212 protein-coding genes and 3 tRNA genes (2 of these 215 only partly in view) are annotated in these 226191 nt (G+C 63.5%); 112 read left to right on the top strand and 103 right to left on the bottom strand.

All coding sequences use genetic code 11. From position 1 onward, the window contains the following. Positions 1 to 155: the 5' portion of an adenylate/guanylate cyclase domain-containing protein gene (locus EL335_RS01090; RefSeq protein ID WP_126443844.1), read on the bottom strand. Its footprint begins 1753 nt before the window's first position; the window shows 155 of its 1908 coding nt (coding positions 1-155); its start codon is at positions 153 to 155; the stop codon falls past the left edge of the window. After that, the gene (locus EL335_RS01095) at positions 142 to 477 is read right to left on the bottom strand and encodes a hypothetical protein (RefSeq protein ID WP_126443845.1); all 336 of its coding nucleotides are present in this window, start codon (positions 475 to 477) and stop codon (positions 142 to 144) included. Before EL335_RS01095 ends, EL335_RS01090 begins: the two co-directional genes overlap by 14 nt. A 150-nt stretch (positions 478 to 627) precedes the next feature. Here EL335_RS01095 and EL335_RS01100 point away from each other — a divergent pair, with 150 nt between their 5' ends. The 5 genes from EL335_RS01100 to yacG all read left to right on the top strand — a co-directional run bounded on the left by EL335_RS01100 (position 628) and on the right by yacG (position 4029). Further along, a complete protein-coding gene (locus tag EL335_RS01100; protein WP_126443846.1) occupies positions 628 to 1992 on the top strand; it encodes a TrpB-like pyridoxal phosphate-dependent enzyme in 1365 nt (454 codons plus the stop codon). 8 nt (positions 1993 to 2000) lie between these two features. After that, complete coding sequence (locus EL335_RS14260) at positions 2001 to 2153, top strand: hypothetical protein (RefSeq protein ID WP_172599986.1); 153 nt, start codon at positions 2001 to 2003, stop codon at positions 2151 to 2153. Beyond that, a complete protein-coding gene (coaE, locus tag EL335_RS01105; RefSeq protein ID WP_126443847.1) occupies positions 2150 to 2779 on the top strand; it encodes a dephospho-CoA kinase in 630 nt (209 codons plus the stop codon). Before EL335_RS14260 ends, coaE begins: the two co-directional genes overlap by 4 nt. 294 nt (positions 2780 to 3073) lie before the next feature. Further along, positions 3074 to 3829, top strand: a complete 756-nt coding sequence (gene zapD, locus EL335_RS01110; RefSeq protein WP_126443848.1) for a cell division protein ZapD — start codon at positions 3074 to 3076, stop codon at positions 3827 to 3829. After that, positions 3826 to 4029, top strand: coding sequence for a DNA gyrase inhibitor YacG (yacG, locus tag EL335_RS01115; protein ID WP_126443849.1), 204 nt, complete (start codon positions 3826 to 3828; stop codon positions 4027 to 4029). The genes zapD and yacG overlap by 4 nt, the downstream gene beginning before the upstream one ends. Here the strand turns inward: yacG and EL335_RS01120 are convergent. Together EL335_RS01120 and EL335_RS01125 are read right to left on the bottom strand one after the other, a co-directional pair. Beyond that, positions 3992 to 4939 carry a Nudix family hydrolase gene (locus EL335_RS01120; RefSeq protein WP_284155395.1) on the bottom strand — a complete coding sequence of 316 codons (948 nt, stop codon included), beginning with the start codon at positions 4937 to 4939 and terminating at the stop codon, positions 3992 to 3994. The genes yacG and EL335_RS01120 overlap by 38 nt on opposite strands. Next, complete coding sequence (locus EL335_RS01125) at positions 4936 to 5781, bottom strand: ATP-binding protein (protein WP_126443851.1); 846 nt, start codon at positions 5779 to 5781, stop codon at positions 4936 to 4938. The genes EL335_RS01120 and EL335_RS01125 overlap by 4 nt, the downstream gene beginning before the upstream one ends. A 17-nt stretch (positions 5782 to 5798) precedes the next feature. Between EL335_RS01125 and mltA the strand changes: the two genes are divergently transcribed. From mltA to EL335_RS01140, 3 genes are all read left to right on the top strand, one after another. Continuing rightward, the gene (mltA, locus tag EL335_RS01130; protein WP_172599987.1) at positions 5799 to 6980 is read left to right on the top strand and encodes a murein transglycosylase A; all 1182 of its coding nucleotides are present in this window, start codon (positions 5799 to 5801) and stop codon (positions 6978 to 6980) included. Between the two features lie 106 nt (positions 6981 to 7086). Then, complete coding sequence (locus tag EL335_RS01135) at positions 7087 to 8883, top strand: GGDEF domain-containing protein (RefSeq protein WP_126447580.1); 1797 nt, start codon at positions 7087 to 7089, stop codon at positions 8881 to 8883. Between the two features lie 143 nt (positions 8884 to 9026). Further along, on the top strand, positions 9027 to 10232 hold the full coding sequence (locus tag EL335_RS01140) for an ammonium transporter (RefSeq protein WP_126443852.1): 1206 nt from the start codon (positions 9027 to 9029) through the stop codon (positions 10230 to 10232). Positions 10233 to 10364: 132 nt separating this feature from the next. Here EL335_RS01140 and EL335_RS01145 read toward each other — a convergent pair whose 3' ends face one another. Both EL335_RS01145 and EL335_RS01150 read right to left on the bottom strand, forming a co-directional pair. Further along, the gene (locus EL335_RS01145; protein WP_126443853.1) at positions 10365 to 11093 is read right to left on the bottom strand and encodes a DsbC family protein; all 729 of its coding nucleotides are present in this window, start codon (positions 11091 to 11093) and stop codon (positions 10365 to 10367) included. Between the two features lie 26 nt (positions 11094 to 11119). After that, the gene (locus EL335_RS01150) at positions 11120 to 12274 is read right to left on the bottom strand and encodes a UbiH/UbiF family hydroxylase (protein WP_126443854.1); all 1155 of its coding nucleotides are present in this window, start codon (positions 12272 to 12274) and stop codon (positions 11120 to 11122) included. A 71-nt stretch (positions 12275 to 12345) separates the two neighbouring features. On the opposite strand from EL335_RS01150, the gene EL335_RS01155 reads away from it, so the two are divergent. Next, positions 12346 to 12422 (top strand) — tRNA-Met (locus EL335_RS01155). Positions 12423 to 12463: 41 nt separating this feature from the next. On the opposite strand, the gene ilvA is transcribed toward EL335_RS01155, so the two are convergent. Further along, entirely contained in the window at positions 12464 to 13969 is a 1506-nt protein-coding gene (gene ilvA / locus EL335_RS01160; protein WP_126447582.1) for a threonine ammonia-lyase, biosynthetic, read from the bottom strand. A gap of 46 nt (positions 13970 to 14015) precedes the next feature. Between ilvA and EL335_RS01165 the strand changes: the two genes are divergently transcribed. Both EL335_RS01165 and EL335_RS01170 read left to right on the top strand, forming a co-directional pair. Beyond that, complete coding sequence (locus EL335_RS01165; RefSeq protein WP_126443855.1) at positions 14016 to 14444, top strand: YqaA family protein; 429 nt, start codon at positions 14016 to 14018, stop codon at positions 14442 to 14444. Between the two features lie 31 nt (positions 14445 to 14475). Continuing rightward, positions 14476 to 18246 carry a DUF3683 domain-containing protein gene (locus EL335_RS01170; protein ID WP_126443856.1) on the top strand — a complete coding sequence of 1257 codons (3771 nt, stop codon included), beginning with the start codon at positions 14476 to 14478 and terminating at the stop codon, positions 18244 to 18246. On the opposite strand, the gene EL335_RS01175 is transcribed toward EL335_RS01170, so the two are convergent. Next, positions 18238 to 18570 (bottom strand): hypothetical protein, encoded by a 333-nt coding sequence (locus EL335_RS01175; RefSeq protein ID WP_284155396.1) that lies wholly within the window; start codon positions 18568 to 18570, stop codon positions 18238 to 18240. The two genes, EL335_RS01170 and EL335_RS01175, sit on opposite strands and share 9 nt — an antisense overlap. Further along, entirely contained in the window at positions 18570 to 19652 is a 1083-nt protein-coding gene (locus tag EL335_RS01180) for an NADH:flavin oxidoreductase/NADH oxidase (RefSeq protein ID WP_126443857.1), read from the bottom strand. Before EL335_RS01180 ends, EL335_RS01175 begins: the two co-directional genes overlap by 1 nt. A gap of 50 nt (positions 19653 to 19702) precedes the next feature. Here EL335_RS01180 and EL335_RS01185 point away from each other — a divergent pair, with 50 nt between their 5' ends. The 4 genes from EL335_RS01185 (at position 19703) to miaB (ending at position 24066) form a co-directional block, all read left to right on the top strand. Beyond that, positions 19703 to 20338 (top strand): LysE family translocator, encoded by a 636-nt coding sequence (locus tag EL335_RS01185; RefSeq protein ID WP_126443858.1) that lies wholly within the window; start codon positions 19703 to 19705, stop codon positions 20336 to 20338. 135 nt (positions 20339 to 20473) lie between these two features. Further along, on the top strand, positions 20474 to 20914 hold the full coding sequence (locus tag EL335_RS01190; protein ID WP_126443859.1) for a secondary thiamine-phosphate synthase enzyme YjbQ: 441 nt from the start codon (positions 20474 to 20476) through the stop codon (positions 20912 to 20914). Continuing rightward, positions 20895 to 22688 (top strand): N-acetylglutaminylglutamine amidotransferase, encoded by a 1794-nt coding sequence (locus EL335_RS01195; RefSeq protein ID WP_126443860.1) that lies wholly within the window; start codon positions 20895 to 20897, stop codon positions 22686 to 22688. Before EL335_RS01190 ends, EL335_RS01195 begins: the two co-directional genes overlap by 20 nt. A gap of 34 nt (positions 22689 to 22722) precedes the next feature. Then, a complete protein-coding gene (gene miaB / locus EL335_RS01200) occupies positions 22723 to 24066 on the top strand; it encodes a tRNA (N6-isopentenyl adenosine(37)-C2)-methylthiotransferase MiaB (RefSeq protein ID WP_126443861.1) in 1344 nt (447 codons plus the stop codon). 17 nt (positions 24067 to 24083) lie between these two features. Here miaB and EL335_RS01205 read toward each other — a convergent pair whose 3' ends face one another. Then, positions 24084 to 24521 (bottom strand): hypothetical protein, encoded by a 438-nt coding sequence (locus EL335_RS01205; RefSeq protein WP_126443862.1) that lies wholly within the window; start codon positions 24519 to 24521, stop codon positions 24084 to 24086. An 84-nt stretch (positions 24522 to 24605) separates the two neighbouring features. Next, positions 24606 to 25502: a DMT family transporter gene (locus tag EL335_RS01210; RefSeq protein ID WP_126443863.1), complete on the bottom strand. Its 897-nt coding sequence runs from the start codon at positions 25500 to 25502 to the stop codon at positions 24606 to 24608. 222 nt (positions 25503 to 25724) lie between these two features. Between EL335_RS01210 and EL335_RS01215 the strand changes: the two genes are divergently transcribed. Both EL335_RS01215 and EL335_RS01220 read left to right on the top strand, forming a co-directional pair. Then, a complete protein-coding gene (locus tag EL335_RS01215; protein ID WP_284155397.1) occupies positions 25725 to 26162 on the top strand; it encodes an HIT family protein in 438 nt (145 codons plus the stop codon). Beyond that, positions 26159 to 27823: a hypothetical protein gene (locus tag EL335_RS01220; RefSeq protein WP_126443864.1), complete on the top strand. Its 1665-nt coding sequence runs from the start codon at positions 26159 to 26161 to the stop codon at positions 27821 to 27823. Before EL335_RS01215 ends, EL335_RS01220 begins: the two co-directional genes overlap by 4 nt. A gap of 96 nt (positions 27824 to 27919) precedes the next feature. On the opposite strand, the gene EL335_RS01225 is transcribed toward EL335_RS01220, so the two are convergent. Further along, positions 27920 to 30658 carry a sensor domain-containing protein gene (locus EL335_RS01225; RefSeq protein ID WP_126443865.1) on the bottom strand — a complete coding sequence of 913 codons (2739 nt, stop codon included), beginning with the start codon at positions 30656 to 30658 and terminating at the stop codon, positions 27920 to 27922. 134 nt (positions 30659 to 30792) lie between these two features. Next, positions 30793 to 32166, bottom strand: coding sequence for a bifunctional aminoglycoside phosphotransferase/ATP-binding protein (locus tag EL335_RS01230; RefSeq protein ID WP_284155398.1), 1374 nt, complete (start codon positions 32164 to 32166; stop codon positions 30793 to 30795). Positions 32167 to 32176: 10 nt separating this feature from the next. Here EL335_RS01230 and EL335_RS01235 point away from each other — a divergent pair, with 10 nt between their 5' ends. From EL335_RS01235 to EL335_RS01255, 5 genes are all read left to right on the top strand, one after another. Further along, entirely contained in the window at positions 32177 to 33085 is a 909-nt protein-coding gene (locus tag EL335_RS01235) for a LysR substrate-binding domain-containing protein (protein ID WP_126443867.1), read from the top strand. Next, positions 33067 to 34371 (top strand): erythromycin esterase family protein, encoded by a 1305-nt coding sequence (locus tag EL335_RS01240; RefSeq protein ID WP_126443868.1) that lies wholly within the window; start codon positions 33067 to 33069, stop codon positions 34369 to 34371. The genes EL335_RS01235 and EL335_RS01240 overlap by 19 nt, the downstream gene beginning before the upstream one ends. Positions 34372 to 34463: 92 nt before the next feature. After that, a complete protein-coding gene (locus EL335_RS01245; protein ID WP_172599988.1) occupies positions 34464 to 36050 on the top strand; it encodes a caspase family protein in 1587 nt (528 codons plus the stop codon). Positions 36051 to 36170: 120 nt separating this feature from the next. Next, positions 36171 to 36635, top strand: coding sequence for a Dps family protein (locus tag EL335_RS01250; RefSeq protein WP_284155478.1), 465 nt, complete (start codon positions 36171 to 36173; stop codon positions 36633 to 36635). Then, on the top strand, positions 36632 to 36982 hold the full coding sequence (locus EL335_RS01255) for a GIY-YIG nuclease family protein (protein ID WP_126443871.1): 351 nt from the start codon (positions 36632 to 36634) through the stop codon (positions 36980 to 36982). Before EL335_RS01250 ends, EL335_RS01255 begins: the two co-directional genes overlap by 4 nt. Here the strand turns inward: EL335_RS01255 and EL335_RS01260 are convergent. The 5 genes from EL335_RS01260 to EL335_RS01280 form a co-directional block, all read right to left on the bottom strand. After that, positions 36966 to 37799 (bottom strand): alpha/beta hydrolase, encoded by an 834-nt coding sequence (locus tag EL335_RS01260; RefSeq protein WP_126443872.1) that lies wholly within the window; start codon positions 37797 to 37799, stop codon positions 36966 to 36968. The genes EL335_RS01255 and EL335_RS01260 overlap by 17 nt on opposite strands. Before the next feature lie 53 nt (positions 37800 to 37852). After that, positions 37853 to 38872 carry an HD-GYP domain-containing protein gene (locus tag EL335_RS01265; RefSeq protein ID WP_126443873.1) on the bottom strand — a complete coding sequence of 340 codons (1020 nt, stop codon included), beginning with the start codon at positions 38870 to 38872 and terminating at the stop codon, positions 37853 to 37855. 95 nt (positions 38873 to 38967) lie between these two features. Next, positions 38968 to 39432 carry a putative toxin-antitoxin system toxin component, PIN family gene (locus tag EL335_RS01270; protein WP_126443874.1) on the bottom strand — a complete coding sequence of 155 codons (465 nt, stop codon included), beginning with the start codon at positions 39430 to 39432 and terminating at the stop codon, positions 38968 to 38970. A gap of 112 nt (positions 39433 to 39544) precedes the next feature. Then, complete coding sequence (locus tag EL335_RS01275) at positions 39545 to 41389, bottom strand: PHA/PHB synthase family protein (protein ID WP_126443875.1); 1845 nt, start codon at positions 41387 to 41389, stop codon at positions 39545 to 39547. A 5-nt stretch (positions 41390 to 41394) separates the two neighbouring features. Further along, positions 41395 to 42417: an MBL fold metallo-hydrolase gene (locus EL335_RS01280; RefSeq protein ID WP_126443876.1), complete on the bottom strand. Its 1023-nt coding sequence runs from the start codon at positions 42415 to 42417 to the stop codon at positions 41395 to 41397. 83 nt (positions 42418 to 42500) lie between these two features. Between EL335_RS01280 and EL335_RS01285 the strand changes: the two genes are divergently transcribed. The 11 genes from EL335_RS01285 (at position 42501) to EL335_RS01335 (ending at position 53880) form a co-directional block, all read left to right on the top strand. Beyond that, positions 42501 to 42923, top strand: a complete 423-nt coding sequence (locus tag EL335_RS01285; RefSeq protein WP_284155399.1) for a MerR family transcriptional regulator — start codon at positions 42501 to 42503, stop codon at positions 42921 to 42923. 145 nt (positions 42924 to 43068) lie between these two features. Next, complete coding sequence (locus EL335_RS01290) at positions 43069 to 44235, top strand: isovaleryl-CoA dehydrogenase (RefSeq protein ID WP_126443877.1); 1167 nt, start codon at positions 43069 to 43071, stop codon at positions 44233 to 44235. An 11-nt stretch (positions 44236 to 44246) separates the two neighbouring features. Continuing rightward, positions 44247 to 45437: an acetyl-CoA C-acetyltransferase gene (locus EL335_RS01295; protein ID WP_126443878.1), complete on the top strand. Its 1191-nt coding sequence runs from the start codon at positions 44247 to 44249 to the stop codon at positions 45435 to 45437. After that, the gene (locus EL335_RS01300) at positions 45438 to 46352 is read left to right on the top strand and encodes a DMT family transporter (protein ID WP_126443879.1); all 915 of its coding nucleotides are present in this window, start codon (positions 45438 to 45440) and stop codon (positions 46350 to 46352) included. Further along, positions 46349 to 47488 (top strand): acyl-CoA dehydrogenase family protein, encoded by a 1140-nt coding sequence (locus EL335_RS01305; RefSeq protein ID WP_126443880.1) that lies wholly within the window; start codon positions 46349 to 46351, stop codon positions 47486 to 47488. The genes EL335_RS01300 and EL335_RS01305 overlap by 4 nt, the downstream gene beginning before the upstream one ends. After that, complete coding sequence (locus tag EL335_RS01310) at positions 47488 to 49104, top strand: carboxyl transferase domain-containing protein (protein WP_126443881.1); 1617 nt, start codon at positions 47488 to 47490, stop codon at positions 49102 to 49104. The genes EL335_RS01305 and EL335_RS01310 overlap by 1 nt, the downstream gene beginning before the upstream one ends. Positions 49105 to 49115: 11 nt before the next feature. Further along, positions 49116 to 49901 (top strand): enoyl-CoA hydratase/isomerase family protein, encoded by a 786-nt coding sequence (locus tag EL335_RS01315; protein ID WP_126443882.1) that lies wholly within the window; start codon positions 49116 to 49118, stop codon positions 49899 to 49901. Continuing rightward, positions 49901 to 51901: an acetyl-CoA carboxylase biotin carboxylase subunit gene (locus EL335_RS01320; protein ID WP_126443883.1), complete on the top strand. Its 2001-nt coding sequence runs from the start codon at positions 49901 to 49903 to the stop codon at positions 51899 to 51901. The genes EL335_RS01315 and EL335_RS01320 overlap by 1 nt, the downstream gene beginning before the upstream one ends. Before the next feature lie 8 nt (positions 51902 to 51909). Next, positions 51910 to 52818, top strand: coding sequence for a hydroxymethylglutaryl-CoA lyase (locus EL335_RS01325; RefSeq protein WP_126443884.1), 909 nt, complete (start codon positions 51910 to 51912; stop codon positions 52816 to 52818). Further along, positions 52815 to 52976, top strand: a complete 162-nt coding sequence (locus tag EL335_RS01330) for a DUF1289 domain-containing protein (protein ID WP_126443885.1) — start codon at positions 52815 to 52817, stop codon at positions 52974 to 52976. The genes EL335_RS01325 and EL335_RS01330 overlap by 4 nt, the downstream gene beginning before the upstream one ends. Then, positions 52951 to 53880: an MBL fold metallo-hydrolase gene (locus EL335_RS01335; protein ID WP_126443886.1), complete on the top strand. Its 930-nt coding sequence runs from the start codon at positions 52951 to 52953 to the stop codon at positions 53878 to 53880. The genes EL335_RS01330 and EL335_RS01335 overlap by 26 nt, the downstream gene beginning before the upstream one ends. A gap of 24 nt (positions 53881 to 53904) precedes the next feature. Here EL335_RS01335 and EL335_RS01340 read toward each other — a convergent pair whose 3' ends face one another. Continuing rightward, positions 53905 to 54495 carry a chorismate--pyruvate lyase family protein gene (locus EL335_RS01340; protein ID WP_126443887.1) on the bottom strand — a complete coding sequence of 197 codons (591 nt, stop codon included), beginning with the start codon at positions 54493 to 54495 and terminating at the stop codon, positions 53905 to 53907. A gap of 21 nt (positions 54496 to 54516) precedes the next feature. Between EL335_RS01340 and rapZ the strand changes: the two genes are divergently transcribed. From rapZ to EL335_RS01365, 5 genes are read left to right on the top strand one after another with little or no spacing between them, the layout of a single operon-like run. Further along, positions 54517 to 55362, top strand: a complete 846-nt coding sequence (gene rapZ / locus EL335_RS01345) for an RNase adapter RapZ (RefSeq protein WP_126443888.1) — start codon at positions 54517 to 54519, stop codon at positions 55360 to 55362. Further along, positions 55359 to 55736 (top strand): NusG domain II-containing protein, encoded by a 378-nt coding sequence (locus EL335_RS01350; RefSeq protein WP_284155400.1) that lies wholly within the window; start codon positions 55359 to 55361, stop codon positions 55734 to 55736. Before rapZ ends, EL335_RS01350 begins: the two co-directional genes overlap by 4 nt. Continuing rightward, positions 55717 to 56232, top strand: coding sequence for a Gx transporter family protein (locus EL335_RS01355; RefSeq protein ID WP_126443889.1), 516 nt, complete (start codon positions 55717 to 55719; stop codon positions 56230 to 56232). The genes EL335_RS01350 and EL335_RS01355 overlap by 20 nt, the downstream gene beginning before the upstream one ends. Further along, a complete protein-coding gene (locus tag EL335_RS01360) occupies positions 56229 to 56837 on the top strand; it encodes a flavin prenyltransferase UbiX (RefSeq protein ID WP_126443890.1) in 609 nt (202 codons plus the stop codon). The genes EL335_RS01355 and EL335_RS01360 overlap by 4 nt, the downstream gene beginning before the upstream one ends. A 1-nt stretch (position 56838) precedes the next feature. Next, positions 56839 to 57417, top strand: coding sequence for an LON peptidase substrate-binding domain-containing protein (locus tag EL335_RS01365; protein ID WP_126447593.1), 579 nt, complete (start codon positions 56839 to 56841; stop codon positions 57415 to 57417). Here EL335_RS01365 and EL335_RS01370 read toward each other — a convergent pair. Then, entirely contained in the window at positions 57414 to 57719 is a 306-nt protein-coding gene (locus EL335_RS01370) for a hypothetical protein (protein ID WP_126443891.1), read from the bottom strand. The genes EL335_RS01365 and EL335_RS01370 overlap by 4 nt on opposite strands. 137 nt (positions 57720 to 57856) lie before the next feature. On the opposite strand from EL335_RS01370, the gene EL335_RS01375 reads away from it, so the two are divergent. Genes EL335_RS01375 through EL335_RS01410 form a run of 8 tightly spaced genes read left to right on the top strand, consistent with a single transcriptional unit; the run spans position 57857 to position 69042 of the window. Beyond that, positions 57857 to 58882 (top strand): efflux RND transporter periplasmic adaptor subunit, encoded by a 1026-nt coding sequence (locus EL335_RS01375; RefSeq protein ID WP_126443892.1) that lies wholly within the window; start codon positions 57857 to 57859, stop codon positions 58880 to 58882. Beyond that, a complete protein-coding gene (locus tag EL335_RS01380; protein ID WP_126443893.1) occupies positions 58879 to 61968 on the top strand; it encodes an efflux RND transporter permease subunit in 3090 nt (1029 codons plus the stop codon). Before EL335_RS01375 ends, EL335_RS01380 begins: the two co-directional genes overlap by 4 nt. Next, positions 61965 to 62981, top strand: a complete 1017-nt coding sequence (locus EL335_RS01385; protein ID WP_126443894.1) for an efflux RND transporter periplasmic adaptor subunit — start codon at positions 61965 to 61967, stop codon at positions 62979 to 62981. Before EL335_RS01380 ends, EL335_RS01385 begins: the two co-directional genes overlap by 4 nt. Further along, positions 62978 to 66061: an efflux RND transporter permease subunit gene (locus EL335_RS01390; RefSeq protein ID WP_284155401.1), complete on the top strand. Its 3084-nt coding sequence runs from the start codon at positions 62978 to 62980 to the stop codon at positions 66059 to 66061. Before EL335_RS01385 ends, EL335_RS01390 begins: the two co-directional genes overlap by 4 nt. A 48-nt stretch (positions 66062 to 66109) precedes the next feature. Next, complete coding sequence (locus EL335_RS01395) at positions 66110 to 66769, top strand: protein-L-isoaspartate O-methyltransferase family protein (protein ID WP_126443895.1); 660 nt, start codon at positions 66110 to 66112, stop codon at positions 66767 to 66769. Between the two features lie 2 nt (positions 66770 to 66771). After that, complete coding sequence (locus tag EL335_RS01400) at positions 66772 to 67095, top strand: rhodanese-like domain-containing protein (protein ID WP_126443896.1); 324 nt, start codon at positions 66772 to 66774, stop codon at positions 67093 to 67095. Positions 67096 to 67124: 29 nt separating this feature from the next. Then, positions 67125 to 68450, top strand: coding sequence for a TolC family outer membrane protein (locus EL335_RS01405; protein WP_126443897.1), 1326 nt, complete (start codon positions 67125 to 67127; stop codon positions 68448 to 68450). A gap of 22 nt (positions 68451 to 68472) precedes the next feature. Beyond that, on the top strand, positions 68473 to 69042 hold the full coding sequence (locus EL335_RS01410) for a Uma2 family endonuclease (protein ID WP_126443898.1): 570 nt from the start codon (positions 68473 to 68475) through the stop codon (positions 69040 to 69042). On the opposite strand, the gene waaA is transcribed toward EL335_RS01410, so the two are convergent. The 14 genes from waaA to EL335_RS01480 form a co-directional block, all read right to left on the bottom strand. Further along, complete coding sequence (waaA, locus tag EL335_RS01415) at positions 69021 to 70274, bottom strand: lipid IV(A) 3-deoxy-D-manno-octulosonic acid transferase (RefSeq protein WP_126443899.1); 1254 nt, start codon at positions 70272 to 70274, stop codon at positions 69021 to 69023. The genes EL335_RS01410 and waaA overlap by 22 nt on opposite strands. Then, positions 70274 to 71242: a lipopolysaccharide heptosyltransferase I gene (gene waaC, locus EL335_RS01420; protein ID WP_126443900.1), complete on the bottom strand. Its 969-nt coding sequence runs from the start codon at positions 71240 to 71242 to the stop codon at positions 70274 to 70276. The genes waaA and waaC overlap by 1 nt, the downstream gene beginning before the upstream one ends. A gap of 16 nt (positions 71243 to 71258) precedes the next feature. Continuing rightward, complete coding sequence (locus EL335_RS01425) at positions 71259 to 72503, bottom strand: O-antigen ligase family protein (protein ID WP_126443901.1); 1245 nt, start codon at positions 72501 to 72503, stop codon at positions 71259 to 71261. Then, positions 72500 to 73636 (bottom strand): glycosyltransferase family 4 protein, encoded by a 1137-nt coding sequence (locus tag EL335_RS01430; protein ID WP_172599990.1) that lies wholly within the window; start codon positions 73634 to 73636, stop codon positions 72500 to 72502. The genes EL335_RS01425 and EL335_RS01430 overlap by 4 nt, the downstream gene beginning before the upstream one ends. 8 nt (positions 73637 to 73644) lie before the next feature. Further along, complete coding sequence (locus EL335_RS01435) at positions 73645 to 74274, bottom strand: methyltransferase domain-containing protein (protein ID WP_126443903.1); 630 nt, start codon at positions 74272 to 74274, stop codon at positions 73645 to 73647. Then, positions 74271 to 74843, bottom strand: coding sequence for an acyltransferase (locus EL335_RS14265; protein WP_172599991.1), 573 nt, complete (start codon positions 74841 to 74843; stop codon positions 74271 to 74273). The genes EL335_RS01435 and EL335_RS14265 overlap by 4 nt, the downstream gene beginning before the upstream one ends. Positions 74844 to 74873: 30 nt before the next feature. Continuing rightward, positions 74874 to 75845: a glycosyltransferase family 4 protein gene (locus EL335_RS01445; protein ID WP_172599992.1), complete on the bottom strand. Its 972-nt coding sequence runs from the start codon at positions 75843 to 75845 to the stop codon at positions 74874 to 74876. 78 nt (positions 75846 to 75923) lie between these two features. Further along, positions 75924 to 77039: a glycosyltransferase gene (locus EL335_RS01450; protein WP_126443905.1), complete on the bottom strand. Its 1116-nt coding sequence runs from the start codon at positions 77037 to 77039 to the stop codon at positions 75924 to 75926. Next, positions 77036 to 78040 (bottom strand): glycosyltransferase family 4 protein, encoded by a 1005-nt coding sequence (locus tag EL335_RS01455; protein ID WP_172599994.1) that lies wholly within the window; start codon positions 78038 to 78040, stop codon positions 77036 to 77038. Before EL335_RS01455 ends, EL335_RS01450 begins: the two co-directional genes overlap by 4 nt. 2 nt (positions 78041 to 78042) lie before the next feature. After that, entirely contained in the window at positions 78043 to 78765 is a 723-nt protein-coding gene (locus EL335_RS01460; protein ID WP_126443907.1) for a class I SAM-dependent methyltransferase, read from the bottom strand. Then, entirely contained in the window at positions 78743 to 79900 is a 1158-nt protein-coding gene (locus EL335_RS01465) for a glycosyltransferase family 4 protein (RefSeq protein ID WP_126443908.1), read from the bottom strand. Before EL335_RS01465 ends, EL335_RS01460 begins: the two co-directional genes overlap by 23 nt. After that, positions 79897 to 81678 carry a lipid A export permease/ATP-binding protein MsbA gene (msbA, locus tag EL335_RS01470; RefSeq protein ID WP_126443909.1) on the bottom strand — a complete coding sequence of 594 codons (1782 nt, stop codon included), beginning with the start codon at positions 81676 to 81678 and terminating at the stop codon, positions 79897 to 79899. The genes EL335_RS01465 and msbA overlap by 4 nt, the downstream gene beginning before the upstream one ends. Continuing rightward, positions 81675 to 82745 (bottom strand): putative lipopolysaccharide heptosyltransferase III, encoded by a 1071-nt coding sequence (gene rfaQ, locus EL335_RS01475; protein WP_284155402.1) that lies wholly within the window; start codon positions 82743 to 82745, stop codon positions 81675 to 81677. Before rfaQ ends, msbA begins: the two co-directional genes overlap by 4 nt. A 286-nt stretch (positions 82746 to 83031) precedes the next feature. Beyond that, a complete protein-coding gene (locus tag EL335_RS01480; protein ID WP_126443911.1) occupies positions 83032 to 84144 on the bottom strand; it encodes a glycosyltransferase family 4 protein in 1113 nt (370 codons plus the stop codon). A gap of 122 nt (positions 84145 to 84266) precedes the next feature. Between EL335_RS01480 and EL335_RS01485 the strand changes: the two genes are divergently transcribed. Continuing rightward, a complete protein-coding gene (locus EL335_RS01485; protein ID WP_126443912.1) occupies positions 84267 to 85010 on the top strand; it encodes a glycosyltransferase family 2 protein in 744 nt (247 codons plus the stop codon). On the opposite strand, the gene EL335_RS01490 is transcribed toward EL335_RS01485, so the two are convergent. Beyond that, the gene (locus EL335_RS01490) at positions 85011 to 86411 is read right to left on the bottom strand and encodes a chloride channel protein (protein ID WP_126443913.1); all 1401 of its coding nucleotides are present in this window, start codon (positions 86409 to 86411) and stop codon (positions 85011 to 85013) included. After that, complete coding sequence (gene thiC / locus EL335_RS01495) at positions 86389 to 88227, bottom strand: phosphomethylpyrimidine synthase ThiC (RefSeq protein ID WP_126443914.1); 1839 nt, start codon at positions 88225 to 88227, stop codon at positions 86389 to 86391. Before thiC ends, EL335_RS01490 begins: the two co-directional genes overlap by 23 nt. Before the next feature lie 133 nt (positions 88228 to 88360). Here thiC and EL335_RS01500 point away from each other — a divergent pair, with 133 nt between their 5' ends. Further along, positions 88361 to 89455, top strand: a complete 1095-nt coding sequence (locus EL335_RS01500) for a carbonic anhydrase (protein ID WP_126443915.1) — start codon at positions 88361 to 88363, stop codon at positions 89453 to 89455. On the opposite strand, the gene mutY is transcribed toward EL335_RS01500, so the two are convergent. Both mutY and EL335_RS01510 read right to left on the bottom strand, forming a co-directional pair. Next, positions 89439 to 90482, bottom strand: coding sequence for an A/G-specific adenine glycosylase (gene mutY, locus EL335_RS01505; protein WP_126443916.1), 1044 nt, complete (start codon positions 90480 to 90482; stop codon positions 89439 to 89441). The two genes, EL335_RS01500 and mutY, sit on opposite strands and share 17 nt — an antisense overlap. Positions 90483 to 90490: 8 nt before the next feature. After that, positions 90491 to 90564, bottom strand: a tRNA-Gly gene (locus EL335_RS01510). A 99-nt stretch (positions 90565 to 90663) separates the two neighbouring features. On the opposite strand from EL335_RS01510, the gene ispB reads away from it, so the two are divergent. The 6 genes from ispB (at position 90664) to EL335_RS01540 (ending at position 97318) form a co-directional block, all read left to right on the top strand. After that, on the top strand, positions 90664 to 91632 hold the full coding sequence (gene ispB / locus EL335_RS01515; protein WP_284155403.1) for an octaprenyl diphosphate synthase: 969 nt from the start codon (positions 90664 to 90666) through the stop codon (positions 91630 to 91632). A gap of 24 nt (positions 91633 to 91656) precedes the next feature. Beyond that, positions 91657 to 91733: transfer RNA gene (locus tag EL335_RS01520), tRNA-Pro, on the top strand. 183 nt (positions 91734 to 91916) lie between these two features. Beyond that, entirely contained in the window at positions 91917 to 93473 is a 1557-nt protein-coding gene (locus EL335_RS01525) for a sensor histidine kinase (protein WP_126443917.1), read from the top strand. After that, positions 93460 to 93915: a response regulator gene (locus EL335_RS01530; protein WP_126443918.1), complete on the top strand. Its 456-nt coding sequence runs from the start codon at positions 93460 to 93462 to the stop codon at positions 93913 to 93915. The genes EL335_RS01525 and EL335_RS01530 overlap by 14 nt, the downstream gene beginning before the upstream one ends. After that, positions 93912 to 95615: a putative bifunctional diguanylate cyclase/phosphodiesterase gene (locus EL335_RS01535; protein WP_126443919.1), complete on the top strand. Its 1704-nt coding sequence runs from the start codon at positions 93912 to 93914 to the stop codon at positions 95613 to 95615. Before EL335_RS01530 ends, EL335_RS01535 begins: the two co-directional genes overlap by 4 nt. Continuing rightward, the gene (locus EL335_RS01540; RefSeq protein ID WP_126443920.1) at positions 95615 to 97318 is read left to right on the top strand and encodes a putative bifunctional diguanylate cyclase/phosphodiesterase; all 1704 of its coding nucleotides are present in this window, start codon (positions 95615 to 95617) and stop codon (positions 97316 to 97318) included. The genes EL335_RS01535 and EL335_RS01540 overlap by 1 nt, the downstream gene beginning before the upstream one ends. A 278-nt stretch (positions 97319 to 97596) precedes the next feature. Here EL335_RS01540 and EL335_RS01545 read toward each other — a convergent pair whose 3' ends face one another. After that, the gene (locus EL335_RS01545; protein WP_126443921.1) at positions 97597 to 99657 is read right to left on the bottom strand and encodes a methyl-accepting chemotaxis protein; all 2061 of its coding nucleotides are present in this window, start codon (positions 99655 to 99657) and stop codon (positions 97597 to 97599) included. 244 nt (positions 99658 to 99901) lie between these two features. Between EL335_RS01545 and EL335_RS01550 the strand changes: the two genes are divergently transcribed. The 7 genes from EL335_RS01550 (at position 99902) to EL335_RS01580 (ending at position 107487) form a co-directional block, all read left to right on the top strand. Continuing rightward, a complete protein-coding gene (locus EL335_RS01550) occupies positions 99902 to 102460 on the top strand; it encodes a putative bifunctional diguanylate cyclase/phosphodiesterase (RefSeq protein ID WP_126443922.1) in 2559 nt (852 codons plus the stop codon). A 180-nt stretch (positions 102461 to 102640) separates the two neighbouring features. Continuing rightward, entirely contained in the window at positions 102641 to 102871 is a 231-nt protein-coding gene (locus tag EL335_RS01555; RefSeq protein ID WP_126443923.1) for a PP0621 family protein, read from the top strand. Continuing rightward, positions 102872 to 104476: a sensor histidine kinase gene (locus EL335_RS01560; protein WP_126443924.1), complete on the top strand. Its 1605-nt coding sequence runs from the start codon at positions 102872 to 102874 to the stop codon at positions 104474 to 104476. Next, entirely contained in the window at positions 104473 to 105813 is a 1341-nt protein-coding gene (locus tag EL335_RS01565) for a sigma-54-dependent transcriptional regulator (protein WP_126443925.1), read from the top strand. Before EL335_RS01560 ends, EL335_RS01565 begins: the two co-directional genes overlap by 4 nt. Further along, positions 105797 to 106351, top strand: coding sequence for a 1,6-anhydro-N-acetylmuramyl-L-alanine amidase AmpD (ampD, locus tag EL335_RS01570; protein WP_126443926.1), 555 nt, complete (start codon positions 105797 to 105799; stop codon positions 106349 to 106351). Before EL335_RS01565 ends, ampD begins: the two co-directional genes overlap by 17 nt. Before the next feature lie 207 nt (positions 106352 to 106558). Beyond that, positions 106559 to 106858, top strand: a complete 300-nt coding sequence (locus EL335_RS01575; protein ID WP_126443927.1) for a hypothetical protein — start codon at positions 106559 to 106561, stop codon at positions 106856 to 106858. A gap of 11 nt (positions 106859 to 106869) precedes the next feature. After that, on the top strand, positions 106870 to 107487 hold the full coding sequence (locus tag EL335_RS01580; RefSeq protein ID WP_126443928.1) for a histone H1-like repetitive region-containing protein: 618 nt from the start codon (positions 106870 to 106872) through the stop codon (positions 107485 to 107487). A 43-nt stretch (positions 107488 to 107530) separates the two neighbouring features. On the opposite strand, the gene EL335_RS01585 is transcribed toward EL335_RS01580, so the two are convergent. Both EL335_RS01585 and EL335_RS01590 read right to left on the bottom strand, forming a co-directional pair. Beyond that, positions 107531 to 108691 carry a pyridoxal phosphate-dependent aminotransferase gene (locus EL335_RS01585; protein ID WP_126443929.1) on the bottom strand — a complete coding sequence of 387 codons (1161 nt, stop codon included), beginning with the start codon at positions 108689 to 108691 and terminating at the stop codon, positions 107531 to 107533. After that, positions 108691 to 110502 (bottom strand): phosphoenolpyruvate carboxykinase (GTP), encoded by a 1812-nt coding sequence (locus EL335_RS01590; RefSeq protein WP_126443930.1) that lies wholly within the window; start codon positions 110500 to 110502, stop codon positions 108691 to 108693. The genes EL335_RS01585 and EL335_RS01590 overlap by 1 nt, the downstream gene beginning before the upstream one ends. Before the next feature lie 113 nt (positions 110503 to 110615). Between EL335_RS01590 and EL335_RS01595 the strand changes: the two genes are divergently transcribed. The 6 genes from EL335_RS01595 to EL335_RS01620 all read left to right on the top strand — a co-directional run bounded on the left by EL335_RS01595 (position 110616) and on the right by EL335_RS01620 (position 117726). After that, a complete protein-coding gene (locus EL335_RS01595; RefSeq protein ID WP_126443931.1) occupies positions 110616 to 112901 on the top strand; it encodes an NADP-dependent malic enzyme in 2286 nt (761 codons plus the stop codon). Between the two features lie 370 nt (positions 112902 to 113271). Next, positions 113272 to 114243 carry a D-alanyl-D-alanine endopeptidase gene (gene pbpG / locus EL335_RS01600; RefSeq protein ID WP_126443932.1) on the top strand — a complete coding sequence of 324 codons (972 nt, stop codon included), beginning with the start codon at positions 113272 to 113274 and terminating at the stop codon, positions 114241 to 114243. A gap of 27 nt (positions 114244 to 114270) precedes the next feature. Next, positions 114271 to 114993 (top strand): (Fe-S)-binding protein, encoded by a 723-nt coding sequence (locus tag EL335_RS01605; protein ID WP_126443933.1) that lies wholly within the window; start codon positions 114271 to 114273, stop codon positions 114991 to 114993. A 214-nt stretch (positions 114994 to 115207) separates the two neighbouring features. After that, entirely contained in the window at positions 115208 to 116617 is a 1410-nt protein-coding gene (locus EL335_RS01610) for a LutB/LldF family L-lactate oxidation iron-sulfur protein (protein WP_126443934.1), read from the top strand. Continuing rightward, entirely contained in the window at positions 116614 to 117276 is a 663-nt protein-coding gene (locus EL335_RS01615) for a LutC/YkgG family protein (protein ID WP_126443935.1), read from the top strand. Before EL335_RS01610 ends, EL335_RS01615 begins: the two co-directional genes overlap by 4 nt. 69 nt (positions 117277 to 117345) lie before the next feature. Beyond that, positions 117346 to 117726, top strand: coding sequence for a hypothetical protein (locus tag EL335_RS01620; RefSeq protein ID WP_126443936.1), 381 nt, complete (start codon positions 117346 to 117348; stop codon positions 117724 to 117726). Positions 117727 to 117809: 83 nt separating this feature from the next. Here EL335_RS01620 and EL335_RS01625 read toward each other — a convergent pair whose 3' ends face one another. From EL335_RS01625 to EL335_RS01635, 3 genes are all read right to left on the bottom strand, one after another. Then, on the bottom strand, positions 117810 to 120440 hold the full coding sequence (locus EL335_RS01625; protein WP_126443937.1) for a cation-translocating P-type ATPase: 2631 nt from the start codon (positions 120438 to 120440) through the stop codon (positions 117810 to 117812). Further along, complete coding sequence (locus tag EL335_RS01630; protein ID WP_126443938.1) at positions 120427 to 120669, bottom strand: hypothetical protein; 243 nt, start codon at positions 120667 to 120669, stop codon at positions 120427 to 120429. The genes EL335_RS01625 and EL335_RS01630 overlap by 14 nt, the downstream gene beginning before the upstream one ends. Positions 120670 to 120730: 61 nt before the next feature. Then, positions 120731 to 122458, bottom strand: a complete 1728-nt coding sequence (locus EL335_RS01635; RefSeq protein WP_172599995.1) for a cation:proton antiporter — start codon at positions 122456 to 122458, stop codon at positions 120731 to 120733. A 282-nt stretch (positions 122459 to 122740) separates the two neighbouring features. On the opposite strand from EL335_RS01635, the gene EL335_RS01640 reads away from it, so the two are divergent. From EL335_RS01640 to EL335_RS01650, 3 genes are read left to right on the top strand one after another with little or no spacing between them, the layout of a single operon-like run. Next, complete coding sequence (locus EL335_RS01640) at positions 122741 to 123346, top strand: LemA family protein (RefSeq protein WP_126443940.1); 606 nt, start codon at positions 122741 to 122743, stop codon at positions 123344 to 123346. Beyond that, complete coding sequence (locus EL335_RS01645) at positions 123347 to 124180, top strand: TPM domain-containing protein (RefSeq protein ID WP_126443941.1); 834 nt, start codon at positions 123347 to 123349, stop codon at positions 124178 to 124180. 2 nt (positions 124181 to 124182) lie between these two features. Continuing rightward, entirely contained in the window at positions 124183 to 124680 is a 498-nt protein-coding gene (locus EL335_RS01650; RefSeq protein ID WP_126443942.1) for a TPM domain-containing protein, read from the top strand. 29 nt (positions 124681 to 124709) lie between these two features. Here the strand turns inward: EL335_RS01650 and EL335_RS01655 are convergent, their stop codons facing one another. After that, complete coding sequence (locus EL335_RS01655; protein WP_126443943.1) at positions 124710 to 125132, bottom strand: universal stress protein; 423 nt, start codon at positions 125130 to 125132, stop codon at positions 124710 to 124712. A 94-nt stretch (positions 125133 to 125226) separates the two neighbouring features. Here EL335_RS01655 and EL335_RS01660 point away from each other — a divergent pair, with 94 nt between their 5' ends. The 13 genes from EL335_RS01660 to EL335_RS01715 all read left to right on the top strand — a co-directional run bounded on the left by EL335_RS01660 (position 125227) and on the right by EL335_RS01715 (position 137784). Further along, a complete protein-coding gene (locus tag EL335_RS01660; protein ID WP_284155404.1) occupies positions 125227 to 126507 on the top strand; it encodes a citrate transporter in 1281 nt (426 codons plus the stop codon). Between the two features lie 115 nt (positions 126508 to 126622). Then, a complete protein-coding gene (locus tag EL335_RS01665; protein WP_126443944.1) occupies positions 126623 to 127390 on the top strand; it encodes a 4-hydroxy-tetrahydrodipicolinate reductase in 768 nt (255 codons plus the stop codon). Continuing rightward, a complete protein-coding gene (locus EL335_RS01670; protein WP_284155405.1) occupies positions 127380 to 128750 on the top strand; it encodes a cation:proton antiporter in 1371 nt (456 codons plus the stop codon). The genes EL335_RS01665 and EL335_RS01670 overlap by 11 nt, the downstream gene beginning before the upstream one ends. A gap of 65 nt (positions 128751 to 128815) precedes the next feature. Then, a complete protein-coding gene (locus EL335_RS01675; RefSeq protein ID WP_126443945.1) occupies positions 128816 to 129265 on the top strand; it encodes a hypothetical protein in 450 nt (149 codons plus the stop codon). 34 nt (positions 129266 to 129299) lie between these two features. Beyond that, positions 129300 to 130658, top strand: coding sequence for an MFS transporter (locus EL335_RS01680; RefSeq protein ID WP_126443946.1), 1359 nt, complete (start codon positions 129300 to 129302; stop codon positions 130656 to 130658). Next, complete coding sequence (locus EL335_RS01685) at positions 130655 to 131017, top strand: sirohydrochlorin chelatase (protein ID WP_126443947.1); 363 nt, start codon at positions 130655 to 130657, stop codon at positions 131015 to 131017. Before EL335_RS01680 ends, EL335_RS01685 begins: the two co-directional genes overlap by 4 nt. 32 nt (positions 131018 to 131049) lie before the next feature. Further along, positions 131050 to 132039, top strand: coding sequence for an efflux RND transporter periplasmic adaptor subunit (locus tag EL335_RS01690; protein ID WP_126443948.1), 990 nt, complete (start codon positions 131050 to 131052; stop codon positions 132037 to 132039). A gap of 4 nt (positions 132040 to 132043) precedes the next feature. Continuing rightward, positions 132044 to 135259 (top strand): efflux RND transporter permease subunit, encoded by a 3216-nt coding sequence (locus EL335_RS01695; protein WP_126443949.1) that lies wholly within the window; start codon positions 132044 to 132046, stop codon positions 135257 to 135259. Continuing rightward, on the top strand, positions 135256 to 135492 hold the full coding sequence (locus tag EL335_RS01700) for a YgaP family membrane protein (protein WP_126443950.1): 237 nt from the start codon (positions 135256 to 135258) through the stop codon (positions 135490 to 135492). The genes EL335_RS01695 and EL335_RS01700 overlap by 4 nt, the downstream gene beginning before the upstream one ends. 17 nt (positions 135493 to 135509) lie before the next feature. Then, positions 135510 to 136115 carry a DUF4202 domain-containing protein gene (locus EL335_RS01705; protein WP_126443951.1) on the top strand — a complete coding sequence of 202 codons (606 nt, stop codon included), beginning with the start codon at positions 135510 to 135512 and terminating at the stop codon, positions 136113 to 136115. A gap of 27 nt (positions 136116 to 136142) precedes the next feature. Next, positions 136143 to 136292 (top strand): hypothetical protein, encoded by a 150-nt coding sequence (locus EL335_RS14270; RefSeq protein WP_172599996.1) that lies wholly within the window; start codon positions 136143 to 136145, stop codon positions 136290 to 136292. After that, positions 136289 to 136633: an FKBP-type peptidyl-prolyl cis-trans isomerase gene (locus tag EL335_RS01710; protein WP_126443952.1), complete on the top strand. Its 345-nt coding sequence runs from the start codon at positions 136289 to 136291 to the stop codon at positions 136631 to 136633. Before EL335_RS14270 ends, EL335_RS01710 begins: the two co-directional genes overlap by 4 nt. Next, positions 136633 to 137784 carry a pyridoxal phosphate-dependent aminotransferase gene (locus EL335_RS01715; RefSeq protein ID WP_126443953.1) on the top strand — a complete coding sequence of 384 codons (1152 nt, stop codon included), beginning with the start codon at positions 136633 to 136635 and terminating at the stop codon, positions 137782 to 137784. Before EL335_RS01710 ends, EL335_RS01715 begins: the two co-directional genes overlap by 1 nt. 78 nt (positions 137785 to 137862) lie before the next feature. Here the strand turns inward: EL335_RS01715 and ettA are convergent, their stop codons facing one another. The 7 genes from ettA to EL335_RS01750 form a co-directional block, all read right to left on the bottom strand. Then, positions 137863 to 139527 (bottom strand): energy-dependent translational throttle protein EttA, encoded by a 1665-nt coding sequence (gene ettA, locus EL335_RS01720; protein ID WP_126443954.1) that lies wholly within the window; start codon positions 139525 to 139527, stop codon positions 137863 to 137865. Positions 139528 to 139530: 3 nt separating this feature from the next. After that, complete coding sequence (locus EL335_RS01725; RefSeq protein WP_126443955.1) at positions 139531 to 139848, bottom strand: CcdB family protein; 318 nt, start codon at positions 139846 to 139848, stop codon at positions 139531 to 139533. Next, positions 139848 to 140087, bottom strand: a complete 240-nt coding sequence (locus EL335_RS01730) for a type II toxin-antitoxin system CcdA family antitoxin (protein ID WP_126443956.1) — start codon at positions 140085 to 140087, stop codon at positions 139848 to 139850. The genes EL335_RS01725 and EL335_RS01730 overlap by 1 nt, the downstream gene beginning before the upstream one ends. A 92-nt stretch (positions 140088 to 140179) precedes the next feature. Next, a complete protein-coding gene (locus EL335_RS01735; RefSeq protein ID WP_284155406.1) occupies positions 140180 to 141379 on the bottom strand; it encodes an HD domain-containing phosphohydrolase in 1200 nt (399 codons plus the stop codon). Continuing rightward, positions 141345 to 141548, bottom strand: coding sequence for a hypothetical protein (locus EL335_RS01740; RefSeq protein WP_126443957.1), 204 nt, complete (start codon positions 141546 to 141548; stop codon positions 141345 to 141347). Before EL335_RS01740 ends, EL335_RS01735 begins: the two co-directional genes overlap by 35 nt. Positions 141549 to 141560: 12 nt before the next feature. Beyond that, positions 141561 to 142409, bottom strand: coding sequence for an orotidine-5'-phosphate decarboxylase (pyrF, locus tag EL335_RS01745; RefSeq protein WP_126443958.1), 849 nt, complete (start codon positions 142407 to 142409; stop codon positions 141561 to 141563). Beyond that, a complete protein-coding gene (locus EL335_RS01750; protein ID WP_126443959.1) occupies positions 142406 to 144082 on the bottom strand; it encodes a glutamine--tRNA ligase/YqeY domain fusion protein in 1677 nt (558 codons plus the stop codon). The genes pyrF and EL335_RS01750 overlap by 4 nt, the downstream gene beginning before the upstream one ends. 59 nt (positions 144083 to 144141) lie before the next feature. On the opposite strand from EL335_RS01750, the gene hrpA reads away from it, so the two are divergent. Genes hrpA through EL335_RS01765 form a run of 3 tightly spaced genes read left to right on the top strand, consistent with a single transcriptional unit; the run spans position 144142 to position 149376 of the window. Beyond that, entirely contained in the window at positions 144142 to 147891 is a 3750-nt protein-coding gene (hrpA, locus tag EL335_RS01755) for an ATP-dependent RNA helicase HrpA (protein ID WP_126443960.1), read from the top strand. Positions 147892 to 147895: 4 nt separating this feature from the next. Continuing rightward, on the top strand, positions 147896 to 148618 hold the full coding sequence (locus EL335_RS01760; protein ID WP_126443961.1) for an EI24 domain-containing protein: 723 nt from the start codon (positions 147896 to 147898) through the stop codon (positions 148616 to 148618). Next, entirely contained in the window at positions 148615 to 149376 is a 762-nt protein-coding gene (locus EL335_RS01765) for a competence/damage-inducible protein A (RefSeq protein WP_126443962.1), read from the top strand. Before EL335_RS01760 ends, EL335_RS01765 begins: the two co-directional genes overlap by 4 nt. 18 nt (positions 149377 to 149394) lie before the next feature. On the opposite strand, the gene EL335_RS01770 is transcribed toward EL335_RS01765, so the two are convergent. From EL335_RS01770 to EL335_RS01805, 8 genes are all read right to left on the bottom strand, one after another. Beyond that, positions 149395 to 150633 carry an ABC transporter permease gene (locus tag EL335_RS01770; protein WP_126443963.1) on the bottom strand — a complete coding sequence of 413 codons (1239 nt, stop codon included), beginning with the start codon at positions 150631 to 150633 and terminating at the stop codon, positions 149395 to 149397. Positions 150634 to 150639: 6 nt separating this feature from the next. Next, entirely contained in the window at positions 150640 to 151368 is a 729-nt protein-coding gene (locus EL335_RS01775; protein ID WP_284155407.1) for an ABC transporter ATP-binding protein, read from the bottom strand. Between the two features lies 1 nt (position 151369). Continuing rightward, the gene (locus tag EL335_RS01780; protein ID WP_126443964.1) at positions 151370 to 152629 is read right to left on the bottom strand and encodes an efflux RND transporter periplasmic adaptor subunit; all 1260 of its coding nucleotides are present in this window, start codon (positions 152627 to 152629) and stop codon (positions 151370 to 151372) included. Positions 152630 to 152751: 122 nt separating this feature from the next. Beyond that, positions 152752 to 153219, bottom strand: a complete 468-nt coding sequence (locus EL335_RS01785; protein ID WP_126443965.1) for a type II secretion system protein — start codon at positions 153217 to 153219, stop codon at positions 152752 to 152754. A gap of 19 nt (positions 153220 to 153238) precedes the next feature. After that, positions 153239 to 153967 (bottom strand): prepilin-type N-terminal cleavage/methylation domain-containing protein, encoded by a 729-nt coding sequence (locus tag EL335_RS01790; RefSeq protein WP_284155408.1) that lies wholly within the window; start codon positions 153965 to 153967, stop codon positions 153239 to 153241. Further along, positions 153921 to 154370, bottom strand: a complete 450-nt coding sequence (locus tag EL335_RS01795; protein WP_126443966.1) for a hypothetical protein — start codon at positions 154368 to 154370, stop codon at positions 153921 to 153923. Before EL335_RS01795 ends, EL335_RS01790 begins: the two co-directional genes overlap by 47 nt. Beyond that, entirely contained in the window at positions 154367 to 155596 is a 1230-nt protein-coding gene (locus tag EL335_RS01800) for a type II secretion system F family protein (protein WP_126443967.1), read from the bottom strand. Before EL335_RS01800 ends, EL335_RS01795 begins: the two co-directional genes overlap by 4 nt. A gap of 11 nt (positions 155597 to 155607) precedes the next feature. Continuing rightward, the gene (locus EL335_RS01805; protein WP_126443968.1) at positions 155608 to 157314 is read right to left on the bottom strand and encodes a GspE/PulE family protein; all 1707 of its coding nucleotides are present in this window, start codon (positions 157312 to 157314) and stop codon (positions 155608 to 155610) included. 52 nt (positions 157315 to 157366) lie between these two features. Between EL335_RS01805 and EL335_RS01810 the strand changes: the two genes are divergently transcribed. Then, entirely contained in the window at positions 157367 to 157831 is a 465-nt protein-coding gene (locus EL335_RS01810; protein WP_126447609.1) for a tRNA (cytidine(34)-2'-O)-methyltransferase, read from the top strand. Between the two features lie 24 nt (positions 157832 to 157855). Here EL335_RS01810 and EL335_RS01815 read toward each other — a convergent pair whose 3' ends face one another. Genes EL335_RS01815 through EL335_RS01840 form a run of 6 tightly spaced genes read right to left on the bottom strand, consistent with a single transcriptional unit; the run spans position 157856 to position 160843 of the window. Continuing rightward, positions 157856 to 158836, bottom strand: a complete 981-nt coding sequence (locus tag EL335_RS01815; RefSeq protein WP_126443969.1) for an NAD(P)H-dependent glycerol-3-phosphate dehydrogenase — start codon at positions 158834 to 158836, stop codon at positions 157856 to 157858. A 13-nt stretch (positions 158837 to 158849) separates the two neighbouring features. Next, positions 158850 to 159287 (bottom strand): SH3 domain-containing protein, encoded by a 438-nt coding sequence (locus tag EL335_RS01820; RefSeq protein WP_126443970.1) that lies wholly within the window; start codon positions 159285 to 159287, stop codon positions 158850 to 158852. Beyond that, positions 159287 to 159766: a protein-export chaperone SecB gene (gene secB, locus EL335_RS01825; RefSeq protein ID WP_126443971.1), complete on the bottom strand. Its 480-nt coding sequence runs from the start codon at positions 159764 to 159766 to the stop codon at positions 159287 to 159289. Before secB ends, EL335_RS01820 begins: the two co-directional genes overlap by 1 nt. A 30-nt stretch (positions 159767 to 159796) precedes the next feature. Then, the gene (gene grxC, locus EL335_RS01830; protein ID WP_126443972.1) at positions 159797 to 160057 is read right to left on the bottom strand and encodes a glutaredoxin 3; all 261 of its coding nucleotides are present in this window, start codon (positions 160055 to 160057) and stop codon (positions 159797 to 159799) included. 10 nt (positions 160058 to 160067) lie between these two features. Continuing rightward, positions 160068 to 160475 (bottom strand): rhodanese-like domain-containing protein, encoded by a 408-nt coding sequence (locus EL335_RS01835; protein ID WP_126443973.1) that lies wholly within the window; start codon positions 160473 to 160475, stop codon positions 160068 to 160070. A 35-nt stretch (positions 160476 to 160510) separates the two neighbouring features. After that, a complete protein-coding gene (locus tag EL335_RS01840; RefSeq protein WP_126443974.1) occupies positions 160511 to 160843 on the bottom strand; it encodes an ArsR/SmtB family transcription factor in 333 nt (110 codons plus the stop codon). A 105-nt stretch (positions 160844 to 160948) separates the two neighbouring features. Between EL335_RS01840 and gpmA the strand changes: the two genes are divergently transcribed. The 5 genes from gpmA to EL335_RS01865 are packed head-to-tail and all read left to right on the top strand — an operon-like array spanning position 160949 to position 165575. After that, positions 160949 to 161698, top strand: coding sequence for a 2,3-diphosphoglycerate-dependent phosphoglycerate mutase (gene gpmA, locus EL335_RS01845; protein ID WP_126443975.1), 750 nt, complete (start codon positions 160949 to 160951; stop codon positions 161696 to 161698). Then, complete coding sequence (locus EL335_RS01850) at positions 161695 to 162900, top strand: murein hydrolase activator EnvC family protein (protein ID WP_126443976.1); 1206 nt, start codon at positions 161695 to 161697, stop codon at positions 162898 to 162900. The genes gpmA and EL335_RS01850 overlap by 4 nt, the downstream gene beginning before the upstream one ends. 40 nt (positions 162901 to 162940) lie before the next feature. Beyond that, positions 162941 to 164344 (top strand): S41 family peptidase, encoded by a 1404-nt coding sequence (locus tag EL335_RS01855; protein WP_126443977.1) that lies wholly within the window; start codon positions 162941 to 162943, stop codon positions 164342 to 164344. Then, complete coding sequence (locus EL335_RS01860) at positions 164341 to 164805, top strand: hypothetical protein (protein ID WP_126443978.1); 465 nt, start codon at positions 164341 to 164343, stop codon at positions 164803 to 164805. Before EL335_RS01855 ends, EL335_RS01860 begins: the two co-directional genes overlap by 4 nt. An 8-nt stretch (positions 164806 to 164813) precedes the next feature. Next, the gene (locus EL335_RS01865) at positions 164814 to 165575 is read left to right on the top strand and encodes a HesA/MoeB/ThiF family protein (protein WP_126447611.1); all 762 of its coding nucleotides are present in this window, start codon (positions 164814 to 164816) and stop codon (positions 165573 to 165575) included. On the opposite strand, the gene ribD is transcribed toward EL335_RS01865, so the two are convergent. Genes ribD through EL335_RS01885 form a run of 4 tightly spaced genes read right to left on the bottom strand, consistent with a single transcriptional unit; the run spans position 165553 to position 169027 of the window. Continuing rightward, positions 165553 to 166614: a bifunctional diaminohydroxyphosphoribosylaminopyrimidine deaminase/5-amino-6-(5-phosphoribosylamino)uracil reductase RibD gene (gene ribD, locus EL335_RS01870; RefSeq protein WP_284155481.1), complete on the bottom strand. Its 1062-nt coding sequence runs from the start codon at positions 166612 to 166614 to the stop codon at positions 165553 to 165555. The genes EL335_RS01865 and ribD overlap by 23 nt on opposite strands. Before the next feature lie 26 nt (positions 166615 to 166640). After that, positions 166641 to 167114 carry a transcriptional regulator NrdR gene (gene nrdR / locus EL335_RS01875; protein WP_126443980.1) on the bottom strand — a complete coding sequence of 158 codons (474 nt, stop codon included), beginning with the start codon at positions 167112 to 167114 and terminating at the stop codon, positions 166641 to 166643. 3 nt (positions 167115 to 167117) lie between these two features. Beyond that, positions 167118 to 168362, bottom strand: coding sequence for a serine hydroxymethyltransferase (gene glyA, locus EL335_RS01880; protein ID WP_126443981.1), 1245 nt, complete (start codon positions 168360 to 168362; stop codon positions 167118 to 167120). Positions 168363 to 168403: 41 nt separating this feature from the next. Next, on the bottom strand, positions 168404 to 169027 hold the full coding sequence (locus EL335_RS01885) for a histidine phosphatase family protein (protein ID WP_126443982.1): 624 nt from the start codon (positions 169025 to 169027) through the stop codon (positions 168404 to 168406). Between the two features lie 160 nt (positions 169028 to 169187). Between EL335_RS01885 and EL335_RS01890 the strand changes: the two genes are divergently transcribed. Both EL335_RS01890 and EL335_RS01895 read left to right on the top strand, forming a co-directional pair. Further along, on the top strand, positions 169188 to 169844 hold the full coding sequence (locus EL335_RS01890) for a TRAP transporter small permease subunit (RefSeq protein WP_126443983.1): 657 nt from the start codon (positions 169188 to 169190) through the stop codon (positions 169842 to 169844). Then, on the top strand, positions 169841 to 171619 hold the full coding sequence (locus tag EL335_RS01895) for a TRAP transporter large permease (RefSeq protein ID WP_126443984.1): 1779 nt from the start codon (positions 169841 to 169843) through the stop codon (positions 171617 to 171619). The genes EL335_RS01890 and EL335_RS01895 overlap by 4 nt, the downstream gene beginning before the upstream one ends. A 54-nt stretch (positions 171620 to 171673) precedes the next feature. On the opposite strand, the gene EL335_RS01900 is transcribed toward EL335_RS01895, so the two are convergent. Beyond that, entirely contained in the window at positions 171674 to 172753 is a 1080-nt protein-coding gene (locus EL335_RS01900) for a TRAP transporter substrate-binding protein (RefSeq protein ID WP_126443985.1), read from the bottom strand. A gap of 88 nt (positions 172754 to 172841) precedes the next feature. Then, complete coding sequence (gene pmbA, locus EL335_RS01905) at positions 172842 to 174185, bottom strand: metalloprotease PmbA (RefSeq protein ID WP_126443986.1); 1344 nt, start codon at positions 174183 to 174185, stop codon at positions 172842 to 172844. Between the two features lie 35 nt (positions 174186 to 174220). Between pmbA and yjgA the strand changes: the two genes are divergently transcribed. Both yjgA and mog read left to right on the top strand, forming a co-directional pair. Continuing rightward, positions 174221 to 174706, top strand: a complete 486-nt coding sequence (gene yjgA, locus EL335_RS01910; RefSeq protein WP_284155409.1) for a ribosome biogenesis factor YjgA — start codon at positions 174221 to 174223, stop codon at positions 174704 to 174706. After that, a complete protein-coding gene (gene mog, locus EL335_RS01915; RefSeq protein ID WP_126443987.1) occupies positions 174696 to 175250 on the top strand; it encodes a molybdopterin adenylyltransferase in 555 nt (184 codons plus the stop codon). Before yjgA ends, mog begins: the two co-directional genes overlap by 11 nt. Here the strand turns inward: mog and EL335_RS01920 are convergent. Then, positions 175204 to 176640, bottom strand: coding sequence for a M17 family metallopeptidase (locus tag EL335_RS01920; protein ID WP_126443988.1), 1437 nt, complete (start codon positions 176638 to 176640; stop codon positions 175204 to 175206). The two genes, mog and EL335_RS01920, sit on opposite strands and share 47 nt — an antisense overlap. A gap of 28 nt (positions 176641 to 176668) precedes the next feature. Between EL335_RS01920 and EL335_RS01925 the strand changes: the two genes are divergently transcribed. The 8 genes from EL335_RS01925 to EL335_RS01960 all read left to right on the top strand — a co-directional run bounded on the left by EL335_RS01925 (position 176669) and on the right by EL335_RS01960 (position 186830). Next, positions 176669 to 177463 carry a thymidylate synthase gene (locus tag EL335_RS01925; RefSeq protein ID WP_126443989.1) on the top strand — a complete coding sequence of 265 codons (795 nt, stop codon included), beginning with the start codon at positions 176669 to 176671 and terminating at the stop codon, positions 177461 to 177463. Positions 177464 to 177466: 3 nt separating this feature from the next. Then, on the top strand, positions 177467 to 178387 hold the full coding sequence (gene glk / locus EL335_RS01930) for a glucokinase (protein WP_126443990.1): 921 nt from the start codon (positions 177467 to 177469) through the stop codon (positions 178385 to 178387). A gap of 88 nt (positions 178388 to 178475) precedes the next feature. Continuing rightward, the gene (locus EL335_RS01935) at positions 178476 to 178856 is read left to right on the top strand and encodes a DUF2934 domain-containing protein (protein WP_126443991.1); all 381 of its coding nucleotides are present in this window, start codon (positions 178476 to 178478) and stop codon (positions 178854 to 178856) included. A 110-nt stretch (positions 178857 to 178966) separates the two neighbouring features. Beyond that, positions 178967 to 180271 (top strand): glucose-1-phosphate adenylyltransferase, encoded by a 1305-nt coding sequence (gene glgC, locus EL335_RS01940; protein WP_126443992.1) that lies wholly within the window; start codon positions 178967 to 178969, stop codon positions 180269 to 180271. 181 nt (positions 180272 to 180452) lie between these two features. After that, a complete protein-coding gene (gene glgP / locus EL335_RS01945; RefSeq protein ID WP_126443993.1) occupies positions 180453 to 183014 on the top strand; it encodes an alpha-glucan family phosphorylase in 2562 nt (853 codons plus the stop codon). A 7-nt stretch (positions 183015 to 183021) separates the two neighbouring features. Then, positions 183022 to 184653 carry a glucose-6-phosphate isomerase gene (gene pgi / locus EL335_RS01950; protein WP_126443994.1) on the top strand — a complete coding sequence of 544 codons (1632 nt, stop codon included), beginning with the start codon at positions 183022 to 183024 and terminating at the stop codon, positions 184651 to 184653. Next, positions 184650 to 186101 (top strand): glycogen synthase GlgA, encoded by a 1452-nt coding sequence (gene glgA, locus EL335_RS01955; protein WP_348541421.1) that lies wholly within the window; start codon positions 184650 to 184652, stop codon positions 186099 to 186101. The genes pgi and glgA overlap by 4 nt, the downstream gene beginning before the upstream one ends. Before the next feature lie 234 nt (positions 186102 to 186335). Next, positions 186336 to 186830, top strand: a complete 495-nt coding sequence (locus tag EL335_RS01960) for a dihydrofolate reductase (RefSeq protein ID WP_126443996.1) — start codon at positions 186336 to 186338, stop codon at positions 186828 to 186830. On the opposite strand, the gene EL335_RS01965 is transcribed toward EL335_RS01960, so the two are convergent. The 3 genes from EL335_RS01965 to apbC all read right to left on the bottom strand — a co-directional run bounded on the left by EL335_RS01965 (position 186806) and on the right by apbC (position 190853). Beyond that, positions 186806 to 189034 carry an arginine/lysine/ornithine decarboxylase gene (locus EL335_RS01965; protein WP_126443997.1) on the bottom strand — a complete coding sequence of 743 codons (2229 nt, stop codon included), beginning with the start codon at positions 189032 to 189034 and terminating at the stop codon, positions 186806 to 186808. The genes EL335_RS01960 and EL335_RS01965 overlap by 25 nt on opposite strands. A gap of 84 nt (positions 189035 to 189118) precedes the next feature. Further along, positions 189119 to 189688, bottom strand: a complete 570-nt coding sequence (gene dcd / locus EL335_RS01970) for a dCTP deaminase (RefSeq protein ID WP_126443998.1) — start codon at positions 189686 to 189688, stop codon at positions 189119 to 189121. 73 nt (positions 189689 to 189761) lie between these two features. Continuing rightward, positions 189762 to 190853, bottom strand: coding sequence for an iron-sulfur cluster carrier protein ApbC (gene apbC, locus EL335_RS01975; protein WP_126443999.1), 1092 nt, complete (start codon positions 190851 to 190853; stop codon positions 189762 to 189764). 105 nt (positions 190854 to 190958) lie between these two features. On the opposite strand from apbC, the gene metG reads away from it, so the two are divergent. Beyond that, entirely contained in the window at positions 190959 to 193046 is a 2088-nt protein-coding gene (gene metG / locus EL335_RS01980) for a methionine--tRNA ligase (protein ID WP_126444000.1), read from the top strand. Next, entirely contained in the window at positions 193043 to 193321 is a 279-nt protein-coding gene (locus EL335_RS01985) for an acylphosphatase (RefSeq protein ID WP_126444001.1), read from the top strand. The genes metG and EL335_RS01985 overlap by 4 nt, the downstream gene beginning before the upstream one ends. A gap of 23 nt (positions 193322 to 193344) precedes the next feature. Here EL335_RS01985 and dnaE read toward each other — a convergent pair whose 3' ends face one another. The 27 genes from dnaE to EL335_RS02120 all read right to left on the bottom strand — a co-directional run bounded on the left by dnaE (position 193345) and on the right by EL335_RS02120 (position 217451). Beyond that, on the bottom strand, positions 193345 to 196812 hold the full coding sequence (dnaE, locus tag EL335_RS01990) for a DNA polymerase III subunit alpha (RefSeq protein ID WP_126444002.1): 3468 nt from the start codon (positions 196810 to 196812) through the stop codon (positions 193345 to 193347). Positions 196813 to 196822: 10 nt separating this feature from the next. After that, complete coding sequence (locus EL335_RS01995; protein ID WP_126444003.1) at positions 196823 to 197770, bottom strand: MBL fold metallo-hydrolase; 948 nt, start codon at positions 197768 to 197770, stop codon at positions 196823 to 196825. Between the two features lie 76 nt (positions 197771 to 197846). Then, positions 197847 to 199562: a thiosulfohydrolase SoxB gene (gene soxB / locus EL335_RS02000; RefSeq protein WP_126444004.1), complete on the bottom strand. Its 1716-nt coding sequence runs from the start codon at positions 199560 to 199562 to the stop codon at positions 197847 to 197849. 47 nt (positions 199563 to 199609) lie between these two features. Further along, entirely contained in the window at positions 199610 to 200227 is a 618-nt protein-coding gene (soxX, locus tag EL335_RS02005; protein ID WP_126444005.1) for a sulfur oxidation c-type cytochrome SoxX, read from the bottom strand. 21 nt (positions 200228 to 200248) lie between these two features. Next, a complete protein-coding gene (gene soxA, locus EL335_RS02010; protein ID WP_126444006.1) occupies positions 200249 to 201082 on the bottom strand; it encodes a sulfur oxidation c-type cytochrome SoxA in 834 nt (277 codons plus the stop codon). Between the two features lie 37 nt (positions 201083 to 201119). Next, positions 201120 to 201431, bottom strand: a complete 312-nt coding sequence (soxZ, locus tag EL335_RS02015; protein WP_126444007.1) for a thiosulfate oxidation carrier complex protein SoxZ — start codon at positions 201429 to 201431, stop codon at positions 201120 to 201122. Positions 201432 to 201467: 36 nt separating this feature from the next. Then, the gene (soxY, locus tag EL335_RS02020) at positions 201468 to 201938 is read right to left on the bottom strand and encodes a thiosulfate oxidation carrier protein SoxY (RefSeq protein WP_126444008.1); all 471 of its coding nucleotides are present in this window, start codon (positions 201936 to 201938) and stop codon (positions 201468 to 201470) included. A gap of 30 nt (positions 201939 to 201968) precedes the next feature. Next, positions 201969 to 202667 (bottom strand): DsrE family protein, encoded by a 699-nt coding sequence (locus EL335_RS02025; protein WP_126444009.1) that lies wholly within the window; start codon positions 202665 to 202667, stop codon positions 201969 to 201971. A gap of 1 nt (position 202668) precedes the next feature. Further along, positions 202669 to 203229: an RNA polymerase sigma factor gene (locus EL335_RS02030; protein ID WP_126444010.1), complete on the bottom strand. Its 561-nt coding sequence runs from the start codon at positions 203227 to 203229 to the stop codon at positions 202669 to 202671. A 112-nt stretch (positions 203230 to 203341) separates the two neighbouring features. After that, positions 203342 to 203653: a thiosulfate oxidation carrier complex protein SoxZ gene (soxZ, locus tag EL335_RS02035; RefSeq protein WP_126444007.1), complete on the bottom strand. Its 312-nt coding sequence runs from the start codon at positions 203651 to 203653 to the stop codon at positions 203342 to 203344. Positions 203654 to 203689: 36 nt separating this feature from the next. Next, entirely contained in the window at positions 203690 to 204160 is a 471-nt protein-coding gene (gene soxY, locus EL335_RS02040) for a thiosulfate oxidation carrier protein SoxY (protein ID WP_126444008.1), read from the bottom strand. Positions 204161 to 204191: 31 nt separating this feature from the next. Next, positions 204192 to 205292 (bottom strand): YeeE/YedE family protein, encoded by a 1101-nt coding sequence (locus EL335_RS02045; RefSeq protein ID WP_284155410.1) that lies wholly within the window; start codon positions 205290 to 205292, stop codon positions 204192 to 204194. A gap of 437 nt (positions 205293 to 205729) precedes the next feature. Next, positions 205730 to 206407: a 7-cyano-7-deazaguanine synthase QueC gene (gene queC, locus EL335_RS02050; RefSeq protein WP_126444011.1), complete on the bottom strand. Its 678-nt coding sequence runs from the start codon at positions 206405 to 206407 to the stop codon at positions 205730 to 205732. Then, the gene (locus EL335_RS02055) at positions 206397 to 207128 is read right to left on the bottom strand and encodes a radical SAM protein (RefSeq protein ID WP_126444012.1); all 732 of its coding nucleotides are present in this window, start codon (positions 207126 to 207128) and stop codon (positions 206397 to 206399) included. The genes queC and EL335_RS02055 overlap by 11 nt, the downstream gene beginning before the upstream one ends. Beyond that, positions 207125 to 207904, bottom strand: coding sequence for a tol-pal system protein YbgF (ybgF, locus tag EL335_RS02060; protein ID WP_126444013.1), 780 nt, complete (start codon positions 207902 to 207904; stop codon positions 207125 to 207127). Before ybgF ends, EL335_RS02055 begins: the two co-directional genes overlap by 4 nt. A gap of 3 nt (positions 207905 to 207907) precedes the next feature. Continuing rightward, a complete protein-coding gene (gene pal / locus EL335_RS02065) occupies positions 207908 to 208444 on the bottom strand; it encodes a peptidoglycan-associated lipoprotein Pal (protein ID WP_126444014.1) in 537 nt (178 codons plus the stop codon). 26 nt (positions 208445 to 208470) lie between these two features. Next, positions 208471 to 209748, bottom strand: a complete 1278-nt coding sequence (tolB, locus tag EL335_RS02070; protein ID WP_126444015.1) for a Tol-Pal system beta propeller repeat protein TolB — start codon at positions 209746 to 209748, stop codon at positions 208471 to 208473. A gap of 31 nt (positions 209749 to 209779) precedes the next feature. Beyond that, complete coding sequence (locus EL335_RS02075) at positions 209780 to 210541, bottom strand: energy transducer TonB (protein ID WP_126444016.1); 762 nt, start codon at positions 210539 to 210541, stop codon at positions 209780 to 209782. After that, positions 210538 to 210948, bottom strand: coding sequence for an ExbD/TolR family protein (locus EL335_RS02080; protein WP_126444017.1), 411 nt, complete (start codon positions 210946 to 210948; stop codon positions 210538 to 210540). Before EL335_RS02080 ends, EL335_RS02075 begins: the two co-directional genes overlap by 4 nt. Then, a complete protein-coding gene (tolQ, locus tag EL335_RS02085) occupies positions 210945 to 211619 on the bottom strand; it encodes a protein TolQ (protein ID WP_126444018.1) in 675 nt (224 codons plus the stop codon). The genes EL335_RS02080 and tolQ overlap by 4 nt, the downstream gene beginning before the upstream one ends. Continuing rightward, the gene (gene ybgC / locus EL335_RS02090) at positions 211616 to 212026 is read right to left on the bottom strand and encodes a tol-pal system-associated acyl-CoA thioesterase (protein ID WP_126444019.1); all 411 of its coding nucleotides are present in this window, start codon (positions 212024 to 212026) and stop codon (positions 211616 to 211618) included. The genes tolQ and ybgC overlap by 4 nt, the downstream gene beginning before the upstream one ends. Next, positions 212023 to 213072: a Holliday junction branch migration DNA helicase RuvB gene (ruvB, locus tag EL335_RS02095; RefSeq protein WP_126444020.1), complete on the bottom strand. Its 1050-nt coding sequence runs from the start codon at positions 213070 to 213072 to the stop codon at positions 212023 to 212025. Before ruvB ends, ybgC begins: the two co-directional genes overlap by 4 nt. After that, positions 213069 to 214115, bottom strand: coding sequence for an AI-2E family transporter (locus EL335_RS02100; protein WP_126444021.1), 1047 nt, complete (start codon positions 214113 to 214115; stop codon positions 213069 to 213071). Before EL335_RS02100 ends, ruvB begins: the two co-directional genes overlap by 4 nt. 24 nt (positions 214116 to 214139) lie before the next feature. Next, positions 214140 to 214739: a Holliday junction branch migration protein RuvA gene (gene ruvA / locus EL335_RS02105; RefSeq protein ID WP_126444022.1), complete on the bottom strand. Its 600-nt coding sequence runs from the start codon at positions 214737 to 214739 to the stop codon at positions 214140 to 214142. After that, positions 214736 to 215266: a crossover junction endodeoxyribonuclease RuvC gene (gene ruvC, locus EL335_RS02110; RefSeq protein ID WP_172599997.1), complete on the bottom strand. Its 531-nt coding sequence runs from the start codon at positions 215264 to 215266 to the stop codon at positions 214736 to 214738. Before ruvC ends, ruvA begins: the two co-directional genes overlap by 4 nt. Positions 215267 to 215300: 34 nt before the next feature. Beyond that, complete coding sequence (locus tag EL335_RS02115) at positions 215301 to 216026, bottom strand: YebC/PmpR family DNA-binding transcriptional regulator (RefSeq protein WP_126444023.1); 726 nt, start codon at positions 216024 to 216026, stop codon at positions 215301 to 215303. An 87-nt stretch (positions 216027 to 216113) separates the two neighbouring features. Further along, positions 216114 to 217451: an adenylate/guanylate cyclase domain-containing protein gene (locus EL335_RS02120; RefSeq protein ID WP_126444024.1), complete on the bottom strand. Its 1338-nt coding sequence runs from the start codon at positions 217449 to 217451 to the stop codon at positions 216114 to 216116. Positions 217452 to 217669: 218 nt separating this feature from the next. Here EL335_RS02120 and EL335_RS02125 point away from each other — a divergent pair, with 218 nt between their 5' ends. The 6 genes from EL335_RS02125 to EL335_RS02150 form a co-directional block, all read left to right on the top strand. Further along, positions 217670 to 219199 (top strand): helicase HerA-like C-terminal domain-containing protein, encoded by a 1530-nt coding sequence (locus EL335_RS02125; protein WP_126444025.1) that lies wholly within the window; start codon positions 217670 to 217672, stop codon positions 219197 to 219199. A 279-nt stretch (positions 219200 to 219478) separates the two neighbouring features. After that, positions 219479 to 220681, top strand: a complete 1203-nt coding sequence (locus EL335_RS02130) for a hypothetical protein (RefSeq protein WP_126444026.1) — start codon at positions 219479 to 219481, stop codon at positions 220679 to 220681. A gap of 2 nt (positions 220682 to 220683) precedes the next feature. Continuing rightward, the gene (locus EL335_RS02135) at positions 220684 to 221109 is read left to right on the top strand and encodes a hypothetical protein (RefSeq protein WP_126444027.1); all 426 of its coding nucleotides are present in this window, start codon (positions 220684 to 220686) and stop codon (positions 221107 to 221109) included. A gap of 3 nt (positions 221110 to 221112) precedes the next feature. Beyond that, entirely contained in the window at positions 221113 to 223497 is a 2385-nt protein-coding gene (locus EL335_RS02140) for an EAL domain-containing protein (protein ID WP_126444028.1), read from the top strand. A gap of 1 nt (position 223498) precedes the next feature. Next, the gene (locus tag EL335_RS02145; protein WP_172599998.1) at positions 223499 to 225520 is read left to right on the top strand and encodes a TonB-dependent receptor plug domain-containing protein; all 2022 of its coding nucleotides are present in this window, start codon (positions 223499 to 223501) and stop codon (positions 225518 to 225520) included. A gap of 40 nt (positions 225521 to 225560) precedes the next feature. Beyond that, positions 225561 to 226191 carry the start of a TonB-dependent receptor plug domain-containing protein gene (locus EL335_RS02150; RefSeq protein WP_126444030.1) on the top strand. The gene runs 1331 nt beyond the window's last position, so only the first 631 of its 1962 coding nucleotides appear in the window; the start codon lies at positions 225561 to 225563; its stop codon lies beyond the right edge, outside the window.

A 226191-nucleotide genomic window follows, 5' to 3' on the forward strand; every position in this document is an offset into this window, starting at 1 on the left:
CAGGCATCGAGATAAAAATTTTCCAGTCGATCGGCCCAGCCTGCTTTGAGCGAGACGAAACAGATCCCCATGGCGACGAGGGCGATGGACAAAGCCAGCAACGGCGGGCGGGCAAGCAGCGTTTTCACACCGGAGGCCGCCTCAATACGGCGCATACGCGCAGATGCGTTTCAAGCAGAACAGGTAATCGTAGCCGCGGCGCTGGCAGTCCTTCATGCATTTTGGATCGGCGATGGTTGGTAGCGGCTGCCTGGGTGTGTTGGGCTGCAGCTCTTCGAAGGCTGGGTTCTTCGGCAAGCCCGGCTGATCGAGCATGCCGCCTTGATTGGGGGGAGAACTCGTGGCGCACACGCCGAGACAGTAATTGCGGTCATACCCTTGGCCGAGACAGCCTTGCATGCAGTTGAAATCCTGTCCCGCCCACGCGCTCCAGGACGAGAAAAACAACCCGGCCATCCACACCCACGGGTAGTTCATGACATTGCCTCCCATTGCGTTGCTTGCGAAGCCAAGTATGCAACTATTTCAGCCCCGCGTGGGACGAGGTCGGGGTAGCCTCTTGACTGCACGCGTCGATGAAGTATGGTTCCAGGATTTTCGACGACGCTTGAAGGGAGGGAAAACATCATGGCTCGAACGCGCATCATCCTCGACGAATCCGAAATTCCGACGCATTGGTACAACGTCGCCGCCGATCTGCCGAGTCCGCCGGCCCCGCCCTTGGGCCCCGACGGTCAGCCGGTCACGCCAGACAAGATGCTGGCGATCTTTCCGGGGCCCATCCTCGAACAGGAAATGAGCGCCGAGCGCTGGATTCCGATTCCCGATGAGGTGCGCAAGATCTACGCGCTGTGGCGCCCCAGCCCCTTGTATCGCGCTGAGCGGCTGGAAGCGATGCTCGGCACGCCGGCGAAGATCTTCTACAAGTATGAAGGCGTCTCGCCGGCGGGCTCGCACAAGCCCAATTCCGCGGTCGCGCAAGCCTATCTGAACAAGATCGCCGGCACGCAGCGGCTGGTGACCGAGACCGGCGCAGGCCAGTGGGGCTCGTCATTGGCGCTGGCCGGCCAGATGTTCGGCCTGCCGGTGCGCATCTTCATGGTCAAGGTAAGTTACGAACAGAAACCCTATCGGCGTCTGATGATGCAGACCTGGGGCGGCGAGGTGGTAGCCAGTCCGACCAATCTGACCCGCGCCGGCCGCGACATCCTGGAGAGAGATCCGGACAACCCCGGTAGCCTCGGCATCGCGATCTCGGAGGCGGTCGAGGAGGCGGTGACCGTGCCCGGCACCAAGTATGCGCTGGGCTCCGTGCTCAATCACGTGATCCTGCATCAGACCGTGATCGGATTGGAAGCGAAAAAGCAGTTCGAGAAGATCGGCCTCTACCCCGACATGATCTTCGCGCCCTGCGGCGGCGGCTCGAACTTCGGCGGCGCGGCCTTTCCCTTCCTCGCCGACAAGGTGGCGGGCGACAAGCGCGCCGAGAAGCTACGTTGTGTCGCGGTCGAGCCGGCCTCGTGTCCGACGCTGACCAAAGGTGTCTATGCCTACGACTTCGGCGATGCGACCGGCTACACGCCGCTGATGAAGATGTACACGCTCGGCCACGACTTCATGCCGCCGGGTATCCACGCCGGCGGTTTGCGCTACCACGGCGACAGCCCGCTGGTCTCGCAGCTCTATCACGAAAAGCTCATCGAGGCGATCGCCGTGCCGCAGGTGGCGACCTTCGAGGCCGGCGTGATGTTCGCGCGCGCCGAGGGCATCATCCCGGCGCCCGAATCCTGCCACGGCATCCGCGCGACCATCGACGAGGCGCTACGCTGCAAACAGACCGGCGAGCCGAAGGTGCTGTTCTTCAACCTCTCCGGTCACGGCCATTTCGACATGAGCGCCTACGAGAGCTACTTCGCCGGCAAGCTCGAGGACTTCGAGTATCCGGCCGAGGCGATCCAGGCTTCGCTCGCCCATTTGCCAAAAATCGACTAATCTTGGCCATGCGCCTTGCTTTCCTGATCCTGCTGTTCGCGAACATCGTGCTGTTCCTTTGGGGCCAGGGCTATGCCGGCAGCCAGGAGGCCGGACGCGAGCCGGCGCGGCTTATGCAGCAGCTGGCGCCCGAGAAGCTTTCCGTCGCCAAGCGGGAATGAGCTTCGTCGTCGGTCTCACCGGCGGCATCGGCAGCGGCAAGAGCGCGGCTGCCGAGCGTTTCGCCGCGCGCGGGGTTCCGATCGTCGATACCGACGCGATCGCCCGCGCGCTGACCGCGCCGGGCGGCGCCGCGATCGCGCCGATCCGTGCGGCATTCGGCGATGCAGTGTTGACGAGCGATGGCGCGCTCGACCGCGCCGCGATGCGCCGTTGGGTATTCGCCGACCCAAACGCGCGCAAACGGCTCGAAGCGATCCTGCATCCGATGATCCGCGCCGAAAGCGAGGCGCATGTGAGCCGTTGTGCCAATGCCGAATATCTCATCCTCGTGGTGCCGCTGCTCATCGAAGCGGGGGATTTCCGCTCGCGCGTCGATCGTATCTGCGTCGTCGATTGTCCGGAGGAAATCCAGATCGCGCGTGTGATGGCCAGAAGCGGTTTGTCGCGCGAGGAGGTGCAAGCGATCATCGCGGCGCAGGCAAGCCGCGTGGCACGTCTTACTGCCGCGGACGATGTCATCGACAACTCACGGGGACTTGCCGAGCTCGATGCCCAGGTCGCCTCATTGCACGAAAAATACCGGTTGATGGCGAGAGCGCGTCAGGAATCGTCGCGAACTCCATGATTGCGGGCACTTTCTGCCCGAGTTCAACCCAGATTGTCCATTGGAACGCGAGCGGGTATCAAAAGGCGAGGGCGAGCAGGTTTGCGTTACCGCGACGAGCCAATAGCGGTGCCTGGCGATACGCGGGGGCGCAAAGATGCCGCCCGCAGCCCGAAAACCGCCGCGTAGGGCGTTGAAATGATCGTATCGGATGCTCATGGTGAATCAGCCCGCTCTCAATGGACAATCTGGGTTCAAGTTGAGATTTGGGGATATTTCGGTCAGAATTCGAAGAATTCAGCCACGAGCCGCCGCGTGATCACCTACGATTACCCCTTGAACGAGCGCATCCGCACCTTGCTGCGACTCGAGGATCTGTTCGACCGCACCGTTCATTTCATGCGCTCGGACGATCCTGAGTCCCACCATGTGGCATTGGTCACGCTGTTCGACATCTTCGAGGTGGTCAGCCGCGCCGATCTGAAGATCGATCTGGTCCAGGAGCTCGAACGCCAGCGTCAGACGCTGCTTTCCTTCCGCAACAACCCGGACATTTCCGAAGAGGCGTTGAATGGCGCCCTCTATGAAATCGAGCAGGCCTCGACGGCGCTCTTGGCGATGCAGGGCAAGACCGGCCAGCACCTGCGCGAGAACGAATGGCTGATGAGCATCAAGAACCGCAGCGGCATTCCTGGCGGCGTCTGCGAATTCGATCTGCCCGCCTACCACTATTGGCTCAACCGCGACCCGGGGCAGCGCCGCAGTGATCTGGAAGGCTGGGTGGGGCCGCTGTTGCCGCTGCGCGATGGTCTGGGCATCGTGCTACGCCTGTTGCGCGCTTCGGGCCATCCGGAGCAGCAGTGCGCGGTGCGCGGTTCCTTTCAGCTGATGCTCTCTGGGCGTACCGCCCAGCTCATCCGCCTGCGCGTGCCGAAGAGTCAGGCCGCCGTGCCAGAGATCAGCGCCAACAAATATGCGCTCAACATCCGCTTCACGGTGCCCGATACCGAAATGCGCCCGCGTCAGACCGAGACCGACATCTTTTTCGAGCTGACCTTCTGCAATCTGTGACGCAAGCCCGCATCGTCAACTGCCCACAATGCGGCAAGCCAGTGCCCTGGGGGCCGCAAAGCCCCTTCCGGCCGTTCTGTTCGGAACGCTGCAAGAAGATCGACCTCGGCGCCTGGGCGAACGACGAATACCGCATTCCGGGCACGGCGCCGCCCGACGACTTCAGCGCGCCGGAGCCGGACGCCACGCCGCGCGGATAGCGGCGATGCCCTGAGCGCCGAGGGCCTGCGCCGCCGGCAGATCGGCGGGTGAGAGGCCGCCAATCGCATACACCGGCAGCGGAAGATCGCTGATCAGCGCCGCGAAATGCTCCCAGCCGATGCCGGCATCATCGGGATGGCTCGCCGTCGGCAACACTGGCCCGGCCACGGCGAAGTCGAGCCCGAGACGCGCGGCGTGTTCCAACTCGCGCCGGTCGTGACAGGATGCGGCGACGAGCGGGAAAGGCGGGCGATAGGACATTGCCATGAGCTGGCGTGCAGGCAAATGAAGACCATCGGCGCCGCTCGCGCGGGCGAGCTGGGCGTCGCCATTGACCAGCACGCGCGCGCCGTATTGCCGGCAACGCGCCACTGCCGCGGCGACGAAGGATTCGCGCTGCATTTCCGGCAGGGCGTTTTCTCTGAGCTGGACGAGCTTCAATCCTCGCTCGAGCGCGGCATCGAGGCGGGAAAGCTGTTCCGCCGTGCCGATCTGCCATGCATGGGTGATGCCATACATCTCCGGCAGCGCAAGCGCGGCGAGCACCGGCGCGTTGGCCGGCAGCATGGGCGCCACGGTCGTCGCGCCGGGATGCTGCCATTCGAGCGCGGCATGGACATGATCGCGCAACTCGCCGCGCCACTGTGTCACCCGGAAGAAATAGAGCCGCACGTGGGCATGTTCATAGACATGCTCGCGCACGATCCAGGGCGTGGCCGCGATGACCTCGATGCCGAGCTCCTCGGCGAGCTCGCGCATCAGTGCTTCGCGCGGCGTCTCACCCGCTTCGACCTTGCCGCCGGGAAACTCCCAGTAGCCCGGATAGAAGGTATTGGCGCTACGCCGGCCGAGCAGGAAGCTGCCGTCTTCGCGGAGGACGACCGCGGCGGCGACGCGCGTGATCTTCACTTGATCCTGCCGGCATAGTCGCGCGCGAACTGCCAGGCGACGCGGCCGGAACGGCTGCCGCGTTGCAAGGCCCATTGCAGCGCTTCCTGCCGTGCCGCCAGCGCCGACTTTTCATCGACGCCGAACTGGCGCAGCCAATGCACGCAGATGGCCAGGTAAGCATCCTGGTCGAACGGATAGAACGACAGCCACAGGCCGAAGCGCTCGGAAAGCGAGATTTTTTCCTCGGTGGTCTCGCCGGGATGGATTTCGCCCTCCGGGCCACGGGTCGCCTCGAGGTTTTCGCTCATCCGTTCGGGCATCAGATGGCGGCGGTTCGAGGTGGCGTAGATCAGCAGATTTTCGGGCGCGCCGGCGATCGAGCCGTCGAGCGCGCTCTTCAAAGCCTTGTAGCCGGGTTCCGACGCGTCGAACGACAAGTCGTCGCAGAAAACGACGAAGCGTTCGGGACGGCCGGCGATGAGCTCGATGATCTCCGGCAGATCGACGAGATCGTCGCGATCGACCTCGATCAGCCGCAGGCCGCGCCTGGCATATTTGGCGAGTACGCCTTTGACGAGCGAGGATTTCCCGGTGCCGCGCGCCCCAGTCAAGAGCACGTTGTTCGCCGGCCGGCCGGCGACGAACTGGCGCGTGTTGCGGTCGATCGCCGCCTTTTGTTCATCGACGCCCTTCAAGTCGGCCAGTCGAATCATGTGCGGATGAGGCACGGGCATGAGGCGGCCGCGCCAACGGTAGGCGATGGCCGACCAGTCGGGCGGGGCGGGGGGCGGTGGCAAAAGGTTTTCGGCGCGCTCGACGAGGCTTTCGAGACGGCGGATGAGGGCTTCGAGTCCTTGCATCGGGTAAGCTTCCGGTCGTGAAGCTTTGGAATTTAGCACTTCTCGTCTGGCTTGCCGGTTGTGCCATCGCCCCAGCGCCAACCACCTGCCCGCCCTGCCCGGGCGTCGTGACGCCTGCGCCGGCCGAAAAACCGCTGCAGCCGGCGAATTGGGCCGAGCTGCCGGGCTGGGAGGGCGAGGATCACGCTGCGGTGCTGGCGCTCTTCAAGGCCCAGTGTGTGACGCTCGCCAAACGGCCCTTGTGGCTATCGACCTGCGAGTCGGCTCAGAAAGTCGGCGCTGGAATGACGGCACCCGGCGCAGCGAAAGCCTGGTTCGAGGCGAACTTCCGCCCGTGGGCGCTCGTCAATCCGGACGGTTCGCGCGAAGGACTGATCACCGGTTATTACGAGCCGGTCGTGCGCGGCAGCCGCACGAAAAAGGCGCCGTATCTGACTCCGGTGTTCGGCCCGCCGGAGGATCTGATCATCGTCGATCTTTCCAGCCTCTACCCGGAGCTGAAGAACCTGCGGTTGCGCGGCCGGCTCGAGGGCCGGCGGCTGATTCCGTATTTCAGCCGCGCCGAATGGGCGGCGGAAGAGGACAAACGCGCCGACCGGGCGCTGATGTGGGTCGATGACCCGATCGACTTTTTCTTCCTGCAAATCCAAGGATCGGGGCAGGTCGTGCTCGACGATGGCAGCCGAGTCAGGATCGGCTATGCCGACCAGAACGGCCATCCCTATCGCTCGATTGGCCGCTGGCTGATCGAGCAGAATGAGCTCAAACCCCACGAAGCCTCGATGCAAGGGATCAAGGCTTGGGCCGAACGGCATCCCGAGCGGCTGCGCGAATTGCTCGAGGTCAATCCGAGCCTCATCTTCTTCCGCGAGCTGCCCATCGATGGCAGCGGCCCGCCGGGCGAAATCGGGAAAGGCCCTCCTGGGGCCCTGGGCGTGCCGCTCACACCCGAGCGCAGCATTGCCGTCGATCCGCGCTTCATCCCATTGGGCGCACCGGTCTGGTTGGCGACGACGCGCCCGAATGACCTGGAGACGCTCGCCCGGCTGATGCTGGCACAGGATACCGGCGGGGCGATCCGCGGCCCGGTGCGCGCCGATTTCTTCTGGGGCAGCGGGCCGGAGGCGGGCTCGCTGGCCGGCAGGATGCGCCAGAAAGGCAAGATGTGGGTAATGCTGCCTCGCTGGTACGAACCCTAACGAAAGGCATAGAATCCGGTCTGAGTCGAAGGGAGGAAGGATTCTGAACAAACTGAAGCACAAAGCCACGCTGTTCTTCGTCGTCATCCTAGCCTTGCTGGTCGTGATGCTGACGGCGCTGTCGGCTTTCAGTTACCGCCGCTTTTCGCTCTACATGGCCGAGCGGCATGCGCGCTCGGTGGCCGAAACCATCAAGGTCGGGCTCACCGAGAGCATGATCAACGGCACGATCGACAAGCGCCAGCAGTTCCTTTCCCGCGTGGCGAGCGTGCCCGGCGTCCTCGAGGTGCGCGTGGTCCGCGGCAAGGCGGTCATCGATCAGTTCGGGCAAGGGCTGGCGGCAGAAACCTCCCGCAGCGATGACATCGAACGGGCATTCGCCACGGGGAAGGAGATCGTCGAGGTCGTCGCTGCCGACGATGGGCCGATCTTCCATGCCGTCATTCCCTACATCGCCAATGACCAAGGCATCCCGAACTGCCTGCAATGTCATGCCGTGACCAACGGCACGGTCCTCGGCGCGGTGAGCATCGACATCGCCCTCAAAGAAGTCCGTCACGAAGGCCTCTTCGCCGTTGCCTTCGTCAGCCTGATCGTTTTCCTCGCTGCGCTGCTCTCCCTTTATCTGTTGCGACGCATGTTGAATCCACTCTCGGAAACCGCCGAGGCGGTGCGCAATGTCACCTCCCAGGCGGTCGGCGGCAACTTTTCCGGCCGCATCCGTCAGACGAGCACCGACGAGGTCGGCGAGATCGCCAGCAACATCGACAAGCTGATGGATTTCCTGGAGCGGGAAATCACGAGGATCCAGTCGCGCGTCAGCCAGCTCATCGGTCAGCGTTGCGATCAGGGGGGCAATCAGCTGGTGCTGACCACCGAGATGGTCGACAGCCTCGTCGAAGCATCGCAGTTCAAACAGGCGATCGAGGAAGACCAGACCAAGCATGAGATCTACCGGCGTTTGGGCGATGTCCTCGAGCGCAAGTTCGACATCAAACGCTACTCGATCTACGAGATCGCCAACAGCAAGAACCGCATGACGCCGATGCTCGTCGATGGCGAGATGGGGGCGAGCTGCCGCTGGTGTGATCCGCAGATCCTCGTCGATGCGAGCTTCTGCCGTGCCAAGCGCACCGGCCACGAGGTCGATGCCATCGCCCAGCCGGGCTTATGCACGATGTTCCGCCCGGGTGCGGAAGGGGATACGCACATCTGCCTGCCGATGATCCAGTCCGGCATGGCTGGCTGCGTGGTACAGATCGTCGTCACCAGAGAGGAGGCCGAATTGACGCGCCTGATGGTGCCGTTCATCGCTGTCTATCTGCGCGAAGCCGGCCCGGTGCTCGAAGCCAAGCGGCTGATGGAGCATCTGCGCGAAAATGCGCTGCGCGATGCGATGACTGGGCTTTACAACCGCCGCTTCCTCGAAGAATACGTCAGCGCCCTGGTGGCGGGCAGTCAGCGCCGGAAGAGCCCGTTCTCCGTCTTGATGCTCGATCTCGATTTCTTCAAGCAGGTCAACGATACGCACGGCCACGAGGCCGGCGACAAGGTGATCAAGACGCTTGCCGACATCCTGGTGCGCAACGTGCGCAGCTCCGACATGGCGGTGCGCTACGGCGGCGAGGAGTTTCTGGTCCTGCTGCTCGACACCGGCGCGGAAGACGCCCTGAAGGTCGCCGAGAAGATCCGCGCCGAGGTCGAGGCCACCAAGATCCCATTGCCCGGCGGCATGTTGCAGAAAACCATCTCGATCGGCGTAGCCGAATATCCAGGCGATTCGGATACCTTCTGGCAGGTGGTCAAATTCGCCGACGTCGCGCTTTACAAAGCCAAGACCACTGGGCGCAACAAGGTGGTGCGTTTCACGTCCGACATGTGGGATTCTGACGCCCACTACTGAGATCGCACCATTCAAGTGCAATCTGCGCACGCAAATGGTGCAATGTCTGAGCGATATCAATATAACTCATTGATGTATAGGTAATTAATCTATGGAACGCTTGTTGCTTCTGCTGTGCTCGTTTGTGACTTCGGGGCACTCAAATGGAGCAATTCAAGACTTCCGCAGACGTATTGTTCATCCTGCTCGGCGCGATCATGATCCTGGCGATGCACGCCGGCTTCGCCTTCCTCGAGCTCGGCACCGTGCGGCGCAAGAACCAGGTCAATGCGCTGGTCAAGATCCTGTGCGATTTCTCGGTGTCGACGCTAGCTTATTTCTTCATCGGCTACGGCATTGCCTACGGCGTGCATTTCTTTTCCGGTGCGGAAACGCTGATGGCCAGAAACGGCTACGATCTCGTCAAGTTCTTCTTCCTGCTCACCTTCGCGGCGGCGATCCCGGCGATCGTCTCGGGCGGCATTGCCGAACGCGCCAGATTCACCCCCCAACTGGCCGCCACCTTCCTGCTGGTGGGCTTCGTTTATCCTTTCTTCGAGGGCATCGCCTGGAATCAGGCCTTCGGCATCCAGTCTTGGCTTACGGCGACGTTCGGCGCGGAATTCCACGACTTCGCCGGCTCGGTGGTGGTGCATGCGGTCGGCGGCTGGATCGGACTCGCTGCAGTGCTGATGCTCGGCGCGCGGCGCGGCCGCTATCACAAGGATGGTGGCATCGCCGGCGTGCATCCACCCTCCAGCATTCCCTTCCTCGCCCTAGGCGCCTGGATCCTGATCGTCGGCTGGTTCGGCTTCAACGTGATGAGCGCGCAGACGCTGGAAAAAGTTTCCGGCCTCGTCGCGATGAATTCCCTGATGGCGATGGTGGGGGGGACGCTGGTCGCGCTGGTCGTCGGCAGGAACGACCCGGGCTTCGTGCATAACGGCCCGCTCGCCGGTCTGGTGGCCGTCTGTGCCGGTTCAGATCTGATGCACCCGCTCGGCGCCCTGATCACCGGCGGCATCGCCGGCGCCCTGTTCGTCGTGATGTTTACGATCACGCAGAATCGCTGGAAGGTCGATGACGTGCTGGGTGTGTGGCCCTTGCATGGCCTGTGCGGCGCCTGGGGTGGGCTTGCCGCGGGCATCTTCGGCGCACAGGCGCTCGGCGGCCTGGGCGGCGTAGCCTTGATGAGCCAGATCATCGGCACGCTGCTCGGCGTGGCGATCGCCTTTGGCGGCGGGCTTGCCGTCTATGGCGTTCTCAAGAAGACCGTCGGCATCCGTCTCGATGCCGAAGAAGAATTCGAGGGGGCGGACCTTTCGATCCACAAGGTCTCGGCGAGTGCCGAACGCGACACGCTCTGGTAAGACCTCCAGCTGGCAGAAACCGGATCGAGCGGCTAAAAATCGGTGCTGGCGGAAAACCAGGGCGTCCCGCCGGGCACCGACCTGCTTCGTAGAGTCGGCGCTGGCGGGGCGGCACCCCGCCAGCATCCAGCGTCACTTGATGTTCGCGCTGCCCTTGTCGAGGGCTTTTTCGAGCATCGCCGCCGGCATATAGCCTGGGATGCGCGTGCCGTCGGCGAAGATCAGCGCCGGGGTGCCGCGGATATTGAGCTTGCGGCCAAGCGCGACGACTTTTTCTGTTGGATGGTTGCAATTGGCGCTGGCCGGCTGCTTGCCTTCGAGCATCAGATCGATCCAAGCTTTGGCACGGTCGCTGGCACACCAGACGTTCTTCGCTTTCTCGGTCGAGTCCGGCGAGAGGATCGGATAGAGGAACGTGTAGATCGTCACGTCGGTCACCCCCTGCAGTTCCTTCGCCAGCTTGCGGCAGTAGGTGCAGTTTGGATCCTCGAAGGTGACCAGCAGCCGTTTGCCATTGCCTTTCACCTGCTTGACCGCCAGATCGAGCGGCAGATCGGAAAACTTCACCTGCGAGAGCTTCTGCTTGCGCTCCTCGGTGAGGTTTTTCTTCGCGTGCACGTCGAGGACGTCGCCGTTGATCAGGAAGTCGACTTTCTCGTCGGTGTAGAGCAGGTCGCCGCCGATCTGGATCTCATAGAGGTTGAACTTGTCGAGCTTGCGCACCGCGTCGGCCTTGGTGCCGGGACCGAACAGTTCGGCGAGCACCGAATCGACGGTCTTCTTGACATCCGCTTCGCCGGCCAACGCAGCCTGGGCGAGCACCAAGGCAGCCAGGCTGCCGATGATTGCTTTGATCTTCATGAGTTCTCCAAGGTTGAGGATGAAGCTCAGCCCATCGCATAGCGGGCAAGAACGTCCTTTATGACCGGCAAGCGGTCGAAAAGGTTCATGCCAAGATTGCGCAGCGCAGCGACGGGCAGTTGCGGCACGGCGAACAGGCGCTGCAAGCCGTGGGTGACGGATTGTAGCGCGACGACCTCCTCGCGGCGGGCGCGCTCGTAGCGGCGCAGCCAATGGAGATCGCCGCAATCGACGTGCTCGGGACAGGCGGCGAGGGTTTCCGCCAGGCTCTTGGCATCCTGGAAGCCGAGATTGATGCCGTGGCCCGACAACGGATGGATCGTATGCGCCGCATCGCCGATCAACGCCAGCCGCGGCGCAACGGTGCGTGGCGCGCGCATCAGCCGCAGCGGGAAGCCGGTCGGCGGCGTGACGAGCTCCAGCGCGCCGAGTCGGTAAAAGCCCGCCGCGGCGACCCGATCGCAGAATGCGGCCGGCTCGAGGGAGAGTAATCCTTTCGCATGCGCGGTCGGCGTCGACCAGACGATCGAAACCAGATCATTCGGTAGCGGTAGATAGGCCAGGATGCCGTCGGCGCGGAACCATTGCCAGGCGGTGCCAAAATGCGCTTGGCCAGCGCGGAAATTCGCCACCACGCCCATCTGCTCGTAAGGCCGGAATTCGACCTCGATGCCGGCCGCGGCGCGCGTCCAGGAATCCGCGCCATCGGCGGCGACGATCAGTTTGGCGCTGAGCGTCCGGTGATCAAGCAGTTCCAGCACCGCTTCGCTGTCGCCGATGTCGAGCAACGCAGGCGCAGCGGGACAGAGCAGATCGACATTGCCCTGACGCTTCGCGGTCTCCCACAGCTCGCCCTGCAACAGCGAGGATTCCATGATCCACGCCAGCGCTTCCACGCCGCTTTCATAGGCCGAGAACTCCAACGCGCCGCCGCGATCGCCATGCACCGACATCCGCACGACCTTCTGGCAGCGCCCTAAATCGAGATGCCGCCAGATGCCGATTTCATCGAGAAAGCGCACGTTGGCCGGGCTGATCGCATACACGCGCGCATCCCAGCCTTGCGGCCGCATGGGCGGATGAGACTCGATGAGGGCGATTCTCAGGCGACTCTTGCGCAGCGCCACGGCCAGAGACAGACCGGCGAGGCCGCCGCCGACGATGATCAGGTCGTAATCCATGCGCGCATTGTCGCGTCCCGCGTCGAACTTGACAAGGCCGGCGGCCGACCGGGATAATTCCGCCCCTTCGTGGTGATGTAGCTCAGCCGGTTAGAGCGACGGATTCATAATCCGTAGGTCGAGGGTTCAAGTCCCCCCATCACCACCAATTCTCGGAAGCCAGCCTTGCGCTGGCTTTTTTGCGCCGCTTCAGCCAAGGAACAGTCGGTAGGCTGGGTTCTTCGATTCTTCCCAGTAGCGGTAGCCAAGGTTCTTGAGAAAGGCGTGGAATTCGCGCATCTCCTTGGGCGGCACTTGCATGCCGACCAGCACCCGCCCGGTGTCGGCGCCGTGGTTGCGGTAATGGAACAGGCTGATGTTCCAGCCGGCGCTCATTTTGTTGAGGAAGTTCATCAGCGCGCCGGGGCGTTCGGGGAATTCGAAACGGTAGAGCAGCTCGTCCTTCGCCTGCGGGGCATGGCCGCCGACCATGTGACGGATGTGCGACTTGGCCATTTCGTCGTCGGTGAGATCGAGCGTGGCATAGCCGTGACGGCGCAGCATCTCGGCCAGTTTCGTCGCCTCGCTGCGGTGATGGACCTGGATGCCGACGAAGACGTGTGCAGCCTGTGGGTCGTGGTAGCGGTAGTTGAATTCGGTGATGTTGCGATTGCCGATCAATGAGACGAATTTCCGGTAGCTGCCGGGCTTTTCCGGCAGTGTGACGGCAAATATCGCTTCGCGCTGCTCGCCGACTTCGGCGCGTTCGGCGACGAAGCGCAGCCGGTCGAAATTCATGTTCGCACCCGAGGCGACGGCGATGAGCGTCCTGCCATGCGCCTTGTGGCGCGCCGCCCAAGCCTTGGCGCCGGCCACCGCCAATGCGCCGGCGGGTTCCAGGATCGAGCGTGTGTCCTCGAAGACGTCCTTGATCGCCGCGCAGATGGCATCGGTGTCGACCAGCACCATCTCGTCGACATATTCGCGACAGAGCCGGAAGGTCTCCTCGCCGACCATCTTCACCGCCGCGCCGTCGGCGAACAGGCCGACCTGGTCGAGCCGCACACGCTTGCCGGCTTTGAGCGAGCGGTCCATCGCATCGGCATCGGCGGCTTCGACGCCGATGATCTGCGTCTGCGGCCGCAGCCGCTTGATGTAGGCGGCCACACCAGAGATCAGCCCGCCGCCGCCGACACAGCAGAACACCGCGTCGATCGGGTCGGGATGTTGGCGCAGGATTTCCATGCCGATCGTGCCCTGGCCGGCGATCACGTCGGGATCGTCGAAGGGGTGCACGAAGGCGAGCTTCTCGCGCTTTTCCAGCTCGCGCGCATGCGCATAGGCGGCATCGTAACTGTCGCCAAACAGCACCACCTGGGCGCCGCGCTTTTCGACCGCGTCGATCTTGATCTGCGGAGTGGTGACCGGCATCACGATCACGGCGCGCAGCTGCAGTTTCTGCGCGGCGAGCGCGACCCCTTGGGCATGGTTGCCGGCCGAAGCGCAGATCACACCGCGTTTGCGCTGCTGCGGCGTCAAATGGGCGATCTTGTTGTAGGCGCCGCGCAGCTTGAAGCTGAACACCGGCTGCATGTCCTCGCGCTTCAAGAGCACGCGGTTGCCGCTCCTGGCGGAGAGGTTGGGCGCGAACTCGAGCGGCGACTCGATGGCGACGTCGTAGACGCGGGCGTTGAGGATTCTTTCCAGGTAATCCATGATGGGTGCGGGGTAATGAGGGTTTTGCGCAAGGGTAACATGGCGCATGGCTTTTCTCTTCACTCCCGAGGCGAGTCTTGCCGGTTTGTTCATTGCCAGCTTCCTCGCGGCGACCCTGCTGCCGGGGGGTTCCGAGGCAGTGTTCCTGGCCGTCGTCCTTGGCCATCCGGAGCAATCCGTCTGGGCGCTGGCCCTGGCGACGCTGGGCAATACGCTGGGCGGTATGACCACCTATGCGTTGGGGCGCTGGCTGCCGCAGAAAGTCGGCGCTGACAAAACGGCACGCGCGGTCGTCTGGCTGCGGCGGCAAGGCTCGCCGCTGCTCGTGTTCGCCTGGGCGCCGCTGATCGGCGATCTGCTCTGCGCCGCCGCCGGCTGGCTGCGCCTTCACTGGCTTTCCTCCATGCTGTGGATGGCCCTCGGCAAGGGCGCCCGCTATGCCGCGCTGCTGTGGGGCATCGACACGATCGGTTAGAATTTGCTGCTTCGCAGCGAAGCTCGATGCCATGACCACCCGCTTAAGGGAAATTCCCTACAACACCACCTCGTTCTCCGACCGTGAGATCGTCGTCCGCCTGCTCGGCGCGGAGATGTGGGCGGTTCTCGATGCACTGCGCAGCCAGCGCGTCACCGGCCGCTCGGCGCGCATGCTCTACGAGGTGCTCGGCGACATCTGGGTGGTGCGGCGCAATCCTTTTCTCGAGGACGATCTGCTCGCTTCCCGCATGCGGCGCGATGCGCTGATCGAAGCGATGCGCCACCGGCTTGCCGAGATCGAAAAGCGCCGCCAGGGCAATGAAGAGGTTGCTCGACTGCTCGCCGCGGCCGACAAGGCGGTGAAAGATTTCGCCCAATGGTTCGCGGAGACCGCCAGCTTGCGGCGGCGCGTCATGGAACGTCTTTCGCGCCACACGCGCCGTGACAACATCTGTTTCGATGGCCTCTCGCGCGTCGCCCACGTGACCGATGCGACCGACTGGCGCGTCGAATATCCGTTCGTCGTGCTGACTCCGGATGCCGAGAAGGAAATCGCGCCGCTGGTGCGCGAATGCATCGCCTTGGGGCTGACGATCATCCCCCGCGGCGGCGGCACGGGTTATACCGGCGGGGCGATTCCGCTCGATCCCCGCTCGGCGGTGATCAATACCGAGAAACTGATCGACATCGGGCCGATCGAAGAGCGCGTGCTGCCGGGCCTGACTCGCCCCTATGCGACGATCCGCACCGGCGCCGGCGTGGTCACGCGCCGCGTCATGGAGCGCGCCGAGGAAGCCGGGCTGGTATTCGCCTGTGATCCGACCTCGGCCGATGCGTCCTGTATCGGCGGCAACATCGCGATGAACGCCGGCGGCAAGAAAGCCGTGCTGTGGGGCACCGCGCTCGACAATCTCGCTTCCTGGCGCATGGTCGACACCGAGGGCCGCTGGCTCGAGGTCGAGCGCATCGATCACAATCTGGGCAAGATCCACGAGCAGGAGACGGCGACTTTCCGCATCCGCCGTTTCAATGACGATGGCGGTATCGGCAGCGAGGAAACGCTGACGATTCCTGGAGCCAACTTCCGCAAGGCCGGGCTGGGCAAGGATGTCACCGACAAATTCCTCGCTGGTCTGCCGGGCGTGCAGAAAGAGGGCACCGATGGTCTGATCACCTCGGCGCTGTGGATCCTGCACAAGATGCCGCCGGTTGCCCGCACCGTCTGCCTCGAATTTTTCGGCCAGGTACGCGAAGCAGTGCCTTCGATCGTCGAAATCACCGATTACTTCAAGCCCGGCGGCGCGGGGCTGGCGGCGGGGGTGCGGCTGGCGGGTCTGGAGCACCTGGACGAACGTTACGTGAAGGCGGTGGGTTACGCGACCAAGGCCAAGCGCCACGGCCGGCCGAAGATGGTGCTGATCGGCGACATCGTCGGCGACGACGAAGACGCGGTGATGCGCGTCACCTCGGAAGTGGTGAAGATGGCCAACCGGCGCGGCGGCGAAGGCTTCGTCGCCGTCACCCCCGAGGCGCGCAAGCAGTTCTGGCTCGACCGCGCCCGCACCGCGGCGATCTCGCGCCATACCAACGCCTTCAAGATCAACGAGGACGTCGTCATCCCGCTCGCGCGCATGGCGGATTATTGCGACGGCATCGACCGGCTGAACATCGAGCTGTCGATCGCCAACAAGCTCGCCCTGTGCGCTGCGCTCAGCGAATTCCTGTCCGGCGAGCTGCCGCTGCACGTTGGTGACGCCGGCCTGTCGGGGCGTGCGCTGATCAATGAGCGGCGCGAGCTGGCGCTCGCCGCGGTCAATGAGGTGCGCGCGCGCTGGCAAGGCTACCTCGATGATCTCGACACCCACTTCCCGGCGCTGCAGGATCATCGTTTGCGCGTGTCCTGGAAGACCGAGCTCAAGCCGGTGCTCGAAGAAATCTTCGCGGGTGATGCCTACGCCCCGACGCGCGCGCGAATCGAGGCGATCCACCAGGAAGTGCTGCGCTCGCGCCTGTTCATCGCACTGCACATGCATGCCGGCGACGGCAACGTGCATACCAACATCCCGGTCAATTCCGACAACTATGCGATGCTGCAGACGGCCTATCGCACCGTCGATCGCATCATGGAACTGGCGAAGAGTCTCGGCGGCGTGATCTCCGGCGAGCATGGCATCGGCATCACCAAACTCGACTACCTTTCCGAAGCGGAGCTGAAGCCTTTCCGTGACTACAAGCGCCGTATCGACCCGCAGGGCCGCTTCAACAAAGGCAAACTGCTGCCCGGCGCGAACCTCGCCAACGCCTACACGCCGTCGTTCGCGCTGCTCGGTATCGAATCGCTGATCATGGAGCAGTCCGAGATCGGCAAGATCTCCGACATGGTCAAGGACTGTCTGCGTTGCGGCAAATGCAAGCCGGTGTGTTCGACGCACGTGCCGCGCGCCAATCTGCTCTACAGCCCGCGCAACAAGATCCTCGGCGTCGGCCTGTTGATCGAGGCCTTCCTGTATGAGGAGCAGACGCGGCGCGGCATCTCGCTCAGGCACTTCGAGGAATTCGGCGACATTGGCGATCACTGCACGGTCTGCCATCGCTGCCTCAAGCCCTGTCCGGTCGACATCGACTTCGGCGACGTCTCGATCGCGATGCGCAATTTCCTGCGCCGCAGCGGCAAGAAGAAGACGTCGATCGGCACGAAACTGGCGATGGCCTTCCTCTCCGCTACCGACCCGGCGCGCATCCGGCTCTTGAAGACCGCCATCGTCGATCTCGGTTATACCGCGCAGCGGCTCGGTCATGCGCTCGCCAAGACCCTGGGACTTGCGCAGGAGACGGCGCGCCATCCGCCCGCCTCTCTCGGTCTGCCAGCCGTCAAGGCGCAGGTCATTCATTTCCTCAACAAGCCCCTGCCGGCCGGCATGCCGCGCCGCACGGCGCGCGCGCTGCTCGACATCGAGGATGGGACGGTGATTCCGGTGATCCGCGATCCACATCGCGCGGCGGAAGACAGCGAAGCGGTGTTCTATTTCCCGGGTTGCGGCTCGGAGCGGCTCTTCTCGCAGGTGGGGCTCGCAACCCAAGCGATGCTCTGGCATGTCGGCGCTACGATCGTGTTGCCGCCGGGTTATCTGTGCTGCGGCTATCCGCAGACCTCATCCGGCGATGAGGACAAGGGCACCGCGATTACGACGCAAAACCGCGTGCTGTTCCATCGCGTCGCCAACACGCTCAATTATCTCGACATCAAGACGGTGATCGTCTCCTGCGGCACCTGCCTCGACCAGCTGGAAAACTACCAGTTCGACAAGATCTTTCCCGGCTGCCGGCTCATCGACATCCACGAATATCTGATGGAAAAAGGCATCCGGCTCGACGGTGTGCCCGGCACGCGATTCATGTATCACGAGCCCTGCCATACGCCGATGAAGATCTACAACGGCACCGAAGTCGCCAACCGGCTCATCGGCAGCCGCGTCGATCTCAACGACCGCTGCTGTGGCGAATCCGGCACCCTGGCGGTGACACGGCCCGACGTGGCAACACAGGTGCGCTTCCGCAAGCAGGAGGAGATCGTCGCCGGAATCGCCAAACTCGGCGCTGGCGAGACGGCACCCGTTGCGACGAAGATCCTCACCAGCTGCCCGAGCTGCCTGCAAGGCTTGCTGCGCTACCGCGAGGATGCGCCGATCGAGGCCGACTACATCGTCGTCGAGCTGGCGCGCAACATTCTTGGGTCCGACTGGCTCGACCGCTACGTCGCTGCCGCCAACGCTGGGGGCATCGAGCGCGTGCTACTCTGACCTCACCCGCGCCCTTCCGCTGATCCGGTCGATCTCGATCTCCAGTTCGCAATATTCGGTCTGCGGCTCGACGGGCGTCGGATCGTCGGCGCAGGAGCAGCCGGCGAGGATGCCGGAAAAGAAGATGCCGACCTTCGCGGTGATGCATTCGGCATCGGCGCGGGCAGACAGCAACAGCACGGTCGGCGGCTCGTCGGTCACCGTGCTGGTGCCCCGCAGTGCTTGTTGCAGCGGTAGCTCGGCGGCATGCGCGGCCAGCTCGCCCTTGAGCACGGCAGCGAAGTCGGGTGTGCCCCAGGCACGCAGCGATGCGGGCAGAAACATCAGCGGCCGGTGCTGCCTACGGGTGCGGCGCGCAGGTATTGGCGCGGCCACGCGATCGTCTGGCCCAGCACCTGTGCGGCGTGCAGGGGCCAGTAGGGATCGCGCAGACTTTCGCGGCCGAGCAGCACCAGGTCGGCCTGACCCGTCCGGACGATGTGGTCGGCTTGCTGCGGCGCAGTGATCAGACCGACCGCTGCGGTCGGGATTCCCGCCTCGCGACGGATGCGCGCGGCGAATTCGGTCTGAAAGCCCGAGCCGACGGGAATCTGCGCCCAGGGCACGAGGCCGGCGGACGAAACGTCGACGAGATCGACGCCGAGCGTTTTGAGCACACGGCACAATTCCACGGTTTCATCGCAGTTCCAGCCTCCTTCGACCCAGTCGGTGGCCGACAGGCGCACCAGGAGCGGCAGCCGTTCCGGCCAGACGGCGCGCACCGCGGTGACGACCTCGCGCACCAGGCGCGTGCGGTTTTCGAAACTGCCGCCATACACGTCGTTGCGCTGATTGGCCAGCGGCGAGAGAAACTGATGCAATAGATAGCCGTGCGCCGCATGCACTTCGATGAGCTGAAAGCCTGCGGCCAACGCGCGCCGCGCGGCGGCGGCGAAGGCATCGATCACGCGGCGGATGCCGGTCTCATCGAGCGCAGTCGGCACCGCGTAGCCGTCGCCGAAGGAAATGGCCGAAGGCGCGACGGGTATCCAGCCGCCTTCTTCCGGGGGCAGCGTCGCCTGCTTCTGCCAGCCTAAGCCCACGCCGCCCTTGCGGCCGGCATGCGCGAGCTGGATCGCCGGCAAAGAACCGTGTTCCTTGACGAAGCGGACGATGTGCCCAAGCGGTTCGATCTGCGCATCGTCCCACAGCCCAAGATCGCCGAAGCTGATGCGGCCTTCCGGCACCACGCCGGTGGCTTCGAAGATCAACAGCGCCGCGCCGCCGACGGCGCGGCTGCCGTAATGGACGAAATGCCAGTCGTTGGCAAGGCCTTCGTGTGCGGAGTATTGGCACATCGGCGGAATGCCGATGCGATGGGGCAGGGTAATCTCACGCAGCGTGAGCGGCTCGAACAGGTGGGACATGATGCGACCTCGTGGCAGCGGAACGGGCATTTTGCCTGATAATCCCGGTCATGATCTTCGACCTGACCACTGCCCAGCTTTTCGGTTTCCTGTTCGCCGCCGTGCTCGTCACCTTGGCGCCGGGACCGGACAATCTCGCCGTGCTGAGCCTGGGGATTTCGCGCGGGCGCCGCGCGGGCATCGGTTTCGGTCTCGGCTGCGCGCTGGGTTGCTTTACGCACACGCTGTGGGCCAGTCTCGGCATCTCCGCCGTGCTCGCCGCATCGAACACCGCTTTCACGCTGTTCAAGCTCGCCGGCGCGGCCTATCTCGTTTGGCTTGGCTGGCAGGCGTTGAAAAGTCCCGGTGCGAAGTTCGCCGCGGGTGTGCGCAGCGCGGATGCCACCTCCTTTTCGACCTACCTGCGTCGTGGCTTCATCGCCAATGCGATCAACCCGAAGGTCGCGCTTTTCTTCCTCGCCTTCCTGCCGCAGTTCGTGCCTGCCGGCAGCGCCCATGCAGCGGCACAATCCGCCGTGCTCGGCGGTCTGTTCGCCGCGCAGACCGTCGTGGTGTTCGGCCTCATCGGCTGGTTCGCCGGCACGATCGGCGGTTTTCTGATGCAGAAGAGCCGCCGGCTCGACCAGGCCACCGGCGTGCTGTTCATCGGCTTGGGCGTGCGCTTGGCCCTGGAGACGAAGGGATGAACCTAAAAACCCCAGTTGACCGCTCCTCAAGGTGAAAAATGCCCTCACGAATCATAACTTGCCTCACCTTTACCGCTCACCGAGAGAGTGACCCCCGCTACGCACCCCCTGGCGCGTCCAACTGAGGTTTTTAGGTTGAAACAAACGACCAAGATGCTCGAAATTCGTACCAGCGGCCGTGGTTTGATCGAGATCACCGGGCAGATCGACGGCTTCGTGCGTGCCAGCGGTCTCGATGATGGTCTGCTGACGGTGTTCTGCCGCCACACTTCGGCGTCGCTGCTGATCCAGGAGAATGCCGATCCGGCGGTGCGTCACGATCTGGAAACGTTCTTCGCGAAACTCATCCCCGATGGCCAGCCTGGCTGGTTGCACGACAGCGAGGGGCCGGACGACATGTCGGGCCACATCCGCAGCGCGCTGACGCAGACGTCATTGTCAATCCCACTCGTCGCCGGCCGGCTTGCGCTCGGCACCTGGCAGGGCGTCTATCTGTGGGAGCACCGCACGCGTCCGCAACGGCGCGAGGTGGTGCTCCATCTGCTCGGAGAAAGCAGTGTGCGGCATCGCCGGTGAGCTGAGATTCGACGGCGCCGCGCCCGACCGGGCGATACTCGAGCGCATGAGCGCGCGCTTGGCGCGGCGCGGGCCCGATGGCGAAGGCTTTTGGACGTCCGGGCCGGTTGCCTTCGCGCATCGGCGCCTGGCGATCATCGATCTTACCGAGCGTTCGCGCCAGCCGATGGTCGATGCCGCGGCAGGGCTTTCGTTGGTCTTCAACGGCACGATCTACAACTATCCCGAGCTGCGCCACGAATTGATCCAGCGCGGTCATGAATTCTTTTCCGCTGGCGATACCGAAGTCATCCTGCGCGCCTATGCCGAATGGGGCGAATCCTGTGTCGAGCGCTTGACCGGCATGTTCGCTTTCGCGATCTGGGACATAAAGCGTCGTCGGCTCTTCCTCGCCCGCGACCGGATCGGCATCAAGCCGCTCTACTTCACACGCACGGCGAAGTGCCTGCGTTTCGCCTCGAACAGTCAGGCGCTGCTCGCCGCCGGCGGCGTCGATACCGGCATCGACCCCATCGCATTGCACCACCAGTTCATGCTGCATGCGGCCGTGCCGCCGCCGTTTACGATCCTCAAGGGCATCCGCAAGCTCGAGCAGGGCACGACGCTGACGATCGACACGGCTGGACGCACTTTCGAACGGCGCTACTGGCATTTGCGTGCCCAGCGGCCCGCGGTGGCGAAGAGCGAGGCGGAATGGACCGCGGCGATCCACGACGCCTTGCGGCGCGCCGTGAAGACCCATCTCGACATTGCCGACGTCAAGGTCGGCGTGCTGCTCTCCGGCGGGCTCGATTCCTCGCTGCTCGTCGCGCTGCTGGCCGAGCAGGGCGTGCCGGATCTGCTGACTTTCTCGGTCGGCTTCGAGGATTACGTCGGCGAGTACGGCGAGGAGCGCGGCAACGAATTCGAATACTCCGACGCGGTGGCCGAACATTTCGGCACGCGCCACCACAAATATGCGATCCCCAACCGCGAGGTGCTGCGCCGCCTGCCCGAGGCCATAGAGAGCATGGCCGAACCGATGGTGAGCCAGGATGCCGTCTCCTTCTACTTGCTCGCCGAGGTGGTGAGCCAGACGGTCAAAGTGGTGCAAAGCGGCCAGGGGGCGGATGAGGTGTTCGCGGGCTACTCATGGCATGCGAAGATGGCGGTCGAGCACGGACCATTCATCGAGCGGTTGCAGCGCCATTACCTCGATCGCGACCATGCCGAATTCGCGCAGATGATCCGCGCGCGCTACCAGGTCGGCGACGTGACCTCGGAGCTATTGGCGGCGAAACTCGCCGAAGCCCATGCCGACGAATTCATCGACCAGCTGCTGCGTCTCGAAGCGACGTTCTTGGTCACCGACGATCCGGTCAAGCGCGTCGATAACATGACGATGGCCTGGGGACTGGAAGCGCGCGTGCCCTTCCTCGACCACCACCTCGTCGAACTCGCTGCACAGATGCCGCCGGAACTGAAGCTCGCATCCGGCGGCAAGCACGTGCTGAAGACCATCGCGCGCGGGCTGTTGCCGGATCTGGTCATCGACCGGCCGAAGGGTTACTTCCCGATGCCGGCGCTGAAATACGTGCGCGGCGAATTCCTCGACTTCATGCGCGCGATCCTCGATTCCGCCGCCTGTCGCCGGCGCGGCCTCTACAAACGCGCCTACGTCGAAAAATTGCTCGCCGAACCGGAAAAGCACCTGACGCGCATCCAGGGGAGCAAGCTCTGGCATCTGGCGCTGCTCGAGTTCTGGCTGCAGCGGAACGTCGATGGCGCGCACTGATAAAATCCGCTCCCTTTCAGCGAAGCCCATGCCCATGCCCAGGAAAGTCTTCATCCGTACCTTCGGCTGCCAGATGAACGAGTACGACTCGGACAAGATGGCCGATCTGCTCGCCGGCAGCGAGGGCGCAGTGAAGACCAGCGACCCGGAGGAGGCGGACATCATCCTGTTCAACACCTGCTCGGTGAGGGAAAAGCCCCAGGAGAAGGTGTTCCACGAGCTAGGGCGGGTGAAGAAGCTCAAGGAGAAAAAACCGCAGCTCTTGATCGGCGTCGGCGGCTGTGTCGCCAGCCAGGAAGGCAGCGCGATTGTCGCACGCGCGCCCTATGTCGATCTGGTCTTCGGGCCGCAGACCCTGCACCGCCTGCCCGAACTGATCGCCGCACGCCGCGCCACGGGCACGCCGCAAGTCGATGTCTCGTTCCCCGAGATCGAGAAATTCGACCGGCTTCCCGCGGCGCGCGTCGAAGGTGAAGCGGAGGGGAGCGCCTTCGTCTCGATCATGGAGGGCTGCTCGAAGTTCTGCACCTTCTGCATCGTGCCCTATACGCGCGGTGAAGAAGTCTCGCGCCCCTTCGAGGACGTGGTCGACGAAGTGCGCGCCCTGGTGGCGCAAGGCGTCAAAGAGGTGACGCTGCTCGGCCAGAACGTGAATGCCTACCGCGGCGAAACCGCCGAAGGCGATGTGGTCGATCTCGCTTTCCTGATCGAGACGCTGGCGGCGATTCCGCAGCTCGAGCGCATCCGTTATACCACCTCGCATCCGCGCGAAATGACTCAGCGGCTGATCGATGTCTATGCCACGACCCCGAAGCTGGTCTCGCATCTGCACCTGCCGGTGCAATCCGGTTCAGACCGCGTCTTGGCCGCAATGAAGCGTGGCTACACGGTACTCGAATACAAGTCGATCGTGCGCCGTCTGCGCGCCATGCGGCCGGACATTTCCCTCTCCTCGGACTTCATCGTCGGCTTCCCGGGCGAAACGGCGGAGGATTTCGAGAAAACGATGCGGCTTGTCGACGAGATCGGCTTCGATACGAGCTTTTCCTTCCTGTTTAGCCCGCGTCCCGGCACGCCAGCGGCCGAAATGCCGGATGACACGCCACGGGACGTGAAGCTGGAACGCCTGCAACGCCTGCAAAAGCGCATCGAGGAGCAGGCGTTCGCGATTTCCCAGGCGATGGTCGGCAAGGTAGAGCGGGTGCTCGTCGAAGGCCACGCGAAGAAGGATGAACGGGAACTCGCCGGCCGCACCGCGAACAATCGCATCGTGAACTTCAAGGGCAACCCGCGCCAGATCGGCCGGTTCGTCGATGTGAGGATCACCGCCGCCCTGCCGCATTCCCTGCGCGGTGAAGTGGTGATTCGGGACGAGTGAGCCCCCCATCCACTGATTCAGATCACGTAATCGTTGAACGGCGTATCCTTGCCCTTGCGTCGGTCGTGCCCGCTGCGGCGTGGGGGATTGTCCGGATCGTAGCGCACCACCGGGCGTCGGTCGAAGCCTTCACGGCGCTCCTTGCCGCTGCGTCTTTCTTCGAGCATCCGGAAGTTGCAACGGCAATCGAACTTGCAGGTACATTCCGCGAGCGGCAGGTGGGGCGCCTCGTCGAGCTTGAAGCGTCTGTCGGCAAGCTCTTTGGCAGCTAGACATACTTGGCTGCGGGTGGGGACGATCAGCTGTTTTCCCCAATATTTCTTGGGCGGCGGGGCGGCCTGCGCTTCGAGTCGCGCTTTTTCGCGGGCAAGGTGTGCGCGATGCAGATACAAAACGATGCTTCCCGCCAAGATAAGCACGACGAGAATCACGAGTAACCAGCCGCCAGGACTCATTGCCCGACTCGTGCGAGAACGAAGGGAGAAAACGGAAGAAATCGCATGGTTCGAAAATCATACCCGAAGCGGGAGCACGGGAACTTATGGGGCTTGCCGAGCAGGTGGGCGGAAAAACAGGAAACGTGGCGAAAAGCCGGTGACCAATGCTGTGCCAGCAATGACCAACCCCGCTCCGGCCCATGTGTGCCAGCCGATTGTTTCGGCAAGGAACAGCCAGCCCCAAAGCACTCCGAACAGCGGGATGAGAAAGGTCACGGTCAGTGCCGATGCGGCACCGATTTCGGCGATCAGCCGGAAATAAAGCAGGTAGGCGATTCCGCTGCACACCACGCCGAGTACCAAGACGGCGAGCAGGACGTCGCTGCCGGGCAGGACCGGTGGCGGGAAGAAGAACGTCGGAGGCAGCAGCCACAGCGCGGCGGCCCACATGCTGCCGTGGGCATTGGCCAGCGGTTCGATGCCCCGGGCCTGTTTGGCATACAACGAGGCGATGCCGTAACACAGCGCTGCGGCGAGCGCGGCCATCATCGCCAGGCCCGCACCCGGTACCAGCATCGCCGGGTCGAGTCCGACCAGCAGGGCGACGCCGGTCATGCCGAAACCAAGGCCGAGTGTGCCTTTCGGCGTCAGGCGATGGCGCAGCAAGATCACGCCGATGAGGGTGCTCCAGATCGGTGCAGTGGCGTTGAGAATCGCCATCAACGCAGCCGGTAGTCGCAAGGCCGCATAGCCGAATAGCAAAAAGGGCAGTGCGGAATTGACGAGGCCGAGAATCAGGTAATGCCGCCAGTGTTCACCAGCCGCCAGCGTGGTTCTCGACAAATGTGCGACACCCGCGAGGAATGCTGCGGCCAACAGAACACGAAATTCCATCAACGCCGCGGGCCCGAGCGCAGGCACGGCGATGCGCATGAAGATGAAGGAGCCGCCCCAGATCGCAGAGAGGAGCAGCAAGCGGAGAAGGCTAGCGACAGTCATGAAGGCTGCCATTGTAGTCAGCCCGCCGCGGCAAAAGGTTATGCTATTCTCAAAAAATGGTTAGCGTGAAATACACTCAGCCTTGCCTGCGACGGCCATCGTGATGCGATCGGCAGCCAAACTTTCGCGGCGCAAGCCGCGCTCGAAGTCTCCCCGTCCGCGAGGGGGGCTTAAGGGTGGGCGGGTGTTTGCGCAAGGGGTTTTCATCCTCCGCGGGTGACCATGTCCGTCATGCGCGTTAGCTGCGAGCTGTGCCAATTACCCGGCGGCGAGATTCTCTGGCGGGATGAGTTCTGCCGCGTCATCCGTGTCGGCGGTGCGGAGGGCGAGGCATTTCCCGGCTTCTGCCGCGTCGTCTGGCAGGCGCATGTCGTCGAGATGAGCGATCTGACAGCGGCTGAGCGAGGCCATCTACTCGCCGTGGTGTGTGGCGTCGAAATGGCCCTACGCGAGGTGCTGCGGCCTGACAAGATCAATCTCGCCAGCCTCGGCAACGTCGTGCCGCATCTGCACTGGCACGTCATCCCGCGTTGGCGCGACGATAGCCATTTCCCGGCGCCGATCTGGGCAGCGGCTCGCCGCCCGATTCCCCGGCGGGCGCAACCTTCCACCGAGGCATTGCACGGTGCCCTGCTTCGGGCGCTGGAGTATTCGGCATGACCCCCGCGATGCCTTCAGTCCTCGATCTGCCGCCGACCAGCACGGCGACCACACCGCATTTCAGCACGCTGCCAGCCTGCCGCGAGTGGATCGGCCGCCTGCCGATGGCGAATCCATCGCTGGTGCAAAAGATGCTGCTCGACGAGCTGCGGCTTTTGAACGGCTATACGCTGACAGCGCCGCTGCGCTTGGAACTGCTCGAAACTCTGCAAACGCCGTTGCATTTCGTGCAGGAGGAGAGCGCAAGCCTTTTCGTGGGCAAATCACTCCCCTTGGCACCGATCGAGCAGACGGCGCTCGAAACGTCCGATGCCCTTTGGCAGACGGCGCTGATCGGTTATCTGCGCTGTCTGGAGGCCGTGCTGCACGGCGATACGGCTTTTCTGTCCAGGGCTGCGCTCGTCTGTGAGCGCGCCCTGGCGATCCTGATCGCCGATTTCGCCGACCTGACGCGCGGCGGCTGGCAGGCAGATGCTCCGCTGTGGCGCTTCGCCCATTTTCTTTATTCGAGTGCCGAGACGCTGGGCGTGGCGCACGTGCCCGTTACCGATCCCTTCCGCAGCGAGGCAGGCGCGCGCCCCGTTTCTCCGGCGATGGTCTATGCCGAGCTGGCGTTGCTGGCAACCGCCGGGTTGCACGAGCTGCCCCCGCGCCAGCAACGCTGGGTGATGCGTTGGGCTCACCAGTGGTCGGCAAAGTTGAAAGTGTCGGCGGACGTTCCGCCGCTAGATGCGGCATTGCCGCTGTGCGTCGATCTCGCCGGCGAGATGCCGCCCGGCTATTTGCCGCATAGCGGCCCCGGGGCGCGCTGGCTGGAGACCAGCGCGCTACGCCTGAGCATGCAAAAACGTATCGCGCTGCTGGCGAAAAACGATCCGGAGGTAACCCCGGCCAGTCTCGGGCTGGGCGAGGATTGCACGATGCCTGCCACGCTCGAAGTGCTGCAGCGCGTTTATCCGCGTTGGGTCAAGGGAGGTGTGCAGCGACGCTACATGCGCCATCCGCTGAGCGGTCATTGCCGGTTCGTGGCCGGGGTCGACGCGATCCATTATTACCTCTCGGGCCGCAAGCCATTCAGGCCACCGGGCAGCCTTCCAGAGGAGACGCTGCGACGGCAGCGCGAAACCATAGCGATGTTGGAAGGTGAGACGGTCGAGTTCGCGGAGGAGACCAGCCGGGAATTGGGTTTCCAGACCGAAAGCTGGACGGTCGCCGAGGACTGGGGGCTGTCGGATCGTTCCGACGGTGGGCTTTGTCTTACGCGGCCGATCGAGCTCGACGGTGGGCGGCTCGCCCTCGATCAGCTGGTCGCGGTGCAGCCCGTTGGCAGTGGTCATTTCCTGCTCGGGGTGGTGCGCTGGACGCAGCGACGCGGCAATGAACTCGTCACTGGCATTCAGCTCATGCCCGGCCGGGCTGAGCCGGTTGCCGTCCGGCGCACCGGAGTGATGGCGACACCGGATCCTTATCGGCCGGGATTCCTGCTGCCGGCCGTAAGCGCAGTGCAGCAGCCCCTCTCACTGATCTTGCCGCCCGGCAGTTACAAAGCTGGCCGCATCTTCGAAGTCTGGAGGGCGCACGTCACGCGCCGCTTCCGGCTCGACGCACTACTCGAGCGGGGCGCGGATTTCGAACGTGCTGGTTGTGTCGAGCTAGTCTGAAGAGACTGCACTGGCGGGATGCAGAGACGCCCCGCTGGGCTCGGCTCTCCTGGAGAGTCGAAAGTCGGCGTTGGCGGGACGGCACCCCTTCACGTTTCAGAGCTGCGGTTTTTTCAGCAGAGCGACGAACTCTTCGGCCGGGAGCGGCTGGCTGTAGAGGAAGCCCTGGGCCAGTTCGCATTCGCGTTCCCGCAGCAGACTGGCCTGACCGAGCGCCTCGACACCTTCGGCGACCACCGACAGGCCGAGACTGTGCGCCATTGCCAGGATCGCCTCGACCAGCGCGCGCTGACCGGGATCGCTTTCCATGCCCTTGACGAAGCTCTTGTCGATCTTGACGTGGCGCACCGGGAAGCGTTTCAGATAAGCGAGCGAAGAATAGCCGGTGCCGAAGTCATCGATCGCCAGATGTAAGCCGACTTCGCCCGCCTCGGCGAACCATTGTTGGATCGCCGGCATGTCGGCGAGCAGCGTGCGTTCGGTGATTTCGAGGACGATCTGCTGCGGCGAGATGCCATATTTGGCGAGCGCGGCGAGGATGCGCTTGACCGAGAGCGCCTCGGGCAATTGGCGCAGCGAGACGTTGATCGCCAACATCAGGTGGTGGCCGGCGGCTTTCCAGGTGGAGAGTTGTTGGCAGGCTTCTTCGAATGCCCAGGCGCCGATCTCGCGGATCAAGCCGGTTTCCTCGGCCAGCGGCACGAATTTGGCTGGTTCGAGCAAACCGCGCTGCGGATGCTGCCAGCGCAGCAATGCCTCGGCGCCGACGATGTGGTTACTCGTCAGGTCGACGAGTGGCAAAAACTGGAGGCGTAGCTCCCGCCGCGAGAGCGCACCGCGTAGGTCGTTTTCGAGGCTGCGCCGGTCGATGGCCGCGGTGGTCAGTGCCGGTTCGAAGAATTGCGCGTTGTTGCGCCCCAGCGCCTTGGCGCGATACATCGCCAGGTCGGCATTGCGGAACAGGGCGTCGATGTCGCGCCCGTCGTCCGGGAACAGCGTGATGCCGATCGAGGCGCCGATGTGGATCTCGTTGCCCTCGATGTCGAACGGCTCGTTCATCTGCGCGATGATCTTTTCGGCGACGTTGCCGGCCGGCGCGGATTCCGAGATGTCGGTGAGCACGACGACGAATTCGTCGCCGCCGAGACGGGAAATGGTGTCGGTTTCGCGCACGCACAGGCGCATCCGTTCTGCCACCAGCTGCAACAAGCGGTCGCCGATCGCATGGCCGAGCGTGTCATTGACCTGCTTGAAGAAATCGAGGTCGATGAACATCACCGCGACGCGCGAGCCTTCGCGGCGGGCCTGCTTCAGGGCCTGGCCGAGGCGTTCGGCGAGCAGGTTGCGATTCGGCAGGCCGGTGAGCGGGTCATAGTTGGCGCGGAAGGCGATCTCGTCTTCGTCGTGTTTTTTCTGCGTGATGTCGATCGCCAGCGCGACGTAGCCGGCCGTGCCGCCTCCGGCGTCGGGCACCGCCGAGATGATCTGCCAGACCGGGAAGACCTCGCCGTTCTTGCGCCGGTTCCACACCTCGCCTTCCCAGCGCCCCTGGCCGCGCAGCCGTTCCCACATGGTGGCGAAGAACTGCTCGTCGTGGCGGTCGGACTTGATCAGGCGCGGGGTCTGGCCGATGGCCTCGGCGGCGCTGTAGCCGGTCATCCGGGTGAAGGCCTGATTGACGCGTCGGATCACGCCGTCGGCATCGGTGATCATGATCGCCTCGTTGGTGGCTTCGAATACCGCGGCCGCTTCGCGCAGGCGGCGTTCGGCTTCGACTCGTTCCGTGACATCGTGAATGATCGCGTAGATGAGCAGGCGATCGTCACGATGCATGGGGCTGGCAGAAACCTCGACGCTGCGCAGCGACCCATCTTTCAGCCGGTGGCGCTGGACCGTCTGTTCGTGTCCATTGGCCAGTGAGCGGGCCAGCTCGGTGGTGGTTTCTTCCAGTGTGCTCTGGTTGATGTCGCTGATCGCCAGGGTAATCAGTTCGTCATGGGGATAGCCGTAGAAGCTGCAAGCGGCAGGGTTGGCATCGACGATGCGGCCATCACGGGGATCGATCAACAGCATCGCCGCCAGGGCGCTCTGGAAGAACTGCTGGAAATGTGCTTCACCTTCCTTGGATGTCTGGATCAGCCGCGCGAGTCGCTGCTCCATTTGGCGCTGGGTCGTGATGTCGGCATTGATACCGATCATGCGTTGCGGCCGACCTTGGGCATCGCGCATCAGATGCGCCACGGTATGCACCCAGCGATGTTCACCTGCTTTGGTGCGCAGGCGGTAATCGACCTGGAGGAAGTCGCCGCTTTTGCCGAGCACGGTTTCGAAAGCCCGCCGCACCTGTGGCTGATCTTCCGGATGGATCAGCGCGCGCCAGCTGGCCAGGGTGGTCGGCAGCGCCTCGGCCCCATAGCCGAGATTACGCCACCAGTCAGGTGAGAAGCGCACCTCGCCGCTGGCCGGATCCAGAGTCCATAGACCTTGGCCGGTGCCTTCGAGCAGGGTTTCCCAGCGCTCTGGGGCCTCGGCGACCGGGACGGGTGGCATCTGGGGTTCGACTGTACCCACTGCCCGAGAGATCTGCGGTGGGCGGAAGACGAGAAACGCCACGAGTCCGACCACCACCAGCAGGACCAGCAGGGCGATCAAGGCGAGCGCCTGACTCCAGACGAGCTGCGCTTCGAGCACCGCTGCCAACCGTTCGAGCATCACGGTCGCGTTCGTTCCGGCCGCGCCGAGACTGGCAGCAGCCGGGCCCGTGCTGGCGAGTCCCAGTGACACGGTCAGCAGACCGAACAGGCAAGACAGGACGTAGCGGATCAACGGGCGCATTTGAATGCGGATGACTTGAAAGGCGTCTCAAACCCAAACTCCTAGCAGGATTCGGGCCTGATCTCCTAACTTATTACCAAAGTTCGAAATTTGCGGCTCTGAAAATTTTCCGTCAACAGACTGTAAGGAATTCCTTACAGCCGTTCATCGTCACCAGGGGGCTCGAACCAACGCAGCTGCTGCTGCATGACCTCGACGGTCGCCTCGGAGGCATCATTGCGGCGTGCGGCGATGCGCCGGGCGAGCTCGTCGGGGGAGGCTTGGGGCGCGATCAATTCGAATGGCACCGCCAAGCGCTTGGCCAGGCTGCGAAAACGGTCGCGCTCGGCGCGGCGCAGGAAGGCGGCATCGACGATCACCGACCAACCGGCGGAAAGCAGTGATTCCGTAAGCTCGGCAAGCCGCGCATAGGTGCGCGCATTCGCTCGACGCGTGTAGATCGTGCCGCCGCTTGCCGCATCCGGCGCCAGACCAAACAGGCGCTTGCGCTCGACATCGGAACGGATACGCACCGTGGTGAGAAACTCGGCGCTGGCAAGACGGCACGATGTCAGATACGTCTTGCCGCAGCCCGACGGCCCGCAGGTGATCGAAAGCAAAGGTGCGAAAGGCGCGATGAGTCGCAAGGCGAGGGTCAGATAGCCGTCCGCCTCGGCCGGATCGCCTCGCAGCGCGGCCACCTTGGCGCGCACCATCGCCCGATAGACGAGGTAGAAGCGCAGCACCGCGAGCGCGTCGAAGTCGCCGCTCCAGACCAGCCATTCGTTGAGCAGCCAGGTGGCCAGCCCCGGCTGCTCGTGGTCGAGCAGGTCCAGCAGCGTGAAGGCGATCTCGCTGGCGACGTCGATCGCGCGAAGGGAAGTGCTGAATTCGATGCCGTCGAAGGCGACGATACGGCCGTCTACCAGCACCAGGTTGCCCAGATGAAGATCGCCGTGGCCTTCGCGGATGAAGCCCGACGCATGGCGACGGGTGAAATCGCCATGGCGACGCTGCCATTCCGCTTCGGTCCACTGGCGTAGCCGGGCCAGCGATGCCTCTTCGGCCGGCAGGAGGTGCTCCAGCTCATCGAAGTTTTCCAGTGCGTCACTGCGGATGCGTTCCGGCGTGCCGAACTCTGCTGCGGCCAATGCCGCGCCATTCTGGAAATCGGCCAGTTCGCGCGCGAAGCGCGAGAGGTGATCCTGGGTCAATCCACCGCGGCGGCAGACCTCGTCGAGTCGGAGCGTTTCATCGAATCGCCGCATCTTCACCGCCGGCTCGCCGGCGAGCTCGACGACATCCAGATAAAGGCCGGGCGCGAAGCGCCGGTTCAAGCGCAGCTCCTCGTGGCAATAAAAGCGCCGTTTGTCGACCGTGCCGTAATCGAGGAAGGGCAGCGTCACCGGCTTCTTGACCTTGTAGGCGAACTCGCCGGCGAGCAGCACCCAGGAGATGTGCGTTTCCCTGATTTCGACCGAGGCGGAATCGGGCAGCGCCTGAAGGCAAGCGAGGGGCAGTTCCGGCATAATGTCCATTATGACGTTAACCGAACTGCGTTACATCATCGCACTGGCGCGCGAAAAACACTTCGGCCGGGCGGCCGAGAAATGCTTCGTTTCCCAGCCGACGCTGTCGGTCGCCGTCAAGAAGCTCGAGGACGAGCTCGGCGTGATCCTCTTCGAACGCGGCCAGCACGAGATCAGCGTGACCCCGGCCGGTGAGCCGATCATTCGCCAGGCCGAAAAGGTGCTCGCGGAGGCCGCGCGCATCAAGGAGCTCGCCGCTACGGCGGGCGATCCGCTCACGGGGCCCCTGCGCATCGGCGCGATCTACACGATCGGGCCCTATCTGCTGCCCCGGCTGGTGCCGTCGCTACGCAGCCGTGCGCCGCAGATGCCGCTGATCCTCCAGGAAAACTTCACCGCGCAGCTGATCGAGGCGCTGAAGAACAGCGAGCTCGACGTCGCGATCGTCGCGTTGCCGATCGAGGAGCCGGGGCTGGTGGCCCAGGCGGTATATGACGAAGTGTTTCGCGTGCTGGTGCCTGCCCAGCATCCGTGGGCCAAGGAAAAGGCGATCGCCCCGCGGCGCCTGCTCGACGAGCCCCTGTTGATGCTCGGGCGCGGCAACTGCTTCCGCGATCAGGTGCTCGATCTGTGTAGCCAGGCCGGCGCGGGCGGGCCGCAGGTGCTCGAAGGCTCTTCGCTGGAAACGATCCGGCTGATGGTCGCCTCGAACGTCGGCATCACCGTGATGCCGGCCTCGGCGGTCGATGAGCTGCCGAAAAACGATCCGCTGCTGCGCGTGCGCCCCTTCGTCGAACCCCAACCCTCAAGGCGCGTCGGCCTGATCTGGCGCGCCAGCTTCCCACGCCATCAGGCGATCGACATCCTGCGTGGCGCGCTGCTCGATCATCTGCCGCCCGGATGCACGCCGGCACCCTGACGCGCTTCTTCTTCCTGATGTTCGCGGTCGTGTCGGCACAGGCCGCCGACTGGCGCGCCGCGCTGATGCCCTGGCGCGGTATCGAAGCAGATTTCGCTCCGCTCTTGGCCGATGTCGCTTCGGCCCGCACGGTGCTGATCGGCGAGGCCACGCACGGAACGCATGAATTTCTCGTCGAGCGCGCCCGCATCTCGCTGGCGCTGATCGAGCGCGCCGGCTTCGAAGCGGTGTTGATCGAAGCGCCCTGGGCGCCGTTGCTCGCCGTCGACGATTACGTGCGGGGTGCGCCGCTTTCCGCGCGGCAAGCGGTAGCAAAGGTCGAGGGCTTTCCGCGTTGGGTGGTGCACAATCCTCCGTTCATCGACTTCATCGAAAGCTTGCGGCGTTCTTTTCGGCAGGTGCGGCTGCTCGGTTTCGACCTCTATAGCCTGCCCGAATCTGCCGAGGCGTTGATCGCCGCTTGGCAAGAACGAAGCCAGCCTGTAGAGGCGCAACGCGCCGCAGCGGATCTGCACTGTTTCTTCGACTATCGGGAGGAGCCGATGCTGTATGGGCTGATGGTCCAGACGCGCGCTGCCGAGCCCTGCGGTGCGGGTGCGCGCCGGCAAGCGGCGTTGTGGTCGATCGAGCTGGCCGAGAGCCAGAGCGAGGAATCCTTCCGGCTGCGATGGCATGCACAGACCGTGGTCGCAGCCGAAGACTATTACCGGGCGATCTATCGCGCCGGCGATTCCTCATGGAATCGCCGCGAACGGCATCTGCTCGCCATCATCGAAGGCATTCGCGAGCGAATCCTCGCGCAGGGCGGCCAGGGCAAGCTGGTCGTCTGGGCACACAACACGCATGTCGGCGATGCACGGGCCACCGCACAAGCGCATGCCGGCGAGCTGTCGCTCGGGCAGCTGCTGCGAGAGCGACATGGCGTTGACCAGGTTTTCCTGCTCGGCATGACCACCCGACTCGGCACGGTGCGCGCGGCCGATCGCTGGGGCGGTAAAGACCGCATCAAACGCCTGCGGCCGGCGCGGCCGGGCAGTGTCAGCGCTGTTCTGGGACAGGCGAAAATGCCGGCGTTTTATTTGCGCTTGCGCGATGATCCGGCGGTGCATCAGACTTTCTCGCGTCCCATGCCCGATCGGGCGATCGGGGTCGTCTATACGCCGGCGACGGAACGGCGCGATCATTATTTCGAGGTGCGACTGAGCGAACAGTTCGACGCCGTGCTTCATCTCGATGCGACCCACGCCCTCGAACCCTTACCGCAACTTGCCAGCGAGGAAAAATGAACGAGCGTCGTCGTTTCTTGCAATCCATGGCCGCGCTACCACTTCTTGTGGGCTTGCCTTCGGCGCATGCAGCGAAGGCGAGGACGGCGCTGGTGATTGGTAACGCTGCCTATCGGAATGCCCCGCTCGTCAATCCACGCCATGACGCGCAAGCGATGCATGGGCTGTTGCAATCTGCCGGCTTTACCGCCGAGTTGCTACTCGACGCATCGCGGCAGGCGATGCTCGCCGCGATCGAACGCTTCGGCCGCGCTGCGCTTGCCGGCGGTGAATTGGCGCTATTTTATTTCGCCGGCCATGGCGCACAGCTCGACTGGCGCAATTACCTGCTGCCCGTCGATGCGCAGATCGCCTCGAGCGAGGCGCTCAAGAATCAATGCATCGACCTGGGCGTCGTGCTCGACTGGCTGGCCAGCGCGCGCAAGGCGCATCCCACGCAATCGTTTTTGATCTTCCTCGACGCCTGTCGAGACGATCCCTTTGGCGGTTCCTTTCGTCCCAGCGCCAAGGGTTTGAGCCAATTCGATGCGCCGAGCGGCAGTCTGCTTGCCTATGCGACTGCCCCGGGCGCTACCGCTGCCGACGGCGAAGGCAACAACGGTCTTTACACCGGTCATCTGATTCGTGAATTGGGCCAAACCGATGTGCCGCTCGAGGCCGCGCTCAAGCGGGTTCGTCTCAACGTGCGGTTGTCTTCGAACGGTGCGCAGATTCCATGGGAATCGACCTCTCTCGAAAAAGAGGTCTTCATCATGCGCGACGGCAGCAGATTGAGCGAAGAGGACATCGAAAGGCGCCTTGCCGCCGAGCTCGAGCAATGGCAGCGCATCAAGACCTCGAAACGTCCGGAAGATTGGATCGACTTCTTGCGCGCCTGGCCAGGCGGTCGTTTCGCCGAAATTGCCCAGACGCGACTCGATCGACTGCTCGCCGAGAAAGCGACTGCTGCAACGGCATCTTCATCCATTGCACCCTCGGCCCAGACGCCACCAAGCGCTACTTCGGCAAACGACTCGACCGTCATTCCAGAGTCTTCCGACGATGGCCAAAAAGTCGGCATTCGAATTCCGCCACAGGTGCTGGCGGTGATGCGACAGGACAACCCTTACTCGGCAGGCCGCTATCCCCTCGGCCGCAGATTCAGCGTCGACGACGTCGCTGTTTTCCGCGACAGCGACATCCTCACGGGCATCGAGGAGGGCCGCCGTCGATTGCGCGTCACCCGGGTCGATGAGGAAAACGATCGCGTCGAAATCAATGGTGGCCGTTTGCTGCTCGACAGTCTCGGCAACGTGGTCGAAAACCAGCGCTTCGTGGCACTGGCACCGATCGCCATCTATCCCGCCGAGTTACAGGTCGGCAAACGCTGGACGTTGGCCTATTTGACCCAGGGCAAGGGCCAGAACAAGGATATGGAATTCTCCAATCAGATGTCTGCGCGCATCGACCGGCGCGAATGGGTCGAAACCCCGGCTGGCCGTTTCAATGCTTTCGTGATCGAAACGCAGGGTTGGTCGCGCACCAGCCGTGGCCAGATCGAATTGAAGTTCACCTACTGGGTGGTGCCAGGATTGAATTTCCTGGTGCGCGAAGAACGCATTCGGCGCAACCCGCGCCAGTTACTCGAAACACGCCGCAGCGAATTGATCGCGATCCGTCAGCAGACGACTGGCTTGTGATGTTTTTTGGCTATCGGAGCGATTGAAAGAAATCCTTGGGCATCGTGCGCCTGCCTGACCATAATGTCACTACTGACCGTTACCAAGGAGGATGACATGAAAAACCGCAAACCCGTGACCATCGACATCGGCATTTCGGACAAGGATCGCAAAGCGATCGCCGAGGGGTTGTCGCGTCTGCTCGCCGACAGCTACACGCTGTATCTGATGACGCACAATTTCCACTGGAACGTCACCGGGCCGATGTTCAACACCCTGCACCTGATGTTCATGCAGCAATACACCGAGCAGTGGAACGCGCTCGACATGATCGCCGAACGCATCCGCGCGCTCGGCCATCCCGCGCCGGGTACCTACAAGGAGTTCGCCAAGCTGGCGTCGATCGAGGAGGTGACGGGCGTACCGAAGGCGATGGAGATGGTGCGACTGCTCGTCGCTGCTCAGGAAGCCACCGCGCGCACCGCGCGCAGCCTCGTCCCGCTGCTCGAAAAGGCCAACGACCAGCCGACGCTGGATCTCATCACCCAGCGGCTGGAAGTGCATGAGAAGACAGCCTGGATGCTGAGGAGCCTGCTCGAAGAGTGACATGCTTTACCACCTATCAGCTGTCGATCGAAATCCGCCGCCCAGTGCGGGTGGCGATCGGCCGGTTCGGGAACTTCGACTTCCCGGCCGGCCGTTACGTTTATACCGGTTCGGCGCGGCGCAACCTCGAAGCGCGCATCGCCCGCCACTTGCGACGGCAGAAGAGTTTGCGCTGGCACATCGACTGGCTGCTTGCCGCGCCCGGTGTGTCGATCACCGCGGTGCAACGCTTTGATGAGGAGGAATGCGTGCTCAATCAGGCGAGCGCCGGTGTCATCGTCGTGCCCGGCTTTGGCGCGTCGGATTGCCGCGCCGGCTGCGGCAGCCATCTCAAGTTTCTGGGCTGAAGCGGGCGACGAGCCAGTCGATGAGCTCCTGTGCCGGCCTGTGCCAATCGGCTTCGAGCATCAGGCCGTGGCCCATGCCGCGGTAGATGACCGGTTCGACGCCATAGCTCTTGGCGGTCAGCGCCACCAATGACGCCGGAATTATGGCGTCCTGCGCGGCACCGACGATGCGCAGGCTGTCGCGACCGCCGGCCAGGTGTTCCAGCACCTGCTGCGGGTGTGGCAGGTTGAACAGCATCATGTCCCAGATCGCGCGGTGCGATTCGGGCTGGGCAAGGCGGTAGTAGCGCGCCAGATCTGCGCGCGAGACGGCTTGCGCGAACAGCGCGTTCTTCACGGTGTCGAGGGCGACGTGGCGGCCAGCGAGCAGGCGGTTGAGATCGATGAGCAGCCCCGGCTGGCTGAGGAACATGCCGAAAGCCGCGGCACTGAGCCCCTGCGGCGGCACCGAGCACATCAGCACCGCCGCGGGGGCCGTGTGCCGTTCGAGATATTTCTGCACGACGAAGCCGCCCATCGAATGACCGATCAGCACCGGCGGCGCGCGTAAGGAGGCGACCGCCTCGGCGACGTCATTGACGTAATCGTCGATCGAGTAGCTGTCGAGCTGTTCGCGGCGCCGGCTTTTGCCATGGCCCGAGAAGCTCAGCGCGTGATTCTCGAAACCGGCGGCGGCGAAGAAGGGCTGGTAATGCTCCCAGCACCAGGCAGCGGTGTAGGCGCCATGCAGGAAAAGCAGCGGTGGGACGCCGTGCCGAGGGCTCTGCGGCGGGTAGGAGAGGACTTCGAGGGTGTCGTGCGGATGTCGATTTGGCATCGCCGCATTTTAGGCTCCAAGCACTCGGGATGCCGTCCCGCCAGCGCCGAATTTCAGGCCATTTCCGCCAGCGCCCAGATCGCGCGCCAGTAGGCAGGGGGGATCGTGATGCCCTTCAGCGTCGTGAAGTCGCGGATCGCAGTGTGCGCACGGCGTGTGTCGCGTCGCACCGGGTCACGCAGCAGCCGGCCGTGCACGCCGAGGATCGCGACGACCCGGCGCGGCAGCGCCATGCCGGAAGGCATGTCGACGACCAGCGCGGTTTCACGGTTGGCCAGTCGGACGGCGGTGCCGGGCGGACAGATGCCCGTGAGCCGGCGCAGCGCTTCGATGAGGCGTGCGTCGAACTGCTGCCGGAGGCGCGAGAGCAGCCAGTGCAGCGCGGCACGCGGCGTCTTGGCGCTGCGCAGCAAGCGTTGCGGCGCGACGAGCGCATACCAGACGTCGACCAGCTTGAGGATGCGCGCTTCGAGGCAGATCTCGTCGCCGGCGAGCGCCGCGGGATAGCCGCTGCCGTCGAGCGCCTCGTGATGCTGGAGGACGGCTTCGATCCAGGCGAGATCGGCGCCCGGCGACTCGCGCAGCAGTTCGGCGGCGAGCTGCGGATGGCGCGTGAGCGTGATGCGTTGGGCATCGCTAGGAATCGCGTGAGGGGCGACGAGATCGTCCTGCAAATCGAGGCTGGGCAGGTTCATGAACAGCGCGGCCTTGGCCACCGTATGCTGTCTGCGCGCATCGAGCCGGGTCGCCCGGCCCAAGTGGATGCCGAGTACCGCGGCGCTGAAGGCGTGGCGCAGCGACGGGCTGGCAAAGGGCAGGTACGGCGCCATGCCGAGGCAGACGGCCGGGGCGCGCTCGACGAGGCCGACGAGCTCAGCCGCCAACGTCGAGAAACGGATCACGTCCTCGACCCGGCAGGCCCAATGTTCGATCACCTCGACATAAGCCGTGGCGATGGCGGCGAGCCGTTCGCAAGGCGCGGCGCGCTCGGACGCGATCGGCGTCGGACGGGCGAGCGTGTTGGCGTAGGCGGTGCCGAAAGATTCGGCAAAGGCGAGGGCGGATGCAGACATGACCGAGCATCTGCAACAATCTTGCCAGGGGCCGACGGGATGTTTTTTCGAGCGAGACCGGCAGCATCGGCGGGCTCGTCGGCAAGATCTGCCGGCTATTTGCTCGAACGTGCCGTGTCAATAGCGCCGACTTTCTGCAGCGCTTCTTCGGGTGTGAGAATGGAAAACAGCCCACGAAGCCGCTGCCGCCGCTTGAGCTTCAGCAGCAGCTTGTCGGCGGTGACGAGCCACTGCGCCTGGCCGTCGCGAGCGAGTTCGAGGAATTTCTGGTCGTCTTGGTCACGGCAGCGCGGCAAAGGTGCGGCTTTCTGCGGCACCGCGTCGACGCTTTCGGCTTGGGCAAGATAGGCCGTATAGGCGGCCTCCTGTGCAGCGGTGGCGAGCGCAAACAGCGGATAGCCGAGCACGCGCTTGAATTCGGCCAGACAGGGGGCGTTGGTCAGCGCAACCCAGCGACCAGATACGACTTCGCCCCACAAGGTGGCGAGGCGGCTGTCGGCAAAGACGAAAATGGAAATCAGCACGTTCGTGTCGAATACTACGCGAATGGCTGTGCTCATACGCTAGGGCACCTCGACAAACCTGCTGCACGACCCGATTGCTGCGTTGGGCGGTGCTCGCTCCCTCGCCTAACTCGTATGTCTCGGTCGCTGCGCTCAGTCCGCCTTGCACTCAGGCCGCTCGCGACGGTTTTTCGCGGTGCCCGCCTTGCTGGTCGAGGCGGAACTTGACGTAGGAGCCCGGCGCATCCTCGATCACGCCGAGCTTGCCTTTCGCCGGATCACGCGCTGGCACCTGCTCGTCGTTCAGCGACGTGACCCAGGTTTGCCAGTCGGTCCACCACGAGCCGGGATGCTGCTTTGCACCTTCGAACCATTGCTCGGACGTCTCCGGCAGCGTCTTGGCCGGGTTGGTCCAGTAGCCATACTTGTTGGCGGCAGGCGGGTTGACGATGCCGGCGATGTGACCGGAACCGCCGAGCACGAAGCGCACCGGGCCGGAAAAGAGCTTGGCGCCGAGATAGGTGCTCTGCCAGGGGGCGATGTGGTCCTCGATGGTCGAGATGAAATAGGCGGGGTTCTTGATCTTGCGCAAATCGATCGGCACATCGTCGAGCACGATCCCGCCCGGCTCCTTGAGCAGGTTCTTCATGTACATGTTGCGTAGATAAAAGCTGTGCATCGCCGCCGGCATGCGCGTGGAATCGGAGTTCCAGTAGAGCAGATCGAACGGGAACGGGTCCTTGCCGAGCAGATAGTTGTTGACGACGAAAGACCAGATCAGGTCGTTGGCGCGCAGCATGTTGAAGGTGGTGGCCATCTCGCTGCCTTCGAGATAACCGCGGCTCTTCATCTTTTCTTCGAGCTTGGCCACCTGTTGCTCGTCGATGAACACACCCAGCTCGCCGGGGATCGAGAAGTCGAGCATCGTCGTGAAGAAGGTCGTCGAGGCCAGCCGCTTGTCCTTCTTGGCGGCAAGGTAAGCCGCCGTGGTGCCGAGCAGCGTGCCGCCGAGACAGTAGCCGACGGCATTGAGCTCTTTCTCGCCGGTCTGCTCGCAGACCTTGTCGATCGCCGTCACCGCGGCCTCGAGGAGGTAATCCTCGAAACTCTTCTCAGCGAGCCGCGCATCCGGATTGACCCAGGAGATGCAGAACACCGTGTGACCTTGGTCGAGAGCCCACTTGATGAAGGAGTTCTTCTCGCGCAGATCGAGGATGTAATACTTGTTGATCCACGGCGGCACGATCAACAGCGGGCGCTTGTATTGCGTCTTGGTGGTCGGATTGAATTGCAGCAGTTGCATCAGGTCGTTCTGGAACACCACCTTGCCCGGCGTCGTGGCGATGTTCTTGCCGAGTTCGAAGGCCGTGGTATCGGTCATCTTGACGCGCAGCTGGCCGTCGCCCGCCTCGATGTCGCGCAACAGATTGTTCAAGCCCTTGATCAGGTTCTGGCCATGTGTGCGCACCGTTTCGCGGAACACTTCCGGATTGGTATGCACGAAGTTGGTCGGCGAGAGGGCATCGACGAACTGGCGCGTGAAGAAGTTCACCTTCTCCTGGGTGTGAGGATCGAGGCCCTGCACGCAGCAGACGGTATCGTGGATGTGGCGCGCGGTGATCAGATATGACTGCTTGATGAAGTCGAACAGGAAGTGCTCCTCCCACTGCTCGTCCTTGAAGCGCTTGTCGCCTTTCGGCGGCGTGGCGACCGGCGGCGTGTGCATGCCCATGAAGCGCAGCATCGAATGCTGCCAGAGCGAGAAGTAATCCCAGACCAGATTCATCTGCGCCTGTGCCAGGCGATAGGGATTGGCGAGCAGCTTGGCCATCAGCTCCATGAACGCCTGTGCGACACCGAGCTCGTCCTGCGGCGGCACGATGCCTTTCTTGAGCTGGCGTTTGACATGCTGGTTGAGCAGTTTCGCGGCGCGTTCGGCGACCTCGGCGTAGGTCTTGGCGATTTCCTGCGGATCGGGCAGGGCGGGCTTTTCGGTTTCCTGGGTCGTGCTCATGTCTCTCACTCCTTGTTGTGGGCCGTGGTAAAGCGAATGATGCGGCCGTCGTCCTGACGTTGCAGTCGGTTCTGGTGTTCCAGGTGATTCAGGTGGGCGATCGCCTCGCCCATCGCGAACATCGTCTGGTGCGGATCGCAGATCGGCCGGCCGAACAACACTTCGAGCAGCTCGCCCGCGGCTCGTGGCGCCTTGGCGCAGGCCGTGAGCAGATCGGCGCAGCGCGCCGCGTGATGCTCACCGAGCTCGGTGACGCGGGCATGCAGACCGCGAAAAGGCAGGCCATGTGAGGGCAGCACCAATGTATCTTCGGGCAGGGAAGTCAAATGCTCGAGCGAAGCCAGATACAGCCCGAGCGTGTCGAGTTCCGGAGCGGCGGCATAGCTGCTTACGTTGGTGGAGATGCGCGGCAGCAGCATGTCGCCGGAGATCATCACGTTCAGATCGGCGCAGTAGAGGCTGGCATGCTCCGGCGCATGGCCATGACCGACGATCACCTGCCAGCCGTGCGCACCGATTTGCAGCCGGTCCTCGTCGAACAGTGGCTGGAATGTGGCGGGAATCGCCGGCACGCCGCGCCGGTAGGCGTTGCCGCGCGCGTCCAGCGCGGCACAGCGATCATCATCGAGGCCGTGGCGCCGGAACAGTTGCACCATCGAGGCGACATCGAAAGGCGGAATGCCGGCGGCGATCGCCTGGGCGGTCAGATATTCGCCCTGCGTCATCAAAAGCGGCGCGCCGGTTTCGGCCGCGAGCCAAGCGGCCAGCCCGAGGTGATCGGGATGGAAGTGGGTGACGATCTGGCGTCTCAGGTGCCGTCCCGGAAGCAGAGCCTTCCAGGCAGTCTTGACACCGTCCATCGCGATGCCGGTGTCGACCGCGGTGAAACCGTCACCATCTTCGATCAACCAGAGATTGATATGGTCGAGGGCAAATGGCAGCGGCATGCGCAGCCAATGCACGCCGGGTGCGACCTCGAGGGCCGTACCGGCATCCGGTGGCTTGAGATGGGGGTGATCGATCGTCATGGGAAAGCGTTGCCCAGTGGCCACAAATCTGTTTTACTGCGGCGGTTCGTTTCGGATAGTGTAGCCGAAACGAGAAAATGTTTGTGCGCCGCAACAATATGACTTCGACCCACCAGACCACCTTCAGCATCGCCGACCTGGCGCGAGAATTCGGCGTGACGCCGCGCACGATCCGCTACTACGAGGATCAGGGTTTGCTCAACCCGGCGCGGGTCGGCGGTCAGCGCATCTACAGCAAGCGCGACCGCACCCGGCTGAAGCTCACCTTGCGTGGCAAGCGCCTCGGCCTGCGGCTTGCCGAGATCCGCGAGCTGATCGACATGTACGACAGCGCGCCGGAAACCTCGCAGCTTGCCCGGCTGATCGAGGTGCTCGGGCGCCAGCGGGCGAAGCTGACGCAGCAGCGCGAGGACATCGATGCGGTACTCGGCGAGCTCGACGCGCTCGAAGCGCAATGCCGCGCCCTGCTCGATGCCAGCGCGCCCAGACGCAAAACGACGGATTGACGTTGACGTAAACGTCAACATACAATCGGCCGAACACCTATGAAAGGCCCCATGAGTCTTGTCGTGGGTGGAGCATGGCAAGGCGACGCATTGCGCAGCACAAGCTCATGACCATGCACGGGAAAACCAGGGCGGAGAGCACGAAATGATCGGATTGAATTTTCAGTTGGGTGAAGACATCGACATGCTGCGCGACACGGTGCATGCCTTCGCCACCAACGAGATCGCGCCGCGTGCGGCGCAGATCGACCGTGACAACGAGTTTCCCGCCGATTTGTGGCGGAAGTTCGGCGATCTCGGCCTGCTGGGTCTGACGGTGCCGGAAGAGGACGGCGGCACGGGCATGGGTTATCTCGCCCACATCGTCGCGATGGAAGAAATCTCGCGGGCGTCCGCCTCGGTCGGACTTTCCTATGGCGCCCACTCGAACCTGTGCGTCAATCAGCTGCGCCGAAACGGCACGCCGGCGCAAAAAGCCCGCTATCTGCCGAAGCTAATTTCCGGCGCGCATGTCGGCGCGCTGGCGATGTCCGAGCCGAACGCCGGCTCCGATGTCGTCTCGATGAAGCTCAGGGCCGACAAAAAGGGCGACCGCTATGTGCTCAACGGCAGCAAGATGTGGATCACCAACGGCGGCGACGCGGATACGCTGATCGTCTATGCCAAGACCGATGTCAACGCGGGTCCGAAGGGCATCACCGCCTTCATCGTCGAAAAGGGCTTCAAGGGCTTCTCGCACGGCTCGCATCTCGACAAGCTCGGCATGCGCGGCTCGAACACCTATCCCTTGTTTTTCGACGACTGCGAGGTGCCAGAAGAAAACGTGCTCGGTGGCGTCGGCAACGGCGTCAAGGTGCTGATGTCGGGCCTCGACTACGAGCGCGCGGTGCTCGCCGGCGGCCCGCTGGGGATCATGGCCGCCTGCATGGACGTGGTGCTGCCCTATCTGCACGAGCGCGAGCAGTTCGGCCAGCCGATCGGCGAATTCCAGCTGATGCAGGGCAAGCTCGCCGACATGTACTCGACCTGGCAGGCCTGCCGCGCCTATGTGTATGCCGTCGGCCGCGCCTGCGATGCGGGCGAGCATGCGCGCTCGCTGCGCAAGGACGCCGCCGGCGCGATCCTCTATGCGGCCGAGAAGGCCACCTGGATGGCTGGTGAGGCGATCCAGGCCTTGGGCGGCAATGGCTATATCAACGAGTATCCGACCGGCCGGCTGTGGCGCGACGCGAAGCTCTACGAGATCGGCGCCGGCACATCGGAGATCCGCCGCATGCTGATCGGTCGCGAACTGTTCAACGAAACCGCGTGAAAGGAAACCTCATGTCCGAATCGATCGTCATCGTAGGCGCTGCCCGCACGCCGCTGGGCGGCTTCCAGGGTGATTTTTCCAGCCTCTCCGCCGCCAATCTCGGCGCCGTCGCCATCCGCGCCGCCATCGAGCGTTCCGGCCTGAAAGCGGATGACGTGCAGGAAGTGCTGATGGGCTGCGTGCTGCAGGCCGGCCAGGGTCAGGCGCCGGCGCGCCAGGCGGCCCTGCAGGCCGGTCTGCCGCTGTCGGCCGGTTGTACCACCGTGCACAAGGTCTGCGGCTCGGCGATGAAGGCGACGATGCTCGCCGCCGACATCCTCAGGGCCGGCGGACAAGACGTCATCGTCGCCGGCGGCATGGAGTCGATGAGCAATGCGCCGTATCTGCTGCCCAAGGCGCGCGGTGGATACCGGCTCGGCCACGGCCAGATCCTCGACCACATGTTCTTCGACGGCCTCGAAGACCACTACTCGCCCGAGAACAAAGGCCGCCTGATGGGCACCTTCGCCGAGGATTGCGCAGCGCACTACGGTTTCACCCGCCAGGATCAGGACGCCTTCGCGATCGCCTCGACGCAACGTGCGCAAGCCGCCGGACAGGACGGAAGTTTCGACTGGGAAATCGCCCCGGTCACGGTGGCCGGAAAGAAAGGCGAGACGATCGTCAAGCAGGACGAACAGCCGGCGAAGGCGCAGCTCGACAAGATCCCGCAGCTCAAGCCAGCGTTCAAGAAAGACGGCACGGTCACGCCCGCCAATTCCTCCTCGATTTCCGACGGCGCCGCGGCGCTGGTGCTGATGCGTGAAGCCGATGCGGTCAAGCGCGGCCTCACCCCCATCGCGCGCATCGTCGGTTACGCCACGCATGCGCAGGAGCCGGCGTGGTTCACCACCGCGCCGGTCGGCGCGATGCGCAAACTGTTCGAGAAAACCGGCTGGAGTCCCGAGAGCGTCGACCTCTACGAAATCAACGAAGCCTTTGCCGTCGTCACGATGGCGGCGATGAAGGAGCTTGGTCTGCCGCATGACAAGGTCAATGTACATGGCGGCGCTTGCGCGTTGGGACACCCGATCGGCGCTTCGGGCGCGCGCATCGTCGTCACCCTGCTTGGCGCATTGCGCAAGTACGGCAAGCGGCGCGGGGTCGCCAGCCTGTGCATCGGTGGCGGCGAAGCCACGGCGATGGCCATCGAGCTCGTCTGAGTGATCGCCACCTACGCGAAACTCGTCGTGACAGCGGTGATCTGGGGCGGCACCTGGGTCGCCGCACGCATCGCAGTGCAAGAGGTGCCGCCGCTCGGCGTGGCCGTCTGGCGCTTTTTTCTCGCCGCGACGAGCCTGCTCGTCCTAGTGCGCTGGCATCACGGCCGCTTGCCCGTGCTCGATCGTCGCGAACTGCTGCTGGTGATCGGCTTGGGCGCGAGCGGTATCTTCATCTACAACCTGTTCTTCCTCTATGGCATTCAGCACATCCCTGCGGGGCGCGGCGCGTTGGTCGTCGCCACCACGCCGGTGATCACGCTACTGGCTGCGGCTTGGCTGCTCAGGGAGGGTATGACGCGGCTCAAGGTGCTGGGCAGTGCACTCGCGCTGCTCGGCTGCCTGACGGTGATCGGCCGCGGCGATCCCCTCGCGCCCCTGCGCGGCCAGATCGGCAGCGGCGACCTGCTGATCCTCGGCTGCGCGTTGATGTGGTCGATCTACACGCTGATCGGCCGGCTCGGTACCGAGTCGCTGGCGCGGCGCAATCTCGGCGCACTGGTGATGACCGCCTATGCGAGCTGCGCCGGCTTTCTGATGCTGCTGGTCACCGCTCTGATCATTGCCCCGGCGCAGTTGGTCCCGCATTATTCGTTGCCGGCCTGGAGCGCGATCGTCTTCCTCGGCCTGCTTGGCACCACGCTGGGCTTCACCTGGTTCGCGGCGGCAGTGCAGAGAATCGGCGCCCAACGCGCTTCGATCTTCATCAACCTCGTGCCGGTCGCCGCCGTGCTGCAAGGGGCGCTGCTGCTGCACGAGCGGCTCGATCCATCCGTGCTCGCCGGCGGCCTGCTGGTGATCGCGGGCGTGATGCTGATCCAGCGGCCGGTACGGAATGCGAAGGAGGCAGCAGCATGATCCTGAACGACGACCAGACAATGATTCGCGACACGTTGCGCGTCTTCGCGCGCGAGCGGCTCGCGCCCAATGCGGCACAGTGGGATAGGGAACACACCTTCCCGGCCGCGGCCTTGCAGGAACTCGCTGCACTCGGCTGTTGGGGCATGGTGGTAGCGGAGGAATGGGGCGGCGCCGGGCTCGACTACGTCTCGCTGGCCGTCGCCATCGAGGAAATCGCCGCCGGTGACGGTGCGACCTCGACGATCATTTCCGTGCAGAACTCGCTGGTCTGCGGCATCCTGAACCTTTACGGCAGTAAGGCGCAGAAGGAACGCTGGCTCAAAGGCGCGGCCAGCGGCGAACTGCTGGGCTGCTTCTGCCTCACCGAGCCGCATGTCGGTTCCGACGCCGCGGCGATCAGAACCCGTGCCGTGAAGGATGGCGATCACTGGGTGATAAACGGCGTCAAGCAGTTCATCACCTCGGGCAAGCACGCGAAGATCGCGATCGTCTTCGCCGTCACCGATCCCGCGGCGGGCAGGAAAGGCATCTCCTGCTTCTGCGTGCCGACCGACACGCCGGGCTACACCGTGGCCCGCATCGAGGAGAAGCTCGGTCAGCATGCATCCGACACCGCCCAGATCGTCTTCGAGGACTGCCGCATTCCCGCCGAATGCCTGATCGGCGCCGAGGGGGAGGGCTACAAGATCGCGCTCTCCAATCTCGAAGCCGGCCGCATCGGCATCGCCGCGCAGGCGGTGGGCATGGCGCGCAGCGCCTTTGAAGCCGCGGTAGCCTACGCCAAGGAGCGCGAAGCCTTCGGCAAGCCGATCGTCGAGCACCAGGCGGTGGCGTTCCGGCTCGCCGACATGGCGACAAGAATCGAAGTCGCGCGCCAGATGGTCTGGCATGCCGCCAGCCTGCGCGATGCCGGCTTGCCCTGTCTCAAGGAGGCGAGCATGGCGAAACTCTTCGCCTCGGAGATGGCCGAGCGCGTCTGCTCCGACGCGATCCAGATCCACGGCGGCTATGGCTATGTCGCCGACTTCCCGGTCGAGCGCATCTACCGGGATGTCAGGGTCTGCCAGATTTATGAAGGCGCATCCGACATCCAGCGGCTGGTGATCGCACGGGCGGTGAGGGGAGGGCCTTGATGTCCGTCATCAAATCCAGGCTCGATACGCGTTCTCAGGAATTCAAGGCCAATGCTGCTGCGATGCAGGCATTGGTGGAAGATCTGCGCGAAAAATCGGCGCTGGTGGGACGGCACGGTGCGGGTGGTTCCGAGGAGGCGCGCGCCAGACACCTCGCACGCGGCAAGCTCTTGGTGCGCGACCGCATCGACGGCCTGCTCGACCCCGGTGCGCCATTTCTGGAGATCGCGCCACTCGCGGCCTGGGGCATGTATGGCGATGAGGTACCCAGCGCTGGTCTCGTCGCCGGCATCGGCCGCGTCTGTGGCGTCGAGTGCATGATCGTCGCCAACGATGCGACGGTGAAGGGCGGCACCTACTATCCGCTCACCGTCAAGAAGCACCTGCGGGCGCAGGAGATCGCGCGCGAGAACCGCCTGCCGTGCCTCTATCTCGTCGATTCGGGCGGCGCCTTCCTGCCGATGCAGGACGAAGTGTTTCCGGACAAGGAGCACTTCGGCCGCATCTTCTACAACCAGGCGAACATGTCGGCGCTGGGCATTCCGCAGATCGCCGTGGTGATGGGCTCCTGCACCGCCGGCGGCGCCTATGTGCCGGCGATGTCGGACGAGTCGGTGATCGTCAGGAACCAGGGCACGATCTTCCTCGGCGGACCGCCGCTGGTGAAGGCCGCCACCGGCGAAGTGGTGAGCGCCGAGGATCTCGGCGGCGGCGATGTGCATACGCGCATCTCGGGCGTTTGCGACCATTTGGCCGAGAACGACCAGCACGCATTGTCGATCGCGCGGCGCATCGTCGCCAACCTCAATTGGCGCAAAGAGGTATCCCTGGAATGCGCCACCCCGGAAGAGCCGCTCTACGATCCCGCCGAGCTCTACGGCGTGATTCCGACCGACAGCCGCAAACCCTATGACGTGCGCGAGGTGATCGCCCGGCTCGTCGATGGCTCGCGCTTCGACGAATTCAAGGCGAGATACGGCACCACGCTGGTCACCGGCTTCGCGCACCTTCATGGCTATCCGGTCGGCATCGTCGCCAACAACGGCATCCTGTTCTCCGAATCGGCATTGAAGGGCGCGCATTTCATCGAGCTGTGTGCGCAGCGCGGGCTGCCGCTCATCTTCCTGCAGAACATCACCGGCTTCATGGTCGGCCGGAAGTATGAGAACGGCGGTATCGCCAAGGATGGCGCGAAGATGGTCACGGCCGTGTCGACCGCGCAGGTGCCGAAATTCACCGTGATCATCGGCGGCTCCTTCGGCGCCGGCAACTACGGCATGTGCGGTCGTGCCTTTGGCCCGCGCCTGTTGTGGAGCTGGCCGAACAGCCGCATCTCGGTGATGGGCGGCGAGCAGGCCGCGGCCGTATTGGCGACCGTCAAGCGCGACGGCATCGAAGCCAAGGGGGGCCGCTGGAGCAAGGAAGAGGAGGAAGCCTTCAAGGCGCCGATCCGCCAGCAGTATGAAACCCAGGGCCATCCCTACTACGCCACGGCGCGGCTGTGGGACGATGGCATCCTCGATCCGCAACAGACGCGGCGTGCGCTCGGCCTGGGTATCTCGGCATCGCTCAACGCGCCGATCGAACCGACACGCTTCGGTGTGTTCCGGATGTGACAGGAGAAGCCATGCAGCAGAACATCCTCACCGAAATCGATGCCGGCGTCGGCATCGTCACGCTCAATCGCCCCGAGCGCCACAACGCCTTCGACGAGGCGATGATCGACGAGCTGTCGGAAGCGCTGCTGTCGATGGCCAGCGATCCCGCCGTGCGGGTGGTGGTCATTTCGAGCATTGGCAAGAGCTTCTGCGCGGGTGCGGATCTCGGCTGGATGCAGCGTGCCGCGAACTACGATTTCGAGCAAAACCGGCGCGATGCCGGGATGCTTGCCGAGATGCTGCGCCGCATCGCCGAATGCCCGAAGCCGGTGATCGCGCGCGTGCAGGGCCCCGCCTATGGCGGCGGAGTGGGTGTCATCGCCGCCTGCGACATCGCGGTGGCCACCTTCGAAGCGCGCTTTGCACTCACCGAGGTCAAGCTCGGCCTGATTCCCGCCGTGATCGGCCCGTATGTGGTCAATGCGATCGGCGAGCGCTATGCGCGCCGCTACATGCTGACCGCGGAAGTCTTTTCTGCCGCCGAAGCCTATCGGCTGGGGCTGATTCACGAGATGGTCGCCGATGAGGCGGCGCTCGACGCGGCGGTCGGCGAATGGGTCGAGGCGATCCTGAAAAACGGCCCGCAAGCGCTTGGCGAAGCAAAGGCGCTGATTCGCGCGATCGCCGGTCAACCTTATTCGGCGGCGCTGATCGCGGACACCGTCGAGCGCATCGCCCGCGTGCGCGTCTCGCCCGAAGGGCAGGAAGGCATCGCCGCATTTCTCGAAAAGCGCTCGCCGAACTGGGTGGCGTGATGTTCGCAAAAATCCTGATCGCCAACCGCGGCGAGATCGCCTGCCGCATCATCGACACGGCGCGGCGCTTGGGGCTGCGTACCGTCGCCGTGTATTCCGAGGCCGATCGGGCAGCCCGCCATGTGCGGCTGGCCGACGAGGCGATCTCGATCGGTCCGGCGCCGGCGCGCGAGTCTTATCTCGCGATCGACAAGATCATTGCCGCTTGCCTTGCCACCGGCGCCGAGGCCGTGCATCCGGGCTATGGCTTCTTGTCCGAGAACGAAGCCTTCGCAAAGGCGTGCGCGGAAAACGATATCGTCTTCATCGGCCCGCCGCCGGCGGCGATCCGGGCGATGGGCATGAAGTCGGAAGCCAAGAAGCTGATGGCGGCGGCGGGCGTGCCACTGACGCCCGGCTATCACGGCGACGCGCAGGATGCCGAGTTCCTGCGTGAGCAAGCCGACGCGATCGGCTATCCGGTATTGATCAAGGCCAGCGCCGGCGGTGGCGGCAAGGGCATGCGGGTGGTATGGAAGGGCGAGGAGCTTCGCGACGCGCTTGCTTCCTGCAAGCGCGAAGCGGCGGCCGCGTTCGGCGACGACCACGTGCTGATCGAGAAGTTTCTCGAGCGGCCGCGTCATATCGAATTCCAGATTTTCGCCGACACGCATGGCAACTGCGTTCATTTGTTCGAGCGTGACTGTTCGGTGCAGCGCCGCCATCAGAAGGTGCTCGAGGAAGCGCCGGCGCCCGGCATGACGCCCGATCGGCGCGCGGCGATGGGCGCTGCCGCCGTCGCCGCGGCACGGGCCGTCGGCTATGTCGGCGCCGGCACCGTCGAGTTCATCGTCGAGCCGTCGGGCGCCTTCTACTTCATGGAAATGAACACGCGCTTGCAGGTCGAGCATCCGGTCACCGAGATGATCACCGGGCTCGATCTGGTCGAATGGCAGATCAAGATCGCCGCCGGCGAGCCGCTGCCGCTGGCGCAGGAGCAGCTCGTGATCCGCGGTCATGCGCTCGAGGCGCGTATCTATGCCGAGGATGCGGACAAGGGGTTTCTGCCCTCGACCGGCCGGTTGGTGCATTTCGCGGCGCCGGCCGAGACGCTCAACGTGCGCGTCGATACCGGCGTCGAGCAAGGCGACGAGATTTCGCCGCATTACGACCCGATGATCAGTAAGCTGATCGTCTGGGACGAAAACCGCGACCGGGCGCGATCGCGCATGCTGCAGGCGCTGGCCGATTTTCGCATCGTCGGCGTGACGAGCAACGTCGGTTTTCTGTCGCGGCTGGTGGCCTGTCCGGCGTTTGCCAATGCCGATCTCGACACGGGCCTCATCGAGCGCGAGCACGAATTCCTGTTTCCCGCCCAAACCGAGCCGCCGCGCGAGGCCTGGCTGCTCGCGGCGCTCGCGGAACTGCTGGGTGACCGCAACTTCGCCCGTGACCATGCCCAGGCCAGCGCCGATCCGCACTCGCCCTGGCACCTTCGCGACGGCTGGCGCCTCAATGGCATGGCGCGGCGCACGATCCTGCTGCGTGTCGGTGGATGCGAGAAGCGCATCGTCGCCGCCTTTGACGGCGATGACTTCATGCTCGAGCTCGACGACCGTGCCGTGGCGGCGGCTGGCGAGCTGCGCGACGATGGCACGCTGCGTGCCGCACTCGACGGTCGCCGCCTGACGGCGACGGTGATCGCCGCCGGCGAGAGACGTCACGTGTTCTTCGATGGCCTGGGCTTCGTCTTCGCCGCGATCGATCCGCTGCATCATGCCGGCGAAGGGGGCGGCGCGGAAGGCAGTCTTGCCGCGCCGATGCCGGGCAAGGTGGTCGCACACCTCGTTGCGCCCGGTGCGCGGGTCGAGAAAGGCACGCCGCTCGTCGTGCTCGAAGCGATGAAGATGGAGCACACGCTCATCGCGCCCACCGCCGGCATCGTCCACGCCTTCCATTACGCGCCTGGCGAACAGGTGGCGGATGGGGCAGAATTGGTGGCCTTCGAACCCAGCCACTGAAAACCCGTATGACCCTGCCCACCACCGCTCGCCTCGTCGAAGTCGGGCCGCGCGACGGCCTGCAAAACGAACCCCAGTTCGTCCCCACCGCGACCAAGATCGCACTGATCGAACGCCTCATCGACTGTGGTCTCGAGTGCGTCGAGGCCACCGCCTTCGTTTCGCCCAAGTGGGTGCCGCAGATGGCCGATGCAGCCGAGGTGCTGCGCGGCATCACATACCGGCCTGGCATCTGTCATCCTGTGCTGGTGCCGAACGAAAAGGGGTTGGAGGCGGCGCTTGCCGCCGGCGCGAAGGAAGTCGCCGTGTTCGCTGCCGCTTCCGAAGCCTTCTCGCAAAAGAACATCAACTGCTCGATCAAGGAATCGCTCGAACGCTTCAGGCCAGTGCTCGCGCGCGCGAAGGATGCCGGGATCAAGGTGCGCGGCTATGTTTCCTGCGCGCTCGGCTGCCCTTACCAGGGCGAGGTGCAGCCGATCGCCGTCGCCGATCTCGCCTGGGCGCTATTCGAGATGGGCTGCCATGAGATTTCGCTCGGCGACACCATCGGCACCGGCACGCCGGAAAAGACCAAGGCGCTGATCGATGCGGTGGCGCGCCGCGTGCCGATCAAGAAGCTCGCCGGCCACTTTCATGACACCTATGGCATGGCGATCGCCAACATCTATGCCGCCTTGCAGGAGGGTGTGAACGTCTTCGATGCCTCGGTCGGCGGGCTGGGCGGTTGCCCTTACGCGAAGGGGGCTTCCGGCAACGTCGCCACCGAGGATGTCGTCTGGCTGCTCAAGGGGCTGGGCATCGATTGTGGTGTCGATCTGGACAAACTGGTCGACACTGCGCAGTGGATCTCGATGCAGCTGGGCCGCGAACCGGCATCGAAAGTGGCGCGGGCGCTGCTCGCCAAACGTGCCGCATGACGAGCGAAGAGCTCTACCCCTGCATCGGCGTCTGCCTGCCAGACGAAGATGCAGCCTATTGCATCGGCTGCGGCCGGCCCTGGGGCACGCCCAGCCCGGAAGGTGCCGTCCCGCCAGCGCCGACTTTTGTCGATGAAGCCGAGCCCGCGCCTACCTGAGACCGTCCGGGTCATCGAACGCGGCTGGCTCTCCTCCAACAACATCCTGTTGTTCGATGGCGACGAAGCGACGCTGATCGACAGCGGCTATGCCGGCCATGCGGCGCAGACCGTCGCGCGCGTAAAGTCGGCGCTGGCGGGACGGCATCTCGTTCGCATCCTCAACACCCACGGCCACTCCGACCACATCGGTGGCAACGCGGCGCTCAAACGCGCATTCGGCTGCGCGATCTTCATTCCCGCCGGTATCGAGCAATACATCCGCGACTGGGACGAGCACGCCCTGCTGCTCACACCGGCGGCACAGCGCGGCGAACGTTTCGATCATGACAGCGTCGTGCATGCGGGAGAGACGCTGCGCATGGGCGGGTTGGACTGGCGGGCGTATGCCGCGCCGGGCCACGATCGCGACGCCCTGGTGTTCCATTGTCCCGATGCGCGGCTGCTGATTTCGGGTGATGCGCTCTGGGAGAATGGCTTCGGCATCATCTTTGGCGAGCTGTTTGGACAGCCCGGCGCGCTCGCCGACACGCGCGCGACGCTCGATTTGATCGCCGGTCTGGAAGTCGAAATCGTGATTCCCGGTCACGGCCAGCCGTTCGGTGACGTGCCCGCCGCGCTCGAGTGCGCCTACCAGCGCCTCGCCGCTTTCGAGGCCGATCCCGAACGGATGGCGAAGAATGCCCTCAAGGCCTGCTTCGTCTTCAACCTGCTCGACCTCGGCGGACTGCCGCGCCCACGGCTGGAGAGCTATCTCGCTGGCGTGCCACTCTTCCGCGATGTCGGTACGCGCCTGCTAGGCATGGACATTGCCACGCTCGCGGACTGGCTGGTGTCCGAATTGAAGCGCGGTTGCGCGCTGGAGGAGCATGACGGCATGTTGCTGCCGACGATGGCGGCGTGAGCCACCGGAGGCTGCCGCCGGCTGTCACAGCCGCGCGATGCCGGGCAGGAAAACCTCGGTGACCAGCAGCGGTCGTCCGAGGCGGCAAAAACGCGAGCGGCGCGCCCAGAGGGTCGGCAGCGGCTCACCGAGTGCCTGCTCGGCATGGCGGTGGAGCGGATGACGGGCAGTCAGGCGCGCCGCGCTCAACGGGCCGCGGCAGATCGACGGGTCGGCGAACAGGGCGGCGCCGAGCGGCCGCGAACCGATGGCCTGTGCCATGTGCCAGGCACCATTCAGATCGCGCGGCGCGAGCACGCTGTGCGCGAACACCACCGGCAGGCCGTTGGCGAACAGCAGCACCTCGCGTGTCCAGGCGTAACGCCCCAGGGGCAGCCCGATCAGCGTGCGCTCGTCGGGAAGGGGAGGCGCGCGTCGTTCGCCGAGCACACGGACTTCGAAGCTTGTGCAGCGTAAGACGATGCGCGCGGTGAGCGAACCTGGATCGGCGAGCCAGGGACGCAACCAGGCCGGAGCACCCGCCAGGGCAGGGTCGGGTTTCCAGCGGAACTCCTGGCGAGACATTTCGAGCGCTGCGTGGGGAGGGAAGGGTAGCGATGCTACCATAGGACGCATCAGCTTCTTCTCAGGCTTCCGATGCAACTCGTGCTGATCAGCGGTCTGTCGGGTTCGGGCAAGACCATCGCGTTGAACGTCCTCGAAGACGCGGGCTATTTCTGCGTCGACAATCTGCCGGCGGCGCTGCTCTCGGGGCTCGCCGGCCATCTGCTGCGCGAAGGGCACGCGCGTGTCGCGGTGGCGATCGACATGCGCGGCGGCAGCGGCATCGCGGCCTTGCCCGCACAACTGAAGCAGCTCGCCGCGCATCGCATCGACGTGCGCTTCCTGTTTCTCGACGCGCGCGATGACGTGCTGATCCAGCGTTTTTCCGAAACGCGCCGACGCCATCCGCTCGCCAGCGGCGACAAGACGCTCGCCGAGGCGATCGCCGAGGAACGCGCCGCGCTGGAAACCCTGAAAAGCCTTGGCCACCGCATCGACACCAGCCATCTGCGGCCGAATGCCCTGCGCGCGATGGTCAAGGATTTCATCGACCTGCAAGGCGATGGCGCAGGGCTGATCCTGCTGTTCCAGTCCTTCGGCTTCAAGCATGGCCTGCCGCTCGATGCCGATCTGGTCTTCGACGTGCGCTGTCTGCCCAATCCGCACTACGACCCGCTGTTACGCCCGCTCACCGGGCGCGATGCGGCGGTGATCGAGTTCCTCGAAGCGCAGCCCGAAGTGATGCAGATGTTCGCCGACATCCGCCAGTTTCTGGAAACTTGGCTGCCGGCTTACATTCGCGACAACCGCGCTTATCTAACCGTCGCCTTGGGCTGCACCGGCGGACAGCATCGCTCGGTCTGGTTCGCCGAACGTCTGGCCGCGCATTTCCGCCACAAGGCGCGCGTGCTGGTGCGCCATCGTTCCCTCATCGAATGAAACACTGGCTGGCACTGATGCGCTCCGGTGATTGGCTCACCGTGGCCTTGGGCACGTTGCTCGTCATGTCGGCCTTTGCGCTGGCATGGACTGGCGGTCGTCCCGAACGCGCCGTGATACGCGTCGAAGGCAAGGTGGTGGCCGAGTTTCCGCTCGACGCGCCGCGGCGCTTCTCGGCACGCGGCCCGTTGGGCGAAACGGTGATCGAGATCGCGCCCGGCCGCGCGCGCGTGCTCTCCGATCCGGGCCCACGGCAGTATTGCGTGCAGCAGGGCTGGCTCATCCGCCCCAATGCGATCGCCATCTGCGCGCCGAACCATGTGAGCCTTTCCCTTTCCGGGCGCGAGCCGAATCATGACAGCCTCAACTATTGAGTTGAAAGTCACCGAGACCGATCGCCGCATCGCGCGCTATGCGGCGGCGGCGATCGCGCTCGCCGTCGCCGAGGGGGCGTTACCCTCGCCTTTGCCCGGCATCAAGCCGGGACTCGCCAACATCGTCGTGCTGATCGTGCTCATGCGCCATGGTTGGCGCGAGGCGGCCTGGGTGTCGCTGTTGCGGGTGGTGGCCGGCAGCCTGTTGATCGGCCAGTTTCTCGCTCCCGGTTTCTTTCTTGCGCTCGCCGGGGCACTCGCCAGCCTCGCCATGCTCCTCTTGGCCTCGAGGTTGCCGCGGCGCTGGTTCGGCGCGGTGACGGCGAGCGTGCTGGCCGCCTTCGCGCATGTCGGCGGGCAGCTCCTGCTCGCGCGTCTGTGGCTGGTGCCCCACGACGGCGTGTTCCTGCTCGCGCCACTTTTTGGCGCATCGGCACTGGTTTTCGGTATCGTGAACGGTCTCATCGCCGCCCGCCTTTTGGAGCAACCCACTTGAAAACCATCGCCGTCGCCTGGACTGGGGCTTCCGGCCTGCCTTACGGTCTGCGCCTGGTCGAGTGCCTGATCGAGGCCGGCTGCCGCGTCTGGCTCTTTTACTCGCCAGCGGCGCAGATCGTCGCCAAACAGGAATGCGATCTCGTGCTGCCTGCGCAGCCGCGCGAAGCGCAACGAGAGCTTGCCCAACGCATCGGCGATGGGAAGGGGCTGCTCACGGTATTCGGCCGTGAGGACTGGATGGCGCCGCCGGCCTCCGGCTCCAATCCCCCCGATGCTTACGTCATCTGCCCATGCACGATGGGCACACTCGCCGAAGTCGCCGCCGGCACGGCCAAAGACCTCATCACGCGTGCCGCCGACGTGGTGCTCAAAGAGGGCAGGCCCTTGATCCTGGTGCCGCGCGAGACGCCGTTATCGATGATCCACCTCGAGAACATGCTGAAACTTTCCCGCGCCGGCGCGGTGATCCTGCCGCCTTCCCCCGGTTTCTATCACCGACCGGCCGACATCCAGGGGCTCGTCGATTTCGTCGTCGCGCGCATCCTCGATCGCCTCGGCATCGTGCATGCGCTGATGCCGCGCTGGGGAGCGGAACGTGACTGAAATGGAGCTGCCGCTGTTCCTGCTCAACGTCGTGCTGCATTCCGGAGGGCGCATGGAGCTGCGCGTCTTCGAGACGCGTTACATGGACATGGTGAAAGAATGCCTGCGCCGCAATGCGCCGTTTGGCGTCTGTCTGATCGCGCAGGGCAGCGATCTCGCCGTGCCCGGCCGGTCGACGGCCGAACCGCGCGCGGTGGGGACACTGGCGACGATCGCCGACTGGCAGATGCCGCACCTCGGTATCCTGCACATCGTCACCCACGGCGGCCAGCGCTTCCGCATTCTGTCATGGCGACGCGAGAGGAGCGGACTGGTGCGCGCGCGCGTCGAATTGCTGCCCGAGCCGCCGGTCAGCCCGATTCCCGGCGACTATGCACGCCTGGTGCCGATGCTGCGCCAGCTGATCGAATCGCTCGAGGATCAGCCGCCCAAGCCTCACCGCTTTTACGATGCCGCCTGGGTGGCCGACCGCTGGGCCGAGCTTTTGCCGTTGCCGATGGACAAGCGTCAGGAGATTCTCGAACTCGACGACGGCGTGGCGCGGCTCGACGCGATCTATCGCTTTCTCGAAGAAAGTTAACCGACGACGTTGTCGGCGACATCGACCCGCACGGCCGGCCGCGCCAGCATGCTGGCCACCGCGTCGGCATACTGCTGCGTCCAGGCGTCCGGCTGGGCGAAGCGCTTCTCGCCGGCGTATTTGGCGATGCCGAGGATGCGGTCGAGCGTCAGCACCTTGCCCATCGGGTGAGTCGGCTCGCATTCCAGCGCGAGCCATTGCTCCTCCAGCCAGCGGTTGGCGGCCTCGCGCGGCAGCGTGGCATGGGTGAAAAGCTCGTATTCGCGGTGGCGATCGAAGACGACGGTGACGATGCTGGGCATGGCGGCTTCCTTTCGTGGCTGACGGTGCAATTCTGGGGGGCATGCCCGCGGAAGAATAGTCGCCGGGGCGACAATCGCCGGCTGCATGTTGCAGGGCGGCATAATACGCATCCGCCACCGCTTTCGTGCTCCACATCATGCTGCCGCAAATCCTGATCATCCCGCTCGTCGTGCTCATCACCGCCTGCGGTCGGGAAAGCCCGCCGACCGTTGCCGTCCCGTCAGCGCCGATTTTCGCGCTCAGCACCGTGGCCGAGGTGGCGTTCTACCCTGAGCGCAGCGCGCCGGCAAGCGTCGTCGGCAAGCACGAGGCGCGCCTGTCGGCGGAAGTTGCGGCGCCGATTCAGGCCATCCCCGTGGATGTCGGCCAGACGGTAAAGAAAGGCCAGGTGGTCGTGCGGCTCGATGCGCGCGATGCCCAGCTGGCACTGGAACGCGCCCAGGCCGCTGTGGCCCAGGCCGAGGCGCGCCACGCCCTGGCGCGGGCCCAATTCGAGCGCGCCCGGGCGTTGCGCGAAAAGAATTTCATCTCGGCGGAAGCGCTGACGGTGCGCGAGACGGAGCTCGCCGCCGCCGTCGCCGATCTGCGCGCGGCGACGGCCCAGCGCGATACTGCGCGCCGTGCGCTGGAAAAACACACGCTGCGCGCGCCGTTCGATGCGGTGGTACGCGAGCGGCGTGGCCAGGTCGGGGAACTCGCCGCGCCCGGCACCGTCCTGTTGACACTGGTGTCGCACACCGAACTGGAACTGGCCGCGCAGCTGCAGCCGCGTGACGCGCAATCCCTGCAGCGTGCCGTCTCGGCAGCGCCAATTTTCGAGAGCGCGACGGGCCGCTACGAACTGAAGCCGCTGCGCGTCTCCCCTGCGGTGAACCGCGAATCGCGCAGCATCGAAGCACGTTTGGCCTTCGTCGGGCCAGCGCCGGCGGCAGGGAGCGAGGGCCGGCTGGTGTGGCGCGAGGCGCAGGCGCATCTGCCGGCCGAGCTGCTGGTGCAACGCGCAGGGCGGCTTGGCGTGTTCGTCGTCGAAGGGGGCAAGGCGCGTTTCCATGCGCTGCCGCAGGCGCAGGAAGGCCGGCCCGCACCGCTCGATCTGCCTGCGGATGCGCGCATCGTGACGCAGGGACGTCATGCCGTGCAGGATGGCCAAGCCCTGCCATGAAGCTCTACCGGCGCCTGCTCGAAAACCATCCGCTCGCCAACATCGCCTTCGTGGTGGTGTTGCTGCTCGGCGCTTACAGTTATCTCACCATGCCGCGCGAGCAGGACCCGGAGATCAACTTCAACTGGGTGATGATCACCACGGTGCTGCCCGGCGCCTCGGCCGAGGATGTCGAAAAACGGGTGACCAAGCCGCTCGAAGACGCGATCAAGGGGGTGGCGGACGTGCGCTTTTCCTCCTCATCGTCGCGCGAGGGAGTATCGAACATCCTGGTGCGCTTCCGCGAGATTTCCGAGCGCGTGTTCGACAAGCGCGTCAACGATCTGCGGCGCGAGATCCAGAACAAGGCGAAGAGCGAATTGCCCAGCGAGGCGAAAGAGCCGCGTGTGCTGGAGATCACCACCTCGAACGGTTTCCCGACCGCGCTGGTGCTCGTCACCGGACAGGCGGCCGACGAGGTGCTGAGAAACCGCGCGCGATTACTGCGTGACGCCTTCGAGCGCATGCTGGGCATCGACCAGGTGTTCGCCACCGGCCTGCGCGATCCCGAGTTCTTGGTCGAATATGACCCGGCCGCGCTGACAAACCGGGGATTGAATGGCAGCGATGTCGCCGATGCAGCGTTCGCCTGGTTTCGCGATACTTTCGCCGGCAAGCTGGAAACCGGCCAAGGCGATGCCCGCGCAGCCTGGCTGGTGCGCGTGGTGGGGCAGGATGTCGATCCGGAGCGCATCGCGCAGATCCCGGTCGGTCGCGCCGGCACGCCGTTGGCGAGCGTCGCGGAAGTCTCGCGGGCGCGCGCCAAGGCCGGCTCTCTGGCGAGTTACGCGGGCCAGCCGGCGGTAATGCTGGCGATCACCAAGAAAAGCCGCACCAACACGCTGGAGCTCATCGAGCGCATCAACCGCTTCATCGCCGAAAAGAACCCGCACCTTGCCGGCGAGGGCCTCGAATTGAAGCTGCTCGATGACCAGACGCCGAAAACCCGTGCCTCGATTGCGATCATGGAGGCGAATGCGCTCGTCGGCCTGTTGGTGGTGCTGGGAATGTGCTGGATATTCCTTGGCACGCGCATCGCCTTGCTCGTGGCGCTGGGCGTGCCTTTCGCGCTGGCGGGTACCTTCGCCGTGCTCGGCGGCCTCGGCTACACGGTGAACCTCTCGGTGCTGCTCGGCGTGGTGATTGCGCTGGGCATGCTGGTCGACGATGCGGTGGTCGTCGTCGAGTCAATCTACTACCGGATGCAACGGGGCTTCGATGCGCTGGCTGCCAGCCTTGCCGCGATGCGCGAGGTGTTCGCGCCGGTCACCGCCTCGGTGCTGACGACGATGGCGGCTTTTCTGCCGCTGATGCTCTTGCCGGGCATCGTCGGCAAGTTCATGTTCATCATTCCCTTCATCGTCACGCTCGCCCTCGCCATCAGCCTGATCGAAGCCTACTGGATTCTGCCGGTGCATGTGGTGACGGCGACACGGCAGGCCCCACCGCCGGCCGACGACTGGCGCGCCCGCTTCAACCATCTGTTGCGCGTGAAATATGCGCGCTGGCTGATTGCCGTGCTGCGTTGGCCGAGGCTGTCCGTGGCGGTGATGCTGCTGTTGTTGGCCGGTGCAGTCGCCGCGGTGGCGAGCGGACTGGTGCGCGTGCAGTTCTTTGCCTTCGATCCGCTGCGGCTGTTCTATGTCAGCGTCGACATGCCGGCCGGCGCGCCGATCGAACAGAGCCTGCGTGAGGCGCAGAAGATCGAGGCACGCGTGAAGCAACATCTGCAACCCGGCGAGGCGCGCAATACCGCCGCCTATGCCGGCGTGAAATTTACCGATACCGAACCGCTGTATGGCGAAGCCTACGGGCAGGTGGTGGTTTCATTGCTCCCCACAGAAGGCGGCCGCAGCGTTCCGGAGATCGTCGCGGCGATGCGCGCAGACATCGAGTCGATGGAGAGTCCCGGCAAGATCAGTTTCACGATGCTCTCGGGCGGTCCGCCCGTCACCCGACCGATCCGTGTGCGCGTGCGCGGCGACGATCCGCTCGAGCTGCGGGCCGCGGCCGATGCGCTGGCTGCCATCGTGCGCGCGGTGCCAGGCGCGAAGGACGTGGTCGATGACGACATTCCGGGCCGGCCGCAGCTGGTGCTGGAACTCGACCGCGAGGCCTTGCGCGCGGCGGGGCTGGATGCCGCCAAGGTGGCGCGGCTGGTGCGTCTCGCCGTCGATGGCGAGATCGTCGCCATCACGCGCGACCGCGGCGAGAAGGTGGAGCTGCGCGTGCGCGCCCGGCATCGGGGCGACGGCACGCTCGGCGCCGATATCTTCGATCTGCTGAATGACCCGGTGGCGCTGCCCAATGGCCAGACGACCACGCTCGGTGCCCTGCTGCGCGCCGAGACGAAGATCGGCAAGGGGGTGATCAAGCACTACAACCTGGCGCGCGCGATCACCGTCGAGGCCGATCTCGACAAGAAGGTCACCGACACGCTGACGGCCAACCGGTTAATCGCCGAGGGTTGGCAAAAGGTTGCCGCGCAGTTTCCGAATACCAGCATCGATTTTTCCGGAGAGATGGAGGACATCCGCGAGAGTCTCGCCGCGATGCCCTGGCTGTTCCTGCTCGGCGTCGGGCTGATCTATCTGATCCTCGCCGCGCAGTTCAGGAGCTACTGGCAGCCGCTGTTGATCCTCGTCACCGTGCCGCTCGCCTTCACCGGCGTCGCCTTCGGCCTGCTGATTTCACGCAACCCGTTGTCGCTGTACACTCTCTATGGCGTGATCGCGCTGACGGGCATTGCGGTGAATTCCGCGATCGTGCTGATCGATGCCGCCAACGAACGCTTACGCAGTGGCATGAGTGTGCTGCATGCCGCAGTGTATGCTGCACGCCGGCGCGTGGTGCCGATCCTGATCACCTCGACGACGACGGTCGGCGGACTGTTCTCGCTCGCCTTCGGCCTGGCCGGCAAATCGCTGCTCTGGGGGCCGGTGGCGCAGTCGATCGTCTGGGGGCTGACCATCTCCACCATGCTGACCCTGTTCGTGATCCCCTTGTTGTATTGGATGGCCATGCGCCGTCGGGAAGCTGTGCAATGAAATACTGGATCCTGCTGACACTCCCGCTGCTGGTCGCCTGCGGTGAAAAAACGCCGCCGGCAGACAAGATCGATACCGGCCCGAAACTGGTGAAGGCGCTCAAAATCGGCGCTGACAGGACGGCACGTGAGCATCTCTACAGCGGCGAAGTGCGCGCGCGCATCGAATCCACACCGGGTTTCCGCGTCGGCGGCAAGATGATCGAACGGCTCGTCGATGTCGGCGCGCGGGTCAAGCCGGGGCAGCCGCTCGCCCGACTCGATGCGAGCGATCTGCGCTTGGCATATACCCAGGCCGAGGCCAATGCCGCGCTCGCCGCCGATGAATTGAAGCGCGCCGAAGGCCTGCGCCGCCAGAACTTCATCAGCCAGGCGGCGCTGGAAGCCAAACAAACTGCCGCGACGGCGGCGCGGGCGCAAGCCGATCTGGCCAAAAACCAGGTGGCTTACGCCACCCTCGTCGCCGATACGGCCGGCGTGATCACCGCGGTTTTGGCCGAGCCGGGCCAGGTGCTCGCCGCCGGCCAGCCGGTGTTGCGCATCGCCCGTGATGGCGAGCGCGAGGTGGCGATTGCGATTCCCGAAGCGCAACTTTCCGGTCTCAAGATCGGCGCGGCGGCCACGGTGGAGCTGTGGGCCGGCAAGACCTATCGCGGCAAGTTGCGCGAGCTCGCGCCGGCGGCCGATCCGGCGAGCCGCACCTATGCGGCGCGCGTGACCATCATCGATGCCGATGACGATGTCGCCTTGGGCCGGACGGCGACGGTGCGCTTCATGAGCGCCGCGCCGGAGGAAATCGTCGTGCCGCTTACGGCCATCTTGCAACAAGGCGAACGACCGGCCGTCTGGGTGGTCGGTACCGATGGCGTGGTCGGCTTGCGCCCGATCGAAGTCAGTCGCTATAGCGATCGCGGTGCGGTCGTCACTGCTGGCCTCGAAGTGGGCGAAACCATCGTCGCCGCCGGCGCCTTCAAGCTCGCGGCCGGCGAAAAAGTGCGGGTGGCAGCTCCATGATCGGTCCGAACCTCTCCGAATGGTCGATCAACCATCGCTCGATGGCGCTCTACCTGATCATCGTCTTGATGGTCGGCGGCGCACTCGCCTTCCTCAAACTCGGTCGCGCCGAGGATCCGGATTTCACTTTCAAGGTGATGGTGGTGAGAACGCTGTGGCCCGGCGCGACGGCGCGGGAAGTCGAAACCGAGCTCACCGAACGGCTGGAGCGCAAGTTGCAGGAAACGCCGTGGCTCGACATCCTCAAGTCGGCTTCGCGGCCGGGTGAATCGCTGATCTTCCTGCAGCTCAAGGATTACACGCCGAAGGCCGAGGTGCCGCAGGCCTGGCGGGTGGTCAGAAACAAGCTCGACGACATCCGCCCGACCTTGCCGGCAGGCGTGCGCGGGCCCTATCCGAACGACGAATTCGGCGACGTCTATGTGAACATCTACGCCCTGACCGGCGACGGCTACGACTTTGCCGAACTGCGCCGTGTGGCGATGGGCATCCAGAAGGCGCTGCGCAATCTGCCCGACGTCAAGAAAGTGGATTTGTTGGGTGTGCAGGACGAGAAGATCTACCTCGACATGGCGCCGCGGCGCTTGATGGCGCTGGGACTTTCGCCGGCGATGGTGGCCAATGCCTTGGCGCAGCAAAACGCCGTGCAGCCGGCCGGTTTCATCGAGACCGAGTCCGACCGCGTGCGCCTGCGCGTCACCGGCGCCTTTGCTACGGTGGAAGCGATTCGGGACACCGATCTGGTCATCGGCGGGCGCCACCTGCGCCTGGGCGATCTCGCCGAAGTCTCGCACGGCTATGCCGAGCCGCCCAATCCGCGCATGCGCGTCGATGGCAAGGACGCCGTCGGCATCGCGGTGGTGATGGCCAAAGGTGGCGATGTGATCGCGCTCGGCCGTGCTTTACAGGCCGAGATCGCCCGGCAGAGCCGCACGCTACCATTGGGGCTCGAAGTGACGACGGTCGCCAATCAGCCGGACGTGGTGCGCGTCTCGCTCGATCTTTTCCAGGATTCACTCGTCGAGGCGCTGGTGATCGTGCTCGGGGTGAGCTTCCTTTCGTTGGGGGTGCGCACCGGCATGGTGGTGGCGCTGTCGATCCCGCTGGTGCTCGCCATCACCTTTTTGCTGATGAAAGCCTTCGGCATCGATCTGCACCGTATTTCGCTCGGCGCCTTGATCATCGCGCTGGGGCTACTGGTCGATGATGCGATCATCGCCGTCGAAATGATGGTGGTGAAGATCGAAGAGGGGTGGGAGAAAGCCAAGGCCGCCACGTTCGCCTACACCTCGACGGCGTTTCCGATGCTCACCGGCACCCTGATCACCGCCGCGGCCTTCACGCCGGTGGGCTTCGCCCGCTCGGCGGCTGGTGAATATGCCTTCGCGATTTTTGGCGTGACGGCCATTGCGCTGCTCGTCTCCTGGATCACGGCGGTCATTTTCACGCCCTACATCGGCTTCAAGATTCTCGACGAGCAGAAACTGCGCAAATATGGCGAGACGCATCACGGCGATATTTACGATACGCCGTTCTATCGCCGCTTCCGGGCGCTGGTGGCATGGTGCCTGCGCCGTCGTTTCCTGGTCATCGGGCTGACCTTGTTGGCCTTCGTCGGCGGGCTGTTGCTGTTCAAGTTTAGCGTGCAGCACCAGTTCTTTCCACCCTCCAACCGCAGCGAGCTGATCGTCGATCTATGGCTGCCGCAAGGCGCCTCGCTCAAGGCGACCGAACACGAGGTCAAACGGGTCGAGGCCTTACTGGCGCGGGAGGATTTCAAGGACAAGCTGGTCAATGTCTCGGCCTACATCGGCAACGGCGCACCACGCTTCTATCTGCCGCTCGACCAGCAGCTGTACAACGACAATTTCGGCCAGCTGGTCGTCGTCACCAAGGATTTCGCTGCCCGAGAGGCGGTGCGGCGCGCCCTGCTCGCAGAGTTTTCGGCCCCCGATGGCCGCTGGAGTCATCTGCGCGCGCGTGTGCAGCGGCTGGAAAACGGCCCGCCGGTCGGTTATCCGGTGGTGTTTCGGGTCAGCGGCGAAGACCTCGAAACCCTGCGCAGCATCGCCCAGGAGGTGGCGAGCGTGATGCGCGCCAACGCCAATCTCACCAATGTGAATCTGGACTGGAACGAAAAGATCAAAAGCGTGCGCGTGGTGATCGACCAGGATCGCGCGCGGCAGCTGGGTGTGTCGAGCCAGGAAGTCGCCCAGGCGCTCGAGGCACAACAGCAGGGCATCGTGCTCACTCAATACCGCGAGGGCGATCAACTGATCGACATCATCTGGCGCGCCGATGCTTCCGAACGCGGCCGGCTCGATCGCCTTGCCGATCTGCCGGTGCCGACGCTTTCCGGCAAGTGGATTCCGCTCGCCCAGGTGGCGCGCCTGGAACCCGCCCTCGAAGAGGGCATCATCTGGCGGCGCAACCGCCTGCCGACCATCCAGGTGCGCGGCGATCTCGCCAATGACCAGGTCACCGCGCCGACGGTGTCGCTGCAGATCGACCCGCAACTCGACGAGATTCGCCACCGCCTGCCGCCCGGCTACCACATCGAGGTCGGCGGCACCATCGAGGAGTCGGCGAAAAACGAAGGCGCGCTGAAAGCCGTCGTGCCCATGATGATCGTCGCCGTGATCACGCTATTGATGGTGCAGCTGCAGAGCATGAAGCGCACGCTGCTCGCTTTGCTCACTGCCCCATTGGGTTTGATCGGCGTGGCCCTCGCTCTTTTCCTGCTGGCCAAGCCGTTTGGTTTCGTCGCCAATCTCGGGTTCATCGCGCTCTTCGGCATGATCCTGCGCAACAGCGTGATCCTGCTCGACCAGATCGATCAGGACGAGAAAGCCGGCAAAAGCTCCTGGGAGGCGATCGTCGGCTCCGCGGTGCGGCGTTTCCGGCCGATCATGCTGACCGCCGCCGCGGCGGTGCTGGCGATGATTCCGCTCTCGAGGCAGATCTTCTGGGGGCCGATGGCGGTGGCGATCATGGGCGGGCTGATCGTCGCGACGGTGCTCACGCTGCTCTTCCTGCCGGCACTGTATGCAGCGGTCTATCGGGTCCGGGAGCCGCAGTAGAATTGCGCCATTCCAACCCCATTTGATGTGTCTGAGCGGAGACTTACGATGAATTTCGAATCAGCCCGTCATCACATGATCGAACAACAGCTGCGCCCCTGGTGTATCACCGATCCGGAGGTGATCGAGCAGCTCTACGCCGACCGGCGCGAGAATTTCGTGCCCGAAGCTTATCGCGCGTTGGCGTTCGCCGATGTCGAGATTCCCCTCGGCCACGGCGCGACGATGCTGCCGCCCAAGCTCGAAGGGCGCATCCTCCAGGCGCTTTCCGGCATGCCGCTGCGGCGCGTTCTCGAAGTCGGCACCGGCTCTGGCCACATGGCGGCTTTGTTGGCGCAGCGTGCGCAGGAGGTGTGGACCATCGAAATCGAGCCGGCGCTCGCTGATCTGGCACGCGCCAATCTCGCGCGCGCGGAAATCGACAACGTGCATGTCGAAACCGGCGACGGCCTGGCGGGCTTGCGCGACCAAGCGCCGTTCGACGCGATCGTCCTCTCGGGCGGCGTGCGCGAAATTCCCCGTCCACTGATCGACCAACTCGCCGAGGGTGGCCGCCTGGTCGGCTTCGTGCCGTTGCCGGGTCAGGAGCCGCTGATGGCGCTCTCCGTCGTCAAACGGTTGTCCGGCGACGCTTTTTCGAGCGAGGCCCTGCTCGAGACCATCGTGCCGATGCTCAAGCAGCCGCCGGCAAAGAAATTCGTGTTCTGACCATGAAGCAGATGACCGCCGCCCAGCTCAAAGAGTGGCTCGACGATCCAAAGCGCCCCAAGCCCATCCTGCTCGACGTGCGCGAGCCGTGGGAATTCGATGTCGTGCATATTCCGGGCGCCAAGCTGATGCCGATGCGTTCGGTGCCGGCGCGCTATCCCGAGCTCGACCGCAATGCCGAGATCGTGGTGATCTGCCATCACGGCGCACGCAGCTATCAGGTGGCGATGTTCCTCGAGCACCAAGGCTTTCCCAACATCATCAATCTTTACGGTGGCATGGCGGCCTGGTCGCGCGATGTCGATCCGTCCGCGCCCACCTACTGAATCTTCATCCAGCATCTTCGGAGCCTGTCATGTCGTCTTCCCTGAAACTCCTCGTCGCCCTCGCCTTGTCGGGAAGCGCCCTCATTGCCCAGGCGGCCGATCTGCTGGAGGTCTATCGCGATGCTGCCGTCTGGGACGCGCAATACGCGGCCGCGCGCGCGCAGCGCGATGCAGGGCTGGAAAAGCTGCCGCAGGGCAGGGCCGGCCTGCTGCCGACGATCGGTTTGACCGCCAACACGACCTGGAACGAAAGCGATACCACCTTGCGCGCGACCGGCACGAACGTTTCGCGCAACTACAACAGCAATGGCTGGAACGTGAGCCTGTCGCAGCCTTTGTTCCGCTGGCAGAACTGGGTAGGCTACAAGCAGGCCGAGCGGGCCGCGGCGCTGGCCGAGGTGCAGTTCGTCCAGGCGAGCCAAGACCTGATCGTGCGCGTCGCCCAGGCATATTTCGACGTGCTGCTCGCCCAAGAGGCGCTCGCCACGGCGCAGGCGCAGAAGGCGGCGATCGCCGAACAGCTCGAAGCGGCCAAAAAGAGCTTCGAGGTCGGCTCGGCGACAATCACCGACACCCATGAAGCGCAGGCCCGCTATGATCTGGCGCAGGCAGCGGAAATCGCTGCCGAAAACGATCTGGCCGTCAAACGCCAAGTGCTGCGCACGCTGACCGGCAAGGAGCCCGACACGCTCAAGGGCTTGCGTCCCGGCGTGCGGATCGACCCGCCCCAGCCGGCCGATCCCGGCCAGTGGGTGAGCGCGGCCGAAAGCGGCAATCTCGGCGTGCAGCTCGCTCAGAGCAATTTCGAGATCGCCAACCTCGAGCTCGAAAAGCAGCGCGCCGGGCATTACCCGACGCTCGATCTGGTGGCAACTCATGGCAAGAGCGGCAGTGGCTTCAGCGCCTCTGCAGGTGGCGGGGTGGATGTCAAGACCAGCACCATCGGAGTGCAGCTTTCATTGCCGATCTATGCCGGCGGCGCGGTGAGCTCGCGTGAGCGCGAGGCTGCGGCGCTCAACGAAAAGGCGCGTGCCGAGCTCGACAACGCGCGCCGCCAGGCGGCGCTTGCCGCTCGCCAGGCATATCTCGGCGTGAGCTCCGGTCTCGCCCAGGTCAAGGCCCTCGAAGCTGGTGTTGCTTCCTCGCAGCTCGCGCTCGAATCGAACAAGCTCGGTTATGAAGTCGGCGTGCGCATCAACATCGACGTCTTGAATGCGCAAAGCCAACTTTATGACACGAAGCAGAAGCTCGCCAAGGCGCGGCTCGACACGCTGCTCGCCCAGCTGAAACTGAAAGCCGCTGCCGGCACGCTCTCCGAAGCCGATCTCGCGGCGATCAACGCCTTGCTCGAATGACGCTTTCCCAGGAGGTGTGACGATGCTGAGCCGCAAACTCGAAGTCATCAGCCCCGAAGAATATCTGCGCTTCGAGGCGCAAAGCCCCGTGCGGCACGAATACGTCAATGGCCAGATATTTGCGATGACCGGCGCGAGCATTCGCCACAATGTGATCGCACTCAATATCGCCGCATCCTTGCGCAGCCATCTCAAAGCCTCTCCCTGTCGCGTGATGATCGAAGGCGTCAAGCTCCATGTCGCGCGCGAGAACGCCTACTACTATCCGGACGTGATGGTGAGCTGCGACCCGAAGCTGGAGAAACTCACTGCCAACGACATGGTGGTCGATCAGCCGACCGTGATCGTCGAAGTGCTGTCCGAATCGACCGCCGGCATCGACCGGCGCGAGAAGATGAGCGCTTATCGCAAGCTGGCCAGCCTCAAGGAGTATGTGCTCGTCGAGCAGGATCGCCGCCATGTCGAGGTTTTTCGCCGCGTAGGCGACGTCGGCTGGGAGCAGATCGTGCTCGACAATGACGACGAGCTCGATCTCGTCAGCCTCGAATTTCGCTTGCCGCTGGCCGAGATCTACGAAGGCACGGGGCTGTAGCGGGCGATCAATTCGAGGGTTTTCGCCGTCGCGCCGCGATGTTGCGCGGTAAAGGCTTTGCCGGCCTCACCCATCCGCTTGCGCAGGTCATCATCGGCGAGCAACCCGCATGCCGCTGCGACGAGGGCCTGGGCATCGGCAACCTGCCGCGCCGCACCCGCAGCGAGGGCATTTTCCGCGGCTTCGGCGAAATTGAACGTCGAAGGGCCGATCAACACCGGCACCCCCAGGCTACACGGCTCGATCAGGTTCTGGCAGCCATAATCGAGCAGGCTGCCGCCGACGAAGGCGACATCGGCTGCCGCGTAATAGGCGAACAACTCACCCAGGCTATCGCCGAGCCAAACCTGGGTCTCGGCCGCGACCGGCAGGTGGCTCGAGCGGCGCTGCAGCTTGAGCCCCTGCTGCGCGATCGATCGCGCCACCTCATCGAAGCGCTGCGGATGACGCGGCACGATGACGAGGAGAGCCGTCCGCCCAGCGCCGACTTTCGACCATTCCGCGACGATCATGGCTTCCTCGCCTTCCCGAGTGCTCGCGCACAGGAACACCGGTCGGCTGCCGATCAGCGCCCGGAAATCGGGCAGATCGCTGGGAGGGGTGACATCGAACTTGAGATTGCCGAATACCTCGACGGCCGGCGCGCCCAGTTCGCGCAGTCGCCGGGCGTCGTCTTCTCCCTGTGCGGCTATTGCGGCCAGCCCTGCGAGCGTCTGGTATGTGAGGCGGGGAAAACGTGCATAGCGCCGCGCTGATTTTTCGGACAGCCGCGCATTGACGAGCAATAGCGGGACGTTCATCTCGTTGCAAACGGCGATCAGATTCGGCCACAGCTCGGTCTCCAGCACGATGCCGAGCGCTGGCCGAAAGTGGCGCAGAAAACGGCGCAGCGCCCAAGGCAGATCGTAGGGCAGATAGACGCGCTCGACCTCACTGCCAAACAGCGCTTGCGAGGTCGCTCGTCCGGTCGGCGTCGTATGAGTGAGCAGGATGCGATGCCCTGGATAGCGTGCGCGCAGCGCTTTGACGAGCGGCTGCGCGGCGCGCGTTTCGCCCACCGAGACGGCATGAATCCACAAAGTTTCTGCGTGCGGGACGGCCCGAAAGACGCCGAAGCGTTCGCCCCAATGGCGCAGGTATTCAGGCTGCCGCCGTGCGCGCCAGAGAAGATGCAGCATTGCCCAAGGCAGCAGCAGATGGAGGGCGAGGGTATAAAGGCTACGAGCCATCATCAGACAGCCAGCTCCAACGCGGCTTTCACTACCGCCGCGGCGCTGGGAGCCTGCCCCGGCCCGCCCAGATTGCGGTGCGGCGCCGTGCCGAGCACGCCGGTGAGCTTCGGGTCGGAAGCGCAATGGATCGCCACGGTCGGACGGCCAAGCGCGGCCGCAAGATGCACAAGTCCCGTATCGACGCCGACGACCAGCTTCGCTCCCGCCAACAGCCCGGCCAATTCGGTCAAATTCATCGCCGGCGCGGCGATCGCCCGCCCGATGCCGTTGGCCAGCCGCGCCGCCCGCTCGCGTTCCGCACTGCTGCCGGCCGGCAATACAGAACGCAGGCCGATACTGGCAAGCGCCATCCCCAGCGCACGCCAATCGTCTTCCGGCCATTCCTTGGCGGCGCGACTGGTGGCGGTGAGCAGCGCCGCATAGTCGCCGCGCGGCAGCCAGGCAGCTTTCCACGACGGTGCGGCGATCCCATAGTCGAGCGGCAGATCATCCAGACGGTAGCCCAACGCGCCGGCGGCCAACAGCCGGTTGCGCATCACCGCATGCAGATCGCGCGGTACCTCGACCGCGACATCGTAAGCGAGTGCCGCCAGGCCTTCGCGCGGCGCGGCAAAGCCATATTTCTTGCCGCGGACAAGAGAGGTCAGCCAAGCGCTCTTGATCAGCCCTTGCGTGTCGATCACCGCATCGTAGGCGGCCAACTCGGCGGCTTCCGGACGGCGCACCGCACGCCGGTAAGCCATGATCTCGCGCCAAGTCTGGGAAGAAAGCGGCGCTTGTCGCCAGCGCCGCACCGCCACCGGAATCACGCCGCTCACCGCCGCATGCAGGCGGGGAATCTCGACGAAACTCTCTTCCACCACCCAATCGATCTCGGCCTGCGGCAGCGCGCGCCGAATGTCGCTGACGACCGGCAAGTTGTGGATCACGTCGCCGAGCGACGAGGTCTTGACGAGGAGGAGGCGCATGGCGGGTGTTTTACACTCAAGACGGTTGAACTCTGGCTCGATCCCTCAAGGCGAGATATATCGCGAAGAGAAGCACTGCGAGCCAAACATATTCATGATTCCAAGGAGAGCCGACGAGCCCGTTCAAAACGGGCAAGACGAGCCCGCCAAAAGCGCCCCACCACTTCCAGTCGATTTTCCCGGCGAAGGCGTCCCTTGCCATGCGTTTTGCGAGCGACAGCAGAAAGAACAGTAAGACGATTAAACCGAGAATACCCTGTTCGACGTAACGAGTCAGGAACATGTTGTGGGCATGAGACAAATTCCATGCCTGCTCATCGACTTGCCCGGGAAGGGCCAAAGAGCCTCGCTTTGTCGAAAGCATGTGGTAATTCCTTGGCCCGATCCCCAGCAGCGCATTGTCACCATGCTTGATCCAAGCCACGGCAATCTGCCAGCCAGCGACGCGCAGTCGATCGTTGGCCGAAATCTTTCCTTCGAGTATCAGTTCGGCAAGTTCGGTCGCTTTCGCCTCAAAAGTTGCCCGAATCTCCTTTGGCATCATTGTGGGCATGATGAGGATCATCAGGAAGATCGCCATCATCAGCCCTAAAGCTCGAGTGCGGAAACGGATGGAGAATCCGATCCAGAGACAAAAAATGATGCCGATCACGACCGCTCGGCTATGAAGAAACAAAACCATCATAAACAAAAACAAGGCCGCGGTCGCCCAGACGAAACGCGCGTAACCGGTTTGCTCCTGCGCGAAGCCTATTGCCAATAACAAAGAAATTCCCAGATAGACCGCAGCGCGGATTGTTCCCGGGATGCCGGGCAGCGTGAAGGGGCGATGATCCACAAGGTGCGCTACCAAGCCAAGCATGGCGGCGATCATTGCCCCGATGACAGCTGCCTGCGCGAATCGCCGCAGCCAAACCTGGTCATAGCCTCCATGGCGGATACCATAAAAGAGCGTGAATAGTGCAGCAGCTTCGGCAACGCCTTGCATGCGACCGGAAGGCGAGGGCCAGCCGAAAAAAGTACTTAGCGCTGCCGAGACAAGTAAGCCGGCCATTGCCCAATCGATCGAGTCCAGTTCGTTCAGTATCTTGCGACCGGTGATCAGCAGACGTAGCAAAACCAGAATTGCGAGCAAGGCTGCTAGGCCTGTGGCCGGCTGACGTTCGACATTGGGAGCGAGTAGGCAAAGGGCAATCACCAGCCCGCCCGCCCCTTTGCCGAGCATGCCATCCAGCCATTGAGGTTGCAAAGAAAGCTTCATGAAAGCCGTTTGGCGGCAACGAATCGATAAACGTCCAAAGTCTTCTGGATTTGTTGCGCGAAGGTCAGATGTGCGAGCGCATATTCTCTGGCATGCCGTGCCATTTCGGCAGTCTGTTCCGGTTTTGCAAAACAGTCCTGCAACGCTCGTGCCAAAGCATCGACGTCACCTGGGGGTACGACCCTGCCGGTTATACCGTCTTGCACCACTTCGGTCAGCCCGCCCGCCGCAGAGCAGACCACTGGCGTGCCTACCAACATTGCCTGGGGCATGACCTGGGAGGTAGCCTCGTTTTTCAGCGACGGCAGCACGCAGACATCCATTGCTTTCATGCAGTTTGGTATGTCTTCCCGGTGGCCGGCAAAGCGCACACGTTCGGCAAGTCCCAGCTCGGCAGCCCATTGGGGCAAATGCTCACGCAAAGGGCCATCGCCGACGACCAGCAAACGCAAATCGGGGATGGCAGCGAGGCTGCGAGCGCATGCTTCGAAGAGCACGCGATGCCCTTTCCAGCTACGCAGCACGGCAACGATGCCAACCACCGTCGCATCGCCCAAGCCGAATTCATTGCGGACGGACATGCCATCCGCATCCGGGGAAAAGCGCTGTGGGTCTGCTCCTGCCGGAATGGAAAAATGTTTCGTGCCGTGACAGCCGCAAACCTCGACCAGATGATCGCGTATGTGCCGACCGCTGGAAATCACCGCATCCGGGAGCCAGTCATAGACGAGTCGGGCATTGAAACCAGGATGGACCAGCGAAGAAAGATGCCTGCTGCGCACTACGGGTATGCCGAAAAAGCGACCGGTGAGACCGCCGCACCAGCTGTCGATAGAGCTATGGGTATGGATCAGAGAAAATCCTCCATTGCGAACGATCCGGCGCAAACCGAGAATCGTCACTGGATCGACCCGAGTGGCGAAAGGTAGGTAATGGACGCCGATGCCAGCTTTGCTGGCCTCTTGCCCGATACGTGACCCCTCGCGACAAGCGATCTCCATCGGCACGCCGAGTTCGCGGAATGCTTTCATCTCGGCGATGATGCGAATTTCCTGCCCCCCCCATCCCATCGACCATTCGGTATGGAGAACGCGCAAAGAGCCTCCTGCTTCCTGGGCAAGATTATGCGTCATCGGGATACTCATTTCGCAGGGGTTGCCTCAAGCAAGACTGTGCCGGCGAAATCGATATCCAAATAACGATGCAACAAAATGCCAATATGCAGGCGAAACCAGCGGCGCAGCAAGGCATCGTTATAGATCCGGAAAATGCTAGGTAGGGCGAATCCAGCCATCATCATCAGACCGCCGAGTTCTTCGTATTTATAGGGTGTTTTATGGGTGATATCACCCCAGTATCGATGTGGATGGTAGAGATTCGGGGTGCCGATGAGCAAACGGCCATGGGGACGTAACAGACCGTGCAGCTTGTTCAGTAGATTCAGTCCTTCCGCGGGGGTCAAATGTTCGATGAGCTCGAAGGCATAGATGCAGTCGAACGAGCAGTCGATGTCTTCGATCCGGTAATAATCCTGCTGCGTGGCGCGGTCGATATCCAAGGAACGATATTCGATATTTTGATACAAGGCTTGCAGGCGTCTGCCGAAGCGCCGATCTCCAGCGCCGACTTCGAGTACGCGCATATCATCTGAAACGATCTCGAATAAGCGATCAGTCTCTTTTTTGACCAAAGGGATATCCCAGATGCTTGGGTATTTCTGTCTTACCCTTTGGCGATGAAGATATAGTTCCGACCAGGAATCGAAGCTCATAACCCACTTCTGTTGCGAAAGCCAGCGATTTTTGCGGGAACGCCATAGGCAATGGCATAGGCTGGAATGTCACGAGTGACGACGGCGCCGGCACCGATCACGGCGCCATCGCCGATGCTGACGCCATCAAGGACAACCACTTGGGTAGCGAGCCATACATCGTTGCCGATACGGATGCCTCGTCTCTCGCCCCCCTGTTCGCGCATCGGCAGATCGGCTCGGTTGAAGCGATGATTCTCCGGGATGCATACGACATGGGAAGCGATCATGCAGTCTGTGCCGATTTCAAGATTGCCGTGACCGTAGAGAATGCAAAAAGGACCGATTCCAGTGCGATTGCCTATTTGCACTTTGCCACCGCGCGACTCTATGATGGTATAAGGTCCTACCGTTACTTGATCGCCAAGCCAAATACTCCCCTGTCGGCAATTCATCTCGACCAGGCGACCAATTCTGCAGCTTGAACCAATGGCGACATTCTCACTGCCGCGGATGATGGCCGAGGATGAAATGCGGGCGCCAACCTTCCATGCTCGCCACCAAAACTTGGGATGACTCAAAATCAACATTGAGAAAAGGTAACGCTCAAAAAGCCAGTATCAGTGAGCTGGGCGATAATTCGCGTCCAATGCGTCAAACAAAATATTATGCCAAATGGGGATCGCGGACTCGAGGCTGTAAGACTCTTGCACGCGCAATCGGGCAGACTGACCCATGTGCTGGCGTTTATCGACATTGCCGCACAGAGCGACGAGGCATTCAAGCCATTGCTCAGCGGTGGAAACGCAAAAACCATCGATGCCATCGCGGACGATGTCAAGGTTGGCGCCTACCGCAGAGCAGATCACGGGGACACCGGCAGCCATGTACTGTATGGCCTTGAAGCCGCATTTGCCGCGCGTCCAGGGATCATCGGGCATTGGCATCAGCCCGATGTCCATGCGCAAGATATCAGCGATTTCTGTAGCCTCCGTCCAGCGGCGGTTTTCGACCGGCACGCCGGGCATTTCCAAGTCTCGATCCGAGACGACCAGCAGCCGGACGTCGAACATGGAAGCCAGTCTTTTCAACACACTCCCCAAGTCGGAGAGATAAGGATGGTTGACCGAGTGGCCAATCCAACCGACGACGATCGGCTTTGTTTCTTGATGAATTTTGGCCGGATAACGATGGCTGTCCAACACGGTGGGAAGATGTACTACGTTTTTGGCATATTGGGCGGCATAATGCTGCAGATAACGATTACCGGCGATGACTGTTTGCGCGCAAGACAAAACATGGTTGAGACGATGTTCTACTCGCTGTCGCGTGAAGCGTGAGCGATCGTTCGCTGGCGAAGTGAAAATTGCATCGTCGAAATCGAACAACAATGGCCTAGCGTAGGCAAGCCTGTCGATCCACGATACTGGCAACAAGCGTTTTTGAATGAACACGGCACGGGAATCCTGAGCCATTTTTTCTAGCGACGATTTCTCGTCGAGCGATGCGAATAACCGGCCGAGGCCGGAACGAGGCAGCTTAGGCGGTAGATGCACGGCATAGGAGATACCGAGTGCTTCGAGCGCCGGCAAGAATTGGAGTAGCCGATAGCGGCTGGAAGCACCTTGAGGCCCAGAGATCGGAAGGAAAAGAACATCCTGCCCCATGATCTAGCTTGAAATCTTGCCATTTGCCAAACCCCCATAGATGTCCGCCATGCGCCTGAGCATTACCTCTAGGGAGTACGATTGGGACACCAATGCATAACCACGGGCTATTTGAGCGCTGGCCAAGGAAGCATCTTTGAGCGCTCCGTGCATGGCGTGGCAGAGGCTATTGGGATCGTTCGGTTGCGCCATGAAAGCAGTCACCCCCTCCTGGGCAACCTCGCTGATCCCGCCGACACGCGTGGCGACGACGGGCACGCGCGCGGCATGCGCTTGGAGAATCACTTGTGGCACGCCCTCGCTCGATTTCGAGGCGAGCACCAACGCATCCAGTTCGGCGAGCAGCTGGGGTATGTCGCGGCGAAAGCCAGCGAATACGATCCTGTCGCGATGGGAAAGCATGGCATGTTGCGCTTCCAATCGAGGTCGCAGCGGACCATCGCCGGCCAATACGCACCAGACATCGGCACGCTGACTCAACAGGCGCTCGCAGGCATCGAGAAAGGTGTCGGGCCCCTTGTCGCCGCGCAGGATCGAGATCATACCAATGAGAGGAACATTCTCCGGGATGCCAAGTTCGCGGCGCACCATACCGGTGCGTTTGGCCGAAGAAAACTCGGTGACGTCGATTCCGGTGGGAACCGATACGATCTTCGCAGCATCGATGCCGGCCTCGATCAAGCCGGCGCGAATCGATTCGCTGGTCGTCACGATCATGTCGCACAACGCGCCATAAACCAATTGACCGATGCGATGGCGACGGATGGGGTTTGCGACATGGCGCGAACGCAGCGTGGCGATGCCCAGACAGCGCGCGACCAGAAAGGCGTTCCAAGCGTCGCGTGAGCCGTGTGCATTGACTACGTCGATCCGTTCGCGTTGCATGAACCGCCATAGTATGGCCATGCTGACTGGGTCGAAACGATTATGCAGCGGTAGAGAAAAAGCGCGCAGGCCGCGGCGTTGGGCCTCAGCGAGAATGGCAGAATCATGCCTGGCTGCGAGCCAAGATTCGCAGCCGAGCGGTTCCATGCGTTCCATTTCGAGCAGAATCCGCAATTCCTGTCCACCCAGGTTCATGGAGGATTCGGTATGCAAGATGCGCAACGGCCGCTTCATTGCAGGCTATCTTCGATCAAGGCAGCGTAGCGGCGCAGATATTCATCAAGCGAGTAATCGCTTTCCGCCGTTTTTCGTGCCGCTCGGCCAAGACGTTCACGCAATCCTGCATCGGCCAGGAGATCGCGCAGGCAGGTATACCATTCTGCGGCAGTGGCAGCCAGCAGCCCATTTTCACCATGGCGCAGGATGTCATTGTTGATGCCAACCGGCGATGCGACCGCCGGCAAACCGGCGGCCATGTACTGCAGTAGTTTGTAGCCGCCTTTCCCTCGCGACCAAAGCGTATCGGCGAGTGGCATGATGCCGATATCGAAACCATGCAAATCAGTGATTTCTTCTTCGGCGCTCCACGGCTTGAAATCGAGGGGCACGCCCGGAATCTCGATACTGGCATCGGCGACGATGCGCAACTGCATTTGCGGGAACTCCTGCGCCAGCTGGCTCAGTATGCCACGGAGCGGAACGAGCTGCTGCAGATTTCCTTTGGTCCCAATCCAGCCAATGGTGATGCGGTGGGAAGATGTATGGCAAGATTTCGCAGGCATCCGACTGGTGTCGACCGGTGTCGGCATGACAGCTACGCCTTTGTCGTCTGCGGGTCGTGCTGCCGAGGCGAATTCGGCGAGAAAGCGATTTCCGGCGACGACCTGTTGGCTTGCCGCGGCAATGGCCATGAAGCGGACGAAGAATTTGCCGCGGACGGTTTCGCTGCGCTCGAGCTCATGAAACATGACGGCATCGTCGACATCGAAAACGATGCGTGGGTTGGCCATCTTGAGGAGGCGGGAATAACTGACCGGAAAAAGTTTCTTCTGGAGCACGATGCAATCATGGCGGCGTGCTACTGCCAACAAGGCCAGGCGACCAGTCACGGTAGTGGGCACTTTGCTGAGTGTGGTTGCGTGACCGGCCCGGCGTAGTGCCGCAGCAAGCGGTAGCATGCGCAGGCGAGTGCTGGGTTTGGTGCTGTCGAGAACGACGAAGAGGATGCGCGCCATGCTCAAGCTGCTTTTTGGCAAACTGCGTACTGAAGTTCGAAAAGGCCCCATTTGCGGGTGCCGGCAAACGGATCGGCGAAGAGAGAGAGCAGATTCGTCGCGATGCGCAAGAGTTTGGAGCGGCGTGATAGCTCCCCCCAGAAAACGGGATGGGATCGATGAAAATCGGCATTGGCGAACACGCTGCGGATCAGTGCCTGGAATTCGTTCGGAAACCATTCGACGACATGCAGGCGATCCATTGGTTTTTCGCTCAGGCGAATGGGGGTCGAGATGACCGCCCAGCCACCAGGTTTGAGCAATCGATGGATTTCGGCCAGAAAACGATCGGGATGCTGAACGTGCTCGATGACGTCCGAAGAGATGAGGCCATCGAAACTGGCATCGGCAAAAGGCGTGGCGTAGCCGCTCGCGGTAAGGAGAATGGCCTGACTGCCCTGTGTGAGATGGCGTTTTCGGCCCAGCACGATGGCTTCGTGGGTGGGATCGATACCCACGACCTGCGCTCCATATTGGGTGAGCCAGTAAGCAAATGCTCCGTCGCCACAACCGAAATCGATGATTCTTTTTCCGGCTAGGCTCCCGGCATGCGTTTCGAAAAGGTCGATGCAGTGGCGATAGCGTGAGCGCACATAGGCGCTCATGTGTAATGGGTTACGCGACATCTGGCGCCAGTGGTAATCGCCGCGTTGGCGATACTTGTCATAGACGATTTCTTTGCTCATTCGGGGTCATTCCTCCTTGGCCGAGTAACCGACCATAGAGCTTCGTCACCGCGGTGACATGTGCCGCCATCGAGAAGCGCTCTTCCGCTACCGCTACACAGCGTCGAGCGTATTCGATGCGCTCGCTGGCATCGAGGCGCATCGCCTTGTCCATGGCGCGGACGAGAGCGGCGTGGTCGTCGGGAGGGACGAGCCAGCCGGTGCTGCCATCATCGATCATGTCCGCTAGGGCGCCCACGCGGGTGGCGATTACGGGAACGCCGGATGCCATCGCTTCCATCACGGTGCGTGGAAACGATTCCCGCAAAGAGGGCAGCACGAGACAATCCGCCGCCCACAGCACAGACGCGACGTCCTCGGTGGCGCCATGGAGCCTCACAGTGGAGCGTAACGCTGAGTCGGCAGCAATAAGAAGCTGCAGCTCGTCAAGCGCATCACTTTCGACCGGGGCACCAACGATGAGGAGTCGCGCGTGGGCTGCCTGTGCAAGAAGAGCGGCGAACGCTTTGATGGTACGTGCCTGCCCCTTGTTTGTTTCGATACTGCCAATTTGCACAAACAAGAAATTATCCGGCGCCAGCCCCAAGGCTCGCTTGGCGTCCTCGATCGGCATCTGCCGCCGGAAGTTTGCAAGTTCCACTCCATTGAAAATGCGGACGATCTTGTCTGGGCAAGCGAAATAGTCCGCTTGCTCCCTGGTGAGTACGACGATTTTGTCAGCCAGGCGCAGGATCCAAGGGCGCTGCCGTTTCATGCGCTTGTCTTCGATAGGCTCACGAATGTGCCAAACGACGGGAATGCCACACCACTTGGCTGCTAGCGCGACATATTTTGCAAACGGCACTGCCGAGTTGACATGGGCAAGGTCGATACGGTTACGACGGATCAAGGCAATCGTGTCGCGGATCAGGGGCCAGCGTAACCAACCCCTACGCTTCACTACCTCGCTGGGCATATCCTGAGAACGCAAATCGTCGAGCAAAGGGCCGTCTTTGCTGAAAACGAAGAAGGGTTCGTAGCCGAATTCGGGCAGGCGTCTGCCCAGTTCGACGAGACTGATGGCAGAGCCGCGCCGACTCGCATGGTGGGAGGCCATCAGGATTTTGGGAAAAGAAGAGTGCAGCGACACGCTCATGCCTCGGCCCCGGCTTTTTCCTCGCTGTGAAACTGTATGTCATAGAGTTTTTTATACTCCCCGCCAAGTGCGATGAGCTCATCATGGGTGCCGGCTTCGACGATGCGACCCTTTGCTATGACGAGGATGCGCTGGGCACGACGCACAGTGGACAGGCGGTGTGCAATCACCAGTGTGGTCGATTGTCCCATCAATGCTTCGATGGCGGCTTGCACGTAGCGCTCGGATTCTGAATCGAGTGCCGAAGTAGCTTCGTCGAGAAGCAGAATGGGCGCTTTTTTCAGGACGGCGCGGGCGATTGCCACCCGCTGCCGCTGACCGCCGGAGAGGCGGACGCCTTTATCGCCGATCTGGGTATCGAAGCCATTGGGCAAGGCTTCGATGAAACTGGTTGCATGAGCGGCATTGGCGGCCATGCGAATTTCTTCCATAGTGGCGTTGGGGTTGCCGTAAGCGATATTTGCCGCCACCGTATCGTTGAAAAGAAAGATGTCCTGAGAAACCAGAGCGAAGCGTCGGCGCAATGCAGCGAGCGTCATCTCACGGCTATCTATGCCGTCGATCAAAATCTGGCCGGAGTAATCGTCGTAAAAACGCACCAGAAGATTGAATAAGGTTGTCTTGCCACTACCCGAAAGGCCCACGATGGCAATCATTTCGCCTGGACGGACGGAAAAACTGATCTCGTTGAGGGCGGGTCGGCTGGTATGCGGATAGCTGAAGCTCACCTGGCGAACTTCAAGGGAACCGGATCCAAGCGGTGGGTCGAGTCTGCCTTGGTCGCGCTCGGCAGGTTCGTCGAGCAAGGAAAAAACACTCTCTGCTGCTGCCAGACCCCGTTGGAGAGGCATACTGAGACCCGCCAGACGTTTTGCCGGGGCAAGCAGCATCAACATCGCAGTGATGAACGAGACGAAGGCGCCGACACTGGTCAAATCCCGGTGTGCTTGATGGACGGCAATCCCGACGACGATTGCCAATGCCAACGCCGCAATCAGCTGGATCAGTGGCATCAGTAGCTCTCCAGCTACAGAAATGCGCATGTTGAGACCACGGAAATACTCGGTGTCGCGCCGGAAACGTTTGTTCTCGATCTCTTGAGCAGAATGAATTTTGATGACCCTATGTCCTTCTGTTGCCTCTTGCAGCCCTTGGGCCATGTCTCCATACGAGGCGAGCAAGGAACGAGACAAGCGACGCATACGCTGCGAAAAGTAGCGCATCGATACCAGCACCAACGGGATGATCAACAAACTGACCAGCGTCAGATTCCAGTTCAGGTAGATCATCCAGGCGAGTAAAGCAACGATCGTCAGCGAGTCACGCACCAAAGTGGTTAGAACGGTAGTGGCGGCTGCACTCAGGCCATTGACATCGTTGGTGACACGCGCAACGATGCGCGAAGCGGGATTGGCATCGAAGAAAGTCGTCGGCAGGCGTACGATGCGGGCGAACATCGCGCTGCGCAAATCGGCCGTGATCCGATGGCTGAGCCAGTGCATGCAATAGCCACCCAAGAAACCGAACAATCCGCGCAGTGCGACGACCCCGATGATCGCCAAGGGATATTTCCACCAGGCCTGTGGATCGTTCGCACCCAGATTGCCATCGAGCAGTGGCTTCATCAAGGCCGGGAAAAGTGGTTCCGTAGCAGCTGTCAGCGCCATGCCGATCACCGCGGCGACGAGCATTCGCCAGTAGGGTCTGACATAGCCGAGCAGGCGCAGATACAGGCCAAGGCTCGATGTGCCGGAGAGGGAGTGATCGAAATACTTCATGCCGTTTTTTCGAGCAAGTCATGGACAGCGGCAAGGACCTCTGCTGCAGAAATGGCTTCGAGACATTCGGACACTTTGCCACCGCCACAGCCATCGAGTCGGCAGGGGCGACAGGAAAAGGATGCGGTCAATACCCGATGCGGGACTTGCCAAGGTCCCCATTCATTTTCGTTCGAGGGGCCGAACAGGGCTACGACTGGCGTTCCCACGGCGGCGGCCAAATGCATTGGCGCTGAATCGACACAGACGGACAGGCGGGCTACCTCAATCAGGGCGCCCAATTCTTCGAGCGTGAGCTGGCCGGATAGATCCACGGGGAGCTGGCGACATTGGGAGAGGATGTCAGCGACGAATGTCTTTTCGCGTTCGCTGGGAGCGCTCGTCACGACGGGCTGAAAGCCCTCTTTGGTCAGGGAAGAAATCAATTCGGCGAAACCTGCGGCGCTCCAGTTTTTGAACATCCAACGGGAAGCTGGATGGATATGGATCAGACGTTCCTTTGCGACACCCTGCGTAGTCAGCAGGGCCATCACGCGCTTGCGTGCTTGCTCACTGGGTTGAAAAATCAACCGGCGTAATTCTTTCGGTGGTTTCCAGCCCACGGCTCGCAGGGCGTCGAGATGGCATTCGACCGTGTGGCGATTGCCCAACGGAGGGAGTGGGGCAAGATGGGTGAAGGATCGCCGCCAATAAGCCGGTGGTGGATGCAAGGTTGGCAGGAGGGCGACGCTCAGTCGTGGACGCAGGATGCGCACCAGCCAGGCACCGCGCCAATGATCGGTGAGATGGATGACCAGATCGTAGCCGCGTTGACGCAACCGACGCAACAGGCCCAATTCGGCCTTGGTCTGGCCCAGCAAACCGAGCTTTTTCCATTGCCGATCGATGGTGTGAATATGGGAGATATCGCTGTGGCCAGCCAGCATGGGCAGGGTGTCGGCATAGACAAGCGCATCTACCTCACAATGCGGAGCAATCTCCTTCAGTGTGCTGAATATGGGGCTGGCAAGCAGCACATCACCATGATGGCGCAATTTGATCACCAGCACCCGACGCAGCTCGGACAATGGAATTGGCTGCACGTGGGGCACCGATGCGGCAGGAAAGTGATCCATCGGTCAGGTATGGCAGTTTTGAACCCAGATTATCCATTGAGAGCGGGCTGATGCGCCATGAGCATTCGATACGGTCATTTCATCGCCCTACACGGCGGCTTTCGGTCTGCGGGCGGCATCTTCGCGCCCCCGCGTATCGCCAGACACTGTTATTGGCTCATCGCGGGGACGCAAACCTGCTCGCCCTCGCCTTCGAAACCCGCTCGTGTTCCAATGGACAATCTGGGTTGAACGTTGATTATACGAGGGCCTTGGTGATGCCCAGCGAAGCGTATAAGGCAATGAGCCTCTCCGTCATGGCAGCGAAGTCATTGGCAGCTACGGCCTCGCGTGCCGACGTCGGGGTATTTGGCTCGGCGGCGCGCGCGAGCATGTGTTCTAGTACGGGTGCCCAAACATTCCCTGGTGACGAAGCAGGCACGAGTGCACCATTAATGCCGGAGGTAAGCAACTCGGCCGCGCCGCAATTTTCCGTCGTGACCACCGGCAGCCCGCAGGCCAGAGCTTCCAGCGCGGCGTTCGGCAGCGGGTCGTAAATCGTCGGTAGGCAGAAAAGATCGGCCGCGCCGTAAAACGGGCGCACATCGCTTTGCGCACCCAGGAAACGCACCCTGTCGGCGACGCCGCAGCGCATGGCCAGTCGTTGGTAGCGCGCTTCATGCTTGTCGCGGCCGACGATCCAGGCTTCGGCGCTGCGGGTATCCATCTGCGCGAGCGCCTCGATCAGGGTCGCCACCCCTTTTCGTTCATAGCCCGAGCCGACGAAGAGGATCACGGCTGCCGTCTTTCCAGCGCCGACTTTCGCGCGCACGGCGGTGCGATGTTCCTTGCGTAGCCCCGGATGGAAATGCCGGGTGTCGACGCCGTTGTAGATGACATGGAGTTTGTCTGCCGCTTCTGGAAAGCGCTGCGCGATGTCGTCTTTCACCATGCGCGAGTTGCAGATCACGGCGCGCAAGTCGGGATGGCGCAACAGCGCCGCCTCGGCAGCCAGCGTATAGCGATGCCAGGGCGCAAGCCGCCAGGGTTTTCCGGATAGCTCGAGCCAGGTGGCATGCACGCCGTCACCGGCGCGGTAGATGTGGCAGCCGGGGATGCGTTCATGTGATTGCACCAGGTCGTATTTTCCGGCGCTGATGATCTTTTGCACGCAGCGCGCGAAACTCCAATCGCGCCAGGTGCGGCCGAGATAGAAGGGATCACAGAGAACGCCCGCGGTGTCGCCTCGCCATTCGCGCGCGATGACCTCGACCGCCACGCCTTGCGCGCGCAGCGCGTCGAGCGCGCTCGCGACGAAACGCTCGGCGCCGCCGAAGGGGGTGTATTTCTGCCGCACGATCGCGAGCTTCATGCAAGCGCCCCATCGATGCATGACGTTTTAGAGAATTCTCGGCGCAGCTTGATGACGAGCGCCCGGCGCAAGGCTGCCGGCTCGAAGGGTTTGGGCATGTGCGCATTCTATAGAATGTCGCCATGACCCCTATTTCCGCTGTGGTGATTACCCGCGATGCCGCTTCGCAACTGGCGAAGTGCCTCGATTCGCTCGCCTTTTGCGATGAAATCCTCGTCGTCGATTCCGGCAGCACGGACGGCACGATCGAACTTGCCCGGCGCCGCGGTGCCCGCGTGATCGAAACGCATTGGCGCGGTTTTGGAGCGCAAAAGCAATTCGCCGTCGAGCAGGCGGCCCACGACTGGGTGCTGTGCGTCGATGCCGACGAGTGGGTCAGCGGCATCCTCAAGGACAGCATCTGTGCCGCGCTGGGTGCGCCGAGTTTTCCCGCTTACCGTTTCGCCCGCTGCAATCGCTTCATGGGCCGCTATCTGCGTCACGGCGAAGGTTATCCCGACTTGAGCTTGCGGCTCTTCGATCGGCGCCATGCCCACTGGTCGAGTGATGCGGTGCATGAACGCGTGGTGGCGGACGGCCCGGTCGGCGTGCTTGCCGGCGATCTGATGCACGATTCGGCCGAATCGCTGGAGCGCTATCTGGAAAAACAGAACCGCTATTCGAGCCTCGCCGCGCAGGCCCAGCTTGCGGCGGGAAAGAAGAGCTCGCTGCTTCGCCTGGTCGGCTCGCCGCTCATCCGTTTCATCAAATTTTATGTTCTGCGGCTAGGCTTTCTCGACGGCCTGCCGGGACTGGTGCATATCTCGATTGGCTGTTTCGCAAGCTTTGCCAAGCACGCCAAGATGCTCGCTGCCGCGCGTCGCTGATCAGCTTGGCGGCGCGTGGCGGGGCGCGGTGCCCATCATGCGCTGCGCCAGGGTCTGATAGAGCGGCGGACAGAGGGCGCGCGAGACGGCCGAGGCGAGCAGCGAGGCGAGCATCAGGTCGATGACGATGCCGTAGCCGCTGACCATCTCCATGACGATCACGAAGGCGGTGATCGGCGCTTGGGTAACGGCGGCGAGGAAGCCGGCGGCGCACAGCACCAGCACCGTGCCGCTGTGCAGTTGGTCGGCGAGCAGGCCGGCGATGTTGTTGCCGATGCCGGCGCCGATGGCCAGGGAGGGCGCAAAGATACCGCCCGGAATGCCGCTGGCGTAGGAGATCAGCGTCGCGAAAAACTTGTCGATGCCGAAATGCCAGGGCAGCTGCGCATTGCGTTCCAGCAGGTTGCGCGTCTCGGTATAGCCGGTGCCGATGCTGCTGAAGTCGGAAAGATAGCCGATCAGCGCGATCAAGAGGCCGCAGACCGCGGCATACCGGATTGGATGGAGGCTGCGGTAGCGGTTGAAAAAAGACCCCTCGCGGGCGCTGACGGCCAGCATCAGACGGGCGAACATGCCGCCGGCCAGTCCGCAGACGAGGGCGATCGCGACCACCCAGACCATCTGCAGGTTGCTCTTGAGGCCCGTGTAGCTGACCCAGCCGAAATAAGCGCCAGCACCGAAAAATGCCTGCGAGACGACGCCGGCGATCACGATCGCGACGATCAACAAGCCGCTCATGCGCTGTTCGAGACCATGATTGAGCTCCTCGATCGCGAACATGATGCCGGCGATCGGTGCATTGAAGGCTGCGGCGATGCCGGCTGCCCCGCCGGCGGCGATCAAATGACGGCGCTGGATGTTGAGGCTACGGTGCAATAGTCCGTCGAGGCTGTTCATCACGGCCGCGCCGACCTGCACCGTGGGTCCTTCCCGGCCCGCGGAAAAACCGGCGAACAGCGCCGCTGCGCCGAGCACGATCTTGCCGAAAGCGATTTTTAGCGATAGCAGCGGTTCATGGCCTGCCGGTAGCTTGCTGTGATGGATCTCGACGATCGCTTGCGGAATGCCGCTGCCCTCCGCGCCACGGAACCAGCGGCGCGTCATCCAGACGACGAGGGCGCCGCCGGTCGGGCCGATGAAAAGCGGCCACCACCAGAATCTGTCGTACAGGGTGTGAAAGCCGCGCACGGCACCTTCGGCCATTTCGGCGAACAGCACGGCCAGCAGGCCGACGCAGACGGCACCGCCCCACAACAGCAGGCGGCTCGTCCATAAGCGCAGATAGGCGGTGCGCCAGCGGCGCGACTGCTCCCAGCGGGTGATGAGGCTAGCGATCGGGGCTGGGGCTCGCGATGTTCCTGGCGGAGCAGGTCCGCCCTCAGGCGTTGCGATAGACCTCACCTCCCCGTGCGACGAACTCGATGGCCTTCTCCTTCATGCCCTGCTCGGCATATTCTCGCACGTCCTGGGTGATCTTCATCGAGCAGAAGTGCGGACCGCACATCGAGCAGAAGTGGGCGAGTTTCGCGCCCTGCTGCGGCAGTGTCTCGTCGTGGAATTCACGCGCCTTGTCCGGGTCCAGGCCGAGGTTGAACTGGTCTTCCCAGCGGAACTCGAAGCGCGCCTTCGAGAGCGCATTGTCGCGCGCCTGGGCGCCCGGATGGCCCTTGGCGAGATCGGCCGCGTGCGCGGCGATCTTGTAGGCGATGATGCCATCCTTGACGTCGTTCTTGTCCGGCAGGCCCAAGTGTTCCTTCGGCGTCACATAGCAGAGCATCGCCGTGCCATACCAGCCGATCAGCGCCGCGCCGATCGCGCTGGTGATGTGGTCGTAACCGGGCGCGATGTCGGTGGTGAGCGGCCCGAGGGTATAGAAAGGCGCCTCCTTGCACCATTGCAGCTGCAGCTCCATGTTCTCCTTGATCATGTGCAGCGGCACATGGCCCGGGCCTTCGATCATCACCTGCACATCGTGCTTCCAGGCGATGTCGGTCAGCTCACCGAGGGTCTTGAGCTCCGCGAGCTGCGCCTCGTCGTTGGCGTCGTAGATCGAGCCGGGGCGCAGGCCATCGCCCAAGCTGAAGGCGATGTCATAGGCCTTCATGATCTCGCAGATATCCTCGAAATGCGTATAGAGGAAGTTCTCCTGGTGATGAGCGAGACACCACTTGGCGAGGATCGAGCCGCCGCGCGAAACGATGCCAGTGAGCCGCTGCGCCGTCAGCGGGATATAGCGCAGCAAGACACCGGCATGGATGGTGAAGTAGTCGACGCCCTGCTCGGCCTGCTCGATCAGCGTGTCGCGGAACAGTTCCCAGGTGAGTTCCTCGGCCTTGCCGTCGACCTTTTCGAGTGCCTGATAGATCGGCACGGTGCCGATCGGCACCGGCGAATTCCTCACGATCCATTCGCGCGTCTCGTGGATGTTCTTGCCGGTGGACAGATCCATCACCGTGTCGCCACCCCAGCGGATCGCCCAGGTCATCTTGTCGACTTCTTCCTGGATCGAAGAAACGATGGGGCTATTGCCGATGTTGCAGTTGATCTTGGTGAGGAAATTGCGGCCGATGATCATCGGCTCGGATTCGGGATGGTTGATGTTCGCGGGAATGATCGCCCGGCCGCGCGCTACTTCGTCGCGGACGAATTCGGGCGTGATGACCTTGGGGATGCTGGCGCCGAAGCTCTGTCCGGGATGCTGGGTCCGCAAAAGCTCGGAGAGACCTTCGAGCCGCTGGTTCTCGCGGATCGCGACGAACTCCATCTCGGGCGTGATGATCCCCTGGCGCGCGTAGTGCATTTGCGTCACGTTTCTGCCGGGCTTGGCGCGGCGCGGCAGGCGCTGATGCGCCATGCGCAAGCTGGCCAAGGCTGGGTCGGCCAGCCGCGCGCGCCCGTATTCCGAGGTCTGCGCCGGCAGCCTTTCGGTGTCGCCCCGCTCTTCGATCCAGCGCTCGCGCAGCGGCGGCAGCCCCTGGCGCAGGTCGATCTTCACCGTCGGGTCGGTGTAAGGGCCGGAACAGTCATAGACGTAGAGCGGCGGATTCTTCTCGCCGCCCATGCTGGTCGGGGTATCGGACTGGGTGATTTCTCGCATCGGCACGCGGATGTCGGGCCGCGAGCCGGTGACATAGACTTTTCTCGAGTTGGGGAGGGGCTGGATCGCCGCGCCGTCCACATGGGCTTCGGCAGCGACGAATTTGTCGTTTGCGTTCATGCAATCTACTCCAAGGGTGAAGCTGCGAAACTACTGGAATCCGGCGATGAACGCAACCGCGGCTGGCGTCGCGACTATAAAGTCGATGAAGAAAAAGCCGTAATATTCCAAGGCAAATCGGGAAGGGAACGGGATGTCAGCGAGAAATCTTTGCTGGGCCGTGATCACTGCGGCCCTTTTGAGCGGATGGCTTTCCAGCGGCTTTGCGGCCGATGCGGCAGTCCATGCCGCTGAAAGACCGGCAGCCAAGCCGCGCCTGTTCGAAATTCCGATCGACAAGTCGAAAGCGGAAGACCCGTTCAAGAACGCCCCGCCGCCGGCGCCACCCGCGAAAGCCGCCGCTGCCGAGAAACCCGCGCCGCCGCCTGCACCACGGCAGTCGCCTGCGGCCGCGGCGCCGCGACCGGTGCTCAAGCTACCCGAGCTTGCAGCTGCGCAGGAGCTCACCCGCCAGCAGCGCGAGATGATGCTGGCGACCTCCGGGCCGCGCAAGCTCGTGCCGGCCAAGCCGAAAGTGGCTGCGCACGAACGCCCTGCCGAGCCCGATTTCAGCCATGTGCATTGGGGTTACAGCGGCCTCGGCGCGCCGGAGAATTGGGCGAAACTGCCCGGCAACGCGCTCTGTGGCAGCGGCAAGCGGCAATCGCCGATCGACATCCGTGGCGGCATCCGCGTCGATCTCGAGCCGATCAAGTTCGACTATCGCCCCACCGGCATCCGCATCACCGACAATGGCCATACCGTGCAGGTCGATGTCGCCGAAGGCAACACCATCACCGTGCTGGGCCGCAGCTGGCAGCTGGAGCAGATCCACTTCCACCGTCCCTCCGAAGAGCGCGTCAATGGCAAGGGCTACGAGATGTCCGCGCACTTCGTGCATCGCGATTATGTGAACAACCTGGCGGTGATCGCGGTGCTGATCGAGCGCGGCTCTGAGCATCCGGTGATCCAGACCCTCTGGAATTACCTGCCGCTCGATACCGGAATGAGCGTCGAGCCGCCCAATGTCGCGATCGACTTGCAAAAGCTCTTGCCCGAGCGGCGCGATTACTACACTTATATGGGCTCGCTGACGACGCCGCCGTGCACGGAAAACGTGCTGTGGATGGTGTTCAAGGAGCCGATTCGGGCTTCTGCGGATCAGATCGTGATCTTCTCGCGCCTGTACCCGATGAACGCCCGGCCGGTGCAGCCGACCAATGGCCGGCTGATCAAGGAATCGCGTTGAGGATCTTGCGAATCGGCGCCGGCAGCGCCGCCCGATCCAGTTCGGCCTGATCGAGCCAGTGCAGGTTGGGTTCGGCCATGCCGCTCATTTCATCGACCGTGCAGATCAATGGCCGGATGCGCAGGCGGAAATGCGTCAAGCCATGCGTCAGAATCGGCGCTGGCGAGACGGCAGTCAGACGCAGACCCAGGGCATCGCGCGCATAGCCGATCGGCTCGAGTCCTTCCGGCAGCTCCGGTAGTGACCATAGACCGCCCCAGATACCCGCGGGAGGGCGTCGCTCAAACGCGATACGCTTCGCCTGCTTCAAGACCAGCGCCGTGATTTCGCGCTCCGGCAAGTTCCGCCTGGGCCTTGGCGTCGGTAGCTCGTCGGTGCGACCGCTATGCCAGGCGCTGCAATCGCCTGAAACCGGACAGGCCGAGCAGCGCGGCCGGCTGCGCGTGCATACCAGGGCTCCCAAATCCATCAGCGCCTGAAGATAAGCCGGCACTTGCCGATCGGGTAGCTTCTCGGCAGCCTCGTGCCAGAGCCGCGCTTCGATCGCCGGCAAGCCGGGATGGCCCTCGATGCCGAGATGGCGGCAGAGCACGCGTTTCACATTGCCATCGAGAATGGCCACGCGTGCGCCGAAACAGACCGCAGCGATCGCGTTCGCGGTCGAACGGCCGATACCCGGCAACCCGGCGATGGCAGCCGGATCGCGGGGGAAGTGGCCACCATGATGCTCGACGATGAGCCGGGCGCAGCGATGCAGATTGCGCGCCCGGGCGTAATACCCCAGGCCGCTCCACAGCGCCATGACTTCATCGACGCTCGCCGCAGCCAGCGCGGCGAGATCGGGAAAGCGCGCGACGAAACGCACGTAAAAGGGGATCACGGTCGTCACCTGTGTCTGCTGCAGCATGATTTCCGCGAGCCAGACGCGATACGGGTCGCGCAGCGTCCGCCAGTCCCTTTGCCACGGCAGATCATTGCGGCCGTGCCGGCGCTGCCAAGCGATCAGCCGTTGCGCGAAGGATTGCATGGGGGGGATGGAGCGGGTGAAGGGAATCGAACCCTCGTATGCAGCTTGGGAAGCTGCCGTTCTACCATTGAACTACACCCGCGAAAGAAGCTGCAGAGTCTGACGAAGATTATAATGCATCGTCTTTGCGCGCACAGGTCGCCGCGGTCGCAGCGCGTGTTGCGTATCAAAGGATGACATCTTGGAACCCACACCCCTCCTTTCCCTGATCGCCAGCGACATGCAGGCGGTAGATGCGGTGATCCGCAGGCGCCTTCATTCCGAAGTGCCGCTGGTGCGCCAGATCGCCGAGTACATCATTGCCGGCGGCGGCAAGCGCCTGCGTCCGGCGCTGTTGCTGCTCGTCGCGGGCGCCGTCGGTTATCGTGGCACGCATCATCACGATCTGGCCGCGGTGGTCGAATTCATCCACACCGCGACATTGCTGCACGACGACGTCGTCGATGAGTCGACGCTGCGGCGCGGCAAAGAGACCGCCAACGCCCATTTCGGCAATGCCGCGAGCGTGCTGGTCGGCGATTTCCTCTATTCGCGCGCGTTCCAGATGATGGTCGGTGTAGGCCAAATGCGTGTGATGCAGGTGCTGGCCGACGCGACCAACATCATCGCCGAGGGCGAGGTGTTGCAATTGATGAATTGCCACAATGCCGACCTTTCGGTCACCGATTACCTGCAAGTGGTGCGCTACAAGACCGCCAAGCTGTTCGAGGCTTCGGCGCGCCTGGGCGCGATCCTCGGCGGGGCAACCGCCGCGCTCGAGGAAGGGCTGGCCGCCTATGGCATGCATCTGGGCACCGCCTTCCAGATCGTCGATGACGTGCTCGATTATTCTGGCCAGGAAGAGGAACTCGGCAAAAACCTGGGCGACGATCTCGCCGAGGGCAAGCCCACCTTGCCGTTGATCCACGTGATGCACCACGGCACGCCAGATCAGGCGGCCGTGGTGCGCAGCGCACTCGAGCAGGGAGGCCGGGAGGCCTTTCCCGAAGTGATCCGCGCAGTCAGGGAAACAGGGGCGCTCGAAGCCGCCTTGGAGGTGGCGCGTGGCGAAGTCGCCCTGGCAAGCGAAGCGCTCGCGATGCTTCCCCATAGCCAATATCGGGATGCTTTGCTACAATTGGCAACTTTCGCGGTGGCCAGACGTTATTGACGGTTCTGGCTCGGCAACGGTCATCGGGGTGTAGCTCAGCCTGGTAGAGTACTGCGTTCGGGACGCAGGAGTCGGAGGTTCGAATCCTCTCACCCCGACCAATTCTGTGTATTGTCGTGCAAGTAGCCACCGCTTGGTGGCGGTCAATCTTTCGCGCCGCCTGTTCGACCAACCTGATCTTGCCGAGAAAATCCTCGGCACCTTGGTCGTTGCGACAGCTCAACATCGGGTAGGCTAAGGATTATCATTCACGGCTGCGGCACGCGCATGAAAGGGGGAATGCCGTGGCTGAGACGGCTAGGTTCGAAGAACTGGGTTTGGGGCGCACGGATTTCGAAACGTTGGCGGCGTTAAACGAGCGGGCGTGCGCGGCACGATCGGCATTCGAGGCCCTTTTTTCCGGACATTTGGCCGAGCATCCCGAGATCGCCGCCTTGCTCGAACGGCGTGGCGTGGCAAGCGAAGACTTCGTGCGCCGCCATGCCGAAGCGCTGTTCGGCTTACTTGCGCCGCGTCTTGACGGCGACTACGCTCGCGAGCGGCTGGCGATCGGCGAGGCGCACCACCGCGTCGGACTCGACCCCTTCTGGTTCCTCGGCGCCTACCGGCTTGCCTTCGAAACCCTCTGGTCGCCGATGGTCGAGCTGTGCGAAGGCGATCTCGAGCGCTTTGGCCAGATGGCGGGGGCGCTGGTCAAGGCCATCCTGCTCGATCTGGGCTATCTGGTCGAGGCCTATTTCCGCGCCGACCATGCCCGCTTACAGCTGTTGGCGCGCGTCTTCGAATCCGACCTCGAAGCGGTGCTGATCGTCGATGCGTCGGGCAAGATCGTCGAGGCCAATCACATGGTCGCAGCGATCGGCTACCGATCGCGCGATCTGGTCGGCCAGCCTTTGTCCCGGCTCTGGGCGGCGCACGCGGAGCCCCACTTCGACGCCGTCTGGCGTCAGGCGGAGAAAGGCGGCGTCTGGCATGGCGAGCTGTGGCTGGTCAAGGCGGACGGCGGCGAACTGCGCGCGCGGCTGTCGATCGCCGCGGTCGGCGAGGGCGAGGAGCGTCACTACGTCGTCGAATTCTCCGACATCACCGAGGAATGGCAGGCGGCCCGGGCGCTCGCCGAAAAGACGGCGGCGCTCGAGACCAGCAACCGCGAGCTCGAACAGTTCGCCTATGTCGCCTCGCACGACCTCCAGGAACCGCTGCGCATGGTGGCGAGTTACACCCAGCTGCTCGCGCGGCGTTACCGGGGGCGGCTCGACGCGGATGCCGACGAGTTCATCGCCTTCGCCGTCGATGGCGCTCAGCGCATGCAGACCTTGATCAACGATCTGCTCAAGTATTCGCGCGTCGGCACGCGCGGCAAGCCTTTTGCCGCGGTTTCCGGCGAGAAGGCGCTCGATGCGGCGCTGGCCAATCCCGATGTGGCGATTCGCGAATCCGCTGCAGTGATCGAGCGCGCGCCGCTGCCGACGCTGTGGGGCGATGAGATGCAGCTGGTGCAGCTGTTCCAGAACCTGATCGGCAACGCGATCAAGTTCAAAAAACCCGATACGGCGCCGCACATCCGCATCGAAGCGCAGCGCACGGCGAAGGCCTGGGAAATCGCGGTCGCCGACGACGGCATCGGCATCGCCCCCGAATATTTCGAGCGCATCTTCCTGATCTTCCAGCGCCTGCACCCGAAAGAGCAGTATCCGGGCAGCGGTATCGGCTTGGCGATCGCCAAGAAGATCGTCGAACGACATGGGGGTATGATTCGAGTGGAATCCGCGCCCGGCCGTGGCGCGCGTTTCGTTTTCAGCATCGCCGATCGAAGGGAGGATGGCCATGAGCACGACTGAGGCCCTCGACGTCGCGCAGTTTCTGCTCGTCGAGGACAATCCGGGCGACGTGCGCCTGACGCGCGAGGCCCTCAAGGAATCGAAGCTGAAGAACAATCTCTCGGTCGTCGGCGACGGCGTCGAGGCGCTCGCCTTCCTGCGCCGCCAGCCGCCATACGAGAACGCGCCGCGACCGGACGTGATCCTGCTCGACCTCAACCTGCCGAGAAAGAGCGGGCGCGAGGTGCTCGCCGAGATCAAGACCGATCCAGATCTGCGGCGTATCCCGGTGGTGGTGATCACCTCCTCGGAGGCCGAGCAGGACGTCATCGCCAGCTACGATCTGCATGTCAATTGCTACGTCACCAAGCCGGTCGATCTCGACCAGTTCATCAAGGTGGTGCGCTCGATTTCAGAGTTCTGGCTGACCATCGTGCGCCTGCCGCCACTGCCTGGATCATGAACGCGCGCCAGCATCGGATCCTGCTGATCGAGGACAATCCGGGCGATGTGCGCCTGGTGCGGGAGCTGGTGCGCGAATACGGGCGCGACGAGTTCGCGGTGTGCGAAGCCGGCTCGCTCGCGGCGGCGATACCGTTGTTGTCCGACGAGGACATCGACATCGTCGTGCTCGACCTGAATTTGCCGGATGGACAGGGGCTTGCCACGCTGGAGCAGATGCGCGAGCTGGCGCCGCGCGTGCCGGTGGTGGTGCTCTCGCACCTGGACGACGAGCGCGAGGCGGTGCGCGCCGTGCGCCTGGGCGCCCAGGATTTCATCGTCAAGCAGCATCTGTCCGGACCGACCTTCCTGCGCGCGCTGCGCTATGCGCTGGAGCGGCGCCAGCTCGAAGAGCGACTGTTCCATCTCGCCCACCGCGACCCGCTCACCGATCTACCCAATCGGCGCCTGTTCCACGACCGTTTCGAGCATGCGCTCGCCTGGGCGCGCCGTCATCGCCAGCAGTTGGCTTTTTTCTTCGTCGATCTGGACGGCTTCAAAAACATCAACGACACGCTCGGCCACGCCGCCGGCGATGAGCTGTTGCGCGAGACGGCACGCCGGCTCACCGGATTGCTGCGCGAGACCGATTGCGTCGGCCGTTTCGGCGGCGACGAATTCGTCATTTATGCCGGCGAGCTCAATGGCCGGGCTGATGCCGAGGCCATCGTCGCCAAGCTCGTCGAGACACTTTCTGCACCCTTTGCTTCGGGCGGCGCGAACCGGCCGATCCGGGCCAGCATCGGCATCGCGCTCTACCCCGACGATGCCGATGATGCCGAAACCCTGATCGAGCGGGCCGATGCGGCGATGTATTGCGCCAAGACGGCACGAGGTAGGGCTGTACGCTGGTGTTTCTACGAGGCGCGGCATGACGTGGCTCGTGGCGAGGAAGAGCGGCTTGCCGCCCGGCTCGACGAGGCCTGGCGGCGCGGTGAATTCCGCCTCGTCTATCAACCCCAGGTCGACCTTGCCAGCGGGCGCGTGATCGGTGTCGAGGCGCTGCTGCGTTGGCAGAACGAGGCCGGCCTGCAGCTGCCGGCGGTATTCATGTATGCCCTCGAGAAAAGCGGCCTTATCGTGTCGGTCGGCGAATGGGTGATTCGGGAAGCCTGCCAAGCCGCTGCCGGCTGGCAGCAGGCGGCTGGCCAGAGTGTGAAAGTGGCCGTCAATCTTTCGCCGCGCCAGTTCCGCGATCCCCTGCTTCCCGACCGTATCGACGAGGCGTTGCGCCGGTCGGGCCTGCCCGCTCGTCTGCTCGAGCTGGAAATCGGCGAACGCTCGCTGCGTGAGGACGAGCAGCACGCGCTCGCCATGCTGCGGCGCATTAGTCTGTTGGGCTGCCGTATCGCGCTCGACAATTTCCGCGGCGAAATGATGACCCTGCGCGATTTGCAACGCTTCCCAATCCATGCGCTCAAGCTCGATCGCAGCATCGTCGCCGATGTCGGGGCGGAGAAAGGGATTGCCGTGGCGCAGGCAGTGATTTCGATCGCCCATGTGCTCAAATTGCGCGGCGTTGCCGAAGGCGTCGAAACCACCGAGCAGGCCCAACAGTTGCGTGCCCATGCCTGGGACGACGCCCAGGGCTTCGTCTTTGGCGGTCCGGTGCCGGCTGAGGATGTGTATCGCATGTTGAATCATCAAGCATTCCCTCATTGATGGATATCTTCCTGATCGAAGACAATCCTGGCGATGCGCGTCTGATCGGTCTTTTCGTCGACGAGGCACGTGCGAACCGGCGCCTGCCGCCGCAGACCCGTCTGATCCAGGCCGATACACTGACGGAGGGGCTTTTGCGAGTGGCGGAGGCGGATGTGATCCTCCTCGACCTGTCGCTGCCGGACTCGTTCGGCCGCGCAACCTTCGAACGACTGCGCCATGCGGCGCCGCAAATTCCGGTGGTCGTGCTCACCGGCCTGGATGACGAAGCACTCGCCGCAGAGCTGGTGGCTGCTGGTGCCCAAGATTATCTCGTCAAGGGGATGATCGACGAGCGTCATCTAGCTCGTGCCTTGCGCTATGCGATCGAACGCAAGCGCGCCGAAGAGGAGATTCGCCGGCTGGCCTATCACGATGCGCTGACCGGGTTACCCAACCGCCTCCTGTTCCGCGATCGTTTCGAACAGGCGCAGGCGTGGGCACGCCGCAACCGGGAACGTGTCGCTGTGCTGTTGCTCGATCTCGACCGCTTCAAGCACATCAACGACACGCTCGGCCATGCCGTCGGCGACGAATTGCTCAAAGCCGTCGCCGATAGGCTCGTCGGCGCCGTGCGCGAAACGGATACCGTCGCGCGCCTGGGCGGCGACGAATTCGCGGTCATCGTCGGCGACATCCACGTTCCCGAGGACGCGGCGCAGGTCGCGGCGAAGATTCGTGCCGCGCTCGCCGCACCATTTCATTTCGCCGGCCGTGAGCTGTTCGTCGATGCAAGTATCGGCATCGCGATCCACGATCCAGCGGTCGCTTCCACTGGCGAAGCAGCGCCGGGGCTATTGGAACGAGCCGATGTTGCAATGTATCACGCCAAGCGCCGTAGCCTCGGCCATGCGTTCTTCGACACGAAGATGTTCACCGTCGCCGAAGGCCGCCTCGATCTCGAGGCCGATTTACGCCATGCGCTGAGATCGAATCAATTCGTGCTCCATTACCAGCCACAGATCGAGTGCAATAGCCGGCGGGTGATCGGCGTCGAAGCGCTGTTGCGCTGGCATCATCCCAGCCGCGGCCTCATCGCCCCGGACGCATTCGTGCCGCTCCTGGAAGAGACCGGCCTGATCGTCCCCGTCGGCGAATGGGTGCTCGTCACCGCCTGCCATCAGGCCAAGGCATGGGACGCAGCGGGCCTGCCGCCGCTGCGCATGGCCATCAACCTCTCGGTGCGGCAGCTGCGCGAACCCGATTTCATCGACCGCGTCGCCGCCGTGATCGCGGCAAGCGGCCTGCCGCCGCAACGGCTCGAGTTCGAACTGACGGAATCGATGGTGATGGAAAACGCCGACATCGCCGGCGGTGCGCTGGCTCGGCTCAAGACGCTCGGTTGCCGCATCGCACTCGACGACTTCGGCACGGGCGCTTCCTCGTTGGGATATTTGATGCATCTGCCCGTCGATACCTTGAAGATCTCCAGCGCAATCATCTATCAAGTGGAAGACCAGGTCGATGCGGCGATTGCCAGCGCCGTGATCGGCATGGCGCAAGGCATGTCGCTCGAAAGCGTGGCCGAAGGTGTCGAGACCGAAGCGCAGCTGAATTTCCTGCGTCGTTCGAGATGTAGCTCAGTGCAAGGGTACCTGCTCGGTAGACCCATGCCGGCCGACGCTTTCGTCGAGTGGCAGCGCTGGTTTACAACAGTGCGCTGATACTAGGAAAGCATACGGGCATTTAGTTGTGTGCGTCAAGTTGTGCAAAATGCTGATCAGGTAATCGGTTGATTCCTTTTCGCTGTTGGCGCTGCGCAGGGACGTCGCAGGCAGGGCTGAGAGTATTTCCGCTAGAAACACTGAATAAGCCTGCTGTGCGTCCGGATGGCTACTGTTGCGCGGTGCTCGGTTGCTCGCCTATCCATTTGATGAGTCTTACTCCTGCGCACCAAACGCCTTGCCCTCCGGCCGCTCGCATCGACTTCTTCAGCGTTTCACTAGACCTTGAATTTGCCGACCACCTGCCGCAGGCCGTCCGCGAGCTGTTGCAAGCGTTGAGCATCCCGGGTGGTTTCGTCGACCACTTGATCGTTTTCTTCCGCCATGCCGGCGATGCGCTCTATGTTTTTGGAGATTTCACTGACTGCCGCGCTTTGTTCCCGCATCGTCCGCGCGATCTCCTCCACCCGTGATTCGGTCAGTCGGGCGCCTTCGTTGATCTTGGCCAAAGCGGCGGCTGCTTGGGCAGCCATCTCGACACCCTGACTCACCCGGGCTCCGCTGGCGCGCATCGCTTCGACCACGGCGTTCGTGTCGTTCCGGATGGTATCGATGGTGTGCGAGATGTCGATGGTGGCGGCCCCGGTGCGCTCCGCGAGCTTCCTCACTTCGTCGGCGACGACCGCGAAACCGCGCCCCATCTCACCCGCCCGCGCCGCCTCGATGGCGGCATTGAGCGCCAGCAGATTGGTCTGATCGGCGATCTCGCGGATGACGCCGACGATGCCGCCAATCTCGCGCGAGCGCTCGCCGAGTGCCTCGACCTGGCGCGATGTGTCCGCCACCCCATTGGCCAACGCTGTCATCTCATCGGCGACGCTGCGCACGATCCGAACACCCTCTCCGGCCAATTCGCCGGCCTCCTGCGATGACTTCAGCGTCTCGCGGGTATGCTCGGCGACCTGCGCAATGCTGGTGGTCACTCCATCGGTCGCCTCGGCGGTCGTCACCGACATCTCGCGTTGTGAACGCGAGCCATTGCGGATGCGCTCGCTGGCAGCGGCCAACTTTTGCGCAGCCTCGGAAAGCTGGAAGACTGCACCGCGGGTCTCGCGGATGATCTGCTGCAGCTTTTCGGCAAAGCGGTTGAAGGCCGCGGAAGTCTGCCCGATCTCGTCGGTAGTTTCGGCATCGAGACGCCGGGTCAGGTCACCCTGCCCGTCGGCAAGCTCTGCCATCGAGTCTTTCAGGCTGTTCATGTGCCGTACTTTCCCGAGCAGCAGTTGAGTCGTCAGGAGGGATACGATCATCATGGCGAAGAACAGCCCCACGTAGCCGACCGCCTGAATGAGGGCGATGTGCGCCGACTTCAGGGCGATCTCCTCACCGACATCTGAAAAGCTGGCGGACACATCGAGAATCGTATTGATCGCCGCGGTCGATATCTTGATCCATTCACCACTCGTGATGTGGTAGCGCCGTCCTTCGCGCGCAGGAGCAACCATTTCCTCGTAAAGTTTCTGGCGCACCTTCTGGAAGTCGCCCAGGAAATGCTTTTCCATCGCGTCGATGGCCGCTGCGACCCTCGGATCGGTGCCGGATGCGGCCTTCCAGAAATGAATGTCCGCGATGTTCTGCTCGATGATTTGCCGATAGGAGATGAGTCGTTGCAACGTATCTTGCGAAACGGGCGCTTCGCTGTTGATGACCGTTGCGATAGTGGCGCGCTCGAGACCTGCGTATTCGGAAGCCAGCCAAATGTTGTGCTTGGTCGTCAGGTTCGGGTAGGTGATCCTCGGGGGAAAAGCCTCGCCACCAAAGGCGACGATGCGCTGGCGCGCGGCGGTGTGGATGAATTTGGTCATGGTGGCGATCCATTCCGGCACCGTGATGTCGCGCTCGGATTTGTCGAGGCTGGCATCCACCCGCTTGCGGGCTTCGTCCAGTTTGTCATGGGCCAGCTTGGCTTCTTGGAATGCCTTGGACAGAACCGGCGTCACGAAGGGCATGGACAGAAGCTCCTCGGTCAGCCCCACGGCCTCCTGCCAATGACGTTCGCCCTTTGCTCTCAGTTCCGCGATCTGGGTCCGACTGGCTCGCGGCACTGGCCCCGCGGCCGATAGAAGGCTTGCGGTCACGCCGCGCTCGATGGCTTCCTGGGCGGCGGCGGCGATGATGGCATCCGCCAGCCGGTTGGCCTTGACTGTTACGTTCATGATGTTGTAAGTCCGCCAACTGTCCCAGGCGTAATAGCCGCAGATCCACAGCAGCAGCGCCGGCGCGCCCAAGCTCGCCATGACGATGAAACGAAAGCTAAGGTTGTTGAGTTTCCGGAACATGGCCGCTCCCTTCCAAACGCCTCCTCAAAATTCAAATTGTATATACCAAATGCCCTTGTTGATAAAGTAGTTCGAATGCCCCGGGGGGGGCGTGCGCTGCAGGCAATCCCTACCGCCGTGCTCGACAGTGAACGCCGGCGGCAGGAACGCATCGTTTACCGAAATTCGGCGCTGGCGAGACGGCACGCGCCTGCCGATTTGATTACAATCCTTAGCTTGCAACGGCACTCGAGGGGGCTAGAGCATGCGTATCCGAACATTCATTCTAGCGACTTCGGCGGCGGTCGCCATCGGCTTCTTCGGCGCCAGCTACTGGCTGCTGGGCAACATTCTCGAGAACACCGTGCGCGACAGCGCACGCCAGTCATCGAACTCCCTCGCTCAAGTCACCTTTACCAGCATGTACCAGCTGATGAGCACCGGCTGGCAGCGCAAGCAGGCCGAGGCCTTCGTCCATGCCGTCGCTTCTTCCGTCCAAGGCACACCGACCACGGTGCAGATCTATCGCGGCCCGGTGGTCGAGACCGATTACGGCCGCATCGACCAGCCACCCTTCGACGACGGTATCCGGAAGGTTTTTGCCCAGGGCCAGGCCGTGACTGAGGCGCCCGTCGGCGGCATGCGCTATCTGATGCCGCTCGTTGCCAACACCGAGTGCCAGCGCTGCCACTTTTCCGCCAAGCAAGGCGACGTGCTCGGCGCCATCGAGGTCAAGCAGGATTTCGCGCCCCTGCTGGCGCAGTCGCGCCGCCAGTTCCTGCTCTGGTTCGGCGGTCTCACAGCGCTGCTGATGCTGTTCGCAACCATCGCAGTCTGGCGCGTCAGCCGCCGCATCGAAGCGGCGGTCGACGGCGTTAGCCAGGCGGTGTCCAAGGTGAATGGCGTCGCTGATCTGCAGGATCTGGAGCTCGCCCCCTACGCGCCGGGCTTCATCGAATTCGAGCCGCTCTTCGCCAATCTCGGGCAACTGGTGCGCAAGCTGCGCGACATCGCGGTCGACAAAGGCGTGCTGCGCTTCGAAATCGGCCTGCTGGAAAAATTCGTCATCACTTCCGAGGTGGTCCGCGACTGGGGCGAATACGTCGCTCGCCTGCTGGCCGAGATCAACCAGGTGATGCCGACCCACATGCTGTTTTCGGTGTTCCAGGTCGATGATGAGGTGTTCGACCTGGAGATCTTCTGGTCCCGGACGCCGACCGATGAGACGCGCCAGATGGTCGAGCGCCACGTGCGCAGTGTCATCCAGGCCGGATACTTGAGCGAGCTTTCCGAAGTCACGCTGCATCATCACTTTCCCTCCTCCAGCGAGCACGAACCCTTGGTTCTCGAAGAGCGAGAAGTCGTTTTGCACACCAAGACCTTGATCGTCGATCATCCGAAGATCGGTGGCATCGTCGGCATCGGTGTGAACGCCAACGCGGCGGGCGATGAGACGCTGCGCCTCGTGATGGACAGCGTTTTATCGACGATGCTCAACGTCATCGGCTCGGTGAAGGCGATCCACAAATACACGCGCGACATGGAGTACTACGCGACGCGCGACCCGCTCACCGATCTCTACAACCGGCGCGTATTCTGGGAGCTGTTCGAGTACGAGGTGGCGCGCGCTCGGCGCCACAACTACCGGTTCGCCCTGCTGGTGATCGACCTCGACAACTTCAAGCTGGTCAACGACAACTATGGACACAGCGTCGGTGATCGCTACTTGCAGGGCATCGCCCATGCCGTGCGCAGCACGCTGCGGCCGGGCGACATCTTCGCCCGTTACGGCGGCGACGAGTTCGTGCTGGTGTTGCCGGAGACCGAGCTGAATGCAGCGGAAGGCGTGGCGCGGCGCATCATGGAGAGCATCACCGCGCTGCGCATCGACGGCGGCGATGGCATGCAGATCGGGGGCAGCGCCTCGATCGGTCTGGCGGTCTATCCGTTGCATGCTGGTAATGCCAAGGATCTGTTCTTGTTTGCCGACAACATGATGTACAAGGCTAAGGCATCAGGCAAGAACCAGGTCGGCGTGCCGACCGAAGAGGATGTTGCCGAAGTCTTCCGCGACATGACGGCAACGACGATGCAGGTGGTCAGCGCCGTCAATGAGGGTCGCATCGTGCCGTTCTTCCAGCCGATCATGGCACTTGCCGAAAATCGCATCGTCGCCTGCGAGGTGCTCTCGAGGCTGTCGCTCGACGGCCAGCACATCGAGGCCGGTCGCTTCATCGAATATGCCGAGAAGGCGGGCGTCATCCACCGCCTCGACATCATGGTCATGGATCGGGCGCTGCGCGCCGTAGCGGCGGCGAAGTTCGCCGGCTATATCTTCATCAACCTGTCACCGCGCGCATTGGCGCTCGCTAATTTCCTGCAAACGCTCAAACGCACGGTGGGCGAATGCGGCGTGCCACCAGGCCAGATCGTCTTCGAGATCACCGAGCGCGATACCGTGAAGAACGTCGTCGTGCTCGAACGTCTCGTTGCCGAGCTCAAGCTCGAGGGCTTCAAGCTGGCGATCGACGATTTCGGCTCGGGTTTTTCTTCGTTCCAGTACCTGCGCCGCCTGCCGGTGGATTTCCTCAAGATCGAGGGTGACTTCGTCGCCAATATCCTCGAAAACGCGAAAGATCGTGCTTTCGTCGAAACGATCTGGCGGCTCGCCGCCGATCTCGGCATCAAGGTCATCGCCGAGCACGTCGAAAGTATCGAGGTGCTCGATGAATTACGCTCGATCGGCGTCGATCTCGCGCAGGGCTACTATATCGGCCGACCCCAGCGCGAACTGGGTGGCGACCTGCGTTTTCCATTGGTGTAAGGCCGAGCGATGCGATAACCAGACTCTGATGATTTCGACAGGATGGCCGGAAGGTTCGAATCCTCTCACCCCGACCAATTCCACTGAATTTGCTTATCATTCGACGGCGGACTCGCTGCGTTCCGCCCGAGCGGCCCTGGGGGTCGTCGGCTTCGCAACGGAATTGGAGCTTCCCTCACAATGTCGAAGCTGTTGCTGCTGCTGATCGTCTTCGCTCTCCTCATTTGGCTTCTGCCCCGCCAGCGCAAGGCCGATGCGCCTGATCAAGGTGAAACACCAATACAGCGGCCCGCCGAGAAGATGGTGATTTGCGCGCATTGCGGCATACATCTGCCCGAAAGCGAGGCGCTGATCGCGAAGGAGCGGTATTACTGCTCACAAGAACACCTTCGCCAGGGACCGGCTGCCTGAATGCTGTCCGGCTCGACCCCCGTCCCAGATATCGATGCACGCTGGCGGCTGCTGAACTATTTCTCATGGTACCGGCTCATCGTCGCCGGTTTCTTCTTCGGCGTCATCCTGCTTTCCAGCCGTCCGCTGAACATCGGCTCACAGGATCCGCGCTTTTTCCTGTGGACGAGTGGCACTTATCTGGGCCTGTCGATCGTGGCCCTCGTCGTAGAGACCCACTGGCGAAAAGCCTTCGATTCTCAATTGAGCGCCCAGGTGATCGCGGACATCGTCTGCCTGACCCTGATGCTGTATGCCAGCGGTGGCGCGAAGAGCGGCATGGCGATGATGTTGATCGTCGTCCTGGTCGGCGCGGCGCTGGTCGGGCAGGGGCGCCTGGTGCTTTTCTACGCGGCGTTGGCCAGTCTGCTGCTGCTCGCCGAACAGGCCTGGCGCGTCGCTTTCCTGACTGGAGATTCCAGCGATTTCTACTACACGGGTCTGACCTGCATTGGCCTCTTTGGTTCGGCCATCGCCGCAAGGCTCTTGGCCAACCGGATGATCGCCAACGAGGAGCTGGCGCGCCGTCGCGGTATCGAGCTTGCCGATCAGCTGCACATCAACGAACGCGTGATCCGCGACATGCAGGATGGCGTGCTGGTCATCGATGCGCAAGGGGGGGTGCGGCAATGCAATCCGCGCGCCCGCGCCCTGCTGGGGTGCACGATGGCTCATCCGCGGATGCTGGCGGATTTCTCGCCACTCTTGGCAGAAGAATTCCGCGTGCGCAGCGCGCGCGGCATCGAATCCGAGCTGGTGATGCAGGTACCCTGGACCGGGCGCGATCTGCGTGTGCGCTTTCTGCCGCCCGGCGAGGGCGGCAATGCGTTGATCTTCGTCGAAGACGTCGGCCGACTGCAGCAGGAGGCGCGCCAGGTCAAGCTCGCGGCGTTGGGCCGTCTGACCGCGAATCTCGCCCATGAAATCCGCAATCCCCTGTCGGCGATCAGTCATGCGGCCGAGCTGTTGGCTGATGAGCCCTCAGGCAAGGGAATCGAGCGGCTCACCCGCATCATCCTCGACAACGTGCAGCGGCTCAATCGCCTGGTCTCCGAGGTGGTCGAGCTCGGCAGGCGCGATCGTGTCCATCCCGAAACGATCGAGCTCGGCGATTTTTTTCGTCACTTGCTCGACGAGCGTGCCTTGCACGATGCCGGCAACCTCGAACGCATCAGCGTCGAGATTCCGCCCGGTCGTTGGGTGCATTTCGATCGCGGCCATCTGCACCGGGTGGTCGCCAACCTGCTCGACAACGCGTTGCGTTACGCCAGTCAGGCGCCGGGGGCCGTTCGTGTCTGGTACGAGGAAAATCCAGCCCAGGATCGGCCGAGCTTGCACTTCGTCGATGACGGCAAGGGGATCATCGATACCGAGCGCGATCGCGTGTTCGAGCCGTTTTTCACGACGCGCGCGAACGGCACCGGACTGGGGCTCTACATCGCCCGCGAGCTATGCGAGGCGAACGGCGCACGTCTGTTCTTGCTCGAGAATGCGCCCGGCGCGCATTTCTGCCTATCATTCGCGCCATGGCGGAAACCGGCCGAGGGGGAGGGCAAACAGGCATGACTCCGAGAGTACTGATCGTCGATGACGAAGCAGACATCCGCGAGTTGCTCGACATGACCTTGGCACGCATGGGGCTCGAATGCGACAGCGCCGCCAGCGTCGCCGAGGCCAAGCGGCTGTTGCGCGAACGAGCCTACCAGCTGTGCCTGACCGACATGCGCATGCCCGATGGCGACGGTCTGCAATTGGTGCGCGAGATCGAGACCCATTATCCGACGTTGCCGGTGGCGGTGATCACCGCGCATGGCAGCACCGAGAATGCCGTTGCGGCGCTCAAGGCCGGCGCGTTCGACTATCTTGCCAAGCCGGTGTCACTCGCCCAGCTGCGCACGCTGGTGAAATCCGCGCTCACCGTTCCCGAGAGCATGCCGGAGAGAGAGCCACGCGGCCGGGAGCTGCTCGGCCATTCGCCGGCGATCGTCCAGGTACGCGAGCTGATCGGTAAGGTGGCGAAGAGCGAAGCGCCCGTCTATATCTCGGGCGAATCCGGCAGCGGCAAGGAGCTCGCGGCCCGGCTGATCCACCAGGGTAGCCGTCGGCGGGACAAGCCGTTCATCGCGGTCAACTGCGGCGCGATCCCGGAAAACCTGATGGAAAGCGAATTCTTCGGTTATCGCAAGGGGGCATTCACGGGTGCCGACAGCGAGCGCGAAGGATTTTTCCAGGCGGCCGACGGCGGCACGCTATTTCTCGACGAAGTTGCCGATTTGCCGTTTCCGATGCAGGTGAAGCTATTGCGCGCGATCCAGGAAAAACGCGTGCGGCGCGTCGGCGCGACGAACGAAGAGCCGGTCAATGTGCGCATCATCTGTGCAACGCATCAGGATTTGCGCCAGCTGATGGAAGCTGGGCGCTTCCGTCAGGATCTGTTCTTCCGGCTCAACGTGATCGAGATTCACATGCCAGCCTTGCGTGAATGCCGCGAGGATGTGCCCGAATTCACGCAGCGCATCCTGGAGAGGCTTGCCGCTGCCAATGGCGTGCCAGCGCCGCGACTCACCTCTCGGGCGATGGCTGCGCTGACGGCTTACGACTTTCCCGGCAATGTGCGTGAGCTGGAAAATATCCTCGAACGGGCGCTCGCCCTGCATGGCGGCGACACCATCGACAGCGAGGATTTGCAATTGCAGCCACCGAAAGTCGGCGGTGCCGAGACGGCAGGCATCGGCGGCAAGCCTCTGCAGGAGTTCCTCGACGAACAGGAACGCCAGGCGATTCTCGATGCGTTGCAAAAAACCCGTTACAACCGCACGGCAGCCGCCCGTTTGCTGGGTGTGACCTTCCGCTCGCTGCGTTACCGGATGGAGCGGCTGGGGCTCAATGAATCCGCTGGCTGAAGCGCTCGGCCCTCTCGATGCCGCAGGCTGGCTGACGGGCGTGCAGCACATTGCCAGCCCCAATTGCGACGATCGCCCGCCCGACGCAACGATCGACCTCATCGTCATCCATGCCATCAGCCTGCCGCCGGGTGAATTCGGCGGCGGCGCGGTGATCGATCTGTTCACCAACCGGCTCGATCCCGCTCGTCATCCATACTTTGCCTCACTTGCCGGAACAAGGGTTTCGGCACATTTCTTCGTGCGCCGCGATGGCACACTGATCCAGTTCGTGCCTTGCCGCGCGCGTGCCTGGCATGCCGGTGCGTCGTGCTGGAGGGGGCGCGAGCGCTGCAACGACTTTTCGCTCGGCATCGAAGTCGAAGGCGATGACTTCACGCCGTTTGCAGACGCGCAATACGCGACGCTCGGTGTCCTCATCGAGCGACTGCGCCAAAGCTTTCCGTTGGTCGATATCGTCGGCCATGCCGACATCGCGCCAGGCAGGAAGACCGATCCTGGGCCTTATTTCGACTGGTTGCGCATTTCGCGGCAATGACATTCATGCCTGCGGCGCTTCTGCCGCGTCGCGAAAAAAAGCTGCGCCGGCGTGGCATGATCGCAACACGCGCATGGCTGTGCCGACATGGCGCGCGACATTTATCTTGCATTGCCGGCAACAGGGCACTACCATTAGTCGCAGATCGCTTTCCACCTACTATATCTAGTAGGTCGAAGCGAAGACCCTCTACACCGAAAGGTGGGCATGCAGGAAGAATCCGAGCGTACCAACGCTACATGCTGTGCAATGCAGACCGGCCGATACGTCGGTGGCCTGAACATGCTTCCCCGCTTTCTTTCCTCCGTCATCGTTCTTTTTGCCAGCGCCGCTATGCATGCGAAATGCCTTGCGTCGCCCAGCCACGTTTCTCCGATTCCTTCCGAAACAAAGGGATGGACGGGGAAAGCGCTTGAATTCATCAATTCCGGCCCGCCGGCATTGTTGAATAATTCCCGTCGTAGTCACAGGCGGGTTGTCATCCTTCCCTATCTCAAACACATGTAAGGAGGTTCACTATGGCTGAAGAGAAGAAAGCCAAGAAGCCGGCGGCTGCGAAGAAGGCGACCGCTGCCAAACCGGCGGCGAAGAAGGCTGCTGCGCCGAAGAAGGCGGCTGCTGCGAAGCCTGCCGCGAAGAAGGCTGCTGCGCCGAAGAAGGCGGCTGCTGCGAAGCCCGCCGCGAAGAAGGCGGCTGCGCCGAAGAAGACGGCTGCTGCGAAGCCCGCCGCGAAGAAGGCGGCTGCGCCGAAGAAGACGGCTGCTGCGAAGCCCGCCGCGAAGAAGGCGGCTGCGCCGAAGAAGACGGCTGCTGCGAAGCCCGCCGCGAAGAAGGCGGCTGCGCCGAAGAAGGCGGCTGCTGCGAAGCCTGCCGCGAAGAAGGCGGCTGCGCCGAAGAAGACGGCTGCTGCGAAGCCTGCCGCGAAGAAGGCGGCTGCGCCGAAGAAGGCGGCGCCGAAGAAGGCGGCTGCTGCGAAGCCTGCCGCGAAGAAGGCCACTGCTGCGAAGAAGGCGCCTGCAAAACCTGCCCCGGCACCTGCGGCTGCCGCTCCTTCGACTGCTGCCGCGCCTGGCCTCAAATCTGCACTGAATCCGGCCGCGGCCTGGCCGTTCCCGACGGGATCACGTCCGTCCTGATCGCGAGCAAGGCGCATCGCGGGAGGCCGCTAGGCCTCCCTTTTCATTTCCCCGCAAGCAGGCGGGACATGCGCGTAAGACCGAGGAGGAGCCGTTCGGCGCTCGTCGTGTAGGCGAAGCGCATATGGCGTGCGGGCGCATGGTTGCCAAAATCCAGCCCCGGGGTGGCGGCGACGCCAGCCTCTTCGATGAGGCGCAGTGCGAGCTGATAGCTGTTTTCCGCGAGCTGGCCGATGCCGGCATAGATGTAGAACGCGCCCTGCGGTTCCACACCGATCTCGAAGCCGAGGGCGCGCAAACCCGGCAACAACAGATCGCGCCGGGCGCGAAATTCCTGCCGACGGGCTTCGCAGATCGCCAGCGTTGCCGGGCTGAAGGCGGCCAGCGCCGCGTGCTGTGCGACGGTCGAAGGCGCGATGTAGAGGTTCTGCGCGAGCTTCTCGATCGCGCGCACGAGGTAGGGTGGCACCACCAGCCAGCCGAGCCGCCAGCCCGTCATGCCGAAATATTTCGAGAAGCTGTTGATGACGATGATGTCGTCCGAGAGCGCCAAAGCCGTCGGCGCTTGCGTCCCATAGGTGAGGCCGTGGTAGATCTCATCGACGATCAGGCTGCCGCCCTGCTGACGAACGGTCTGCCATAGAGCCGCGAGCTCGGCAGGGTCGATCAGCGTGCCGGTGGGGTTGGCGGGTGAGGCGATGAGCAGACCGCGCGTGCGTGTCGTCCAGCTAGCGCCGACTTGTGCCGCGGTCGGCTGGAAGTGCGTCGCTGCCGTGACGGCGAGCAAACGCGGCACGCCTTCACAGAAGCGCACGAAATGACGATTGCACGGATAGCCCGGGTCGGTGAGCAGCCATTCTTCGCCCGGGCTGGTGAGTGCACCGAGCGCGAGCAGCAAGGCCGCCGAGGCGCCTGCCGTGACGACGATGCGCGCCGGATCGACCATGATGCCGTAGCGCGCAGCGTAGAAGCCGGCGATTGCCTCGCGCAGCTGCGGTAGCCCGAGAGCGGCGGTGTAATGGACGTGGCCGCTGGCGAGGAAGCGCTGGGCGGCGTCGATCACCGGTTGCGGGGTCGGGAAGTCTGGCTCGCCGACTTCCATGTGCACGATGTCGCGTCCCTGGGCTTCGAGCGCCTGGGCCTTGCTCATCAGTTCCATCACATGGAAGGGGGCGATCCCTTCCATGCGCGTAGCGAGCCTCATCAGTCGATCAGTGCCAGCTCGAAAAGATCGCGCTTCAAAGCCAGCTGACGCGGTAGCTTCTCGCCGAGCTTGGCGAACCATTCCTTGTGCGCGGCGAATTCCTGTCTCCAGGCATCGGCGTCGATTTGCGTGAGCGCCTCGAACTCGGCCTTGTCGATGTCGAGCCCCGTCCAGTCGATGTCCTCGAAACGTGGCATCCAGCCGAGTGCCGTCTCGCGAGCGCCGACTTTGCCTTGCGCGCGCTCGACGATCCATTTCAAGACGCGCATGTTCTCGCCGAAGCCCGGCCAGATGAATTCGCCCTTCTCGTTCATGCGGAACCAATTGACGCAGAAAATCCTCGGCGAGTGTTCGACGACGTGGCCCATCCGCAACCAGTGGTTGAAGTAGTCGCCCATGTGATAGCCGCAGAAAGGCAGCATCGCGAACGGATCGCGGCGCACCACGCCCTGCTGGCCAAAGGCGGCGGCGGTGGTTTCCGAGCCGAGCGTGGCGGCCATGTAGACGCCATAGTTCCAGTTGAAGGCTTCATAGACGAGCGGCACGGTGGTCGCGCGCCGGCCGCCAAAGACGAAGGCCGAGATCGGCACGCCGGCAGGGTTTTCCCAATCGGGATCGATCGATGGGCATTGGGAGGCCGGCGCGGTGAAGCGCGCGTTCGGGTGCGCGGCCTTCCGGCCCGCCTTGCCATCCTCCGGCGTCCAGTCCTTGCCCTGCCAGTCGATGCAATGCTCGGGCGCCGGGCCCATGCCTTCCCACCAGACATCGCCGTCGTCGGTGAGCGCGACGTTGGTGAAGATGACATTCTCTTTGAGCGTCGCCATCGCGTTGGCATTGGTCTTCTCCGACGTGCCGGGCGCGACGCCGAAATAACCGGCCTCGGGGTTGATCGCGTAGAAGCGACCATCGGGACCAGGCTTGATCCAGGCGATGTCGTCGCCGACCGTGGTGACCTTCCAGCCATTGAAGGATTCTGGCGGGATCAGCATCGCGAAATTGGTCTTGCCGCAGGCCGACGGGAAGGCGGCGGCGACATAGGTCTTCTCACCTTCCGGCGATTCGACGCCGAGGATCAGCATGTGCTCGGCCAACCACCCCTCGTCGCGCGCCATCGTCGAGGCAATCCTGAGCGCCAGGCACTTCTTGCCCAGCAGGGCATTGCCGCCGTAGCCGGAACCGTAGGACCAGATCTCGCGCGTCTCGGGGAAATGCACGATGTATTTGGTGGTCGGGTTGCAGGGCCACTTGACGTCTTTCTGGCCCGGTTCGAGCGGCGCGCCGACCGAGTGGAGACAAGGCACGAAGAAGCCATCGGTGCCGAGCACGTCATAGACGGCGCGGCCCATGCGCGTCATGATGCGCATGTTGACGACGACGTAGGGGCTGTCGGTGATCTCGACGCCGATTTGGGAAATCGGCGAGCCGAGCGGCCCCATGCAGAACGGGATCACATACATCGTGCGTCCGCGCATCGCCCCCTTGAAGAGACCGCGCAAGGTTTCCTTCATCTTCGCCGGGTCTTCCCAGTTGTTGGTCGGCCCGGCGTCTTCCTGTCTTGCCGAGCAGATGAAGGTGCGATCCTCGACGCGCGCGACGTCGGATGGATCAGTGCAGGCCAGATAGGAGTTGGGGCGCTTGGCGGGGTTGAGCTTGACGAAAGTACCGGCCTCGACCATCTCGGCGCATAGCCGGTCGTATTCTTCCTGCGAGCCATCGCACCAATGGATGCGCTCCGGCTGGGTAAGCGCCGCGATCTCGGCGACCCAGGCTTTGAGCTTTTCATGGCGGACGAAACTGGGAGCTTGGCTCATGTCGTTTCCTTATCGATGGATGCCAATAGATCATTCTGCCATGCAAGCAGCTTCTGCACGATAATGAGCCCTGATCGAAACGATAACCGGCCCTGATTTCGCAAGGATCTGTCATGGAAGAAACGCTGCGTCGCGCCGCACTCGACTATCACCGCCTGCCACGCCCCGGCAAGATCGCCGTCACCCCGACCAAGGCGCTCACCAACCAGTCCGACCTGTCGCTCGCCTATTCGCCTGGGGTGGCTGCCGCCTGCGAGGAGATCGAACGCGATCCTGGCACGGCCGCGCTCTATACCGCGCGGCAGAATCTCGTCGCGGTGATCTCGAACGGCACGGCGGTGCTGGGCCTGGGCGACATCGGCCCCTTGGCGGGCAAGCCGGTGATGGAAGGCAAGGGGGTGCTCTTCAAGAAGTTCGCCGGCATCGACGTCTTCGACATCGAGATCGATGAGAAGGACCCCGACAAGCTGGTCGACATCGTCGCCGCGCTGGAGCCGACCTTCGGCGGCATCAACCTCGAAGACATCAAGGCGCCCGAGTGCTTCCTCGTCGAACGCAAACTGCGCGAACGCATGAAGATTCCGGTCTTCCATGACGACCAGCACGGCACGGCGATCATCTCTGCGGCGGCGATCCTCAATGGCCTGAAGCTGGTCGGCAAGGATATCGATGCGGTTAAGATCGTCACCTCCGGCGCCGGCGCAGCGGCGATCGCCTGCCTCGATCTGATCGTCAGCTTGGGTGCCCGGCGCGAAAACATCTTCGTCTGCGACAGCAAAGGCGTGATCCACACCGGCCGCGAGCATCTCGACGAATCGAAACAGCGCTACGCGCAGCCCACCGATGCGCGCACGCTGGCCGACGTGATGCCTGGCGCAGACGTTTTCCTCGGCCTCTCCGCTGGCGGAGTGCTGAAGCCCGAGATGGTGGCGACGATGGCGAAAGATCCGATCATCCTGGCGATGGCCAATCCCGACCCGGAGATCCTGCCCGAGGACGCGCTGCGCGTGCGCCCCGACTGCATCATCGGCACGGGTCGGTCGGATTATCCGAACCAGGTCAATAACGTGCTGTGCTTTCCCTACATGTTCCGTGGGGCGCTCGATGTCGGCGCGACGACGATCAACGAGGCGATGAAGATCGCCGCAGTCAAGGCGATCGCCGAACTTGCCCATGCCGAGCAGTCGGATGTCGTGGCGGCTGCCTATGGCGACGTGCCGCTCACCTTCGGTCGCGAGTATTTGATCCCCAAGCCCTTCGATCCGCGCCTGATCCTCAAGGTCGCGCCCGCCGTCGCCCAGGCGGCAATGGATACCGGGGTGGCGACAAGGCCGATTGAGGACATGGCGGCCTACCGGCAGCGGCTTTCCGAGTTCGTTTATCACTCCGGGATGGTGATGAAGCCGGTGTTTACCGCCGCGCGGCAAGCGCCCGCGCGCATCGTTTTCTGCGAGGGTGAGGACGAGCGCATGCTGCGCGCGGTGGCTACGCTACGCGAGGAAGGCTGGGCGCAGCCGATCGTGATCGGTCGGCCCCAAGTCGTGGAGATGCGCATCTTTCGCGCCGGCCTGCGCATCGTCGCGGGCCGCGACTTCGAACTCGTCAACCCGGATTCCGATCCTCGTTACAAAGAACTTTGGCAGGACTATTACCAGCTTACCTGCCGCAAGGGTGTCGGCGTCGAATACGCGAAAAGGGAAATGCGCCGGCGCACCACGCTGATCGGTGCGATGTTGGTGCGCCATGGCTATGCCGATGCAATGCTGTGCGGCACCTTCGGCACCCACGCGCTGCACCTCAGATACATCGAGGCCGTGATCGGCCGGCGGCCGGGGATCGGCAGCTTCTACGCGATCAACATGCTGATGCTGCCGAACCGCACCGTGTTCATCGGCGACACCTATGTCAATTACGATCCGACGCCCGAGCAGCTGGCCGAGATGACTCTGCTGGCCGCCGAGGAGGTGCGCCGTTTCGGCATGACGCCGAAGGTGGCCTTGCTGTCGCATTCGAGCTTTGGTACCCACGATACCCCGACGGCACGCAAGATGCGCACTGCCCTCGAACTGCTGCGCGTCAAGGCGCCCGAGCTCGAGGTCGAAGGCGAGATGCATGGCGACGCCGCCCTCGATCCTGAGATCCGCCGCCAGGTGTTCCCGAATGCGCGACTCACCGGTCCGGCGAACCTCTTGATCATGCCGACGCTCGATGCCGCGAACATCGCCTTCAACCTGCTCAAGACATCCGCGGGCGACGGCATCACCATCGGCCCGCTGCTCTTGGGCGCGGCCCGCCCGGTGCATATCTTGACGCCGACGGCGAGTGTGCGGCGCATCGTCAACATGGCGGCGCTGCTGTCGGTCGAGGTCGCCCATACCCGGGAGCGGGGCGAGAGTTGATCGTAAGCTGATAACTTGCTATAAAACCCGCGTCCATCCCATTAATTTTTTGCTGTAAAGACCGTTGAAGCAAAGGCGCGGACGTGTTTCTTGAGTTAAACCCAGATTGTTCATTAGGGCGCGAGGCGATTCCGAGGCGAGGGCGAGGCAATTTGCGTGTGCGCGACGAGCCAATAGCGGTGTCTATTGGCGAGGAGCGCGGGCGCGAAGGGCACGCCCGCAGATGGTGCGCGCCCGCGCAGTCCAGGATGACAAGACTTGCTCACACTCATCCGATCACAGGACGGTCTAATGGACAATCTGGGTTAAACCAAGGTGGTAGCGCTGACGGCCTGTTAAGCTTTTACGATTGCCAAAATTTTCGCAGCCCATGAAAGCGACTTTCAGAACCCTGCTGACCTGCCTCGTGGCCTTGGGCATGGCCGCCGTCTCAAGCCACCCGGCAACCGCGGCCACCACGAAGAAAAAAACCGTGGCGACGAAAAAGCTGCCCGCGAAGGCAAAGCCTGCCCATCAATCCCCCGTCAGGCCAGTGGCGCACCATGCGGCATTGCAAGAAGATACCGGCGCGGGCCCGATCGAGCAGATCCGCTCCGCAGCAGTGGCGGTGATCGATCAGAGCACCGGCGACGTCCTCTATGAGAAGAATGCGGACGCGGTGGTGCCGATTGCGTCGATCACCAAGCTGATGACCGCGATGGTCGCGCTCGACGTGCAGCCGGATCTTTCCGAGACGCTGACGATCACCGAGGCCGATGTCGATACCATCAAGGGCACGCATTCGCGGCTGGCCGTCGGCACGCAGCTTTCGCGCGAACAGATGCTGCGGCTGGCGCTGATGTCTTCGGAGAACCGCGCTGCCTCGGCCTTGTCACGCCATTATCCGGGTGGCCGCGCGGCGTTCGTCGCAGCGATGAACGCGAAGGCGAAGATGCTGGGGCTCACCGACACCCGCTTCGTCGATCCGACGGGTTTGACCCCCGAAAACGTCTCTTCGGCGCGCGACCTCGTCAAGCTCGTCAATGCCGCCCACCAATATCCGCTGATCCGCGAATTCACCACCACCGACGAATATCAGGTCGTCGTGCGTGGCCGGCCGCTGATCTTCCGCAACACCAATTCGCTGGTCAAGAAAGACGACTGGAACATCGGTCTGTCCAAGACCGGCTTCATCAGCGAGGCCGGCAAATGCCTGGTCATGCAGGCCTGGCTCGCCAACAAGCCGACCATCATCGTGCTGCTCGATTCCTGGGGCAAACTGACGCGCATTGCCGACGCCCAGCGCATCAAGCGCTGGGTCGAGACTACGCTTGCCAGCAAAGATGGCACGATCCGGGGGTGATGTGCCGTCCTGCCAGCACCGAGTTTCGTGAAAGTCGCCCTGTTCGTGACCTGCTTGGTCGATCTGATGCGCCCGCGCATCGGCTTCGCCGCCATCGAGCTGCTCGAAGCCGCCGGCTGCGAGGTCGTCGTGCCGGCATCCCAAACCTGCTGCGGCCAGCCAGCCTGGAACAGCGGTGACCGTGCGGCAGCAGCTTTGCTTGCGAAAAAATTCATCGCCGAGTTCGAAGGCTTCGAATATGTCGTCGCGCCTTCCGGCTCCTGCGCCGATCATGTGCGCAGCGAATATCCGGCGATCCTGCAAGATGAGCCGGACTGGCAGGCGCGCGCCGTCGCGTTGGCCAGCCGCGTTTATGAGCTCACCGATTTCCTCGTCAATGTCGCGAAACTCGATAACGTGCCGGGCAGCTTCGCCGGCCGCATCACCTACCACGATTCCTGTACCGGTTTGAGGAGCCTCGGCATCAAGGCCCAGCCGCGTGCCTTGCTGGCGAAACTGCCGGATGTCGAATTGCAGGAGATGAATGGTGCCGAGGAGTGCTGCGGCTTCGGTGGCACCTTCTCGGTCAAGTTCGGGGAAATCTCGGCCGCGATCGCCGAGCGCAAATGTGCCAATGCCTGCGCGACCGGGGCTGCTGCCATCGTCGGCGGCGATCTCGGGTGTCTCCTCAACATCGAAGGCAAACTCAGACGCATGGGAGACGAATCGACCCAGGTGCTGCACATCGCCGAAGTGCTGACGGCCAAGTAATCATCCCAGATTGTCCATTAGACCGAGCGAGGAGCTTTATGAGGTGTTCGAAATCGCGTTTAAATGCCCTACGTGGCGGCTTTCTGCCTGCGGGCGGCATCTTTGCGCCCGCGCTCGTCGCCAATAGACATCGTTATTGGCTCCTCGCGCGAACACAAATCTGCTCGCCCTCGGCTTTGATACCCGCTCACGTTCCAATGGACAATCTGGGATCATGAAATTGCGCGCGCACCGCTTCAAGCAAAACGCCCTCGAGGCGCTGGCCAACCCGGTATTGCAGGCCAGCATGAAGAAGGCCAAAGGCAAGTTCGTCGACAAGCGCGCGATCGCGATCAAGGAAATCGATGATTTCGAGGCCACCCGCGAGGCGGCCAAAGAGATTCGCAACCGGGTGATCGAGAACCTCGATCTATGGTTGGAGAAGTTCGAGCAGGCGGCAGCCGCGCGCGGCGCGCATGTCTTGTGGGCGAAGGACGGCGCCGAAATCTGCCGGCTCGTCGTCGACATTGGCCGCAAACATGGCGTCAAGAAAGCGGTCAAGTCGAAATCGATGCTCTCCGAGGAGGCGGGCCTCAACCTGGCGCTGGAAGCCGCCGGCATCCAGCCGGTGGAGACCGATCTGGGCGAATACATCCTGCAGATCAACGACAACGAGCCGCCTTCCCACATCATCGCGCCAGTCGTGCACAAGAGTCTCGACGAAGTCGCCGATCTCTTTCAGAAGACCCACCACACGCCGCGCAAGACCGACATCCCGCAGCTTACCCGCGAGGCGCGCGAGGTGTTGCGCCAGCACTTTTTGTCCGCCGAGATGGGCATCTCCGGCGGCAATTTCCTGATCGCCGAGACCGGCTCGGTGGCGCTGGTCACCAACGAGGGCAATGGCCGCATGGTGACCACCCTGCCGCGCGTGCATGTGGTCATCACCGGCATCGAGAAGGTGATCCCGACACTGGAAGACCTGGCCACCTTGATGCGTCTTCTGCCGCGTTCGGCCACCGGCCAGTCGATCTCGAACTACGTCTCGGTGCTCACCGGCACCAAGGCGGAAGGCGAGAGCGACGGCCCGGAGCATCTCTATTTCATCCTCGTCGACAACGGCCGCGCCGAGGTCGTCGGCTCTGAATTCCAGGACATGCTGCGCTGTATCCGCTGCGGCGCCTGCATGAACCACTGCCCGGTCTATCAGACCATCGGCGGACAAGCCTACGGCTGGGTTTATCCCGGGCCGATGGGCTCGGTGCTCACACCGCTTTACACCGGCCTGGAAAACGCCATCGATCTACCCCACGCGGCGACGCTGTGCAACCAGTGCGGCGTCGTCTGCCCGGTCAAGATTCCACTGCCGGACCTGTTGCGCAAATTGCGCGAAAAGCAGGTCGAGCGCCATCTGCGGCCGTGGTTCGAGCGCCTCGCCTTCCGGCTCTGGGCCTGGGTGGCGAGCCGCCCGGCGCTGTATGGTCTCGGCACCCGGTTCGCGGTGCGCTATCTCAAGTGGCTCGCCGACGGTAAAGGCAGCATACCAAGGCTCGGTCTGGCGCCCGAATGGACGAGGGGGCGCAACTTCCCGACGCCGGAAGGCAGAACCTTCCGTGAGCTGTATGCCCAACGGGGGCGGGCATGAGCAGTCGCGACGACATCCTCGGCCGCGTGCGTGCGCGGCTGAACCGCACCCCGGAAAACGCGGTGACAGGCCGGGCCGCGATCGAAGCCGCGCTGGCAATGAAGGCGCAGGGACCGCGGCCCGCGATGCCGTCGCAAAAGTCGGCGTTGGTGGAACGGCTCGTCGAGAAATCGCTCGGCTTTTCGAGTACCGTCGAGCGCATCGGCACATACAATGATGCGCCGGCCGCCGTCGCCCGCTATCTTGCGGGGCTCGATCTGCCGCTGCGGGCCGTCGTCTGGCCGCAGCTCGCTCATCTCGACTGGTCGGGCGCGGGGCTGACAGTCGAAGCGCGCGGCGCGGTCGATCGTGATCCCGTCGGCATCACCGGCTGCTTCTGCGCGATTGCCGAAACAGGGACGTTGATGCTTTGTGGCGGGCCGGAATCTCCTGCCTCCGTGAGCCTGCTGCCGGAAACCCATATCGCGCTGGTGCCTGCCTCGCGCATCGTCGCCGGCATGGAAGAGGGTTTCGCGCTCGCCCGCGCCGAACTCGGGCAATTGCCGCGCGCGATCAATTTCGTTTCCGGACCTTCGCGCACCGGTGACATCGAACAGACCATCGTGCTTGGCGCGCATGGCCCTTACCGGGTGCATCTCGTCGTCGTCGAGAACGACTGAGCGCTGTCAACCTGCCGCAAGGGCGGGCGTTACTTGTCCCAGCTTCATCGACAACAATTTGGAGACATCATGTACGCCCGCATTCAATTCGTCAGCCCCGGCTCGCGCGGCGAGAAGTATTCCTGGGTGATCGATACCAACCGCGAGACAGTCGATCACTGGCAACACGCGCATCCAGAAGCCGAGGAGCTGGTCGTCACCCCACTCGACGAGCAGGAAGGGTTGGAAGCGCTGTTCTGGCAGAAGTGCCTGTATCACGACGTGTTTTTCGAGCGCTCGCCGAGCCGTGAAGTGCGCGAGCGCGGTGAGGCGGAACTCGCCGAGATCCTCGAGCTCGCCGGCCGGTTACCCAAGGGGCGGGCCAGCGAATTGTGGAATCGCTGCATGGAATTCCGTTTCGGCACCGATCCGATCGCCAAGAGCGATTATCACCATCGCCTGCCGATGTGACCCCTCTGCCCAACCCGCATGAAGGGCTGCCCACTCTCCAGTCCCGTTCTCGCGGCGTCAGGCAGAGATGGTGAAGGGGGTGTTCAGCGGCGGCGCCGCAGCGCCTTCTCGCCTTCCATGACCATGAGGGCGAGAAGGCCGACGAACGAGATTTCCCCCCAGGCAGAAGGCCCGATCGGCGCGGTGCCGAACACCTGCTGGAAGAACGGCAGGTAAGTGAAGGCCAGCTGCAACAGCAGCATGCTGCCCGCGCCGGCCCAGACCCACGGATTCGAGAACGGCGCAACGCGCCACATGGGCCGGGAAAGCGAGCGGCAGTTGAACAAAAACGCCGTCTCGATCATCACGAACACGTTGACCGCGATGCTGCGCGCCTCGGCCAGCGACTGGCCGCGTTCCAGCGCCAGCAGGAACAGCCCGAAGGCGGCCGCCAGCATGAGCAGACCTAGCAATAGCACCCGTTGGATCAACACCGCATCGAGGATCGGCGCCGCCGGCGGGCGCGGCGGGCGGTGCATCACATCCCGCTCTTTCGGCTCGAAGGCAAGCGGCAGGCCCAACAGCACCGCAGTGGTCATGTTGATCCAGAGGATCTGCAAGGGCGTGATCGGCAGCATCGTGCCGGCCGCGATCGCGGCGAGGATCACGAGGCCCTCGCCGAAGTTGGTCGGCAACGTCCAGGTGATGAATTTGACGATGTTGTCGTAGATGCCGCGGCCTTCCTCGACGGCGGCTTCGATGGTGGCGAAGTTGTCGTCGGCGAGCACGATCGCCGCCGCTTCCTTGGCGACCTCTGTGCCGCCTAGCCCCATCGCGATGCCGATGTCGGCCGCCTTCAGCGCCGGCGCGTCATTGACGCCGTCGCCGGTCATCGCGACGATCTCGCCATTGGCCTGCAGGGCCTTGACGAGCCTGAGCTTCTGTTCCGGCGCGACACGCGCGAAGACGTCGATCTCGCGCACCGCCTGGGCAAGCCGGGCATCGTCGAGTTCGGCGAGCTGCCGGCCGGTGAGGGCTTGGCCGTCGTCACCCACGATGTTCAATTGGCGTGCGATGGCGAGCGCCGTCTCGGCATGATCGCCGGTGATCATCTTGACGCGGATGCCGGCAGTATGACAGGCCTTGACCGCCGCGATCGCGCGGGGGCGCGGCGGATCGATCATGCCAATCAGACCGAGGAATTCAAGCTTGATCAAATCGTCCCAGGCGAGCGTGTCGCTATCCGTTGCGCGGCGCGCGAGCGCTAGCACGCGCATCCCCTGCCGCGCGAGAGCCCCGGCCACCGTCTCGATTTGCGCGACGGCGGCGCCGTGACACAGGGGCAAGAGCTTTTCGAGCGCGCCCTTGACGTAAATGATGCGCTCTGCTTCGACGCGATGCAGGGTGGCCATCATCTGCCGCGCCGAATCGAAGGGCAGCGTGTCCAGACGCGGATAGAGCGCATTGGCGGTCGCCTCGTCGAGCCCGGCCTTGCGGGCTGCGACCAGCAAGGCGGCCTCGGTGGGATCGCCAGCGATCTGCCATTGGCCATGTTCATGGAACAGTGCAGCATCGTTACACAGTAAGCCAGCGAGCAGCACCTCCCGTGCCGTCTCGGAACCGCCGACTTTGCTGCCATCGAGCAGGATGTCGCCTTCGGGCGCATAGCCGTGGCCGGTGATCTCATAGAGCAGGCCGTTGGCCCACAGCGCGCGCACGGTCATCGCGTTTTCGGTCAGCGTGCCGGTCTTGTCCGAGCAGATGACCGTAGTGCTGCCCAGCGCCTCGACGGCGGGCAGTTGCCGCACGATGGCGCGACGCTTCGCCATGCGGGCAACGCCAATGGCCAGGGTGATCGTCAGCGCGGCCGGCAAGCCTTCGGGAATCGCGCCGACGGCCAGCGCCACCGCGGCCATAAACATGTCGAAGGCCGATTCGCCGCGCAGCAAGCCGATCGAGAACGTCAGCGCCGCGAGCCCAAGGATCACCCATAGCAACATGCGCGCGAAAGCCGCCATCTTGCGGGTCAGCGGCGTGGCCAGTTCCGGCGCGGCGGCGATCATGCCGGCAATCAGCCCGGTTTCGGTCGACGTGCCGGTGGCGACGACGAGGCCGATCCCTTGGCCATTGACGACGATGGTGCCGGCAAAGGCCATGTTGCGGCGATCGGCGAGCGCCGTATCGATCGGCAACGGGGCAGGGTGCTTGTCGACCGGCAGCGATTCGCCGGTAAGCTGAGCCTCGATGGTGCGCAATTCTTTGCTGGAAAGCAGGCGCAGATCGGCCGGCACCTTGTCGCCGGCGGCAAGAAACACGATGTCGCCGGGCACCAGCTGGGCGGCATCGAGACGCCGCCTGCGCCCGCCGCGCAGCACCGTCGCTTCGCTCGCCACACTTCTCGCCAGTGCGGCGAGCGCCTCGGCCGCCTTGCCTTCCTGCAAGGTGCCGATCGCGGCATTGATCGCGACGACGCCGAAGATCACGCCGCTATCGACCCATTCGCCGAGGAAAGCGGTGATCGCGCCGGCAATGATCAACACCAGCACGAGAGGAGCGGAAAGCTGCTCGAACAGACGCCGCCACATGCTCTTGCCTGGCGTGGCCGGCAAGGCGTTCGGGCCGTGACGCGAAAGACGCGCCGCGGCTTCTGCATCGCTCAATCCCTGTTGCGGGTCGACGCTATGGTGGGCGGTGAGCGCATCGATGTCGAACGCATGCCAATCAGGCGTGCTCATCGGGTGGAGGCGGTAGTGGCGGTTGCGGGTGGCTCATTTCATAGAGCACGATCGCCGCGGTGAAGAAGAAAAAACTCGTCGCGCCGAGGCTGCCGGTATAGACGTGGAGCTTGCCATAGGTGAACCATGACCAGATCGCCAAGCCCAATGAGAGCACGAAGCCGGTGAAACTGACGCCGGCGGCGATCAGAGAGAGCTTTTTCAGGAAGCCGCGCTTTGCTTTGGGCATGGTTTTTCCTTTATTCCAGATTGTCCATTGGAACGCGAGCGGGTATCAAAAGCAAGGGCGATCAGGTTCTGTCCCCTGCGCTCTCGTGGTAATACCTGCGCATCGAGGCATAGCGATGCGTGCGAATCTCGCGCACCTGGCCGATCGCGCGTTCCACCGGCACGCCGAGCTGGACGAGCGTTTCGGCGGCGATCATCAGGCTGCCCTCGAGCACTTCAGGGATCACCTCGGTGGCGCCGGCGTCCTTGAGTTTCGCGACAGACGACTCATCGGCGGCGCGCACGATGATCGGAATCTCCGGGCGGCTTTCGCGCACCTTGCGCACGACGAGCTCGGCGGAATGCGGATCGGGATAGGCGATGACGACGGCGCGGGCGCGGGAAAGCCCCGCCGCTTGCAGCACCTCGGTGCGATCGGCGCTGCCGAACACCAGCTTGCCGCCGGGCGGCACCGGGCGCTTGAGCTGTTGTGGGTCGATGTCGAGCGCGAGAAAGGAAATCTGCTCGGCGGCGAGGAATTCGGCGATGCGGCTGCCGGTGCGCCCATAGCCGCAGAGGATCACATGTTGGTCCAGCGTAAAGCCGGCCACGGCGATATCGTGGATCGCTTTCGCCTGGTGCGCCCAATCGCCATGCACCATGCGGCCGGTGAATCTGACCGCGCGGTTGATCAACAGTGGCGCGACGAACATCGAGATCAGCATCGCGGCGAGCGTGACCTGGAAGACCTCGGTGCCGATCAGTTTCAGATCGTGCGCCAGGCCGATTAGCACCAGACCGAATTCGCCGGCCTGGGCAAGCTGTGCGGCGGTGCGCAGCGCCACGTCGAGCGTGTTCTTCGTCAGCCGGGCGATCAAGAGCACCACCAGACCCTTGCCACCAATCAGCAGCAATACCACGAGCAGCAGACGGTGGATGTTTTCGAGCACGAAGCGCAAATCGAGCATCATGCCGACCGTGACGAAGAACAGGCCGAGCAGGATGTCGCGGAACGGGCGGATGTCGGCCTCGACCTGATGACGGTAGATCGTCTCCGAAATCAGCATGCCGCCGATGAAGGCGCCCAACGCCAGCGACAGGCCGGCCAGGTTCGTCGCCCAGGCCAGCGCGATCACCAGCCACAATGTGGCCAGCACGAACAGCTCTTCCGAGCGCTGCCGGGCGATCGCATCGTAAAAGCGGCGGATCAGCCGCTGGCCGGTCCAGATCATCACCGCAAGAACGACGCCGACCTCGACGAGCGCGATCGTCAGCGAGCGCGGCAATTCGCCCGCCGATTGCGCCAGCGCCGGAAAGAGGATCAGGCAAGGCACCACCGCGAGATCCTGGAACAAGAGCACGCCCATCGTCTGACGCCCCGAGCGCGAATGCAGCTCGAAGCGCTCCGAGAGCAGCTTGGCGACGATGGCCGTAGACGACATGCCCACCGCGAGGCCGACGGCGAGGCCCGCACGCCAATCCTGGCCATAGCCGTGGATCGCGATCAGCGCCGCGGTGCCTGCGGTGAGCGCCAGCTGCGCGCCGCCGAAACCGAACACCAGGCCGCGCATCGCCTTGAGGCGCGGCAGCGAGAACTCGAGACCGATCGTGAACATCAGGAATACCACGCCGAATTCCGCGATCGCGCCCACTTCGCGGTTTTCGCCGAGGATGGCCAGGCCGTGAGGCCCCAACAGCAATCCGACGGCAAGCCAGGCCAGCATCGTCGGCCCTTTGAACTGGCGCATCAGCACCAGCGCGACGACGGCGGCGGTCAGCAGCAAGAGCAGTGCGGAGAGGTTGCCGTGCATGGCGGCAATCATACCGGCCCAGTAGCCTTCGACTACAATCAGTTTGAACCCAGATTGTCCATTGGAACGCGAGCGGGTATCAAAAGCGAGGGCGAGCAGGTTTGCGTCACCGCGACGAGCCAATAGCGGTGCCTATTGGCGATACGCGGTGGCGCAAAGATGCCGCCCGCAGCCCGAAAACCGCCGCGTAGGGCGCTGCAATGATCGTATCGGATGCTCATGGCGAATCAGCCCGCTCTCAATGGACAATCTGGGTTGAAACCCCTCAGCAAGGAGTCCGCAATGAAACTGCGTCTCGTCATCCTGCTTGCCTTCCTCGCCGCTCTGCTCTCCGGCTGCGGCTACAACCAGATCCAGCGCAATGACGAAGCGGTGAATGCCGCCTGGTCGGAGGTGCTCAACCAGTATCAGCGCCGCGCCGATTTGATCCCCAATCTCGTCGCCGTGGTGCAGGGCTATGCGGCGCACGAGAAAGAAGTGCTGACGAAGGTCACCGAGGCGCGCGCCAATGTTGCCGGCATCAAAGCGACCCCCGAGTTGATCAACGATCCGGCCGCCTTCGCGAAGTTCCAGCAGGCGCAGGCCGAGCTCGGCTCGGCTCTCGCCCGCCTGCTGGTGGTCGCCGAGAACTATCCGCAATTGAAGGCCGACGCCAGCTTCCGCGATCTGCAGGCGCAGGTCGAAGGCACCGAGAATCGCATAGCAGTCGCGCGCAAGCGCTACATCGAGGCGGTGCAGGCCTACAACGTCGGCGTGCGCACTTTTCCGAACAACTTGACGGCGATGCTGTTCGGCTACAAGCCGAAGGCCAACTTCAGCGTCGACAACGAGAAGGCGCTGGCCGCCCCGCCGGTGATTCGCTTCGATACCGCGCCTGCGCAAAAGTAAATGCTGCGCTGGCTTGCCATTCTCTGCCTTGCCGTCCTGAATCTGGGCGCGCTGGCGGCAGAGGGCCTCGTGCCGATTCCGCCGCTTGCTGCGCGCGTCACCGACCTCACCGGCACGCTGACGCCAGATGAGCAGGCACGACTGGAAAATCGGCTCGCCGCGCTCGAGCGCGACAAGGGCGCCCAGATCGCCGTGCTGCTCATACCGACGACGCGACCGGAGTCGATCGAACAGTTCGGTATCCGGCTGGCGGAAGCCTGGAAGATCGGCCGCAAGGGGATCGATGACGGTGTGATCGTGATCGTCGCGAAACAGGATCGCGCGCTGCGCATCGAGGTCGGCTATGGACTCGAAGGCGCGCTGCCCGATGCGGTGGCCAAGCGCATCATCGAGGAAGCGATCACGCCGCGCTTTCGGGAAGGGGATTTCTTCGGCGGCCTCGATGCCGGCACGCAGGCGATCGCCCGCATCATCGGCGGCGAGCCATTGCCGCCCCCTTCCCGGGTAGCGCCGGTGGAAGTCTCGGGCGATTGGCCGATCTTCGCGTTGTTCGTGCTGGTGGTGCTCGGGCGTCTGGCCCGCTGGTTGTTGGGTTTTTTCGGTGCGCTGCTGGTGGCAGGCCTTGCCGCAGGATTGGCGTATCTGATCTTTGGCAACCTGGTTCTCGCGCTGTTTCTCGCCGTCTTCACCCTCGTGCTGGCCTACACGCAGAGCGGCGGCCGTGGCGGCTGGCATAGCGGAGGCGGCAGCTCGGCTGGTGGCTTCCGGGGTGGCGGTGGGTTTTCCGGCGGTGGTGGTGGCTTCGGCGGCGGCGGCGCCTCGGGAAGGTGGTAGGCATGCGGATCGGGCGATTGTTCAAACATCTGCTGACCCCACCTTGGCTCGCCCTGCGGCGTTTCCCCCCGCGCCTGCGCGAAGAAATCGCCGCAGCGGTGGCCGCATCGGAACGCCATCATCGCGGCGAGCTCGTCGTGGCGATCGAAGGTCCTTTGCCCGCGGCCGCCTTGCTGCGCGATGTCTCGCCGCGTGAGCGCGCGCTCGAACTGTTCGCCAGCCTGCGCGTCTGGGATACGATCGATGACAGCGGGGTGCTGATCTACCTGCAACTGGTCGACCGGGACGTGGAAATCCTCGCCGACCGCGGCATTGCCGCGAAAGTGCCGCCAGCGGCGTGGCAGGCGCTGTGCCAAGATATCGAAGCGGCGATGCGCGAAGGCCGCTGCCGCGAGGGTTTGCTCTCTGCGATCGAGGCGATCACGGCCTTACTCGCCGAACACTTCCCCGTCCGGAATGGGAACCCGAATGAGCGCCCCGACGCGCCCGTGCTGCTCTGACGGCGTGCCGTGCTGCCAGCGCCGAATTTCTATTTGACCAGCGTCACCGGCAAATGGGTGAGCCCGAGCACTTCCTGCGATACCGAGCCGAGCAACGCGCTGCCCAAGGCACCCAAGCCGCGCGTGCCCATCACGATCTTGTCGCAACCCTGATCGGCGGCGAACTGGACGATGGTTTCGGCAACGGGGCCAATCAGCACGACCGGCGTGTAAGGCACGCCAGCAGCATCGAGCACTTCCCGCACCGGGGCGAGCGCGTCGCCGCCGTGCGTTTCCTGCATCGCTTCGATCTCGCTGGCCTTCATGTGGCTGCGGATTTCCGGGGCATCGATCGGTGCCTGGACATTGAGCAATACCACCTCGTGACGTTCACAGCCGCTCACGGCATTGATCACATGTTGGGCGGCGCGCAGCGAGTGTTCCGAGCCATCGGCCGCAAGCAGAATCTTCATGATCGAGTTTCCTTTGGATGAGCCGCGGAAAGTGTAGCCGAAACCAAAATGCTGCGCTGCTACAATTGCGCGCACCCATCACGTGGAGCCGCTCATGGAGCTTTTCGGCATTCCGGTCGATTTCATCCTCTTCGCCATCACCTTGCTCGGCGTCGCACTGTTCCACCACTATGTGTTGCAGGTCGCGCTCGGCGGCCTTACGGTGATCGCTGGCTACAAGATCCTTTTCACCGGCTTCAAGACTGGCCCGGGACTGGCCGGGTTCGGCTTGCACATGGCGCACGAGTGGGTGTTGCTCGTCAATCTGTTTTGCCTGCTCGTCGGCTTTGCGCTTCTCGCCCGCCATTTCGAGGATTCCGGCGTGCCCGAGGTGCTGCCGAAGCTCCTGCCGGCGGGCTGGCTGGGGCCTTTCGCGCTGCTGGCGATCATCTTCGTGCTCTCCGGCTTTCTCGACAACATCGCCGCCGCGCTGATCGGCGCGACGGTGGCGGCGAGCGTCTTCAAGCGCAAGGTGCATATCGGCTATCTGGCCGCGATCGTCGCCGCCTCGAACGCCGGCGGCGCGGGGTCGGTGGTGGGGGATACGACGACGACGATGATGTGGATCGACGGGGTGAGTCCAATGGACGTGCTGCATGCCTATCTCGCCGCCTTCGTCGCGCTGGTCGTCTTCGGCGTCCCGGCCGCGCTGTTGCAGCACAAGCACATGGCGATCGAAAAGAACTTACATGCCCAGCACAAGATCGACTGGGCGCGCGTGGCCATCGTCGGCTTCATCCTCGTTGCCGCGATCGTGACCAACGTGACCGTGAATCTCGAGTTCCCGGCGGCGGCCGATCACTTCCCCTTCCTGGGTGTTGCCGTCTGGGTGGCGCTCATTCTGGCGATTCCGTTGCGCAAGCCGGAATGGAGCCTGATGCCGGATGCGGTCAAGGGTTCGATCTTCCTCTTGGCGCTGGTCACCTGCGCCTCGATGATGCCGGTCGAGAAGCTGCCGCCCGCCTCCTGGCAGTCGGCGCTGACCTTGGGTTTCGTTTCCTCGGTGTTCGACAACATCCCGCTCACCGCGCTGGCACTGAAGCAGGGCGGCTTCGACTGGGGCTTCCTCGCCTATGCGGTCGGTTTCGGCGGTTCGATGCTGTGGTTTGGTTCCTCGGCGGGGGTTGCGGTCTCGAACCTGTTCCCCGAGGCGAAATCGGCGTTGCAGTGGCTGCGCCACGGCTGGTTCGTGCCGGTGGGCTACGTCGCCGGCTTTTTCGTCATGCTGGCGTTGTTGGGCTGGCATCCGCATGCGCCGCACAAGGAAGCGGCGGGAGTGTCATTGGCGAGCAACCCCCCGGCTATGCTGATGACCCAAAACGCAGGGCCGCAGTGACGGCCCGGTTATCCTCCGGATAGCGTTCCCGGAGACGAGGCGGGCGTTTTGTCCGCACCTTGTTGGAGCTGCGCCAGGGTCGTCGAGATGGCGCGTCACAAAAAGGAGGTAGACCATGGACAAACCCATTCGCGTGGGCCTGATCGGTTATGGTCGCGCCGGGCAGGCCGTCGCTCGCGTTCTTGCCAAAGCCGAGGACGTGAGATTGTGCTGGATCGCCAAGCAAAAGCCGGCAACCGAAGCCGAGCAGATCACTGCGCCGGCGCCGCTACGTCCTGCTGCCGCGCTGACGGACGGAGAACTGTTCGATCGCGAGTCGGTCGATGCGGTGGTGGATTTCTCGACTGCTACAGCGATACGCCACTACGGCAAGCCAGCGGCGGCGCGCGGCATCATGATCATTACGGCGGTATCGAAGTATCCGCCGACGACCCGCAAGTTGATCGAGCAGCTGGCAAAGCAGACGGTGGTGATGTCCTCGCCCAATATCACGCTCGGCATCAATTACCTGCTCGTCGCCTCGCGGCTGCTCAAGCAGATCGCCCCCTTCACGGACATCGAGGTGATCGAAGAGCATTTCCGCGACAAGGCGGAAACATCCGGCACGGCGCTGCGTATCGCAGAAACGCTCGGACTCGACGAGAGCAAGGTCAAGTCGATTCGCGTCGGTGGCGTCGTCGGCCGCCACGAGGTGGTGTTCGGCTTCCCTTTCCAGACGGTGCGGCTGGTGCACGATTCGATCGGCCGCGAAGCCTTTGGCACCGGCGCGTTGTTTGCCCTGCGTCAGCTGCGCGGCCGTACCAAAGGCCTTTATGGCTATGAGAACATTTTGTGCGAAGCGATGGTCAATGCCTTGCTCGAGAAGGGCGGTTGTGAGCGCTGAAGGTTTGCCCGTGCCCTCCTGCCAACGCCGGTTTTTTGCAGGCGCACTCCTGCTGCTGCCCTTTCCCGCCTTCGCGGCGGGCGCCGGCGTGGTGGGCGAAAACCTGCTGTGGCTGGCCATCATCCTGATGAGCGCGCGGTTGTTTGCGCCGCTCGCTGCGCGCTTCGGCTTTCCCGCCGTGCTGGGCGAATTGCTGCTCGGCATGCTGCTCGGCAATCTCGGCCTGCTGGGTATCGACTATTTCGGCTCCATCGCCAAGGATCCGATCATCGCCTTCATCGCCGAACTGGGCGTGATCGTGCTGTTGCTGCAAATCGGGCTGGAGACTCGCCTTGCAGACCTGGTCAAAGTCGGCGCTCGCGCAACGGCAGTGGGAGTGGTCGGCATCGTTGTGCCCTTCCTGTTTGGCGCCTTCATGGTCGGGCCGCTCTTGCTCCCGGGGCTCGATCGCAACACCTATCTCTTCCTCGGCGCGACGCTTGCGGCGACGTCGGTGGGCATCACCGGCCGGGTGTTCCGCGATCTCGGCAAGCTCGATCTGCCTGCTGCGCGCATCGTGCTCGGCGCGGCGGTGATCGACGACGTGCTGGGGCTGGTGATCCTCGCCGTAGTGACGAGCCTGGTGGAGGCCGGCCAGGTGAGCGTCGGCGAGGTGGGCGGCATCATTGCCGAGGCGGTGATGTTCCTCGCCGGCAGCATCTGGCTCGGGCGCAAGATCGCGCCGCATTCGTCGCGCTGGCTGGCGCGTCTCGATGCCGGCCCGTCGATGCTGTTCGCCCAGGTGCTCGCCACCGGCCTGGCGCTCGCTTGGCTTGCGCATGCTGTTGGGCTGGCGCCGATCATCGGCGCGTTTGCGGCGGGGCTGCTGTTCGAGCCGTTGTTCCTGAGGGACTTCCAGACGCCGAAGATCGTCCAGGAGATCGAGCCGCTGATGCGCGATCCGCAAAGCCGGCCGCTGATGGACCGCCTGATGCCGATCCTGCAGAAACATACGGGACATCAGCACGAGCACATGATCGAGCCGATCGGCTATTTCTTCGTGCCGGTGTTCTTCGTCCTGACAGGCATGCAAGTCGATCTGCGCACGCTCGCCGATCCTGCGATCGTTGCCGTGGCGCTCGGCGTGACCGCAGCCGCCGTCGTCGGCAAGCTGGCCGCCGGATTTTTGGCCGGCGCCGCGGGCCGCTGGATCGTCGGCTGGGGCATGGTGCCGCGCGGCGAAGTGGGCCTCATCTTCGCGATGGTCGGCAAGCAGCTCGGCGTGATGAGTGAAGCGCTGTTCTCGGTGATCGTCATCATGGTGATCCTCACCACGCTCATCACGCCGCCGGTGCTGACTTGGCTCCTCCGCAAGTCTTGATGCCGCGCAAGGCGGCGCTGCGAGCGGTCGTATAGACTGCACGTTTTCCTTCCCGGAGCCCGGCGATGAAATCACACATTTTTGCCCGCTTGTCTCTTCTCGCCTGTCTGGCGCTGTTCGGCGCCGCGCTGCAAGCGGCACTGCCTGACACCGGTTTCATCGATCTCACCGACGATCCGCCGCGCGAGCTGGCCAACATCAGTGCCGGCGTGCCCCGCGGCCAGGAATTGCCGGAAAACGACCCGCGTGTCCAACAAGCGCGCGAATGGCTGCGACAGGCCGCCACGGCCACCCAGCAAAGCGAGGAATGGATCGCCGCCAATGCGCTGAAGCTGGCGCGCTACATCTTCACCGTGCAAGGGGTGCGCGCCACGCCGCTGGAGGTGCTGGAAGCCTATGCCCGGCTGGCGGCGCCGGGAAAATCCTTGAGCGACATCAGTGCCGCCTATTTCGAGGCGCGTCGCAAGGCGCCTGGCCGTAGCCACGAGGCGGCGATGAAAGCGTTGGCTCCCTAGCAGAACCCTCCCCGGTCATGGTTACAATCGGACCATGACCCTCGATTCCGACAACGGACACGCGCGCCGCCGCCTGATCGCCCTCGCGGTGGTCGTGGCGGCCTATGTGCTTTCCTTTTTCCAGCGTTTCGCGCCCGCCGGCATCGCGCCGGATCTGGCGGCCGCGTTCCAGACCTCGGCCACTTCGCTGGGCGTCCTGGCGGCAACCTATTTCTATGTCTATACGGTCATGCAGGTGCCGACGGGCATTCTCGTCGACACCCTGGGCCCGCGCCGCATCCTGTTGGTCGGTGGCCTCGTCGCCGGTGGCGGCAGCCTGCTGTTCAGCCAGGCGGGCAGTCTCGATGCGGCGCTCGTCGGCCGCACGCTGATCGGCTTGGGCGTTTCGGTCGTGTTCATTGCGATGCTCAAGTTCATCGCCGTGTGGTTCGAGGAGCAGCGCTTTGCCAGCGTGGTCGGCGCATCGATGCTGGTCGGAAACTTCGGCTCGGTGCTGGCCGGCTCGCCCCTGTCATGGGCGGCACAACATGTCGGCTGGCGCGGCGTGTTCGTCGCTGTCGGGATCGTCTCCTTGCTGCTCGGGCTGCTGGCTTGGCTACTGGTGCGCGACCGGCCGCGGGCCGCAGAGGGTGCCGTGCCGCCAGCGCCGACTTCGGGCGTCGTCCCGCCCGAACCCTCTGTTGGCGTCGTCCCGCCCGAACATCCTCGCTTCGATCGCACGGTGATCCTCACCGGGCTGCTGCGCGTCGTGAAAAACCGCGCCACCTGGCCGGCGGTGTTCGTCAATACCGGGCTTTCGGGCAGCTTCTTCGCCTTCGGGGGCTTGTGGGCGATGCCGTTTCTGACGCAAGGGATGGGGATGAGCCGCGATCTGGCTGGCGGGCATTTGTCGCTCTATTTCGCCGGCTTCGCGCTTGGCTGCCTATCGATCGGCACGCTCTCCGACCGCATGCGTCGCAGAAAGCCGGTGGTCATCCTCAGTGCCGGCATCCTGGCATTGATCTGGCCAGTCTGGCTTGCCGGCGTTTCCTTGCCGCCCGCCGCGACGCTGTTCCTGTTCGGGCTGATGGGCCTGATGACGGCGAGCTTCACGCTCTCCTGGGCCTGCGCGAAGGAGGTGAATCCGCCGGCATTGTCCGGTATGTCGACCTCGGTGGCGAACATGGGCGGCTTCCTGATGGGGGCGCTCTTGCAGCCGGCGGTCGGCAAGATCATGGATCTACGCTGGTCGGGATCGATCGACGACGGCGTGCGCATCTATGCGCCGGAAGACTACCGCTGGGGCCTGCTGCTGATCGCCGGCGCTGCATGGCTGGGCGCGGCAGCGGCCTGGTTCGTGCGCGAAACCCATTGCCGTAACGTCTGGAAAGAGATTGCCAAGGAGACGACATGAAAGGCATCATCCTGTTTGGTCATGGCGCGCGCAATGCCGAATACATCGAGCCGTTCAGGCGCATCCGTGCCCGTGTCGAGGCCTTGCAGCCGGATACTCCGGTGGAGATCGGCTTTCTGGAGCTCACTTCACCGCCGCTCGAAGCGAGCATCGAATGTCTCGTCGGCCGGGGGGTGAAACACATCCGCATCGTCCCCATTTTCTTTGCGCCGGGTCGCCACGTGCTGAAGGACTTGCCTCAATTGCTGGCCAATGCCATGGAGCGTTTCCCGGGCGTCGAGTTCGAGGTGGCCGAATGTGTCGGCGAAGTCGATGGCGTCATCGCGGCGATGGCGGCGCATGCCGTCGCCTGCCCTTGAAGATCGTTCATTAGGATATACTTATATTCTCTATGAAAACGATCGTTCCTCCCCAACACCATCGCTGGCTCCTGCTGGGTCTCGTTTTGGCCTGGCCGGCGTTGGCGCAAACCCGTGTCGTCGAACCCCGTGAAGTGCCGCAGGCCCTGGTATTCGAGGCCAGCATCGAGGCGACGAAGCAGGCCACCGTCGCCACCCAGGTTTCCGGCCGCATCGTCGAGGTGAAAGCCGAGGCCGGGCAAAAGGTCGCCGCCGGGCAGCTGTTGATGCGCGTCGATGCGCGCGAAGCGGCGGAAAACGTCGCCGCCGCCAAGGCGCAGCTTGCCCAGGCGGAGGCCAACTACCAGCGCACGCTCAACCTCTTCCAGAAGAAATTCGTCAGCCAGGCCGCGCTCGATGCGGCCGAAGCGCAGCTCAAATCCGCGCGCGCGCAAGCTGCTGCGGCCGGCGCTGGGGCGTCTCACGCGACCGTGACGGCGCCGATTTCAGGCGTCGTCGGCCAACGTCTGGCCGAGCTGGGTGACTTGGCGATGCCCGGCAAGCCTTTGCTGACGGTGTTCGACCCGAAGAGCCTGCGCGCCATCGCCGCCGTCCCTCAAGCAAGACTCGCCGAAATCCGCAACGCCAAGTCGGCGCGGGTCGAAATCAGCGAGTCCCATGGGCATCGTCAGATCGACGGCCGCCGCATCGAAATCTTGCCGACGATCGATACCCTCAGCCATACCGCGACGGTGCGCGTCTATTTGCCGGAAGGCGAAGGCTTGCTGCCCGGCATGGCGGCGCGGGTGTTTTTCCTCACCGGCGCGGCGAAGAAGCTCACGGTGCCTTCTTCTGCGATCCTGCGTCGCGGCGAGATCAGCACCGTCTATGTGATCCGCGACGGCAAGCCGGTGTTGCGTCAGGTGCGGCTGGGCGAAGCAACGGTCGATGGCGAGATCGAAGTGCTGGCCGGCCTTGCCGCGGGTGAGACGATCAGTCTCGATCCGGTGAAAACCGGCATCGAGATGAAGCAGGCCAAGTAAGCCGATGGGCATCTCCGGTCGCATCGCGGAATTCTTCCTCCGCAACGCGCTGACCCCGCTGATCGCGCTGGTGGCGCTGCTGTTGGGCCTCTTCGCCGCGCTGATCACGCCGCGCGAAGAAGAACCGCAGATCAACGTGACGATGGCCAACGTCTTCATCCCCTTCCCGGGCGCCACCGTCAAGGATGTCGAAAACCTCGTCGCACGGCCTGCCGAACAGGTGCTCGCGCGCATCTCCGGCATCGAGCACGTCTATTCGGTCTCCCGTCCGGGCATGGCGGTGGTCACCGTCCAATACAAGGTCGGCGAGGATCCGATCCAGGCGCTGGTGCGGCTTTACGACACGGTGAATGCCAATACCGACTGGGTCTCGCCGACGCTTGGCGTGGGCCAGCCGATCGTCAAGCCGAAGGGCATCGACGACGTGCCGATCGTCGCGCTGACCTTCTGGACGAAGGATGCCGACAAGTCGGCCTTCGAGCTGCAGCAAATCGCCCGCGCGGTCGAGATCGAGCTCAAGCGCATTTCCGGCACGCGCGATGTCTATACGATCGGCGGGCCGGGGCATGTGGTGCGCGTGCTGATGGACCCGGAACGGATGACGGCGCGCTCGATCACCGCGCAGGACTTGAAGGCGGCGCTTCAACTCTCCAACGCCCTGCAGCCTTCCGGCAGTCTGGTGAATGAAAACCGCGAACTTCTGGTCGAGACCGGCACCTATCTCGAGACCGCCGCGGACGTCAAACGGCTGGTGGTCGGTGTCTTCGACAAGAAGCCGGTGTTCATGGAAGACGTCGCCGAAGTCGTCGATGGCCCCGATCAACCTACCCGTTATGTCTGGCATGGCGACAAGGAGGGGACATATCCGGCAGTCACCGTCGCGGTGTCGAAAAAGCCGGGGGTCAATGCCGCCGATGTCGCCGACAAGGTGATCGCGCGGATGGCATCGATGCGCGGCACGGTGATTCCCGACGGCGTCGAGTTCACGGTGACGCGCAACTACGGCGAGACGGCGACCGAAAAGGCGCAGAAGCTGATCGGCAAGCTCGTCTTCGCTACCGCTTTCGTCGTCTTGCTGGTGCTCATCGCGCTCGGCTGGCGCGAGGCGGTCATCGTTGGTGTCGCCGTGACGCTGACCCTCGCGGCGACGCTATTCGCCTCCTGGGCCTGGGGCTTTACGCTCAACCGCGTCTCGCTGTTCGCGCTGATCTTCTCGATCGGCATCCTCGTCGATGACGCGATCGTGGTGGTCGAGAACATCCATCGCTGGCACACGCTCAATCCGGACAAGAAGCTGTGGGAGATCATCCCAGGCGCGGTCGATGAGGTCGGCGGCCCGACGATCCTGGCTACCTTCACGGTGATCGCGGCGCTGCTGCCGATGGCCTTCGTCACCGGATTGATGGGCCCCTACATGAGCCCGATTCCGATCAATGCCTCGATGGGCATGTTCATCTCATTGGCGGTCGCCTTCGTCGTCACGCCATGGCTCGCCTTGAAGCTGATGAAGCCTGACGCCCATGCGCCGGGCCATCATGAGGCGCCGCTTGCCGCCACGCGGCTCGAACGCTTCTTCCGCACACTGCTTGCGCCTTTCCTGCACCCGCAGACCGGTCGCAAGGCGCGCGCGGTGCTGTGGATCGGCATCGTCGCCGCGATCCTCGCTTCGGTGTCGCTGGGCTATTTCAAGCTCGTCGTCTTGAAGATGCTGCCCTTCGACAATAAGAGCGAGTTCCAGATCGTGCTCGACATGCCGGTCGGCACACCGGTCGAAGAGACCGCGCGCGTGCTCGCCGAGATGGCCGCCGAGCTGAAAGCGGTGCCCGAGGTGCAGCATTATCAGGCCTATGCCGGCACGGCGAGCCCGATCAACTTCAACGGCCTGGTGCGCCAGTATTATCTGCGCACCAATCCCGAGATGGGTGACATCCAGGTCAATCTCGTCGATAAGCATCACCGCGACCGGCAAAGCCACGAAATCGCCGTGTCGATCCGCGAGCGGGTGATGGCGGTGGCGAAGAAAAACGGGGGGAACGCCAAGGTGGTCGAAGTGCCGCCCGGCCCGCCGGTGCTCTCGCCGATCGTCGCCGAAGTCTATGGCCCGGATTACGCCGGCCAGATGGCAGTGGCGAAAAAGATACGCGCCGCCTTCGAGGGCACCGCCGACATCCTTGGTGTCGATGATTCGGTCGATGAGGATGCCGGCAAGCTGGTCTTGCGCGTCAATCAGGCCAAGGCGGCGCTGCTCGGCGTGGCGCAGAGGGACATCGTCGAGACGGTGCGCTTGGGGCTCGCTGGCGAGGATGTGACCCCCTTGCACGATGGCGAATCGAAATACGAGATTCCGGTGAGAATCACCTTGCCGGCCGAAAAGCAGGCCAGTCTCGAAACGCTCCTCAAGCTGCGTGTGCGCGCCCTGCCGGCCTATGGCGGCCAGCTGGTGCCGATCTCCGAGCTCGTCGAAGTGAAACCGGCGCAGCGCGAGAAGGTCGTCTATCACAAGGATCTGCTGCCGGTGGTGTATGTCGTCGGCGACATGGGTGGCAAGCTCGATTCACCCCTTTACGGCATGTTCGAGATACGCGAGAAGCTCGAGGACATGCCGCTCGAGGAAGGCGGCCGCCTCGGCGAATACTTCATCCGCCAGCCTGCAGATCCATATGCCGGCTATGCCTACAAATGGGATGGCGAATGGCAGGTGACCTATGAAACCTTCCGCGACATGGGCGCCGCTTACGCGGTCGGCCTGATCCTGATTTATCTCCTGGTCGTCGCACAGTTCCGAAGCTATCTGGTGCCCTTGATCATCATGGCGCCGATCCCGCTCACCATCATCGGCGTGATGCCTGGCCATGCCCTCGTCGGCGCGCAATTCACCGCCACCTCGATGATCGGCATGATCGCGCTGGCCGGCATCATCGTCAGAAACTCGATCTTGCTCGTCGACTTCGTCAATGAGCAGGTGGCCGGGGGCATGGACTTTGCCGAAGCGGTGATCCAGTCGGCGGCGATCCGGGCGAAACCCATCGCGCTGACCGGGCTCGCTGCGATGCTCGGCGCCTTGTTCATCCTCGACGATCCGATCTTCTCGGGGCTGGCGTTGGCGCTGATCTTCGGTATCTTCGTCTCTACCGTGCTCACCCTGGTGGTGATTCCCGTGCTTTATTTCGCGGCCATGAAGAGCCGTATTTCTGCAACCCAAACAGGAGCTCGACCATGACTATCAATCGCATCGTCCGCATCATCGCCGGCTTTTTCATCCTGCTCTCGCTGGGGCTCGCCCACGCGATGGGGCAGGTCGATCTAACCCAGATGAGCTGGCTGTGGTTCACCCTTTTCGTCGGGGCGAACCTGTTTCAAAGTGGCTTTACGACTTTCTGTCCGCTCGATTCGATCCTCAAGAAGCTCGGCGTGCCCGAGTCGGCGGGTGACTGCAAGAGCGGCTGCGCGTGAATTTTTCAGGAGGAAACATGACGACAGCCTTTGAACGCGCCGTGGCGCTGATCGATGCCGCCAACGCCCAGGACCCGAGAATGGATACCGACTTGGACGGTAGCCATGTGCCGCGCGAGCTGCTCTACGGCCGGCGCATGGCCGAGATGATCGGCCGTTATGCGCCGGAAGCGGACGAGGTGATGAGGCTCGCGGTGCGCGGCCAGCACATCGAGCGCTGGAAGACCCCGCGCGAGTCCTATCCGATGACGCGCGAAGGCTATCTCGCCTGGCGTACCGGTCTTTACAAATATCATGCCGAGCGCGTCGGCCAGATCATGCAGGAAGCCGGCTTCGACGAGAAAAGTATCGAGCGCGCCAGGCAGGCGGTCGGCAAGCGCGCGCTGAAGGTCAATCCCGACACGCAGCTTCTGGAGGATGTCACCGATCTCGTCTTCATCGAGCACTACATGCTCGAATTCGCCGGCCAGCATCCCGAGTATTCGGAAGAAAAGTGGCTCGACATCATCAGGAAGACCTGGAAGAAGATGTCCGCTCGCGCGCATGAGTTCGCGCTCTCGGGCAAGCTGAAGCTCCCCGAGCCGCTCGTGCCGTTGATCACCAAAGCGGTGACGGGCGCTTGAGCCGATTTCGACAAAGTGCGCGCGGCGATGCAAAACATCCCCCTGCAGGTGGCCGGCGCCGTGCTGCAGCAGATCGATGCCTTGATGGCGGCCGGCTGGGGCGGCGAGGATACTTCCCGTTTGCTGTGCGTGCTCAAGCGCGCCAGCGGATACTCACCAAGAAAGGAAAACGCATGAGCACCCAAACCACTCCGAGCGGTCTGATCATCGAAGATCTCGTCGTCGGCGACGGCGCGGCGGCAACGCCCGGCCAGTATGTCACCGTGCATTACACCGGCTGGCTCGCCGACGGCCGGAAATTCGATTCGAGCAAGGATCGCAACGATCCCTTCGAATTCCCGCTCGGCGCAGGGCATGTGATTCGTGGCTGGGACGAAGGCGTGGCCGGCATGAAGGTCGGCGGCACGCGCAAGCTGACGATCCCGCCGCAGCTCGGCTACGGTGCGCGCGGCGCGGGCGGCGTGATCCCACCCAACGCGACCCTGGTGTTCGAGGTCGAGTTGCTGGCGGTCGGCTGATGGTCACGCCCGCCCTGCCTTCGCGGCTGCCAGGCGTCGGCACGACGATCTTCACCGTGATGTCGCGGCTGGCCAACGAGCACGGCGCGATCAATCTCTCGCAGGGCTTTCCCGATTTCGCGCCGCCGGGGTTGCTCCTCGAGCGCGTGACGCACCACATGCAGGCGGGGGCGAACCAGTATCCGCCGATGACCGGCGTGCCGGCGCTGCGCGAGGCGATCGCCGAAAAGCTCGAGCGGCTCTACGATGCCCGCTATGACGTCGAGAACGAGATCACCGTCACTGCCGGCGCAACCCAGGCGCTATTTACCGCGATCAGTGCCTGTGTGCGGCCCGGCGACGAGGTGATCGTGTTCGCGCCCGTCTATGACAGCTATATCCCGGCCATCGAGCTCGCGGGCGGCCGGGCGCGGGTCGTCAATCTCGCGCCACCTCATTTCCGGCCGGACTGGGGCGAAGTCGCCGCCGCGATCACTCCGCAGACGCGGATGATCGTGCTGAACACGCCGCACAACCCGACCGGTACGGTTTGGACGGCGGACGACATGGAAGCGCTTGCGGGGCTGGTGCGCGACACCGACATCGTGCTGCTCGGCGACGAGGTCTATGAGCACATCCTCTACACAGGCCGGCACGAGAGCCTGGCGCGCCTGCCCGAGCTGCGCGAGCGCAGCTTCGTCGTCTCGAGCTTCGGCAAGACCTACCACATCACCGGCTGGAAGATCGCTTATTGCGCAGCCCCCGCGGAACTGATGCGCGAGTTCCGCAAGGTGCATCAGTTCAACGTATTCACCGTGCATCACCCGGCGCAGCTGGCGCTGGCCGACTTCATGCGCGCCGAGCCAGGCTTCGCCGACGGTCTGGCCGAGTTCTATCGGGCGAAACGTGATTTCTTCCGCCAGCAGCTGGCGGGTTCGCGCTTCGATCCGTTACCTTGTGATGGCACCTATTTCCTGCTCGCGCGCTATGACAGGATCAGCGACTTGCCGGACAGCGAGTTCGTGCGCTGGCTGACGATCGAAAAGGGTGTCGCCGCGATCCCGGTCTCCGCCTTCATGCCGGATGGTCGGCAGGATCGGCTGATCCGCTTCTGCTTCGCCAAGAACGAGGTGACGCTGGCCGCGGCGGGCGAGAGGCTGCGGGCGGTGTGAGAGCCTCGCAGCAAAACCGCCGTTCGCCGCGTCCGGCGCCCTGATCCGTGCCGTCTGGCCAGCGCCGAGTTGCGTCGATCAGCGGGTGATCGGCCGATAGCGCAGGCGATGGGGCCGGGCGGCTTCCTCGCCGAGCCGCTTTTTCTTGTCCTCTTCGTATTCGCGGAAATTGCCCTCGAAGAAGAACCACTGCGAATCGCCCTCACAGGCGAGGATGTGGGTGGCGATGCGGTCGAGGAACCAGCGGTCGTGCGAGATCACCAACACACAGCCGGCGAATTCCAGCAAGGCGTCTTCCAGCGCGCGCAGCGTTTCCACATCGAGGTCGTTCGACGGCTCGTCGAGCAAGAGCACGTTGCCGCCCTGGATCAGGGTTTTCGCCAGATGCAGCCGGCCGCGCTCGCCGCCGGAGAGGTTGCCGACGATCTTCTGCTGATCCGCGCCCTTGAAGTTGAAGCGGCCCAGGTAAGCGCGGCTGGGCATCTCGAACTTGCCGACGGTGATCACGTCCTGGCCGTTCGAGACGGCTTCCCAGACGGTCTTGTCGTTGGGAAGCCCCTCGCGCGATTGATCGACCGAGGCGATCTTCACCGTCGGGCCGATGACGATCTCGCCGGCATCGGGCTTTTCGATGCCCTGGATCATGCGGAACAGCGTCGACTTGCCGGCGCCGTTCGGGCCGATGATGCCGACGATGGCATTGGGCGGGATGCGAAACGAGAGCTTGTCGATCAGCAGTCGGTCGCCGAAGGCTTTCGAGACCTCCTTGAACTCGATCACCTCGTTGCCGAGCCGCTCGCCGGGCGGAATGAAGATTTCCTGCGTCTCGTTGCGCTTCTGATACTCGAAGCTCGCCATCTCCTCGTAGCGGGCAAGCCGCGCCTTCGATTTCGCCTGACGCGCCTTCGGGTTCGAGCGCACCCATTCGAGCTCCTGCTTCATCGCCTTCATGTGCGCGTCGATCTGTTTTTGCTCCTGCTCGAGGCGCGCTTCCTTCTGCTCCAGCCACGACGAGTAGTTTCCCTTCCAGGGGATGCCGTGGCCGCGATCCAGCTCGAGGATCCATTCGGCGGCGTTGTCGAGGAAGTAGCGGTCGTGCGTGACGGCGACGACGGTGCCGGGAAAGCGCACGAGGAACTGTTCGAGCCACTCCACGGACTCGGCATCGAGATGGTTGGTCGGCTCGTCGAGCAGCAGCATGTCGGGTTTTTGCAGCAGCAGCTTGCACAGCGCGACGCGGCGCTTCTCGCCGCCGGAGAGATGCTTGATCTTCGCCTCCCACGGCGGCAGGCGCAGCGCGTCGGCGGCGATCTCCATCTGGTTCTCGACGTCCGCGCCGCTGGTGGCGAGGATCGCCTCGTATTTCGCCTGATCTTCGGCCAGCTTGTCGAAATCGGCGTCGGGTTCGGCATAGGCGGCGTAGATTTCCTCGAGCTTCTTCTGCGCCTCGACGATCGCGCCCAGACCCGCCTCGACTTCTTCGCGCACGGTTTTTTCCGGGTCGAGCTGCGGCTCCTGCGGCAGATAGCCGATCGAGATGCCGGGCTGCCATTGCACCTCGCCGTCGTATTCCTTGTCGACGCCGGCCATGATCCGGAGCACCGTCGACTTGCCGGCGCCATTGAGACCCAACAGGCCGATCTTCGCGCCGGGGAAGAAAGAAAGCGAGATGTCCTTGATGATCTGGCGTTTCGGGGGAACGGTCTTGCTCACGCGGAGCATGCTCATTACATATTGGGCCATGGTTCAGAATCCAGTGAAGAGAAAATCGATGGCCGCGAGGATTTCCTCGCGCTGGAAAGAAAGGTTGGCGACGGGATGGCGTAACAGGCGACGCGGGACGGGCGCCATGTCCTGCGTGAGGGCGATCAGAGGTTGGCCGTCGATGTTCAGGGACGGGTTCAAGCGCAGGATGGGCAAGGTGTCCAGCGCCTCGGCAATGGCCAAGGGAATGACGACGCGCGTCGACAGCCCGTCGAGAAAATCGCTCTGGATGTCGAGAACATAGGGCACGACGCGCGCGCTCTCGTCATCCGTGTTGGGGAAAACATCGAACTGCGCCATCAGCGCTCGCGCATGAAAGTGCGATAGCGGTCAGAGAACAGGCCGTATTTTTCGATGTAGCGGTTATAGGCATCGATCGCGGCGCGGTTCTCTTCCCGCCAGCGGCGTTCTTTCTCTTTCTTGATTTCAGCCTGCAAGGCGGCCTCGAGCGTCTGCGAGAGGTTGATCTTGAAGGCGCGCGCTTCTTCGAGCAAGTCGGCGCGGATGCTGAGATTGGCGGCTTTTTTGGCAGCGGACATGGCAATCTCCTTTGTGTTCGATGCGTATAAGTTATGCGCATCTCTTTTGCGCGTCAATCTCGATGCCGTCCCGCCGCTGCAACTTGTTGCCCTCAGCTCTCGACTATCTTGCGGATCACGGTGTTGAACGGCCCGATCCACTCGGCCGCGAACTGGTCGTCGCAGGCGTTGATCTCGGCGATCGCCCGGATCAGCGAACGTTTCTCGCCGCGCTGGCCGTGTTTGAGCATCACCGCCTCGAAGGCATCGACGATCGCCAGGATCTTCGCGCCCGGGCAGATCGCCTCCGCTTTCAGCCCGGCCGGATAGCCGCGGCCATCGGGCTTCTCGTGGTGCTGAAGCACCATCTCGGCGGCGGAACTCCAGCCGGGCATGCGTTCGAGTAAGCCCGCCGCCAGCGCCGGGTGGTCGTGGATCAGGGCCCGCTCGGATTCGCTCAGACGGCCGTTTTTCAGCCAGATCGCCTCCGGCACGAACAGCATGCCGATGTCGTGGAGATGCACGGCCGCGGTGAGCTGCAGCGGATCTACCGGCGAACCCGCCGCGGCATTGGTGTCGAGCGCCAGCGCGAGCAGCCGTTGGTTGCGGCCGGCGAACTGCGGCGAAACGGCATCGAGGCGCTGGGCGAGCAAGGCGAAAAATGCCAGATCCGCAGCCTGCGCAGCGGAAGCGCTGAGAGGCGCCTGGCGCACCGCCATCGCCGGCTCTCCGCCGCGCCGATGGTCGGTGACGATCTCGATCAAGGCAGCGGCGCGTTGACCGATTTCGCCGGCTGGGGCCTGGGCCAGGCTTTCCAGCCCGCCGACGAGCCGAGGCAGATTCAGCGTGTCGAGTTTGCGGCCTTCGGTCAGCGCTTCGATCGTCAGTTCGAGCCGGTCGAGCGTGAGCAGCATCAAGTCGGCAAGCCGATCCGTAAAGGGAATCTCGCCGCCGCGGCAGCGCGCCAGCAGCGATTCGAGCGGATGGGCGAGCGAGACCGCGAAATCGACCTTGCACATCGCCGCATCGCCCTTGACCGTATGCAGTGCGCGAAACAGCCGCGCGAGAGCGGCGGCATCGTGGGGGTAAGCGCGCAGCTGGGCGATGTCGTGCTCGATCGCCGGCGCGAGATCGTCGAGCGCCGCGACGAACTCTTCGAAGCTGTCGCGGTCGGTGATGCGCGGGTTGAGAAATGCGGCGGGATCAACCATCAAAGCAGCGCGCGCGTCGGGGCCGTGGCGGTTTCGTTCGCCGCCGTGGGCCGGCTGGGTATCTCGGTCATGGATGATTTCCCGTTTCGTCGTCGGTTTCAATGCTGTTTCGGCGCGCCTGCTTCTCGCGCAGGCGCTGGTTCTTCTCCTCGTTGGCGAAGACGAAGCGCCCGGCGAGCACGCAGCCCTTCATGCCCGGATCGCAGGGCAGGTTGTTGATTTTCGTGCAGATGTCATTGACTTCGTGAGGGCAACCCCAGCCGCCGGCCATGTTTCTGTCTCCTTATCGATAACGGTTGATCTCGTCGCGCGTCTTCAGCGCCGCCTGGCGCGCGGCTTGCGCAAAGTCCTCACCGTGACCGGCATAGAGGATCGCACGCGAGGAGTTGATCATCAGCCCGGTGCCGGCAGCCGTCCGCCCGGCCTTCACCGTGGCCTCGATATCACCACCCTGCGCGCCGATGCCGGGCACCAAGAGCGGCATGTCGCCGACGATTTCCCGCACCCGGGCGAGCTCCTGCGGAAACGTCGCGCCGACGACGAGGCCGCACTGGCCCGTCGTGTTCCATTCCCGGGCCACCTTTTCGGCGACGAGCTCGTAGAGTGCCGTCCCCTCGTTGGCGCAAGCCGGCTGTGCCGTCGTGCTGGCGCCGACTTCGAGCGACTGAAAATCGCTGCCGCCGGGATTCGAGGTGCGACAGAGCAGGATCACGCCCTTGTCGGGATAGGCCAGCCAAGGCTCGACCGAATCGCGGCCCATGTAGGGGTTTACGGTCACGGCGTCGGCCTTGTAGCGCTCGAAGGCTTCGATCGCATACTGTTCGGCGGTCGGGCCGATGTCGCCGCGCTTGGCGTCCAGAATCACCGGAATGCCGGGATGGAACTCGTGGATGTGATGGATCACTGCCTCGAGCTCGGCTTCGGCGCGCCGGGCGGCGAAGTAGGCGATCTGCGGCTTGAAGGCGCAGACGAGATCGGCGGTGGCATCGACGATCGCGCAGCAGAAGCGGGTGATGCGATCCGGCTTGTCCTTCAAGTGCGGTGGAAACTTCGCCGGATCGGGATCGAGTCCGACGCACAGCAGCGAATCGTTCTTCGCCCAGGCTTGGGCGAGCATTGCGGTGAAGGTCATTTCCAGGTGTCTTTCAGCCCCACGCTGCGGTTGAAGACCGGCGCGCCGGGCCGGGAATCGACGCGGTCGGCGACGAAGTAGCCGTGGCGTTCGAACTGGAAGCGCTCCTCGGCTTGCGCGTCTTTGAGCGCCGGCTCACACTGGGCGGTGATGAGTTTCACCGAATCCGGGTTGATGTCTTCGAGGAAATCGTGTTCCGCGCCGGGGTTGGGCTCCTTGAACAGGCGATCATAGAGGCGCACCTGCGCTGCGTAAGCATGTCTGGCCGACACCCAGTGGAGGTTGCCCTTGACCTTGTAGGCATCGGCTCCCGCGGTGCCGGATTTCGAGTCGGGAAAGTAGTTGCAATGCACGGCGACGACATTGCCGGCGGCATCTTTGTCGCAGCCGGTGCACTCGACGACGAAGCCATAGCGCAGCCGCACGCGGTTTCCCGGAAAGAGGCGGAAGTAGCCCTTCGGGGGATGCTCGGTGAAATCCTCGCGCTCGATCCACAGTTCCTTCGAGAACGGCACGGCGCGCTTGCCCCATTCCGGCCTTTGCGGATGGTTGGGCGCGAAACATTCCTCTTCCTGCCCTGCCGGGTAGTTGTCGATGACCAGTTTCAACGGATCGAGTACCGCGATGCGGCGCGGCGCGGTCTCATTGAGCACCTCGCGCTGGCATGCCTCGAACACGCCGTAGTCGATCAGCGAATCCGATTTGGAAACGCCGATCATGTCGGCAAAGCGCCGAAAGCCTTCCGGCGTGTAGCCGCGCCGGCGCGCGCCCGCCAGCGTCGGCATGCGCGGATCGTCCCATCCTGCGACGTGCTTTTCTTCGACCAATTGGATCAGCTTGCGCTTGGAGAGCACGACATGGGTGAGATTCAGACGCGCGAACTCGATCTGCTGCGGCAGCGGCCGTCGCAGGCAGCCCAACTCGGCGAGGTTTTCCAGCAGCCAGTCGTAGAACGGGCGCTGGTCTTCGAATTCGAGCGTGCAGATCGAATGCGTGATGCCTTCGAGCGCATCCTCGATCGGATGGGCATAGGTATACATCGGGTAGATGCACCAGGCATCGCCGGTATTGTGGTGCGTCGCATGCTTGATGCGGTAGATCGCCGGGTCGCGCAGGTTGATGTTGGGGCTCGCCATGTCGATCTTGGCGCGCAGCACATGGGCGCCATCCGGGAACTCGCCGGCGCGCATTCTGCGAAACAGTGCGAGGTTCTCGGCAGGGGAGCGCGAACGGTAGGGCGAATCCTTGCCCGGTTCGGTCAGCGTACCGCGATGGATGCGCATCTCCTCGGCGGTTTGCGAATCGACATAAGCCAGGCCGGCCTCGATCAGCTTCTCGGCGAATTCATACATCTTGCCGAAGTAGTTCGAGGCGTAATAGAGATGATCGCCCCAGTCGAAACCGAGCCAATGCACGGCATCGATGATCGCCTCGACGTATTCCTGCTCTTCCTTCTCCGGGTTGGTGTCGTCGAAGCGCAGGTGGCACACACCGCCGTAATCGCGGGCGAGGCCGAAGTTGAGGCAGATCGACTTGGCATGGCCGAAATGCAGATAGCCATTGGGCTCCGGCGGAAAGCGCGTGCGAATCCTGGCGTGCTTGCCGGCTTTGAGGTCGGCGTCGATGATGTTGCGGATGAAGTTCGAAGCGGCTTTGGTGTCAGGTTCGGCCATGGTCGGCAAGGGACTGAATCGAGGAGCGAATTCTACCGTCGCGGCGTAGAATCCGCCCCATGAAGTTCGATGCGGAAGCCCGCCGGGCAGCCCGTCCGGCGATCGGCTACGACGAGAGCCTGCCCGTCACTGCGCGTCGCGCCGAGATCGCGCAGGCGATCGAAAAGCATCCGGTCGTCGTGATCTGCGGCGAGACCGGCTCGGGCAAGACCACGCAATTGCCGAAGATCTGCCTCGACATCGGCCGGGGGCTGACTGGCTTCATCGGCCATACCCAGCCGCGCCGCATCGCCGCGCGCGCCACCGCCAGCCGCATCGCGCAGGAGCTGAAGTCGGAACTCGGCAAGGTCGTCGGCTACAAGGTGCGCTTCACCGACCGCAGCTCGCCCGAGAGTTTCATCAAGCTGATGACCGACGGGATTTTGCTCGCCGAGACGCAGACCGATCCGTTGCTTCGGCAATACGACACCTTGATCATCGATGAAGCGCATGAACGCTCGCTCAACATCGATTTCCTGCTCGGGTTTCTAAAGTCGGTTCTGACGCGACGGCACGACTTGAAACTCATCGTCACCTCCGCGACGCTGGACGCCGAGCGCTTCAGCAAGCATTTCAACGACGCGCCGGTGATCGAGGTCTCCGGCAGGCTCTATCCGATCGAAATTCGTTACCGACCTTTCGACGAGAAGAAAGACGTCGATCTCAACGATGCGATCGTCGCCGCCGTCGAAGAAGCCCACCGCACCGGGCCGGGCGACGTGCTGGTGTTTTTGCCCGGTGAGCGGGAGATCCGCGAGGCGGCGGAGGCGCTCAGGAAGCATCATCCGCCGGGCCTGGAAATCCTGCCGCTTTATGCGCGCCAGAGCGCCCAGGAGCAGGCGCGCGTGTTCGCGCCGCATCAGGGCCGGCGCGTCGTGCTGGCGACCAATGTCGCCGAGACCTCGCTGACCGTGCCGGGCATTCGCTACGTGATCGACACTGGGCTGGCGCGCATCAAGCGTTATTCACATCGCAACAAGGTCGAGCAGCTGCAAGTCGAGGCGATCTCTCAGGCGGCGGCCAATCAGCGGGCGGGCCGCTGCGGCCGCGTCTCTTCTGGCGTGTGCTTCCGCCTTTATTCCGAAGAGGATTTCGAGCAGCGCCCGCGCTACACCGATCCGGAAATCCTGCGCTCTTCGCTGGCCGGCGTGATCCTGCGCATGAAGTCGCTCAGGCTGGGCAATGTCGAAGACTTTCCCTTTCTCGAACGCCCGGCGCCCAGGATGGTCGCCGACGGCTATCAGCTGCTCGCCGAGTTGGGCGCACTCGACGAGACGACGAAGGAGCTCACCCCGATCGGCCGCGAGCTGGCGAAACTGCCGCTCGACCCGAAGATCGGCCGCATGATCCTGGCGGCGCGCGATTTGGGCTGTCTTGCGGAAATGCTGGTCATCGCCGCCGCCCTGGCGACACAGGATCCGCGCGAGCGGCCGCAGGAGCAGGTGGGGGCTGCCGACCAGGCGCACGCGAAATGGAAGGATGAGAAATCCGAATTCCTCTCGTATCTGAAGCTGTGGGCCGCCGCCGACGCGGTCTGGAAGCATGAGAGCAGCAGCAAGCAAAAGCAATGGTGTCGCGCCCACTTCATCAACTGGCTGCGCCTGCGTGAATGGCGCGACGTGCATGGCCAGCTGATGACGCTCGCCCACGAGCACGGCTGGAAGGAGAACCAGCAGCCGGCAAGCTACGAGAGCATCCACAAGGCGCTTTTGACGGGGCTTCTCGGCCACATCGGTCTGATCAACGAGGAGGACAGGAACTACCTTGGCGCGCGCGGCATCAAGTTCTGGATTCATCCCGGCTCGGCGCTCGCCAAGAAGGCCGGGCGCTGGATCGTCGCCGCGGAGCTGGTCGAGACCTCACGCCTCTTTGCGCGTTGTGTCGCCCGCATCGAGCCCGAGTGGCTCGAACAGGTCGGTGCCCATCTCATTCGCCGCCATGTCTATGAGCCGCACTGGGAGAAGAACGCCGGTCAGGTGGTGGCCTATGAGCGCGTGACACTGCATGGGCTGACGCTCCATGCGAAGCGGCGCATCCTCTATGGGCCACGAGCGCCGCAATATGACCCGCGCCTGGCGCGTGAGCTCTTCATCCGTGGCGCGCTGGTCGAAGGGCAGGTGACCGACGAATGGCTCAGGAAATGGAAGTTCCTGCAACACTTCCAGAAGCTCAAGGCCGAGATCGAGCGGCTCGAACACAAGGCGCGCCGCCCCGACGTGCTGGTCGATGACGATCTGGTGTTCGCCTTCTTCGCTTCACACGTGCCGGAGGGCATCCATTCGCTGGCCGCCTTCGATCATTGGCGGCGCGATGCCGAACGCGAGAATCCGCGCTTGCTGTTCCTCGAAAAAGACCAGCTGATGCGCCATGAAGCGGCGGGCATCACCACCGAGAATTTTCCGCCGCATTTCGAATACCGTGGCCAGAAGTTCAGGCTTTCCTACAAGCACGATCCCGGCGCCGCCGACGATGGCGTGACCCTGTCCGTGCCGCTGGCCGCGCTCAACCAGCTGCCGGCCATCCGCCTCGAATGGCTCGTGCCGGGCCTGCTCAAGGAAAAAGTCGTCGCGCTCGTCAAGACCCTGCCGCAGAAATACCGCCATCGGTTGCAGCCGATCGACACCTTCGCGGAAGACTTCTGCGCAGCCGAACATGACTTTGATGAGCCTTTGGTCAAGGCGCTCACCCGCGCGATCGAAGAGAAGATTGCTTTGAAGCTGCCGCTCGATGCGTTGCGTCCCGGCGAGCTCAAGCCGCATCTGTCGATGAACTTTCGGCTGCTCGATGAACATGGCGGCACCTTGGCGATGTCGCGCAATCTCCACGAGCTGCGCGCGCAGTATGGCGATCGGGTAGCACGGACGTTTTCGGCGGCGGCGCTGAAAGTCGGCGCTGACCAGACGGCACCGCCGACCGGGAAGACGACTGCATGGACTTTCGGCGCGTTGCCGGAACTGATCGAGCTCGAGGTCGGCGGCCGCACCGTGATCGGCTTTCCGGCGCTGGTCGATGAAGGCGACGGCGTGCGCCTTGCCGCCTTCGACACCGAAGAGAAGGCGGCGCTCGAGCATCGCCAGGGGCTTTCGCGCCTGTTCGCGCTGCAGCTGAAAGCCCAGGTGCAGGCGATCGAAAAGCTGCCCGAATTGCGTCAGCTGGCCTTATCGTTCATGCACTTTGGCGCCGAGAAGGAGCTCAAGGAAGACATCGTCGCCGCCACGCTCGAACGCACCTGCCTGATGGCGCCGCTGCCGACCGACGAGCCGAGTTTCACCGCACGGCGCGATGCGGCGAAGGGTCGCGTCCTGCTCGTCGCGCAGGAAATCCTCCGCCTCGTCGGAAGAATACTGGCCGAATACGGCGCCTTGCAGAAGAAGCTCGCCACGCTGCAAAAGGCGCTGCCGCAGACCGTCGCCGACGTCTCGAACCAGCTTTCCAACTTGCTGGAAAAACGTTTCATCGTCGCCACGCCCTGGGAACGGCTGCAGCATTTCCCGCGCTATCTCAAGGCCGCGAGCCTCAGGCTCGACAAGGCGAAAAATGATGCGGCGCGCGACGCCCGCTGGATGGCGGAATGGCAAGCCGTGGCCAGGCCCTGGCAACGCGAGTGGGAAAAACGCCGCCAGCGCGGCGCCGGGGATGGATTTCTGCAAGAATTCCGCTGGCTGCTCGAAGAGCTGCGCGTCGCGCTTTTTGCACAGGAATTGAAAACACCCACGCCGGTCTCGGCAAAACGCCTGCAGAAGATGTGGGAAGGCAGGGCGAGGATATGAGGACATGATGGAAACCGGTCTCTTCTTCCATACGCTGCTGCGTGCCGGGCGCGACTTGGCGCGGCCAAGGATGCTGTTTTGCGCCCTCTGGCCGCCGCTGGCGGCGTTTGTGCTCTGGTCGATCGTCGCCTGGTTCGCCTGGCAGCCGATGGCCGGCTGGGTGCTGGCGAATCTGCCCGACTGGCCGTGGCTTGACTGGCTCGGGCCGTGGCTTTCCCACGTCGCGGTGTTCTTCGTCTTCGCGCCGCTCATCTACTTCACGACGCTGATGTTCGTCGCCATCTTCGCCTTGCCGCGCATGATGGCGATCATCGCCGCGCGCGATTATCCCGATCTTTCCCGTCAGGCTTCGACGGCCGCGGCGTTCTGGGGCAGCCTGGCCAACACGGCAACGGCCGGCCTGATTTTCGTCGTTGGCTGGCTTATCACGTTGCCGATGCTCTTCGTGCCGGGCGGTCTCTTCGTCCTGCCGCTCTTCTGGTCGGCCTGGCTCAACCAGCGCGCCTTCCGCTTCGATGCGATCGCCGAGCATGCCACGGCTGCTGAGCGTGCCGAGATCGTCCGGCGAAAGCGGCCTACGCTCTATCTCGGCGGCCTCATCGGTGCGCTCATTGCCTATGTGCCGGTGGCGAACTTCTTCGCCCTGCCCTATACGGCGATCCTGTTCGTCCATCTGTGTTTGACTGCCTTGCGCGAGCTGCGCCGGCAGCAGAAAGTGGTGGTATGAGAACCTACGGCCTGATCATCATCGGCGACGAAATCCTGCGCGGCAAGCGCCAGGATAGGCATCTGGCGAAATTCATCGAAATCCTTGGCGCGCGCGGCCTGCATCTTTCCTGGGCGGAATATCTCGGCGATGAGCGGCCGCGGCTCATCGAAACCTTCAAGCGCACGCTGGCATCCAACGATGTCGTGTTTTCCTGTGGCGGCATCGGGGTCACGCCGGATGACCACACCCGCCAGGCGGCAGCAAGCGCGGCCGGCGTGCCGCTGGAACTGAATCCGGATGCGGAACGCGAGATTCGCGCCCGCATGGCCGAGCTCGGCGAGCCGGTCACGCCGGCGCGGCTGGAGCTCGGCACCGTGCCTGCTGGCAGCCGCATCATCCCGAACCCCTTCAACCGCATTCCGGGCTTTTCCTACCGCGACCACCACTTTCTGCCGGGGTTTCCGCAGATGGCCTGGCCGATGGCCCAATGGGTGCTCGATACCTACTACGCCGACGATTTTCGGCAAGGGATGGAGGCCGAGGCGGCGATCCTCGTCTGGGATGGCCTGGAAGGACGGATGCTCGAGCTGATGCGCAAGACCGAGGCCGATTTTCCCGGCATCACCGTCTTCAGCCTGCCGAATCTGGGCAGTGAGACGATGCGCCGCCATGTCGAGCTCGGGGTGCGCGGCGAACCCTCACGGGTGGCCGAAGCGATCGAGGCGCTCAAAGCGGGGGTGGCCGCACTCGGCTACGGCTTCGACATCAAAACCTAGCGATCGGTCCGGCCGTCACTATTCGTGGCGCAAAGCCTCGATCGGCGACATCAGCGCGGCCTTGCGCGCCGGATAGTAGCCGAAGAAGATGCCGATCGCGGAAGCCGTGCTCACCGCGAGCAGGAGGGTCGACGGCGCGAGTTGGATCGGCCAGCCCGCCAGTTGGGCGACGAGCTTCGCGCCGCCGACGCCAAGCAAAATGCCGACGAAGCCGCCGATCAGCGCGAGCGTGATCGACTCGACCAGAAATTGCAGCAGGATGTCGCGCGCGCGTGCGCCGACCGCGCGCCTGAGACCAATCTCACGCGTGCGTTCGGTCACCGAGACGAGCATGATGTTCATGATGCCGATGCCGCCGACCAGTAGCGAGACGGAGGCCACTGCGGCGAGCAAGAGCGCCATCACGCGTGACGATTCCTCACGCGTCTGCAGGATCTCGGTCATGTTGCGCAAAGTGAAGTCGTCATCCTGGTCGGGCTGCAGACGGTGACGCTGACGCAAGAGCTCACGCACTTTCTCTTCGGCCGCCGAGCCCGGGACACCATCGACGAGCTTGATCTGGATCGAGCCGACCGACCGGGATTTGGCGACCGCCGTTGCGCCGAGCACGCGGTTTCGCGCAGTGGTGATCGGCATCAGCACGACATCGTCGAGATCGGAGCCGCCGGGGCTTTGGCCCTTGGCGTCGAGCAAGCCGATCACGGTGAGCGGCACGGTGCGGATGCGGATCGTCCTATCGAGGGGGCTTTCCTCGCCGAACAGGTTGGCTGCCACGGTCTTGCCGATGATCGCCACTTTCGCCGCGCCATTGAGTTCGGCGGCCTCGAAGAAACGGCCCTCCGCCAGCGTCCATTCACGCACCTCGAAGTATTCGGGCGTCACGCCATAAAACGAGGTGGACCAGTTGCTGTTGCCGGCGACGATCTGGCCGCTGCCGCGCAGCACGGGCGCCGCGGCGGCGACATATTCCGGCAGCTCGCGCGCGATCGCATAAGCATCCTCCTCGGACAGGGTGAACGTCGTACCCACCGCCGCGCGGGCGCCGGTATACGTGCTCGAAGCCGAGAAGATCATCATCAGGTTCGAGCCGAGGCTCCTGATCTGCGCTTCCACCTGGGTGCGCGCGCCCGAGCCTACGGCGATCATCACGATCACCGCCGCCACGCCGATGATGATGCCCAGCATCGTCAGCGCCGAGCGCAGCTTATTGGTGGCGAGCGCCTTGAGGGCGATGGCGATGGTGGCGGAGAGGTTCATTGCCCTTCAGCGTTTCTTAGGCATGGCGGCAAGGTCGGCGCTGGCATCACGGCGCGCGTTGGGGGTGTCGTCGGTTACCCGGCCGTCGCGGAAATGGATGATGCGATCGGCGTAAGCGGCGATGTCGTGTTCGTGGGTGACGACGACGATCGTGATGCCTTCGCGGTTGAGCTGCTGCAACAACGCCATGATCTCGATGCCGGTGCGCGAGTCGAGCGCGCCGGTCGGCTCGTCGGCGAGGATCAGTGCCGGATCATTCACCAGCGCGCGGGCGATCGCCACCCGCTGCTGCTGACCGCCGGAAAGCTGCGCCGGGTGATGAAACATGCGCTCCTGCAACCCGACCAGCTCGAGACGTTGCGCTGCGCGCGCGTGGCGCTCGGCGGCGCCCATTCCCCGATAGAGCAGCGGCAGCGCGACGTTGTCCACCGCCGTGGTGCGCGCGAGCAGATTGAAATGCTGGAACACGAAGCCGATCTTGCGGTTGCGCACGCGCGACAGGGCGTCGTCATCGAGCCGCGAGACCTCGATGTCCTCCAGCCAGTAGCGGCCGCCGCTGGGCGCATCCAGGCAGCCCAGCAGGTTCATGAAGGTCGACTTGCCTGAACCGGACGGCCCCATCACCGCGACGAAGCTGCCTTTGGCGATTTCGAGTGTCACGCCGGAGAGCGCCGGCACTTGGGTATCGCCCAGCCGGTAGTTTTTGGCGAGGTTTTCGACGCGGATCAGGCTCACGTCAGAACATGCGCGGCTGCGTCGGCTTCGCTCTCTTGCGCGGATCGCTCATGCCGACGATGACCTGCTGGCCTGCGGCGATGTCGCCGCCGACGATCTCGATCTGATTGCCGTCGGTGATGCCGGTCCTGATCTCGATCGCCTTCGGTTTGCCATCCTCGCCGAGCACCCAGAGTTTGCCACTGCCACCCTCTGCGCTACTGCGGCTGCGTCCCGAGCCGCCGCCGGGCCGCGCTGCCGGCGCCGGTTCATCGCCCTCCGCAGGCGGACGAAAGCGCAGCGCGGCATTGGCGACCTTGAGCGCATCGTCCTTGTGGCTGGTGACGATGCGCACGTTCGCGGTCATGCCGGGCAGCAGGATCAGATCGGGGTTGGCGGCGGAGATGACCACCGTGTAGCTGACGACGTTGGAGGTCACCTGCGCGGCCTTTCTGACCTGCCTGACCTCGCCCTTGAATTTCCGACCTGGGAAGGCGTCGACACTGAAGCTCACTTCCTGGCCGACCTCGACGCGGCCGATGTCGGCCTCGTCGATCGCCGCCTCGACCTGCATGTCGGCGAGATTGCGGGCGATCACGAACATCTCGGGCGCTTGTAGGCTCACAGCCACGGTCTGGCCAGGCTCGACGCTCTTCTTGATGACGATGCCATCGACGGGGGCGCGGATCTCGGTGCGCGACAGGTCGACCCGCGCTTGAGCGAGCGCCGCCTCGCGCTGGCGCACGAGCGCCATGCTGTTGGCCGCCTGCGCCTGGACCACCTTCAGCTGCGCGCGCGCGGCATCGAGCGTGGTCTGCGCCTTGTCGAGTTCGGCCGGCGAGAGATAGTTCTTCGCCACCAGCGTCTCTTTGCGCTTGAAATCGCGTTCGGCTTCGAGAAGATTGACGCGGGCGCGGAACAGTTCGGCCTGTTGCACGGCGACGATCGCCCGCGCCGCTTCGAGATCGGCCTCGGCCTGGCGCACGCGGTGCTCATAGGTTTCCGGCGCGATGCGCGCGAGCAGATCGCCGGCCTTCACCGGACTGTTGAAATCGACGAACAGCTCGCGGATCTGGCCGGAGATTTGGGAACTGACCTGCACCGAGACCACCGGATTGAGCGTGCCGGTGGCGGCGACCGCGGCGGTGAGCGGGCCGCGCTCGACGGTGGCGAACTTGTAAGCCGGCTTGGCGTCTGCGGCGAAGAAGCCGCGCCATGCCATGATGCCGCCGCCGACGAGGACGACGAGCAGGATCAATGCGAGCAGCCGGCGCGGTTTCATGCGGCCGATTCTAGCCGATGGCCGGTGGCGTGCTGCCTTGCCAGCGCAGCGCACAAGGCAACGTCATGAAAGAAACGGCCCGGAGATGCCGGGCCGTTTCGAGTGGCGAACCCAAGCTGCGCTCAGTTGGTACAGGGAACGTAGGCGTAAGCGGTTTTACGATTGGCCGCCACCCCGCCGCCATAACTGCGAATCCGGCACTTTGCGACGACACCGGCGGCACAGTTGGCATCGGTAGTCACCTCTTCGTCGATCTGATATTGGTTTTTGTTCGTTGGTGCGCCATTGACGAGAGTGATACTGCCTTTGAGCAAATTCGCGGCATTGGCATAAACGCTGTTGGCTGGCCCGCTGCATGCGTTGCCAGCATTGGTGATCGCCACGGTATTGGGGTTGGCCGGATTGGCCTTGCGTGCGGCATAGTTGATCGAGGCTGCCGAAGAGAGCGCGCCCGCAACGCCATCGACGGCCGCCTGTTCTGCATCGCCGGTGATGTCGATGAACTTCGGCAGCGCCGTCGCAGCCAAAATGCCAAGAATCACGATTACGACCACCAGTTCGATCAGGGTGAAGCCTCGTTGCGATTTCATTTGAAAGATCCTCCGTGAGTTAGCAACCTGTGGTAGTGACGGGGCTCACCACGGGTGCTGCACCGGATGTACCGGCCGAAGCGTAGGTGAAAGAGCAGGTAGGATTGTCCTGGGAGCCGACGGAGCCGCTGCTCGTGCCGGGGCCGCCGATGACAGAGATCCTCGTCACATTGCCGGCGACCGACGCGCCGAAGCCTTCGGCGTTCAATTGCGCGAGATTTGGTGAAAAAGTCGAGACCAGGCCGGCCGCGCCAATGATGCCGGGTGTGGTCGCCCCGAGAAACACCGCGCCGGAAGGATAGCCGTTGGCCAGTAGCACCACACCATTTTCCGTGCACAGCGTGCCATTGAGGGCATTGTTTGCCGTGATGCTGGTTCCGGGACAGGCGGCCGTGTCAGGGACACCACTGCGCGACAGATAGGCAGCGTGCACGATCGCCGCGGCCGCATTCACCGCGCCGCGCGCGGCCTGCAGCTTGGCGATCCGCGCATCGCGCTGCAGCGAGACGAATTTCGGCAGCGCGATCGCGGCGAGAATGCCGATGATCGCGATCACGATCACCAGCTCGATCAGGGTGAAACCGCTGTGGAGTTTTTTCATGTCATTTTTCCCAATGAGATGATGGATGCTGCACAGGCGCTGCGACAATGCTACTGCAAAGATTGCAGTGTATTTATATGATTTACGGTAAATTCCCGCCTCACTTGAGGGGTTCGATCCCGATGCTGGTGATTCGACCGGCGCCATCGCGGATCGGCGTCAGACGCCAGGCGAGTTTGTCTCGGTTTGCGAAGGCGGCAGGCTGTCTCGGACGGTAGTGGAGGGTGTGAGTGGCCGGATCGTAGTGCCAGCGGGGTGCCGTCTCGGAGCCGCCGACTTTGGATGGCGCTGCGCCGAGCCATTCCAGCGGGTCGGCATCGAGCAGCGCACCGATGCTCGCTTCTTCCCCGCGGATCACCTTCTCGCCGATCGCCAGCGTAAGCCCGATGCGCAGGTTGCGCAACGCGATCTCGACTTCGAGCCGCTCGGCCTGGCGCTCGATCTCGGCGAGCCGGTCGAGCAACACCGCGGCGAGGATTCCGAAGAGGGCCACCACCACGGCGAATTCGAGCTTGGAAAGGCCGTGCTGGCGCAGGCGGGCGCCGCTCATCTCTTGATCGCCACTTTGCCGAGATCCCAAAGCGGCAGGAACACGCCGAGCGCGAGGATCAGCACCATGACGCCGAGCATGACGATCAGGATCGGTTCGATCTGTTGCGCCAGGGTCTTGAGTTCATATTCGACCTCGCTTTGGTACATGCCGGAGATCTCGTCCATCATCTCGTCGAGCGCGCCGGTTTCCTCGCCGACTGCGATCATCTGCAGCACCACCGGCGTGAACACGCCGGCGCCGATGGCGGCGCGCAGCACGGAATCGCCATGCTCGATCGCGGTGCGCATGTTCTCGATCTTTTCGGCGATGAAGTCGTTGTCGACGGTCTGGGCGACGTTGGAGAGTGCCTGGATCACCGGCACCCCGGAACGCATCGCCAGCGCGAAGCTGCGGGCGAAGCGCGCGAGCGTCGCTTTGCGGACGATCTTGCCGGCGATCGGGATGCGCAGCTTGGTCTTGTCCCACAGATACCTGCCGCGCCGCGTGCCGATCCAGGCCTTGAAGCCGCCGGCCAGCCCGGCGAGACCGGCGAGCAGCGCCGGCCACCAGGCGACGAAGAAATTCGAGATGCCGATCAACAGCCGCGTCAGGAACGGCAGCTCGGCGCCGAAGCCTTCGAAAACCTTGGCGAAGGCGGGAATCACCCAGATGTTGATGACGGCCATCGCGACGGCCATCGCCAGCACCACGAAGCTCGGATAGCGCAAGGCCGAGCGCACCTGCTCGCGCATGAAGCGCTCGAAAGCCAGATGATCGAACAGACGCAGGAAGATTTCCTCGAGCCGGCCGGTCATCTCGCCGACGCGCACCATCGCCAGATAGAACGGCGTGAAGACCTTGGGGTGCCGCGCCAGGGCATGCGAGAGCTCGCGACCCGAGTCGAGGCTTTCACGCACCTCTTTGAGCAGGGCTTTCATCGCCGGGTTGGCGCTCGATTCCTGCAAGCCCGCCAGCGCGCGCATGATCGGCACGCCGGCTTTCAGCAGCGTATGGATCTGGCGCGTAAACAGCAGGATGTCGGTATGGCCGATCTTCGGCTTGAACAACTTGAAGCCGGCCTCGAACGCCATCTGCTGCGCCGCTGCGGGTGCTGCGCGGATTTCGGTGGGCGTGATGCCACTGCCGAAGAGCAGGTCGGCGACGGCACCGGCACTGGCGCCCTCGATCGTCCCGTTGACGATCTCGCCGGCGCCATTGCGGCCGCGGTAAGTGAAGGCGGGCATCGTGGGCGGCCCTATTCGTCGAGTTGGGTGCTGATGCGCATCGCTTCCTCGATCGTGGTGCGGCCTTCGGTGACCAGGCGCACCGCATCGCGGCGCAGCGTCTCGCCAGCCATCTGCTCGCGGCCGAGACGCATGAAGTCGGCCGGATCGCCGTGGTTGGCGGCTTCGACCAGCGCGTTGGTCATTTCGAGGAACTCATAGACGGCTTGGCGGCCTTGGTAGCCGCTGTTGCCGCAGTGGATGCAGCCGCGACCGCGGAAGTAGCGGTAAGCGTCGACATGCTCGCCAAGCTCGTAGCGCAGCCATTCGCGCTCGTGCGGCTCGGGTTGGTATGGGGCGCTGCAGTTCGGGCAAACCGTGCGCACCAGCCGCTGCGCCAGCACCAGCTGGATCGACAGCGCCACCATGTAATTCGGCACGCCCATGTCGAGCAGGCGGATCGGGGTCGAAAGCGCATCGTTGGTGTGCAGCGTGGAGAGCACCAGATGGCCGGTCATCGCAGCGCGCATGCCGATCTCGGCGGTTTCCTGATCGCGCATCTCGCCGACGAGGATGATGTCTGGGTCCTGCCGCAATGCGGTGCGTAGCACGCGCGAGAAGGTGAGATCGATCTTCTCATGCACCTGCACCTGGTTCAATCCCGGCAGGCGGTATTCGACCGGATCCTCGACCGTGATGATCTTTTTCTCCGGACTGTTGAGCTCGTTCAAGGCGGCGTAGAGCGTCGTCGTCTTGCCGGAGCCGGTGGGCCCCGTGACCAGCACGATGCCCGAAGGCCGGTGGATCGCGTGACGGAAGCGCGCCAGCACGCGCGGCGGCATCGCCAGCTTGTCCAGATGCAAAAGCCCAGTGTCCTGGGATAAAAGACGCATCACCACCGCCTCGCCATACTGGGTCGGCATCGTCGCGATACGCACATCGACATTGGCGCCACGCACCTTGATCGCGAAGCGGCCGTCCTGCGGCAGGCGCTTTTCCGAGATGTCGAGTCCCGACATCAGCTTGAGCCGCAGCACCACCGCCGAGGCGATCTTGACGTCGGCCTCGGTCTGCACGTGCAGCACGCCGTCGATGCGGAAGCGAATGACGAGCGATTTCTCCTGCGGCTCGACATGGATGTCCGAAGCCTGCTGTTTGCGCGCCTCCTCGAACACGGTCTGCAGTAGGCGCACCACCGGTGCATCCTCGGCGCCCGGCGCAGTGCCGAACAGCCCGCCGAATTCGACCGGAATGTCGCCCAGCTCCTGGGTCAGATCCTTGGCCAGGCCGGCGATTTCCTCGGTGCGCCGATAGACGCGGTCCAGCAGCGGCAACAGCTGGCTTTCGGCGACCACCGCCAGATCGATGTCGCGGCGTAAGATGCGCGCGAGCTCGTCGAATGCGGCAAGATCGGTCGGATCCGCCATGCCGACGCGCAACAGGCCATTCTTCTCGTCGAGCACCAGCGCGCGGAAACGGCGCGCCTGCGCCTCGGGCAACAGCTTGACGAGCTCGGGCCTGGGCTGGAAGGCGCGCAGATCGACATACTCGGCGCCGAGCTGCCGCGCGAGCGCGCGCGCGATCGCCTCTTCTGTCACCAGTCCGGCATCGACGATCACCCTGCCCAGCTTGCGGCCGGTGAGCTGTTGTTCCTTGAGCGCCTGGGCGAGCTCGTCGGGCGTCAAGAGACCCTGCCGGATCAACAGGTCGCCGAGGCGGATCTTTTCGGGTCGGGCCATGATGGACGGATCGTTCGATAAACTGCGGGGCCTCAACGATGCCACAGAGGCGATGTTCCAGATCGTTCTATATCAGCCGGAAATCCCGCCCAATACCGGGAATGTGATCCGTCTGGCGGCGAATTCCGGCTGCCGCCTGCATCTGGTCGAGCCGCTCGGCTTCGATGTTTCCGATGCTGCGCTGCGGCGCGCGGGGCTCGATTATGCGGAATTCGCCGAAGTGCGCGTGCATCCGGATTGGGCGGCTTGCCTTGCTGCGCTCGGTCCGGTGCGCCGCTTCGCCTTTAGCACCAAAGGCGAGACCCGTTATGACAAGGTGATCTACCGGCCCGGCGATGCGCTCGTCTTCGGCCCGGAAACCCGGGGCTTGCCAGCCAAGCTGCTGGAAACCTTTCCACCCGCACATCGCTTGCGGCTGCCGATGATGCCGGGCAACCGCAGTCTGAATCTCTCCAACACCGTCGCGATCGCCGTTTATGAGGCGTGGCGGCAGCAGGGCTTCGACTGCGGATGCTGAAACTCGGCGTTGGCGGGACGGCAGCTACTCGTGTTTCGGGTCGCGTCTCATCAGCCGCTCGACCGCGCCGGCTGCGGACAGGTGGCCATCGAGCACATCGCAGACGGTCGCGGTGATCGGCATCTCGACGCCGAGCGCCCGCGCGCGGCGCGCCACTTCATGGGCGGTATGCACGCCCTCGGCGACATGGCCGAGCTCGTGCTGGATTTGCGGCAGCGGTCGGCCGGCAGCGAGCGCAAGGCCGAGGCGGCGGTTACGCGACAGATCCCCGGTGCAGGTGAGGATCAGATCGCCCAGGCCGGACAACCCCATGAAGGTTTCCGCCCGTGCGCCGAGCGCGACGCCGAAGCGGGTGATTTCCGCCAGTCCCCGCGTCATCAGCGCGGCGCGGGCATTGAGCCCCAGGCCGAGGCCATCGCAGATGCCGGTGGCGATGGCGATGACGTTTTTCACCGCACCGCCCACTTCGACGCCGATCAGATCGTCATTGGCATAGATGCGCAGCCGCGGGCCATTGAGCGCCTGGGCCGCGTGTTCGGCGAAAGCGCCGTCGCTGGCGGCCAGCGTCACCGCGGTGGGAAGATTGCGAGCCACTTCCGCAGCGAAACTCGGGCCGCTCAAAGCACCGCAGCGTGCCGGCGCGGCAACGGCGGCGACGACTTGGTGCGGCAAAAGCCCCGTGCCCGCTTCGAGCCCTTTGCAGACCCACAGGAAGGGTAGGTCGGGGCGGGCTGAAGCAAGGCGGGCGGCGGCCTCGCGTAATCCGGCGATCGGCGTGGCGATCACCGCCAAGTCGGCGCAGGCAACCGCCGCGTTGAAATCCGCGCCGACGTTGAGCGTCTCGGGAAATGGAAAACCTGGCAGATAGCGGGTGTTTTCCCGCGCCGCATTCATCGCGGCGGCATGATCCGGCCGCCAGGTCCACAGGCTGACCGAGTGCCGTTGCGCGAAGGAAAGCGCCAGAGCGGTTCCCCAGGCACCGGCGCCAAGGATGGCGATATGCATTACGGGCCTTCGGTTACAAGCCCCATACTTGGCCGACTTTGACGAAGCCGACCTCGCCATCGCGATGGCGCACCTTCACCCAGCCGGCCGGGCCGGGTTCGAGATATTCGAGCAACACGTCGGCTTCGGTTTCAAACACCAGCGGCGCAGTGTCAAAGGCCTCACTGCGCACCTGCGCGCCGCCGGTGCGCACTTGCAGCACGCGCCGGCTGTCGAGTTGGCGGCGTTCGATCCAGGAAAGATCGCCCTTCATGTCGCGCACCTTGGCCCAGGCGTCGAGATTGACGACCACTTCGACCGGCGTGCCCGGAGCAATCACATAAAGCGGCTTGGCTTTTTGCGACGGTGCGTCGAACAACACCGCAGCCTCGCTGACCGAGCGGTAGTCGAGCGCCATCACCGAATGTGCGGCGCCCATCGACAGCAACAGCGCGAGCGCAATCTTCGCCATTACTGGATCGGCACCTCATGGGGGCCGCGCGTTTCAGCTTCGGCCTGCTGTTGTTCGAGCCGCTGGCGGTAAATCGCCTCGAAATTCATCGGGGCGAGCAACACGGGCGGGAAGCCGGCGCGGGTGATCGCGTCGGAAATCGTTTCGCGCGCATACGGGAACAGGATGTTCGGGCAGGCGACCGCGATGATCGGCTCGAGCTCCTCATCTGGCACGTTACGGATCTGGAAGATGCCGGCTTGGGCCGCTTCGACGAGGAACTGTGTTTTCTCACCGATCTTGGCGGTCACCGTCAACGTCAGCACGACGTTGAACACGCCATCGCCGACGGCTTCGCCGCCGGTTTGCATCTGCAGGCTGACCTGTGCCTGTTCGCGTTCGAGGAAACAGTGTGGAGCGTTCGGCACTTCCACCGAGAGATCCTTGACGTAGATCTTCTCGATGCTGAAAACCGGGGCGTTGCTGTCAGGTGCGCTCATGATGGTCCTGGAAAAAGGGTCGAGGGAGGGTCAAATCGCCAGCAGGGGGTCGAGCTTGCCCTGTCGGTCGAGTTCGTGAAGATCGTCGCAGCCGCCGATATGACGGCCGTCGATGAAGATTTGCGGCACGGTGCGCGCGCCGGGCACGCGGGCCTCCATTTCCTGACGTTTGGCCGGATCGAGGTCGACGCGGAGCTTTTCGATGTCGGTCACTCCCTTGCGCTTGAGCAGCGCTTCGGCGCGCACGCAGTAGGGACAGACGGCCGTGCAATACATTTCGATTCTGGCCACGCAAAGCTCCTTATTTCTTCGTCACCGGCAGCCCGGCATCGATCCAGGCGCGCATGCCGCCGGCCAGGTTGAAGACTTGCAGGAAGCCGGCCTTCATGAGCGTCTTCGCGGCGTTGCCGGAACGGTTGCCGCTGGCGCAGACGAGGATCACCGGCTTGTCCTTGAGTTTTTCGATCTCGACGAGATGCTTGGCGAACTGGCTGAGCGGAAAATGGCGCGCGGCGGGGATGTGACCCGCCGACCATTCGGCCGTTTCGCGCACATCGACGACGAGCGCGTCCTGGCGGTTGATCATGAGCGTCGCCTCGCCGACCGAAACGTTCTTGACGCCGCTTGACTTGAGCGTCTGCCAGAGCAGCATGCCACCGCTTGCTGCAGCGAGGGTGACCCACATCAGATTCTGCTGGATGAACTCCATTGACTCTTCTGCACTTCCTGAAAAAACGGGACCGCTCAGGCGGTCGGACTGACGCCGCAGAACACCTCGCGCATCATGCCGACGAGCTGCAAGGTGCGCTGGTCGGCGACGCGGTAGAAGACCCGGTTGGCCTCCTTGCGCGTCGCGAGGATGCCCTTGTCGCGCAGGATCGCGAGATGCTGCGAAATATTGCTCTGCGAGGTGCCGACGGCATCGACGATCTCCTGCACGCAGACTTCCCGGTCGCCGACGACACAGAGGATCTTCAGCCGCAACGGATGCGAGATCGATTTCAACGCGCGTGCGGCGATCATGATCTGGTCGTGACGAGCGGCGAGATCGTCGATGGCGGTGCGAGGATGACTCATGGGCTGTTGCGCGGGCGATGTCGTGCCGAAACGGACAGGGCGCGATCATACTTCGATTAAAATCCGCTGTCGATTCTCACTTCCCCACTTTTCCCCTTTCCGATCATGTACAAACTCGTATTGCTGCGCCACGGCGAATCCACCTGGAACCAGGAAAACCGCTTCACCGGCTGGACCGATGTCGGTCTGACCGAGAAAGGCATCGCCGAGGCGAAGGCCGCCGGCCAGCTTTTGAAGGCGCAAGGTTTCGATTTCGACATCGCCTATACCTCTATGCTCAAGCGGGCGATCAAGACGCTGTGGATCGTGCTCGAGGAAATGGATCGCATGTGGCTGCCGGTGGTCAATTCCTGGCGGCTCAACGAGCGGCATTACGGCGCTTTGCAGGGACTCAACAAGGCCGAGACGGCCGCCAAGTTCGGCGAGGAGCAGGTGAAGCTCTGGCGGCGTTCCTACGCTGTGCGACCGCCGGCGCTCGACAAGAACGACCCGCGCTATGACGCGCATGATCCGCGTTACGCGAATCTCGCCCCGGGGCTCTACCCGGCCGCGGAGTGCCTGAAGGACACGGTCGAACGCTTCCTGCCGATCTGGTTCGACAGCATCGCGCCGGCGGTCAAATCCGGTAAGCGCGTGCTCGTCACCGCGCATGGCAACAGCCTGCGGGCGCTGATCAAGTATCTCGACAACATCTCCGATCAGGACATCGTCAATCTCAATGTGCCGACCGGCCAGCCGCTGGTGTATGAGTTCGATGCCGAGCTGCAGCCTGTTCGCAGCTACTATCTGGGTGACCCGGAAACGGTCGCCGCCGCCCAGGCCGCCGTGGCGAACCAGGGCAAAGCCAAGGCTTGACCCGCGCCGCCTCCAGTTTCCTCCTTGCCGTGGCGCTCCTCCCAACGCTGGCGTGGGGGGCGGGAGAACGCGAGAAGGCGAAACTCGATGCCGTGCGCGAGCAGCGCACGGCGCTCGAGCGTCGATTACGGGAAAAAGAGTCGGCGCGCGCGACGATCGTCGGTCAGCTGCGCGAAACCGAACGGGCGATCGCCGCCAGCGCCCGCAAGCTGCGCGCCTTGGGCGAGGAACGCGCCGCAGCGCGCACCGAGCTTATCAAGCATGAGGATGAGTTCAAGCGGCTTGAAATGCAGACCGCGGCTCGTCAGGCTCAGCTCGCAGCGTTGCTGCGCCACCAGTTCCGGCCCCAGGAGACCGATGCTCTGGCGATGTGGCTTTCCGGTGACGATCCGAACCAAGCCGCGCGCGATCGCTATTTCCTGGCTCAGCTCGCTCGCACGAAAGTCGAATTGATCCAGCAGTTGCGCAAGGATGCGGCCGAGAGCCGGCGTCTTGCCGAGCTCGTCCGCCAACGCAATGCGAAGCTCGCCGAACTGGCCCGCCACGAAGAGGCGGAACGCGTCACCCTGCGCCAGCAGCAGCAGGAACGCCAGGCCTTGCTAACGAAACTTTCCAGCCAGATCCGGGCGCAGCGGCGCACGATCGAGACCTTGAAACAGGACGAGCGGCGGCTTGCCGATCTGCTCGCCTCACTGGCGAAAAAGAAAACACCGGCGCGTCCGTCCAAAGCGCCAGCGGGCAAAACTCCGAGTGTTTCTCCTGCAGCCCCGACGCCCAGCACCGAGCCAAGCGCTGCGAGTGGAGCTTTCGCCCGGCTGCGCGGCCGGCTGCCCTGGCCGGTCAAGGGCAGCGTTGCCGCGCGCTTCGGCACTCCTCGCGAGGAAGGCCGACTGCTCTGGAAAGGGCTGTTCATCCGCGCGCCGGAAGGTACCGACGTGCGCGCCGTTGCCGACGGCGTGGTGGTATTCGCCGACTGGCTGCGCGGCTATGGCAACCTGCTGATCATCGACCATGATGATGGCTTCCTGTCGATCTACGGCAACAACCAGACCCTGCTCGCCGAGGTCGGTCAGAAGGTGAGTGCCGGCAAACCGGTGGCCACGGTCGGCGCGAGTGGGGGCTTGCCGGAATCGGGTTTATACTTTGAGCTCAGGCATAGAGGGCAGGCATTCGATCCCGGCAAATGGCTTGCCGGACCGTGAAGCCGTCCGAGCGTCGCCATCATCGAACAGGTAATTTCATATGCGTAGCAAGCTGCAGCAATTCGGCCTCGTGCTCGTCGGACTGATCGCCGGCATCGCCTTGAGTATCAATTTTTCCGCGATCGCACAAAAAGGCGGCGATGCGCCGCTGCCGGTCGAAGAGCTCAAAAGCTTCGCCGATGTCTTCAACGCCATCAAGCAAGGCTATGTCGAGCCGGTCGAGGACAAGACGCTGATCCGCCATGCGATCTCCGGCATGTTGAACAACCTCGATCCGCATTCGGCCTATCTCGACGAGGAAGCCTTCAAGGATCTGCAGGTGTCCACGCAGGGCGAGTTCGGCGGCCTGGGGATCGAAGTCGGCATGGAGGATGGGCTGGTCAAGGTGATCTCGCCGATCGAGGATACCCCGGCCTTCCGTGCCGGCGTCAAGGCCGGCGATCTGATCTTCAAGCTCGACGACACGCCGGTCAAGGGCATGACGCTCGGCGATGCGGTGAAGAAGATGCGTGGCAAGCCGAAGACCTCGATCCGGCTGTCGATCTTACGCCAGGGTGAGACCAAGCCGATCGAGATCACCATCGTGCGCGACGTGATCAAGGTGCAAAGCGTCAAGTCGAAGCTGATCGAGCCGGGTTACGGCTATCTGCGCGTCACCCAGTTCCAGGAAGAAACCGTCGCCGATCTGGTGAAACATTTCGAGCGGCTCGTCAAGGCCGATGCCGACGCGAAAGGCACGGGCCTCAAAGGTCTGGTGCTCGATTTGCGCAACGACCCAGGCGGGCTGCTCCATTCCGCGATCGGCGTCTCCGCGGCCTTCCTGCCGCCGGGCAGCCTCGTCGTCACCACCGACGGCCGGGTCGAGGATGCGAAGCGCAAATACAGTGCCGCCGCCGAGGATTACCTGCGCGGCCACCGCGAGGATCCTCTGAAGAAATTGCCCGCGATTGCGAAGAGTGTGCCGCTGATCGTGCTCGTCAATGGCGGCTCGGCTTCCGCTTCCGAAATCGTCGCCGGCGCGTTGCAGGATCACAAGCGCGCGGTCGTGATGGGCACGCAGACCTTCGGCAAGGGCTCGGTGCAGACGGTGCTGCCGCTTTCCGGCAAGACGGCGATCAAGCTGACCACCGCGCGCTACTACACGCCGAGTGGCCGTTCGATCCAGGCCAAGGGCATCGAGCCGGACATCGTCGTCGCGGAAACCCCGAACGGCGGCTCGCGCGAACGCCTGCGCGAAGCCGATCTCGAGCGCCACCTCGCCAACGACAAGGACGGCAAGGACGCGCAGATGCCTGCACCGAAGAAGAGCGAGAAGGACAAAGGCGGCGCGAAGCCCTCGGAGGAAGAAGCGCGCGCCGCGCCGATCGAGTTCGCCTCGAAGAACGACTATCAGCTCACGCAGGCGCTGAATCTGCTCAAGGCTCTCAACGTCATCAAGAAATGAACCCGGAACGCGCCCGCCAACTGCGTGACCAGGAGCGCGGCATCCAGCGGCCGCACCCGCTGGCGCTGCAGGCGGGCACGAAGAAGCACCGCGAGATCCGCTTCAACAAGGTGAAGCACTGGCAGATTCCCGAGGCCTACGCGCTGCTCGAGAGCCTGCCCGGCCTCGAGGTCGCGCCGGGCAGTCAGCCCAACGCGATCGCAGTGAGCTACGAAATCACCGAATACTGCATGGAAGCGCTCGAGCAGCTGCTCGTCGATCGCGGCTTCCATCTCGACAGCACGCTGTATTGCAAGCTGATCCGCGCGCTGGTGTATTTCTCCGAGGAAACCCAGCGCCGCAATCTCGGCCAGCCCGAGCGGTTGATCAAGAAGTCGCACGAAGTTTATTCGCAGGCTTGGGAACACCATCCACACGGCGATCATGACGATACGCCACCTGAGCTACGGGAATACAAATGAGCGATCGTCTGGATGACGAGGCGCTGCTCAGGTATTCGCGCCACATTTTGCTGCCGCAGGTCGGCATCGAGGGGCAGGAGAAACTCCTCGCTGCCAGCGCGCTGGTGCTCGGCGCCGGTGGGCTGGGGTCGCCGGCGGCGCTGTATCTCGCCTCCGCCGGTATCGGGCGGCTTACGCTCGCCGATGGCGACACGGTCGATCTGACCAATCTGCAGCGCCAGATCCTGCATCGCACCGCGTCGATCGGCAAACCGAAGGTGCTCTCCGGTGCGGCGACGCTCGCCGAGATCAACCCCGGCTGCCGCGTCGTTGCCTTGCAGGAAAGGCTTGTCGGCGCGCGGCTCGAAGAGGAGGTCGCGGCGGCCGACGTCGTGCTCGACTGCTCCGACAACTTCGCCACCCGCCATGCGGTCAACCGCGCCTGCGTCAAATACCGCAAACCGCTCGTCTCCGGCGCGGCGATCCGCTTCGACGGCCAGGTCGCGGTGTTCGACACGCGGCGCAGTGATGCGCCCTGCTATCACTGCCTGTTCCCGGAAGCGGAGGATGTCGAGGAAGTCCGTTGCGCGGTGATGGGCGTGTTCGCCCCGATCACCGGCATCATTGGTGCCACCCAGGCGGCCGAGGCCTTGAAGCTCGTGATCGGCTGCGGCGCGCCGATCATCGGGCGCCTGCTGCTGCTCGATGGTCTGGCGATGGAGTGGCGCAGCATCGCCGTGCCGCGCGATCCGGCCTGCGCCGTCTGTGCTACTCGATGCGCGCCCGGATGAAAAAATCGGCGCTGATGGAACGGCACTCGACGATCTGCAAACGTTTCGCTGCGGCAAGCTCGGTGAGATGCCCGAAATCGGCCATCCCACGCGCGCTGTCGCCGAGTAGCAGCGGCGCCTGGTAGATCAGCAGTTCATCGACCAGCCCTTCGCGCAGCAGCGAGCCGTTGAGTTTCAAACCGGCCTCGACCATCACTTCGTTGATGCCGCGCCGGCCGAGTTCCTGCAGCAAGGCGGCGAGATCGACCTGGCCCTGGGCATTCGCCAACACGATGACTTCCGCGCCCAGCGCGGCAAGCCGGGCGGCCTTTTCGGCATTCTCACTCGCGCAGGCGATCAGGCAATGACCAGACTGGAGGATCGCCGCGGCGGGAGAAATTTCCAGCCGGCTGTCGACGACGACTCTGAGCGGCTGGCGTGGCGTGGCGATGTCGCGCACCGTCAGACGCGGATCGTCATCGCGCACGGTGCCGATGCCGGTGATGAGCGCGCACGAGCGTGCGCGCCAAGCATGGGCATGGCGGCGCGCGTCCGCTCCGGTGATCCATTGCGACACCCCATTGGCGAGCGCGGTCTTGCCGTCGAGACTCGTCGCGACTTTCAGCCGTAGCCACGGTCGGCCGCGCGTCATGCGCGAGACGAAGCCGATGTTGAGCTCGCGCGCCTCGTCTGCCAGCAGGCCGCAGGCGACCTCGATGCCGGCGGCGCGCAGCCTTTCGAGCCCCTGACCGGCGACGAGCGGGTTCGGATCCTCCATTGCCGCGACGACACGTTCGACACCCGCCGCGATCAACGCATTCGCGCAGGGCGGCGTGCGGCCATGATGCGAGCAGGGTTCGAGCGTCACGTAGGCGGTGCAGCCCGCCGTATCGCCCGAGCCGACCTTTTGCAGGGCGGCGACTTCGGCGTGCGGCCCGCCGGCCTTTTCGTGCCACCCCTCGCCGATGATGATCCCGTCTCTGACCAACACGCAACCAACCCGCGGATTGGGCGTGGTGGTGTAAAGGCCGCGCGCTGCGAGTTGCAGCGCCCGCGCCATGAAAGCATGATCGGCGGCCGAGAAGCTCACTTGTGGCTCGAGCGCCGCCGTGGGGTCTTCACCTCGCGGATCGCTTCGGAGAACTCGTCGACGTCTTCGAAATTGCGATACACCGAGGCGAAGCGGATGTAGGCCACCTTGTCGAGCTTCTTCAGTTCGCGCATCACCAGCTCGCCGATGCGCTCCGAGGCCACCTCGCGTTCGCCCATCTGCACGAGCTTTTCCTCGATGCGATCGAGCGCGGCCTCCACGCTTTCCGAACTGACCGGACGCTTCCGGAGCGCCAGCATCATGCTCGATTTGAGTTTGTCGCGATCGTATTCGACGCGGCTGCCGTTCTTCTTGACGACCAGCGGCAGTTGCAGCTCGACCCGCTCGTAAGTGGTGAAGCGTTTCTCACAGGCAAGGCAGCGCCGACGTCGGCGTACGGTGTCGCCTTCCTCGTTCTCACGCGTGTCGACGACCTGGGTATTGTCCTCGTTGCAGTAAGGACAGCGCATCGCTCAGCCGTAAACCGGGAATTTCCTGCACAAGGCCGCGACGTCGTTGCGCACGCGCTCGAGCACTGCTTCGTCGTTGGGCGCGTCGAGCACATCGGCGATCAGGTTGGCGACTTGTTCCGCCTCGATTTCCGTGAAGCCGCGCGTCGTCATCGCCGGCGTGCCGATGCGGATGCCGCTGGTGACGAAGGGCTTTTGCGGATCGTTGGGGATCGCGTTTTTGTTCACCGTGATGTGCGCCTTGCCGAGAGCGGCTTCCGCGTCCTTGCCGGTAATGGCCTTGGCGCGCAGGTCGACCAAGAAGACGTGGCTCTCGGTGCGGCCGGAGACGATGCGCAAGCCCCGCTGCTTGAGGACTTTCACCATCACCTGGGCATTCTCGATCACCTGTTCCTGATAGGCGCGGAATTCCTTGCTCATCGCTTCCTTGAAGGCGACGGCCTTGGCGGCGATCACGTGCATCAGCGGCCCGCCCTGCAACCCCGGGAAGATCGCCGAGTTGATCGCCTTCTCGTGCTCGGCCTTCATCAGGATCAGTCCGCCGCGCGGGCCGCGCAGCGTCTTGTGGGTGGTCGAAGTGACGACGTCGGCGTGCGGCACCGGGTTCGGATAGAAACCGGCGGCCACCAGCCCGGCGTAGTGCGCCATATCCACCATGAAGATCGCGCCGACCGCCTTGGCGATCTTCGCGAACCGCTCGAAATCGATCTTCAGCGCATAGGCCGAGGCGCCGGCGATGATCAGCTTCGGCTTGTGCTCGAAGGCGAGCCGCTCGACTTGCGCATAGTCGATGGCTTCGTGCTCATCGAGCCCGTAGGGCACGACCTTGAACCATTTGCCGGACATGTTGAGCGCCATGCCGTGCGTAAGATGGCCGCCCTCGGCAAGACTCATGCCCATCACCGTATCGCCGGGCTGCAAGAACGCCATGAACACCGCCTGATTGGCCTGCGAGCCGGAATTCGGCTGCACGTTGGCCGCTTCGGCGCCAAAGAGTTTTTTGGCACGATCGATCGCCAGCTGCTCGACGATATCCACGTATTCGCAGCCGCCGTAATAACGCTTGCCCGGATAGCCTTCGGCGTATTTGTTGGTGAGTTGGGAGCCCTGGGCTTCCATCACGGCCCAGGAGACGTAGTTTTCCGAGGCGATCAGTTCGATGTGGTCTTCCTGCCGCTGGTTTTCCTGGCGGATCGCGGCAAAGATTTCCGGGTCTATCTTGGCGAGGCTGTCTTGTTTCGAGAACATGAGAATTTCCGTCGGGTTGGCCAAAGAATCATTTTACCTGCTCACAGCTCGTCGAGCGGCCGTTCGAGATGCTCCCGCTCCCCCCAGGAAAGCAGCGTCCAGCAGCCGGCATCGATTTCGATCCAGTTGATGCCGCAATTCGGGATCGTGAAGTCGCGCGGGCTTTCCAGCGGCCGCCCGGTCGCCTGCCGGTAGACGATGTCGAGCACGCCGCCGTGCGTGAAGATCGCCACCGCCTCGCCCGGATGCCGGCGCACGATGGCGTCGATGGCCGCCGACAGGCGCGCGGCGAAATCGAGCAGGCTTTCCCCGCCCTCAGGAACGAAACGCGGATCGCGCGCCTTGTGGCGCGCATAGGCGGCAGGGTGGCGCGCCTCGCACTCTGCGTAGGTGAGGCCCTGGAAAATGCCGTAATGGCGTTCGCGCACCCCGGGATAGAGGTGCAAGGACACTTTGGCGAGATGGGCGGTCGCCTCGGCGGTTTGGCGCGCGCGCGCAAGATCGCTACTGTAGATCGCCGCGAAGCCCTCGTCCTTGAGCGCGTTGGCCGTGGCACGTGCCTGGGCGTGGCCGAGCGCGGAGAGGGGAATATCGAGCTGGCCCTGGATGCGGCGACCGGCGTTCCAGTCGGTTTCGCCGTGGCGGATCAAGCAAAGACGGGTCATGGCAGGCAATCGAATCGTTCGCTCCGGCTTGTGGCTTTCCACAATCCTTTGCCCAAGCGTGGCTCAAGCCGTTAACATTCCGGGCCATGTGGCATCGACAAAGGCAGGCGCCGTCACCAGCCATTATCGCCTACGGCCCCACTGCGGAGGAGTAACCGCGATGAAATTCCTGCTGCAATTTGCGAGGCTGATCGACGCCTTGAGCGAGGCGGTCGGCCGTGCGGCGATATGGCTGGTGCTGGCCGCGGTGCTGGTTTCCGCCGGCAATGCGATCGTGCGCAAGACTTTCGATATCAGCTCGAACGCCTGGCTCGAGATCCAGTGGTACCTGTTCGCCGCGATCTTCCTGCTGGGTGCGGCGTTCACGATGCTGCGTCAGGGACATGTCAAGATCGATGTGATCAGCGGACGTTTTTCCAAGCGTACCCAGATCAAGATCGAGATCTTCGGCATCGTCTGCTTCCTGTTCCCGTTCGTTTATCAGGTGATCCGGCTGGTCTGGCCCCTCGTCGTCCAGGCCTGGACGACCGGGGAGATGTCCGAGAATGCCGGAGGACTGATCCGCTGGCCGGTCTATGCGCTGATCCCCGCCGGTTTTCTACTCCTCGGTCTGCAAGGTCTTTCCGAGCTGATCAAGCGCATCGCTTTTCTGCAAGGCCTGTGCCCCGACCCGACTCATTCTGCGCAGACCAAGACCGCTGAAGAAGAACTGGCCGAGGAAATCCGCAAACACCAGGTGGCCGACGAAGTCGTGGAGATGGTGGAGGCTGCGGAGGAGCAAATCGCCGGCGAAAGCCGCAAGGGAGGGCTAGGATGATCGAATTCCTGCAGGCCAACCTGGCGCCGGTGATGTTCGCCGGGCTGATCGTCTTTCTGCTGCTGGGTTATTCGGTGGCTTTTTCTCTGGCTGCCTGCGGCTTGTTTTTCGGCTATCTGGGTGTCGAGCTGGGGTTGCTGCCCGAATCGCTGCTGCACGCGCTGCCCTTGCGCATGATCGGTATCCTCAAGAACGACACCTTGCTGGCGATCCCGTTTTTTACCTTCATGGGATTGGTCCTCGAGCGCTCCGGCATGGCGGAGGACCTGCTCGATACGATCGGGCAGCTGTTCGGCCCGATCCGCGGTGGCCTGGCTTACGCGACGGTTTTCGTCGGTGCGATGCTCGCGGCCACAACGGGCGTGGTGGCGGCATCGGTCATTTCGATGGGGCTCATTTCCCTGCCGATCATGTTGCGCTACGGCTATGATCGGCGGCTTGCTTGCGGCGTGATCGCCGCCTCGGGCACGCTGGCGCAGATCATCCCGCCCTCGCTGGTGCTGATCGTCATCGCCGACCAGCTCGGGCGTAGTGTCGGCGATCTCTACACCGGTGCGTTCATTCCCGGTTTCGTGTTGACGCTGCTCTATGTCTTCTGGGTTCTTGCCGTGAGCCTGGTGAAACCGGCTGCCGCCCCGGCCTTGCCCCTCGAAGCGCGCACCATCCGCGAGCCCGACGGCAGTACCGGCAATCGTTCCCTGCTCGTGCTGACGGCGCTCTCCCTCCTGGCCGCGATCGTTTTTGCCCAGACCCGCTCACCGGAAGCCCCCAAGGACGAGACCATCGTTCTCGCGATGTGTGTCGGCATCGGCACGGCTTTTCTGCTGGCGCTCATCAACCGGGTCGCGAAATTGGGGCTGCTCTCGCGGATGGCCGAACGCGTCACCTTCGTGCTGATACCGCCGCTGGCGCTGATCTTCCTCGTCCTCGGAACGATTTTCATCGGCGTCGCGACGCCGACCGAGGGTGGCGCGATGGGTGCCGTGGGCGCCCTGGCGATGGCGATCTCTCGCCGCCGCCTGACGATCCCGCTCCTCAAACAGGCGATGGAGGCCACCCTGAAACTGTCGTCGTTCGTGATGTTCATCCTGCTCGGCGCCACGGTGTTCAGCCTGACCTTCCAGGGCGTCGATGGCCCGCGCTGGGTCGAACATCTGCTGACCAGCCTGCCCGGCGGTCAGCTTGGCTTCCTGATCTTCGTCAATGCCTTGGTGTTCGGTCTGGCGTTCTTTCTCGACTTCTTCGAGCTGGCATTCATCATCATTCCGCTGCTCGCGCCCGTGGCGGACAAGATGGGCATCGATTTGGTCTGGTTCGGCGTCCTGCTGGCCGTGAACATGCAGACCTCTTTCATGCACCCGCCGTTTGGTTTCGCATTGTTTTATCTGCGCAGCGTGGCGCCGCACGAGAAGTATCTCGATCACGTCACCAAGAAAGAAATCGCCCCGGTCACTACCACGCAGATCTATTGGGGAGCGATTCCCTTCGTGGTCATCCAGGTGGTGATGGTCGGGGTCTTGATCGCTTTCCCGCAGCTGGTCACCGGTCGCCTCGAAAAGAAACAGGCGGTCGATCTCGATACGATCCAGATCGAAGTGGCACCCTCGGATTACGATCGGCCGCAGGAGGGGGGGCCGGCACCGGCCGAGGAAAAGCCTCTCGCGCCTGCTGCTTCGGAGCCTCAAGCGGATGGCGGGACATGGGATGAGAAAAAGCAGGACGACCCTGCTGCGGCGCTGCTCGAAGAGATGGCCAAGGAAGGGAAGAAGCGGTAGCCAACGAAAAACCGCGGCATGCCGCGGTTTTTCGTTGTAGCCGTGCGAACAGGATTACAGCTTCTGTGCCTGCATGTAGCTGTCGAAACCCATCTCGGCGAACTTGAACCAGAGGTTCTGATCTTTGCGGAAGGCCGCGTAGTCTTCGTAGATCTTCTTCCAGTGCGGATTTTTGCCCGATAGATCGCTGTAATACTGCATCGCGAACTGGAAGGCGGCATCCATCACCGGCTTGGGCAGGCGGAACAGCTTGGTCCCCCCAGCGACCAGCTCCTTCAGAGCCTTCGGATTCTTCGCATCGTACTTGGCCTGCATGTCGGTGTGGGCGATCGCTGCGGCGCACTCGATGATCGCCTTGTTCTCGGCCGACAGGCTCTCATAAGCTTTGCTATTGACGTAGAGCACGAGCTGGGGGCCGCCTTCCCACCAGGCGGGATAGGCATAGAACTTGGCGACCTTGTAGAAGCCGAGCTTCTGGTCGTCGTAAGGGCCGACCCATTCGGTGGCGTCGATGGTGCCCTTTTCGAGCGCTTGATAAATTTCCCCGCCGGGAATGTTCTGCGGCACGCCGCCGATGCCCTTGAGGATCTCGCCGCCGAAGCCGCCGATGCGCATCTTCAGGCCCTTGATGTCGGCAAGCGACTTGATCTCCTTGCGATACCAGCCGCCCATCTGGGCGCCAGTGTTACCCATCGGGAAGTTGATGATGTTGTATTGGGCGTAGAACTCGCGGAAGAGTTTCAGACCGTTGCCTTCATACATCCAGGCAGTCATCTGGCGCGAGTTGAGGCCGAACGGGATCGCGCAGTCCATCGCGAACGTGGGGTCTTTGCCGAAGAAGTAGTAGGGCGCGGTGTGCGCACACTCGACCGTGCCTTGCTGCACGCCATCGACCACGCCAAACGGCGGCATCAGCTCACCGCCGGCATGGACGGAAATCTCGAACTTGCCGCCGGACATCTCCTTCACTTTCTTCGAAAACACTTCGGCCGCACCGTAGATGGTGTCGAGAGCCTTCGGGAAGCTGGAGGCCAGGCGCCAGCGGATCGCCTGTTGTGCATGAACGGCCGGAGCGGCACCGGCGGCCAGAATGCCGGCCATGCCGGCGTGTTGCAGAAATTTGCGACGTTCCATTCTCTGTCTCCTTGGTGATTGTTGGTCTCGCCCGATCGTGCCTGGGCGGTGCGGCAATACTACACCGGAGGATGCAGGAATCGCTGCGTCAACGCCCCGCCACGGTCATGTGGTTAACCACAATGGAACCGACGCTACGCGCGCCGCGCGTGACGGTATCGCGCCCGACGGCCTCGATGCCGGCGAACATCTCCTTGAGGTTGCCGGCGATGGTGATCTCATGCACCGGGTAGGCGATCTCGCCGTTTTCCACCCAGAAACCGGCTGCGCCGCGCGAATAGTCACCGGTCACGTAGTTGATGCCGTGACCGAGCAGCTCGGTCACCAGCAGGCCGGTGCCGAACGCCTTGAGCAGTCCCACGAAATCATCCGGAGCGCCGGGACTGGGGGCGACGATCAGGTTGTGGCTGCCGCCGGCATTGCCGGTGGTCGGCATGCCCAGTTTCCGTGCCGTATAGGTCGAGAGGAAATAGCCTTGCAGCACGCCGGCTTCGACGACGGTGCGATCGTGCGTGGCCACGCCATCGTCGTCGAAGGGGCTGGAGGCGAGCCCTTTGGGCAGATGCGGTCGTTCGTCGATGCGGAACCAGTCCGGGAAGATCCGCTTGCCCAGGGCGTCGACGAGAAAGCTCGCCTTGCGGTAGAGGCTGCCGCCGGAAGCGGCGTGGACGAAGCTGCCGATCAACATCGTGGCCAGCGGCGCTTCGAACATGACCTTGCATTGGCGCGTCTTCAGCTTCCTCGCCCCCAGGCGCGCGAGCGCGCGCCGTGCGGCATAGTCGCCGATCGCTTCAGGCGAGGCAAGATCGGCTGGATCGCGGTGGCCGGAATACCAGTCGTCGCGCTGCATGTCATCGCCGCGTTGGGCGATCGGCACGCAGGAGATGAAATGGCGCGTGGCAGGATAGCCGCCGATGAAACCGAGGCTATTGGCCGAGATGAAATGCGCGGCATGGATGGAAACGCTCGCGCCCTCGGAATTCGTGACCAGTGGGCTGACGGAGTACGCGGCGCTCTCGCAACGCCTGGCGAGCGCGATCGCTTCCTCGATCGCGATGTTCCAGGGGTGATAGAGATCGAGATCCGGCGTTGTCTTGGCCAGCAGTTCCGGCTCGGGCAGGCCCGCCGCATCATCCTCGGCGGTGTGACGGGCGATCGACAAGGCCGCCTCGACCGTGGCTTTGAGCGAATCCAGCGAGAAATCAGAGGTCGAGGCATGGCCGCGCCGCTTATCGAGATAGACGGTGATGGCGATCCCTTTGTCGCGGTTGAACTCGATGGTCTCGACCTCGCCCTTCCTGACGGTGACGGACTGGCCGATGCCTTCCGAGACATCGACCTCGCAGGCAGAAGCGCCAAGCCGTTTGGCGTGGCGCAGCGCATCGTGCGCCAGCTCGCGCAATCGATCGGCTGTGAAGGAAAACTCGGACATAGGGGGATGAAAGTGGCAAAGTTATAATCTTACCTGTGGAAACACTGGAAAAGCCCAGCAAGAGCGCTCTCAAGCGCGCGATGATCGAGCTGCAGGCGCTCGGCGAGGAATTGGTCGCGCTCTCGGCCGAGCAGCTGAAGAAAATCGATCTGCCGGAGGAATTGCGCGAAGCCGTGCGCGATGCACAGCGCTTCACGCAGCACGAGGCGCGGCGCCGTCAGCTGCAGTTCATCGGCCGGCTGATGCGCAATCTCGATGCCGAGCCGATCCGCGCGGCGCTCGACGACATTCGTGGCATTTCTGCCCTCGCCAATGCCCGCCAGCATGCGCTCGAACGGCTGCGCGCGCGCTTGCTGGCCGATGAAAAAGTGATTGGCGAAATCGCGGCGATACACCCGGATGCCGATCTCCAAAAGCTGCGCCAGCTGCGCCGCAATGCACTCAAGGAGCAGGAATTGGGCAAACCGCCGCGCGCCTTTCGCGAACTCTTCCGCGTATTGAGGGAACTCGATGGACAATGAATTGTTGATCGGCCTGGTGTCGATTTCCGATAGGGCCTCCTCCGGCGTCTATGAGGACAAGGGTATTCCGGCGCTCAAGGAGTGGTTTGCCGCGGCGCTTGCTTCGCCCTGGCGCATGGAATGCCGGCTGATTCCAGACGAGCAGCTGGTGATCGAGCAAACCTTGATCGAACTCGCTGATACCGTCGGCTGCCACCTCGTGCTCACCACGGGCGGCACGGGGCCGGCACCGCGCGACGTGACGCCCGAGGCGACATTGGCGGTTGCGCACAAGGTGATGCCGGGTTTCGGCGAGCAGATGCGCGCGGTGAGTCTGAAATATGTGCCGACGGCGATCCTTTCTCGGCAGGTGGGCGTGATTCGCGGCAAGACACTGATCCTCAACCTGCCCGGCCAGCCCAAGGCGATCAAGGAAACCCTCGATGGCATCTTCGCCGCGGTGCCCTACTGCATCGATCTGATCGGCGGGCCCTACATCGAGACGAACGAGGCCGTCGTCAAGGCGTTCCGGCCCAAGTCTGCAGCAAAGCCAGCCCCCAATTGACACCAAAGCCGGTGGTGTCGGTCGCCACCGCGCCGAGGCCCCCCTGGCAGCTCGCCGCGGCGAGATCGACGTGCAGCCACGGCGTTTGACCAACGAAGCGGGAGAGGAAGCGCGCGGCGAGGATGTGGTCGGCTTCTCCCTCCAAGGTGCATTGCTTGACATCGGCCACCTTCGATTCGAGCGCCGCTTCGTAATCCTCGTCCTGCGGGAAGACGCAGACGCGCTCGCTGCTTTCCCGTCCGGCGCGCACCGCGGCATGCGCCAGATCGCCGTCGGAGGCGAACACGCCGGAATAGCGCGTGCCGAGCGCGGTGATCATGCTGCCGGTGAGCGTGGCGAAATCGATCATCAGCTTTGGTTCGCCTTTCACGGCGAGCGCCAGCGTATCGGCCAGCACCATGCGACCTTCGGCGTCGGTATGCACCACCTCGATCGTCGTGCCATCGAGCGCCCGGACGATGTCGCCTTGCGCATAGGCGCGCGGCGAGATGTGGTTCCTGGCGATGGCCAGCCAGCAGTCGATCGCGATCGGCAGCTTCAGTTCCGCAGCGGCGCACAGCAGCGCCAGCGCAACCGCCGAGCCGGCCATGTCCTCGTGCATGCCGGTCATGTATTTCGCCGGCTTGAGGTTCAAGCCACCAGTATCAAAGCAGATGCCCTTGCCGATCAGCGCAACGCGTTTCGCGGCCTTCTTCGGGCGCCAGGAAAGATGCACGATCGCGGCGCCGCCACCGTTGTCATCCGAGCCTTGCGCCACGGCGCAGAACGCGCCGGCGCCCATTTTCTCGAGCTTCTTGAAATCGAATTCCTCGAGCGCAAAACCTTGCTCTTTGGCGAGCTGGCGGATTCGCGCGCGATAGTGCGAAGGGTCGAGCCGGTTGGGCGGTAGCGCCGTGAGCTCGCGTGCCAGCAGGTTCGCCCGCGCCGCGGCAATGCAAAACTCGGCGTTGGCGGGACGGCACGGCAAGACGATTTCGGCCAGCGGTTTGAGCGCTTTCTTTTTCTGCTGCGGCAGCGGCACGCCATTGACGAGCGCGACATAGAGCGCATCGGAGAGCGCCAGGTCATCGACGTCATGCGGCACGATGGCCAGCGCCTTGGGCGACTCTTCCAGCAGCGGCATGAGGGCCTTGCGCAGTCCGGTGAGTCGCTCGAAGCGCGACCTTGCCGGGTCGTAGGCGAAGAGCGTCGCGTGCGTGCCGTCGGGAAAATCGGCGCCAAGCGGCGTCTTGGCGAGCTCCGCTGCTTTCATCTCCTTGCGTTTCAAGAGAGTTTCCCAGAATCTGCCTTCGGGCAAGCCGGCCGGCAGGGTCTTGCCGGCGGGGATCAGGATCAGGCGGTGTTGGCCGCGTGGCGTGGCGGCGATGGAAAGTTTGGGCAATGCGATCATGAGGGGGCTCCGTATAATCGCTCGGATTATGCGTCAATACCTCGATCTCATGCGCCATGTGCTCGACCAGGGGCACGAGAAGTCCGATCGCACCGGCACCGGCACCCGTTCGGTATTCGGCTGGCAGATGCGCTTCGACCTTGCCGAGGGTTTCCCGCTTCTGACCACCAAGAAGCTGCATCTGCGCTCGATCATCCACGAGTTGCTCTGGTTTCTGCGCGGTGAGACCAACATCGCCTATCTCAGGGAAAACAAAGTCACGATTTGGGATGAGTGGGCGGATGCCAACGGCGATCTGGGGCCGGTCTATGGCCATCAATGGCGCCACTGGCCGGGACGTGACGGCCAGGAGATCGACCAGATCGCCCATCTCATCGACGGCCTCAAGAAGAACCCGGACTCGCGCCGCCACATCGTCACCGCCTGGAATCCGGCCGATATCGACCGGATGGCCTTGCCGCCTTGCCATCTGCTCTTCCAGTTCTACGTCGCCGAGGGCAAATTGAGCTGCCAGCTCTACCAGAGGAGCGCCGACATCTTTCTCGGCGTGCCGTTCAACATCGCCTCCTATGCCTTGCTGACGCTGATGGTCGCGCAGGTCTGCGGCTTACGCCCGGGAGAATTCATCCATACGCTGGGGGATGCGCACCTCTACAGCAATCACCTCGACCAGGCGCGGCTGCAATTGACGCGTGAGCCCCGCCCTTTGCCGACGATGAAGCTCAACCCGGTGGTGCAGGACATCTTCGCCTTCCGCTTCGAGGATTTCACACTCGAAGGTTATGACCCGCATCCGCATATTCCGGCACCGGTGGCGGTTTGAGCGATGAAACTGATCGGCGACATCGGCGGTACCAAGACGCTGCTTGCGCTCGTCGATGATGCTGGGCGGAGTAACGCGCGCTGCCGTTTCGCCAGCGCCGAGTTTGCGACTTTCGATGATCTGTTGGCCGCGTATCTGCGCGAGGTGAATACGCCGATCGATGGCGGTTGTCTCGCCGTGGCCGGGCCGGTGGCCAACGATGGGCGCTCGGCGAAGGTGACCAACCTGCCTTGGCAAATCGATTGCGCTCTTCTGGAGGCGCGATTCGGCCTTGGCCGAGTGCGGTTGATCAACGATTTCGCTGCGGTCGCCCATGGCATCGCGGCGCTGAAATCCGAGCAGATGATCTTCTTGCAGGCAGGTGAGCCATGCCAGGAGGGCGTGAAACTGGTGCTTGGCGCAGGCACCGGGCTGGGCATGGCGATCATTGCTGGCGGTCGCATTCTGCCCAGCGAAGGGGGGCACATCGGCTTTGCGCCGCTTGACGAGACGCAATGGCAGACTTGGCGAGCGTTGCAGGCGCGCTATGGCCGCGTCACGGCGGAACGGGTCATTTCCGGACCGGGGATGGAGAACCTCCACCGTATCCTGGCCGGGGAGGAGCTCGACGCAGCGGCGATCCTCGCGCGGGCACGGCAGAACGAGCCGGCAGCCCTGCGCACGCTGGAGGTGTTCTGCACGGCCTACGGCGCCTTTGCCGGCGACATGGCGCTGGCAGTGCTGGCGCATGGTGGTGTGTTCCTCGCTGGTGGCGTTACGCAACATCTTTTGCCCGAGCTGGGCAGCAGTGGTTTCGTGGCAGCCTTCAATGACAAAGCCGAGCATGCGGAATTGGTGCGCCGCATACCTGTCGCGGTGGTGACTGACCCGGACATCGGTTTGCAGGGGGCCGCCGCCGCTTTGCAAAGCGGCGCGTTTCGTTGACCGTTGTCAACATTCCGTCACATGTAAAGTGTATAAGGATGGATTTTGACAGGTCGAAGAAACATCATCATGCGAGGAGACCCAAACCATGACCACAGCCACCAAGACGACCGACGAACCGGTAAAGAAGTCCGGCAACGCGCGCAGCAAGCCGAAGGCCACCGCGAAGTCTAGTGATACGGCCAAGCTTTCGACCGCGAAGAAGACGTCTGCCGCAAAGGCCACGGCAGCGAAAAAGACTACGAAGCCGAAGACGCCGGCTGCGAAGCAAGCCGATGTTGCTCCGGCAGCCACGCAGACGCCGACGCTGCCCGAGCTGACACCCGAGCAGCGGCGCCTGTATGTCGAAGTGGCGGCCTACTACATCGCCGAGCGGCGCGGTTTCCGGGGCGGCAGCGAGATGGAAGACTGGCTGCAGGCCGAAGCGGAAATCGATCGCTTGCTGCGCGAGGGCATTCTCAAGCCATAATACGCACATCCCGAGCAACCGCTCCCGCCCGCCAGAGGGAGTGCGCCGATGGCGCAACAAGACAAACGATGCGGCGGGCTTGCCTGGGAAACGACAACAGGGAGTGATTCATGCAACATGATCTGCCATTCAACGACCCGCATGCGCCGCATGGTCGTTTCGTCAGCCATCTGACCCGTTCCACCTATGCGATCATCCTCGCCGGTGGACGCGGCAGCCGGCTGATGCAGCTCACCGACTGGCGCGCCAAGCCTGCCGTGCCTTTTGGCGGCAAGTTCCGCATCATCGACTTCACGCTCTCCAACTGTGTCAATTCAGGCATCCGGCGCATCGGTGTGGCGACGCAATACAAGGCGCAAAGCCTGATCCGCCATCTGCAGCGCGGCTGGAGTTTCCTCGACGGGCGTTTCGACGAATTCATCGACCTATTGCCGGCGCAGCAGCAGATCGGCGAAGACTGGTATCAAGGCACCGCCGACGCGGTATTCCAGAACATCGACCTGTTGCGCCGCAACGAGCCGAAGTACGTGCTGATCCTCTCGGGCGACCACATCTACAAGATGGACTACGGCCGCTTGCTCGCGCAGCATGTGCAGACCGAGGCAGATCTGACCATTGCCTGCATGGATGTGCCGATCGAGGAGGCGAGTGCCTTCGGCGTGATGGGTGTGAATGAAGAACGCCGCATCGTCAGCTTCATCGAGAAGCCGAAACAGCCGGCATCGATTCCTGGCCGGCCAGACCGCGCGCTGGTCAACATGGGCGTGTATGTCTTCAATGCGAGCTTCCTCTACGAACAGCTGATCCGCGATGCCGATGATCCGCATTCGGATCACGACTTCGGCAAGAACGTCATCCCGCACATCATCAGCCGCTACCTGGCTTATGCGCACGACTTCGTCGAAAGCTGTGTCGGCATCCCGGAAAACGGCGTGCCATACTGGCGTGATGTCGGCACGGTTGACGCTTACTGGGAGGCGAACATCGAGCTGACCAAGGTATCGCCCGAGCTCAACATGTACGACGAGGACTGGCCGATCTGGACGCATCAGGAACAGCTGCCGCCAGCCAAGTTCGTCTTCGACGAGGACGAGCGGCGCGGTATGGCGATCGATTCGTTGGTCTCGGGCGGCGACATCATCAGCGGTGCCGTGGTGCGCCGCTCGTTGCTGTTCTCGCGCGTGTTCGTGCATAGTTGGGCGCTCGTGGAGGATTCCGTGGTGCTGCCGAATGCCGAGATCGGCCGCCATTGCAAGATCCGCCGCGCGGTGATCGACAAGAACTGCAAGGTGCCGGAAGGGATGGTGATCGGCTATGACCCGGAAGAAGATCGCAAGCGCTTCCACGTCACGCCGAAAGGCATCTGCCTCGTGACGCCGGAGATGCTCGGGCAGAAGATCCACCACATCCGCTAGGCACCTCGCCCAACAGGCCGTTGCAAAACGTCACCAGGATGGCTAGATGCAAGGCGCATGAAGCGCAGCGACCGAGACATGTCGCAATGGCCTGCCAAGACCTGGCCCCGCTTCTTCCGATGCAATGGCCTGGCGGCGGTGAGGCGTAAAATCGCCATCCACCTCGAAAAACGGGAAAAAAATGGCTGGTACCTTGTTCCAACTCGAAATCAATCCCAAGCTTCCGGCGCGCCTTGCGCGCCTCGAAGAACTCGCCAATAACCTCTGGTATAGCTGGGATCGCCCCACGCGCACACTGTTCGCGCGTCTCGGCAGCAAGCTGTGGGGCGCGGTCGGCCACAGCCCGAAGGCCTTTCTCAAACGCGTCGATCAGCGCCGTCTCGAGGAGGCGGCGGAAGATCCGGTGTTTCTCGGCGCGCTCGCCCATGTGCTGTCGGCCTATGACACTTATCACGATGCGCTGCGCCGCGACCAGGGGCATCAGCTGCCGGAAGGCGCGCTGATCGCCTATTTCTGCGCCGAATTCGGTTTTCATGAGAGTCTGCCGATCTATTCCGGCGGCCTGGGCATCCTCGCCGGCGATCACTGCAAGACGGCGAGCGACATGAACTTGCCGTTCGTCGGCGTCGGCCTGCTCTATCGTCAGGGCTATTTCCTGCAGAGCATCGACGGCGAAGGTCGTCAGCATGCGCTCTACAACGATGCCGATTTCGACGACCTGCCGGTCACCCCCGTCGTCGGGCCGGACGGTGGCGAATTGAAGATCAGTGTGCGTCTGCCAGGGCGTGATGTCTGGGTCAAGGTCTGGAAGGCGCGCATCGGCCATGTGTCGTTGTATCTGCTCGATACCGATCTCGAGGAGAACTCGCCGCACGACCGCGACATCACCCATCAGCTCTACGGCGGCGACCGCACGACGCGCATCGAGCAGGAGATCGTGCTGGGGATGGGGGGCGTGCGGACGCTCGCCGCGTTGGGCTTGAAGCCGACCGTCTGGCACATCAACGAAGGTCACGCCGCGTTCCTGGTACTCGAACGCATGCGCGACTTGATCAAGAGCGGTCTCGATTTCGATGCTGCGCTCGAAGTCGTCGCCAGCAACACGGTGTTCACCACCCATACGCCGGTGCCGGCCGGCCACGATCATTTCAGCGACGAGATGATCCGCAAGTATTTCGAGGAATGCTGTCACGATATGGGCTGCGAGGTCGGTAGCCTGCTGGCCTTGGGACGCATCGACGATACACCCGAATTCAACATGACCGGTCTGGCGGTTCGCGGTTCACGTTTCCAGAATGGCGTCTCGCGCATCCACGGCGACGTCTCCGCGGAAATCTGCCGCAAGTTGTGGCCACAGATCGACCCCGAAGAAAACCCGATGGACTATGTCACCAACGGGGTTCATGTGCCGACGTTCCTTTCCGACCATTGGCACGACACCTTCGACCGTGTGCTCGGGCCAGCCTGGCGCCAGCGGCTTACCGATGCGCAGACCTGGGCGCAAGTGCATGCGATTCCCGATCACACCTTCTGGAGCATCCGCCAGTCGATCAAGGCCGAAATGCTCTATCTGGTGCGCCACCGCATCACCGAGCAATACACGCGCAACCAGTGTTCGCAGGCCCACATCGACCGGCTGTTGCAGCTCGCCGATCCGGAAAATCCCAACGTCCTGACGATTGGCTTCGCGCGCCGCTTCGCCACCTACAAGCGCGCCACGCTGCTGTTTCGCGACCTCGAGCTGTTGCGGCGCTTGATCTGCAATCCGGAGCGGCCGGTGCTGTTCGTCTTCGCCGGCAAGGCGCATCCGGCCGACCAGCCCGGCCAGGCGCTGATCCGGCGCGTCCATGAGGTGGCGCAGATGCCGGAATTCGAGGGCCACATCCTGCTCGTCGAAGGCTATGACCTGCGCCTGGCGCGCCGCCTCGTCGCGGGCGTCGATGTCTGGCTGAACAATCCGGTCTATCCACTCGAAGCCTCCGGTACCTCGGGCATGAAGGCGTCGATGAACGGCGTCATCAACCTATCGGTGCTCGACGGCTGGTGGGGTGAGGGTTTCCATCAAGACGATGGCGGCGCGAACGGTTGGGCGATCAAGCCGGCCTCGCGCAGCCTCGACGAGGAACGGCGCGACCAGGAAGAAGGCCGTTCGCTCTACGAGACCCTGCAGGACAAGGTGATCCCGCTGTATTACGCGCGCGGGCCGATGGGCTATTCACCCGGTTGGGTGGCGATGGCCAAGCGCTCGATCGCGACGATCACGCCGCGTTTCAATTCGCAGCGCATGGTCGGCGAGTATCTGCACAAGTTCTATGCGCCGGCCGACCAGCAGTGGCGCAAGAAAAGCGCCGATGGTTATGCCGCCGCACGCACGTTGGCGGGCTGGAAACAGAAGGTGCGCCAGGCCTGGCCCAAGGTGCGCTTGCGGCGCATCGACACACCAGTCAAGCGCATTCCCTATGGCGCCAGCCTGCACTTCGAGCTGGCCGTCCATCTCGATGGTCTGGCGCCGCAGGACGTGGCGGTGGAATTGCTGCTGTCGCGTCCCGGCACCGACAGCCGCACGCGGCCGCCGCGCAAGCTGTTGCTCGAATATCGCGGGCCGGGCGAGCAGGGCGACAGCATCTTCGCGCTCGATTTCACGCCCGACGTCTGCGGCAAGCTCGATTACCGGCTGCGCGTCTATCCCCACCATGAGCTGCTGACCCATCCCTTCGAGATGGGCATGATGCTGTGGCTGTGAGGATGCGATGACACCGATCCTGAACACCCCCGCCTGGAAGCATGTCGAGCGCCATGCCCATGGATTGCGCGACGTTCATCTGCGCGACCTGTTTGCCCACGACCCGACGCGCTTCGCGCGTTTGTCGGTGCGCTGGAACGACTGGCTGCTCGATCTGTCCAAGCAGCGCATCACACCGGATACGCTGCCGCTCCTCGCCGATCTGTGGCATGTCGCCGACGTGCCGGGCTGGATCGCCAGGATGCGCGCTGGCGAGCCGATCAACCACACCGAGAACCGCGCGGTGCTGCACATCGCCCTGCGCAATCTCGGTCCAGATGCGGCGCCGATTCGTGTCGCCGGGCAAGACGTGATGCCCGATGTGCTCGCGGTGCTGGACAAGATGCGCAAGTTCTGCACCGCCGTGCATGCCGGTCAATGGCGCGGCGCCACCGGCGAACCGATCACCGATGTGGTCAACATCGGCATCGGCGGTTCCGATCTCGGACCGCGCATGGCGACGCAGGCGCTGGCCGCATTTCGCATGCCTCATCTTCGCGTCCATTACGTTGCCAACCTCGACGGCGCCGATTTGGCGACGACGCTGGCCGGTCTCGATCCGCGCACCACGCTGTTCATCATCGCCAGCAAGACCTTCACGACGCAGGAGACGATGCAGAATGCCGTTTCCGCGCGCAACTGGCTCACCGGCGCGCTGGGGGCTACCGCCGTCGGGCGCCATTTCGTCGCAGTGTCTACCGCGCTCGACAAGGTCGCTGCCTTCGGCATCGATCCGGACAACGCATTCGCCTTCTGGGACTGGGTTGGCGGCCGTTTCTCGTTGTGGTCGGCGATCGGCCTGCCGCTGGCGCTGGCCATCGGCTTCGAGCGCTTCGAAGCGCTACTGGCCGGCGCGCGGGCGATGGACGAGCATTTCTTCACCGCGCCGCCACTCGAAAACCTGCCGGCGCTTTTGGCGCTCGTCGAGCTGTGGAATGCCGATTTCATCAATCTACAGACGCGTGCGCTGCTGCCCTACAGCCAGTCGCTGGGACTCTTGCCGCGCTACCTGCAACAACTCGAGATGGAGAGCCTCGGCAAGCAGATCGACCGCGACGGCAAGCCGGTCGGCTGCCCGACGCTGCCGATCGTCTGGGGCGAGCCGGGCACCAACGGCCAGCACGCTTTCTATCAGCTCCTGCACCAGGGCGGACGCGCGCTTTCTTGCGAATTCATCGTCTGCCGCACGCCCGACTATCCGCTCCCTGGCCATCACGAGAAGCTGCTCGCCAACTGCTTCGCGCAGAGCGCCGCGCTGATGAAGGGCAAAACCGAAGCGGAGGCGCGCGCGGAGCTCATGGCCGCCGGCGCACCCGCCCCCGACTTTCTGGCGCCTTACAAGATCTTTCCCGGCAATCAGCCTTCGACGACGCTCTTGCTGCCCCGGCTCGATCCCTTCACGCTGGGCGCGCTGATCGCGATGTACGAGCATAAGGTCTTCACCCTCGGCGTGCTCTGGCATCTCGACGCCTTCGACCAATGGGGTGTCGAATATGGCAAGCAGATCGCCAATTCCCTGCTGCCGATGATCGAGGGCAAGGCAAAGATCGAAGGTGTCGACAGCTCCACCGCGGGACTGATTGCCGCATGCCGGCCATGAAGATCCTGTTCGTTACTCCCGAGATCGCCCCCTGGGTCAAGACCGGCGGCCTGGGTGATGTCGCGGCGGCGCTGCCAGCGGCGCTGATGCGGGCCGGTTGCGACGTGCGTGTGCTGGTGCCGCGCTATCCGGCGCTCGCCGCGGCGTTTCCCGATGCCCAGCCGCTCATACGTCTGCCGGCATTCGGGGGGCAGTTGCCGGCCTCCGAACTGTTCCTCGCCCAAGCTGCGGGTACTCCTGCTTTCCTGCTGCTCGACTGCCCAGCGCTCTTCGACCGGCCGGGCAATCCCTATTTGGGGCCTGAAGGCCGCGATTGGCTCGACAACCATTTGCGCTTCGGACTGCTGTCGAGAGTCGCGGCGCGGCTGGCCGGCAATGCCTCGCCGCTCGACTGGCGTCCCGACATTCTCCACTGCAATGACTGGCAGACCGGTCTTGCCCCCTACTATCTGCGTTTTTACGAGCCGGGCGGTGCCGCCTCGGTGATGACGATCCACAATCTCGCCTTCCAGGGCGTGTTCGCCCCCCAGCTGCTCGACGATCTGGCGCTGACCGGCAAGGACTGGCACATCGATGGCGTCGAATACTATGGCCAGATGTCCTTTCTCAAGGCCGGCCTACGCCATGCCGATTGGATCACCACCGTGAGTCCAACCTATGCGCGCGAGATCCAGACCGAAGACGGCGGCATGGGACTTGCCGGCTTGCTGCAAAGCCGCGCCGCACAGCTTTCGGGCATCCTCAACGGCATCGACACCGAGGTCTGGAATCCGGCGACCGATATTCATCTGCCGGCGCATTTCGACCGCGCGCATCTTACCGGCAAGGCGCAATGCAAGCGCGCGCTGCAACGCGAGCTCGGCCTGGCGGAACGCGATGATTGTCCGCTGTTTGGCGTGGTGAGCCGACTGACGCATCAGAAGGGCCTCGATCTCGTAGCCGCGATCGGTGATGCCCTCGTCGCCCTGCCGGCGCAGCTCGCCGTGTTGGGCGGCGGCGACAAGACGCTGGAAAAGGCCTTCGCTGCGCTGGCCGAGCGCCATCCGGGTCAGGTCGCGGTATGCATCGGCTTCAGTGAGCCCCTCGCGCATCGCATCGAGGCTGGCGCGGACTGCTTTCTGATGCCCTCGCGTTTCGAACCCTGCGGCCTGAACCAGATGTACAGCCTCGCCTATGGCACGCCACCCCTGGTGCGCGCCACCGGGGGTTTGGCCGACACGGTGACCGATTGCACAGCCGAGACGCTCGCCGCGGGTAGCGCGAATGGCTTCGTCTGCGGGCCGGCGACCCCCGAGGCGCTCATCGAGACGCTGCGTCGCGCCAACGCTTTCTGGCATGACAAACCGAGCTGGCGCGCGTTGCAGAAAAACGGCATGGCGCGTGATTTCGGCTGGGCACGACCGGCCGAACGGTATCTCGATCTCTATCGGCGCTTGCGTCCACAATGATCCTAAAAACCTCAGTTGGACGCGCCCGATGGTGCGTGCCGGCGGGCGGATGGCGCGACGCGACGACGCAGCAGGCTCATGCCTGCAAGGAGGAGCAACAAAGCCAGGCGCCCGTCGGCGCGTGCCAGGGGGTGCGTAGCAGGGTCACCTCTCCGGTGAGCGGAATCAGTGAGACATCTTTCGATCTTCTCAGGCATTTTTTGCCTTCAGGAGCGGTTAACTGGGGTTTTTAGGATGATCGTCATCATCGCGGCCGTGGCGAAAAACGGCGTGATCGGCAAGAGCAACGCATTGCCTTGGCGTCTGCCGGAAGATTTGCAGCATTTCAAGGCGCTCACCCTGGGACACACGGTGATCATGGGCCGCAAGACCTGGGAATCGCTGCCGGAAAAATTCCGGCCTCTGCCCGGGCGCGAGAACATCGTCGTGACGCGCAACGTCGACTATGTCGCGCCGGGTGCGACGGTGGCGCATTCGCTCGCCGCCGCGCTGAGCAAAGTCGGCGCTGGGGGGACGGCATTCGTGATCGGCGGCGCCGAGCTCTACGCCCATGCGCTGCCGCTCGCCGATCGGCTGGAGCTCACCGAGATCGATGTCGATGTCGAAGGCGATGCTTTCTTCCCCGCCTTCGCACGTGCCGAATGGCGCGAGACAGGGCGTGTCGCTGGCCGCTCGGCCAATGGACTGGCTTACGCCTTCGTCACTTACGAGCGGACACAGTCGACGTAATACCCGTTGCCGTCCGCCTTGACGAGGCCGTGGATATCGGTTTCGAAGCCGGGGAAACGGGCATTGAACTCGCGGGCGAATTGGAGGTAGCGCACGATCGTCGCATTGAAACGTTCGCCCGGGATCAGCAGCGGAATGCCGGGCGGATACGGCGTGAGCAATACTGCCGTGATGCGCCCTTCGAGCTTGTCGATCGGCACCCGTTCGATTTCGCGATGCGCCATCTTGGCGAAGGCATCGGCAGGCCGCATCGCCGGCACCATGTCGGAGGTATACATTTCGGTGGTCAGCCGGGCGATGTCGTTGGCTTTGTAGACGCCATGGATCTGGGCACAAAGTTCCTTGAGGCCGATGCGTTCATAGCGTGGATATTTGGCGACGAATTCCGGCAGCACCTTCCATAGCGGCTGGTTCTCGTCGTAATCATCCTTGAACTGCTGCAGCTCGGTCACCATCGTGTTCCAACGGCCCTTGGTGATGCCGATCGTGAACATGATGAAAAAGCTGTAGAGCCCGCATTTCTCGACGATCACGCCATGTTCGGCGAGATACTTGGTGACGATCGCCGCGGGGATGCCCCAGTCGGCGAAATCGCCATCGACATCGAGGCCCGGGGTGATGACCGTGGCCTTGATCGGATCGAGCAGATTGAATCCCTTGGCGAGCTTGCCGAAGCCGTGCCAGCGCTCGCCCGGTTTGAGCATCCAGGCCTCGCGTTCCTCGATGCCCTCCTCGGAAAGATCATTCGGCCCCCAGACCTGGAACCACCAGTCGGTACCGAACTCCTTGCTGACCTTGCGCATCGCGCGGCGGAAATCGAGCGCCTCCTTGATCGATTCCTCGACCAGCGCGGTGCCGCCGGGCTCTTCCATCATCGCCGCGGCGACATCGCAGGAAGCGATGATCGCGTACTGCGGCGAAGTCGAGGTGTGCATCAGGTAGGCTTCGTTGAACACGTCGCGATCGAGCCTGTGGTTCTCGGCATCCTGAACGAGGATTTGCGAAGCCTGGGACAGACCGGCGAGCAGCTTGTGCGTCGACTGCGTGGAGAACACCATCGACTCCCTGCAGCGCGGACGATTGGCGCCGATCGCGTGATAGTCGCCGTAGAACTCGTGGAAGGCGGCATGCGGCAGCCAGGCTTCGTCGAAGTGCAACGTGTCGATGTAGCCGTCGAGCATTTCCTTGATTTCCTCGACGTTGTAGAGGATGCCGTCATAGGTGCTCTGGGTGATCGTCAGTACGCGCGGTTTGCCTTCGACCTGGGAGGCGAACGGATGGGCGGCGATCTTCTTCTGGATGTTCTGCCATTCGAACTCGCTCTTCGGGATCGGCCCGATGATGCCGTAGTTGTTGCGCGTCGGCATCAGGAACACCGGAATCGCCCCTGTCATGATGATCGCATGGAGGACCGACTTGTGGCAGTTGCGGTCCACGATCACCACGTCGCCGGGTGCGACGGTCGAATGCCAGACGATCTTGTTCGAGGTCGAGGTGCCGTTGGTGACGAAAAAGAGATGGTCGGCATTGAAGATGCGCGCGGCATTGCGCTCGGCAGCCGCCACCGGGCCGGTGTGGTCGAGCAGCTGGCCGAGTTCCTCGACCGCATTGCAGACGTCGGCCCTGAGCATGTTCTCGCCGAAGAACTGATGGAACATCTGGCCGACCGGCGATTTCAGGAAGGCGACACCGCCGGAATGGCCAGGGCAATGCCAAGAATAGGAGCCGTCGGCGGCATAGTGGGTCAGCGCGCGGAAGAAGGGGGGCGGCAGGCTGTCGAGGTAGGCGCGGGCCTCGCGCACCACGTAGCGGGCGATGAACTCCGGCGTGTCCTCGTACATGTGGATGAAGCCGTGCAGCTCTCTGAGCACGTCGTTCGGGATGTGCCGCGAGGTGCGCGTTTCGCCGTGCAGGAAGATCGGGATTTCGGCGTTGCGAAAGCGAATCTCCGAGACGAAGGTTCTCAGCTCGGTGATGGTTTTCTCCGCCTCGGTGGCGAGCTCTTCATCGTCGATCGACAGAATGAAGGCCGATGCCCGGCTCTGCTGCTGGGCGAAGGAGGCCAGATCGCCATAACTGGTGACGCCGAGCACGTCGAGGCCCTCTTTTTCGATCGCTTCCGCCAGCACGCGGATACCCAGCCCCGAGGCGTTCTCCGAGCGGAAATCCTCGTCGATGATGATGACAGGAAAATGAAAACGCATCTGGATTCTCTCCCGAAAAGCAAAGACCCGCCCCGGGCAGCCGGCGGCGGGCCATCGATGTCAGAGTGCGGCTACGCGCTAGGCCTAGATCTTTGGCAGAGTGACGCCGACCTGCCCCTGGTATTTCCCGCCGCGGTCGCGGTAGGAGGTTTCGCAGATCTCGTCGGATTCGAAGAAGATCACCTGGGCGCAGCCTTCACCAGCATAGATTTTGGCGGGCAGCGGGGTGGTGTTGGAGAACTCGAGCGTCACGTAGCCTTCCCATTCCGGCTCGAAGGGGGTGACGTTGACGATGATGCCGCAGCGCGCATAGGTGCTCTTGCCGAGGCAAATGGTCAAAACGCTTCTCGGGATGCGGAAATACTCGACGGTGCGCGCGAGCGCAAACGAGTTCGGTGGGATCACGCAATAGCCCTTGCCTGAGACCTCGACGAAGGAATCGGGATCGAAGGCCTTGGGGTCGACGATGGTGTGGTTGATGTTGGTGAACACGCGGAATTCGTCCGCACAGCGGATGTCGTAGCCGTAGCTCGAAGTGCCGTAGGAGACGATCTTCTGACCATCCACTTCGCGCACCAGCTCGGGAGAAAACGGCTCGATCATGCCGTACTCCCGCGCCATGCGGCGAATCCATTTGTCCGACTTGATGCTCATGCGGGCGTCTCCCAAAAGACAACGCCTCCGGCATGCGGAGGCGTTGTAAATTAGACCACAAATCTGGGCAGCCTCATGTATTTTGCACGACGATGGTCGGGAATTTCGACGAATGATCCTTGGCCTGTTCGGCGATCTTGACGCCGATGCGCCGGGCGATGGCGCGGTAGATCTCGGCGACGCGGCCATTCGGGTCGGCGACGACGGTCGGATGCCCGGAATCGACCTGCTCGCGGATGTTCCTGTCGAGCGGTAGGGCGCCGAGGAATTCGACTTCGTAGTCCTCGCACATCTTCTTGCCGCCGCCTTCGCCGAAGATGTGCTCCTCGTGACCACATTTCGAGCAGATGTGAATGCTCATGTTCTCGACGATGCCCAGGATCGGGATGCCGACCTTCTCGAACATCTTGAGACCCTTCCTGGCATCGAGCAGCGCGATGTCCTGCGGCGTGGTGACGATCACCGCGCCGGTGACCGGTACCTGCTGGGCCAGGGTGAGCTGGATGTCGCCGGTGCCCGGCGGCAGATCGACGACCAGATAGTCGAGGTCTTTCCAGTGGGTGTCACCAAGGAGCTGGTTGAGCGCCTGGGTGACCATCGGGCCGCGCCAGACCATCGGCGTTTCCGGGTCGATCAAAAAGCCGATCGACATGGCCTGGATGCCATGTGCGATCATTGGTTCGAGCTTGCGGCCATCGGTCGATTCCGGCTGGCTGTCCGGGATGCCCAGCATCTGCGGCTGGGAGGGACCGTAGATGTCGGCATCCAACAGGCCGACATTGGCGCCTTCGGCGGCGAGCGCCAGCGCCAGGTTGACGGCGGTGGTCGACTTGCCGACGCCGCCTTTGCCGGAGGCTACCGCGATGATGTTCTTGACGCCCGGGATCAGCTTGACGCCTTTTTGCACCGCATGTGAGACGATCTTCTGAGTGACATTGGCCGAGACGTTGCCGACGCCGGGCACGGTCTTGATCGCGTCGATGACCATCTTGCGGATCGAGTCGATCTGGCTTTTGGCGGGGTAGCCGAGTTCGACGTCGAGCGAGACGTCGGCTCCACTGATCTTGATGTTCTTGGTGCTCCGGGTGCTGACGAGGTCCTTGCCGGTGTTGGGGTCGATGACAGCCTTGAGGGCTTCTTGAATGGCTTCTACGCTGAGGGACATAGGGGCTCCGAATGTTTGATCAGTTTGGTCTAATATTACTGCAGGCAAAAGGCAGATGAGGGCGTTTGTTAGAATTTCCAGCCTTTCCCCGTGGAACCTGCAATCATGACTTCCCGCCAGATTCTCGTCACCTCCGCGCTGCCCTACGCCAACGGCGCCATCCACCTTGGCCATCTCGTCGAATACATCCAGACCGACATCTGGGTGCGCTTCCAGAAGATGCGCGGCCATGAATGCTGGTATGTGTGCGCCGACGACACGCATGGCACGCCGATCATGCTGCGCGCCGAAAAGGAGGGCATCAGCCCAGAAGCGCTCATTGCTCGCGTGCATGGCGAGCATCTGCGCGACTTCGCCGGCTTTCACATCGCTTTCGACAACTATTACTCGACCCATTCCGACGAGACGCGCTTCTACGCGGAGGATATCTACAACAAGCTCAAGGCGGCCGGGCTGATCGAGGTGCGCGCGATCGAGCAGTTCTTCGATCCGGTGAAAAGGATGTTCCTGCCCGATCGTTTCATCAAGGGTCGATGCCCGCGATGCGGGGCGAAAGACCAGTATGGCGACTCCTGCGAGGCTTGTGGCGCGGCCTATGCGCCGACCGATCTGATCGATCCCTATTCCGCGGTTTCCGGCGCCAAGCCGGAACTGAAAAAATCCGCTCACTATTTCTTCAAGCTCTCCGATCCGCGCTGCCAGGAGTTCTTGCGGGCATGGACGCGCCGTGGCAGCCTGCAGACCGAGGCCGCCAACAAGCTGGCCGAGTGGCTGGGCGACGAGGGGGAAAACAAGCTCACCGACTGGGACATCTCGCGTGATGCGCCCTATTTCGGCTTCGAGATTCCGGATGCGCCGGGCAAATATTTCTATGTCTGGCTCGATGCGCCGATCGGCTACATGGGCTCGTTCAAAAACCTCTGCACGAAAAAGGGGCTCGACTTCGATGCCTACTGGAAGCCCGATTCGAAAGCCGAGCTCTATCACTTCATCGGCAAGGACATTCTCTACTTTCATGCGCTGTTCTGGCCTGCCGAGCTTGAGTTCGCCGGTTACCGGACGCCGACCAATGTCTTCGCGCACGGTTTTCTGACCGTCGATGGCGCGAAGATGAGCAAGAGCCGCGGCACCTTCATCACCGCCGCGAGCTATCTCGAACAAGGGCTGAACCCGGAATGGCTGCGCTATTACTTTGCCGCGAAACTGAACGGCTCGATGGAAGACATCGACCTCAATCTGGAAGATTTCGTTTCCCGCGTCAATGCCGACTTGGTCGGCAAGTTCATCAACATCGCCAGCCGCGCCGCTGGCTTCATCACCAAGCAGTTCGCGGGCAAGCTGCTCGATACGCCCTTCCAGGAGCGCTTCATGGCCAGCCTGCCCGAGCTGATGCTCGCGGCCGAGGAGATCGCAAGCCTATACGAGCAGCGCGATTTTGCCCGCGCCATACGGCGCATCATGGCGCTTGCCGATCAGGTCAATCAGTATGTCGATCATCACCAGCCGTGGAAGCTCGCCAAGCAGGGCGGCCGGGAGCGCGAGCTGCATGTGGTGTGCACGATGCTGATCAACGCTTTCCGGCTGCTGACGCTGTATCTGAAACCCGTGCTGCCGAAGCTTGCGAAACAGGCCGAGGAATTCCTCAACATCGCGCCGCTTTCCTGGCGCGATGCGGCGCATCTGCTGCCGCCGGCGCATCAGATCAATCCCTATGAGCATCTGATGACGCGCATCGAGATGAAGCGGATCGAGGCCCTCCTGGCGGCCAACCGGGAGACGCTCGCGCCGGCGCCCGATGCGCATTCTCCGCAACGCCATGCCCAGCATCAGGTCGGCGAGAAAACGTCTGCCGCCGCGCAAATCTCGATCGATGACTTCGCCAAGGTCGATTTGCGCATCGCACGCATCGCCGAAGCGGCCCAGGTCGAAGGCGCCGAAAAGCTGCTTCGCCTCACGCTCGATTTGGGGCCGCTGGGCACGCGGCAGGTCTTTGCCGGCATCAAGTCGGCCTACGATCCGGCCAGCTTGGTCGGGCGGCTGACCGTGATGGTCGCCAATCTTGCGCCGCGCAAGATGAAGTTCGGCATCTCCGAGGGCATGGTGCTCGCCGCCTCCGATCCGAGCGGCGAACATCCCGGTCTGTTCCTACTCTCGCCCGATGCCGGCGCCTTCCCCGGCATGCAGGTGAAATGAGCCGCGAAGTCCGGCATCTGATCATCAGTGGTCGCGTGCAGGGCGTCTGGTTCCGCGAGGGCATGACGCAGGAAGCGCGGCGGTTGGGCGTGACCGGCTGGGTGAGGAATCGTAGTGATGGCAGTGTCGAGGCGATGGTGGCCGGCAGCGCCGAGCAGGTCGCCGCGATCATCCGGTGGGCGCGGCGCGGTCCGCCCAATGCGGTGGTCGAGCACGTCGCGGTCGAGCTGGGCGAAGGCGAGTTTGATGGCTTCGAGCGGCGCGCCTCGCTGTAAGAAGCGGCGCTGGCGGGACGGCATCAGCCGTAGACGACGCGGACGTTTCCGGGCTGGAGCCAGTCGGCGAGTTCGGCGAGCAGCCGGTCATCCAGCCGCACGCGCCAGTCGTTGGGCAGCGCCAGCTCGGCTTCGGCCTCGCGGTTGCGGTAATGGATGCGCACCGGACAGACATTTTCGGCGGCGCGGTAGGGGGCGAGTAGGCTGCGCAGCCGGGCCGCGCTGTCGGCGTTCGCCTGGCCGTTGAGCGTAAGCCTTAAGAGGCGGGCGTAGCGTCCACGCGCCTCGGGAAGCGTCATCAGGGCGTCGGCATTGATGCGCAGCCCGCCGCTGAAATCGTCGCGACTCACTTTGCCTTCGACGATGAGCAGTTCGTCTTCGCGGATCATCGCCCGCGCGCGCTCCCACAGCTCGTTGAATATCGAGACTTCGACCTGCGCGCTGGCGTCGTCGAGCGTCACATAGGCCATCTTGCCGCGCCGCGTCATCTGCGTGCGCACGCCGACGACGATGCCGGCGATCCGCTGTGATTCGCGCTCGGGCTTGAGCTCGGCCAGTCGTCGTGACACGAAGGCAGCCACTTCATCGGCGCAGGCATTGAAGGGATGGCCGGAGAAGAAGAAACCGAGCGCCTGTTTTTCATTCAGCAGCCGTTCGCGCTCGGACCAGCGGGGCACTTCGAGACAATGCGCCGCTGCCGGCAGCGTGGCTTCCATGATGTCGAACAGGCCGCCCTGATGAGCGTTCTTTTCGGCTTGCTCGGCGGCGTCGATCGCCCGCCCGACCGAGGCGAGCAACTTGGCGCGATGCTCGTCGATGCCATCGAAGGCGCCAGCGCGAATCAAAGCCTCGATGACGCGGCGATTGACGATGCGCCGGTCGATGCGCCGACAGAAATCAAAGAGATCGGCAAACGGTCCCGCCTCGCGCGCCTTGAGAATCGCCGCCAGCGCCGCTTCCCCGGTGCCCTTGATCGCGCCCAGGCCATAGCGGATGGTGCGGGCGTCGACGGGTGTAAAGCGCACGGTGCCGGTATTGATGTCCGGTGGCAGGAAGCTGATGCCGTTGTCGCGTGCGTCGTTGTAGAAGAACTGCACCTTGTCGGTGTCGGCCATTTCCGAGGACAGCGTCGCCGCCATGAAGGCCGCCGGGTGATGGCATTTGAGCCAGGCCGTCTGGTAGGCGACCAGCGAATAGGCGGCGGCATGCGACTTGTTGAAGCCGTAGCCGGCGAATTTCTCCATCGTGTCGAAGATCTCGTTCGCCTTCGCTTCGTCGATGCCGTTTTGCGCGCAGCCGGCGACGAAGATCGCCCGCTGCTTGGCCATCTCCTCGGGTTTTTTCTTGCCCATCGCGCGGCGCAAGAGGTCCGCACCGCCGAGCGTGTAGTTGGCGGCCACCTGCGCGGTCTGCATCACCTGTTCCTGGTAGATCATGATGCCGTAGGTGGGCTTCAAGACCTTTTCCAGGCAGGGGTGAGGATAGACGACGCGCTCGCGGCCGTGTTTGCGGGCGATGAAGCTCGGGATGAAATCCATCGGCCCCGGCCGATAGAGCGCATTCAAAGCGATCAGGTCTTCGAGGCAGTCGGGGCGCGCTTGCAAAAGCGTTTCCTTCATGCCGCGCGATTCGAACTGGAATACCGCCGTGGTGTTGGCGGTCTTGAAGATCTTGTCGTACGTCTCTTTGTCGTCGAGCGGTAGCGCTTCGAGTTTCACCTCGATGCCCTCGACCTCTTTCACGAAGCGCACCGCCTCATTGATGATCGTCAGCGTGCGCAAGCCCAGGAAGTCGAATTTGACCAGGCCCGCCTTTTCGACGTCGTCCTTGTCGAACTGGCTGACGGTGACGACGTGTTCGGCGCCGCCGTCGGCCGAATAGAGCGGACAGAAATCGGTCAGCTTGCCCGGCGCGATCAAGACGCCGCCGGCATGCATGCCGACGTTGCGGGTGAGTCCCTCCAGCTTCTCGGCGAGCGCCCACAGTTCGGCCAGCTCCTCTTCCTGGGAAAGCCGCTCGTTGATCTGCGGCTCCTTTTCGCGCGCCTCCTTGAGCGTGATGCCCAGTTCATTGGGGATCAGCTTGGCGAACTGGTCGACGAAATTGAAGCCGAGGTCGAGCACGCGGCCGACATCGCGGATCACCGCCTTCGCGGCCATCGTGCCGAAGGTGGCGATCTGGCTGACCGCGTGCTGGCCGTATTTGCTCCGCACATAGTCGATCACCCGGTCGCGCCCTTCCTGACAGAAATCGATGTCGAAGTCCGGCATCGAGACGCGCTCGGGGTTCAAAAAGCGCTCGAACAGCAAGTCATAGCGCAGCGGGTCGAGATCGGTGATCCCCAAGGCATAGGCGACCAGCGAGCCGGCGCCGGAGCCGCGTCCGGGGCCGACCGGCACGCCGTTGTTCTTGCCCCAGTTGATGAAGTCGGCGACGATCAGGAAGTAGCCGGGAAAGCCCATCTGGATGATGGTTTGGATCTCGAATTCGAGCCGTGTGCCGTAGTGCGAGCGCCGACTTTCGCGCTCAAGCGGGTCTGGATAGAGCCGTTCGAGACGGCGTTCCAAGCCGGCGCGCGCCATCTGGGCGAGATACTCCTCGACCGATTCGCCGTTGGGCGTCGGGAATTTCGGCAGGAAACTCTTGCCCAGCGGCACGGACAGATTGCAGCGCTGCGCGATCGCGACGCTGTTTTGCAGCGCTTCCGGCAGATCGGCGAACAGCTCGGCCATTTCCTCCTGCGTCTTGAAATACTGCGCCGGATGAAAAAGCCGTGGGCGGCGGCGGTCGGCCATCACATAGCCTTCGGCGATGCACACACGCGCCTCGTGGGCGCGGAAGTCGTCCGCGTCGAGGAACTGCACCGGATGGGTGGCGACCACCGGCAAACCCAGTTCCGCACCCAGGCGCAGCGTCGCGGCGATCAGGGTTTCCTGCGCCGGGTTGTCGCGGCTGCCATCCGGACGCTGGATTTCGAGATAGAAGGCATCCGGAAACAGGTCGGCCCACTGCCGCGCACAAGCGGTCGCCTTGTCGAACTTGCCGGCGCCAAGCCACTGGCCGATTTCGCCGCTGGGGCCGCCGGAAAGCGCGATCAGCCCATCATTGTCGCCGGAAAAGCAGGCGCGTGGAATCTCGGCGCGGCCATGACGACGCGGTCGCAGATAGGCGGCAGTGATCCGCTCGCACAGGCGCAGATAGCCGGCACGGTTTTTCGCCAACAGCAGCAGCCGCGACGCTTGCGTCGCGTCAGCGCCTTCTTCGCCGGCGATCCAGACATCGCAACCGATGATCGGCTTGAGGCCCGCGGCGCGCGCCGCCGTATAGAACTTGACCATGCCAAAGAGGTTGGCAAGATCAGTGAGCGCCAACGCCGGCATGCCATCCGCCACCGCGCGTTTGACTGCCTCGTCGAGGCGGATCAGGCCGTCGGTGATCGAGTATTCGCTGTGGAGCCGGAGATGGACGAAGCGGGGCAGGGGCGCGGACATCGCGCCGATTTTACCCCCGGGCCCAGATCAGCAATCCCTGCGCATCGAGATCGATATCCATCGCCCAGAGCTTGCGGATCTCGGCTTCAGGAAGCTGCGTGCCGTGGGCGCGTGCTTCGCTGACGAGGTAATCGGCGAGCTTGGCCATCAGCCGCGCATGGGCGTCGTCTTCGCCCTCGCGCAGTGTTTCTTTCGTCAGTCGCACGCAGTCGTCGATGCGGCGCAAGAGGTCTTGCGCCAGCGGGCGCGGCGGCGCGATGCGGGAGAAGTGGGTCAGATACACCGCCTCGGGGGAAAGCGCGATCATCCGCTCGACCGAATCGCGCCAATCGACCGGATCGAACTGCGACGGTGTGGGACAGGGAAAGACGAAGGGCCGGCCATTGGGCGCGTCCATCTCGCGGTAGGCGATGCCGAAGGTGTCGCCGGTGAAGATGCCATTGGCGGTGCGGTCGTGGATGAAGACATGGTGTTTCGCGTGGCCGGGGGAGTCAAAGAACGCGAACTCACGCCGGCCCAAGCCGAGCACCATGCCGTCGGCGGTCTCGATGACGCGTTCGGCCGGCACGGGGATCAGCGTGCCGTAAAGGCGCTGCGCGGTCTCTTTGCCATAGACCTCTTCGGTGGCGGCCATCAGCTTGGTCGGATCGACCATGTGGCGCGCTCCGCGGGGATGGACGACGAATTTCGCGTTCGGAAAGGCTTGCATGTAGGCGCCCGAGCCACCGGCATGATCGAGATGGATGTGGGTGACGATCACGTAGTCGACCGCCTCGGCTGTCAGGCCGAGTGCCGCGAGCGCCCGTTGCGCGCGCGGCAGGGAAGCATTGGAGCCGTTGTCGATGAAGGCGGCGCGACCATCATCGACGACGAGATGCACGGCGGCGAGCTGGTGGCGCACATAGCCTGCATCGAAGGCGTAGATGCCGTTGTGGTAGTCGAGGAGCTGGAATTCCATGAGGTGCAGAAAATCGGCGCTGGGGGAACCGCATCTTACCGCGCACTGGCGCCGATTTGCATTGTCAGCGCGAGGCTTACGCCAGCCCAGGATTGCCCGCCACTCCGATCAGCCGCGGCGAATTGAGCTTGCGCGGGGTGACGGTCTTCTTCTCGCGCAGCCAGCGGGCGACGACTTCCCAGATCGGCTCGCCCGAGGCGCCCTCGCCGACCGGTGCCCAGCCGGCGACCTTGTATTTCTTGTTCGGATCGAGCGGCTGACCCTTTACGCGCATGTCCTGGATACGATTGCCCATCTTCTCGTTCGGCGCGCAGGCGTAAGCGAGCCCGCCGACGCGCACCATGTCGCCACCCTGCTGCTTGTAGGGATCGGGGTTGAACAGGTTGTCGCAGACGTCTTCGAGGATGTCCTTGATCTGCACGCCGGTCATCTCGGTCAATGTCGAGTAGGGATAGGTGATCGCCGTCTGGTCCATCAGGTGCTCGAAGGTGATCGCCTCTCCCGGCAGGATCGTCGTGCCCCAGCGAAAGCCCGGCGAGAAGGCGATGTCGGCGCCTTTGCCCTCCATCATCGCATCGAGGATCAGCTGGTCCCACGAGCCGTTGAAGTTGCCGCGCCGATAGAGCAACCCTTCCGAGACGGCGAGCTTTTCCTGCAACTTATCGAGATGCGGCGCGCGAATCTTTTCGATCAGCGCGGCCATCTCGGCATCCGCGGGCAACAGGTTCGAAAACACCGGCAATAGCTTGTAACGGAAATCGACGACTTTGCCGGCTTTGACATCGAAATCGAGCACGCCGAGGAACTTGCCGTTCGAGCCGGCATTGGTGACCAGTGTCACACCTTGGGCATTCTTCACCTTGACCGGCTGCGGCACGCCGTCGTGGGTGTGGCCGCCGAAGATCGCATCGATGCCGGTAACGCGCGAAGCAAGCTTCAGATCGACGTCCATGCCGTTGTGCGAGAGCACCACGACCACTTGCGCGCCGGCTGCGCGTGCCTCATCGACGACCTTCTGCATCTCTTCGTCCTGGATGCCGAAAGTCCATTCCGGCACCAGGTAGCGCGGGTTGGCGATCGGCGTGTAGGGAAACGACTGGCCGATCACCGCGACTTTGACACCGTTCATTTCGCGCAGGCTGTAAGGCTTGAAGACCGGATCACCAAAGTCGGCGGTCTTGACGTTCTGGGCGACGAAATCGATCTTGCCGGCAAAATCCTTCTCGACGACCTCCTTGACGCGCTTGTCGCCATAGGTGTATTCCCAGTGGCCGGTCATCACGTCGACGGCGAGCAGCTTGCAGGCATCGACCATGTCCTGGCCCTTGCTCCACAAGGCCGTAGCCGAGCCCTGCCAGGTGTCGCCGCCGTCGAGCAGCAGCGCGCCGGGGCGGCTCGCCCTCAGCTGCTTGACGAGGGTGGCCAGATGCGCAAAGCCGCCGACCTTGCCGTAGGTTTTCGCCGCTTGCACGAAATCGAGATAGGTGAAGGCGTGCGCCTCGCGGCTGCCGGCTTTGATGCCATAGGCTTTCAAGAGCTTCTCGCCGACCAGATGCGGCGTCTTGCCCTGCATGCTGCCCACGCCGAGATTGACGTCCGGCTCACGGAACCAGATCGGCAGCAGTTGCGCGTGGCAGTCGGTGAAATGCAGGAAATGCACGTTGCCGAAACGCGGCAGATCGTAGAACCTCTCACCGCCCTGTGCGGCAAGCAGTGAGCGGGAGTCCAGCACGAAGCCGGCAGCGGATGCGGCCGCAAGAACCTGCATGAACTCGCGTCGGTTCATGGACATGAATCTCTCCTCGGGAAAAGAACGCCCGGCCTCGCCGGACGTCGCCTTTATTTATTGACCGGCGACTCCGGATCGAGCAGCAGCGCGACCAGATCCTTGATCTGCTCGGGCGCCAGGGCACCGACGCGACCGAAGCGCGGCATCTCCGAGCACAGGTTGTAGGCCTTCGCGTTATAGATCTTCGAATAGACGTATTTCTGCGTCTCCGGGGTGTTGCCGCGCAGCTTGCCGAAATTGAGCAGGCTCGGCCCGATCGTGCCGAAGGCGACCTCCTTCGGACTGATCTGGTGACAGTTGTAGCAGTTGCCGCCGACCGGCAGGCCCGGCTTGTCTCTCCAGGTAAAGCCGCGGCCGCTTTGCGCCAGTTTCTCGCCTTTCTTCCAGTCACCCATCAGCTTGCCGTCGGCCGGCCATTCGACCGTGGCCAACTGATCCGCCTCGAGCGCCTTGGCGATCGCTTCGGGCGGATGGTTGCCGGTGCGGTTGCAGATCGCCTGCACGCCGTCTTCGGCCAGCCGGTCGAGGCTGGCCTGACCGCGGGGCTTGAAATCTTTCTTGATCATCGCGATCGCCTTGGCGCGATAGTCGGCATCGGCCCGGGCGGGCAGGCTCGCGGTCAGGAAAGGCAGGGCCGCGCAAGCGGCCAGGATGATGTTGCGGTTCATGTCATGTTCTCCCCGAAGTGATCAGCGCTTGATGCCCGGCCCCTTATAGACCACGCCGTTGGCGTTGGCGGTCATGTAGGTCAGCAAGGCGGTGATGGTATCCGAAGCGTATTTCGGCTCGGGAAAACGCTGCTGACGGAAGCAGTCGTTCATGCGCCACTGCAGGGTCAGTGCCACGCCGCCGGTCATGCGCCAGGCCGGCCAGCCCATCACCGCCTTGGTCGCGCCCTCTTTGCTGTTGATGTTCGGCAGATCCTGCATGCGGATGCGTTTGCCATCGACGCCGTGGCAGGTGCTGCAGGCGAAGTCATAGGGGCCGGCGCGGTAATGCGCGACCTCCTTGCCGATTTCATAGACCTCGCGCACTTTCGGGTCTTTCAGGTTCACCGCGAAAGGCTTGCCGCGCGAATGGCCGGCGACATACATCACCAGGTTGGTGATGTCCGGCGCGCTGCTGTCATTGGGACTCTGGAAGGGCTTCTTGGCGATGTCCGCGAACTTGAAGCCCTGCTTTTCGACCATGCACCAGACGATGCGCCGCTCGGCATCCATTACCGCGTCGGCATCCTTGAAATAGCGCGGCATCTGCACATAGGCGCCTTCCAGCTTGCCGATGCCCAGACCCAAGTCACAGCTTTCGGCAAGTGAGACGTTCTTGGGCCCGCGTTTCGCTTTCCACAGCTCTTCGCCTTTCAGCTCGTTGAGCTCGGCCGGGTTACTGTCTTCCATTTCGGCGCGGAACTTCTCGAATTCCTTGGCTGCTTTCGCGTGATCGATGTTGTCCGCCGTCTGCGCGCAAAGGCTGCCTGCGACGGCGAAGGCGCAAAGGGCGCCGAGGGTGTGGCGGATTTTCATGTTTTCCTCCTCTTTGGGGTGCGAAACTTTCGAGTGCTCACGCCACGGTGGCCTCGTCGGTTCTGGAGTCGCCTTTGTTGTCTTTCCAGGAGACGGTGACTTTGTCGCCGGATTTGGCGCCCTTGACCTTGAAGCCGAGGACGGGGTTACGGGAGACGGAGCCGGCGAGCTGACCGGAGACGACGGTTTTGCCATTGAGGGCGACGGAGACGAGCTGGATGTGATGGGCGGGGATGGTTTTGCCGTCGTTGTCCTTGCGCTGGCCGGTCTCCATCGGGTGGGACATGAGGACGCGGATTTCGCAGACGTCGCCCTTCATTTGGGCGCGGATTTTCATTGGATCAGCCATGATGGGATTCCTTTGCGTGAAGGAGGGAAGCGATGTTCAGCCGCCGCAGCCGCCGACGGTGACCTTGACCTCTTTCTGGGTGGAAAAGGTCTTGCCGTCGGCCTTGGCGATGGCGATGATCGGACAGGTTTCGGCGACCTTGAGGCGGATCGAGACGTCGGGCAAGGCGCCGTTCGAGAACTCGAAGTAGGCGGCGAGCGGGAAGGGGTTTTTCTTCACCAGGATGGCGATCGAGGAGGTATTGGGGATGTTGCTGACGACATCGACGGGGACGACGGCGCCGTTTTCGGCTATGTCGGGGGCCTTCATGACGAGAGAGGCATTGGCGCTGGCACCGTCGGCGCCGATGGTTTTCAGGGCGACGTCGAGGTCCTTGGCGCCGAAGGCGGCGGCGTTCCATTCATTGGCATAGGCGAGCGTCGGCTTGAGCATGCCGGTGGCCAACAGACCGGCCAGCACGCCCGTCGCCCCCGCTCCTTTGAGTACCGTCCTGCGGATCAAATCCATTTGTGGGTCTCCTCTGGTGGGTTGTCGAAATCAGGATTGCAAGTAACGCCAACCTTGGGTCAGGCGGGCGGAAAGTTCGCTCTCGGCGGAGGCGGCTTCCTCGACGCCGGGCAGCAGATTCACTTCGAGGCCGCGCTCCTGCATGCGTGCGATCGCTTCGCGACAGGCAACGAGTCGCAGGTTCGCATGCCGACGGCGCAGCGCTTCGACGCGTTCGGCATATGGCGAGCCGCCTTGGCGCAGAAGATGTAGCCCCGGGCCGTTGGCGAGGAATTCGACGCGGAATGGGCGGCCTTGGGTGTCCCGAGCCGAGGCAAGCTGCTCGGCCATGCGTAGAGCCGCTTCCATGCGCGCCGGTTCGTCGGAAAAGAGGTGCAGCACGACGCGGCCGCCTTCGCTACGGATCGCCTCGATCTGGCGCTCCAGTTGCCGGTCGGCGTCAAAACGGTCGTTGGCAAACCAGCCGGAGATCGCGCCTACCGCGACGAACAGGGAGGCCGCCAGCGCGTGTGGCCAGCCACCGAACGAGCCGCTACTGGGGCCGCTCTTTGTATCCTTGCGGCGGGGCAGCGGAAAGGCGCCGCGCACCATCTGCTTGAGCTGCCAGAGCTCGCAGGCCCGCGCACGCAGCGCAGCGTCGCTGGCAATCCGTTCCTGGATCGTCGCGCGCTCGGTGGCGTCGAGCTCGTTGTCGATGTAGGCGCCGAGGATTTCGTCGGAGATTTCCATCCTAGCCTCTCAATCGATGTACTACGGCGGTCGTCGTCCGTGTCGCTTGCGGCTCGCGCAAGGCTTCGCGCAGACTGGCACGGGCGCGCGACAGGCGGCTCATCACCGTGCCGATCGGGATTTGCAGTATCGCTGCGACCTCGGCATAGGAAAACTCTTCGAGATCGACGAGGGTGACGACTTCGCGTTGGCCGGGTGGTAGATTGCCGACGGCCGAGCGCACCCGCCGGACGACCTCGTTTTTCAGGCAATCTTCCTCGGGGCAGTCGGCGGCGGGCAGCTCGCGTTCTTCGACGGCGTCGATGTCGAGGGTCTCCTTTCCGGCGCGCAGATGGTCATGCCAGCAATTCGCCAGGATGCTGCACAGCCAGGCATGCATCGCCTCCGGATCGCGTAACTGGCTGTGGCGATCGAGCGCCTTGGCGAGCGTTTCCTGCACCAGATCGTCGGCCAGCGCGCGATTACGGCACCAGGAATGAGCCAGCCGCCACAAGCGGCAACGGCTCGTTTCGAGCTTCGCTTCGAACTGGCGCGAACGACCGATGAACGGGAACAGGCTCACGGACACTCTTCTCGAAAAGGGAATCGAGGTTTAAGACGCATTGGTGCGGCGGTTTATTCCATGGAAAACGGGGAAATCGTGTGACTTTCCCGTTGCCTGGGCGAACAGAGGCTCACGCCACGGTGGCCTCGTCGGTTCTGGAGTCGCCTTTGTTGTCTTTCCAGGAGACGGTGACTTTGTCGCCGGATTTGGCGCCCTTGACCTTGAAGCCGAGGACGGGGTTACGGGAGACGGAGCCGGCGAGCTGACCGGAGACGACGGTTTTGCCATTGAGGGCGACGGAGACGAGCTGGATGTGATGGGCGGGGATGGTTTTGCCGTCGTTGTCCTTGCGCTGGCCGGTCTCCATCGGGTGGGACATGAGGACGCGGATTTCGCAGACGTCGCCCTTCATTTGGGCGCGGATTTTCATTGGATCAGCCATGATGGGATTCCTTTGCGTGAAGGAGGGAAGCGATGTTCAGCCGCCGCAGCCGCCGACGGTGACCTTGACCTCTTTCTGGGTGGAAAAGGTCTTGCCGTCGGCCTTGGCGATGGCGATGATCGGACAGGTTTCGGCGACCTTGAGGCGGATCGAGACGTCGGGCAAGGCGCCGTTCGAGAACTCGAAGTAGGCGGCGAGCGGGAAGGGGTTTTTCTTCACCAGGATGGCGATCGAGGAGGTATTGGGGATGTTGCTGACGACATCGACGGGGACGACGGCGCCGTTTTCGGCTATGTCGGGGGCCTTCATGACGAGAGAGGCATTGGCGCTGGCACCGTCGGCGCCGATGGTTTTCAGGGCGACGTCGAGGTCCTTGGCGCCGAAGGCGGCGGCGTTCCATTCATTGGCATAGGCGAGCGTCGGCTTGAGCATGCCGGTGGCCAACAGACCGGCCAGCACGCCCGTCGCCCCCGCTCCTTTGAGTACCGTCCTGCGAATCAGATCCATCTGTGAGTCTCCTTGGTCGATAGTTGAAACATCAAGCCTCGCGCATCATGCGCCAGTATTGGAATTTCATCGTCGCGGCCGCTCCTGCGATGATCGCCACGAGCGTCAGAATCGAACCGAGTGCCAACGTCGAGACCCCGGTGATACCCTGACCGATCGTGCAACCCATCGATAATACCCCGCCGATGCCCATCAGTACCGCACCGATCGCGTGGTTGAGGAAATCGCCCACCGAGACGAACCACTCGATGCGGAAGCCGCGCGAGAGCATCGCCCAGAGGAAGGAACCGAAGATCACGCCGAACAACGCGACGATGCCGAAATTGATCAGGGAGAAATCCCGGGGGTTCATCAGATAGCGTGCGGCATCTCCCATCGGGCTGATGAAGGTAAAGGATTGGGTCTCGACTCGCAGCGGTTTGGTATCGGCAAAGTCGGCCCACTCTTTCCATTCGGCGCCCATCGGGCCGCCAGTGACATACCAGCCGGCGATGACGATCAGGCCGATGCCGATCCCGGCCAAAACGTTGTCGCGGTTGGTGCGGAAATCGCGTGCGGCAAAGGCGAAGGCGATCAGGGCAAGCGCCACGATCAGACCGGCAATGGTATTGCCCAGGCCGGTGAGGTCGCCGAGCGTCTGGCTTTTGAAACCGCGTGCGGCAAGGTCGATCGTGGTCGGCGCGATCCAGCGGCCGAACGCGTCGTTGTAGAAGTTCGTCCACAGCATCGCATAGGCGCACAACGCGGCGATGACGAGAACCACCAGCGATTTGAGATTGCCCGCGCCGATGCGCACCGCGGTCTTGTTGCCGCAGCCCGACGCCAGCGTCATGCCAATGCCGAACATGAAGCCGCCCAGCAAGTAACGCAGCCAGGCAAACTGGGCCGTGCGATAGGGCGGAAAGGTGCCGCTGGCGAGATTGAGCTTGCCCATCGCCTCGAGCGCGACGACCCCGAGCATCGCCACTGCGCCGGCCAGCAGCCAGGCGCGCAGGCGACCCGTGTCGCCCATGTTGACCCAGTCCGAGACGGCACCCATGGTGCAGAAGTTGGTTTTGTTGGCCAACATGCCCAGTGCCGTCGCCAGGACGAAAGCGACCAGCAATACCTGATGATGGATCGTGAATTCCACGTTTCGACCTCCTCCAGTCTTGTTTGTTTTTGCCGGCAGGGTGCGCGCTGAACGAGACGCCACGCATGAGGGCTCTTCGTTGCATGCCGCCTGATGCATCTCGCTTTCGCGGGTGCGCAAGCCGCACACATGAAGCCGGTCGTGTCCGAATTGTAATGAGTTTAGGGAAACGCTGAATAAGTTGCTGCGCGGGCGCATCGCTGCGTTGCGCGGTGTTGGCTTCGGCCGCTTCGCTTAACCTCGGCAAAGCCAAAGTGAGCCTTCGCCGCAACTTCGTTGTCGCTCCCTCGCCTAACTCCATGTTATGTGGTTCCGGCATAACTTGCGCTTCGCTCCTGTTAGCCTGCACCGAAACTTCGCCTTCGGCTCGTTTTCTCGGTCGCTGCGCACCAAACGCCTTGCGCTGCATCCCGCTCGCGGCCTTCTTCAGCGTTTCCTTAGCGATAGCGTGTCGGATCGGGCAAGCCGGCGGTAGCGAAGCCTTCGCGACGCAGCCGGCAGGAATCGCACAACCCGCAGGCGCGGCCTGCGGCATCGGCCTGGTAGCAGGAGACGGTGAGCGCGTAGTCGACGCCGAGCGCCGTGCCACGGCGGATGATCTCGGCCTTGGACAGATCGATCAGCGGCGCATGGACATGCAGCGCATGGCCTTCGACGCCAGCCTTGGTGGCCAGGTTCGCCAGCCGTTCGAAGGCGCGGATGAATTCCGGCCGGCAATCCGGATAGCCGGAATAATCGACGGCATTGACGCCGACGAAGATGTCCTGCGCGCCGAGGATTTCCGCCCAGCCGAGCGCGAGCGCGAGCATGATGGTGTTGCGCGCCGGCACATAGGTGACCGGGATGCCGTCGCCGACACCTTCGGTCGGCACCGGAATCGAGGGGTCGGTGAGCGCCGACCCCCCGAACTGGCCGATGTCCAGATGCACGATACGATGCTCGACCACGCCCAGCGCCGCCGCGACGCGCGAGGCAGCGGCGAGCTCGGCGTGATGGCGCTGACCGTAATCGACCGACAGGCAATGGCAAGCGAAACCTTCGCTTTTCGCGATGGCAAGGCACGTGGCGGAATCCAGGCCACCAGAAAGCAATACCACCGCAGGTTTAGCGGCCACGCTCGCTTCCCCAGAGAACCTTGTGCAGCTGCAACTGGAAGCGCACCGGCAGCCGGTCGGCGAGAATCCATTCCGCGAGTGCTGCGGGCGGAAGCCGATCGGCGACCGGCGAGAAAATCACCGGGCAGAGGTCGGCAAGGTGCCGTCCCGCCAGCGCCGACTCCTCGTGAAAAGTCGGTGCCCGGCGGGACGTTCCATTTTCCGCCAGCGCCGACTTTACATGCCGTCCGGCGAGGAGGTCTTTTGCCCACTCGTAATCGGCACGCGAAGCGAGCACGAACTTCAGCTCGTCGCTGGCTTTCAGCACGGCAAGGTTCTCCCAGCGGTTTTTCTCGACTTCGCCCGAGCCCGGGGCCTTGATGTCGACGATGCGCGCAACACGCGCATCGACGGCAGAAATGTCGAGCGCGCCCGAGGTTTCCAGCGAGACCGAGTAGCCGGCGTCACACAATGCCGTCAGCAATGCCAGACAGTTTGCCTGCGCGAGCGGTTCGCCGCCGGTGACGCAGACGGTCTTGCAGCCGTAGGCATCGATGCGTTCGAGAATCGTCGGCAGGGGCAGCGTCTTTCCACCGGAGAAGGCATAGGCTGTGTCGCACCAGACGCAGCGCAACGGACAGCCGGCAAGCCGCACGAAAACGGTGGGCAAACCGATGCGGGTCGATTCGCCCTGGATGGAATGGAATATCTCGCTGACGCGCAGCGTGGGGACGGCGGTCACCGTTTCTTCGGCGCGAGGGTCTTGAGCCGAGTGCGGCCGTTTTCGGCGGCGGCGCTGGTCGGATATTTCTGGATCAGCGCTTCGAGCGTCTGGATCGCGCCCTTGACATCCTTTGCCTGGACCTGGGCGTTCGCGCGCGCGAGCAGCGCATCGGGCGTCTTCGGGTCGTTGGGCCAACCCGCCGCCACTTTGCCGTAGAGCTCGGCGGCCTTGTCGAACTGGCGCTGCTGATAATGGCTGGAACCCAGCCAGTAGGTCGCGTTCGGCAGCAACGTGGATTTCGGGTACGCGGCGATGAAGGCTTCGAACGCCGCTTGCGCTTCCTTGTATTTGCCGCCGCGGAACAGGCTCAGCGCGGCCTCGTAATCGCGCATCTCGGCCTGCGGATCGGCGGGCTGTTGCGCGGCGGGCGCCGGGGCTTCCTGCGCTGCGGCCGTTTGCGCGGCCGGCAGACTTTCCAGCTTGCGCAGGCGGGCGTCGAGATCGACGTAGAAATCCTGCTGGCGCTTGTGAGCGGCTTCCAGGCTGTTGGTCAGCACCTCGACTTGGCCCGTCAGCCGTGCGATCTCGGCGCGTAGCACCTCGATCTGGTTGGTGAAATCGAGCTGGTTCTTCGCCAGCGCATCGACGCGCTGGCGCAGGCCATCGAGTGTCACCATCGTCTCGGCGCGCAGCTCGCGGATCTGGCGGCGCGCCTCTTCGTCATCGAACATGCCCGCGCGGGCGCAAAATGGCAGTGCCAGTGCGAGGCAGGCCAGCCAGACGTGGCGCTTCATCGCTCAAAACTCGCCGGAATAGAGCATGTCGCCGCGGCGGTTCTTGGCCCAGCATTCTTCGCTGGCATCAAGACACACCGGCTTTTCCTCGCCGAGGCTGACGGCTTCGAGCTGCGCTTCCTTGACGCCGAGGAGCACCAGCGCCTTCTTGACCGCTTCGGCGCGTTTCTGGCCGAGCGCCAGGTTGTATTCACGGCTACCGCGCTCGTCGGCATTGCCCTGGATCAGCATCTTCATCTGCGGGTTCTTGATCAGGAACTGGGCGTGGTGGCCAATGAGCGTCTGGTATTCGTCTTTGATCGCGTAGCTATCGAAGTCGAAATAGATGCTGCGCTTGGAAAGGGGGCTCTTCGGATCCTTCAAGGCAGCGAGCGAATAGGGATCGGTGCTGGCCGTGTCGACCGGCGAGGTAGAGGTGACGGGCCCCGGCGTACGGCTTTCGACGCCGGCGGCGGCTTGTTCAGGAGCGGGCGGCTGGCTGCCGCAGCCAGCGAGCAGGGCAAGAGTGATAAGAGAAGCGACGAGCAATGAGGAGCGCATGATATTTTCCTTGATGACGATCAGACTCACTTGTTGAGGAAGGGACCCCAGGCCGGTTCGCGAACATCCGCGGCCTGCACAGAAAGACGCTGCTTGACGCGGCCATCGACCGAGACGGCTGCGAGCACACCTCGCCCGCCGACTTCGGTCGCAAACAGGATCATGCGACCGTTGGGGGCGAAGCTCGGCGATTCATCCTTCGCGGTGTCGGTGAGCACCTGCACCTGGCGGGTCGCGAGGTCCATCACCGCGACGCGAAATCGGCCGCCATCGCGCGTGACGAAGGCGAGCGTCTTGCCGTCGGGCGACGGGCGTGGTGTGACGTTGTAGCTGCCATCGAAGGTGATGCGCTGGGTCGCACCGCCGGCAAGCGGCTGGCGGTAGATCTGCGGGCTGCCGCCGCGATCGGAAGTGAAATAGATGAATTCGCCATCGGGAGAAAACTGCGGCTCGGTGTCGATTCCCGTCGAAGACGATAGCCGTGTGATGCCGCTGCCATCCGCGTTGACGAGATAAAGCTGCGAGTTACCGTCCTTGGTCAGCACCACGGCGAGCTTCCTGCCGTCCGGCGACCAGGCCGGTGCCGAGTTCGAGCCCTTGAAGTTGGCGACGACGTGACGCTTGCCGGTGGCCAGATCATGGACATAGATAACCGGTTTCTTCTGCTCGAAGGAAACGTAGGCGAGCTTGCTGCCATCGGGTGACCAGGCCGGCGAGATGATCGGCTCGCGCGAGGCCAGCGCGGGCTGCGCATTGTTGCCATCGGCATCACTGATCTGCAGCTCGTAGCGGCCGGCGCTTTTCACCACGTAGGCGATGCGTGTCGAGAAGATGCCGCGCTCGCCGGTGAGCTTCTCGTAGATCGTGTCGGCGATGCGGTGAGCGGTGGCGCGGAGCTGGTTCGAGGTATGCGCCAGCGCCAGGCCCCCGATCGCGGTCTGCTTCTGGATGTCGTAGAGGCGGAAGCGCGTCTCATAGCGACCATCGGGAAGGCTCACGAGGCTGCCGGCGGCGAGCGCATCGGCGCCGCGGTTTTTCCAGTCAGGGAAGTTCGGCGGCGTGTTCTCATCCATCGGGCCAGAGGCGGCGTTGACGAGATTGAAGCGGCCGCTCCTTTCGAGGTCGGCGCGGATCACCGAGGTCAGGGCCAGGCTGATGACGCGCTCGCCGGAAAAGTCGGTAATCGCGATCGGCAGGCGGCTTGCGCCCGCGCCGGTGATTTCGATGGAAAGCTGGGCCTGGGCCAGCATCGCGGCCGTGGCGAGCAGTGCGGCAGCGGCGAGTCGGGAAATGAGCGGTTTCATGATCTTGCGATTATACGCGCGGCGCGCAGGGTCATTCTTCCTGAGGCCTGAAGCGCAGCTCCAGCGTGCGGCTGAACAGCTCCTTTTGCGCCGGGGTGGGCAACGGGCTGGACTTGCGGATCGCGCGCTCGGTGGCGGCATCCCAGGCCGGATTGCCGGAGGATTTCTTCAGGCGCACCTCGAGCACCTCGCCGCTGGGCAGCTGGGTGACCTCGAAGACCGCCTCGGGATTGCCTTTCACGTCGGCCGGCAGCACGATGTTGCCCCGCACCTTGCCGCGGATTTTCGCAATGTAGTCTGCCATCGCCGTTGCCTGGATGGCGTTGGCCTGCTGGGCCTTGATGCGCGCCAGCTCTTCGGCGGCCGCTAAGCTGGCACGGCGCTGTTCGGCTTCCTTCATCTCGCGCTCGAGCTGTTCCTTGAAAGGATCCTTGGGCGGCTCCCCCCTCGGTTCAGGCTTGGGCTCGGGTTTCGGTAGCGGTTTGGATTTCTGGGCGATGTCCGGTTTGGGCGGCGGCTTCACCGGTTCCGGTTTGGCGACAGGCTTGGGCTCAGGCTTGGGCTCGGGCTGCGGTTTCGGTTCGGGCTTCGGCTGCGGGGCAGGTTGAGCTGCGGCAGTCGGCGGCTCCGGGACGGCACGCACCAGGTCGACTTCGACCACGTCCTCTGTTTTCGTCTGCCAGCGGATGCCATAGACGATCAGCAGGATCAGTACGACATGGATCAGCACGGCGAGGACGAAGGCAATGCGCTTGCCTGGGGCTTTAAGCGGCTGGATGCGGGGTTCGTTCATTTGCTTTTGGGTTGAACCAATAGCCCGATCTTCGCCACCTCGGCGCGTTGCAGCGTGTCCATCACCTCGAGCACCGCTTCATAGCGCGCATTGCGGTCGCCGGCGATCAACACCGGCTGATCCGGATGCCGCACTTGCGCTTCGCGGATGCGCTCGAGCAGTTCCATGCGGCCGATGCTGACGGTGGCCCCGCCAAGCGCCCGGTCGCGCATCGCAAGCGAGCCGTCGTTTTTGACGATGATTTCGAGCGGCTCGACTGGTGGCGCGGCGGCCTTGCCGACCGAGGGCAATTCGATCGCGGCCGGGTTGATCATCGGTGCGGTGACCATGAAGATGATCAAGAGCACCAGCATCACGTCGATGTAGGGCACGACGTTGATCTCGTGCTTGAGGCGTCTGGGTCTCATTTCATCTGCCGTTGCAGGATGTTCGAGAACTCTTCCATGAAGCTTTCGAAGCGCACCGCGAGCCGGTCGGTGTCGTGCGCGAAACGGTTGTAGGCGACCACGGCGGGAATCGCGGCGAACAGGCCGATCGCGGTGGCCACCAGCGCCTCGGCGATACCCGGGGCGACGGCGGCCAGGGTGGCCGTCTGCATGCTGGATAGGCCGCGGAACGAGTGCATGATGCCCCAGACGGTGCCGAACAGTCCGACGTAGGGAGAGACCGAGCCGGCCGAGGCGAGGAAGGCCAGATGCGCTTCGAGATCGTCGACCTCCCGCTGATAAGTGGCGCGCATCGCGCGGCGCACGCCGTCGATCGCGGTGGCCGGATCGAGGCGCTGGCTGCGCAGCTTGGTGAATTCGCGGAAACCCGCGGCGAAAATGCGTTCCAGGGCGCCGCTGTGCTGCGGGTCGCCGATCGCCTGCTGATACAGCGTGTTCAGATCGCCGCCGCTCCAGAAGTCGCGCTCGAAGCGGTCGGTCTGCCTGCGCGCGTCGCGCAGCTGGAACCACTTGCGGAAGATCCAGTACCACGACATGACGGAAACATAGGTGAGCAGCGCCATTACCAGCTTGACGATCAGACTGGCGTTGGCGATCAATTCGACGATGGCGAGATCCTGAGTGACGTTCATGATGGCTGCGTTTGTCGGAGGCGTTCTCGAATGGGCGCCGGCAGGGCGGTGGCGCGCCCACGGTGAAGATCGAGACAGGCGACCCTGACCCGGGCGGTGAAGAGCGTCTCCTCACCCCGCTGGATCGTTTGCGCGAAGGTGACTTGCGCCCGGCCCAGCGCTTCGACCGCGGTGGCGACGACGAGTTCGTCATCAAGCCGCGCCGGCTTGAGATACTCGGCAGCAAAGGAGCGCACGGCGAAGGCGATCCCCGCCTCTTGTGCCAGTGCGCGTTGTTCGAAGCCAAGCTGACGGAGGAACTCGGTGCGGCCGCGTTCGAGGTATTTCAGGTAGTTCGCGTAATAGACCACGCCACCGGCATCGGTGTCTTCGTAATAGACGCGCACGGGGAGCGGGCCGGCGCTCATTCCTTGTCCCACAGCTCGCGGTTGGGTTGACTGGGCGCGACCAGGCCAAAGTGCCGCCAGATGCTCGCCGTCGCCATACGGCCGCGCGGCGTGCGCGCTAGATAGCCTTGCTGGATCAGATAGGGTTCGAGCACGTCCTCGATCGTGTCGCGCGCCTCGCCGATCGCCGCGGCGAGGTTGTCGAGGCCGACCGGTCCGCCGCCAAACTTTTCCAGCACCGCGGTCAAGAGCTTGCGGTCCATCACATCGAGGCCGAGGTGATCGACGTCGAGCATGTTCAGCGCCGCATCGGCGATCTCGCGCGTGATCGCGCCGTCGTGTTTCACTTCGGCGAAGTCGCGCACGCGCCGCAGCAGCCGGTTGGCGATGCGCGGCGTGCCGCGCGAACGGCGCGCGATTTCCAGCGCGCCTTCGTCGGCGATCGTGCAATTGAGCAGTTGCGCCGAGCGGCGCACGATCAGGGCGAGCTCTTCGGGCGTGTAGAACTCCAGCCGCGCGACGATGCCGAAACGGTCGCGCAACGGGTTGGTCAGCATGCCGGCGCGGGTGGTCGCGCCGATGAGCGTGAAGGGGGGCAGATCGAGCTTCACCGAGCGCGCCGCCGGGCCTTCGCCGATCATGATGTCGATCTGGAAATCTTCCAACGCCGGGTAGAGGATCTCCTCGACCACCGGCGAGAGGCGATGGATCTCGTCGATGAACAGCACGTCATGCGGTTCGAGATTGGTGAGGATCGCAGCGAGATCGCCGGCGCGCTCCAGCACCGGTCCCGAAGTCTGGCGCAGATTCACACCCATCTCATGGGCGATGATGTGGGCGAGCGTGGTCTTGCCCAGCCCTGGCGGGCCGAACAGCAGCACATGGTCGAGCGCTTCCTGGCGCTTCTTCGCCGCGCCGATGAAGATTTCGAGTTGGTTGCGGATCTTTGCTTGACCGACGTATTCGCCAAGCTTCTTCGGCCGCAGCGCGCGCTCGATCGCTTCCTCCTGCGGCGAGGCGCACACCGGCGTGATCGGGCGTTGGGCCAGGACGTCGGTCTCGATCATGAGATTGCCGGTGCTGGCGACAACCAGCTCTCCAAGAGCATTACGCCCAGCGCCAGGATCACCGGGCCGAGGAAGATGCCGACGAAGCCGAAGGCGAGCACGCCGCCGAAGACGCCCAAGGCGACCAGAAGAATCGGCAGACTGGCGGTGCGGCTGATCAACAGGGGTTTGATGAAATTGTCCACGCTGCTGATCACGGCCAGACCCCAGACGAGCATGAAGATCGCCCAGCCGGTTTCTCCCTGGTCGTAGAGCCACCAGGCCGCGCCGCCCCATATCAAGGGAGGGCCGATTGGAATCATCGACAAGAAGAAGGTCGCCGCGGCCAAGAGCAGCGCGGCCGGTACGCCGGCGATCAGAAAGCCGATCAAGGCGACGGCCGCCTGGGCGATGGCGGTGCCGACGATGCCGAGCATCACGCCGATGATCGTCGAGCGCGCCAAAACGAGCATGCGGCTGCCCAGATCGCCGCCGACCTTCTGCGCCAGCAGGACAAGGCGGCTAGAGAGAGCGTGGCCGTCGCGGTAGAAGAAAAACGCGATCAGCACGACCAGCGTCAGTTCCAGCAGACCCTGGCCGATCAGCGTCGCCGACGCGGTCAGAAACTTGCGCGTCGGTTCGAACAGCTGCTTGCCGAGCTGGGTGAGCTCCGACTGGCTGGCGGCGAGTTTGCGCCAGTAGGCATCGAGCGATTCGCCGACCAGCGGCAAGCCGGCCAGCCAGGCCGGCGGCGCGTATTCGCCGGTTTCGAACCAAGGGCGCAGCAGGCCGATCAACTGGGTGACGGCATCGGCGATCGTCGCGGCGAGATAGGACATCGGCAGCAATACCGCGGCGGCAAGCACGACGGTGGAAACCAGCGCCGCCAGCGTGGTGCGGCCCTTGAGGCGGGCTTCGAACCAGGCGAACATCGGCCAGGTGGTCAGACAGAGGATCGCGGCGAACAGCAAGGCGGCCAGAAACGGCGCCAGCACCCAGACCGCGCCGACGATGATCAGGCCGGCGAGTGCGATCCGGACATGGGCGCGAGTGGATTCATTCATGCCCCGATTCTACCCCCCGCCGTTTCATCCCTTGGCCAAGGCTTTGAGCGCGGCGCGGATGCCCTCGGCCACGCCGATCCCGGGCGAGAGCCCTGTCATCGCGCCAAGCGCCTCGCGCTCGGAGTAGCCCAACGCGAGCAGTGCATTGAGGATGTCGCTCGCCGCATCCTGGGGGGGCTCGTGTGCCGTGCCACCAGCGCCGAGTTTCGCGGCCGGAGCGATCGTGGGCAGCTTGCCTTTCAGTTCGAGCAGCAGCCGTTCGGCGGTCTTCTTGCCGATGCCTGGGATCTTGACGATGCGGCCGGTTTCCTGCATCGCCACCGCTTGCGCGAGCTCCTGCACCGAAAGTCCTGAGAGCACCGCGAGCGCGATGCGCGCGCCGATGCCGGAGATTTTGATCAGCTGGCGGAAGGTCGCCCGCTCGGCTTCGGTGAGGAAGCCGAACAATGAATGCGCATCCTCGCGCACGACGAGATGGGTGACGAGAGTGATTTTCTCGCCGGGGTTCGGCAGGTTGTAGAAGGTGCTCATCGGCACCTCGAGCTCGTAGCCGATGCCGCCGACATCGACGAGGATCTGCGGCGGATTCTTTTCCAGTAAGGTACCGGCGATGCGGCCGATCATACGAGACGACCTTTCCTGACGCGAAAGCCCTGTGTGGCGATGTTACCGAGTCCCTGCCCGCCATGCGCGTGGCAGATCGCACAGGCCAGTGCATCGGCAGCATCCTTCGAGGGTTCGCCCGGCAGCTGCAAGAGGCGCATCACCATGTGGCCGACCTGTTCCTTCGCCGCCTTGCCGTGGCCCACCACCGCCTGTTTGATCTGCAGCGCGGTGTATTCGGCGACCGGCAGCCGGGCCGCCACCAGCGCGGCGATCGCCGCACCGCGCGCTTCACCCAGCCGGAGCGTCGATTGCGGATTGACATTGACGAAGACTTTTTCGATCGCGGCCTCGTGGGGCGCATAAGCCGCGATCACCTCGCCGATGCCATCGATCAGCGTCTTGAGCCGCTGCGGCACGGGATCGGTATCAATGCTTTTCACGCAACCGCTCGCCACATAGACGAGCTTCTGGCCGGTCTTGTCGATGATCCCGAAACCGGTGATGCGTAAGCCCGGGTCGATGCCGAGGATGCGAACGATGGTCACGAAAGCCGGCGCAGGCGAAACGGCAGGACGAGGCTTATTCGTCCATCACCGCAGTGGTGTAGACCTCCTGCACGTCATCGAGGTCTTCGAGCGCGTCGAGCAGTTTGCGCATCTTGGCAGCGTCTTCGCCGGCGAGCACGGTTTCAGTGAGTGGCTTCATCGTCACTTCGGCAAATTCGGCCTTGAAGCCGGCGGCTTCGAGCGCTTCCTTGACGGCGAGGAAATCGGCGGGCTGGGTGATCACCTCGACCGAACCGTCATCGTTGGTCACCACGTCCTCGGCGCCGGCCTCGATCGCGGCATCCATCAGCTTCACCTCGTCGGTGCCCGGCGCGAAGACGAGCTGACCGCAATGCTTGAACTGGAAGGCGACACAGCCGTCGGTGCCCATGTTGCCGCCGTATTTGCTGAAAGCATGGCGTACCGCGGCGACGGTACGCGTCTTGTTGTCGGTCATGCAATCGATCATCACCGCCGCGCCCCCTGGTCCATAGCCTTCGTAACGCACTTCGCTGTAATCGACGCCTTCGAGTTCGCCAGTGCCCTTTTTGATCGCATTCTCGATCTTGTCTTTCGGCATGTTGACCGATTTGGCCTTCTCGATCGCCAGCCTAAGACGCGGATTGAAAGACGGATCGCCACCGCCGAGCTTCGCAGCGACGGAGATTTCCTTGGCGACGCGCGAGAACGCCGCGCCGCGCTTTTCGTCCTGGCGGCCCTTACGATGCTGGATATTGGCCCATTTGGAATGTCCGGCCATAGCGTGAGTTCCTATGGAGATTTGCGGAAATGACGCCGGCCCTTTGCAGGGCCGGGAGACGAAGCCTATTTTAAGGCAGACGCAGAGTTACGGATGTTGCCGGGGCTTCACGTCGACGATTTCGGTGATCGGCAGATTGGCGATGTCGCGCAATTTTTCCATCCGCGCGCCTTCCTGTTCGAGCAGCGTGCCGACCTGCGAGAAACTCGAGGGGACGAAGACTTCGCGACCTTCCGGGGCGCGGCGGCGCACGCCGAACGAAACCCGCGCGCGTTCTTCGACCGGCAGCTTGCCGATCAGGTTCTTGGTCACCCAGATGCTGCCGTGGCGTGCGAAGTCGGAGATGCGTGCAGCCTGGTTGATCGTGTCGCCGAGCACGACGAATTCGACGCTGGTCGGCGATTGGTAGGTGCCGAGCCATTCCTGTCCTTCGTTGATGCCGGTGTTCAGGTACAGCTCGTTGAACCACTGCTTGCGAATCTGCCAGGACTTCGACAGGCGCTGGATCTCGCGGCGGATCTCGATCGCACAGTCGAGAGCGTTGGCCAGATAGTGGCTGTCTGGCTGCGGAAAGAAGTAATACACCATGCCGTCGCCGACGTGCTTGCCGTAGGTGCCTTTGTATTTGCGGAAGGTGGGCGCCAGCGTGCGCCAGATTTCGTTGATCAGCTCGAAATACTCTTCAGGTGGCAGCTCGGAACAGATTTTCACCGAACCTTGCAGATCGGCGACCAGCACCGCCAGATCGGTCAGTACCGGAAGGCGCTTCCTCAGCAGGCCGCGGATCACCTCGTCGCGGCGCGCCAGCAGCTTGAGCATCTCGTCGGCCGGCTCCGCTTCCGGCACCAGGACGATGAAGATGCCCTCGCGGAAGAATGAGGCGAAAGCGGTGTGGAAACGCTCCTTGTCGCTGCCGTCGGCTTCCGGCAACAGCACTGTCGTTTGCACGACAGGCTGAACGGGTGCGGCCTCGGTTTCGAGATAGGCCGCTTGCAAGCGGGCATAACTCACCGGATCTAGGCCGCGGCACAGGTTGCCGAAGCACTCCGGCCCGAGGCGTGACTTGGCGATCGCAATATGGAAGCCGAGCAGGCTGCCCCATTCGTTACGGCTCACCGGCAGCAGGCGGAACAGATTACGCTGATCGCTGGTCTGCGGCAGCTCGAGGTGATCGTGGAACAGCACGTGCTGGCCGGCTGGATTGATCCACATCAGCTCGAAGCCGTGGTTGATCATGTACGCGGGATGCGTGATGTCGTCGAGCGTCAGATGCAGGGGTGCGTCCGCTATACCGGCCGGTTTGAAGCTTGCGGGGCGGGGCGCGCCGCCTCCTTCCAGACGATCGATGATCTGGGCCATGCTCAAGCCCTCCTGTTTGAGACGACGTATCTCCTCGATGCGGGCGGCGTCGGGAAAAGTATTCATGATGCTTGCTGGCGAATCATGGGGCTACAATCGTCGTGCGGTTCTGAGCCAATCTGAGCCAATGGGTGCTATCGTAAATAAATAACGGCAATATTTGAAGTCTTTTTTCAGTTTATTTTTGCAACCCGTTGTTTTAACGCACATGAGATGTCTCAGGTCGGTGGCGTCCGGCCTGGCAGTCGTCCCCCCTGCAACAAGCGACGTATCTCGTTGAAATCATGAACAAATCATTACCGATTGCAAGGTCAGGCACAGCCGAGCTTTGCCTGCTTTCCAATCTCGCCAACCGCCACGGCTTGATCACCGGCGCCACCGGTACCGGCAAGACCGTCACGTTGCAGCGCATGGCCGAACAGTTCTCCGCGATCGGCGTGCCGGTGTTCCTCGCCGACGTCAAGGGCGATCTTTCCGGCCTTGGCGCGCCCGGCACGCTGACCGACAAGCTGCAAAAGCGCCTCGCCATGCTGGGCATCGGCGACTGGCAGCCGTGCGCGAACCCGGTGGTGTTCTGGGATGTCTTTGGCGAACAGGGCCATCCGGTGCGCGCGACCGTCTCCGACATGGGGCCGCTCTTGTTCTCACGGTTGCTCGGTCTCAACGAGACGCAAGAAGGTGTGCTGCAGGTCGTCTTCAGAATCGCCGACGACAACGGCTTGCTGCTGCTCGATCTGAAGGACTTGCGTGCAATGGTGCAGTTCGTTGGCGACAACGCCGGAGAGTTCAAGACCCAGTACGGCAACATCTCGGCGGCCAGCATCGGCGCGATCCAGCGCGGGCTACTGACGCTGGAGGAGCAGGGGGGCGATAGGTTTTTCGGCGAGCCGATGCTCGACATCAACGACCTGATGCAGACGCAGGATGGCCGTGGGGTGGTCAACATCCTTGCCGCCGAGAAGCTGATGAATGCGCCGAAGGTCTATGCCACCTTCTTGCTCTGGCTCTTGGCCGAGCTGTTCGAACAGCTGCCCGAGGTGGGCGACCTGGACAAGCCCAAACTCGTGTTCTTCTTCGACGAGGCGCACTTGCTGTTCGACGAGGCGCCGGCGGCGCTCGTCGACAAGATCGAGCAGGTGGTGCGGCTGATCCGCTCGAAAGGGGTTGGCGTCTATTTCGTCACGCAGAATCCGCTCGACGTTCCGGACAAGGTACTCGGCCAGCTCGGCAACCGCGTGCAACATGCGCTGCGCGCTTTCACGCCGCGCGACCAGAAGGCGGTGCAGACTGCAGCGCAGACCTTGCGCGCCAATCCCAAATTCAGCGCCGAGCAGGCGATCACCGAACTGGGGGTCGGCGAGGCGCTGGTCTCCTTCCTCGACGAAAAAGGAACGCCCGTGGTGGTCGAGCGTGCCTGGATCCTGCCGCCGGGCTCACGCATCGGGCCGCTGACCCCCGACGAGCGCCAGCAGATGATCCGCTCCTCGCTGGTCTATGGCCACTATGAAAAGATCGTGGATCGAGAGTCGGCTTACGAGATCCTGCAAGGCCGCACTGGCGGAGCCGCCGCGGCTGGGGGGGCGAGGCCAGGGAAAGTCGGCGGCTCCGGGACGGCACCCCGCTCCCCGGCGGGCGAGGGGGGCGGTTTGCTCGGCGAAATCCTGTTCGGCCGCACCGGCCCGCGCGGCGGCAAGACAGACGGACTGATACAGGCGGCGGCGAAGAGCGTGACACGCACCATCGCCAGCCAGGTCGGCCGGGAACTGGTGCGCGGTGTGCTCGGCTCGCTGCTCGGCGGTAGCAGGCGGCGTTGATCGCGTGATACTCTTCTCGACCTCGCAGGACGTTCAAAAACGTCGCGAGGATGGCCAAATGCAAGGCGCCGGGATCGAAGCGACCGAAACATATCAGGGTTAGTGTGGAAATCGATCAGCCATGCCCTCGACGTTTATGACTCGATCGACAGCCAAACTTCGCGGCGAAGCCGCGTACGAAGTCGCCCCTCCCGCGAGAGGGGTTGGAGGTGGGCGGATGTTTGCGCAAGATTTTTTTATCCTTCGCGGGTGACGTTGCCCTTCATGCGCGTTAGAGACATGCTCGTCAGATCATGGCTGGTCGCGGCGCTCCTGGTTTGTGCTTTCGGCGCAACGGCACAGGAACAGAGCGATGGCGCGGCATTCTCGCTGCGCGGCTTTGGAACGCTCGGCCTGGCACGCTCTTCCGCCGACCAGGCCGAGTTCGTGCGCGATCTCTCCCAGCCCGTCGGCATCAAGGAGGGCCGTTGGTCAGGACGCATCGACAGCATCCTTGGCCTGCAAGCGAACTGGCGCGCAACGGCCGAGCTCGAGCTGGTCGGCCAGGTCGTCAGCCGCCTGCACTACGACCGAAGCCATAATCCCGAGCTGATGTGGGTTTTCGCGAAATGGGAGCCCGATCCGCGCCTTGCCTTGCGCCTGGGCCGCATCGGTGCAGATTTCATGATGCTCGCCGACTCGAGGCTGGTCGGCTATTCCTATCTCACGGTACGACCGCCGGCGGATTTCTTCGGCCCGTTGTTCTTCTCCCATTTCGATGGCGCCGATGCAGCGGTCACCTTGCCGGTGGGAGAAGGGTTGGTGCATGTCAAGGCATTTACGGGCCGCACCCATGAGAAGGCTGCTGGTGGGTTAGGCATTTGGGATACCAGCGGTTCGCCTGTCTCTGGCCTGGTACTCGACTACACCCACGGCCCCTGGCAGTTGCGCGCGCAGGCGGCACGCATTCGTTTCGCAGCGGACATGAACACCGGCTTTCTCGAAGCACCGCTGTTGGCCAGCGGGTTTCTCGAGGCGGCGGCTTCGCTGCAGACGAAAGACAAGACCACGCGTTATCTCTCTGCCGGCTTGGTCTACGACCGTGGCCCTCTGCTCGTGCAAGGCATGCTGAACCGCATCCGCCACGAGGCCCAGGTTTTCGAGGATTCCCATGCGGGTTATGTATTGGCAGCCTATCGACTGGGGCGGTTTACCCCATTCATCGGGATATCTCGTTGGAAATCGAAACCCCGTGACGATCTGCCCGCCGTGCCGGTTCCGGTGTTGGGCGAGAACTACCGGCTGTTCATGGCGGGTGCGGCGGTGGATCGGATCACCCATACGCTAGGGGTGCGATGGGACTTCCAGAGAGATATGGCGTTCAAGCTGCAATGGGATGCGGTGCGAGCCGGCAATGGCGCGAGCTTTACGTTTCCGAATGCCGATCCGGCATGGAATGGCAAGACCGACGTGCTGAGCGTCACGCTGGATTTTGTGTTCTGACCATGCGTGCCTTGCTCTTCCTGATCCTCTGCGTTCTGGTTTGGAGCGCATCGGCGGTGCGTGCCGAGCTGGTGGTCGTTGCCAACCCGGCGAGCGGCATCGAACGGCTCGGCGAAGAAGATGTCGTCAATATTTTCCTTGGCCGTTACCGGCGCCTTGCTTCAGGCATCGCTGCCGAGCCGGTCGACATCGAAGACGATACCGCGCTGCGCGCCCGCTTCTATCGCAGTTTGGTGAACAAGAGTCTGCCGGAGATCAATGCCTACTGGGCGCGCTTGGTCTTCTCCGGAAAAACACGGCCGCCACGCTTGGTCGGCAGTGCCGAGGCTGCGTTGCGCTTCGTCGCCAGTCAGCCGGGCGGCTTGGCGTATCTCGAGCGCGCGCAAGCCGATCGACGTGTGAAAATCGTCTTCGAGTTGGCGGAGTAGGCGATGGCGAGGCATTGGCGCCAAGGCATTCTCGTGCGCAGCTTGTTGACCGTCGCAGGCATCGCCTTGTTGGTCGGTGTGCTCGCGACCTTGTTGGCGCGTCAGATCGTGGGCACGCGTCTTAATGATGAGGCGCTGACTCGTCTCGCCGAACTGGTCGATACGGTTGAGAGCACCGCTGCAGTCGCCTGTTTCGCCGAAGACGAACAGCTGGCGAAGGAAGTCGCGCAAGGCTTGCTGCGCAACGGTGAGCTGCGCAGTGTAGTCATTCGCGGTCGGGATCGAGAGTTGGCAAGGGTCGAGCGCACCCCGCGGGAAGACGGCGATCGCGAATCCCTGCTCGTAGTGCGTGCGCTGCATTCACCCTTCAAATCCGCCGAGACGGTCGGCGAAATCCGTCTGCAGGCCGATCGCGCGTTCATCGATGCGCGCATCGCACAGACACTTTGGTTGGCGAGTCTGCTGCTCGTCAGTCAGCTGCTGGCGGTGGTCGTCGCGCTGGCCATTGCCTTGATCTGGCTGGTTTTGCGACCGATCAAAGCGACTTCCGATCGGCTGCACCATCTCGATGCCGCCGGCGGCGAGCGCCTGCCTATCCCGGTGGGGCACGAAGCCACCGAGATCGGTCGACTCGTCGCCGACATCAACGCATTGACGGCGCAGCTGGTGGCTACCCTGGAACAGGAACGCCGGTTACGCCGCCAGCATGAAATCGACCAGCGCAAGTACCGCCATTTGTTCGAGAATGCCGGCACGGGCATATTCGTTGCGGATCGCGATGGTCGGTTGCTTTCTTCCAACCATGCCTACCGTGAACTTGCCTGTCTATCCGGGGAGAAAACAGCGGAGAGCCGCTGGCTGAGCGATGCGCGTTGGGATGCGCCCGGAGAACTTCTGGCGATGATCCGTGCCTGTCTCGATGGCCAGACCGATGCCGCGCCTCTGGCGGACGATTTCCTGCTTCGCGACCGGCGCGGAGAGGAGCGCTGGCTGCACGTGATGATGGTGCCGCTTGGGGATGGCAACGTCCAGGGGACCGTCACGGATGTGACAAAGCGCAAGAGGGAAGAGTTGGCAGCACGGCGTTTGGCCGTCACCGATGCGCTGACTGGATTTCCCAACCGCGCCGGACTGCAGCGCAGCCTTGCCGGGCTCGATTCCCTCTCCGAACCCTTCGCCCTGGTGATGATTGATCTCGACGGTTTCAAGCAGATCAACGATGCACTCGGTTTCCCCGCCGGCGATGCGTTGTTGCTCGCCGTCGCCACCCGCTTGGACGAGCAGCTCGGTGAAAGGGATCGTGTGGCGCGCATCGGCAGCGACGAGTTCGCATTGGTGTTGGCTGGACTTCAGGATAGGGAAGCAATCGCTGGCCGGATCGACCAGCTGGCAAGTCGGCTGAGGATGCCCTATGACATTCGGCTGGATGATACCCGCCATGCCGTGGAGGTTGGGGTCAGCATGGGGGTTGCCCTGTTTCCGGCCGATGGTGGCGATGCCCATCAATTGCTACGTGCAGCGGAACTCGCCCTGCACAGTGCGCGCATGGCCGGCGGGCGCGGCTGGGCGTTCTTCTCCCCGGTCTTGCAGGCTGCGGCCGAGCACCGCCGCAGGCTGGAGGATGATCTGCGTGCCGCCGTCGGGGGGCGCGAGTTGCAGTTGGTCTATCAGCCGATCGTCGAGTTGGCGAACGGCAAGATCGTCGGTGCCGAGGCCTTGTTACGCTGGCCCCATCCACAGCGTGGGCTAGTACCGCCGGATGTTTTCGTGCCACTGGCCGAGGAAATCGGCCTGATCGGCGTCATCGGCCTGGAGGTGGTCGATGCCGTCTGCCGTCAGCTGGCGCAGTGGCGCCAGCTGGGACATGTGCTTTATTGCTCGATCAACGTCTCGGCACGCCAGATTCCCGATGCGCTGCCGCCTGCGCTTCTGCTCGAACGCCTCGGCCACCATGGTTTGCCGGCGGAAAGTGTCGCGATCGAGATCACCGAGAGCGTGCTGATGCGCGATGTCACGGTCGCACGGAGCTGGATCGGTAGTCTGCGTGCCGCCGGCGTGTGCATTTTTCTCGATGACTTCGGCACTGGCTTTTCATCTCTGTCCTATCTGAAACGCTTCCCGCTCGATACCCTCAAGATCGACAAGTCGTTCATCCGCGATCTTCACGCTGACCGGAACGATCGCACGCTTGTCGAGGCCATCATTGCGATGGCAAACAGCCTTGGCTTGCGCGTCGTCGCCGAAGGTATCGAAAATGTGCAGCAACTCGCGCTGCTGCAGGAGATGCGTTGCCGTTACGGACAGGGCTACCATATCGCCCGCCCGCTGGCCGCCGAAGATTTCTCCGCGATTCTGGCGCGGGGAAGCGTCATGCCCGGAGACACCTGAGATGGCTGGCATGCACATCCAGTTGGTGACTCTCTCGGCTCTGCTGCTCGTCTCGCGAGCTGCGGCAACGGAGCTGTCGGAGAACGATTATTTCGGCGAGCTGCCGACGGTGCTGACGGTCAGCCGCCTCGCCCAGCCGCTCAACGAAACGCCTGGCGCCGTGACGGTGATCGAGCGCGAGACGATCCGGCGTTCCGGGGCACGCGAACTGGCTGACGTGCTGCGGCTGGTGCCTGGTTATCTGGTGTCCGGTTACAACGGCGCCAATCCGACCGCTTCCTATCATGCTCCTCTCGATGACTACGGCATCCGTAACTTGGTCCTGATCGATGGTCGGCCCGTCTATTCGGCCTATTATCTGGGTGGCACGGCCGACGGGATGATGGGTGTATTGCTCGAGGATGTGGAACGCATCGAGGTGCTGCGTGGCTCGAATTCCGCTGCCTACGGGGCGAATGCGCTATTCGGTGTCATCAACGTCATCACCCGTCATGCCCAGGATACGCATGGCGTGGAGGCATCCGTCAGTGCAGGCGACGGCGCGATCCGCGACAACTATGCGCGCATTGGTTGGGGCGGTCCCGCCGCCAGCTTTCGTCTCAGCGCCGGACGCCGCAGTGACAGCGGCTATGCCAATCTCTATGATGACAAAAACATCAGCCAGCTGCATTTCCGCGGTGACCTGCGTCCTGCACCCGATCAGGAGCTACTGCTTTCCGCAGGGGTAGTCGATCGCTCCAGCGGCGAGGGTTTTGCCGATCAGCCGGCCAATCCACCTCGTAGCCGGGGGTGGCGCAATATCCACCTGCTGGGCCAATGGCGGCAGCAGTCCGGGCCTGGCGAGGAGCTCAAGCTGACTGCCAGCTTCAATGAGGAAACGCTGCGTGAGCGTTTCACTTATCCTTATGACAATAGCGTCATCGTCAGCGGGGATGGCTTCGGTCGGCGCGTCAATCTCGAACTGCAGCAGCAAACCCAGCTCGCGAAGCAGCTGCGTGCCGTGTGGGGCGCCGGTTACCGTTACGAGAATGCCATTTCACGGCCGCTTTACAACACCGATGATCCGGTGGCGCTCCATGAGGAACGCCTGTTCGGCAATCTCGAATGGCGCCCGCATCCGCAATGGCTGATCAATGCCGGCGGCTTTGCCGCTCACCACAGCCGCATCGGCGGTTACTTCTCGCCACGCCTGATGGCCAATTATCTGATCGCGCCACAGCATACATTGCGTTTCGGAATGACCAGCGCAGTGCGGACGCCGACCCTGTTCGAGCTGGCCAGCGATGTGCGTTTCCATCCGCAGGATGTTGCCAGTCTGTTGGCGGCGAACAAGCGACTCGAAGCCCTGCTCGCCTGGGCGCATCAGCCTTTTCTCCTCTACAAGGCGAGCGGTGGGGCGCAGCCAGAAAGACTCAAGGTGATCGAATTCGGCTATTTCGGCAACCTGAGCGAACTGCGGCTGACGCTCGACTTGCGCGCCTATCTGGAAAAGATGGAGGATCTGCTTGCCAAGGATCGCCGTGCTAACGTCGCCTGGTATGTGACGCCAGCCAACCCGTTCGGTATTCCAGCCGGCGAGGCCATCCCGGTACAGGATTTTCGCAATACGCCAGGACTGCGCAGCCGTGGCATCGAGGCTCAGTTGCGCTGGAAACCCTTCCAGACGACGGAAATCTGGTTGAACCAGTCGTTCCAGCATCTGCATTGGGAAGAAGACGGCAACCGGCCTTTCCCTCCCAGCCGTGCCACAACGATCGCCTGGTTCCAGCAGTTGCCAGGTGCATGGGATATCACAGTCATCTATCAGTCGCTCGGCAGTCATTCTTGGGGCGCCGGGTCGGGTCCCCTGCCGACCCAGCAGCGCCTCGATGCCCGTCTGGCCAGGCAATTCGCGATCGGCACGACGCGCTTGGAAGCAGCGATAGCCATCCAGGCGGCGAATGGCAGTCTGCCGGTGTATGCAGCCGGAAGTGCTATGCAGCTCGAACGCCGCCTTTGGGGAACTCTACGCTTGGCGTTTTGAGTGATAATGACAAAGAGTTGTCTGGTCATGCAATAAGAAAATGACGATCAGGGAGAGGGTGCGACGCGTCGTCGCTGTGCTCGTGATGCTGTCTTCCTTGCCGGCGCTCGCCGGGGAGGGCGAAGGCATTCGGCAAGTGCTGGCGTTGAGTTTGGAGGAGCAGATGGCCATCACGGTGAAGATCGCCAGCCAGATGGAGCAGTCGATGGCCGAGGCTCCTGCGGTGGTGTCGGTGATCACTGCCGACGATCTGCGCGCCACCGGCGCGACGAATCTGATGGAAATCTTGCAAAGCGTGCCGGGCGTGTATGTGAAAACCAACCTGTTCGGCGCCAAACCGCTGCTCTCCATGCGTGGTGCTTCCGGCGTCAATGTGTTGTTGATGATCGATGGCGCGCCGGCCAAGGATCTCGTCTGGTCGCCCGGCATCTTCTGGAAGGGTGTGCCGGCGAACATGATCGAACGCATCGAGATCATCCGCGGCCCTGGCTCGGCGCTGTTCGGTGCGGATGCCTCGGCGGGTGTGATCAACGTAGTCACCAAGACTGCCGGGAGGATTTCCGGCGGCGAAGCCGGGCTCCGGGTCGGCAGCGATGACAGCTGGGCGGGCTGGCTGCAGCAGGGTGGGCAGTGGAACGGTTTCGCCATCGCCTTCACGGCCGATCTGGCAG

Source organism: Sulfuricystis multivorans (assembly GCF_003966565.1).
GTDB lineage: Bacteria > Pseudomonadota > Gammaproteobacteria > Burkholderiales > Rhodocyclaceae > Sulfuricystis > Sulfuricystis multivorans.

Excerpts from the sequence above, each read along its gene's own strand:
- EL335_RS01640 (WP_126443940.1), top strand. The coding sequence starts at position 122,741 with ATGAAACTGCGTCTCGTCATCCTGCTTGCCTTCCTCGCCGCTCTGCTC.
- EL335_RS01265 (WP_126443873.1), bottom strand. The coding sequence starts at position 38,872 with ATGTCTGCATCCGCCCTCGCCTTTGCCGAATCTTTCGGCACCGCCTAC.
- EL335_RS01235 (WP_126443867.1), top strand. The coding sequence starts at position 32,177 with ATGACGTTAACCGAACTGCGTTACATCATCGCACTGGCGCGCGAAAAA.
- EL335_RS01485 (WP_126443912.1), top strand. The coding sequence starts at position 84,267 with ATGACCCCTATTTCCGCTGTGGTGATTACCCGCGATGCCGCTTCGCAA.
- ruvA (WP_126444022.1), bottom strand. The coding sequence starts at position 214,739 with ATGATCGGCCGCATCGCCGGTACCTTACTGGAAAAGAATCCGCCGCAG.
- gpmA (WP_126443975.1), top strand. The coding sequence starts at position 160,949 with ATGTACAAACTCGTATTGCTGCGCCACGGCGAATCCACCTGGAACCAG.
- EL335_RS01185 (WP_126443858.1), top strand. The coding sequence starts at position 19,703 with ATGATCTTCGACCTGACCACTGCCCAGCTTTTCGGTTTCCTGTTCGCC.
- soxZ (WP_126444007.1), bottom strand. The coding sequence starts at position 203,653 with ATGGCTGATCCAATGAAAATCCGCGCCCAAATGAAGGGCGACGTCTGC.
- EL335_RS01835 (WP_126443973.1), bottom strand. The coding sequence starts at position 160,475 with ATGGAGTTCATCCAGCAGAATCTGATGTGGGTCACCCTCGCTGCAGCA.
- EL335_RS01305 (WP_126443880.1), top strand. The coding sequence starts at position 46,349 with ATGATCCTGAACGACGACCAGACAATGATTCGCGACACGTTGCGCGTC.
- EL335_RS01630 (WP_126443938.1), bottom strand. The coding sequence starts at position 120,669 with ATGCCCAAAGCAAAGCGCGGCTTCCTGAAAAAGCTCTCTCTGATCGCC.
- EL335_RS01280 (WP_126443876.1), bottom strand. The coding sequence starts at position 42,417 with ATGACGATCGATCACCCCCATCTCAAGCCACCGGATGCCGGTACGGCC.
- EL335_RS01565 (WP_126443925.1), top strand. The coding sequence starts at position 104,473 with ATGACTCCGAGAGTACTGATCGTCGATGACGAAGCAGACATCCGCGAG.
- EL335_RS01170 (WP_126443856.1), top strand. The coding sequence starts at position 14,476 with ATGACCACCCGCTTAAGGGAAATTCCCTACAACACCACCTCGTTCTCC.
- glgC (WP_126443992.1), top strand. The coding sequence starts at position 178,967 with ATGCAACATGATCTGCCATTCAACGACCCGCATGCGCCGCATGGTCGT.
- secB (WP_126443971.1), bottom strand. The coding sequence starts at position 159,766 with ATGAGCGCACCTGACAGCAACGCCCCGGTTTTCAGCATCGAGAAGATC.
- rapZ (WP_126443888.1), top strand. The coding sequence starts at position 54,517 with ATGCAACTCGTGCTGATCAGCGGTCTGTCGGGTTCGGGCAAGACCATC.
- EL335_RS01230 (WP_284155398.1), bottom strand. The coding sequence starts at position 32,166 with ATGCCGGAACTGCCCCTCGCTTGCCTTCAGGCGCTGCCCGATTCCGCC.
- EL335_RS02115 (WP_126444023.1), bottom strand. The coding sequence starts at position 216,026 with ATGGCCGGACATTCCAAATGGGCCAATATCCAGCATCGTAAGGGCCGC.
- ybgC (WP_126444019.1), bottom strand. The coding sequence starts at position 212,026 with ATGAGCGCCGGCCCGCTCCCCGTGCGCGTCTATTACGAAGACACCGAT.
- EL335_RS02135 (WP_126444027.1), top strand. The coding sequence starts at position 220,684 with ATGCGTGCCTTGCTCTTCCTGATCCTCTGCGTTCTGGTTTGGAGCGCA.
- EL335_RS01205 (WP_126443862.1), bottom strand. The coding sequence starts at position 24,521 with ATGAGTCCTGGCGGCTGGTTACTCGTGATTCTCGTCGTGCTTATCTTG.
- EL335_RS01135 (WP_126447580.1), top strand. The coding sequence starts at position 7,087 with ATGCTGACGGCGCTGTCGGCTTTCAGTTACCGCCGCTTTTCGCTCTAC.
- EL335_RS01800 (WP_126443967.1), bottom strand. The coding sequence starts at position 155,596 with ATGCCCGCCTTCACTTACCGCGGCCGCAATGGCGCCGGCGAGATCGTC.
- pgi (WP_126443994.1), top strand. The coding sequence starts at position 183,022 with ATGACACCGATCCTGAACACCCCCGCCTGGAAGCATGTCGAGCGCCAT.
- apbC (WP_126443999.1), bottom strand. The coding sequence starts at position 190,853 with ATGTCCCTCAGCGTAGAAGCCATTCAAGAAGCCCTCAAGGCTGTCATC.
- glk (WP_126443990.1), top strand. The coding sequence starts at position 177,467 with ATGAAACTGATCGGCGACATCGGCGGTACCAAGACGCTGCTTGCGCTC.
- EL335_RS01675 (WP_126443945.1), top strand. The coding sequence starts at position 128,816 with ATGAAATCACACATTTTTGCCCGCTTGTCTCTTCTCGCCTGTCTGGCG.
- EL335_RS01385 (WP_126443894.1), top strand. The coding sequence starts at position 61,965 with ATGAAATACTGGATCCTGCTGACACTCCCGCTGCTGGTCGCCTGCGGT.
- EL335_RS01760 (WP_126443961.1), top strand. The coding sequence starts at position 147,896 with ATGATGGAAACCGGTCTCTTCTTCCATACGCTGCTGCGTGCCGGGCGC.
- EL335_RS01315 (WP_126443882.1), top strand. The coding sequence starts at position 49,116 with ATGCAGCAGAACATCCTCACCGAAATCGATGCCGGCGTCGGCATCGTC.
- EL335_RS01750 (WP_126443959.1), bottom strand. The coding sequence starts at position 144,082 with ATGGCCGAACCTGACACCAAAGCCGCTTCGAACTTCATCCGCAACATC.
- soxX (WP_126444005.1), bottom strand. The coding sequence starts at position 200,227 with ATGAACCGCAACATCATCCTGGCCGCTTGCGCGGCCCTGCCTTTCCTG.
- EL335_RS01355 (WP_126443889.1), top strand. The coding sequence starts at position 55,717 with ATGACAGCCTCAACTATTGAGTTGAAAGTCACCGAGACCGATCGCCGC.
- EL335_RS01330 (WP_126443885.1), top strand. The coding sequence starts at position 52,815 with ATGACGAGCGAAGAGCTCTACCCCTGCATCGGCGTCTGCCTGCCAGAC.
- EL335_RS01695 (WP_126443949.1), top strand. The coding sequence starts at position 132,044 with ATGGGCATCTCCGGTCGCATCGCGGAATTCTTCCTCCGCAACGCGCTG.
- miaB (WP_126443861.1), top strand. The coding sequence starts at position 22,723 with ATGCCCAGGAAAGTCTTCATCCGTACCTTCGGCTGCCAGATGAACGAG.
- EL335_RS01430 (WP_172599990.1), bottom strand. The coding sequence starts at position 73,636 with ATGACGCATAATCTTGCCCAGGAAGCAGGAGGCTCTTTGCGCGTTCTC.
- EL335_RS14265 (WP_172599991.1), bottom strand. The coding sequence starts at position 74,843 with ATGTTGATTTTGAGTCATCCCAAGTTTTGGTGGCGAGCATGGAAGGTT.
- ilvA (WP_126447582.1), bottom strand. The coding sequence starts at position 13,969 with ATGGATTACCTGGAAAGAATCCTCAACGCCCGCGTCTACGACGTCGCC.
- EL335_RS02075 (WP_126444016.1), bottom strand. The coding sequence starts at position 210,541 with ATGAACGAACCCCGCATCCAGCCGCTTAAAGCCCCAGGCAAGCGCATT.
- soxA (WP_126444006.1), bottom strand. The coding sequence starts at position 201,082 with ATGAAAATCCGCCACACCCTCGGCGCCCTTTGCGCCTTCGCCGTCGCA.
- EL335_RS01395 (WP_126443895.1), top strand. The coding sequence starts at position 66,110 with ATGAATTTCGAATCAGCCCGTCATCACATGATCGAACAACAGCTGCGC.
- EL335_RS01450 (WP_126443905.1), bottom strand. The coding sequence starts at position 77,039 with ATGAAGCGGCCGTTGCGCATCTTGCATACCGAATCCTCCATGAACCTG.
- EL335_RS01615 (WP_126443935.1), top strand. The coding sequence starts at position 116,614 with ATGAGCAGTCGCGACGACATCCTCGGCCGCGTGCGTGCGCGGCTGAAC.
- EL335_RS01325 (WP_126443884.1), top strand. The coding sequence starts at position 51,910 with ATGACCCTGCCCACCACCGCTCGCCTCGTCGAAGTCGGGCCGCGCGAC.
- EL335_RS01340 (WP_126443887.1), bottom strand. The coding sequence starts at position 54,495 with ATGCGTCCTATGGTAGCATCGCTACCCTTCCCTCCCCACGCAGCGCTC.
- hrpA (WP_126443960.1), top strand. The coding sequence starts at position 144,142 with ATGAAGTTCGATGCGGAAGCCCGCCGGGCAGCCCGTCCGGCGATCGGC.
- EL335_RS01310 (WP_126443881.1), top strand. The coding sequence starts at position 47,488 with ATGTCCGTCATCAAATCCAGGCTCGATACGCGTTCTCAGGAATTCAAG.
- EL335_RS02100 (WP_126444021.1), bottom strand. The coding sequence starts at position 214,115 with ATGAATGAATCCACTCGCGCCCATGTCCGGATCGCACTCGCCGGCCTG.
- EL335_RS01550 (WP_126443922.1), top strand. The coding sequence starts at position 99,902 with ATGCGTATCCGAACATTCATTCTAGCGACTTCGGCGGCGGTCGCCATC.
- EL335_RS01275 (WP_126443875.1), bottom strand. The coding sequence starts at position 41,389 with ATGAGCACGACCCAGGAAACCGAAAAGCCCGCCCTGCCCGATCCGCAG.
- EL335_RS01125 (WP_126443851.1), bottom strand. The coding sequence starts at position 5,781 with ATGCAAGGACTCGAAGCCCTCATCCGCCGTCTCGAAAGCCTCGTCGAG.
- EL335_RS01900 (WP_126443985.1), bottom strand. The coding sequence starts at position 172,753 with ATGGAACGTCGCAAATTTCTGCAACACGCCGGCATGGCCGGCATTCTG.
- EL335_RS01645 (WP_126443941.1), top strand. The coding sequence starts at position 123,347 with ATGCTGCGCTGGCTTGCCATTCTCTGCCTTGCCGTCCTGAATCTGGGC.
- mog (WP_126443987.1), top strand. The coding sequence starts at position 174,696 with ATGGACAATGAATTGTTGATCGGCCTGGTGTCGATTTCCGATAGGGCC.
- EL335_RS01175 (WP_284155396.1), bottom strand. The coding sequence starts at position 18,570 with ATGTTTCTGCCCGCATCGCTGCGTGCCTGGGGCACACCCGACTTCGCT.
- nrdR (WP_126443980.1), bottom strand. The coding sequence starts at position 167,114 with ATGCGCTGTCCTTACTGCAACGAGGACAATACCCAGGTCGTCGACACG.
- pyrF (WP_126443958.1), bottom strand. The coding sequence starts at position 142,409 with ATGACCTTCACCGCAATGCTCGCCCAAGCCTGGGCGAAGAACGATTCG.
- pbpG (WP_126443932.1), top strand. The coding sequence starts at position 113,272 with ATGAAAGCGACTTTCAGAACCCTGCTGACCTGCCTCGTGGCCTTGGGC.
- EL335_RS02125 (WP_126444025.1), top strand. The coding sequence starts at position 217,670 with ATGAACAAATCATTACCGATTGCAAGGTCAGGCACAGCCGAGCTTTGC.
- pmbA (WP_126443986.1), bottom strand. The coding sequence starts at position 174,185 with ATGTCCGAGTTTTCCTTCACAGCCGATCGATTGCGCGAGCTGGCGCAC.
- EL335_RS01460 (WP_126443907.1), bottom strand. The coding sequence starts at position 78,765 with ATGAGCAAAGAAATCGTCTATGACAAGTATCGCCAACGCGGCGATTAC.
- thiC (WP_126443914.1), bottom strand. The coding sequence starts at position 88,227 with ATGAACGCAAACGACAAATTCGTCGCTGCCGAAGCCCATGTGGACGGC.
- EL335_RS01480 (WP_126443911.1), bottom strand. The coding sequence starts at position 84,144 with ATGAAGCTCGCGATCGTGCGGCAGAAATACACCCCCTTCGGCGGCGCC.
- EL335_RS01840 (WP_126443974.1), bottom strand. The coding sequence starts at position 160,843 with ATGAGTCATCCTCGCACCGCCATCGACGATCTCGCCGCTCGTCACGAC.
- EL335_RS01925 (WP_126443989.1), top strand. The coding sequence starts at position 176,669 with ATGCGTCAATACCTCGATCTCATGCGCCATGTGCTCGACCAGGGGCAC.
- EL335_RS01965 (WP_126443997.1), bottom strand. The coding sequence starts at position 189,034 with ATGCGTTTTCATTTTCCTGTCATCATCATCGACGAGGATTTCCGCTCG.
- EL335_RS01435 (WP_126443903.1), bottom strand. The coding sequence starts at position 74,274 with ATGAGCTTCGATTCCTGGTCGGAACTATATCTTCATCGCCAAAGGGTA.
- EL335_RS01410 (WP_126443898.1), top strand. The coding sequence starts at position 68,473 with ATGCTGAGCCGCAAACTCGAAGTCATCAGCCCCGAAGAATATCTGCGC.
- EL335_RS01100 (WP_126443846.1), top strand. The coding sequence starts at position 628 with ATGGCTCGAACGCGCATCATCCTCGACGAATCCGAAATTCCGACGCAT.
- EL335_RS01655 (WP_126443943.1), bottom strand. The coding sequence starts at position 125,132 with ATGAAGATTCTGCTTGCGGCCGATGGCTCGGAACACTCGCTGCGCGCC.
- EL335_RS01700 (WP_126443950.1), top strand. The coding sequence starts at position 135,256 with ATGACTATCAATCGCATCGTCCGCATCATCGCCGGCTTTTTCATCCTG.
- EL335_RS01890 (WP_126443983.1), top strand. The coding sequence starts at position 169,188 with ATGAAATTCCTGCTGCAATTTGCGAGGCTGATCGACGCCTTGAGCGAG.
- soxZ (WP_126444007.1), bottom strand. The coding sequence starts at position 201,431 with ATGGCTGATCCAATGAAAATCCGCGCCCAAATGAAGGGCGACGTCTGC.
- EL335_RS01500 (WP_126443915.1), top strand. The coding sequence starts at position 88,361 with ATGTCAGCGAGAAATCTTTGCTGGGCCGTGATCACTGCGGCCCTTTTG.
- EL335_RS01095 (WP_126443845.1), bottom strand. The coding sequence starts at position 477 with ATGAACTACCCGTGGGTGTGGATGGCCGGGTTGTTTTTCTCGTCCTGG.
- EL335_RS01740 (WP_126443957.1), bottom strand. The coding sequence starts at position 141,548 with ATGGCCGGCGGCTGGGGTTGCCCTCACGAAGTCAATGACATCTGCACG.
- EL335_RS01545 (WP_126443921.1), bottom strand. The coding sequence starts at position 99,657 with ATGTTCCGGAAACTCAACAACCTTAGCTTTCGTTTCATCGTCATGGCG.
- EL335_RS01295 (WP_126443878.1), top strand. The coding sequence starts at position 44,247 with ATGTCCGAATCGATCGTCATCGTAGGCGCTGCCCGCACGCCGCTGGGC.
- glgA (WP_348541421.1), top strand. The coding sequence starts at position 184,650 with ATGAAGATCCTGTTCGTTACTCCCGAGATCGCCCCCTGGGTCAAGACC.
- coaE (WP_126443847.1), top strand. The coding sequence starts at position 2,150 with ATGAGCTTCGTCGTCGGTCTCACCGGCGGCATCGGCAGCGGCAAGAGC.
- EL335_RS01540 (WP_126443920.1), top strand. The coding sequence starts at position 95,615 with ATGGATATCTTCCTGATCGAAGACAATCCTGGCGATGCGCGTCTGATC.
- EL335_RS01225 (WP_126443865.1), bottom strand. The coding sequence starts at position 30,658 with ATGCGCCCGTTGATCCGCTACGTCCTGTCTTGCCTGTTCGGTCTGCTG.
- soxY (WP_126444008.1), bottom strand. The coding sequence starts at position 201,938 with ATGGATTTGATCCGCAGGACGGTACTCAAAGGAGCGGGGGCGACGGGC.
- EL335_RS01725 (WP_126443955.1), bottom strand. The coding sequence starts at position 139,848 with ATGGCGCAGTTCGATGTTTTCCCCAACACGGATGACGAGAGCGCGCGC.
- ybgF (WP_126444013.1), bottom strand. The coding sequence starts at position 207,904 with ATGAAGCGCCACGTCTGGCTGGCCTGCCTCGCACTGGCACTGCCATTT.
- EL335_RS01730 (WP_126443956.1), bottom strand. The coding sequence starts at position 140,087 with ATGTCCGCTGCCAAAAAAGCCGCCAATCTCAGCATCCGCGCCGACTTG.
- dnaE (WP_126444002.1), bottom strand. The coding sequence starts at position 196,812 with ATGTCCGCGCCCCTGCCCCGCTTCGTCCATCTCCGGCTCCACAGCGAA.
- EL335_RS01885 (WP_126443982.1), bottom strand. The coding sequence starts at position 169,027 with ATGACCCGTCTTTGCTTGATCCGCCACGGCGAAACCGACTGGAACGCC.
- msbA (WP_126443909.1), bottom strand. The coding sequence starts at position 81,678 with ATGAAGTATTTCGATCACTCCCTCTCCGGCACATCGAGCCTTGGCCTG.
- EL335_RS01815 (WP_126443969.1), bottom strand. The coding sequence starts at position 158,836 with ATGCATATCGCCATCCTTGGCGCCGGTGCCTGGGGAACCGCTCTGGCG.
- pal (WP_126444014.1), bottom strand. The coding sequence starts at position 208,444 with ATGCGCTCCTCATTGCTCGTCGCTTCTCTTATCACTCTTGCCCTGCTC.
- EL335_RS01180 (WP_126443857.1), bottom strand. The coding sequence starts at position 19,652 with ATGTCCCACCTGTTCGAGCCGCTCACGCTGCGTGAGATTACCCTGCCC.
- EL335_RS01960 (WP_126443996.1), top strand. The coding sequence starts at position 186,336 with ATGATCGTCATCATCGCGGCCGTGGCGAAAAACGGCGTGATCGGCAAG.
- EL335_RS01590 (WP_126443930.1), bottom strand. The coding sequence starts at position 110,502 with ATGAGCCAAGCTCCCAGTTTCGTCCGCCATGAAAAGCTCAAAGCCTGG.
- EL335_RS01585 (WP_126443929.1), bottom strand. The coding sequence starts at position 108,691 with ATGAGGCTCGCTACGCGCATGGAAGGGATCGCCCCCTTCCATGTGATG.
- EL335_RS01685 (WP_126443947.1), top strand. The coding sequence starts at position 130,655 with ATGAAAGGCATCATCCTGTTTGGTCATGGCGCGCGCAATGCCGAATAC.
- EL335_RS01350 (WP_284155400.1), top strand. The coding sequence starts at position 55,359 with ATGAAACACTGGCTGGCACTGATGCGCTCCGGTGATTGGCTCACCGTG.
- EL335_RS01390 (WP_284155401.1), top strand. The coding sequence starts at position 62,978 with ATGATCGGTCCGAACCTCTCCGAATGGTCGATCAACCATCGCTCGATG.
- EL335_RS01530 (WP_126443918.1), top strand. The coding sequence starts at position 93,460 with ATGAGCACGACTGAGGCCCTCGACGTCGCGCAGTTTCTGCTCGTCGAG.
- EL335_RS01465 (WP_126443908.1), bottom strand. The coding sequence starts at position 79,900 with ATGAGCGTGTCGCTGCACTCTTCTTTTCCCAAAATCCTGATGGCCTCC.
- EL335_RS01620 (WP_126443936.1), top strand. The coding sequence starts at position 117,346 with ATGTACGCCCGCATTCAATTCGTCAGCCCCGGCTCGCGCGGCGAGAAG.
- EL335_RS02120 (WP_126444024.1), bottom strand. The coding sequence starts at position 217,451 with ATGAATACTTTTCCCGACGCCGCCCGCATCGAGGAGATACGTCGTCTC.
- EL335_RS01705 (WP_126443951.1), top strand. The coding sequence starts at position 135,510 with ATGACGACAGCCTTTGAACGCGCCGTGGCGCTGATCGATGCCGCCAAC.
- EL335_RS01150 (WP_126443854.1), bottom strand. The coding sequence starts at position 12,274 with ATGGATTACGACCTGATCATCGTCGGCGGCGGCCTCGCCGGTCTGTCT.
- EL335_RS01935 (WP_126443991.1), top strand. The coding sequence starts at position 178,476 with ATGACCACAGCCACCAAGACGACCGACGAACCGGTAAAGAAGTCCGGC.
- EL335_RS01805 (WP_126443968.1), bottom strand. The coding sequence starts at position 157,314 with ATGGCCCGACCCGAAAAGATCCGCCTCGGCGACCTGTTGATCCGGCAG.
- EL335_RS01610 (WP_126443934.1), top strand. The coding sequence starts at position 115,208 with ATGAAATTGCGCGCGCACCGCTTCAAGCAAAACGCCCTCGAGGCGCTG.
- EL335_RS01165 (WP_126443855.1), top strand. The coding sequence starts at position 14,016 with ATGGCTTTTCTCTTCACTCCCGAGGCGAGTCTTGCCGGTTTGTTCATT.
- dcd (WP_126443998.1), bottom strand. The coding sequence starts at position 189,688 with ATGAGCATCAAGTCGGACAAATGGATTCGCCGCATGGCGCGGGAGTAC.
- EL335_RS01560 (WP_126443924.1), top strand. The coding sequence starts at position 102,872 with ATGCTGTCCGGCTCGACCCCCGTCCCAGATATCGATGCACGCTGGCGG.
- EL335_RS01595 (WP_126443931.1), top strand. The coding sequence starts at position 110,616 with ATGGAAGAAACGCTGCGTCGCGCCGCACTCGACTATCACCGCCTGCCA.
- EL335_RS01765 (WP_126443962.1), top strand. The coding sequence starts at position 148,615 with ATGAGAACCTACGGCCTGATCATCATCGGCGACGAAATCCTGCGCGGC.
- EL335_RS01555 (WP_126443923.1), top strand. The coding sequence starts at position 102,641 with ATGTCGAAGCTGTTGCTGCTGCTGATCGTCTTCGCTCTCCTCATTTGG.
- ampD (WP_126443926.1), top strand. The coding sequence starts at position 105,797 with ATGAATCCGCTGGCTGAAGCGCTCGGCCCTCTCGATGCCGCAGGCTGG.
- EL335_RS01635 (WP_172599995.1), bottom strand. The coding sequence starts at position 122,458 with ATGCACGGCAACCTCTCCGCACTGCTCTTGCTGCTGACCGCCGCCGTC.
- EL335_RS01920 (WP_126443988.1), bottom strand. The coding sequence starts at position 176,640 with ATGATCGCATTGCCCAAACTTTCCATCGCCGCCACGCCACGCGGCCAA.
- EL335_RS01260 (WP_126443872.1), bottom strand. The coding sequence starts at position 37,799 with ATGCCAAATCGACATCCGCACGACACCCTCGAAGTCCTCTCCTACCCG.
- EL335_RS01710 (WP_126443952.1), top strand. The coding sequence starts at position 136,289 with ATGAGCACCCAAACCACTCCGAGCGGTCTGATCATCGAAGATCTCGTC.
- EL335_RS01680 (WP_126443946.1), top strand. The coding sequence starts at position 129,300 with ATGACCCTCGATTCCGACAACGGACACGCGCGCCGCCGCCTGATCGCC.
- metG (WP_126444000.1), top strand. The coding sequence starts at position 190,959 with ATGACTTCCCGCCAGATTCTCGTCACCTCCGCGCTGCCCTACGCCAAC.
- EL335_RS01335 (WP_126443886.1), top strand. The coding sequence starts at position 52,951 with ATGAAGCCGAGCCCGCGCCTACCTGAGACCGTCCGGGTCATCGAACGC.
- EL335_RS01860 (WP_126443978.1), top strand. The coding sequence starts at position 164,341 with ATGAACCCGGAACGCGCCCGCCAACTGCGTGACCAGGAGCGCGGCATC.
- glyA (WP_126443981.1), bottom strand. The coding sequence starts at position 168,362 with ATGTTCTCGAAACAAGACAGCCTCGCCAAGATAGACCCGGAAATCTTT.
- EL335_RS02140 (WP_126444028.1), top strand. The coding sequence starts at position 221,113 with ATGGCGAGGCATTGGCGCCAAGGCATTCTCGTGCGCAGCTTGTTGACC.
- EL335_RS01210 (WP_126443863.1), bottom strand. The coding sequence starts at position 25,502 with ATGACTGTCGCTAGCCTTCTCCGCTTGCTGCTCCTCTCTGCGATCTGG.
- EL335_RS01370 (WP_126443891.1), bottom strand. The coding sequence starts at position 57,719 with ATGCCCAGCATCGTCACCGTCGTCTTCGATCGCCACCGCGAATACGAG.
- EL335_RS01985 (WP_126444001.1), top strand. The coding sequence starts at position 193,043 with ATGAGCCGCGAAGTCCGGCATCTGATCATCAGTGGTCGCGTGCAGGGC.
- EL335_RS01320 (WP_126443883.1), top strand. The coding sequence starts at position 49,901 with ATGTTCGCAAAAATCCTGATCGCCAACCGCGGCGAGATCGCCTGCCGC.
- EL335_RS01895 (WP_126443984.1), top strand. The coding sequence starts at position 169,841 with ATGATCGAATTCCTGCAGGCCAACCTGGCGCCGGTGATGTTCGCCGGG.
- EL335_RS01785 (WP_126443965.1), bottom strand. The coding sequence starts at position 153,219 with ATGAAATCGCAACGAGGCTTCACCCTGATCGAACTGGTGGTCGTAATC.
- EL335_RS01365 (WP_126447593.1), top strand. The coding sequence starts at position 56,839 with ATGGAGCTGCCGCTGTTCCTGCTCAACGTCGTGCTGCATTCCGGAGGG.
- EL335_RS01650 (WP_126443942.1), top strand. The coding sequence starts at position 124,183 with ATGCGGATCGGGCGATTGTTCAAACATCTGCTGACCCCACCTTGGCTC.
- EL335_RS01375 (WP_126443892.1), top strand. The coding sequence starts at position 57,857 with ATGCTGCCGCAAATCCTGATCATCCCGCTCGTCGTGCTCATCACCGCC.
- ettA (WP_126443954.1), bottom strand. The coding sequence starts at position 139,527 with ATGGCCCAATATGTAATGAGCATGCTCCGCGTGAGCAAGACCGTTCCC.
- EL335_RS01770 (WP_126443963.1), bottom strand. The coding sequence starts at position 150,633 with ATGAACCTCTCCGCCACCATCGCCATCGCCCTCAAGGCGCTCGCCACC.
- EL335_RS01625 (WP_126443937.1), bottom strand. The coding sequence starts at position 120,440 with ATGAGCACGCCTGATTGGCATGCGTTCGACATCGATGCGCTCACCGCC.
- EL335_RS01220 (WP_126443864.1), top strand. The coding sequence starts at position 26,159 with ATGACCCCCGCGATGCCTTCAGTCCTCGATCTGCCGCCGACCAGCACG.
- EL335_RS01575 (WP_126443927.1), top strand. The coding sequence starts at position 106,559 with ATGCAGGAAGAATCCGAGCGTACCAACGCTACATGCTGTGCAATGCAG.
- EL335_RS01790 (WP_284155408.1), bottom strand. The coding sequence starts at position 153,967 with ATGGCGCCGGTCGAATCACCAGCATCGGGATCGAACCCCTCAAGTGAG.
- EL335_RS01400 (WP_126443896.1), top strand. The coding sequence starts at position 66,772 with ATGAAGCAGATGACCGCCGCCCAGCTCAAAGAGTGGCTCGACGATCCA.
- tolB (WP_126444015.1), bottom strand. The coding sequence starts at position 209,748 with ATGAAACCGCTCATTTCCCGACTCGCCGCTGCCGCACTGCTCGCCACG.
- EL335_RS01215 (WP_284155397.1), top strand. The coding sequence starts at position 25,725 with ATGTCCGTCATGCGCGTTAGCTGCGAGCTGTGCCAATTACCCGGCGGC.
- EL335_RS02145 (WP_172599998.1), top strand. The coding sequence starts at position 223,499 with ATGGCTGGCATGCACATCCAGTTGGTGACTCTCTCGGCTCTGCTGCTC.
- EL335_RS02025 (WP_126444009.1), bottom strand. The coding sequence starts at position 202,667 with ATGGAAATCTCCGACGAAATCCTCGGCGCCTACATCGACAACGAGCTC.
- EL335_RS01145 (WP_126443853.1), bottom strand. The coding sequence starts at position 11,093 with ATGAAGATCAAAGCAATCATCGGCAGCCTGGCTGCCTTGGTGCTCGCC.
- glgP (WP_126443993.1), top strand. The coding sequence starts at position 180,453 with ATGGCTGGTACCTTGTTCCAACTCGAAATCAATCCCAAGCTTCCGGCG.
- EL335_RS01715 (WP_126443953.1), top strand. The coding sequence starts at position 136,633 with ATGGTCACGCCCGCCCTGCCTTCGCGGCTGCCAGGCGTCGGCACGACG.
- EL335_RS01425 (WP_126443901.1), bottom strand. The coding sequence starts at position 72,503 with ATGAAGCTTTCTTTGCAACCTCAATGGCTGGATGGCATGCTCGGCAAA.
- EL335_RS01780 (WP_126443964.1), bottom strand. The coding sequence starts at position 152,629 with ATGAAACCGCGCCGGCTGCTCGCATTGATCCTGCTCGTCGTCCTCGTC.
- EL335_RS01270 (WP_126443874.1), bottom strand. The coding sequence starts at position 39,432 with ATGAGCACAGCCATTCGCGTAGTATTCGACACGAACGTGCTGATTTCC.
- EL335_RS01580 (WP_126443928.1), top strand. The coding sequence starts at position 106,870 with ATGGCTGAAGAGAAGAAAGCCAAGAAGCCGGCGGCTGCGAAGAAGGCG.
- waaA (WP_126443899.1), bottom strand. The coding sequence starts at position 70,274 with ATGATGGCTCGTAGCCTTTATACCCTCGCCCTCCATCTGCTGCTGCCT.
- EL335_RS01535 (WP_126443919.1), top strand. The coding sequence starts at position 93,912 with ATGAACGCGCGCCAGCATCGGATCCTGCTGATCGAGGACAATCCGGGC.
- EL335_RS01380 (WP_126443893.1), top strand. The coding sequence starts at position 58,879 with ATGAAGCTCTACCGGCGCCTGCTCGAAAACCATCCGCTCGCCAACATC.
- EL335_RS01660 (WP_284155404.1), top strand. The coding sequence starts at position 125,227 with ATGGAGCTTTTCGGCATTCCGGTCGATTTCATCCTCTTCGCCATCACC.
- ruvB (WP_126444020.1), bottom strand. The coding sequence starts at position 213,072 with ATGATCGAGACCGACGTCCTGGCCCAACGCCCGATCACGCCGGTGTGC.
- EL335_RS01240 (WP_126443868.1), top strand. The coding sequence starts at position 33,067 with ATGCACGCCGGCACCCTGACGCGCTTCTTCTTCCTGATGTTCGCGGTC.
- waaC (WP_126443900.1), bottom strand. The coding sequence starts at position 71,242 with ATGCGCCTCCTCCTCGTCAAGACCTCGTCGCTCGGCGACGTGATCCAC.
- EL335_RS01820 (WP_126443970.1), bottom strand. The coding sequence starts at position 159,287 with ATGGCGAAGATTGCGCTCGCGCTGTTGCTGTCGATGGGCGCCGCACAT.
- EL335_RS01690 (WP_126443948.1), top strand. The coding sequence starts at position 131,050 with ATGAAAACGATCGTTCCTCCCCAACACCATCGCTGGCTCCTGCTGGGT.
- EL335_RS01810 (WP_126447609.1), top strand. The coding sequence starts at position 157,367 with ATGTTCCAGATCGTTCTATATCAGCCGGAAATCCCGCCCAATACCGGG.
- EL335_RS01795 (WP_126443966.1), bottom strand. The coding sequence starts at position 154,370 with ATGAGCGGCGCCCGCCTGCGCCAGCACGGCCTTTCCAAGCTCGAATTC.
- EL335_RS01665 (WP_126443944.1), top strand. The coding sequence starts at position 126,623 with ATGGACAAACCCATTCGCGTGGGCCTGATCGGTTATGGTCGCGCCGGG.
- EL335_RS01405 (WP_126443897.1), top strand. The coding sequence starts at position 67,125 with ATGTCGTCTTCCCTGAAACTCCTCGTCGCCCTCGCCTTGTCGGGAAGC.
- soxB (WP_126444004.1), bottom strand. The coding sequence starts at position 199,562 with ATGTCCATGAACCGACGCGAGTTCATGCAGGTTCTTGCGGCCGCATCC.
- ribD (WP_284155481.1), bottom strand. The coding sequence starts at position 166,614 with ATGGCGCGGGCGCTGCAACTCGCAGCGCGCGGCCTTTACACCACCACG.
- EL335_RS14270 (WP_172599996.1), top strand. The coding sequence starts at position 136,143 with ATGCAAAACATCCCCCTGCAGGTGGCCGGCGCCGTGCTGCAGCAGATC.
- EL335_RS14260 (WP_172599986.1), top strand. The coding sequence starts at position 2,001 with ATGCGCCTTGCTTTCCTGATCCTGCTGTTCGCGAACATCGTGCTGTTC.
- EL335_RS01140 (WP_126443852.1), top strand. The coding sequence starts at position 9,027 with ATGGAGCAATTCAAGACTTCCGCAGACGTATTGTTCATCCTGCTCGGC.
- EL335_RS02130 (WP_126444026.1), top strand. The coding sequence starts at position 219,479 with ATGCTCGTCAGATCATGGCTGGTCGCGGCGCTCCTGGTTTGTGCTTTC.
- EL335_RS01995 (WP_126444003.1), bottom strand. The coding sequence starts at position 197,770 with ATGGAATTCCAGCTCCTCGACTACCACAACGGCATCTACGCCTTCGAT.
- EL335_RS01855 (WP_126443977.1), top strand. The coding sequence starts at position 162,941 with ATGCGTAGCAAGCTGCAGCAATTCGGCCTCGTGCTCGTCGGACTGATC.
- EL335_RS01290 (WP_126443877.1), top strand. The coding sequence starts at position 43,069 with ATGATCGGATTGAATTTTCAGTTGGGTGAAGACATCGACATGCTGCGC.
- EL335_RS02080 (WP_126444017.1), bottom strand. The coding sequence starts at position 210,948 with ATGAGACCCAGACGCCTCAAGCACGAGATCAACGTCGTGCCCTACATC.
- EL335_RS01455 (WP_172599994.1), bottom strand. The coding sequence starts at position 78,040 with ATGGCGCGCATCCTCTTCGTCGTTCTCGACAGCACCAAACCCAGCACT.
- tolQ (WP_126444018.1), bottom strand. The coding sequence starts at position 211,619 with ATGAACGTCACTCAGGATCTCGCCATCGTCGAATTGATCGCCAACGCC.
- soxY (WP_126444008.1), bottom strand. The coding sequence starts at position 204,160 with ATGGATCTGATTCGCAGGACGGTACTCAAAGGAGCGGGGGCGACGGGC.
- mutY (WP_126443916.1), bottom strand. The coding sequence starts at position 90,482 with ATGCAATCCTTCGCGCAACGGCTGATCGCTTGGCAGCGCCGGCACGGC.